The sequence below is a fragment of the Amaricoccus macauensis genome, from assembly GCF_049800915.1.
In the GTDB taxonomy this organism is placed as follows: domain Bacteria; phylum Pseudomonadota; class Alphaproteobacteria; order Rhodobacterales; family Rhodobacteraceae; genus Amaricoccus; species Amaricoccus macauensis_A.
Genome location: NZ_JBNAFY010000004.1, coordinates 1 through 230,686 on the forward strand (window position 1 = coordinate 1; position 230,686 = coordinate 230,686).

At 61.7% G+C, this 230,686-nt stretch carries 202 protein-coding genes, 2 tRNA genes and 2 pseudogenes (1 of these 206 cut by a window edge); 110 read left to right on the top strand and 96 right to left on the bottom strand.

All coding sequences use genetic code 11. The annotated features are described in order from the left end of the window. From tuf to ACP15W_RS10755, 18 genes and pseudogenes are all read left to right on the top strand, one after another. Positions 1 to 393, top strand: a pseudogene (tuf, locus tag ACP15W_RS10670) (elongation factor Tu); the annotation flags it as partial. A 382-nt stretch (positions 394 to 775) separates the two neighbouring features. Beyond that, the gene (locus ACP15W_RS10675; protein WP_424932878.1) at positions 776 to 1,582 is read left to right on the top strand and encodes a metallophosphoesterase; all 807 of its coding nucleotides are present in this window, start codon (positions 776 to 778) and stop codon (positions 1,580 to 1,582) included. Between the two features lie 120 nt (positions 1,583 to 1,702). Continuing rightward, positions 1,703 to 1,778: transfer RNA gene (locus ACP15W_RS10680), tRNA-Trp, on the top strand. A gap of 24 nt (positions 1,779 to 1,802) precedes the next feature. Then, positions 1,803 to 2,000 carry a preprotein translocase subunit SecE gene (secE, locus tag ACP15W_RS10685; protein ID WP_424932879.1) on the top strand — a complete coding sequence of 66 codons (198 nt, stop codon included), beginning with the start codon at positions 1,803 to 1,805 and terminating at the stop codon, positions 1,998 to 2,000. Positions 2,001 to 2,150: 150 nt separating this feature from the next. Beyond that, positions 2,151 to 2,684 carry a transcription termination/antitermination protein NusG gene (nusG, locus tag ACP15W_RS10690; protein WP_424932880.1) on the top strand — a complete coding sequence of 178 codons (534 nt, stop codon included), beginning with the start codon at positions 2,151 to 2,153 and terminating at the stop codon, positions 2,682 to 2,684. A 192-nt stretch (positions 2,685 to 2,876) separates the two neighbouring features. Further along, on the top strand, positions 2,877 to 3,305 hold the full coding sequence (gene rplK, locus ACP15W_RS10695; protein WP_424932881.1) for a 50S ribosomal protein L11: 429 nt from the start codon (positions 2,877 to 2,879) through the stop codon (positions 3,303 to 3,305). Positions 3,306 to 3,310: 5 nt separating this feature from the next. Then, positions 3,311 to 4,006, top strand: a complete 696-nt coding sequence (gene rplA / locus ACP15W_RS10700; protein WP_424932882.1) for a 50S ribosomal protein L1 — start codon at positions 3,311 to 3,313, stop codon at positions 4,004 to 4,006. Between the two features lie 258 nt (positions 4,007 to 4,264). After that, complete coding sequence (gene rplJ, locus ACP15W_RS10705; protein WP_424932883.1) at positions 4,265 to 4,783, top strand: 50S ribosomal protein L10; 519 nt, start codon at positions 4,265 to 4,267, stop codon at positions 4,781 to 4,783. Between the two features lie 87 nt (positions 4,784 to 4,870). Further along, entirely contained in the window at positions 4,871 to 5,254 is a 384-nt protein-coding gene (gene rplL, locus ACP15W_RS10710; protein WP_424932884.1) for a 50S ribosomal protein L7/L12, read from the top strand. 230 nt (positions 5,255 to 5,484) lie between these two features. After that, entirely contained in the window at positions 5,485 to 9,618 is a 4,134-nt protein-coding gene (gene rpoB, locus ACP15W_RS10715) for a DNA-directed RNA polymerase subunit beta (protein WP_424932885.1), read from the top strand. Positions 9,619 to 9,668: 50 nt separating this feature from the next. Next, positions 9,669 to 13,782 (top strand): annotated as a pseudogene (gene rpoC, locus ACP15W_RS10720) (DNA-directed RNA polymerase subunit beta'); the annotation flags it as partial. Positions 13,783 to 14,177: 395 nt separating this feature from the next. Further along, the gene (locus tag ACP15W_RS10725; RefSeq protein WP_424932886.1) at positions 14,178 to 15,737 is read left to right on the top strand and encodes a putative bifunctional diguanylate cyclase/phosphodiesterase; all 1,560 of its coding nucleotides are present in this window, start codon (positions 14,178 to 14,180) and stop codon (positions 15,735 to 15,737) included. Between the two features lie 96 nt (positions 15,738 to 15,833). Next, a complete protein-coding gene (gene metG / locus ACP15W_RS10730) occupies positions 15,834 to 17,546 on the top strand; it encodes a methionine--tRNA ligase (RefSeq protein ID WP_424932887.1) in 1,713 nt (570 codons plus the stop codon). Further along, entirely contained in the window at positions 17,546 to 18,205 is a 660-nt protein-coding gene (locus ACP15W_RS10735) for a class I SAM-dependent methyltransferase (RefSeq protein ID WP_424932888.1), read from the top strand. Before metG ends, ACP15W_RS10735 begins: the two co-directional genes overlap by 1 nt. Before the next feature lie 135 nt (positions 18,206 to 18,340). Then, a complete protein-coding gene (locus ACP15W_RS10740; protein WP_424932889.1) occupies positions 18,341 to 19,750 on the top strand; it encodes a cytochrome ubiquinol oxidase subunit I in 1,410 nt (469 codons plus the stop codon). Between the two features lie 11 nt (positions 19,751 to 19,761). Continuing rightward, positions 19,762 to 20,766 (top strand): cytochrome d ubiquinol oxidase subunit II, encoded by a 1,005-nt coding sequence (gene cydB, locus ACP15W_RS10745; protein ID WP_424932890.1) that lies wholly within the window; start codon positions 19,762 to 19,764, stop codon positions 20,764 to 20,766. Continuing rightward, a complete protein-coding gene (locus ACP15W_RS10750; protein ID WP_424932891.1) occupies positions 20,766 to 20,876 on the top strand; it encodes a DUF2474 domain-containing protein in 111 nt (36 codons plus the stop codon). The genes cydB and ACP15W_RS10750 overlap by 1 nt, the downstream gene beginning before the upstream one ends. A gap of 57 nt (positions 20,877 to 20,933) precedes the next feature. Beyond that, positions 20,934 to 21,695 (top strand): rhomboid family intramembrane serine protease, encoded by a 762-nt coding sequence (locus tag ACP15W_RS10755; RefSeq protein WP_424932892.1) that lies wholly within the window; start codon positions 20,934 to 20,936, stop codon positions 21,693 to 21,695. A gap of 72 nt (positions 21,696 to 21,767) precedes the next feature. Here the strand turns inward: ACP15W_RS10755 and argF are convergent, their stop codons facing one another. From argF to ACP15W_RS10775, 4 genes are all read right to left on the bottom strand, one after another. After that, positions 21,768 to 22,694 carry an ornithine carbamoyltransferase gene (gene argF / locus ACP15W_RS10760; protein ID WP_424932893.1) on the bottom strand — a complete coding sequence of 309 codons (927 nt, stop codon included), beginning with the start codon at positions 22,692 to 22,694 and terminating at the stop codon, positions 21,768 to 21,770. After that, a complete protein-coding gene (locus ACP15W_RS10765) occupies positions 22,691 to 23,875 on the bottom strand; it encodes an aspartate aminotransferase family protein (RefSeq protein ID WP_424932894.1) in 1,185 nt (394 codons plus the stop codon). Before ACP15W_RS10765 ends, argF begins: the two co-directional genes overlap by 4 nt. Before the next feature lie 148 nt (positions 23,876 to 24,023). After that, positions 24,024 to 24,962: a CHAD domain-containing protein gene (locus ACP15W_RS10770; protein WP_424932895.1), complete on the bottom strand. Its 939-nt coding sequence runs from the start codon at positions 24,960 to 24,962 to the stop codon at positions 24,024 to 24,026. A 127-nt stretch (positions 24,963 to 25,089) separates the two neighbouring features. Next, the gene (locus tag ACP15W_RS10775) at positions 25,090 to 25,596 is read right to left on the bottom strand and encodes a pyridoxamine 5'-phosphate oxidase family protein (RefSeq protein WP_424932896.1); all 507 of its coding nucleotides are present in this window, start codon (positions 25,594 to 25,596) and stop codon (positions 25,090 to 25,092) included. A gap of 193 nt (positions 25,597 to 25,789) precedes the next feature. On the opposite strand from ACP15W_RS10775, the gene ACP15W_RS10780 reads away from it, so the two are divergent. Next, positions 25,790 to 26,656, top strand: coding sequence for a 50S ribosomal protein L11 methyltransferase (locus ACP15W_RS10780; protein WP_424932897.1), 867 nt, complete (start codon positions 25,790 to 25,792; stop codon positions 26,654 to 26,656). 25 nt (positions 26,657 to 26,681) lie between these two features. Here ACP15W_RS10780 and ACP15W_RS10785 read toward each other — a convergent pair whose 3' ends face one another. Next, a complete protein-coding gene (locus tag ACP15W_RS10785) occupies positions 26,682 to 26,903 on the bottom strand; it encodes a DUF1127 domain-containing protein (RefSeq protein WP_424932898.1) in 222 nt (73 codons plus the stop codon). A gap of 228 nt (positions 26,904 to 27,131) precedes the next feature. On the opposite strand from ACP15W_RS10785, the gene ruvC reads away from it, so the two are divergent. The 6 genes from ruvC (at position 27,132) to ACP15W_RS10815 (ending at position 33,733) form a co-directional block, all read left to right on the top strand. Then, positions 27,132 to 27,650 (top strand): crossover junction endodeoxyribonuclease RuvC, encoded by a 519-nt coding sequence (gene ruvC / locus ACP15W_RS10790; protein WP_424932899.1) that lies wholly within the window; start codon positions 27,132 to 27,134, stop codon positions 27,648 to 27,650. Further along, positions 27,647 to 28,330, top strand: coding sequence for a Holliday junction branch migration protein RuvA (gene ruvA, locus ACP15W_RS10795; protein WP_424932900.1), 684 nt, complete (start codon positions 27,647 to 27,649; stop codon positions 28,328 to 28,330). Before ruvC ends, ruvA begins: the two co-directional genes overlap by 4 nt. 3 nt (positions 28,331 to 28,333) lie before the next feature. Continuing rightward, positions 28,334 to 29,362 carry a Holliday junction branch migration DNA helicase RuvB gene (gene ruvB / locus ACP15W_RS10800; RefSeq protein WP_424932901.1) on the top strand — a complete coding sequence of 343 codons (1,029 nt, stop codon included), beginning with the start codon at positions 28,334 to 28,336 and terminating at the stop codon, positions 29,360 to 29,362. A 157-nt stretch (positions 29,363 to 29,519) separates the two neighbouring features. Then, positions 29,520 to 30,704: a calcium-binding protein gene (locus ACP15W_RS10805; RefSeq protein WP_424932902.1), complete on the top strand. Its 1,185-nt coding sequence runs from the start codon at positions 29,520 to 29,522 to the stop codon at positions 30,702 to 30,704. 333 nt (positions 30,705 to 31,037) lie between these two features. Beyond that, positions 31,038 to 32,267, top strand: a complete 1,230-nt coding sequence (locus ACP15W_RS10810) for a calcium-binding protein (protein WP_424932903.1) — start codon at positions 31,038 to 31,040, stop codon at positions 32,265 to 32,267. A gap of 260 nt (positions 32,268 to 32,527) precedes the next feature. Next, positions 32,528 to 33,733 (top strand): calcium-binding protein, encoded by a 1,206-nt coding sequence (locus ACP15W_RS10815; protein ID WP_424932904.1) that lies wholly within the window; start codon positions 32,528 to 32,530, stop codon positions 33,731 to 33,733. 38 nt (positions 33,734 to 33,771) lie between these two features. Here the strand turns inward: ACP15W_RS10815 and ACP15W_RS10820 are convergent, their stop codons facing one another. Beyond that, the gene (locus tag ACP15W_RS10820; protein WP_424932905.1) at positions 33,772 to 34,698 is read right to left on the bottom strand and encodes a cation diffusion facilitator family transporter; all 927 of its coding nucleotides are present in this window, start codon (positions 34,696 to 34,698) and stop codon (positions 33,772 to 33,774) included. A gap of 180 nt (positions 34,699 to 34,878) precedes the next feature. Here ACP15W_RS10820 and ACP15W_RS10825 point away from each other — a divergent pair, with 180 nt between their 5' ends. From ACP15W_RS10825 to ACP15W_RS10835, 3 genes are all read left to right on the top strand, one after another. Continuing rightward, entirely contained in the window at positions 34,879 to 36,138 is a 1,260-nt protein-coding gene (locus ACP15W_RS10825; protein WP_424932906.1) for an aminotransferase class V-fold PLP-dependent enzyme, read from the top strand. A gap of 102 nt (positions 36,139 to 36,240) precedes the next feature. Beyond that, positions 36,241 to 36,675, top strand: a complete 435-nt coding sequence (gene aroQ, locus ACP15W_RS10830; RefSeq protein WP_424932907.1) for a type II 3-dehydroquinate dehydratase — start codon at positions 36,241 to 36,243, stop codon at positions 36,673 to 36,675. A gap of 136 nt (positions 36,676 to 36,811) precedes the next feature. After that, the gene (locus ACP15W_RS10835; protein WP_424932908.1) at positions 36,812 to 38,794 is read left to right on the top strand and encodes a PhoX family protein; all 1,983 of its coding nucleotides are present in this window, start codon (positions 36,812 to 36,814) and stop codon (positions 38,792 to 38,794) included. 467 nt (positions 38,795 to 39,261) lie between these two features. On the opposite strand, the gene ACP15W_RS10840 is transcribed toward ACP15W_RS10835, so the two are convergent. The 8 genes from ACP15W_RS10840 to ACP15W_RS10875 all read right to left on the bottom strand — a co-directional run bounded on the left by ACP15W_RS10840 (position 39,262) and on the right by ACP15W_RS10875 (position 48,202). Beyond that, positions 39,262 to 40,188 (bottom strand): rhodanese-like domain-containing protein, encoded by a 927-nt coding sequence (locus ACP15W_RS10840; protein ID WP_424932909.1) that lies wholly within the window; start codon positions 40,186 to 40,188, stop codon positions 39,262 to 39,264. Positions 40,189 to 40,201: 13 nt separating this feature from the next. Then, positions 40,202 to 41,272 carry a hypothetical protein gene (locus ACP15W_RS10845; RefSeq protein WP_424932910.1) on the bottom strand — a complete coding sequence of 357 codons (1,071 nt, stop codon included), beginning with the start codon at positions 41,270 to 41,272 and terminating at the stop codon, positions 40,202 to 40,204. A 294-nt stretch (positions 41,273 to 41,566) separates the two neighbouring features. After that, positions 41,567 to 42,313, bottom strand: a complete 747-nt coding sequence (locus ACP15W_RS10850; protein ID WP_424932911.1) for an ABC transporter permease — start codon at positions 42,311 to 42,313, stop codon at positions 41,567 to 41,569. Then, positions 42,310 to 43,245, bottom strand: coding sequence for an ABC transporter ATP-binding protein (locus ACP15W_RS10855; RefSeq protein ID WP_424932912.1), 936 nt, complete (start codon positions 43,243 to 43,245; stop codon positions 42,310 to 42,312). Before ACP15W_RS10855 ends, ACP15W_RS10850 begins: the two co-directional genes overlap by 4 nt. Further along, positions 43,242 to 44,423, bottom strand: a complete 1,182-nt coding sequence (locus tag ACP15W_RS10860; protein WP_424932913.1) for an ABC transporter permease — start codon at positions 44,421 to 44,423, stop codon at positions 43,242 to 43,244. The genes ACP15W_RS10855 and ACP15W_RS10860 overlap by 4 nt, the downstream gene beginning before the upstream one ends. A gap of 20 nt (positions 44,424 to 44,443) precedes the next feature. Continuing rightward, on the bottom strand, positions 44,444 to 45,355 hold the full coding sequence (gene osmF, locus ACP15W_RS10865; RefSeq protein WP_424932914.1) for a glycine betaine ABC transporter substrate-binding protein OsmF: 912 nt from the start codon (positions 45,353 to 45,355) through the stop codon (positions 44,444 to 44,446). 140 nt (positions 45,356 to 45,495) lie between these two features. Further along, positions 45,496 to 46,260 carry a response regulator transcription factor gene (locus ACP15W_RS10870; RefSeq protein ID WP_424932915.1) on the bottom strand — a complete coding sequence of 255 codons (765 nt, stop codon included), beginning with the start codon at positions 46,258 to 46,260 and terminating at the stop codon, positions 45,496 to 45,498. Further along, positions 46,241 to 48,202 (bottom strand): PAS-domain containing protein, encoded by a 1,962-nt coding sequence (locus ACP15W_RS10875; protein WP_424932916.1) that lies wholly within the window; start codon positions 48,200 to 48,202, stop codon positions 46,241 to 46,243. The genes ACP15W_RS10870 and ACP15W_RS10875 overlap by 20 nt, the downstream gene beginning before the upstream one ends. 108 nt (positions 48,203 to 48,310) lie before the next feature. Between ACP15W_RS10875 and ACP15W_RS10880 the strand changes: the two genes are divergently transcribed. From ACP15W_RS10880 to tal, 7 genes are all read left to right on the top strand, one after another. Then, positions 48,311 to 49,948 (top strand): acyl-CoA synthetase, encoded by a 1,638-nt coding sequence (locus tag ACP15W_RS10880; protein WP_424932917.1) that lies wholly within the window; start codon positions 48,311 to 48,313, stop codon positions 49,946 to 49,948. Between the two features lie 56 nt (positions 49,949 to 50,004). Next, positions 50,005 to 50,760 (top strand): ABC transporter ATP-binding protein, encoded by a 756-nt coding sequence (locus ACP15W_RS10885; RefSeq protein WP_424932918.1) that lies wholly within the window; start codon positions 50,005 to 50,007, stop codon positions 50,758 to 50,760. After that, positions 50,757 to 51,515, top strand: coding sequence for an ABC transporter ATP-binding protein (locus ACP15W_RS10890; protein WP_424932919.1), 759 nt, complete (start codon positions 50,757 to 50,759; stop codon positions 51,513 to 51,515). Before ACP15W_RS10885 ends, ACP15W_RS10890 begins: the two co-directional genes overlap by 4 nt. Before the next feature lie 31 nt (positions 51,516 to 51,546). Further along, positions 51,547 to 52,752: an ABC transporter substrate-binding protein gene (locus tag ACP15W_RS10895; RefSeq protein ID WP_424932920.1), complete on the top strand. Its 1,206-nt coding sequence runs from the start codon at positions 51,547 to 51,549 to the stop codon at positions 52,750 to 52,752. Between the two features lie 98 nt (positions 52,753 to 52,850). Continuing rightward, complete coding sequence (locus ACP15W_RS10900) at positions 52,851 to 53,735, top strand: branched-chain amino acid ABC transporter permease (RefSeq protein ID WP_424933394.1); 885 nt, start codon at positions 52,851 to 52,853, stop codon at positions 53,733 to 53,735. Positions 53,736 to 53,745: 10 nt separating this feature from the next. Continuing rightward, complete coding sequence (locus tag ACP15W_RS10905; RefSeq protein ID WP_424932921.1) at positions 53,746 to 54,669, top strand: branched-chain amino acid ABC transporter permease; 924 nt, start codon at positions 53,746 to 53,748, stop codon at positions 54,667 to 54,669. Positions 54,670 to 54,877: 208 nt separating this feature from the next. Beyond that, a complete protein-coding gene (gene tal, locus ACP15W_RS10910; RefSeq protein WP_424932922.1) occupies positions 54,878 to 55,831 on the top strand; it encodes a transaldolase in 954 nt (317 codons plus the stop codon). An 82-nt stretch (positions 55,832 to 55,913) separates the two neighbouring features. On the opposite strand, the gene ACP15W_RS10915 is transcribed toward tal, so the two are convergent. From ACP15W_RS10915 to ACP15W_RS10925, 3 genes are all read right to left on the bottom strand, one after another. Next, entirely contained in the window at positions 55,914 to 56,681 is a 768-nt protein-coding gene (locus tag ACP15W_RS10915) for an SDR family NAD(P)-dependent oxidoreductase (protein WP_424932923.1), read from the bottom strand. A gap of 9 nt (positions 56,682 to 56,690) precedes the next feature. Beyond that, on the bottom strand, positions 56,691 to 57,653 hold the full coding sequence (locus ACP15W_RS10920) for an LLM class oxidoreductase (protein WP_424932924.1): 963 nt from the start codon (positions 57,651 to 57,653) through the stop codon (positions 56,691 to 56,693). A 113-nt stretch (positions 57,654 to 57,766) separates the two neighbouring features. Next, a complete protein-coding gene (locus tag ACP15W_RS10925) occupies positions 57,767 to 57,934 on the bottom strand; it encodes a hypothetical protein (RefSeq protein WP_424932925.1) in 168 nt (55 codons plus the stop codon). Positions 57,935 to 58,180: 246 nt separating this feature from the next. Here ACP15W_RS10925 and ACP15W_RS10930 point away from each other — a divergent pair, with 246 nt between their 5' ends. Beyond that, positions 58,181 to 59,821 (top strand): MFS transporter, encoded by a 1,641-nt coding sequence (locus tag ACP15W_RS10930; RefSeq protein ID WP_424932926.1) that lies wholly within the window; start codon positions 58,181 to 58,183, stop codon positions 59,819 to 59,821. 21 nt (positions 59,822 to 59,842) lie between these two features. On the opposite strand, the gene ACP15W_RS10935 is transcribed toward ACP15W_RS10930, so the two are convergent. Together ACP15W_RS10935 and ACP15W_RS10940 are read right to left on the bottom strand one after the other, a co-directional pair. After that, positions 59,843 to 62,284: a calcium-binding protein gene (locus ACP15W_RS10935; protein ID WP_424932927.1), complete on the bottom strand. Its 2,442-nt coding sequence runs from the start codon at positions 62,282 to 62,284 to the stop codon at positions 59,843 to 59,845. A gap of 303 nt (positions 62,285 to 62,587) precedes the next feature. Continuing rightward, complete coding sequence (locus ACP15W_RS10940) at positions 62,588 to 63,424, bottom strand: universal stress protein (RefSeq protein ID WP_424932928.1); 837 nt, start codon at positions 63,422 to 63,424, stop codon at positions 62,588 to 62,590. Positions 63,425 to 63,562: 138 nt separating this feature from the next. Here ACP15W_RS10940 and ACP15W_RS10945 point away from each other — a divergent pair, with 138 nt between their 5' ends. After that, positions 63,563 to 63,790: a hypothetical protein gene (locus ACP15W_RS10945; RefSeq protein ID WP_424932929.1), complete on the top strand. Its 228-nt coding sequence runs from the start codon at positions 63,563 to 63,565 to the stop codon at positions 63,788 to 63,790. A 40-nt stretch (positions 63,791 to 63,830) separates the two neighbouring features. Here ACP15W_RS10945 and ACP15W_RS10950 read toward each other — a convergent pair whose 3' ends face one another. From ACP15W_RS10950 to ACP15W_RS10960, 3 genes are read right to left on the bottom strand one after another with little or no spacing between them, the layout of a single operon-like run. Next, the gene (locus tag ACP15W_RS10950) at positions 63,831 to 64,637 is read right to left on the bottom strand and encodes a metal ABC transporter permease (protein WP_424932930.1); all 807 of its coding nucleotides are present in this window, start codon (positions 64,635 to 64,637) and stop codon (positions 63,831 to 63,833) included. Beyond that, on the bottom strand, positions 64,634 to 65,392 hold the full coding sequence (locus ACP15W_RS10955) for an ATP-binding cassette domain-containing protein (protein ID WP_424932931.1): 759 nt from the start codon (positions 65,390 to 65,392) through the stop codon (positions 64,634 to 64,636). Before ACP15W_RS10955 ends, ACP15W_RS10950 begins: the two co-directional genes overlap by 4 nt. Then, the gene (locus ACP15W_RS10960) at positions 65,389 to 65,877 is read right to left on the bottom strand and encodes a transcriptional repressor (protein ID WP_424932932.1); all 489 of its coding nucleotides are present in this window, start codon (positions 65,875 to 65,877) and stop codon (positions 65,389 to 65,391) included. Before ACP15W_RS10960 ends, ACP15W_RS10955 begins: the two co-directional genes overlap by 4 nt. 236 nt (positions 65,878 to 66,113) lie before the next feature. Here ACP15W_RS10960 and ACP15W_RS10965 point away from each other — a divergent pair, with 236 nt between their 5' ends. From ACP15W_RS10965 to ACP15W_RS10985, 5 genes are all read left to right on the top strand, one after another. Next, positions 66,114 to 67,163, top strand: coding sequence for a zinc ABC transporter substrate-binding protein (locus ACP15W_RS10965; protein ID WP_424933395.1), 1,050 nt, complete (start codon positions 66,114 to 66,116; stop codon positions 67,161 to 67,163). Positions 67,164 to 67,230: 67 nt separating this feature from the next. Then, positions 67,231 to 67,878, top strand: a complete 648-nt coding sequence (locus ACP15W_RS10970) for a DUF1007 family protein (RefSeq protein WP_424932933.1) — start codon at positions 67,231 to 67,233, stop codon at positions 67,876 to 67,878. Beyond that, positions 67,869 to 68,762, top strand: a complete 894-nt coding sequence (locus tag ACP15W_RS10975; protein ID WP_424932934.1) for a nickel/cobalt transporter — start codon at positions 67,869 to 67,871, stop codon at positions 68,760 to 68,762. The genes ACP15W_RS10970 and ACP15W_RS10975 overlap by 10 nt, the downstream gene beginning before the upstream one ends. Before the next feature lie 115 nt (positions 68,763 to 68,877). Next, positions 68,878 to 70,152 (top strand): phosphopyruvate hydratase, encoded by a 1,275-nt coding sequence (gene eno / locus ACP15W_RS10980; protein ID WP_424932935.1) that lies wholly within the window; start codon positions 68,878 to 68,880, stop codon positions 70,150 to 70,152. Between the two features lie 26 nt (positions 70,153 to 70,178). Continuing rightward, positions 70,179 to 70,817 carry a thiamine phosphate synthase gene (locus tag ACP15W_RS10985; protein WP_424932936.1) on the top strand — a complete coding sequence of 213 codons (639 nt, stop codon included), beginning with the start codon at positions 70,179 to 70,181 and terminating at the stop codon, positions 70,815 to 70,817. A gap of 102 nt (positions 70,818 to 70,919) precedes the next feature. Here ACP15W_RS10985 and ACP15W_RS10990 read toward each other — a convergent pair whose 3' ends face one another. Beyond that, complete coding sequence (locus ACP15W_RS10990; RefSeq protein ID WP_424932937.1) at positions 70,920 to 71,141, bottom strand: hypothetical protein; 222 nt, start codon at positions 71,139 to 71,141, stop codon at positions 70,920 to 70,922. 446 nt (positions 71,142 to 71,587) lie between these two features. Continuing rightward, on the bottom strand, positions 71,588 to 71,803 hold the full coding sequence (locus ACP15W_RS10995) for a hypothetical protein (protein ID WP_424932938.1): 216 nt from the start codon (positions 71,801 to 71,803) through the stop codon (positions 71,588 to 71,590). A gap of 211 nt (positions 71,804 to 72,014) precedes the next feature. On the opposite strand from ACP15W_RS10995, the gene ACP15W_RS11000 reads away from it, so the two are divergent. Further along, the gene (locus ACP15W_RS11000) at positions 72,015 to 72,695 is read left to right on the top strand and encodes a TetR/AcrR family transcriptional regulator (RefSeq protein ID WP_424932939.1); all 681 of its coding nucleotides are present in this window, start codon (positions 72,015 to 72,017) and stop codon (positions 72,693 to 72,695) included. Between the two features lie 15 nt (positions 72,696 to 72,710). On the opposite strand, the gene ACP15W_RS11005 is transcribed toward ACP15W_RS11000, so the two are convergent. Further along, entirely contained in the window at positions 72,711 to 73,643 is a 933-nt protein-coding gene (locus ACP15W_RS11005; protein ID WP_424932940.1) for a ribokinase, read from the bottom strand. A gap of 136 nt (positions 73,644 to 73,779) precedes the next feature. Continuing rightward, positions 73,780 to 74,367, bottom strand: a complete 588-nt coding sequence (locus tag ACP15W_RS11010; protein WP_424932941.1) for a TetR/AcrR family transcriptional regulator — start codon at positions 74,365 to 74,367, stop codon at positions 73,780 to 73,782. Positions 74,368 to 74,468: 101 nt separating this feature from the next. Here ACP15W_RS11010 and ACP15W_RS11015 point away from each other — a divergent pair, with 101 nt between their 5' ends. Genes ACP15W_RS11015 through ACP15W_RS11025 form a run of 3 tightly spaced genes read left to right on the top strand, consistent with a single transcriptional unit; the run spans position 74,469 to position 80,077 of the window. Next, positions 74,469 to 75,611, top strand: a complete 1,143-nt coding sequence (locus ACP15W_RS11015) for an efflux RND transporter periplasmic adaptor subunit (protein ID WP_424933396.1) — start codon at positions 74,469 to 74,471, stop codon at positions 75,609 to 75,611. Between the two features lie 3 nt (positions 75,612 to 75,614). Next, the gene (locus ACP15W_RS11020) at positions 75,615 to 78,722 is read left to right on the top strand and encodes an efflux RND transporter permease subunit (RefSeq protein WP_424932942.1); all 3,108 of its coding nucleotides are present in this window, start codon (positions 75,615 to 75,617) and stop codon (positions 78,720 to 78,722) included. After that, on the top strand, positions 78,719 to 80,077 hold the full coding sequence (locus ACP15W_RS11025) for an efflux transporter outer membrane subunit (protein WP_424932943.1): 1,359 nt from the start codon (positions 78,719 to 78,721) through the stop codon (positions 80,075 to 80,077). The genes ACP15W_RS11020 and ACP15W_RS11025 overlap by 4 nt, the downstream gene beginning before the upstream one ends. Before the next feature lie 50 nt (positions 80,078 to 80,127). Here the strand turns inward: ACP15W_RS11025 and ACP15W_RS11030 are convergent, their stop codons facing one another. Further along, positions 80,128 to 81,039, bottom strand: a complete 912-nt coding sequence (locus ACP15W_RS11030; RefSeq protein ID WP_424932944.1) for a LysR family transcriptional regulator — start codon at positions 81,037 to 81,039, stop codon at positions 80,128 to 80,130. A gap of 376 nt (positions 81,040 to 81,415) precedes the next feature. Here ACP15W_RS11030 and ACP15W_RS11035 point away from each other — a divergent pair, with 376 nt between their 5' ends. Further along, positions 81,416 to 82,723: a dicarboxylate/amino acid:cation symporter gene (locus tag ACP15W_RS11035; protein ID WP_424932945.1), complete on the top strand. Its 1,308-nt coding sequence runs from the start codon at positions 81,416 to 81,418 to the stop codon at positions 82,721 to 82,723. A gap of 75 nt (positions 82,724 to 82,798) precedes the next feature. Then, complete coding sequence (locus tag ACP15W_RS11040; protein WP_424932946.1) at positions 82,799 to 84,271, top strand: aspartate/glutamate racemase family protein; 1,473 nt, start codon at positions 82,799 to 82,801, stop codon at positions 84,269 to 84,271. Between the two features lie 12 nt (positions 84,272 to 84,283). Here the strand turns inward: ACP15W_RS11040 and ACP15W_RS11045 are convergent, their stop codons facing one another. Further along, entirely contained in the window at positions 84,284 to 85,483 is a 1,200-nt protein-coding gene (locus tag ACP15W_RS11045) for an adenosylhomocysteinase (protein ID WP_424932947.1), read from the bottom strand. A 182-nt stretch (positions 85,484 to 85,665) separates the two neighbouring features. Between ACP15W_RS11045 and ACP15W_RS11050 the strand changes: the two genes are divergently transcribed. Together ACP15W_RS11050 and ACP15W_RS11055 are read left to right on the top strand one after the other, a co-directional pair. After that, positions 85,666 to 86,130 (top strand): helix-turn-helix domain-containing protein, encoded by a 465-nt coding sequence (locus ACP15W_RS11050; protein WP_424932948.1) that lies wholly within the window; start codon positions 85,666 to 85,668, stop codon positions 86,128 to 86,130. Beyond that, complete coding sequence (locus ACP15W_RS11055; RefSeq protein WP_424932949.1) at positions 86,051 to 86,434, top strand: hypothetical protein; 384 nt, start codon at positions 86,051 to 86,053, stop codon at positions 86,432 to 86,434. The genes ACP15W_RS11050 and ACP15W_RS11055 overlap by 80 nt, the downstream gene beginning before the upstream one ends. Here ACP15W_RS11055 and ACP15W_RS11060 read toward each other — a convergent pair. Together ACP15W_RS11060 and ACP15W_RS11065 are read right to left on the bottom strand one after the other, a co-directional pair. Beyond that, entirely contained in the window at positions 86,326 to 88,722 is a 2,397-nt protein-coding gene (locus tag ACP15W_RS11060) for a transketolase (RefSeq protein ID WP_424932950.1), read from the bottom strand. The genes ACP15W_RS11055 and ACP15W_RS11060 overlap by 109 nt on opposite strands. 73 nt (positions 88,723 to 88,795) lie before the next feature. Then, positions 88,796 to 89,815, bottom strand: coding sequence for a 1-aminocyclopropane-1-carboxylate deaminase (locus tag ACP15W_RS11065; RefSeq protein ID WP_424932951.1), 1,020 nt, complete (start codon positions 89,813 to 89,815; stop codon positions 88,796 to 88,798). A gap of 155 nt (positions 89,816 to 89,970) precedes the next feature. Between ACP15W_RS11065 and ACP15W_RS11070 the strand changes: the two genes are divergently transcribed. Next, positions 89,971 to 90,432: an Lrp/AsnC family transcriptional regulator gene (locus ACP15W_RS11070; protein WP_424932952.1), complete on the top strand. Its 462-nt coding sequence runs from the start codon at positions 89,971 to 89,973 to the stop codon at positions 90,430 to 90,432. 506 nt (positions 90,433 to 90,938) lie between these two features. Here ACP15W_RS11070 and ACP15W_RS11075 read toward each other — a convergent pair. Then, entirely contained in the window at positions 90,939 to 92,492 is a 1,554-nt protein-coding gene (locus tag ACP15W_RS11075) for a winged helix-turn-helix domain-containing tetratricopeptide repeat protein (RefSeq protein WP_424932953.1), read from the bottom strand. Positions 92,493 to 92,588: 96 nt separating this feature from the next. On the opposite strand from ACP15W_RS11075, the gene ACP15W_RS11080 reads away from it, so the two are divergent. Next, the gene (locus tag ACP15W_RS11080; RefSeq protein ID WP_424932954.1) at positions 92,589 to 92,984 is read left to right on the top strand and encodes a carboxymuconolactone decarboxylase family protein; all 396 of its coding nucleotides are present in this window, start codon (positions 92,589 to 92,591) and stop codon (positions 92,982 to 92,984) included. A 240-nt stretch (positions 92,985 to 93,224) separates the two neighbouring features. Here the strand turns inward: ACP15W_RS11080 and gyrB are convergent, their stop codons facing one another. Both gyrB and ACP15W_RS11090 read right to left on the bottom strand, forming a co-directional pair. Beyond that, the gene (gene gyrB, locus ACP15W_RS11085; RefSeq protein WP_424932955.1) at positions 93,225 to 95,642 is read right to left on the bottom strand and encodes a DNA topoisomerase (ATP-hydrolyzing) subunit B; all 2,418 of its coding nucleotides are present in this window, start codon (positions 95,640 to 95,642) and stop codon (positions 93,225 to 93,227) included. Between the two features lie 156 nt (positions 95,643 to 95,798). Further along, entirely contained in the window at positions 95,799 to 96,380 is a 582-nt protein-coding gene (locus tag ACP15W_RS11090) for an N-acetyltransferase family protein (protein ID WP_424932956.1), read from the bottom strand. Positions 96,381 to 96,630: 250 nt separating this feature from the next. Between ACP15W_RS11090 and ACP15W_RS11095 the strand changes: the two genes are divergently transcribed. The 6 genes from ACP15W_RS11095 to ACP15W_RS11120 all read left to right on the top strand — a co-directional run bounded on the left by ACP15W_RS11095 (position 96,631) and on the right by ACP15W_RS11120 (position 102,995). Then, a complete protein-coding gene (locus tag ACP15W_RS11095) occupies positions 96,631 to 97,365 on the top strand; it encodes a DUF502 domain-containing protein (RefSeq protein ID WP_424932957.1) in 735 nt (244 codons plus the stop codon). Positions 97,366 to 97,558: 193 nt separating this feature from the next. Then, entirely contained in the window at positions 97,559 to 98,779 is a 1,221-nt protein-coding gene (locus ACP15W_RS11100; protein WP_424933397.1) for an NAD-dependent epimerase/dehydratase family protein, read from the top strand. A 96-nt stretch (positions 98,780 to 98,875) separates the two neighbouring features. Continuing rightward, positions 98,876 to 99,697, top strand: a complete 822-nt coding sequence (locus tag ACP15W_RS11105) for a glycosyltransferase (protein WP_424932958.1) — start codon at positions 98,876 to 98,878, stop codon at positions 99,695 to 99,697. After that, positions 99,697 to 100,557 (top strand): NAD-dependent epimerase/dehydratase family protein, encoded by an 861-nt coding sequence (locus ACP15W_RS11110; RefSeq protein ID WP_424932959.1) that lies wholly within the window; start codon positions 99,697 to 99,699, stop codon positions 100,555 to 100,557. Before ACP15W_RS11105 ends, ACP15W_RS11110 begins: the two co-directional genes overlap by 1 nt. Positions 100,558 to 100,613: 56 nt before the next feature. Next, on the top strand, positions 100,614 to 101,162 hold the full coding sequence (locus ACP15W_RS11115) for a heme NO-binding domain-containing protein (RefSeq protein WP_424932960.1): 549 nt from the start codon (positions 100,614 to 100,616) through the stop codon (positions 101,160 to 101,162). Between the two features lie 12 nt (positions 101,163 to 101,174). After that, positions 101,175 to 102,995 carry a putative bifunctional diguanylate cyclase/phosphodiesterase gene (locus ACP15W_RS11120; protein ID WP_424932961.1) on the top strand — a complete coding sequence of 607 codons (1,821 nt, stop codon included), beginning with the start codon at positions 101,175 to 101,177 and terminating at the stop codon, positions 102,993 to 102,995. 37 nt (positions 102,996 to 103,032) lie between these two features. On the opposite strand, the gene ACP15W_RS11125 is transcribed toward ACP15W_RS11120, so the two are convergent. After that, positions 103,033 to 104,853, bottom strand: a complete 1,821-nt coding sequence (locus tag ACP15W_RS11125; protein ID WP_424932962.1) for an extracellular solute-binding protein — start codon at positions 104,851 to 104,853, stop codon at positions 103,033 to 103,035. 265 nt (positions 104,854 to 105,118) lie between these two features. Here ACP15W_RS11125 and ACP15W_RS11130 point away from each other — a divergent pair, with 265 nt between their 5' ends. The 4 genes from ACP15W_RS11130 (at position 105,119) to ACP15W_RS11145 (ending at position 108,301) form a co-directional block, all read left to right on the top strand. Then, entirely contained in the window at positions 105,119 to 105,904 is a 786-nt protein-coding gene (locus tag ACP15W_RS11130; RefSeq protein ID WP_424932963.1) for a 3-hydroxybutyrate dehydrogenase, read from the top strand. After that, on the top strand, positions 105,901 to 106,281 hold the full coding sequence (locus ACP15W_RS11135) for a pentapeptide repeat-containing protein (RefSeq protein ID WP_424932964.1): 381 nt from the start codon (positions 105,901 to 105,903) through the stop codon (positions 106,279 to 106,281). Before ACP15W_RS11130 ends, ACP15W_RS11135 begins: the two co-directional genes overlap by 4 nt. Next, on the top strand, positions 106,278 to 107,330 hold the full coding sequence (locus tag ACP15W_RS11140) for a patatin-like phospholipase family protein (protein WP_424932965.1): 1,053 nt from the start codon (positions 106,278 to 106,280) through the stop codon (positions 107,328 to 107,330). Before ACP15W_RS11135 ends, ACP15W_RS11140 begins: the two co-directional genes overlap by 4 nt. A 212-nt stretch (positions 107,331 to 107,542) precedes the next feature. Next, positions 107,543 to 108,301 (top strand): helix-turn-helix domain-containing protein, encoded by a 759-nt coding sequence (locus ACP15W_RS11145; protein ID WP_424932966.1) that lies wholly within the window; start codon positions 107,543 to 107,545, stop codon positions 108,299 to 108,301. Between the two features lie 115 nt (positions 108,302 to 108,416). On the opposite strand, the gene ACP15W_RS11150 is transcribed toward ACP15W_RS11145, so the two are convergent. Continuing rightward, positions 108,417 to 109,073: a glutathione S-transferase family protein gene (locus ACP15W_RS11150; protein ID WP_424932967.1), complete on the bottom strand. Its 657-nt coding sequence runs from the start codon at positions 109,071 to 109,073 to the stop codon at positions 108,417 to 108,419. Positions 109,074 to 109,185: 112 nt separating this feature from the next. Between ACP15W_RS11150 and ACP15W_RS11155 the strand changes: the two genes are divergently transcribed. Beyond that, positions 109,186 to 110,397: a polyhydroxyalkanoate depolymerase gene (locus tag ACP15W_RS11155; protein WP_424932968.1), complete on the top strand. Its 1,212-nt coding sequence runs from the start codon at positions 109,186 to 109,188 to the stop codon at positions 110,395 to 110,397. Here the strand turns inward: ACP15W_RS11155 and ACP15W_RS11160 are convergent, their stop codons facing one another. The 10 genes from ACP15W_RS11160 to ACP15W_RS11205 all read right to left on the bottom strand — a co-directional run bounded on the left by ACP15W_RS11160 (position 110,398) and on the right by ACP15W_RS11205 (position 120,557). After that, the gene (locus ACP15W_RS11160) at positions 110,398 to 110,940 is read right to left on the bottom strand and encodes an RSP_2648 family PIN domain-containing protein (RefSeq protein ID WP_424932969.1); all 543 of its coding nucleotides are present in this window, start codon (positions 110,938 to 110,940) and stop codon (positions 110,398 to 110,400) included. It lies immediately after the preceding gene. Between the two features lie 6 nt (positions 110,941 to 110,946). Further along, positions 110,947 to 111,636, bottom strand: a complete 690-nt coding sequence (locus tag ACP15W_RS11165; RefSeq protein WP_424932970.1) for an ABC transporter permease — start codon at positions 111,634 to 111,636, stop codon at positions 110,947 to 110,949. Then, positions 111,626 to 112,315: an ABC transporter permease gene (locus ACP15W_RS11170; protein ID WP_424932971.1), complete on the bottom strand. Its 690-nt coding sequence runs from the start codon at positions 112,313 to 112,315 to the stop codon at positions 111,626 to 111,628. Before ACP15W_RS11170 ends, ACP15W_RS11165 begins: the two co-directional genes overlap by 11 nt. Before the next feature lie 24 nt (positions 112,316 to 112,339). Then, entirely contained in the window at positions 112,340 to 113,041 is a 702-nt protein-coding gene (locus ACP15W_RS11175) for a transporter substrate-binding domain-containing protein (protein ID WP_424932972.1), read from the bottom strand. A gap of 118 nt (positions 113,042 to 113,159) precedes the next feature. After that, complete coding sequence (locus ACP15W_RS11180; protein WP_424932973.1) at positions 113,160 to 113,738, bottom strand: sarcosine oxidase subunit gamma; 579 nt, start codon at positions 113,736 to 113,738, stop codon at positions 113,160 to 113,162. Then, entirely contained in the window at positions 113,731 to 116,736 is a 3,006-nt protein-coding gene (locus tag ACP15W_RS11185) for a sarcosine oxidase subunit alpha family protein (RefSeq protein ID WP_424932974.1), read from the bottom strand. Before ACP15W_RS11185 ends, ACP15W_RS11180 begins: the two co-directional genes overlap by 8 nt. Then, the gene (locus tag ACP15W_RS11190) at positions 116,733 to 117,044 is read right to left on the bottom strand and encodes a sarcosine oxidase subunit delta (RefSeq protein WP_424932975.1); all 312 of its coding nucleotides are present in this window, start codon (positions 117,042 to 117,044) and stop codon (positions 116,733 to 116,735) included. The genes ACP15W_RS11185 and ACP15W_RS11190 overlap by 4 nt, the downstream gene beginning before the upstream one ends. A 103-nt stretch (positions 117,045 to 117,147) precedes the next feature. Then, positions 117,148 to 117,459, bottom strand: a complete 312-nt coding sequence (locus tag ACP15W_RS11195; RefSeq protein ID WP_424932976.1) for a hypothetical protein — start codon at positions 117,457 to 117,459, stop codon at positions 117,148 to 117,150. Between the two features lie 306 nt (positions 117,460 to 117,765). After that, positions 117,766 to 119,241, bottom strand: coding sequence for a mechanosensitive ion channel family protein (locus ACP15W_RS11200; protein ID WP_424932977.1), 1,476 nt, complete (start codon positions 119,239 to 119,241; stop codon positions 117,766 to 117,768). Between the two features lie 134 nt (positions 119,242 to 119,375). Continuing rightward, complete coding sequence (locus ACP15W_RS11205; RefSeq protein WP_424932978.1) at positions 119,376 to 120,557, bottom strand: TIGR03862 family flavoprotein; 1,182 nt, start codon at positions 120,555 to 120,557, stop codon at positions 119,376 to 119,378. 154 nt (positions 120,558 to 120,711) lie between these two features. Between ACP15W_RS11205 and ACP15W_RS11210 the strand changes: the two genes are divergently transcribed. From ACP15W_RS11210 to ACP15W_RS11240, 7 genes are all read left to right on the top strand, one after another. Then, the gene (locus ACP15W_RS11210; RefSeq protein WP_424933398.1) at positions 120,712 to 121,959 is read left to right on the top strand and encodes a sarcosine oxidase subunit beta family protein; all 1,248 of its coding nucleotides are present in this window, start codon (positions 120,712 to 120,714) and stop codon (positions 121,957 to 121,959) included. Between the two features lie 83 nt (positions 121,960 to 122,042). After that, positions 122,043 to 123,620: an ABC transporter substrate-binding protein gene (locus ACP15W_RS11215; protein ID WP_424932979.1), complete on the top strand. Its 1,578-nt coding sequence runs from the start codon at positions 122,043 to 122,045 to the stop codon at positions 123,618 to 123,620. A gap of 4 nt (positions 123,621 to 123,624) precedes the next feature. Further along, positions 123,625 to 123,969, top strand: a complete 345-nt coding sequence (locus tag ACP15W_RS11220; RefSeq protein WP_424932980.1) for an MmcQ/YjbR family DNA-binding protein — start codon at positions 123,625 to 123,627, stop codon at positions 123,967 to 123,969. A 4-nt stretch (positions 123,970 to 123,973) separates the two neighbouring features. Continuing rightward, entirely contained in the window at positions 123,974 to 124,921 is a 948-nt protein-coding gene (locus ACP15W_RS11225) for an ABC transporter permease (protein WP_424932981.1), read from the top strand. Beyond that, positions 124,918 to 126,798, top strand: a complete 1,881-nt coding sequence (locus tag ACP15W_RS11230; protein ID WP_424932982.1) for a dipeptide/oligopeptide/nickel ABC transporter permease/ATP-binding protein — start codon at positions 124,918 to 124,920, stop codon at positions 126,796 to 126,798. The genes ACP15W_RS11225 and ACP15W_RS11230 overlap by 4 nt, the downstream gene beginning before the upstream one ends. Then, entirely contained in the window at positions 126,795 to 127,760 is a 966-nt protein-coding gene (locus ACP15W_RS11235) for an ABC transporter ATP-binding protein (RefSeq protein WP_424932983.1), read from the top strand. The genes ACP15W_RS11230 and ACP15W_RS11235 overlap by 4 nt, the downstream gene beginning before the upstream one ends. Positions 127,761 to 127,830: 70 nt before the next feature. Continuing rightward, complete coding sequence (locus ACP15W_RS11240; protein WP_424932984.1) at positions 127,831 to 129,048, top strand: argininosuccinate synthase; 1,218 nt, start codon at positions 127,831 to 127,833, stop codon at positions 129,046 to 129,048. 35 nt (positions 129,049 to 129,083) lie between these two features. Here ACP15W_RS11240 and ACP15W_RS11245 read toward each other — a convergent pair whose 3' ends face one another. Then, entirely contained in the window at positions 129,084 to 129,320 is a 237-nt protein-coding gene (locus ACP15W_RS11245) for a hypothetical protein (protein ID WP_424932985.1), read from the bottom strand. Positions 129,321 to 129,563: 243 nt separating this feature from the next. Continuing rightward, entirely contained in the window at positions 129,564 to 130,469 is a 906-nt protein-coding gene (locus ACP15W_RS11250; RefSeq protein ID WP_424932986.1) for a LysR family transcriptional regulator, read from the bottom strand. Positions 130,470 to 130,598: 129 nt separating this feature from the next. Here ACP15W_RS11250 and ACP15W_RS11255 point away from each other — a divergent pair, with 129 nt between their 5' ends. Further along, complete coding sequence (locus tag ACP15W_RS11255) at positions 130,599 to 131,378, top strand: CmcJ/NvfI family oxidoreductase (RefSeq protein WP_424932987.1); 780 nt, start codon at positions 130,599 to 130,601, stop codon at positions 131,376 to 131,378. A gap of 206 nt (positions 131,379 to 131,584) precedes the next feature. Continuing rightward, positions 131,585 to 132,571, top strand: coding sequence for a zinc-dependent alcohol dehydrogenase family protein (locus tag ACP15W_RS11260; RefSeq protein WP_424932988.1), 987 nt, complete (start codon positions 131,585 to 131,587; stop codon positions 132,569 to 132,571). A gap of 94 nt (positions 132,572 to 132,665) precedes the next feature. Here the strand turns inward: ACP15W_RS11260 and ACP15W_RS11265 are convergent, their stop codons facing one another. The 6 genes from ACP15W_RS11265 to ACP15W_RS11290 all read right to left on the bottom strand — a co-directional run bounded on the left by ACP15W_RS11265 (position 132,666) and on the right by ACP15W_RS11290 (position 139,816). Then, a complete protein-coding gene (locus tag ACP15W_RS11265) occupies positions 132,666 to 133,745 on the bottom strand; it encodes a flagellar basal body P-ring protein FlgI (RefSeq protein WP_424933399.1) in 1,080 nt (359 codons plus the stop codon). Between the two features lie 45 nt (positions 133,746 to 133,790). After that, a complete protein-coding gene (locus tag ACP15W_RS11270; RefSeq protein ID WP_424932989.1) occupies positions 133,791 to 134,810 on the bottom strand; it encodes a hypothetical protein in 1,020 nt (339 codons plus the stop codon). A 4-nt stretch (positions 134,811 to 134,814) separates the two neighbouring features. Next, positions 134,815 to 136,278 carry a flagellar hook-associated protein FlgK gene (gene flgK / locus ACP15W_RS11275; RefSeq protein WP_424932990.1) on the bottom strand — a complete coding sequence of 488 codons (1,464 nt, stop codon included), beginning with the start codon at positions 136,276 to 136,278 and terminating at the stop codon, positions 134,815 to 134,817. A gap of 38 nt (positions 136,279 to 136,316) precedes the next feature. Beyond that, positions 136,317 to 137,675, bottom strand: coding sequence for a flagellar hook protein FlgE (locus tag ACP15W_RS11280; RefSeq protein ID WP_424932991.1), 1,359 nt, complete (start codon positions 137,673 to 137,675; stop codon positions 136,317 to 136,319). A 177-nt stretch (positions 137,676 to 137,852) separates the two neighbouring features. Further along, complete coding sequence (locus ACP15W_RS11285; protein ID WP_424932992.1) at positions 137,853 to 138,659, bottom strand: flagellar motor protein MotB; 807 nt, start codon at positions 138,657 to 138,659, stop codon at positions 137,853 to 137,855. A gap of 122 nt (positions 138,660 to 138,781) precedes the next feature. After that, positions 138,782 to 139,816 (bottom strand): P1 family peptidase, encoded by a 1,035-nt coding sequence (locus ACP15W_RS11290; protein WP_424932993.1) that lies wholly within the window; start codon positions 139,814 to 139,816, stop codon positions 138,782 to 138,784. Positions 139,817 to 139,932: 116 nt separating this feature from the next. On the opposite strand from ACP15W_RS11290, the gene ACP15W_RS11295 reads away from it, so the two are divergent. Next, positions 139,933 to 140,538 (top strand): CDP-alcohol phosphatidyltransferase family protein, encoded by a 606-nt coding sequence (locus ACP15W_RS11295; RefSeq protein ID WP_424932994.1) that lies wholly within the window; start codon positions 139,933 to 139,935, stop codon positions 140,536 to 140,538. 128 nt (positions 140,539 to 140,666) lie between these two features. Then, on the top strand, positions 140,667 to 142,376 hold the full coding sequence (locus ACP15W_RS11300; protein WP_424932995.1) for a bifunctional sulfate adenylyltransferase/adenylylsulfate kinase: 1,710 nt from the start codon (positions 140,667 to 140,669) through the stop codon (positions 142,374 to 142,376). A gap of 198 nt (positions 142,377 to 142,574) precedes the next feature. On the opposite strand, the gene ACP15W_RS11305 is transcribed toward ACP15W_RS11300, so the two are convergent. The 5 genes from ACP15W_RS11305 to cyoA are packed head-to-tail and all read right to left on the bottom strand — an operon-like array spanning position 142,575 to position 147,425. Next, positions 142,575 to 143,294, bottom strand: a complete 720-nt coding sequence (locus tag ACP15W_RS11305) for an SURF1 family protein (RefSeq protein WP_424932996.1) — start codon at positions 143,292 to 143,294, stop codon at positions 142,575 to 142,577. Next, positions 143,291 to 143,659 (bottom strand): cytochrome o ubiquinol oxidase subunit IV, encoded by a 369-nt coding sequence (gene cyoD / locus ACP15W_RS11310; RefSeq protein WP_424932997.1) that lies wholly within the window; start codon positions 143,657 to 143,659, stop codon positions 143,291 to 143,293. The genes ACP15W_RS11305 and cyoD overlap by 4 nt, the downstream gene beginning before the upstream one ends. After that, positions 143,656 to 144,288, bottom strand: a complete 633-nt coding sequence (gene cyoC, locus ACP15W_RS11315; RefSeq protein WP_424932999.1) for a cytochrome o ubiquinol oxidase subunit III — start codon at positions 144,286 to 144,288, stop codon at positions 143,656 to 143,658. The genes cyoD and cyoC overlap by 4 nt, the downstream gene beginning before the upstream one ends. Before the next feature lie 11 nt (positions 144,289 to 144,299). Then, positions 144,300 to 146,333 carry a cytochrome o ubiquinol oxidase subunit I gene (gene cyoB / locus ACP15W_RS11320; protein WP_424933000.1) on the bottom strand — a complete coding sequence of 678 codons (2,034 nt, stop codon included), beginning with the start codon at positions 146,331 to 146,333 and terminating at the stop codon, positions 144,300 to 144,302. Between the two features lie 24 nt (positions 146,334 to 146,357). Continuing rightward, positions 146,358 to 147,425, bottom strand: a complete 1,068-nt coding sequence (gene cyoA, locus ACP15W_RS11325) for a ubiquinol oxidase subunit II (protein ID WP_424933001.1) — start codon at positions 147,423 to 147,425, stop codon at positions 146,358 to 146,360. A 200-nt stretch (positions 147,426 to 147,625) separates the two neighbouring features. On the opposite strand from cyoA, the gene ACP15W_RS11330 reads away from it, so the two are divergent. Further along, positions 147,626 to 148,885 carry an MFS transporter gene (locus tag ACP15W_RS11330; RefSeq protein WP_424933002.1) on the top strand — a complete coding sequence of 420 codons (1,260 nt, stop codon included), beginning with the start codon at positions 147,626 to 147,628 and terminating at the stop codon, positions 148,883 to 148,885. Positions 148,886 to 148,963: 78 nt separating this feature from the next. Here ACP15W_RS11330 and ACP15W_RS11335 read toward each other — a convergent pair whose 3' ends face one another. From ACP15W_RS11335 to ACP15W_RS11350, 4 genes are all read right to left on the bottom strand, one after another. Further along, on the bottom strand, positions 148,964 to 150,775 hold the full coding sequence (locus ACP15W_RS11335; RefSeq protein WP_424933003.1) for an assimilatory sulfite reductase (NADPH) flavoprotein subunit: 1,812 nt from the start codon (positions 150,773 to 150,775) through the stop codon (positions 148,964 to 148,966). Positions 150,776 to 150,781: 6 nt separating this feature from the next. Further along, positions 150,782 to 151,522, bottom strand: coding sequence for a phosphoadenylyl-sulfate reductase (locus ACP15W_RS11340; protein WP_424933004.1), 741 nt, complete (start codon positions 151,520 to 151,522; stop codon positions 150,782 to 150,784). A gap of 30 nt (positions 151,523 to 151,552) precedes the next feature. Further along, on the bottom strand, positions 151,553 to 153,271 hold the full coding sequence (gene cysI / locus ACP15W_RS11345; protein ID WP_424933005.1) for an assimilatory sulfite reductase (NADPH) hemoprotein subunit: 1,719 nt from the start codon (positions 153,269 to 153,271) through the stop codon (positions 151,553 to 151,555). A gap of 84 nt (positions 153,272 to 153,355) precedes the next feature. After that, complete coding sequence (locus ACP15W_RS11350) at positions 153,356 to 154,009, bottom strand: peroxiredoxin (RefSeq protein WP_424933006.1); 654 nt, start codon at positions 154,007 to 154,009, stop codon at positions 153,356 to 153,358. Positions 154,010 to 154,728: 719 nt separating this feature from the next. Here ACP15W_RS11350 and ACP15W_RS11355 point away from each other — a divergent pair. From ACP15W_RS11355 to ACP15W_RS11365, 3 genes are all read left to right on the top strand, one after another. Next, positions 154,729 to 157,521: a bifunctional aconitate hydratase 2/2-methylisocitrate dehydratase gene (locus tag ACP15W_RS11355; RefSeq protein ID WP_424933007.1), complete on the top strand. Its 2,793-nt coding sequence runs from the start codon at positions 154,729 to 154,731 to the stop codon at positions 157,519 to 157,521. A gap of 223 nt (positions 157,522 to 157,744) precedes the next feature. Further along, complete coding sequence (locus ACP15W_RS11360) at positions 157,745 to 157,876, top strand: hypothetical protein (RefSeq protein ID WP_424933008.1); 132 nt, start codon at positions 157,745 to 157,747, stop codon at positions 157,874 to 157,876. After that, entirely contained in the window at positions 157,858 to 158,115 is a 258-nt protein-coding gene (locus tag ACP15W_RS11365; protein WP_424933009.1) for a DUF4870 family protein, read from the top strand. The genes ACP15W_RS11360 and ACP15W_RS11365 overlap by 19 nt, the downstream gene beginning before the upstream one ends. 89 nt (positions 158,116 to 158,204) lie before the next feature. Here ACP15W_RS11365 and ACP15W_RS11370 read toward each other — a convergent pair whose 3' ends face one another. The 3 genes from ACP15W_RS11370 to ACP15W_RS11380 form a co-directional block, all read right to left on the bottom strand. Beyond that, on the bottom strand, positions 158,205 to 158,669 hold the full coding sequence (locus ACP15W_RS11370; protein ID WP_424933010.1) for an Hsp20 family protein: 465 nt from the start codon (positions 158,667 to 158,669) through the stop codon (positions 158,205 to 158,207). 237 nt (positions 158,670 to 158,906) lie between these two features. Next, positions 158,907 to 158,983, bottom strand: a tRNA-Arg gene (locus tag ACP15W_RS11375). A 124-nt stretch (positions 158,984 to 159,107) separates the two neighbouring features. Next, positions 159,108 to 159,419: an ETC complex I subunit gene (locus tag ACP15W_RS11380; RefSeq protein ID WP_424933011.1), complete on the bottom strand. Its 312-nt coding sequence runs from the start codon at positions 159,417 to 159,419 to the stop codon at positions 159,108 to 159,110. Positions 159,420 to 159,804: 385 nt separating this feature from the next. Between ACP15W_RS11380 and uvrB the strand changes: the two genes are divergently transcribed. The 9 genes from uvrB (at position 159,805) to ACP15W_RS11425 (ending at position 172,810) form a co-directional block, all read left to right on the top strand. Beyond that, positions 159,805 to 161,988, top strand: coding sequence for an excinuclease ABC subunit UvrB (uvrB, locus tag ACP15W_RS11385; RefSeq protein WP_424933012.1), 2,184 nt, complete (start codon positions 159,805 to 159,807; stop codon positions 161,986 to 161,988). Between the two features lie 218 nt (positions 161,989 to 162,206). Beyond that, positions 162,207 to 162,926 carry a hypothetical protein gene (locus ACP15W_RS11390; protein ID WP_424933013.1) on the top strand — a complete coding sequence of 240 codons (720 nt, stop codon included), beginning with the start codon at positions 162,207 to 162,209 and terminating at the stop codon, positions 162,924 to 162,926. A gap of 530 nt (positions 162,927 to 163,456) precedes the next feature. After that, positions 163,457 to 163,975 (top strand): hypothetical protein, encoded by a 519-nt coding sequence (locus ACP15W_RS11395; RefSeq protein ID WP_424933014.1) that lies wholly within the window; start codon positions 163,457 to 163,459, stop codon positions 163,973 to 163,975. Positions 163,976 to 164,118: 143 nt separating this feature from the next. Then, positions 164,119 to 164,451 carry a BrnA antitoxin family protein gene (locus tag ACP15W_RS11400; RefSeq protein WP_424933015.1) on the top strand — a complete coding sequence of 111 codons (333 nt, stop codon included), beginning with the start codon at positions 164,119 to 164,121 and terminating at the stop codon, positions 164,449 to 164,451. 125 nt (positions 164,452 to 164,576) lie between these two features. Beyond that, positions 164,577 to 165,569, top strand: a complete 993-nt coding sequence (locus ACP15W_RS11405) for a cytochrome-c peroxidase (RefSeq protein ID WP_424933016.1) — start codon at positions 164,577 to 164,579, stop codon at positions 165,567 to 165,569. Between the two features lie 8 nt (positions 165,570 to 165,577). Continuing rightward, positions 165,578 to 167,611, top strand: coding sequence for a methyl-accepting chemotaxis protein (locus ACP15W_RS11410; protein WP_424933017.1), 2,034 nt, complete (start codon positions 165,578 to 165,580; stop codon positions 167,609 to 167,611). A gap of 281 nt (positions 167,612 to 167,892) precedes the next feature. Continuing rightward, positions 167,893 to 169,677 carry an ABC transporter transmembrane domain-containing protein gene (locus ACP15W_RS11415; protein ID WP_424933019.1) on the top strand — a complete coding sequence of 595 codons (1,785 nt, stop codon included), beginning with the start codon at positions 167,893 to 167,895 and terminating at the stop codon, positions 169,675 to 169,677. A 92-nt stretch (positions 169,678 to 169,769) separates the two neighbouring features. Beyond that, the gene (locus tag ACP15W_RS11420) at positions 169,770 to 171,701 is read left to right on the top strand and encodes an acyl-CoA synthetase (protein ID WP_424933020.1); all 1,932 of its coding nucleotides are present in this window, start codon (positions 169,770 to 169,772) and stop codon (positions 171,699 to 171,701) included. Between the two features lie 47 nt (positions 171,702 to 171,748). Beyond that, a complete protein-coding gene (locus tag ACP15W_RS11425; protein ID WP_424933021.1) occupies positions 171,749 to 172,810 on the top strand; it encodes an AI-2E family transporter in 1,062 nt (353 codons plus the stop codon). 91 nt (positions 172,811 to 172,901) lie between these two features. Here the strand turns inward: ACP15W_RS11425 and ACP15W_RS11430 are convergent, their stop codons facing one another. Next, on the bottom strand, positions 172,902 to 173,090 hold the full coding sequence (locus ACP15W_RS11430) for a hypothetical protein (protein WP_424933022.1): 189 nt from the start codon (positions 173,088 to 173,090) through the stop codon (positions 172,902 to 172,904). 367 nt (positions 173,091 to 173,457) lie between these two features. Here ACP15W_RS11430 and ACP15W_RS11435 point away from each other — a divergent pair, with 367 nt between their 5' ends. The 3 genes from ACP15W_RS11435 (at position 173,458) to ACP15W_RS11445 (ending at position 178,447) form a co-directional block, all read left to right on the top strand. Further along, entirely contained in the window at positions 173,458 to 175,134 is a 1,677-nt protein-coding gene (locus ACP15W_RS11435) for an ABC transporter substrate-binding protein (RefSeq protein ID WP_424933023.1), read from the top strand. A 256-nt stretch (positions 175,135 to 175,390) separates the two neighbouring features. Further along, complete coding sequence (locus ACP15W_RS11440) at positions 175,391 to 177,121, top strand: type I secretion system permease/ATPase (protein WP_424933024.1); 1,731 nt, start codon at positions 175,391 to 175,393, stop codon at positions 177,119 to 177,121. 15 nt (positions 177,122 to 177,136) lie between these two features. Continuing rightward, positions 177,137 to 178,447, top strand: coding sequence for an HlyD family type I secretion periplasmic adaptor subunit (locus tag ACP15W_RS11445; protein ID WP_424933025.1), 1,311 nt, complete (start codon positions 177,137 to 177,139; stop codon positions 178,445 to 178,447). A 132-nt stretch (positions 178,448 to 178,579) separates the two neighbouring features. Here ACP15W_RS11445 and ACP15W_RS11450 read toward each other — a convergent pair whose 3' ends face one another. The 6 genes from ACP15W_RS11450 to ACP15W_RS11475 form a co-directional block, all read right to left on the bottom strand. Further along, complete coding sequence (locus tag ACP15W_RS11450) at positions 178,580 to 178,837, bottom strand: hypothetical protein (protein WP_424933026.1); 258 nt, start codon at positions 178,835 to 178,837, stop codon at positions 178,580 to 178,582. Positions 178,838 to 178,957: 120 nt separating this feature from the next. Continuing rightward, positions 178,958 to 181,801, bottom strand: coding sequence for an aminomethyl-transferring glycine dehydrogenase (gene gcvP / locus ACP15W_RS11455; RefSeq protein WP_424933027.1), 2,844 nt, complete (start codon positions 181,799 to 181,801; stop codon positions 178,958 to 178,960). A 41-nt stretch (positions 181,802 to 181,842) separates the two neighbouring features. Then, positions 181,843 to 182,202 (bottom strand): glycine cleavage system protein GcvH, encoded by a 360-nt coding sequence (gene gcvH / locus ACP15W_RS11460; protein WP_424933400.1) that lies wholly within the window; start codon positions 182,200 to 182,202, stop codon positions 181,843 to 181,845. A 43-nt stretch (positions 182,203 to 182,245) separates the two neighbouring features. After that, positions 182,246 to 183,376: a glycine cleavage system aminomethyltransferase GcvT gene (gene gcvT, locus ACP15W_RS11465; RefSeq protein ID WP_424933028.1), complete on the bottom strand. Its 1,131-nt coding sequence runs from the start codon at positions 183,374 to 183,376 to the stop codon at positions 182,246 to 182,248. A gap of 94 nt (positions 183,377 to 183,470) precedes the next feature. Then, positions 183,471 to 184,049, bottom strand: a complete 579-nt coding sequence (locus ACP15W_RS11470; RefSeq protein WP_424933029.1) for an SRPBCC family protein — start codon at positions 184,047 to 184,049, stop codon at positions 183,471 to 183,473. Between the two features lie 115 nt (positions 184,050 to 184,164). Continuing rightward, positions 184,165 to 185,031: a LysR family transcriptional regulator gene (locus tag ACP15W_RS11475; protein WP_424933030.1), complete on the bottom strand. Its 867-nt coding sequence runs from the start codon at positions 185,029 to 185,031 to the stop codon at positions 184,165 to 184,167. A gap of 125 nt (positions 185,032 to 185,156) precedes the next feature. Here ACP15W_RS11475 and ACP15W_RS11480 point away from each other — a divergent pair, with 125 nt between their 5' ends. From ACP15W_RS11480 to ACP15W_RS11490, 3 genes are all read left to right on the top strand, one after another. Continuing rightward, a complete protein-coding gene (locus tag ACP15W_RS11480) occupies positions 185,157 to 185,699 on the top strand; it encodes an NADPH-dependent FMN reductase (RefSeq protein WP_424933031.1) in 543 nt (180 codons plus the stop codon). A gap of 173 nt (positions 185,700 to 185,872) precedes the next feature. Beyond that, positions 185,873 to 187,357, top strand: a complete 1,485-nt coding sequence (gene gatB / locus ACP15W_RS11485; RefSeq protein WP_424933032.1) for an Asp-tRNA(Asn)/Glu-tRNA(Gln) amidotransferase subunit GatB — start codon at positions 185,873 to 185,875, stop codon at positions 187,355 to 187,357. A gap of 22 nt (positions 187,358 to 187,379) precedes the next feature. Beyond that, positions 187,380 to 187,835 carry a DUF4177 domain-containing protein gene (locus ACP15W_RS11490; RefSeq protein WP_424933033.1) on the top strand — a complete coding sequence of 152 codons (456 nt, stop codon included), beginning with the start codon at positions 187,380 to 187,382 and terminating at the stop codon, positions 187,833 to 187,835. 21 nt (positions 187,836 to 187,856) lie between these two features. On the opposite strand, the gene ACP15W_RS11495 is transcribed toward ACP15W_RS11490, so the two are convergent. Beyond that, positions 187,857 to 188,132: a BolA family protein gene (locus ACP15W_RS11495; protein WP_424933034.1), complete on the bottom strand. Its 276-nt coding sequence runs from the start codon at positions 188,130 to 188,132 to the stop codon at positions 187,857 to 187,859. A 93-nt stretch (positions 188,133 to 188,225) separates the two neighbouring features. Here ACP15W_RS11495 and ACP15W_RS11500 point away from each other — a divergent pair, with 93 nt between their 5' ends. The 5 genes from ACP15W_RS11500 to ACP15W_RS11520 all read left to right on the top strand — a co-directional run bounded on the left by ACP15W_RS11500 (position 188,226) and on the right by ACP15W_RS11520 (position 193,189). Beyond that, positions 188,226 to 188,885: a DnaJ domain-containing protein gene (locus ACP15W_RS11500; RefSeq protein WP_424933035.1), complete on the top strand. Its 660-nt coding sequence runs from the start codon at positions 188,226 to 188,228 to the stop codon at positions 188,883 to 188,885. Positions 188,886 to 188,997: 112 nt separating this feature from the next. Beyond that, the gene (gene cobS / locus ACP15W_RS11505) at positions 188,998 to 189,984 is read left to right on the top strand and encodes a cobaltochelatase subunit CobS (RefSeq protein WP_424933036.1); all 987 of its coding nucleotides are present in this window, start codon (positions 188,998 to 189,000) and stop codon (positions 189,982 to 189,984) included. An 11-nt stretch (positions 189,985 to 189,995) separates the two neighbouring features. Beyond that, entirely contained in the window at positions 189,996 to 191,882 is a 1,887-nt protein-coding gene (gene cobT / locus ACP15W_RS11510; RefSeq protein WP_424933037.1) for a cobaltochelatase subunit CobT, read from the top strand. A gap of 52 nt (positions 191,883 to 191,934) precedes the next feature. After that, positions 191,935 to 192,123, top strand: coding sequence for a PLDc N-terminal domain-containing protein (locus ACP15W_RS11515; protein WP_424933038.1), 189 nt, complete (start codon positions 191,935 to 191,937; stop codon positions 192,121 to 192,123). A 13-nt stretch (positions 192,124 to 192,136) separates the two neighbouring features. Further along, complete coding sequence (locus ACP15W_RS11520) at positions 192,137 to 193,189, top strand: zinc-binding metallopeptidase family protein (protein ID WP_424933039.1); 1,053 nt, start codon at positions 192,137 to 192,139, stop codon at positions 193,187 to 193,189. Here ACP15W_RS11520 and ACP15W_RS11525 read toward each other — a convergent pair. Continuing rightward, positions 193,158 to 193,454 carry a hypothetical protein gene (locus ACP15W_RS11525; protein ID WP_424933040.1) on the bottom strand — a complete coding sequence of 99 codons (297 nt, stop codon included), beginning with the start codon at positions 193,452 to 193,454 and terminating at the stop codon, positions 193,158 to 193,160. The genes ACP15W_RS11520 and ACP15W_RS11525 overlap by 32 nt on opposite strands. 81 nt (positions 193,455 to 193,535) lie before the next feature. On the opposite strand from ACP15W_RS11525, the gene ACP15W_RS11530 reads away from it, so the two are divergent. After that, positions 193,536 to 195,368 (top strand): aminopeptidase P family protein, encoded by a 1,833-nt coding sequence (locus tag ACP15W_RS11530; protein WP_424933041.1) that lies wholly within the window; start codon positions 193,536 to 193,538, stop codon positions 195,366 to 195,368. Positions 195,369 to 195,413: 45 nt separating this feature from the next. Beyond that, positions 195,414 to 195,758: a DUF427 domain-containing protein gene (locus ACP15W_RS11535; RefSeq protein WP_424933042.1), complete on the top strand. Its 345-nt coding sequence runs from the start codon at positions 195,414 to 195,416 to the stop codon at positions 195,756 to 195,758. A gap of 44 nt (positions 195,759 to 195,802) precedes the next feature. Here ACP15W_RS11535 and ACP15W_RS11540 read toward each other — a convergent pair whose 3' ends face one another. The 4 genes from ACP15W_RS11540 to pepN all read right to left on the bottom strand — a co-directional run bounded on the left by ACP15W_RS11540 (position 195,803) and on the right by pepN (position 201,630). Then, complete coding sequence (locus tag ACP15W_RS11540; RefSeq protein ID WP_424933044.1) at positions 195,803 to 196,585, bottom strand: inositol monophosphatase family protein; 783 nt, start codon at positions 196,583 to 196,585, stop codon at positions 195,803 to 195,805. Next, the gene (locus ACP15W_RS11545) at positions 196,572 to 197,918 is read right to left on the bottom strand and encodes a TldD/PmbA family protein (RefSeq protein ID WP_424933045.1); all 1,347 of its coding nucleotides are present in this window, start codon (positions 197,916 to 197,918) and stop codon (positions 196,572 to 196,574) included. Before ACP15W_RS11545 ends, ACP15W_RS11540 begins: the two co-directional genes overlap by 14 nt. 175 nt (positions 197,919 to 198,093) lie before the next feature. Further along, complete coding sequence (locus tag ACP15W_RS11550) at positions 198,094 to 198,981, bottom strand: 1-acyl-sn-glycerol-3-phosphate acyltransferase (protein WP_424933046.1); 888 nt, start codon at positions 198,979 to 198,981, stop codon at positions 198,094 to 198,096. Between the two features lie 54 nt (positions 198,982 to 199,035). After that, positions 199,036 to 201,630: an aminopeptidase N gene (gene pepN / locus ACP15W_RS11555; RefSeq protein ID WP_424933047.1), complete on the bottom strand. Its 2,595-nt coding sequence runs from the start codon at positions 201,628 to 201,630 to the stop codon at positions 199,036 to 199,038. A gap of 158 nt (positions 201,631 to 201,788) precedes the next feature. Here pepN and ACP15W_RS11560 point away from each other — a divergent pair, with 158 nt between their 5' ends. From ACP15W_RS11560 to ACP15W_RS11580, 5 genes are all read left to right on the top strand, one after another. Then, a complete protein-coding gene (locus ACP15W_RS11560) occupies positions 201,789 to 202,568 on the top strand; it encodes a gamma-glutamyl-gamma-aminobutyrate hydrolase family protein (RefSeq protein ID WP_424933049.1) in 780 nt (259 codons plus the stop codon). 185 nt (positions 202,569 to 202,753) lie between these two features. Further along, complete coding sequence (locus ACP15W_RS11565) at positions 202,754 to 203,407, top strand: GcrA family cell cycle regulator (protein WP_424933050.1); 654 nt, start codon at positions 202,754 to 202,756, stop codon at positions 203,405 to 203,407. A 93-nt stretch (positions 203,408 to 203,500) separates the two neighbouring features. Then, the gene (locus tag ACP15W_RS11570; RefSeq protein WP_424933051.1) at positions 203,501 to 204,757 is read left to right on the top strand and encodes a DUF2254 domain-containing protein; all 1,257 of its coding nucleotides are present in this window, start codon (positions 203,501 to 203,503) and stop codon (positions 204,755 to 204,757) included. Between the two features lie 89 nt (positions 204,758 to 204,846). Then, a complete protein-coding gene (locus tag ACP15W_RS11575) occupies positions 204,847 to 205,182 on the top strand; it encodes a hypothetical protein (RefSeq protein WP_424933052.1) in 336 nt (111 codons plus the stop codon). Between the two features lie 170 nt (positions 205,183 to 205,352). Continuing rightward, a complete protein-coding gene (locus ACP15W_RS11580) occupies positions 205,353 to 206,276 on the top strand; it encodes a DMT family transporter (protein ID WP_424933053.1) in 924 nt (307 codons plus the stop codon). 24 nt (positions 206,277 to 206,300) lie between these two features. Here the strand turns inward: ACP15W_RS11580 and msrA are convergent, their stop codons facing one another. Further along, entirely contained in the window at positions 206,301 to 206,921 is a 621-nt protein-coding gene (gene msrA / locus ACP15W_RS11585; RefSeq protein ID WP_424933054.1) for a peptide-methionine (S)-S-oxide reductase MsrA, read from the bottom strand. Between the two features lie 243 nt (positions 206,922 to 207,164). Next, a complete protein-coding gene (rpsD, locus tag ACP15W_RS11590; RefSeq protein WP_424933055.1) occupies positions 207,165 to 207,785 on the bottom strand; it encodes a 30S ribosomal protein S4 in 621 nt (206 codons plus the stop codon). Between the two features lie 255 nt (positions 207,786 to 208,040). Here rpsD and ACP15W_RS11595 point away from each other — a divergent pair, with 255 nt between their 5' ends. Beyond that, entirely contained in the window at positions 208,041 to 209,498 is a 1,458-nt protein-coding gene (locus ACP15W_RS11595) for a tannase/feruloyl esterase family alpha/beta hydrolase (protein WP_424933056.1), read from the top strand. A gap of 72 nt (positions 209,499 to 209,570) precedes the next feature. Here the strand turns inward: ACP15W_RS11595 and ACP15W_RS11600 are convergent, their stop codons facing one another. Beyond that, positions 209,571 to 210,131, bottom strand: coding sequence for a hypothetical protein (locus tag ACP15W_RS11600; protein ID WP_424933057.1), 561 nt, complete (start codon positions 210,129 to 210,131; stop codon positions 209,571 to 209,573). Between the two features lie 69 nt (positions 210,132 to 210,200). Here ACP15W_RS11600 and ACP15W_RS11605 point away from each other — a divergent pair, with 69 nt between their 5' ends. Beyond that, positions 210,201 to 210,773, top strand: coding sequence for a TetR family transcriptional regulator (locus ACP15W_RS11605; RefSeq protein WP_424933058.1), 573 nt, complete (start codon positions 210,201 to 210,203; stop codon positions 210,771 to 210,773). A gap of 309 nt (positions 210,774 to 211,082) precedes the next feature. On the opposite strand, the gene ACP15W_RS11610 is transcribed toward ACP15W_RS11605, so the two are convergent. Next, positions 211,083 to 212,639, bottom strand: coding sequence for a DEAD/DEAH box helicase (locus tag ACP15W_RS11610; protein ID WP_424933059.1), 1,557 nt, complete (start codon positions 212,637 to 212,639; stop codon positions 211,083 to 211,085). A gap of 172 nt (positions 212,640 to 212,811) precedes the next feature. Here ACP15W_RS11610 and efp point away from each other — a divergent pair, with 172 nt between their 5' ends. Beyond that, positions 212,812 to 213,375, top strand: coding sequence for an elongation factor P (gene efp, locus ACP15W_RS11615; protein ID WP_424933060.1), 564 nt, complete (start codon positions 212,812 to 212,814; stop codon positions 213,373 to 213,375). A gap of 32 nt (positions 213,376 to 213,407) precedes the next feature. On the opposite strand, the gene amt is transcribed toward efp, so the two are convergent. The 4 genes from amt to trmFO all read right to left on the bottom strand — a co-directional run bounded on the left by amt (position 213,408) and on the right by trmFO (position 219,117). Beyond that, positions 213,408 to 216,038 carry an ammonium transporter gene (gene amt / locus ACP15W_RS11620; RefSeq protein WP_424933061.1) on the bottom strand — a complete coding sequence of 877 codons (2,631 nt, stop codon included), beginning with the start codon at positions 216,036 to 216,038 and terminating at the stop codon, positions 213,408 to 213,410. 143 nt (positions 216,039 to 216,181) lie between these two features. Further along, positions 216,182 to 216,742, bottom strand: coding sequence for an RNA 2',3'-cyclic phosphodiesterase (gene thpR / locus ACP15W_RS11625; RefSeq protein WP_424933062.1), 561 nt, complete (start codon positions 216,740 to 216,742; stop codon positions 216,182 to 216,184). A 119-nt stretch (positions 216,743 to 216,861) separates the two neighbouring features. Beyond that, positions 216,862 to 217,737, bottom strand: a complete 876-nt coding sequence (gene gluQRS / locus ACP15W_RS11630; RefSeq protein ID WP_424933063.1) for a tRNA glutamyl-Q(34) synthetase GluQRS — start codon at positions 217,735 to 217,737, stop codon at positions 216,862 to 216,864. 3 nt (positions 217,738 to 217,740) lie between these two features. After that, complete coding sequence (trmFO, locus tag ACP15W_RS11635; protein ID WP_424933064.1) at positions 217,741 to 219,117, bottom strand: methylenetetrahydrofolate--tRNA-(uracil(54)-C(5))-methyltransferase (FADH(2)-oxidizing) TrmFO; 1,377 nt, start codon at positions 219,115 to 219,117, stop codon at positions 217,741 to 217,743. Between the two features lie 307 nt (positions 219,118 to 219,424). Here trmFO and ACP15W_RS11640 point away from each other — a divergent pair, with 307 nt between their 5' ends. After that, entirely contained in the window at positions 219,425 to 220,525 is a 1,101-nt protein-coding gene (locus ACP15W_RS11640; RefSeq protein ID WP_424933065.1) for a hypothetical protein, read from the top strand. 55 nt (positions 220,526 to 220,580) lie between these two features. Here ACP15W_RS11640 and ACP15W_RS11645 read toward each other — a convergent pair whose 3' ends face one another. Together ACP15W_RS11645 and ACP15W_RS11650 are read right to left on the bottom strand one after the other, a co-directional pair. Next, positions 220,581 to 222,410, bottom strand: a complete 1,830-nt coding sequence (locus ACP15W_RS11645; protein WP_424933066.1) for an ABCB family ABC transporter ATP-binding protein/permease — start codon at positions 222,408 to 222,410, stop codon at positions 220,581 to 220,583. A gap of 15 nt (positions 222,411 to 222,425) precedes the next feature. Continuing rightward, positions 222,426 to 223,553: a LysM peptidoglycan-binding domain-containing protein gene (locus ACP15W_RS11650; protein ID WP_424933067.1), complete on the bottom strand. Its 1,128-nt coding sequence runs from the start codon at positions 223,551 to 223,553 to the stop codon at positions 222,426 to 222,428. A 150-nt stretch (positions 223,554 to 223,703) separates the two neighbouring features. Here ACP15W_RS11650 and ACP15W_RS11655 point away from each other — a divergent pair, with 150 nt between their 5' ends. After that, entirely contained in the window at positions 223,704 to 224,261 is a 558-nt protein-coding gene (locus ACP15W_RS11655; protein ID WP_424933068.1) for a TIGR00730 family Rossman fold protein, read from the top strand. Here the strand turns inward: ACP15W_RS11655 and rarD are convergent. From rarD to ACP15W_RS11695, 8 genes are all read right to left on the bottom strand, one after another. Beyond that, complete coding sequence (rarD, locus tag ACP15W_RS11660) at positions 224,198 to 225,136, bottom strand: EamA family transporter RarD (RefSeq protein ID WP_424933069.1); 939 nt, start codon at positions 225,134 to 225,136, stop codon at positions 224,198 to 224,200. The two genes, ACP15W_RS11655 and rarD, sit on opposite strands and share 64 nt — an antisense overlap. Before the next feature lie 79 nt (positions 225,137 to 225,215). Next, entirely contained in the window at positions 225,216 to 225,815 is a 600-nt protein-coding gene (locus ACP15W_RS11665; RefSeq protein WP_424933070.1) for a superoxide dismutase, read from the bottom strand. A 158-nt stretch (positions 225,816 to 225,973) separates the two neighbouring features. Continuing rightward, the gene (locus ACP15W_RS11670) at positions 225,974 to 226,339 is read right to left on the bottom strand and encodes an Mth938-like domain-containing protein (protein ID WP_424933071.1); all 366 of its coding nucleotides are present in this window, start codon (positions 226,337 to 226,339) and stop codon (positions 225,974 to 225,976) included. A gap of 47 nt (positions 226,340 to 226,386) precedes the next feature. After that, positions 226,387 to 227,352: a protein translocase subunit SecF gene (gene secF / locus ACP15W_RS11675; protein WP_424933072.1), complete on the bottom strand. Its 966-nt coding sequence runs from the start codon at positions 227,350 to 227,352 to the stop codon at positions 226,387 to 226,389. Between the two features lie 12 nt (positions 227,353 to 227,364). Continuing rightward, positions 227,365 to 229,029, bottom strand: a complete 1,665-nt coding sequence (secD, locus tag ACP15W_RS11680) for a protein translocase subunit SecD (RefSeq protein WP_424933073.1) — start codon at positions 229,027 to 229,029, stop codon at positions 227,365 to 227,367. Between the two features lie 64 nt (positions 229,030 to 229,093). After that, a complete protein-coding gene (gene yajC / locus ACP15W_RS11685; protein ID WP_424933074.1) occupies positions 229,094 to 229,420 on the bottom strand; it encodes a preprotein translocase subunit YajC in 327 nt (108 codons plus the stop codon). A gap of 443 nt (positions 229,421 to 229,863) precedes the next feature. Then, entirely contained in the window at positions 229,864 to 230,109 is a 246-nt protein-coding gene (locus ACP15W_RS11690) for a hypothetical protein (RefSeq protein ID WP_424933075.1), read from the bottom strand. A gap of 280 nt (positions 230,110 to 230,389) precedes the next feature. Then, positions 230,390 to 230,686, bottom strand: the 3' portion of a protein-coding gene (locus ACP15W_RS11695) for a pirin family protein (protein ID WP_424933076.1). It continues 624 nt past the right edge of the window; 297 of the gene's 921 nt are visible here — the last part of the coding sequence; its start codon lies beyond the right edge, outside the window; it ends in the stop codon at positions 230,390 to 230,392.

Below are 230,686 nucleotides of genomic sequence, written 5' to 3' on the forward strand. Positions count from 1 at the left end.
CTGCTCGACCAGGGCGAAGCCGGCGACAACGTCGGTCTGCTGCTGCGCGGCGTGGAGCGTGAAGGCATCGAGCGCGGCCAGGTTCTCTCGAAGCCCGGTTCGGTCACGCCGCACACCGACTTCGAAGCCGAAGCCTACATCCTCACCAAGGAAGAAGGTGGCCGTCACACGCCGTTCTTCGCCAACTACCGTCCGCAGTTCTACTTCCGCACCACGGACGTGACCGGCACGGTCCAGCTGCCCGAAGGCACCGAAATGGTGATGCCGGGCGACAACCTGAAGTTCAACGTCCAGCTGATCGCGCCCATCGCCATGGAAGAGAAGCTCCGCTTCGCTATCCGTGAAGGTGGCCGCACCGTCGGCGCAGGCGTTGTCTCCAAGATCATCAAGTAATCCCTGTCCATGCCGGGCATGCGCCGCGCGCAACCGGCATGGACGAAGCTCTGAGCCAAAGATCATAACGGCAGGCCTGACGGCCTGCCGTTTGCAATTCGGGCATTCCCGGACGCAACCTTGCCATGGAGAGGGCGGCTCCCTTCGGCTCAGGATTGGCCCGACACTCCGGACACAGTTTCTTGAGCAGACTGGCAAGTGGCCCTGCCCCGCATCATGTATCCCCCATAGCGCCAAACGGGACTGTCCGGATTACATCTTGGGCAGAATGGGGCGTTTTCCGCTCACGCAACGGTGATAGCTGCTTGTCCTCTGGACTTTCGCCATCCCATTGCGATTAGTGACATATAAAACAGCGCTCAGGAGGTCGGGGGAGCAGGTCTTGACCAGCACGAATACAGAGGGACAACGTATCTATGCCATTGGCGACGTCCATGGCCGTGATGATCTGCTGTCCGGCGCAATCGAACGCATCCGCAAGGACCTTGCAGCACGACCGCATCCGCAGCCGCATATCGTCCTGCTGGGCGATTATGTCGACCGAGGGCCGAACAGCCGCGGCGTGATCGAGCAACTCATCGCGCTGAGGGATGGCGACATCGCCACGTCCTTCCTGCTGGGCAATCACGACAACTACATCCTTGCCTACCTCGAGGATCCCGAGTGGTTCGACCGCAGCATCCACTGGCTGAACCCGCGCCTGGGCGGCGACCAGACTCTCGCGTCCTATGGCGTTCTCGACGCGAATGAATACGACCCCCTCGCGACCCATGCTGCATTCAAAGAAGTCCTGCCCGAGAGCCACCTCGACTTCATCCAGAACTGCCTCCTGTTCGAGAGGATCGGCAGCTACCTCTTCGTTCATGCCGGCATACGGCCGGGCGTGCCGCTCGAAAGGCAGTTCCGCGAGGACCTGATCTGGATACGCGAGCCTTTTCTCTCGTCGACCCGGGATTTCGGCTTCAAGGTCGTGCACGGCCACACGATCGTGAAATCCCCCGAACACCTGTCGAACCGGATCGCGATCGACACGGGCGCCTATACATCCGAGAACCTGACCTGTCTCGTTCTGGAAGATGCCAATGTGTCGCTCCTGACATTCGCGGGTCTGATCTCCTTCCCGATGAGGAGCCGCACGATCGCCGGTGGAATAGCCCATACGATCAAGGAAATGCTCAAGGGGGGATAAGCCGAGCCGGACGACCAGCGCCGCCGATCCGGATGTTCACCAAATTGATGCGCCGGGCGCGTTCTTCCTCTTGCATCGGCCGTCGAGGCCCTTTATCAGGCGCGGTGCGTGCCGGCCCTTAGGGGTGTAGCTCAGTTGGTAGAGCATCGGTCTCCAAAACCGAGGGTCGTAGGTTCGAGTCCTATCGCCCCTGCCAGTGCGCAAATCCGTGGAGTTTTCGATGGCCAAGACCAATCCGTTTCAGTTCGCCCAGCAGGTCCGGGCCGAAGCCGCCAAGGTCGTCTGGCCCAACCGGCGCGAGGTCGGCCTCACCACCGTGATGGTTCTGGTCATGGCTTCACTGTTCGCGATCTTCTTCTTTTTCGTGGATCTCGCGGTGCGGTTCGGCCTCGAAACAATTCTTGACATGGCCTCTTGATCCCGGATCGCCAAGGGCGTATGTGACCGCCTCTCCCCCCTGAAATGGCGCGTATCGATTCGGTGGCGCGCCCGTTTCACTTGGTGCGGGCAAGATGGCAGGCAGGAAAAGCGGGCGAGCGGATCACCGCTGAATTGAGGTAAAAACGACATGGCGATGCGCTGGTATTCGGTGAGCGTGCTCTCGAACTTCGAAAAGAAGGTCGCCGAAGCTATTCGCGAAGCCGTGGAAACCCAGGAACTTCAGGACGAGATTTCGGAAGTTCTCGTGCCGACGGAAGAGGTCATCGAGATCCGCCGCGGCCGCAAGGTCCAGACCGAGAAGCGCTTCATGCCCGGCTACGTGCTGGTGCGCATGGAGATGACCGACCGGGCCTACCACCTGATCAAGTCGATCAACCGGGTCTCCGACTTCCTCGGCCCCCAGGGTAAGCCGACGCCCATGCGCGACGCTGAAGTCGCCCGGATCATGAATCAGGTCGAAGAGGGCATGGAACGCCCCCGTTCGATCATCACCTACCAGACCGGCGAACAGGTCAACGTCACGGACGGACCGTTCGAGGGCTTTTCGGGCCTCGTGGAAGAGGTCGATCAGCCCAACAGCCGACTCAAGGTTTCGGTTTCGATCTTTGGCCGGGCCACCCCGGTCGAACTGGAATTCACGCAGGTCGCCAAGGCTTCGTGATCGCGGGCGCAGGGAGGGGAGCCGGAATTTCACCGCGCGCCCCGGAATGCGCTCAATTCGTTACGGCATGAGGCAGGATGCGCCGAGTGCCGTGTGGGAGGCAAGGGCGGCGCGCCGTCCGAACCGGACCACGTCCACAACATGGCATGGGCGGACGCGTCCCCCGGTGCCGGAAACAGATAGGAGGCCAATATGGCCAAGAAGGTTGCAGGGCAGCTCAAGCTGCAGGTTCCTGCCGGGAAGGCAAACCCCTCCCCGCCCGTCGGTCCTGCGCTCGGTCAGCGCGGGATCAACATCATGGAATTCTGCAAGGCATTCAACGCTCGCACGCAGGAAATGGAGCCGGGCAGCCCGATCCCGGTGATCATCACCTACTATACCGACAAGTCGTTCGGTATGGAAGTGAAGACCCCGCCCGCGTCCTATTACCTGAAGAAGGCCGCCAAGCTGAAATCCGGCTCCAAGACGCCGGGCAAGGCAGTTGCGGGCACCGTGACCATCGCGCAGGTGCGCGAGATCGCGGAAGCAAAGATGAAGGATCTGAACGCGAACGACGTCGAAGCCGCGATGCAGATCATTGCAGGTTCCGCCCGCTCCATGGGCCTTGAGGTCAAGGGGTAAGCGAGATGGCAAAACTGACCAAGCGCACGAAAGCGGCGCGCGAAGCATTCGAAGGCAAGGCCGATCTCTCGGTCGAGGAAGCCGTGGCCCTCGTGAAGGCGAACGCAACCGCCAAGTTCGACGAGACGCTCGAGATCGCGATGAACCTCGGTGTCGATCCGCGTCACGCCGACCAGATGGTCCGCGGCGTTGTGGCCCTGCCCAACGGCACCGGCAAGACCGTCCGCGTGGCTGTCTTCGCACGTGGTGCCAAGGCTGAGGAAGCTCAGGCCGCGGGTGCGGACATTGTTGGCGCCGAAGACCTGATGGAGACCATCCAGGGCGGCAAGATCGAGTTCGACCGCTGCATCGCTACGCCGGACATGATGCCGATCGTCGGCCGTCTCGGCAAGATCCTCGGCCCGCGCAACCTGATGCCGAACCCCAAGGTCGGCACCGTGACCATGGACGTCACCAACGCGGTCCAGGCCGCGAAGGGCGGCGAAGTCCAGTTCAAGGTCGAGAAGGCCGGCGTGATCCATGGCGGGATCGGCAAGGCGTCCTTTGACGAGCCGAAGCTGGTCGAGAACGTCAAGGCATTCGTCGCGGCCGTGAACCGCGCGAAGCCGTCGGGCGCCAAGGGCACCTACGTGAAGAAGATCGCGCTCTCCTCCACCATGGGGCCGGGCGTGACCGTTTCCGTCGCGAACGCGGTGGAATGATGGAATTCCCCGCCCTCGGGCGGGGATGTTCCGGGCGGGGCACTCCCCTGCCCGTCTGTCCGAGACGGTGGGTCGGGCTCATCCGAGCCCGATAATTCCTGCCCGAGATGGGGAACGATCAGGATCGATTGGAGCCAGATGGCTCCGGGCGGTTTTGGCGGGACCCGGAAAGCGGACCCGAGACGTGGGGAGCATCAGCTTCTCACGAAATTGAGCCGGCGGAGGGGGCAACCCTGATGCCAAACTTGGAGCAACACTGTGGATAGAGCCCAGAAAGAAGCTGTGGTCGCGGAACTCGGCCAGATCTTCACGGACTCTGGTGTCGTCGTGGTCGCGCACTACGAAGGCCTTTCCGTTGCAGAGATGACCGATTTCCGGCTTCGACTGAAGGAAGCTGGCGGATCGGTTCGTGTCGCCAAGAACAAGCTCGCCAAGATCGCCCTGAAGGATACCCCGTCTGAAAAGATGGGTGACCTGCTGACGGGCATGACGGTGTTTGCCTACTCAGAGGACCCGGTCGCGGCGGCGAAAGCCGTTCAGGCCTATGCCAAGGACAACAAGAAGCTTGTCGTCCTCGGCGGTTCGATGGGTGGCGAAGCACTCGACCAGGCCGGCGTGAAGGCCGTGTCCGAAATGCCGTCCCGCGAGGAGCTCATCGCTTCCGTGGTTGGCTGCATCGGGGCACCGGCAAGCAACCTGGCTTCGGCGATCGGCGCGCCTGCCGCGAATATCGCGGGCATCCTTTCCACGCTCGAGGAGCGTGGCGAGGCAGCTTGAAACTTGGAAGCAACGGATGGCCGGATACGTGCAAGACCCGCATGACACCGGACAACTCGAAACAGATACCTGATTGGAACCGAACAAATGGCTGACCTGAAGAAACTCGCCGAAGAAATCGTGGGACTGACCCTCCTCGAAGCGGCTGAACTGAAGAACATCCTCAAGGATGAATACGGCATCGAGCCCGCTGCTGGCGGCGCTGTCATGATGGCGGCAGGCCCGGCAGGCGGCGCAGACGCTGCTCCGGCCGAAGAGAAGACCGAATTCGACGTTATCCTGAAGTCCGCTGGAGCGTCGAAGATCAACGTCATCAAGGAAGTCCGCGCCATCACCGGCCTCGGGCTGAAGGAAGCCAAGGAACTCGTCGAAGCTGGCGGCAAGGCCGTCAAGGAAGGCGTTTCCAAGGACGAAGCCGAAGAAGTGCAGAAGAAACTCGAAGCTGCTGGTGCAGAAGTCGAAGTGAAGTGATTGCGCGCAACTTTAGGTTGCGTTAACTATCGTGGACTGGAGACGCTGAAAAGCGCCTCCAGTCTTATGCGTCTCTCGAAGCGCCTTCGCGTGCAGGGCTCTTCGAAAGACGCATCGGGAAGGCTCCGGGCGTGCGATGTGGGAAGTCGCACAAGCATTGGGGCAAGGCGTCTGCAGGACCGAACCACCGTTCCCCGCCGGTAGGTTCGGATGCAATCGAAAGGGTGAGCATGGCTCAGAGGTATTCCGGTCACAAGCGTATTCGCAAGTTCTACGGCAAGATCCGCGAGGTCGCGGAGATGCCAAACCTCATTGAAGTCCAGAAATCCAGTTATGATCTCTTTCTGAAATCCGGTGACCAGGAGATCCCGCTCGACGGCGAGGGTCTGAAGGGCGTTTTCCAGTCTGTCTTTCCGATCAAGGACTTCAACGAGACGTCCGTTCTCGAGTTCGTGAAATATGAACTCGAGGCTCCGAAGTACGACGTTGAAGAATGCATGCAGCGCGACATGACCTATGCCGCGCCGCTGAAGGTCACGCTGCGCCTCATCGTCTTCGAGGTCGAGGAAGAAACCGGCGCGCGCTCCGTGAAGGACATCAAGGAGCAGGACGTCTACATGGGCGACATGCCCCTCATGACGCCGAACGGGACGTTCATCGTGAACGGCACCGAACGGGTGATCGTGAGCCAGATGCACCGCTCGCCCGGCGTGTTCTTCGACCACGACCGCGGCAAGACCCATTCCTCGGGCAAGCTGCTGTTCACGTCGCGGGTGATTCCCTACCGTGGGTCCTGGCTCGACTTCGAGTTCGACGCCAAGGATATCGTCTACGCCCGTATCGACCGCCGCCGCAAGCTGCCGGTCACGACCCTGCTCTATGCGCTCGGTCTCGACCAGGAAGGCATCTGCGACGCCTATTACGACACGGTGAGCTTCCGCAAGGAAGGCAATGCCTGGGCCACCACTTTCTTCCCGGACCGGGTGCGCGGTACCAAGCCCGCCTATGACATCGTCAACGCCGCCGATGGCGAAGTGATCGCGCCCGCGGGCAAGAAGATCACGCCGCGCATGGTCAAGCAGTGGGTCGAGGAAGGCAATGTCTCCGAGATCCTCGTGCCGTTCGATGCCATCATGGGCCGGTTCTCCGCCAAGGACATCATCAACGAGGAAACCGGCGAGATCTGGGTCGAAGCGGGCGACGAGCTGACCTGGGAGATCGACAACAAGACCGGCGACATCACCGGCGGCACGCTCAAGACGCTGCTGGACAACGGTATCACCGAGATCCCGACGCTCGACATCGACAACATCACCGTCGGTGCCTACATCCGCAACACGCTTGCAGCGGACAAGAACATGAACCGCGAGCAGGCCCTGCTCGACATCTACCGCGTGATGCGTCCCGGTGAGCCGCCGACCATCGACGCGGCAAGCACCATGTTCGATTCGCTGTTCTTCGACAGCGAGCGTTACGATCTCTCGGCCGTCGGCCGCGTGAAGATGAACATGCGCCTCGATCTCGATGCGCCCGACACCACGCGCACCCTGCGCAACGAGGACATCATCGCCTGCATCAAGGCGCTGGTGGATCTGCGTGACGGTCGCGGCGAGATCGACGACATCGACCACCTCGGCAACCGCCGCGTGCGCTCGGTCGGCGAGCTCATGGAGAACCAGTATCGCGTCGGTCTCCTGCGCATGGAGCGTGCGATCCGCGAGCGCATGAGCTCGGTCGAGATTGATACCGTGATGCCGCAGGACCTGATCAACGCCAAGCCCGCCGCAGCCGCGGTGCGCGAGTTCTTCGGCTCCTCGCAGCTCTCGCAGTTCATGGACCAGACCAACCCGCTCTCCGAGGTCACGCACAAGCGGCGCCTCTCGGCACTCGGGCCGGGCGGTCTGACGCGCGAGCGTGCGGGCTTCGAGGTTCGCGACGTTCACCCGACCCACTACGGCCGCATGTGTCCGATCGAAACGCCGGAAGGCCCGAACATTGGTCTCATCAACTCGCTCGCCTCGTTCGCGCGCGTGAACAAGTATGGCTTCATCGAGACCCCCTACCGCAAGGTCGTGGACGGCAAGGTGACCGACGAGGTCAACTACATGTCCGCGACCGAGGAGATGCGCCACACGGTCGCCCAGGCGAACGCGAACCTCGATGAGGAAGGCCGCTTCAAGAACGACCTCGTCTCGACCCGCCGCTCCGGTGAATACACGCTCAATCCGCCCTCGAACGTCGATCTGATCGACGTCTCGCCGAAGCAGCTCGTCTCCGTGGCCGCCTCGCTGATCCCGTTCCTTGAGAACGACGACGCGAACCGCGCTCTCATGGGGTCGAACATGCAGCGTCAGGCCGTGCCGCTCCTGCGCGCAGATGCGCCCTACGTGGGCACCGGCATCGAGCAGATCGTGGCCCGCGACTCCGGTGCCGCCATCACGGCGCGCCGCACGGGTATCGTCGACCAGGTGGACGCGATGCGTATCGTGATCCGGGCTACCGACGATGTGGCACCGGGCGATCCGGGCGTGGACATCTACCGTCTGCGCAAGTTCCAGCGCTCGAACCAGAACACCTGCATCAACCAGCGTCCGCTGGTGAAGGTGGGCGACGTGATCAAGAAGGGCCAGTTCATTGCTGACGGTCCGTCCACGGACCTTGGCGAGCTCGCGCTCGGCAAGAACGTGCTCGTCGCGTTCATGCCCTGGAACGGCTACAACTACGAGGACTCCATCCTCATCTCCGAACGCATCGTGAAGGACGACGTCTTCACCTCGATCCACATCGAGGAATTCGAAGTCGCCGCCCGCGACACGAAGCTCGGGCCGGAGGAAATCACCCGCGACATCCCCAATGTCGGCGAGGAAGCCCTGCGCAACCTCGACGAGGCCGGGATCGTCTACATCGGTGCCGAAGTGGGACCGGGCGACATCCTCGTGGGCAAGATCACTCCGAAGGGCGAAAGCCCGATGACGCCGGAAGAGAAGCTTCTGCGCGCCATCTTCGGCGAGAAGGCGTCCGACGTGCGTGACACCTCGCTGCGCCTGCCGCCGGGCGACTACGGCACGATCGTCGAGGTTCGGGTCTTCAACCGTCACGGCGTCGACAAGGACGAGCGTGCGCTGCAGATCGAGCGCGAAGAGGTCGAGCGCCTTTCCCGGGACCGGGACGACGAGCTGGCCATCCTCGAGCGCAACATCTATGCCCGCCTCAAGGACCTCCTGCTCGGCAAGACCGCCGTCAAGGGCCCGCGCGGCGTGAAGTCCGGCTCGGTGATCGACGAGGAACTGCTCGGCACGCTGTCCCGCGGCCAGTGGTGGCAGCTTGCCCTCGGCGAGGATTCCGATGCCCAGGACCAGGAAGCGCTGCACCAGCAGTTCGACCTGCAGAAGAAGGCGCTCGACCGCCGCTTCGAGGACAAGGTCGACAAGGTCCGTCGCGGCGACGACCTGCCGCCGGGCGTGATGAAGATGGTCAAGGTCTTCATCGCGGTGAAGCGCAAGCTTCAGCCGGGCGACAAGATGGCCGGACGTCACGGCAACAAGGGGGTCATCTCCCGCGTTGTCCCCGAGGAGGACATGCCCTTCCTCGGCGACGGGACGCCGGTCGACATCGTGCTGAACCCGCTGGGCGTGCCGTCGCGCATGAATGTCGGGCAGATCCTCGAGACCCACATGGGCTGGGCCGCGCGCGGTCTCGGCAACTCCATCGATGCGAGCCTCAAGGAGTACAAGCGCTCCGGTGACATGACCCCGCTGAAGGAGGCGATGAAGATCGCCTACGGCGAGGACATCTACAACGAAGTGCTCTCCGAGATGGGGACCGAGGAGTTCCTCGAAGCCGCCGGCAACGTGACCGCCGGTGTTCCGATCGCGACGCCGGTCTTCGACGGAGCGAAGGAAGCGGACGTTAACGACGCGCTCCAGCGTGCGGGCTTCGACACGTCGGGTCAGTCCATCGTGTTCGACGGCCGCTCGGGCGAGCAGTTCGCGCGTCCCGTCACCGTCGGCGTGAAGTATCTCCTGAAGCTCCACCACCTGGTGGACGACAAGATCCACGCGCGCTCGACCGGCCCGTACTCGCTCGTCACCCAGCAGCCGCTGGGCGGTAAGGCGCAGTTCGGCGGACAGCGTTTCGGGGAGATGGAGGTCTGGGCCCTTGAAGCCTACGGCGCAGCCTATACGTTGCAGGAAATGCTCACCGTAAAATCCGACGACGTTGCCGGGCGCACGAAGGTCTACGAGTCCATCGTCAAGGGCGAGGACAATTTCGAGGCCGGGGTTCCGGAATCGTTCAACGTTCTCGTCAAGGAGATCCGCTCGCTCGGCCTGAATATCGAGCTGCTGGATTCGGAAGTGGAGTGAGGGCGCATCCGGCGCCCCCCTCCCCTGAAACGAGATTTGAGGTCATCTGAATGAACCAGGAAATCACCAACCCGTTCAATCCGGTCCAGCCTGTCCGCACGTTCGACGAGATCAAGATCGCGCTGGCCAGCCCGGAACGGATCCTGTCTTGGTCCTATGGCGAGATCAAGAAGCCCGAAACCATCAACTACCGCACGTTCAAACCCGAGCGTGACGGTCTCTTCTGCGCGCGCATCTTCGGCCCGATCAAGGACTACGAATGCCTGTGCGGCAAGTACAAGCGCATGAAGTATCGCGGCGTCGTCTGCGAGAAATGCGGCGTTGAAGTCACGCTCCAGAAAGTGCGTCGCGAGCGGATGGGCCATATCGAACTGGCCTCGCCCGTCGCGCATATCTGGTTCCTGAAATCCCTGCCGTCGCGCATCGGCCTCATGCTCGACATGACCCTGCGCGATCTCGAGCGCATCCTCTACTTCGAGCAGTATGTGGTCATCGAGCCGGGCCTCACGGATCTCACCACCGGTCAGCTCATGACCGAGGAAGAGTTTCTCGACGCCCAGGACCAGTATGGCGATGATGCGTTCCGGGCCGGAATCGGCGCCGAAGCGATCCGCGAGATGCTGCAGGCCATCGACCTCGACGCCGAGGCCGAACAGCTTCGTGCGGACCTTGCGGAGGCGACCGGCGAACTGAAGCCCAAGAAGATCATCAAGCGTCTGAAGCTGGTCGAGAGCTTCCGCGAAAGCGGCAACCGGCCCGAGTGGATGATCATGACCGTGATCCCGGTCATTCCGCCCGAGCTGCGTCCGCTGGTGCCGCTCGATGGTGGCCGCTTCGCCACCTCCGACCTGAACGACCTCTATCGTCGCGTGATCAACCGGAACAACCGCCTCAAGCGGCTGATCGAACTACGCGCGCCGGACATCATCATCCGCAACGAGAAGCGGATGCTGCAGGAATCGGTCGACGCCCTCTTCGACAACGGCCGCCGCGGCCGCGTCATCACGGGCACCAACAAGCGCCCGCTGAAGTCGCTCTCCGACATGCTCAAGGGCAAGCAGGGCCGTTTCCGGCAGAACCTGCTCGGAAAGCGTGTCGACTTCTCCGGTCGTTCGGTGATCGTGACCGGTCCCGAGCTGAAGCTGCACCAGTGCGGCCTGCCGAAGAAGATGGCCCTCGAACTCTTCAAGCCGTTCATCTACTCCCGGCTGGACGCGAAGGGTCTCAGCTCGACCGTGAAACAGGCGAAGAAACTCGTCGAGAAGGAACGTCCCGAAGTATGGGACATCCTCGACGAGGTGATCCGCGAGCACCCGGTCCTTCTGAACCGCGCGCCGACGCTCCACCGTCTCGGCATCCAGGCGTTCGAACCTGTGCTCATCGAGGGGAAGGCGATCCAGCTTCACCCGCTGGTCTGCTCGGCCTTCAACGCCGACTTCGACGGCGACCAGATGGCCGTGCACGTGCCGCTCTCGCTCGAGGCGCAGCTCGAAGCCCGCGTTCTGATGATGTCGACGAACAACGTGCTTTCGCCGGCCAACGGCAAGCCGATCATCGTGCCGTCGCAGGACATGATCCTCGGGCTCTACTACCTCTCCATCATGCGCGAGGGTCAGCCCGGCGAGGGCATGGTCTTCGGCTCGATCGAGGAAGTGGATCACGCGCTTCACGCGGGCCTGGTGAACCTTCACTCGAAGATCACCGCCCGCATCGAGCAGATCGATGATGAGGGCCAGTCGGTCTACAAGCGCTTCGAGACGACGCCTGGGCGGCTTCAGATCGGCGCGCTGCTGCCGAAGAACTTCAAGACCCCCTTCGACATCGTCAACCGCCTCCTGCGCAAGAAGGAAGTGGGCGAGGTCATCGACACCGTCTACCGCCACTGCGGTCAGAAGGAGAGCGTGATCTTCTGCGACCGGATCATGTCGCTTGGGTTCCGCGAAGCCTTCAAGGCCGGCATCTCCTTCGGCAAGGACGACATGGTGATCCCTGAGTCGAAGTGGGACATCGTCGGCGCGACCCGCGATCAGGTGAAGGAGTTCGAACAGCAGTACATGGACGGGCTCATCACCCAGGGCGAGAAGTACAACAAGGTTGTCGACGCCTGGTCCCGCTGCTCGGACGATGTTGCAACCGCGATGATGTCGGAAATTTCCGCCGTCCGCGTGGACGATGCGGGTCGCGAGCTCGAGCCCAACTCGGTCTACATGATGTCCCACTCCGGGGCACGTGGTTCGCCTGCACAGATGAAGCAGCTCGGCGGCATGCGCGGCCTCATGGCCAAGCCATCCGGCGAGATCATCGAGACGCCGATCATCGCGAACTTCAAGGAAGGCCTCACCGTTCTCGAGTACTTCAACTCGACCCACGGTGCCCGTAAGGGTCTGGCCGATACTGCTCTGAAGACCGCGAACTCGGGCTACCTCACCCGTCGTCTGGTGGACGTGGCGCAGGACTGCATCGTCAAAATCGACGATTGCGGCACCGACCGTTCGATCACCGCGCGCGCGGCGATCTCCGACGGTGAGGTCGTGTCATCGCTCTCCGAGCGCATTCTGGGCCGTGTCTCGGCCGAGGACGTGCTTGATCCGAAGACCCAGGAAGTCATCTTCCGTCGCGGCGATCTGATCGACGAGCGCGCCGCCGACATGATCGAGAACTCGGGTGTGCTGGAAATGCAGATCCGCTCGCCGCTCACCTGTGAGTCGGATGACGGCATCTGTGCCCAGTGCTACGGGCGCGACCTCGCACGCGGCACCAAGGTGAACCCCGGCGAAGCCGTGGGCATCATCGCGGCTCAGTCGATCGGGGAACCGGGCACGCAGCTCACCATGCGTACGTTCCACATCGGCGGCATTGCGCAGGGTGGCTCGCAGTCCTTCCTCGAAGCCAGCCAGGAAGGCCAGCTTCAGGTGCGCAGCGAGAATATCCTGACCAACGCCGATGGCGAACAGATCATCATGGCCCGGAACATGGAGATCGCGATCGTCGACGAGAACGGGGTGGAACGGGCCGTGCACAAGCTTGGCTACGGCACCAAGCTGCTCGCGAAGGACGGAACGCAGGTCGTGCGCGGCGACAAGCTTGCCGAGTGGGACCCGTACACCCTGCCGATCATCGCCGAGAAATCGGGTGTCGCGAAATTCGTCGACCTCACCGCGGGCGTCTCCGTCCGTGAGGAGACCGACGACGCGACCGGCATCAGTCAGAAGATCGTGTCCGACTGGCGCGCCGCGCCCAAGGGCAACGAGCTGAAGCCCGAGATCATCGTGATGGATCCGCTCACCGGCGAGCCCATGCGGCTCGACAATGGAAACCCGGAAACGCACGCCATGTCGGTGGACGCAATTCTCTCGGTCGAGGACGGTCAGGACGTCCGGGCGGGCGACGTGCTTGCGCGTATCCCGCGTGAAGGCGCGAAGACGAAGGACATCACCGGTGGTCTGCCGCGCGTGGCCGAACTCTTCGAGGCGCGCCGTCCGAAGGATCACGCGATCATCGCCGAAATCTCGGGCAACGTGCGCTTCGGGAAGGACTTCAAGAACAAGCGCCGGATCACCATCGAACCGGTCGAGGAAGGTCTTGAGCCCGTCGAATACATGGTGCCGAAGGGCAAGCACATCCCGGTGCAGGAAGGCGACTTCATCCAGAAGGGCGAATACATCATGGATGGCAACCCCGCCCCCCATGACATCCTCGCCATCATGGGCGTCGAGGCGCTGGCAGACTACCTCATCGATGAGGTGCAGGAGGTCTACCGGCTCCAGGGCGTGAAGATCAACGACAAGCACATCGAGGTGATTGTCCGCCAGATGCTCCAGAAGTGGGAAATCGCCGATTCCGGCGGCACCACGCTTCTCAAGGGCGAACAGGTCGACAAGGTCGAATTCGACGAGGAAAACGAGAAGGCGATCGCCGCCGGCCGCGAACCGGCAAAGGGCGGGCCGATCCTGCTCGGCATCACCAAGGCGTCGCTCCAGACCCGGAGCTTCATCTCGGCGGCCTCGTTCCAGGAGACCACCCGCGTGCTGACCGAAGCGGCGACGCAAGGAAAGCGCGACAAGCTCGTGGGCCTGAAGGAGAACATCATCGTCGGCCGCCTGATCCCCGCCGGCACCGGTGGAGCGACCCAGAAGGTCAAGCGCATCGCAACCGAGCGCGATGCCGCGATCATCGAGCAGAAGCAGACGGAGGCCGTTGGCGCCCTCGAAGTCATCGAGAGCAACGACGACAGCTTCGACGTGATGGGCGAGACCTCAGACCCGATGGGCTTCGACGCCAACAACTGATCCGGGTCAAACCGGCAAGATCAAGAAGGGGGCGTGGGAAACCGTGCCCCCTTTTTCGTGCGCCATGATCGACCAGTGAGAAGCCCGAACAAGGACTGCACCGTCTCGAACGCCTCTGGAGAATCAGGCGTCAATCCGGGCCTGGGGTGGCCTGGCCTTCACACTTCATTCACCCTGATGATCGAAGCCTAAGCTCCAAACCCCGATTTTAAACAGGTTTTAAGCCGCTCAGAATAAACACATGCCAGATTTTTGCACAGTTGAGTGGCGATGTTTGACAGGGCGGAAACAAGATACGCGATCTTCGGCGTCCTCTTCGGCCTGATGTTCCCGGCCGGCAGCGTCGCCTTTGAGCGATATGTAATCGGCTCGCAATTCTCCTCCCTCGGAGAACTCTTTGCGCTCAACCCGATCCACGCAATCGTCTGCATGGCCCCCTTCGTGCTCGGCTTCACCTTCTGGCGGCTCGGCGTGACCTATGCCCGCGTCCAGGCGCAGATGCACCGGGCACAGGAGGCGGAACAGGATCTCAGTCTGATCGTGAAGACCGATACGCTCACGGGTCGCGGAAACCGCTACAGTCTTCGCCAAGACATCCGCGCGCTTGAGAAGGACGGCTCGTCGGGCCGCGTCCTTCTCATCGATCTCGACAAGTTCAAGTTCATCAACGACACGCTCGGCCACCATGTGGGTGACGCGCTTCTGGTCTCGCTGTCAGAGCGTGTGGGCGATATCGTCGCCGGCAAGGGCGCTCTCTACAGGCTCGGGGGCGATGAGTTCGTCGTCTTGTGCAACAACTGCGATGACGAAGGTGCCGCCGAACTGGCAGGGCGGATCGGCGAGGCGGTCTCGCAGCCGTTTGATATCTGCAACACCCGCGTTACCTGCGGCTGCTCCATCGGTATCGCGGCTTTCAGCCCGGAGACACCGGGCATGAGCGTGGTTCTCGCTCGTGCCGATCTGGCGCTCTACGAGGCCAAACAGACCTTTGGGAACGCCTACAACTTCTACACCGAGGAAATGTCGCGGGAAGCCGAAACCCGGATGCAGATGGAGACCGCCATCCGCATGGGGATGGAGCGAGACGAGTTTTTCCTCGAGTTTCAGCCCATCCTCGGCGTCGAAGCGAAGAAACTGCGTGGGTTCGAGGCGCTCGCCCGCTGGCATCACCCCGAACAGGGGCTCGTGATGCCGACCGCCTTCATTCCGATCGCGGAGATCTCTGGCACGATTATTCCGCTCGGCGAGAAGCTGTTGCAAATGGCCTGTGCCGAAGCCATCAAATGGCCGACGCCGCTGACAGTTTCGGTCAATGTCTCCGTAGAGCAGTTCAAGCATCGCCTCTTCGTCGATCAGGTGCGCGGCGCGCTCGACGCAAGCGGCCTCGCGCCCGGTCGCCTGATCCTCGAGATGACCGAATCCATCTTCGCGCTCGACACGGACATGATCCGCGAAACCTTCGATCAGCTTCACCGCCTCGGCGTGCGCTTTGCGCTCGATGATTTCGGCACCGGATACAGTTCGATCAATCACCTCCGCCAGCTCGATTTCGATTACCTCAAACTGGACGGCTCCTTCGCCACCAGCATGATTGACGATCCCCGCGAGCACCGGCTGGTCCAGACTATCATCGATCTCGCACAGCATTTCGATCTCGAGACCTCGGCGGAAGGTATCGAGACACCGGAGCAATTCGAGTCGATGCGCGCGAGCGGTATCAGCGAAGCGCAGGGTTTCCTGTTCGCACATCCTTTGAGTGCAGATGTGATCGCATCCTACCTCGAGAACGATCAAAAAACCCGGTCGGAAGAGGACAAGGGCGCGGCATAAGCCCCTGTGAGCTGGTCTGCGGCCTGCCAATCGAGCATTCCTCTGGCCCCCGAGACCCGAATCCCCTAAACGGGCGGCAAGTTTGAAGGAAAAGCCATGGCCCGGATTCTCGTCACCTCCGCCCTGCCTTACATCAACGGCATCAAGCATCTCGGCAATCTCGTCGGCAGCCAGCTGCCTGCGGATGTCTACGCCCGCTTCGAGCGCGCGCGCGGCAACGAGGTGATGTTCATCTGTGCCACGGACGAACACGGCACACCCGCCGAGCTTGCCGCCGCCAAGACCGGCGAGCCGGTTGCGGACTACTGCGCGCGCATGTGGCAGGTCCAGAAGGACATCGCCGACGGCTTCCGCCTTTCCTTCGACCATTTCGGCCGCTCTTCCTCGAAGCGCAACCATGCGCTGACCCAGCACTTCGCCGGCAAGCTGGCAGAAGCCGGGCTGATCGAGGAAGTTTCCGAAAAACAGGTCTACTCCCACACTGACGGGCGCTTCCTTCCCGATCGCTACATCGAAGGCACCTGCCCCAACTGCGGCTACGACCGCGCCCGCGGCGACCAGTGCGAGAACTGCACCAAGCAGCTCGACCCGACCGACCTGATCGACCCGCGCTCGGCGATCTCCGGCTCCACCGACCTCGAGGTGCGCGAGACCAAGCACCTCTACCTCAGGCAATCCGCCATGCGCGACCGCCTGCGCGAGTGGATCGACAGCAAGACGGACTGGCCGATCCTGACTACCTCCATCGCGAAGAAATGGCTCGACGATGGCGACGGCCTGCAGGATCGCGGCATAACCCGCGATCTCGACTGGGGCATCCCGGTGAAGAAGGGCGCGGAAGACTGGCCCGGCATGGAAGGCAAGGTCTTCTACGTCTGGTTCGACGCGCCTATCGAGTATATCGCCGCCTCCGCCGAATGGGCCGATGCCACCGGGCAGACGGATACCGCCTGGGAGCGATGGTGGCGCACGGACAAGGGCGCCGACGATGTGCGCTACGTCCAGTTTATGGGCAAGGACAACGTCCCCTTCCACACGCTGTCCTTCCCCGCGACCATCCTCGGATCGGGAGAGCCGTGGAAGCTCGTGGACTACATCAAGTCATTCAACTACCTGAATTACGACGGCGGCAAGTTTTCCACCAGCCAGGGCCGCGGCGTCTTCATGGACCAGGCCCTCGATATCCTGCCTTCGGATTACTGGCGCTGGTGGCTGATGTCGAACGTGCCCGAGACCTCCGATTCCAACTTCACCTGGGAAGGTTTCCAGGCGGGCGTGAACAAGGATCTCGCGGACGTGCTCGGCAATTTCGTCAGCCGCGTGACCAAGTTTGCCCGCTCGCGCTTCGACGAGACGGTGCCCGAGGGCGGGAGCTACGGTCCGGCCGAGGACGCGCTCATCGCAGAGCTTTCCACCCGCATCCGCGCCTATGAGAAGCAGATGGACGCCATCGAGATCCGCAAGGGCGCGCAGGAACTCCGCGCGATCTGGGTCGCGGGCAACGAATACCTGCAGGCCGCAGCCCCCTGGGCCGCCTTCAAGACCGACCCGGAACGCGCCGCCGCCATTGTCCGCCTCTCGCTGAACCTCGTGCGGCTTTACGCCGTACTGTCGCGCCCCTTCGTGCCGGATGCCTCCGCCGCCATGCTCGCCGCGTTCGGGCTGGAGGATGCGGACTGGCCCGAAGATGTCACCGAGGCACTCGCGGCCATTCCGCCAGGCACGAAGTTCACCACGCCGGACGTGCTCTTCGCCAAGATCACCGACGAGGCGCGCGAAGGGTTCGAGGCCCGGTTCGCGGGCACCTGATGCCCGCCGACCCACAGGACACACCGCCCGCGCCGACCGATACGCGCGCCATGCAGTTCTGGGATCGGGTCGCCCCCAAATATGCCGCCCTCGCCGTCCGAGATACCGAAAGCTACGCCGAGAAGCTGAAACGCACCCGCGCGCGCCTCACGCCGAACATGGACCTTCTCGAGATCGGCTGCGGCACGGGCACCACGGCGCTGAAACTCGCCCCGAACGTCCGACACATCCGCGCGACGGATTTCTCCGAAACCATGCTGGAGATCGCCCGCGACAAGGCCGGTCAAGCCGGGATCGAGAATGTGAGTTTCGAGCGGATCGACGCACAATTGCCACTTTCAGACGGGCCCGGCTACGACGCGGTCCTTGCCTTCAATGTGCTCCATCTGGTGCCGGATCTCGACCTCGTGCTCGAACGCGTGGCCTCGGCCCTGAAACCCGGCGGGCTCTTCATCAGCAGCACCTTCTGCCTTTCCGATGGCATGTCCGCCTTTCGCCCCCTGGCTTGGGTGGGCAACCGGCTCGGTCTCCTCCCGCAACTGAGGTTTCTCGCATCCGAGACCCTCGTGCAGAAGATGCGCGACCACGGGCTCTCCGTTGAGGAAAGCTGGAAACCGGGGCGGGCAAAATCGCATTTCATGATCGCTAGCAAGACCTGATACCGGCCAGCCTGCCATTCGCTCGGGCAGTATCGCGCCCCCCGCCTCACAGGCGCTTGAACGGGGCGCAGAAGGCACACCGGATCACTTGCCCACCCCCCTCTGCACCCTAATTCTCCTGCAAAGGAGGATCACATGCTTGATTTCTCGGCCGAAACCCTGGCGCGGTTCCAGTTCGCCTTCACCGTTTCGTTCCACATCATCTTTCCGGCCTTCTCCATCGGGCTGGCAAGCTTTCTCGCGGTCCTGAATGCGCAATGGCTGCGCACCCGCGACGAGACCTATCTTTCGCTTTTCGAATACTGGAAGAAGATCTTCGCCATTGCCTTCGGCATGGGCGTCGTCTCGGGCATCGTCATGTCCTACCAGTTCGGCACAAACTGGAGCGTGTTCTCGGACCGCACCGGCCCCATTCTCGGCCCGCTCATGGCCTACGAGGTGCTGACCGCCTTCTTCCTCGAAGCGGGCTTCCTCGGCGTCATGCTCTTCGGGCGCAACCGCGTGGGCGACGGCCTGCACATGTTCGCCACGGCAATGGTCGCCATCGGCACGCTGATCTCGGCCACCTGGATCCTCTCGGTGAACTCCTGGATGCACACGCCCGCGGGCTACACCATCACCGAGGAAGGCATCTTCCACCCCGAGGACTGGTGGGCCATCGTCTTCAACCCGTCCTTCCCCTACCGTCTCGTGCACATGGTGCTCGCGGCCTTCCTCACCACGGCCTTCGTGGTGGGTGGTGTCGGCGCACTCCACCTCCTGCGCCGCGGCCCGGACCTGCCTGCCGCGCGGCGGATGTTCTCCATGGCCATGTGGATGGCCGCGATCGTCACCCCGATCCAGATCTTCGCCGGCGACCAGCACGGGCTCAACACGCTCGAATACCAGCCCGCCAAGGTCATGGCGATGGAAGGCCACTACGAGAGCCACCCGGACGGTGCGCCGCTCATCCTCTTCGGCATTCCCAACCCGGAAGAGAAACGCATCGACTACGCCGTCGAAATTCCCAAGCTGTCGAGCCTGATCCTCAAGCACGACCTGAACGCGCCGCTTGACGGCCTCGATACCGTTCCGGACGAGGATGAGCCCCCCGTTTCCATCGTCTTCTTCAGCTTCCGGATCATGATCGGCCTCGGTTTCGCGATGCTGGGCATCGGCCTGTGGAGCCTGTGGCTGCGTCGCCGCGGCACGCTCTACGACAACCGCTGGTTCCACCGCGCCGTGCTCGCGTTGAGCCCCGCAGGTTTCGTCGCGCTGCTCGCAGGCTGGATCACCACCGAGGTCGGCCGCCAGCCCTACACGGTCTACGGCCTGATGCGCACGGCGGAGTCGCACTCCCCCATTGCCGCACCGGCCGTGGCCACGTCGCTCGTCGCCTTCATCGTGGTCTATTTCTTCGTCTTCGGCGCTGGCGCCTTCTACATCCTCAAGCTGATGAACAAGCCTGTCGGCGGCGATGTGGGCGAAATGCGCAAGGGGCCGCTGCGCTCGGGCGGCATCACGCCTGCGGGCCAGATGCACCAGCACCACCACCGCCGGGTCTGAGGGAGGCACGCATGGAATTCGATCTCGCATTCATCTGGGCCGGGCTCATCGCCTTTGCCGTGCTCACCTACATCATCCTCGACGGGTTCGACCTCGGCGTCGGCATCCTCTTTCCCACCTGCCCCGAGGAAAGCGACCGTGATGTGATGATGAACTCGGTCGCCCCGGTCTGGGACGGCAACGAGACCTGGCTCGTGCTGGGCGGGGGCGGCCTCTTTGCCGTCTTTCCACTGGCCTACTCGGTCGTCCTGCCGGCCCTCTACATGCCCATCATTCTCATGCTGCTGGCCCTCGTCTTTCGGGGCGTCTCCTTCGAGTACCGCTGGCGAACAAAACGCTGGAAACGCGTCTGGGATCGCTCTTTCTTCGCCGGATCGCTTATGGCCGCGCTCATGCAGGGCATCGCCCTCGGCGCGTTGGTCCAGGGCATCGAGATGGAAAACCGCGCCTATGCGGGCGGCTGGTGGGACTGGCTCACCCCCTTCTCCGTGCTGACCGGCGTGGCGGTCGCGGTGGGCTACGCGCTCCTCGGCGCGACATGGCTACACTGGAAGACCTCCGGGCTCCTGCAGCTGAGGATGCGCAGCTACGCGCGCCCGCTCGCCATCGCGACCCTCGCCTTCATGGGGATCGTCAGCCTGCTGACACCCTTCCAAGACATCACGTATTTCCAGCGCTGGTTCGCCTGGCCCGGCATCGCCTTCAGCCTCGCCGTGCCGCTTCTCGTGGCGGGCACGTTCTGGATGCTGATGACCGGTCTGCGTGACCGGAAGGACCTGCGCCCCTTTCTCGCAGCTCTTGGCCTGTTCGTGCTGGCCTATATCGGCATCGGGGTCAGCTTCTATCCCAACATCATCCCGCCGAACCTCACGATCTGGGAAGCCGCGGCCCCGGATTCGAGCCTGAAGTTCGTGCTGGCCGGCACAGTGGTGCTCATCCCGCTGATCCTCGCGTACACCGCCTGGGCCTACTGGGTCTTCCGCGGCAAGGTCGACCCGGATGCGGGGTATCACTGATGCGCAACGACAGTTCCCTCAAACGCATCGCGTGGTTCGTGGCTCTCTGGCTCGCGGGTGTGGCTTCGGTCACGCTCGTGGCCCTCGTGATCCGCGCGGCCCTGTCTTGAGTCCGGCAGGCCCGATCCTGTCTGTGGCCACCCGGTAGCGCGACAGTCCAAAACCCGATGTTCCCGATCCGAGATCACAACCCCTCTCGCCGTACGCCTTTCGTGACCTGGAGCCTGATCGCGCTCAATGTCGCGATCTTCCTCGCGACCCTGCCTTACTTTGCCGACGACCGGCTCCTCGGCGCGCTCTACTGGAATTGGGGTCTGGTCCCGGCAAGGATCAGCGCGGGCGAGGGCTTCGGCGGCATCCTGACCTCCATGTTCCTGCATGGCGGTTGGCTGCACCTGGGCGGCAACATGCTGTTTCTCTGGATCTTCGGAGACAATCTCGAGGATCAGTTCGGCCACCTGCCGTTCCTCGGTTTCTACCTTGCCTCCGGTATCGGCGCCGCCCTTGCGCAATATGTGGCGGCCCCCTTCAGCCTCGTGCCAATGGTCGGCGCCTCGGGCGCGATCGCGGGCGTGCTCGGCGGCTACCTGCTGCTTTTTCCGAAAGCGCGCGTCGATGTCCTGCTGATCATCATCGTCTTCGTGCGCATTCTCGTGCTCCCGGCTTGGGTCATGCTCGGCTACTGGTTCGTCCTCCAGGCGGTCAGCGGATATGCCAGCCTCGGGTCGGATGGAGGTGGGGTGGCCTATCTCGCCCATGCGGGCGGGTTCGTCGCGGGCGCCCTTCTCGCACTCCCCTGGTGGCTCCGCGCAGGTGGCCCCCGCTTCTGGCATCGCTGCCACGGTTTCCCGCCGCATGGAGCCGGCCGGCCCGTCACCATACGCCAGACGACCATCCCGAGGGTCCGCCGCAAACGGCGCGGGAGCTGAGAAAAAAGAAAGCCGCGCGCCCCGGTCAAAGGCACACGGCTCCGTCTCGCTTTCAGAGGTAGGTCGCGCGGATCAGACCCGCAGACACCACCGCATGATGGCCTTCTGCGCATGAAGCCGGTTCTCGGCCTCATCGAAGATCACCGAATTCGGCCCGTCCATCACCCCATCGGAGGCCTCTTCGCCGCGATGTGCCGGCAGGCAATGCATGAAGAGCGCATTGCCCCCCGCCGCCGCCATCAGCGCCTCGTTGACCTGATAGGGCCGCAGCATCGCATGGCGTCGCTGGCGCGCACTTTCCGGATCATGCATGGACATCCAGGTATCCGTGACGATCAGGCTCGCGCCATTCGCGGCCTTCAACGGATCGCGCTCGATCTCCACCGTCGAGCCCTTCCCGCGCGCGAACGCCACCGCTTCCGGATCGGGGTCGAGGGCTTCCGGCCCGGTAAAGGTCAAATCGAACCCCAGCTGCCCGGCCGCATGAAGGAAGGAGGTGCAGACATTGTTGCCATCCCCCGCCCAGACGACCTTCCTGCCCTTGATTGGCCCGCGATGCTCCTCGAAGGTCAGCATGTCCGCCATGATCTGGCACGGATGGCTCGCGTCCGTCAGCCCGTTGATCACCGGCACGGTGGCATACTCGGCCAGTTCGAGAAGGGTCTCCTCCTTGAACGTCCGGATCATGATGAGATCGACATAGCGCGACAGAACGCGTGCCGTATCCGCGATGGTCTCGCCGTGGCCGAGCTGCATGTCCTTGCCCGAGAGCACCAGCGTCTCGCCGCCGAGCTGGCGCACGCCCACGTCGAAGCTCACCCGCGTTCGCGTCGAGGGTTTCTCGAAGACGAGCGCGACCATGCGCCCCGCCAGGGGCACACCATCGTCGGGCGCGCCCTTGGGTTGGCCGGTGCGCGCGGTCTTCATCGCCGCGGCCTGCGTCAGGATCCCGCGCAGATCCTCGGAGGTCAGCTTATGCAAATCGAGGAAATGTCTCATTCTGCAGGCTCCGTCTCGAAACTCGCCGCCACGGCCTCCAGCCGGGCCAGCGCCTCGTCCACCTCCGCATCGGTAAGGTTCAGGGGCGGCAGAAGCCGCACGACATTGTCCGCCGCCGGCACCACAAGCACGCGCGTGTCATAGCCCGCGCGCACGACATCCGCGTTCGGCTTGACGCATTTCAGGCCGAGCATCAGCCCCTCGCCGCGAATGCCCTTGAAGACGTCCGGGTGGGAGGCCACGAGCCCTTCGAGCCCCTGGCGCAACCGCCCCGAAATGCGCGAGACATCCGCCAGGAAGGCCGGATCGGACACGATGTCCATCACCGCACAGCCCACGGCGCAGGCCAGCGGGTTGCCGCCATAAGTCGAGCCATGGGTGCCCGCCGTCATGCCGCGCGCCGCGTCCTCGGTCGCAAGGCAGGCACCGAGCGGAAAGCCCCCGCCAATGCCCTTGGCCACCATCATGATATCCGGCGTGACCCCGGACCACTCATGGGCGAAGAGCTTGCCGGTCCGGCCCACACCGCACTGAACCTCGTCGAGCACGAGAAGCAGACCATGGGCATCGCAGATCTCTCGCAGCCCCTTCAGGAAGCCTTCGGGTGCCACGACGATCCCGCCCTCACCCTGGATCGGCTCGACCATGATCGCCGCGGTCTCCGAACCCACCAGGGCCCGCACCGCGTCGAGATCCCCGTAGGGTGCCTGGTCGAAACCGGGCAGCAAAGGCCCGAACCCGTCCACCATCTTGGCTCCGCCCACGGCGGAGATCGGCGCGATGGACCGGCCGTGGAACGCCCCCTTGAAGGTGATGATCCTGTGCCGCTCCGGGGTCTCCGAGCCGTGGAAATACTTCCGCGCCATCTTGATCGCGCACTCGGCCGCTTCCGTACCCGAATTGGTGAAGAAGACGGTATCGGCGAAGGTATGTTCGACCAGCCGCTCGGCCAGCGCCTCCTGGTTCGGCACCTTGTAGAGGTTCGAGGTGTGCCACAGTCGTCGCGCCTGCTCTTCCACTGCCTTAACGAGTGCGGGATGCGCATGACCCAGGGCATTCACGGCAATGCCGGCCCCCAGATCGAGATAGCGCTCCCCGCTTTCCTCTATGAGCCAGGGGCCCTCGCCTTTGACAAAGGACAAGGGCGCCCGCGCGTAGGCTGGAAGAACGGGCGAAATCACCGGACAAAACTCCTCTCGCGGCCACCTCCAAAAGCAAAAAGCCCCACGGGCGGCCGAGGCGTGGGGCGAGCGACGTTTCTTGCCGCATCGCTCGCCCCAAGTCAATCAAGCCCGCGCAGGAATGCAAGGCTCGTCGGAAGACGCGAGGTCAGGCCGCCCTGCCCAGCTCCGCGTCCTTCGCGTCCGAACCCGTCGAGCCGGCCTTCGCATAGGCCTTCCACCGCTTTACCAGTCGCTTGGGCTTCTCCGCAAAGATCCGTGCGCCCAGCGCAAAGGCCTCCGCTTCCAGATCGGCCTTGCGGCGCTCCACGAGCGTGAGTGCGACCTCGACCGTCCTGCCGTCGCCGAACGTTTCGGGATCATCGCGCAGGGCATCCGCGAAGACCGCCAGATCGTGGTGATCGCCGAGCAGATCGCCCAGCGTATCGGCCGCATCCGCATGCGCCACCATCACGTCGGGCCAGACATGGCGCAGAAGTTCCGCATGGAAGCGATGGTATTTCACCCGCTTCCGCCAGTCATGTATCGCCTCGTCGCTGCGGGTTTCGCGAGCGGCGTCCATCGCCTTGCGTCCGCGCGCATAGGTCTTCTTCATCCCATCGAAGGCGGTGCCGAACCCCTTGCCCCCGATCTTCCAGTTCTCCGCCGCGCCGGCCGCTGTCTGGAGCACCCCTCGCACCGCCGCCAGTTCCTCGGAGCGATGGTCGTCCTCGAGAAGCGCCTTGCGCTGCAAGGTCAGCCGCCGACGGATCTGTCCGAAGGCCTGCCGGTCGATCTCCGCATCGTAATGCTCGGCCAGCTTGTCGTAGGTCTCGATGAGAACATCCGCATCCCGAATGCCCGAGAGCCGGCGTGCGGCATCCCGGAAGCGCGCATTCTCGCGCTTGTATCCATCGAAGCCCGGCCGTGCCAGCCGGACAAGTCCGCGCAGCTTCTTGCAGCGCTTGCGCACCTGGTGGACCGTCTCGTCGCGATCGAGGTCCGGGTCGTCGATCTCCGCAATCGCGGTCCGGATCTGGTCAAGCGCAATCCGCCGCACGCCATCCTGCAGCGACCCATCTTTCTCGGATTTCAGTGAAAAGGCCATGTGTCCTCCGCTGATTATCTCGTCCAAAACAGCAGCGCGGACGGAAACTCGTCCGCCCGCGCCGCCGATACAACAGTACCCAGCACTCAAACCTTGAACTCGAAACTCAGAACTCGGAACCCGAAACTCAGAACTTGAGCACGTAGTTCTCGCCCACGTCGGGCTTCTCGTCGGTCACCTTCGATTTGGCGATCTCGTAGGCGAAGGAAAGACTGCTGGTCGTGGTCGACCAGATTTCTCCCTCCACGAGGCGGAAGCGGAGAAGCTGCACGTTCGGGTCGCGGCGCCCGCCCTCGAACCAGCTGTCGGCCACCGCATTCCAAAGCTCGTCGAGCTTCATGGAATTGTTCTCGAGCGACAGCTCACCGATGAGATTGGCATAGATTCCTTCCGACATGCTCGTCAGAACGTAATGCGCTGCCCGCGGCCCGCCCTTCACGCTCTCGACGATCTCGGACCCGTCCGCGCCGATGAACCAGAGGGTGGAGTCCCCCTTGTCGCAATAGTGCGTCATCGGAACCATCCGGTGCGCCACATCGAGCCCCAGCATCCCCGCGCGGACATCGGACAGCCTCTGCCAAAAGTCCCTCTGACGCTCGACGCTCGCGTTTTCCAGCACTGCGGTATCCATCATGCGCTCCTTCTTGATCTGTTCATTCCAGTTGCCCCGGCTCCCCACGGAAGCCGCGGACGTTTCGTTGCCCAATGCCGGGATGCGGATTTCGTTCCCGATGGAGATGCGGGAGGACGACACAACGACTACACGATGACTTGACCCCGATCACACGAGGCCGCTATCGCGTGGCGGAAATGAGGAGTTGGTCAACGTGACACTTTATCACGCCATCACGGAAGTCGGCAGCAAGGCCGCGGCACAGGCAATCTTCGACGCGCTCGACGAGGTCTATCCGGCCCCCAAGGCATCGGGCACCCATGACCGGGACGACGGCACGGGCATCTGGGAAGTCGGCGCCTATTTCGACGGGCGTCCCGACGAGACCATGCTCGCCATCATCGCCACCATGCACGGCGCCAAGGAATTCAGCGTCGCGCCCGTGGGCACGAAGGACTGGATGGCCCAGGTGCGCGCAGGCCTTACACCGGTGCGCGCGGGCCGCTTCATCGTCTACGGCAGTCATGATCGCGAGAGCGTTCCCTCGAACCTCATCGGTCTCGAGATCGAGGCCGCACTTGCCTTCGGAACTGGCCACCACGCCACGACGCAAGGCTGCCTCATCGCCTTCGACAAGCTGCTCCGCCAGGGCTACTGGCCAAAGCGGATCGCGGATATTGGTGGCGGAACCGGCGTGCTCGCCATGGCCGCCGCCAGGAGCTGCGCGGCCGACATCATCGCCTCGGACATTGACGCGCTCGCGACCGAGACCGCGAAGGCCAACGCCCGCGCCAACCGCCTCAATGGCCGCATTCGCTGCGTCACCGCCGCGGGCTTCCAGCACAGCGAGCTGCGCGCGCGCGCACCTTACGATCTCATCCTGTCGAACATTCTGGCAGGCCCGCTGAAGCGGCTCGCCCCCCAGATGGTGCGCCACACGAATCCGGGCTCGGTTCTGATCCTGTCGGGAATTCTCGCCCGCCAGGCAGCCTCCGTCGAAGCGGTCTACCGGGGCTGGGGCTTCTCGCGCCGCGACATCCTGCGCCGCGGCGAATGGGTGGCCCTGACCCTGCAACGGTGAGGTCAGGCCACCCGATGGGGCCGTCTCACGACCAGCGGCCGGTGCGCGCGACGATGGCCTCGATGTCGTAGCGCGTCACACCGATATCGTTCAGTTGCGTGTCGGTGAGCCGCTCCAGCTGACGCCGCGTCTCGATGGCGGCGAAATGGGCGCGCACCCCATGGACCAGCCGCTCAAGTCCATTGATGACGTGATACGCCGTAATGGCTCCGAAGGGGGCGGGGCGGGAAGTTTGCAGTGCAGACATTTCGGAACTCGCTTGGTTCACTCGAAATCGGTCAATCCGATCCATGGCCGATCCATGGCTGAACGGACTTAATATCTGCCTAAGTTTCGTGCAAATGCACAATTCGTATGCCAGATATGCGCCCAGCGCATGAGAGTTCTCCTTTTGTTCACCCTGCACGCCTTTGGCTTGGCGGGGGGCGAGCCATCATGGTAAATCTCGCTCGAGCAGCAAGAAGGACGGCAGCAAATGCGCGTCATCGGAATCGACCCGGGCCTGCGCCGGACGGGTTGGGGCATCGTCGATGTCCAGGCAGGCGAGGTGACGCATGTGGCCAATGGCATCTGCGCCTCGGAAGGAGATGACCTTGCGTCGCGGCTCCTGAGCCTGCACACGCAGTTGAGCCTCGTCTTCGCAAAACACAGCCCCGAGACCGCCGCCGTGGAACAGACCTTCGTCAACAAGGATGCCGCAGGAACCCTCAAGCTCGGACAGGCGCGCGCCATCGCCCTGCTGGTGCCCGCACAGGCCGGGCTCGACGTGGCGGAATACGCGCCCAACACGGTAAAGAAGATCGTGGTCGGCGTCGGCCACGCCCAGAAGGCGCAGGTCGAACACATGATCAAGCTCCAGCTCAAGGACCCGCAGGTCGCAGGTGCCGATGCTGCCGATGCGCTCGCCATCGCGCTCTGCCACGCCCACCACGCGAAATACCAGAGCCGCCTCGCCACCGCGATCTGCAATTCCATGACCGGAGCGCGGGCATGATCGGCAAGATCTCCGGCCGGATCGACATGCGCGGTCCGGACCACGTGCTCATCGACACCGGAGGCGTCGGCTATATCGTCTACTGCTCCGAGCGCACGCTTTCCGCCCTGCCCGGCCTCGGCGAACCCGCCTCGCTCTACACCGAGCTACTGGTGCGCGAAGACCTCCTTCAACTCTTCGGCTTCCGCACACTGGCCGAGCGCGAATGGCACCGGCTTCTCACCTCAGTCCAGGGCGTCGGCGCCCGCGGAGCTCTGGCGATCCTCGGCACGCTGGGCCCCGAGGGCCTGGGACGCGCGCTGTCTCTCGGCGATGCCGCCGCCATCAAAGCCGCGCAGGGCATCGGCCCAAAACTTGCCCAGCGCATCGTGCTCGAGCTTCAGGCCAAGGCGCCCCAGGTCATGGCCATGGGCGCCAGCGGCGCGACCCCGGCCGTCCCGCGCATCAAGCCGAAATCCTCCGAGGCCCCCGCCCCGAGACAGGCCGAAGAGCCTCCCGTTCTGATCGAAAGCGGCCTCGATGCCGCCGCCCAGGCAGACGCGCTCTCGGCGCTCGCCAATCTCGGCTATGCTCCCTCCGAGGCCGCCGCTGCCGTTTCGGAAGCGGCCGAACTGCCGGAAGTCGACGATGCCTCGGGCCTGATCCGCGCCGCCCTGCGCCTCCTTGCGCCAAGTGGATAAACCATGACCGATCCCGATCCGACCCTCCGCCCGGATGAATTGCCCGAGGATGTCGACCGCGCCCTGCGCCCGCAATCCTTGAGCGAATTCATCGGCCAGAAGTCCGCACGCGCCAACCTCGCCGTCTTCATCGAAAGCGCACGGATGCGCGGCCGCGCCATGGATCACACGCTGTTCTACGGTCCTCCTGGCCTCGGCAAGACGACACTCGCACAGATCATGGCCCGCGAGTTGGGCGTCAACTTCCGCATGACCTCCGGCCCGGTACTGGCGCGCGCGGGCGATCTGGCCGCGATCCTCACCAACCTCGATGCGCGCGACGTGCTCTTCATCGACGAAATCCACCGGCTCAACCCGGCCGTGGAGGAAATCCTCTACCCCGCGCTGGAGGATTTCCAGCTCGACCTCGTCATCGGCGAAGGACCTGCCGCCCGGACCGTCCGCATCGAGCTTCAGCCCTTCACCCTCGTCGGCGCAACCACCCGCCTCGGCCTCCTGACCACACCGCTGCGGGACCGGTTCGGCATCCCCGTCCGGCTCGAATTCTACACCGAGGCCGAACTGGTGGAGATCGTCACCCGCGCCGCCCGGCTCCAGAAGGCCGACGCCACGCCCGAGGGCGCACGCGAGATCGCCCGCCGCGCCCGCGGCACCCCACGCATTGCCGGTCGTCTGCTGCGCCGGGTGGTGGATTTCGCACTCGTGGAAGGCAACGGGCGGGTGGACGAAGAAATCGCCGATCGCGCACTCACCCGGCTCGACGTGGACAATCTCGGCCTCGATGGCGCGGATCGCCGGTATCTGCGCCACTTGGCAGAAAACTACGGCGGCGGCCCGGTGGGCGTCGAGACCATCTGCGCCGCCCTTTCCGAAGCCCGCGACGCCGTCGAGGAGGTGATCGAACCCTATCTCCTGCAGGAAGGTCTGATCCAGCGCACCCCACGCGGCAGGATGCTCGCGGCCAAAGCCTGGCACCACCTCGGCCTCGCCGCCCCGCAGCCGGCCACGACCCAGGCGAACCTGTTCGAGTAGCGCGCGCCACCGGGGCGCAATCGCCAGCCCCCCGGAATTCGACACGACTTGATTTACGAGCATGAAACCGCATTGAGACTCGCTTTTAGCGAGAAGCAGCGATTAGTTGGCCGGACCATTAGAAACCATATTCATTGATTCTGGGGGGAATCCAAAAATGGCAGGCGAACACAACATCATTCTCGGTGGCGGCACATCTGACTACCTCGTGGGAACCAGGTGGGCCGATACGATCCGCGGCCGGGGCTCGAACGACACGCTGCACGGTGGGGGCGACAACGACCTTCTCATCGGGGACTGGGGCTCTGATGTCCTCTTCGGTGGCCTCGGCAATGACATCCTGAATGGCGGCAAGGGTTACAACAAGCTCATCGGTGGGGACGGAGCGGACACCTTCCTGATCCAGTATGACGGCTACCAGAAACTTCCCGATTTCGACCCTTCAGAAGGCGATCGCATTGATTTTGCGGATGACAGCCTCAGCGTCGAGGATCTCGCCGTGCGTGACCGTGGTGGCGACCTCCTGCTCCTCGCGGAAAAGCCGGGAGGCGGCTACAAGATCGCAGCTGAAATCATCGGCGGTGCCGGTCTGGACATCTACGATCTTTTCCCGCCCGAAGGCGACATTCCGGGTGATGCCTCGACGCCCGTGAGCCTCGCCCCCGGACAAAGGATCGACAGCCGGTTCGAAACACCCTTCGATTCAGACTGGTTCGCCATCGACGCCAACGAGGGAGACGGGATCAAGGTCAGCGTTTTCGCCTCGTATGATGCATACCCGGATTTCCACTTGTACGATGCCGACGGCAACATCCTGCCGTACCAGCGCTTCTACGAGCCCAGCGACACCGAGAGTATCGTTTTCGAGATCGAGTCCAGCGAGACCGTTTACGTTGGGGTGAATGGTGGCTCTCAAGTCGGTGTGCAATATGCAGTCCGCGTCGACAGCTTCGATTTCGGCGACAATGATATCCCCGGAGACGCCAGCACGACCACGACCCTGGAAACCGGCGTCACCGAGCACAACGATTTCAGCTTCGATGGCGATCGTGACTGGTTCCGCTTTGATACGACAGCGGGCACAACCTACCGCGTCATCATCGACCCGGATTTCTCGTCGAGCCCTCCGAGCAGCAGTCCGAACGTTCGTCCTCTGGATGAAAACGGCATCGAGTTGGATTTCACCCGAGACTCGACGGAATACGGGGGCACTACAGTCGAATTCACCGCCCAGTCGGATGGCGTGATCTACCTGAGCGCCAACGAATCCTATCCGGAGAGCAGCACAACCTACTACGTCCTGACGGCGGAAGTGGTCGCCACCGACACGCTCATCGTCTGAGGAAACCTCGCGCGAAGGCGAATGCCGTCTTCGCGCCTTTTCGCCGCAATCTTGCGTGCCGAACAAATCGGCTGGAGGCTTCCAGATCGATTCGCCCCGCACTGCGGCGAAGTCGCAACACGATTGACTTTTGGTTAACACATCGCCATCTGCGTCTGTGCAATCGGCAAGAATTTGCCTAATACCTTTGTAGCGGTGTGAGCACCGCAACGGAGTCGGTGGGGCTCATGGCGTTTCCGCAACGTGTGGGGACACGGCTTCTGTCGCGGCCACCGATGCAAATCTTGTAAAATTACCAACGGATTATCCCGAACAAACCGCGAGGATAGCTCCATGAGCACACCAGTTTTCAACATGATCGACGGCACCAGCAGCAGTGAAACGCTCACGGGTACCGCCATGAGCGATCTGATCACCGGCTACAACGGCAATGACCGGATCATCGGTCAGGCCGGCAACGACAAGTTGATCGGTAGCAACGGTAGCGACACCCTCTTTGGCGGCAACGGGAACGATACGCTCTTCGGAGGCAACGGCAACGACATCCTCGTCGGCGGCAACGGTCTCAACCGCCTGGTCGGCGGCGTCGGTGCGGACGAATTCGTGCTCAGAACGGGCGGCAAACAGATCATCGCCGATTTCAGCGCCTACGAGGGTGACACGATCCGCATCAGCGGCGCGGACCTCCTGGGTGATGACGGTCGTGTCGATCTGTCCGTGCTGTCGGTTCGCGATAGCGGGCGGGATCTGATCCTCGAAAGCCGTATCGATGGCGAAACCGAGATCCTTGCGCGCTTCAAGAATGCTTCCGGCTACGAACTCTCGCAGATCATCGCGTCCGACCAGCTCGGCGACATTCCCGGCTCAACGAGCACCCGCGCGACCATTGATCTCGACACACCGATCTCCGGCCAGTTCGATTTCACCCGCGATCAGGACTGGTACAAATTCGAGGCCCAGGCCGGCACGATCTACAGCTTCACAATCGAAGCCGACCCGACTGCTGCCAAGCCCGCCAACCTTCTGGATCTGGATGTGCGCAACAGTGCCGGTCGCCTCGTCGATGCCCTCTCGCATGACAATTTCTATGCCGGCGCAGAAGTGATCTTCGAGAGCGCAACCAACCAGACCCTCCATATCGCGGCGGTCGGACACACACCGGGCGGCGGCGGCTTCACGCTCCGCGCGGAAGAATTCGAGAGCGACGACACGGTGGCCGGCGACACCAGCAGCACCGCACGGCTGAACGTGGGCCAGACCGTCCGTGGCAGCATCGACTACTACGGCGATGAGGACTGGTATCGCGCCGTGCTGGAAGGCGGCGATACCTATGTCTTCGAGCTGAGCGGTGACACCGCATCCTCCAACCCGCTGCCCGACACCTATCTTGAGCTTTACGACGCGACCGGCCGGCTGATCGCCTCGAATGACAATGCCAACGGCAGCAGCAATTCCGAACTCGTCTACACCCCGGATGCGGACCAGATCGTCTTTGCGGCCGCGGAATCCTTCGCGGGCATCCACCAGGGCGACTTTGCCCTGAGCCTTGATACGCTCGCCTGATCTTCGCGGGCGGCGCCGTCGCTCGCAACAACCCCGCAATGTTCCTGCATTGCGGGGTTTTCCTGTCCCGCAGGTTGAACCTTTCCTCGCGACGAGGAAGCACCCCAAAAACGATTATTCGCTACCAAAGTATGAAATCGGCATAAATCCGCTTATAGTGTCCAAGCCGAATCATGGGCACCGAGCTTCATTTCGAAGCTCGGATTTTTCTTTGTCTCAAGTTGAAGCGTATATTTTTATAGACATAACGGGGAAATCCAATGACGAGCATTGCAGACGCAATCGTTGGAACTGATCAACCGGACGTACTAGTAGGAGATGGCGAAACCAAAGTCCTCAAGGGCCTTGGCGGAGATGACTGGATCTTCGGCGATGCCGGAAACAACCGGCTCGAAGGCAACGCCGGCGACGATTCGATGTCCGGCGGAGAGGGCGACGACCTTCTGGTCGGCGGGCTCGGAAGCAACGAACTGGCAGGAGGCTACGGCGCCGACCGGTTCGCGATCCGCTCGGACGCAACCCAGCACATCGTCGATTTCGACCCCTACGAGGGCGACAGCCTCGTCATCTGGGACAGTGCCTTTCTGAACGACGACGGCACGGCCGATCTCGACACGCTCATGGTCCAGGATTTCGGCTACGACCTCATCCTCCTCGGCAAGGTCGGCGACGAAACCCAGGTTCTTGCACGCATGGAAGATGCCGCCGGCCTCAGCCTCTACGAAATCCTCCACCAGAGACATCTCGACGAAATTCCCGCCGATACATCCACCGAGGAGACACTCGCGCCCGGGGAGACGATCGCCGGCGAATTCGAATATGGCTACGATGAAGACTGGTATGCCTTCGAAACCGAAGCCGATACCTATTATGCCTTCACGGTCGAGACCGATCCCGATGCCGAGACCCCCGCCGATTATCCGGATGCGGGGCTCTACGACGCGGATGGCTACTGGATCGAGGATTCCATCTACGAATACACCGAAACCGGCGTGATCGCCTATTTCTACGCGGAGGACGCAGCAACGATCTACGTCTCGGCCTATGAAAGCTTTTACGAGGCAAGCAGCTACCTGATCAGCGCCGAGGAAATCGCCTTCGAGGACACCGTCCCCGGCGATCCGAGCACCACGGAGACCATCGCTGTGGGCGAAACCGTCATTGGGGGTATCATGCCGCCCTATGACTCCGACTGGTATGCAGCGGAACTGACCGAAGGCGAAACCTACGTCTTCAACCTCGACCCCGACCCGAGCGCGGAAAAACCGCTGGAGGATACGTATCTCACGCTCTTCGATTCCGAGGGTTTCTACATCACCGAGAACGACGATGCCGACTTCGACGATTACTCCTCCGAGATCGTCTACACGGCCGAGGAAACCGGCACCGTCTATGTCTCCGCCGAGGGATTTGACAGCAGCACGGGTGATTTCATCCTCAGCCTCGACACGCTGATCCTGGCCTGAGCCGGTTCAGGCCCGCGAACCGCACGCGCGCCACCAACTCAATGGGGTTGGCGCGCGTGCCCGATAATCTGCGGCTCCGCGCAGGCATGACGGCTGCATTCCATCTCGAGCGTCACATGGCCAATGCCGAAGGCCCGCGCCAGCTCCGCCCTCACCTCATCCTTGATCCGGTCCGCCCGGTCCCAGGCCCCGGCCTCGACCACCAGATGCGCTTCCAAGGCCGCCTCGTGCTCCTGCATCTGCCACACATGCAGATGATGCACGCCCGTTACTCCGTCGGCCTCGCGCAGCCTGGCCAGAACCGCCGCCACATCCAGGTCGGGCGGGCTTCCCAGCATCAGGATGCGGATCACCCCGCCGATTTCCGAGAAGGACATCCACAGGATATAGCCCGCGATCAGAAGCGTGATGGCCGGATCGATCAGCCGCCAGTTGTAGAGCAGGATCAGCGTGCCACCGAGGATCACCGCGACCGAACCCAGCGCATCCGAAAGATTGTGCAGAAAGGCCGCGCGGATGTTCATGCTGGTCTTCGACATCGTGTAGGTCAGCGCCGCTGTCGCCAGGTCCACCACCAGCGCCACCACCGCGATCCAGACCACCATCCAGCCGTCCACCGGTTCGGGGGCAAAGAACCGCCAGATCGCCTCGTAGACCAGATAGACCCCGATCACGATCAGCGTTGTGTAGTTGATGAGCGCAGCAACCACCTCCGCCCGCGCATAGCCGAAGGTCATCCGCGCATCCGCCGGTCGCCGCGCGATCTTGCGGGCAAAGAAGGCGATGACGAGCGAGAGCGCATCCGAAAGATTGTGTATCGCATCCGCCACCAACGCGAGACTGCCCGAAAGCACCCCGCCCACGACCTGAAGCACGGTAAGCCCGAGATTGACCGCAACCGCGAGCGCCACCCGCCCGTCGCCCGCCTCCGGGTCCACATGATGATGATGGTGGTGTCCGCTCATGCCCTGCCTCGCGTCGCATTCTCACCCGAGCATCCAATCCCCCCTCCCGCTTGGCAAGGGCGGAAACCTCGCGTGCCGATCGCGCGCGCCATCGCATTTCCCACTGGCACAGAAGCCGCCATCGTGATTGGACGGGGGGAAAGGGCCCCAATGCAAAGGGGCCAAAGAGGGAGGCAATTCATGTTCGACACGATCCCCGGCCTGCTCGACCAGATCCGCGGGCGCTTTGCCCATGTGGAGAGCGATCCGTTCCAGGGCGAGCGGATCTTCTTCGAGAACGCAGGCGGCGCACTCACCCTCAACTCCGTGGTGGAGACCACGGCCCGGTTCGCCGCCATCCCCGACAACCAGGGCCGCGACAATGTCGCCTCTTCCGCCCTGTCGTCCGTGATCGCGAAGGCCCGGCAGGACATGCAGACCTTCTTCAATCCCGAGAGCGGCCAGTTCATCGTCGGGGAAAGCGGCACGGAACTGCTCTTCCGCCTCATCCGCACCGCCTGCCTCGGCACGGGCCATGGCGGCCGTGTTCTCGGCTCGACCCTCGAACACCCCGCATCGCGCAGCGCCTGCGCCCGCTATGCACCTGTCGGCGGCAAGACGCATGTCCTCGTCCCCCACGATCCCCGAACCGGCAGCGTCGATCTCGCCGCCTACGCGCCGGAAATCGGCCCCGACGTTCACGTGGCCACCATTCTCCACACCTCCCCCGTCACCGGCATGGCGGTCGATGTGGCCACCATCGCCGCGGGCATCCGCGCCGCCGCGCCCGATTGCTTCATCATCGTCGACGGCATCCAGCACGCCGCACACGGACGGCTCGACCTCGCGGCCTACGGCGTCGACGGTTACGTGATCTCACCCTACAAGGCCTTCTCGCGCCATGGCTACGGGCTGGCCTGGATCTCCGACCGGCTCGCGGCCCTGCCCCATGACACGCTCCTGGACGCGCCCCCGACCGCCTGGGAACTCGGCACCAGAGATACAGGCGCCTATGCGACCTTCTCCGAAGTGGTCGGCTATCTCGATTGGCTCGGAAGCCATTTCATCGAAAGCGAGACCCCGCGCGAACGCATCGTTGCGGCGGGCGCGGCGATCCACGCGCACGAGGCGCAACTGACTGACGCCATGCTCCACGGCAGCGGCAACCTCCCCGGCCTCGCGCAGATCCCCGGCGTCACGATCCTGGGCGGCGTCGAGAACCCGCTGCGCGAGGGGCTGGTTTCCTTCGCGCTCGAAGGCCTGCCCGCACCCGAGGTCGTCGAGCGGCTGAACACCGCCGGCATCCGGACCCATACGCGGAAGGCCGACCACTACTCCGCCAATATCCTCGACCCCATGGGCCTTCCCTCCTGCGTCCGTGTGTCGCTCTGCCACTACAACACCCCCCAAGAGGTCGAACGCTTTCTCGAAGCCCTCCGCGACATCACCCGAAATCTCTGAGCCGCAGGACGGGTTTTCTCCCCGCGCCTCTTCCGCCATTGCGAACGTCCCGCGCGCACGGCATATCTTGGGGCCCGAACCGCCGCCCGAGTGAGCCCGCGCATGAGCCGAACGATCTTTGTCCTCAACGGTCCCAACCTGAACCTCCTCGGCCAGCGCGAGCCGGAGATCTACGGCCACGAGACGCTCGCCGATGTCGAGGCCAACTGCCGCGCCTGCTGCACCGAGGGCTTCGACATCCGCCTTCTGCAGTCCAATCACGAGGGCCAGATCATCGACTGGATCCACGAGGCCCGGCATGACGCCTGCGGCATCGTCATCAACCCCGGGGCCTTCACCCATACCTCCGTGGCGATCCTCGACGCGCTCAACGCCTTCGAAGGACCGGTGATCGAGGTCCATGTTTCCAACGTCCACAAGCGCGAGAGCTTCCGCCACCACTCCTATGTCAGCGCCCGCGCCGAGGGCGTGATCGCGGGCCTCGGGATCGAGGGCTACGAGGCCGCCGTGCGCCGGATCTGCTCCCTGCTCGCATAGGCGCGGAAACCCGGCCCGAGTGTCGCAATACTGTTACGACACCGCACTAGAACCCCATCACCCGTTCCCGGCGAACGGAAAGCAAGCACGGGCCCCGCAGGTCCGTCACAGCCACGTTTCGATGAGGTTTCCCCGCATGAACGATCTCCCGCGCAGCCGCGCCGTCTTCAAGACGAGCCAGCTCGAAGAAGCTGCAGGCGAAGGCCACAACCCGACCGCCAACCCGACCATGGGCGAGATCATCGCCGCCCGCTTCTCCCGCCGCGGATTCCTCCAGGGCTCCATGGCCGCAACGGCCATTTCCGCCACCGTGACCCCGATGGCGATGCTCGCCGCGAGCGACGCGAAGGCCCAGTCCACCGGCAGCTTCGACTTCACCGAGGTCGAGGCCGGCGTCGATGCCGATCATCACGTCGCCGAGGGCTATGACGCCGACATCCTCCTGCGCTGGGGCGACCCGATCTTCGCGGACGCGCCCGCCTTCGACCCCGAAAACCAGACGCCCGAGGCCCAGGCGCGCCAGTTCGGCTACAACAACGACTTCGTCGGCTACATCCCGTTCGACGGCTCCTCGGAGCACGGCCTTCTGGTGGTGAACCACGAATACACCAACGAACACCTGATGTTCCCCGGCATCGTCACGGTGAGCGAGGGCGAGGCCACCGTCGCACCCGCCGACCAGAACCGCGTCGATGTCGAGATGGCAGCCCATGGCGGCAGCATCGTCGAGATCCGCAAGGTCGATGGCAAATGGCAGCCGGTGCTCGACGGCCAGCTCAACCGCCGCATCACCGCCAGCACCCCGATGGAAATCACCGGCCCCGCCGCCGGCCATGACCGCATGAAGACCTCCGCCGATGCCACCGGCACCCAGGTCCTCGGCACCATCAACAACTGCGCCGGCGGCGTCACGCCCTGGGGCACCTACATCCTGGCCGAGGAGAACTTCCACGGCTACTTCCAGGGCACGCTTCCCGAAGGCCATGCCGAAGCCGCGAACTACGAGCGCTACGGCGTGCCGGGTGAAAGCTACGAATGGGGCAACTTCCATTCCCGCTTCGACCTCGCCCAGGAGCCGAACGAGCCCAACCGCTTCGGCTGGATCGTCGAGGTGGACGTGTCCGACCCGAACTCCACCCCGAAGAAGCGCACGGCCCTTGGCCGCTTCAAGCACGAGGGCGCCGAAAGCATCGTCGCACCGGACGGCCGCGTCGTGTTCTACCTCGGCGATGACGAGCGCTTCGACTATGTCTACAAGTTCGTCACCGCGGGCACCTTCAACCCCGATGACCGCGCCGCCAACATGGACCTGCTCGACGAGGGCACGCTCTATGTCGCCCGCTTCGAAGAGAGCGGCGCCGTGGAATGGATGCCGCTCACCTTCGGGGAAGGCCCGCTCACCGAGGAAAACGGCTTCGCCTCCCAGGCCGACGTGATGATCGAGACCCGCCGGGCCGCCGACCTTCTGGGCGCCACCCCGATGGACCGTCCCGAGGACATCGAGCCCAACGGCACCAATGGCCGCGTCTACGTGATGCTGACCAACAACACCCGCCGCGAGGAGGCAAACGCCGCCAACCCGCGCGTGGACAACGCCTTCGGCCACATCGTCGAGATCGCAGAAGAGGGCGGGGATTTCGCCGCCACCACCGGCACCTGGGAAATCCTCGTGCAATGCGGCGATCCCTCCATCGCCGAAGTGGGCGCGACCTTCTCGACCGAAACCACGACCAATGGCTGGTTCGGCATGCCAGACAACTGCGCCGTCGATACCGAAGGCCGGCTCTGGGTCTCCACGGACGGCAACTCGCCCTCCGACACCGGCCGCACGGATGGCCTCTGGGCGATGGAAACCGAAGGCGACCTCCGCGGCACGTCCAAGCTCTTCTACCGCGTGCCGATCGGCGCCGAGATGTGCGGCCCCTGCCCGACCGAAGACCTCACCACATTCTTCGTGGCGGTCCAGCATCCGGCAGACGGCGGCGAGGACTGGGAAGAGTTCGGTCGCGTCTCCTACTACGAGGACCTCTCCACCCGCTGGCCCGATTTCGACGACGCCATGCCGGTTCGCCCGGCCGTCGTCGCCATCACCAAGCAGGGCGGCGGCCGCATCGGCTGACCAGACCTGACCGGCCCACGCGGCAAACTTTGAAACTGCCCGGCCCCGTCACTCACTTGGCGGGGCCATTTCATCTTGCACTCTTGTATTTCGTGGCGAACAACAATGCTGAGCCGATCAGGCCATGGGTACGGGGAAACAATGGCACGGGACAAGCCGAAGGCGCTGTGCCTGCGGCGGCCCGTCCGGCTGGCTGGCGCATCTTTGACGCAGGGGCATACCCCCGGTCTAGGCAGTGTCGTCACCATAAACTGCGTTGAACAGACGGCTTTGCGCCACCCCCCGATCCGCCGCCGGCACGGCCTCGAAACGGCATGGACATCCCCACTGCCGACTTCTGCTCTCGCGAATGTAGGCAAAGCAAACGCGCGCGACCGCTTTAGGCGTGGTGCACCTTCACCATTTGCCGCAGGGGCCGGGCAAAGCGCCCGCCCCTTCCCGCAGGCCCGGCCCGGAATAACGGCGCGTCAGCCCCCCGCAGGCACGGTCTGGCCGCCTGCCCGCTTCCAGGCCTCCAGCCCGCCGCGATACCAGAGCACGTTGGTATAGCCGAGGTTGATCGCCCGAAGCGCGGCGTTGTAGGACATCCAGCATTCGCGCGACGCGCAGTAGAAGATCATCGGCATTTCCCGGTTGCCTTGCGTCACCTGCTGAAGGAATGCGCCCATCTGCCCCGAGATCTGATCGCCGAACTGACCAGGCGCACTGGCCGGCACCGCCGGGATCGCGCCGGGCATCATCTCCTGAGCACCGAGCACATCGAAGAGCAGGTAAGTCGCCTGCCGCCCCTGCACCAGCTCGACCAGCCCCCGCGTCGTCACCAGCTGCCCACCCGGAATGCTCGCGGGCGTCGGGCCGTGCATGGCACCGCCATGAAGCTGCTGCACCGGAGTCACCCCGAAATCCTGCCGCTCGTATTGCGCAAGCTGGTCGAGAAACTCGAGGAACCGCGGATCGAGCCCCGAGGATGGCGCAGGCTGCTGCGCCACCGGCGGCTGGCCTTGCGCATACCCCTGCCCAGACCCCTGCGGCGCGACGGGCTGCGGTTGCTGCCCATACTGCGGATGCGGCTGGTCGAAGCCGGTTCCCTGCCCGGCATAATCGGGCTGGGCCGGAAGCCCGGGGGGCTGGCCCGCATAGCCCGGCTGCTGCCCGCCATATTCCGGCGCCCGTCCGCCATATCCCAGCTCCTGCCCCCCCGGCACGGCGCCCGGCGGTGCGATGCCGCGCACCTGGCCACCGAAATCCTGCGAGGGCTGAACACCCATCGGTTGCCCCATCGGTTGGCCCATCGATTGCCCCATGGCACCCGTCTGCGCCTCGCCAAATGAATTCTGTGCAAAAGCCGCACCACAAATCAGCATCGAAACCGATGCCAGCATCAATCGAAACATTCCCGCCTCCCCTTCAGGGCGTCACGCGCAACAATTGCCCGTCGAGCCCCAGTTCCACCCCCGGATTGAACAGTGAGTCATTCGTCAGAAGATAGGTCCCGTCATCGAGCTGCCAGGCGTGCTCGTATGTGTTGTCGAGCTGCACCGTGCCGCCGTTCACCGCGTCGTTGTAGGTTTCGACACCCCGGATCGCCTCGACCCGCTCCCGCTGGCCCCGATCCTCGATGGCCCGCCGCTGCTGGTAGCCGTCGTTGATGATCCCCATGATCTCGTTGCTGGCCTGCGAATTGATCCGCGACATCGCGCTCGCATGCTGCGTGTTCTGTCGGCTCAGGACGGCATGATGCTGCGCGATCTGCCGCTGCCATTCCGGCCCCGGACGGATGGACTTGCGAATGGCCTCCGCCACCTGAAGGTTCAGCCGACCCGCGGGCGCCGCCGCGACGAAGCCCGGATTCGACGCACCCCCGCGAATGTCCTGCCCCGGCAGCCCGTACATTTCCGGCGTGGTCAGTCGCCACATCATGATCTGCGCAATGACCGAGGCGCGCATCTCGCGCCCGTCCTGCTGAAAGGCGATCAGTGCCTCTCCGGCATCCACCGCCGTCTCATATGCCATGGAGCCGTAATCCTGCCGCCCCGCCACGCCCTGCATCTCGGTGAGAAGATCGGGCCGCTGGCGATAGTCGATCACCTGTGCGCCGGGGATCGACTGCGCCGCAACCGTTGCCAGGAAATCGCGGGCGTTCGACACTTGCATCTGCGGGCACGGGCCGCCGGGCTGGCTCTGCCAGCTCAAGGCCGGGAGGATCGCGACGCCCTCGCTGTCGTCGGGCAGACCGCTGCGCCAGTCGAAATTGTAGCCCGATCTGTTGCAACCACCGAAATTGCCCCAGACCACGCCGCCCTGTTCGCGCCAGTGATGCGGCACCATCAGCGAGAAGGCCACGAGCGGTCGCCCGAAGCCCTGCGCGTCGATCACGTCCACCGGCTTCATGCGCAGCTGCCCCTGCGCTCCGGCTCCCCCCGTCAGGCCGAGAATCAGGCCCAGCGCCAGGGCCGCACGTGTCACGGCTCGAACCATTCCCCGTCTCCATTCCCCCCGAACGTCGGGAGCATAGCGCGAAACGGGCTTTCTGTCATGGTCGGCGCCCGTTAACGAAGGTTGACGCCCGAGGCCCCTTTCGTTGCGCCGCCGCCCGAACCGGCGTCCCGGACCGATCCGGAGCCATATCGAAACCATATCAATTCCATATCGTTTCCATACGCATTTCGTTGCGTGCAGATCACGCAACACCCTGATCGAAATAAAAAGTTTTTTCGGACACGGGCGTTGCGGCAAAATCGCGCCGTTCGACCCGATCAGGTGTTCGCCCGATTAACCCGGCAGCGCCCGTCCTGCCCGTCGTGCGGCTCGCCTCTCGGCCCAGCTGAAGGCGTCATGGGTCAGCACCGCCATGGCCCCCACAACAAGCCCGCCCTGGAGGATGAATGCCGGATTGTTCGAGAGAAGCCCGCCTATAATGACCTCTCCCAATGTCCGTGCAGCCACCGTCGATCCGATCGTCGCGGTCGAGATCGCGATCACCGTCGAAACCCGGATGCCCGAGAGAATGAGCGGCAGGGCAAGTGGCATTTCCACCTGCCAGAGCCTTTGCCGATCGGTCATGCCCGCGCCCCGCGCGGCCTCCGCCACCGCCGGATCGACACCCGAAAGCCCGGTCAGCGTGTTCTCGAAAATCGGCAGAAGCCCATATAATAAAAGGGCAACCAGCGTCGGCGCCGGCCCGAATCCCAGGACGGGCACCGTCAGCGCCAGAACCGCGATCGGCGGAAAGGTCTGCCCCACATTGGCAATCGCGCGCGACAGCGGCAGGAACTCCGCCCCCGCCGGCCGCGTGACGAGAATGCCGAGGCCCACCGCGATCACCGCCCCGAGACCGACCGCGATCAGCACCAGCATGGCATGGTTCAGCGCCAGCCCCATGAGATCCGATTGCAGGTAGATCGGCGGGGCATCGTTCTGCGTGAACGGCCGGAACACCGGCGCGAAGGCTTCCGGCCAGAGCAGAAAAGCCAGCAGCAGAAGCGCGATACCTGCGCGGATGAACAGCCCCGGCTTCACGAGGGCGCGGCCCCCCGCCCGAGCAGTGCCTCGAGTGTCACCCGGCCGATCACCGCCCCGTCCTGTTCCACCGGCGCGGCTCGCCGCCGTGTCCAGATCAGTTCGGAGACCGCGTCACGTGCCGTCGCGTCGCCCGAAATCGGCGCGCCCTCCGCCTCCCCCGGCTCGGCAACATCGCCCACTTCGACCAATGAAAGAAGGCGATAAGGCCGCTCCGCCGCCCCGATGAGTGCGGCACAGAACGGCGTCGCCGGATGAGCGATGATCGCCTCGGGCGTGTCGTATTGTTCGAGCCGCCCCTCGTTCATGATCGCCACTCGGTCGCCGAGCCCGATGGCCTCGTCCATGTCATGGGTGACCAGCACGATGGTCGTGCCGATGCGCCTCTGGATCGCCTTCAGGTCCGCCTGCGCCTTCTGCCGAATTACTGGATCGAGCGCCCCGAAAGGCTCGTCCATCAAGAGCACTCCCGGCTCTCCCGCCAGCGCGCGGGCAACCCCCACGCGCTGCTGCTGCCCCCCCGAAAGCTCGAAAGGCATCCGATCGCGGTATTCGCCCGGATCGAGCTGGAACAGGTCGAGCAGTTCATCCACCCGCGCGGAGACCCGCGCCTTGTCCCACTCCAGCAGATCGGGCACGGTCGCGATGTTCTGGGCGACGCTGCGATGCGGAAAAAGTCCATGCCCCTGAATGGCATAGCCAATCTGGCGGCGCAGTTCATGCGCCTCGCCGTCCCGCGTGTCACGCCCGTCGATCCGGATGCTGCCGGATGTCGGCTCGACCAGCCGGTTGATCATCCGCAGAAGCGTCGTCTTGCCGGAACCGGAGGTGCCGACGATCACCGCGATCTGCCCGGTCTCGACCGTGAGGCTGACCCGGTCGACGACATCGGTCTCGCCATAGGTCTTGGTGACGTTCTCGATCTCGATCATGTGGTTCTCTCCGTCCCGCGGCCCTTGCTCCACTCGACCAGCGCATCGAGCACGATCGCCGCGGCAAACGCCAGAAGCACCGTGGGCAATGCACCGAGGAGGATCAGGTCCGTCGCGGTCTGACCCATGCCCTGAAACACGAAGACCCCGAAGCCGCCCCCCCCGATCAGAGCTGCAATGGTGGCAAGGCCGATATTCTGCACCAGAACGATCCGGATGCCGGTCAGGATCACCGGGAACGCAAGGGGCAACTCCACCCGCCAAAGCCGTTGCCGGTCGGTCATACCCATGCCGGTCGCCGCATCCCGCACGGAGGCCGGCACCCCCGCCAGCCCCGCAACCGTGTTCGAGACCACCGGCAGCAGCGAATAGGCAAAGAGCGCGACGAGCGCAGGTGCCGCCCCGATCCCCGAGATGCCGATTGCCTGCGCGCCGGGGATATTGGCCGCGACCCAGGCCAGCGGCACGATCAGCAACCCGAATAGCGCGATGGAGGGGATCGTCTGCACGATGGTCAGCCCGTTCAGAATGGGTTGCGCAAGTTTTGCGCGCCTGTGGCAGAGGATGCCCAGCGGAATGCCCGCCAGCGCTGCGGCGCCAAGCGATCCGAAGGCCAGCGCCACATGCTGCCGCCCCTCGCGCCAGAACGCATCCGCCCGCGACCCGTATTCCTTGAGGATAGAGAGTTCGTCCCAGGCCCCGGAGGCCAGAACCGCTGCAAGCCCACCCGACACCAGCGCCAGCAGCACCAGCCGAAGCGCCGGCCGCGGCTGCATCCGCGAGAGCGTGTCGGTCATCAGGAGGAGCAGCGCCGTGAGCATTACCCAGAACCCGGCCGCGGGTGATACGCGAGCATAAGGATTATCCGGCGGGATCAGGACCGTTCCCGCACGCCCGGCCAATAACAGCAGTGCCAGGATCGCGACCAGGCTTGCTGCAAGCCGCAGGTAGAGACTGGGGGGCCGCAGGGCAACAGCGACAGTTCCCGCCGCGACGAGAAGCAGCCCGGCCGCACCGGGCAAGCCCAGGGCGGACCAGAACCAGTTCGCCTCACCGGGGAGGATGCGATTGGGACTGAAGCTCGCAAATGGCAACGCCAGCGCGATCACCGTCAACCCGGAAACCAGCACCCCCATGCGGTCAAAACGGCCAGCGACTCCGCCAAATCGGCCACGCATGGCCCCCGCCCCGGCGCCTGCTATTGGATCAACCCGTTCGATGACAAGAAGTCAGCCGCTACCGCCTCGGCTGGCTCACCGCCCACCTGGACCCGCCCATTGAGTTCCTGAAGCGTCACCAGATCGAGCTTCTCGAAAACCGGTGCGAGCAGATCCGCGATCTCTGGGTTCGCATCGAGCACTTCCTTGCGAACGATCGGCGCGGGTTCGTAGACCGGCTGCACGCCCTTGTCATCCGCGATCACCGTCAGCCCCGAAGGCACGATGCCGCCGTCGGTGCCATAGACCATCGCTGCATTCACGCCGCTGGTGCCACGGGCGGCTGCCGCGATCGTCGCGGCCGTATCGCCCCCAGAAAGGATCACGAGCTGGTCGGGAGAAAGCGTGAAATGATAGGCGTCCTGAAAGGCCGGAAGCGCCGCAGGGGAATTCACGAACTCGGAGGACGCCGCGAGCTTGAGATCGCCGCCATCCGCCACGAATGTCCCGAGATCGCTCATGGTCTTCACGGCATGCTCATTGGCGTAATCTGCTGGCAATGCGATGGCCCAGGTGTTGTTGGCCGGCGCGGGCTGCAGCCAGACGATGTCATTCGCCTCCAGATCGAGCTCTGCGGCTCTTTCATAGGCCGCGGCCGCATCCTTCCAGACATCGCTGTCGGCCTCGTTGAAGAAAAAGGCCGCGTTGCCGGTGTATTCGGGGTAGATATCGATTTCGCCGGAGGTGATCGCCTGCCGCATGATCGGGGTTCCACCGAGTTGCAACCGGTTTTCGGTCTCGATGCCACCGGCGTCGAGAACCTGAAGAATGATGTTGCCCAGCACGCCGCCTTCGGTATCGATCTTCGACGAGACGACGACCTGTGCCGCCGCGGCCCCCGCCAGCAATGAAAAAGCAGCCGCAAGGCCGATCCGGTTCAGCACCCGTTTCATGGATTTCCCCCTTCCGGTGACCGGGCCCGCCCGGCGTTCATCTGTCCTTCAGGGCACTATAGTCCGGCGATCCCACCTGTCGACCCGCGAGGGCGCGAAAGACAATGGACCGGTATGCCTCAAGCCGGGGTATGCCCGCTCTAGCGCGTCTCCGCGTGATTCCACGTCACCCGCGGGGTGAAGACATAGCCAGCGCCATAGACGGTGCGGATCATGGTAGGCGAGCGCGTGTTGTCGCGCAGCTTCTTGCGCAAGCGCGACACCCGAACGTCCATGGCACGATCGAAGGCTTCGAGATCATCCTCGCCGGTCAGGTCGAGAAGCTGCGCCCGGCTCAGGACCCGGCCTGCCGCCTCGATGAAGGCGCGCAGAAGCACGGTCTCGGACGCCGAAAGCTGAACGACCTTTCCCTCCGGTTCCGTCAGGGTGCAGGCCTCAAGGTCCGCGATCCAGCCCTCGAACCGCGCCAGCCTGCGAGCGGATGTCTCCAATGCCGGTCGCGCCTCGGCCGCCCTGCGCAGCACCGCCCGCGCACGCGCCACCAGTTCGCGCGGCTCGAAAGGCTTCACGATGTAATCGTCTGCGCCGACCTCGAGTCCGATGAGCCGGTCCGTCAGATCGCCCCGCCCGGTCACGATGATGACTGGGATGCGGGCCGCGCGCAGTGCCTGGCCCACAAGGCTCAGTCCATCTCCATCGGGCAGTTCGAGATCGACAAGGCAGAGATCGGGCTGCCGCGTATCAAGCGCACGTTCGAGATCCAGCCGCCGGGCAAACCGCTCGACCTCGAATCCCTGCGTTTCAAGGGCACGACGCGTCACCGCCGCCACATCGGCATCATCCTCGAGAAGGTAGATCAGCGACTTCATCGGTACCGGCTGTCGTTCAGGGATCAGACCCGTCATGAACCCGCGCCAGCGCCGCCGCAAGGTCTTTGGGTTCGATAGGTTTACGCAGGACCGGAATGCCGCCCTCTGCCGCCTCAGCACTGTCGGCAACCGCGTGGCCTGTCATCAGGAGCACGCCCGCTGCGGGTAGAAGCTCGCGAATCTCGCGGGCAAGATCGCGCCCCGATTGCCCACCAGGCAGCCCGATATCACTCAGAACGATGCCGATCTCCCTGACCTGATCGGCAAGCTCGAGTGCTTCGCGCGCGCATCCCGCCTCGATGACCGGATAGCCAAGCGCAACGAGTTCCCTGCGGATCACGCTGCGCACATCCGCGTCATCCTCCACCAGCAGAACCAGCCCACGCGGCTTCACCGCGGCAACCGACGCGGGCGCTACGCGCACCGCACGCACCGGGTCCGGTGCATCGCGCGGGGCGACAGGCAACAGCACGGTGAACGCACTTCCCCGCCCAGCCTCGCTGTCGACACGGATCGCACCATTCGACTGGCGCACGAATGCATAGACCATGGTGAGCCCGAGCCCCGCTCCCACCCCTTCGCCCTTGGAGGTGTAGAACGGCTCGAAGATATGATCACGCTGCTCGCGGGACATACCTATTCCGGTATCGGTGACCCGAACGCGGACATAACGACCGCGGCGAATCTTGAGCGTTTCCGCCTCGACCGACCCGATATTGCAGACATCCGAGCCAAAGCGGATTTCACCAGCCCCCCGGATCGCATCGCGCGCGTTCATGGCCAGATTGAGAAGCGCCATCTCGAACTGCGCGGGATCGGCCAGTGCGGGGCGCGCCCGGCCGCGCGACGAGGAGATGATCTCGATCTTCTCCGGCATCGTGGAACGCAGGATGCGCACGATGCCGGCAATAGCCTCGTCAACATCGATTGGCGCGGGTGCGACCGGCTGGCGCCGCGCGAGAGTGAGCAGCCGCTTTGTCAGCCCCGAGCCGCGCCGCGCCGCGGCAATTGCCGGATCGATGTATTCCGCACGAAGCTCCTCATCCGCCACCTTGTCGCGCAAGGGCAGGAGGTTGCCTGAAATGACCGTCAGCAGATTGTTGAAATCATGACTGATTCCGCTCGAGAGGCGCCCCAGCGCGTCCATCTTGCGCGATTGCATCAGCGCGGAGTTCGCGGCCTTCTGCCGTGTGATATCGATGGAGAGAATATAGAACCCGATCACTGCCCCGCGGGAGGGTTTTTCGGGCCGCAAGAAGGTCCGGATATCCTTGCGACGCCCATCCGGCAAGCTGATCGTCATCTCGAAATCCACCGCCGAGCCCATGCGCGCCTGTTCGAAATAGGGCGCTGCAACCCGATGGGTCTCTTCGGCCAGAATCTCCCGGCTGAAGCGGCCGATCATTTCCTCCGGTTTCAGCCCGTAGGCCTTGGCAAACCGCGAGTTTGCGTAGAGCACCACCAGATCCTCGTCGAGATGGGCGATACCTGCAGGCACCTCATTGGCGATGATCTTGAGCCGCGCCTCGCTCTGGCGCAGCGCCGCGGCGCGATCGGCTGCCCGTTCCTCCAGGATCGCCTCGCGCTCCTTCTGAGCCGTCACGTCGGTATAGACCGTTACGAAGCCTCCATCGGGAAGGGGCGCGCCAGAGACATGGATCACGGCCCCATCTGGCCGAACCCGCTCGAAGCTGTGAGGCTCGAACTTCCAGGCATCTGCCACCCGCGCCGCAACCAGCGCCTCGACCGGCCCTGGGCCGTATTCGCCGCGCTCCGCGTTGTGCCGGATGAAACTGGCGAAATCCGCTCCGACAAAGGCGAGGTGCGCGGGGAACCCCAGAAGGTCGAGAAACTGCCGGTTCCAGGCCAGCAGACGCAGTTCGCTGTCGAATATGGAAAGCCCCTGATCGATCCGGTCGAGCCCCGCCTGGATCAGCGGACCGAGCCTGTCCTCGCCATTCATCGCGAGTGCGCACATGCCGCGCCAGCCCCCGTTACAATTCGCAACATTCTCGACATCATCCTGCAAGAACCATCTGCGACCCATGTCGCAACGACAAGATCAAAAAAGAATGTCGGGGGGAGTATGATGCACAATATCTATGAGCAGGGTTTGGAGATGACCCCGGCAAATTACGTGCCGCTTTCTCCGCTCAGCTTCATGGAACGGACCGCCGCCATCTGGCCGGATCGCCTTGCCGTGGTTCATGGGGATGTGCGGCGGACCTGGGCCGAAACCTATGCGCGCACTTGCAAGCTGGCAGGCGCCCTTACGGCGCGAGGCATCGGCAAGGGCGATACCGTCTCGATCATTGCAGCCAACATCCCGGAGATGTTCGAGGCACACTACGGCGTACCCATGGCGGGCGCGGTGCTGAACACGATCAATACGAGGCTCGACGCGGAGGCCATCGCCTTCATCCTCAATCACGGTGAGGCGAAGGCGGTGATCGTCGATCCGGAGTTTTCCGAAGTGGTCGAGCGCGCGCTCCGCATCGCCGGACAGAAACGCATCGTCATCGATATCGAAGACGTAAGCTTCGAGGGTGGCGAAAAAATCGGCGAGACCACCTACAACGACTTCCTCGAGGAATGCCCCGAGGACTATGAATGGCAACTCCCTGCCAACGAGTGGGATGCGATCAGCCTGAACTATACCTCCGGCACGACGGGCGATCCGAAAGGCGTCGTCTACCACCACCGCGGTGCGATGCTGAACGCGATGACCCACATCGCCGATTGGAGCATGCCCAAGCACTTTGTCTATCTGTGGACGCTGCCCATGTTCCACTGCAACGGATGGTGCTTTCCCTGGACCATTGCCGCCGGAGCGGGCGTCTGCGTTTGCCTGCGATCCGTTCGCGCCGAACCGATCTACGAGGCTATCCGGACCGAGAAGGTCACGCATTTCTGCGGTGCGCCCATCGTTCTCAACATGCTGGGCAACGCTCCCGACGAGGTGAAGGGCGGTTTCACCCACGAGGTCAAGGTCATGACCGCCGGCGCCGCACCACCAGCGGCTGTCATCGGCAAGATGGAAGCCATGGGGATCGACGTTACCCATGTCTACGGCCTCACCGAAACGTACGGCCCCTCCGTCGTCTCGCCCTGGCAGGAAAAGTGGGACGGCGTTTCTCTCGAGGAAAAGGCGAAGCTCAAGGCGCGCCAAGGCGTGAAGAACACCGTGCTGCATGGCCTGATGGTCGCGCATCCCGGCACCATGGAGGAACTTCCCGCAGACGGCCAGTCCATCGGCGAGATCTTCATGCGCGGCAACAACGTGATGCGCGGCTACCTGAAGAACCCCTCGGCCACCGACAAGGCCTTCCAGGGCGGCTGGTTCGCGTCCGGCGACCTCGGCGTGATGCACCCGGACGGATATGTCGAGATCAAGGATCGCTCTAAGGACATCATCATCTCGGGCGGTGAGAACATCTCGTCCATCGAGGTCGAGGACGTGCTCTACAAGCACCCTGCGGTCATGGAAGCCGCGGTCGTGGCAAAGCCGGACGAAAAGTGGGGTGAGACACCTTGCGCCTTCATCGAGCTCAAGCCGGGCCAGGACGTGCCCGAAGAAGAGCTCATCGCCTTCTGCCGGGCCAACATGGCGCATTTCAAGGCGCCGAAGACCGTCATCTACGGCCCGCTGCCCAAGACATCGACGGGCAAGATCCAGAAGTTTCTGCTGCGCCAGCAGGCCCGCGACCTGGAACCGGCCGACTGAGCGGGCGGCCCCGCGCCGCCAAAGCCTCCGGCCCAGGTCCAATAGGGAAAGACAGAATGGCAACGACCGAATATGTCCTCGAAACCGAGGGACTGACCAAGGAATTCCGCGGCTTCACCGCCGTGGATGACGTAAACCTGAAGGTCCGCCGGCACAATATCCATGCCATGATTGGCCCCAACGGTGCGGGCAAGACCACGGTCTTCAATCTACTCACCAAGGTGCTGACACCCACCCATGGCAAGGTGGCCTTCAACGGTCGCGACATCACCTCGGCGAAACCCGCCGAAATTGCCCGCATGGGCATCATTCGGTCGTTCCAGATCTCGGCCGTTTTCCCGCACATGACCGCACGGGAAAACGTGCGCGTGGCGCTCCAGCGCCAGCTCGGTACGACGTTTCATTTCTGGCGCTCGGACAACTCGCTGAAGGTGCTCGACTCGCGCGCCGAAGAACTGCTCGACATGGTCGGTCTTGAGCGCTTTGCGGATGCGACCGTGGCGGACCTGCCCTATGGACGCAAACGCGCGCTCGAGATCGCGACTACTCTTGCCCTCGAGCCGGAACTTATGCTGCTCGATGAACCGACGCAGGGCATGGGACGCGAAGACGTCGACCGCATCACCAAGCTCATCAAGCAGGTCTCGAAAGGCCGCACGATCCTGATGGTCGAGCACAACCTGGGCGTCGTCGCCACCCTCTGCGACCGGATCACTGTGCTCCAGCGTGGCGCAATCCTGACGGAGGGCGACTACGAGACCGTCTCGAACGACCCGCGGGTCAAGGAAGCCTACATGGGGAAAGCCGCATGAGCACCGAGACGCTTCAACCCCATATCGAGATCGGTGGGCAGCACGCCTCCGAGAGGATCGAGGAAATCCGTATTGCGGATCTCCACGGGTTCTATGGTGAGAGCCATGTTCTCCACGGGATCGACCTCACCGTCTACCAAGGCGAACTGGTGACGCTGCTGGGCAGGAACGGAGCGGGACGAACCTCCACCTTGCGCGCCATCGTCGGCCTCCTGCCTCGTCGCCAGGGATCGATTATGCTCAAGGGGCAAGAGGTCATTGAAAAGCCCCCCCATACAATCGCGCATCTTGGCGTCGGCTACTGCCCGGAGGAGCGCGGCATCTTCGCGAGCCTCAACGTCGAGGAAAACCTGATGTTGCCGCCCAACGTGGGCCCCGGTGGCATGTCGGTGGACGAGATCTACGGCATGTTCCCCAACCTCAAGGAGCGCCGCCGCAGCCAGGGAACACGCCTCTCGGGCGGCGAACAGCAAATGCTCGCCATGGCCCGGATCCTGCGAACCGGAGCCAATATCCTGCTGCTCGACGAGATCACCGAAGGCCTCGCCCCGGTCATCATCGAGAAGCTCGGGGAGGTGCTGACCGAACTGAAATCGCGGGGCTATACAATCGTTCTGGTAGAACAGAACTTCCGCTTCGCGGCACCGCTCGCGGACCGGCACATTATAATGGACCACGGACATATCGTCGCAACCGTGGCCAAGGACGAACTCGATTCCAAACAATCCGTATTCGATGAGTATCTGAGCGTCTGAAGACGCCAAAAACCCTACGGGAGGACAAAACATGAAATCACTCAAGGCGCTATCGCTTGGCGTATCGACCGCCGCCCTGCTCGCATCCGCAGCTTCTGCCGAAGTGAGCGATGGCGTGGTCAAGATCGGCATCCTGACAGACATGTCCGGCACCTATTCGGACCTCGCGGGCCAGGGTGCGGTGACAGCGGCACAGATGGCGATCGACGATTTCGGCGGCGAGGTCGCGGGCGCACCGATCGAGCTGGTCTCGGCCGACCATCAGAACAAGGCTGACATCGCGGCGAACACCGCGCGCCAGTGGGGAGATGACGAACAGGTCGACGTATTCGGCGAACTCGTGACCACTTCGACAGCGCTCGCCGTATTCGAGATCGCTAAGCAGCAAAACAAGATCGCGCTCGTGACCGGGGCTGCTTCCTCGCCGCTCACCAACGATGCCTGCATCCCGACCGGCTTCCACTGGGCCTACAACACCCGTGCGCTTGCGGTGGGTACCGGCTCGGCGGTCGTTGCCGAGGGCGGCGACAGCTGGTATTTCCTGACCGCCGACTACGCCTTTGGCGAAAGCCTCCAGAACGACGTGGCGGCTGTGGTCGAGGCCGAAGGCGGCACGGTACTCGGATCGATCAAGCACCCGTTCCCGGCCACCGACTTCTCCTCCTTCGTTCTCCAGGCCCAAGCTTCGGGTGCGAAGGTGATCGGCCTCGCGAATGCCGGCGCCGACACCACCAACGCGATCCGCGCCGCCAACGAGTTCGGCGTCATTGCCAGCGGCCAGTCGATTGCGGCGCTTCTGATGTTCATCACCGACGTGAACGCGCTTGGCCTCGACATCGCGCAGGGCATCCAGCTCACGACCGGCTTCTACTGGGACTACAACGACGATACCCGTGCGTGGTCGGCCAAGTATGAGGAGAAGATGGGTTCCAAGCCCACCATGGTCCATGCCGGCATCTATTCCGCCGTATCGCACTACCTCAAGGCCGTCGAGGAAACCGGCACCGATGACACCGATACGGTCGCGGCCAAGATGAAGGAGACCCCGGTCAACGACTTCTTCGCGCCGAACGGTGTCCTGCGCTCGGATGGCCGCATGGTCCACGACATGTATCTCGCGCAGGTCAAGGCACCGGGCGATTCCGAAGGCCCGTGGGACTACTACGACATCGTTCGCGTGATCCCCGGCGAAGAGGCCTATGGTCCGCTCGAGGAAAGCACCTGCCCGACGAAGTGATCCACGGACACACCCCGTCCCCATTCTATCGGGGCGGGGTGGCTTCCCGACAATTATAAGAACGAACCGGGCTGACAGGGGGTGAACCAGCCATGTCTATGATGATACTGGGGGTGCCGATCCAGGCGCTGTTGGGCCAATTGCTGATCGGACTGATCAACGGCGCATTCTATGCGGTGCTGTCGCTCGGCCTCGCCGTCATCTTCGGGCTCCTGAATATCGTGAACTTCGCCCATGGCGCGCTCTACATGCTTGGCGCTTTCGCCGCCTTCTTCCTCGCGCAGTATCTCGGCATCGGCTACTGGGGCGCACTGATCGTCGCGCCCATCATTGTCGGGGCGTTCGGCATCCTGATCGAACGCTTCCTGTTGCGCCGTCTCGTTGGTGTCGATCACCTCTACGGCCTCCTGCTGACCTTCGGGCTTGCACTGGTGATCGAGGGCACCTTCGTGAAGTTCTTCGGCGCCTCGGGCATGCCCTTCCCGACGCCCGCCAGCATGCAAGGCGGCGTCAATCTCGGCTTCATGTTCCTGCCCTGGTATCGCGGCTGGGTCGTCATTGCCGCCCTCGCGGTCTGCATCTTCACCTGGTGGCTCTTCGAGCGCACCAAGATCGGCGCCTACCTGCGGGCTGGCACCGAAAACCCGACACTCCTGCAGGCCTTCGGGGTCAATGTACCTCTGCTGACCACTCTCGCTTACGGCTATGGCGTGGCGCTTGCGGCGTTTGCGGGTGTTCTGGCGGCTCCCATCACCCAGGTGAATCCGCTCATGGGCTCGAACCTCATCATCGTCGTCTTCGCGGTCGTGGTGATCGGCGGAATGGGATCCATCGTGGGTGCAGTGGTCACAGGGCTCGCAATGGGCGTGATCGAAGGGCTGACACGCGTGTTCTGGCCCGAAGCTTCCGCGACGGTGATCTTCGTGGTGATGGCGATCGTCCTGGTGCTGCGGCCCGCGGGCCTCTTCGGCCGGACAGCGTGAGGGGGCAATCATGACCAAATATATCGGATACGCCATCGCCCTCGCCCTGCTGCTGGCAGCACCCCATTTCGTCTACCCGGTCTTCCTGATGAAGATCCTGTGCTTCGCCCTCTTCGCCTGCGCCTTCAACCTGATCCTCGGCTACGGCGGGTTGCTGAGTTTCGGTCATGCCGCCTTCTTCGGCGGCGCGGCCTACCTCACCGGCCATGCGCTCAAAGTCTGGGGATGGCCGACGGAACTCGGTATCCTGTTCGGGGCGCTCTGCGCCGGCGCACTCGGCGTGGTGGTCGGCTCGCTGGCGATCCGGCGCCAGGGCATCTACTTCGCAATGATCACACTGGCGCTTGCACAGATGGTCTACTTCTTCTTCATTTCGGCGGATTTTTCCGGTGGGGAGAACGGACTTCAAGGCGTCCCGCGCGGGTATTTCCTCGGCATGATTGAACTGCAGGACAACATGAACATGTACTATTTCGTTCTCGGCGTGTTCATCCTCGGCTTCCTGATCATCGCCCGCGCCGTGCATTCGCCTTTCGGGCAGGTGCTGCGTGCCATCCGCGACAACGAGGCCCGCGCCATCTCGCTCGGCTATGATGTCGACCGCTACAAGCTGCTTGCCTTCGTCCTCTCGGCCTCGCTGGCGGGGCTCGCGGGCGCCACCAAGACCGTGGTCTTCCAACTCGCCTCGCTCACGGATGTCCACTGGCACATGTCCGGCGAAGTGGTCCTGATGACGCTCCTCGGGGGCTTGGGCACGATCCCCGGTCCGGCGGTGGGCGGCGCGATCATCGTGACACTGCAGAACTACCTTGCCTCCGGCCCGCTTTCAGCCTGGGTGCCGGTGGTGATCGGGGTGATCTTCATCATCTGTGTCATGTCCTTCCGCCGTGGCGTCGTCGGCGAGTTGCGCGAGTTCATCCGAAAGTCGTTCTGATCCGAGGATGACCGATATGCCTGGCCGCGCCCCTGACGGGGCGCGGTTACGGGCGTTGCGGGACATTCCGTTTGGCCGAGATGCGGCCTTTCTCGCCACCGGTAATCTGCGCTATATCACTGGGCAGGCGCCTCGAATGGAAGGCGCACCGAACAGGACCTGAGCTCTGCATCCGAAAGCCGGATCGAGACAAACGAAGGAAGTTCAGATGACAAGCAAACTCGACCAGCTGCGCAAGATGACCGTTGTGGTCGCAGACACCGGCGACATCGATGCAGTGCGCAAACTCCAACCCCAGGATTGCACGACCAACCCCTCGCTCGTGCTGAAGGCCATCGGACTATCCGCCTTCGAAAGCCATGTCGCAAAGGCAGTGGAAGCCGGCCGCGCTGCGGGCGATATCGGAGCGGTCGTCACCGAACTGACCGTTGCCGTCGGAGCCGAACTGGCGGGCATCGTGCCGGGGCGCGTATCAACGGAGGTCGATGCGCGGCTCTCCTTCGATACGGAAGCCTCGAAAGCCAAGGCCCGCGACATCATCGCCGCCTATGAGAAGCGCGGCATCGGCCGCGACCGCATCCTGATCAAGCTTGCCTCGACTTGGGAAGGCATTCGCGCCGCCGAAGCTCTCCAGAAGGAAGGCATCGACTGCAATTTGACCCTGCTCTTCAGCATGGCTCAGGCACGGGCCTGCGCGGATGCAGGCGCTTTCCTGATCTCGCCTTTCGTCGGCCGGATCACCGACTGGTACAGCAAGGCAACCGGCGAGACCTACACCTCCGAGACCGACCCGGGGGTTCAGTCCGTCCGACGCATCTACGCCCACTACAAGGAATGCGGCATCGAGACCGTGGTGATGGGCGCATCTTTCCGCAACACCGGCCAGATCGAGGCGCTAGCGGGTTGCGACCGTCTGACCATCTCGCCGCAGCTCCTTGGTGAGCTGGACGCAGATACAGGCACGCTCGAACAGAAGCTCTCGCCTGCAGCCGCCAGCTGCACGGCCGAACCGCTCGCGGAAACGGAATTCCGCTGGGAGCTCAACGAAGACGCAATGGCGACCGAGAAGCTGGCCGAGGGCATCCGCAACTTCCACGCAGACACGCTCAAGCTCGAGAAGCTTATCGCCGAGAAGCTCAAATCACCAGAGCCGGCGGCCTGATCCGACGAATCCTATGGCGGGAAGGTTCCTATGCTTCCCGCCTACTTCGAATAAGGCGATGCCCGTGCAAATCGGCGGATGTCTACCGCTTAAGAAGATCATCGACCTGCTGGCTTAGCGATTTCGCCAGGTCTGCCGGATACAGCCGCCCGTATCTCCGCGCATCATTGTCCCAGTAGCGGCCCGTCGCGTTGGTGAACTCACTGGCCAGTGCTGCACGGACAAGGATGTCGGTGCCGATATTGATGTCATTTCCGGAGGTTCCAAACCCCTCCCGCACCATCCGCGTCGCCAGAAGCGAGCCGGGGTTGACCGCGATCGACACCGGGCCGTCGGGATGCTCGGCGGCAAACTGCTGGCTCCAGAGTGCGATGGCCAGCTTGCTCTGAGCGTAGGCCTGCATGTCCTGCACGCGCACGTCGCCCCGCAACGCTCTGGGATCTACCGGGGACTGCGCCGCCGAGGAAAGGTGAATGATCCGCCCGTCCTCCGAAATGACAGGCAGCAGTTTCAAGGTAAGGAGCGCCGGCGCAAGCGTGTTGACGACGAAACGCGCGTCGAGTCCGGCACCCGTCACCGGGTCAGGCATCTTGTATACCCCGGCATTGTTGATCAATACATCGATCCGGGAATGATGCTCGACGATGCGGTCGGCCATCTCCGCGACCTGATCGAGATCCGAGAGGTCTGCCTGGACCGTCTGAACCGATCCGCCCAGGGCTGCCCTCGTCTCTTCCAGTCTTTCGGCGTCGCGCCCGTGGATGATCAGGGAGTGCCCCAGTTGCACGAATTTTTCCGCGGTGGCGCGGCCAAGGCCCTGCGTCGCACCGGTGATAAGAATTGTTTTCATGACAGGACCTCAGTTGAAGTTGGGCAGTACATTGCGCGCCAGCCGCTCAAGGGATTCGTCGATGGGCGCTCTGTTGAAACGCAGGTTCAAGGCAACGTGGTTCACACCGATCTCCTCAAGCTGCTGGAGATACCTCAGCAGCCAGCGGTAACCTGTTCGCACACCAAGGTGTATTGGAGTGGGTGTCTCATCCGGATTGTCCGAGAGGTCGATGTAGAGAGGTTGCAGCACGGGCTTGAGCGGCTGTCCCAGCGCGGTCAACCTGTCATTCCAATCCCTCAGGACCTGATCCTGAGCGACACCGGCGCGCGGGTAGGTCATCCAGCCGTCCCCATGCTCTGCGATCCACTCCGGCGACTGGCGACTTGAGCCCGTCACCAGGAGAGGAAGGCGCACCCCCTCCGGCTTTGGAAGCATGTCCATGATGCCATCGACGCGTCCAAACCCATTCTCGATGCGGGGACGCACCTCCGACATTGCGCGGATGTAGTCGAAACTTTCACGGAAAGCTTTGCCGCGCTGGTCGAAGTCCCGCCGCATTGCCGGATATTCCTCGGGACGATCACCTGAGGCGACGCCAAGTATCAGCCTACCGCCCGACAAAACGTCCGCGCTTGCCGCGGCCTTGGCCACATGCGCCGGATGCCGGAGCGGAAGCACGATGCTGGCTACACCGAGCGCGATGTCGGAGGTCTGCCCGGCAAGGAAGCCGAGATACGTGAAGGGGTCGAAAAGCTGCCCCGCATCGCCGAACGAGGGCACGTTGAAGGGCACATCCCGCAACCAGACCGCCCTGAACCCAAGCCGTTCGGCCAGTTTCACGCGTTCCATATGTCCGGCCATGTCCGGTACTGCGCTGTCTGCATAGCGCGCGATTGGCACCACGAGACCGATGCTCAACCGGCCGACAGCAAATGTCGCGTTGTAGCCACGATTTATCGGCGGGAAGCTGGGAGGAATTTCGTCTCGCATCTCGGAGTTGCTCCGGTTCAGTACTATTTGACGGTTTCTTCGATGAAACGACGGGCCTTCGGAACCACCGGTTCCTTGGCACGATAGCCGAAGGTGAACATAGCCGCGGGTTTCTAGGCTTCGGCGTAAATGCCGAAGAGATCCCTTCCCGTCCGGGTATTTTCGATGTCCCGCGCGCTTCCGGAGTGCTCCGGGTCGGAGATTTTCGTCGCGCGACCGGATCGAAACGCCTCGAGGACCTGCTCGCCAACGTCGGCTAGCGTCGGGGTGAGCGCGTTCATCTCCAAGTTCCACAAACCGCAATGTCTCGTCCCGCTCGACATAACACAGGCCGAACGAAGAAAAATCCGGCCAGAACCGAGTTCAGTTTTCCGATTCTGTGGAAAATAACCTTAGCCTGCGGGTCATCTTGCGGAACTGCTGCATCGGTTCCGGATGCTCGCAGGCAGATCAAAAGCTGGCGCTTGCGGCCGCCGTCCCTCTGCCTGTAGCTCTTGAACGAAATCAGGGAGGCGAAGACAACCGGGATGGATCAGCCATCGTCAGAACGGCCCTCGATGCTCGCACCGCTTCAGGACAGCACATTCCGGGGCATGTGGCTCGGAACACTGGTGTCCAATTTCGGCGGCCTTATCCAGGCCGTCGGCGCAGCGTGGCTGATGACATCGCTCACTGAATCCGCGAACATGGTGGCACTGGTCCAGTCCGCGACCACCCTTCCGGTCATGCTCCTCTCGCTCGCTTCAGGCGCCATTGCGGACAGCTTTGACCGCCGGAAGGTTCTCATCGTCGCGCAAGCCTTCATGTTCGCGGTTTCCGCCGCGCTTGCGGTCTGTGCCTGGAGCGGGCTGGTGACACCCTGGATTCTCCTCGGCCTTACCTTCCTGCTCGGTTGCGGGGTCGCATTCAACAACCCCTCCTGGCAGGCTTCGGTCGGCGACCTGATGCCGCGCCCGCTGCTTCCTGCGGCGGTCGCGCTCAACTCCATGGCGTTCAACATCACCCGAAGCCTCGGACCTGCCATCGGCGGCGCGGTGGTCGCGGCGGTGGGAGCCGCCGGCGCTTTTGCCATCAACATGCTGAGCTACCTGCCGTTCATCTTCCTGCTCGTGCGTTGGCGCCCCCAACGCCCACCGCAGACCCTCCCGAGAGAACGGCTCTTCACCGCCATGGGGGCAGGCGTCCGCTATGCGGCCATGTCTCAGGGGCTTCTTTCGATCTATGCCCGCGCCTTTCTCTTTGGCTTCTCCACCATCGCCATACTTGCGTTGCTGCCCCTCGTGACCCAGCGCTTCGAAAGCGGTGGTCCCGTGACTTATGGGGTTCTGCTCGGTGCCTTCGGGATCGGTGCCGTGGGCGGCGCGCTGATGACCGGGCGTGTCCGTGCCGCCTTCAGCAACGAGACACTCGCGCGCGGTGCCTTCCTGATCTTCGCAACGAGCGCGGCGATCTGCGCCTTGAGCGGTACGATCGTCGTAACTGCCCTCGGGCTTGTCGGCGGGGGCGCGGCCTGGGTCACGGCGCTTTCCCTTTTCAACACCTCCGTTCAGCTTTCGACACCACGCTGGGTCGTGGGCCGGGCGCTCTCGCTCTACCAAGCGTCGGCTTTTGGCGGCATGGCCATGGGAAGCTGGCTCTGGGGCGCGCTGGCGGATCGCTATGGCCTGGCGGAAGCGCTCGGAATTGCCGCATTCACAATGATCCTGGGGGCGGCCGCCGGCCTCCGCATCCCGCTTCCCCGAATGCTCGCCGTCGATCTCGACCCGCTGAACCGGTTCCGCGAACCCTCAGTGGCCATCGACATTCAACCGCGAAGCGGCCCCATCGCCATTCTGATCGAATTCCGCATTGCCGAAGAAAACCTTGAGAGGTTCCTCGCTGCAATGACCGAACGCAGCCGGATACGCCGTCGCGATGGCGCGCAACACTGGACCCTGACCCGCGATCTCGAGGATCCCGAACTCTGGTATGAATACTACCAGACCCCAACCTGGACCGATTACGTGCGCCACAACACGCGCCCCACGCTGGCCGACGCCGCGGTGGGTGACACGCTCCGCGCCCTGCACAAGGGGCCTGAACGGCCGAAGGTGCACCGAATGATCGTGCGACCTACGGCGCCGCGAAGCACGGCACCGTTCGTTCCGGCCGCACCGGACATTCACTGAAAGCGTGGATCGTCACCGAGCCTAGCTGAAGATGAAGTCACCGTTGCCGAAGTCGCTCTTGTTCATGTCCTCGACGATGACCTTGGTGCTGGCCCACGATATCTCCACGTCAGAACCCTTCTCCGAAATCATGAGCTTACCGAACTTGTTGGCGCCTTTGGTGATCTCGATCCTGTCCACGCCATCCTCGTAGTCAGTTATCGTATCGGTTCCATGGCTTTTGCCGAAGACAAAGACGTCTGCGTGCTTTCCGCCGGTCAGCTCATCGTTGCCGCCGCCCCCGTAGAGGCTGTCCTTGCCCTTGTTCCCGAAGAGAACGTCCGCGCCGCGATTGCCCCAGATCTTGTCATCGCCTGCACCACCATAGAGCAGATCCTTGTTAAGGCCGCCCCAAAGCTTGTCGTTGTCATTGCCACCATAGACAGTGTCGTTACCATCTCCGCCGGAAACCCGGTCCTTGCCGACACCCCCTGCGATTTGGTCGTTACCGTCGTCACCGTAGACCTCGTCATTGCCGCCTTGGCCGGAGACGCTGTCGTTGCCCTGATTGCCATGGAGCGTATCATTCCCGGCGTCGCCATAGATCGCGTCGTCGCCTTTGTTGCCATAGATGATATCGCCGCCATCCCCAGCCGTTTCCTCTCCTTCTTCCATGTAGGCCGGATCATCGCCACCGTAGAGCATGTCATCTCCCTGGCCGCCGTAGACCGTGTCGGACCCTTCGCCGCCGAAGACATGATCCCGGTCATTGCCGCCATAGGTCGTGTCGTTGCCCGCTCCGCCATAGACCTCGTCACTGTCGTCACCGCCGGCAATGTCATCATCGCCCCCGCCGCCATAAACCGTGTCATTGCCTTCCTGACCACCGGCCCGGTCGTTTCCGGCTCCACCATAGACGTAGTCGTCGCCTTCGCCTCCCTCGACGGTATCCTCGCCTCCGCCACCATCCAGCATGTCCGCGCCGGCTTCGCCATGGATCTCGTCATCACCGCCACCGCCGTCGAGATCATCATCTCCCGCGCCGCCGCTGATCGTGTCGCTGCTGGAATGGCCCTCGTAGGTATCATTGCCCGCGCCGCCCGCCAGACTATCTTCGCCGGGCGTGCCCCCCGTTTCGGCATAAAGCGTGTAGGTGCCGCTCCCCAGATCGACGTCACTGCTCGCCTCGACATAGAAGGTGCCATCCGCCTCGGGCGAATAGGACAGGTGGTCGATATAGCTGATATACAGGAACCCGGTCTTCTTCAGATCGCCCGCATCATCGTAGATCCGCAATTCGGGGTCGTCGAGCGTGCCACCGGCGTCATCGGTTCCATGCAGGCGGAAGATATACTGATAGCCTTCGCTCAGTTCGATCTCGAAAAGATCCCGATCACCGTCGTCCTCGATCTCGCCAGAGGCAGAGGTGTCAGGCTCAAGGGCACCATAGGGGTTGGACGCATCGCCGACGCTGTCGGCATAGTCGTCATTGGCCGCGAGAAGCTCCGCAAGCGTATAGCTCACGCCCTTGAACTCGTAGCGCTCGAAGTTCGTCAGTTCATCAACGCCTTCATCCGCATTGTGATGCAGCGTGTCATTCTGACGTTGGGTTGGTGTCCGGTTGTCATCCACCATGACAACGCCATCCTCCACCCAGACGTCGTAATTCTCCCGATCTCCACGATAGACCGCCGTATCATAGTAGGAGGATGGGTCCGCAACGATCCCGCCGGGACCGGTGCCGCCGTCGAGGGTATCGTTGCCGCCGTAGCCCTCGATGCGGTTTCCATTCTCGTTGCCAGTGATCTCGTCTGCGCGCTCGGACCCGGTAATGTGTTCGACATTGCCGATTTCGTCAGTGTCCAAGCCCTTATCGACGGTCGTATTTCCGGAATCCTGTAGCTCGACGACGATCCCCGTGGAGTCGACGCCCCAGTAGCTCACGGTATCAAAGCCGGACCCACCATCGACCACATCATCGCCCAGACCCGGGTAAAGGAAATCGTCGCCTGCACCACCCGAGATACTGTCGTCGCCCCCGGCACCAGCAAGTGTGTCGTCTCCTGCACCGCCTACGATGATATTTTCGAGGTCGTCCCCGCGGATATTATCATCCTGCGGGGTGCCAACCACATTCTCGATGAAGTTGATGTAGTCGACATCACCGTTGCCTATGAGTACCTCACTGACGGCATCTATTGCGGACGGTGTATTGGGAGGATTCAAAATCGTCTTGGGAGCCAAAAGATCTACGTATATGGGCTCATCAATGTCCGAATAATCGACGGTATCGATGCCGTTGTCGCCGACGAACTCATCGCCGCCACCGACGGTGTCATTGCCGAGCCCGGGCTTGTAATAATCGTCGCCGCCTTTTCCATAGAGAATATCGTCACCGCCCTTGCCCTCGAAATAATCACTCTCAGCGGGATTGGAGGGAGCGCGAAGATTGTTGTCGTTATCGTCGCCAATAAAGTCAGTCATCACTTTTTCCAATCTCTTGTTTGCCTGAAATTTGCAGGTCTGCACAGTCTTGAGAAATATTGCCCACAGGCATCTTTATGTCGCCAATCAGCCAGCAGCACCCTTCATCTGAAAAACCTGGAGTAGAGCGGGAACAAATACACTCTCCTCGAAAAATACTGAATTCGCATTCAGCCGCTGAATAACTTGGCAATCTTCAATTCGACTTGAATAATACAACATCTACGCCAGACGAACAATCATCTGGCGTAACAATTTCAATTTGGCAGAGGCAAATACCGGAGTTCCGGCGTACTCGAGCGATCAATGCGCCATGAGCACCGGAATCTTCGTGTCCTTGAGCATGTTGGTGGTCGTGCCACCGAAGATGCGCTGCTTGAGCCGCGAGTGGCCATAGCCTCCCATCACGATGAGTTCCGCCCCCAGATCCAGCGCCATGCGATTGAGCGTCTCGCTCACGTCGCGCCCCTCGCGCGGCATGCAATGCACAGTGGTCGAAATGCCGTGCCGTGCCAGGTAGGCCGCGAGGTCGGCGCCCGGCTCCGGACCATGGCCATCGAAAGTAGGAACCGGGTCTACCAGCACCGCGTCGACCGCCTCCGCGCCCTGCATGAGCCCGATGGAATCGCGCACGGCCTTCGAGGCCTCGACACTCGCATCCCAGGCCACCATCACGCGCTTAGGGTTGGGAAAACTGTCGCTGCCCTCGGGAAGCAGCACCACCGGCCGCCCCGACTCGAAGAGCGCCCCATCGCTGATGCAACCACGGATCGGTTGAAACTCCTCGGCGGCCGGGAAAAGGAGCGTGAGATCGGAGTAGCGGGCGAAACGGGCCGCAATCGTTGCGATCGTGCCTCGGTCCACATAGTTGGAATCGACCGTGGCAGGACGCCCCGCGGCTGCGAGCTTTTCGGAAATCTGCTTCGCACGCGCCCGAGCCGTTTCCTGGCCTTCGGTGATTTCGCCGGCCCAGACATCGTTGGAAACCACACCGTAGGGAGAGGCCGGCGGCGGCGGCGCCACTCCGACCACCAGAACCATGAGGTGGGCATCGAGCGTGCCGGCAATCGCCATGGCCCTCTCGATCTCCGTATCATCCTGATGGACATCAACCGCGGTGAAAAGGGTCTTGAAGGACATGGGAGATCTCCTCTTGTGGCGGCCTGCAGACGATAGAGCCGCACCCGACCGAATGGCCTTGCGCTGGATCAAGATTGGCGCGCAAACTGTGGAGCGGCCGCTGCTCAACGATAACCCGCTCGGCCGCAGGAGGAAACAATGGCATTGGAAGAATTCCGTCTCCAGGTCGCGATGCTGCTCGACTCGATATCGAACCAACCGGAAGACATGCACGAGCTTCAGGAAACCCTGCGCGAGAAACTCGCCGAGATGCAGTCGCTCGGCCTTCCCCTGCCCGAAGATCTCGTCAATCTCGAGGATTACCTGGAGGGCGAGTTCGAGAGGCAGGGTCGGAATGGCATGGAACCCGACCAGCCGGAAACCTGACAGCCCAACGACGTTGAAAAGCCGATCCGATCGCCCGCGCTCAACGCCTCGCGCGGGCTTTCACGATACGGGCGGCATTTGCCACGACCAGCAGCAGGACCGCGGCGGTAACGATTGCGGGACCAGCGGGCAGGTCCAGATGCAGCGAGCCCTCGAGACCAAGTACCACCGAACCGGCCCCCGCCAGAACCGCCAGAACCATCATGGTCTCGGGGGTTCGCGAGAGCGCCCTTGCCGTCGCCGCGGGAATGATCAGCATGGCCGTAATGAGCAGAACGCCAACCGCCTTGATGGCAATGGCTACGAGCAGCGCGAGCGCAAGCGTAAGGATCATCCGCTCACGCGCCGGATTGACACCGGCAGATACCGCAAGTTCCTCGTTCAGTGTGGAAAGCAGCAACGTACTGCGTCTCAACACCACCAGCCCCGCCACGAATATCGCCCCACCCCAGATAAACGCCAGATCCCCGCGTGAAACCGCAAGAATGTCGCCGAAGAGGAAACCGCTGAGATCGATCCGAACCCCCGGCAGCAGGCTCAGCGCGACAAGCCCCAGCGCCAGCGCGCCGTGAGAGGCGACGCCCAGCATCGTATCGACGGCATATGTCCGGCCCGAGGCAAGCGTTACCCCGATGGCCATGACGATCGCCGCAATGGTCACCCCCAGAACCACCGGCAGATCGGTCGCCAGCGCAAGCGTCACGCCCAGGAGTGCCGCATGAGCAGTGGCGTCCCCGAAATAGGCCATCCGCCGCCACACAACGAAACAGCCCAAGGGACCGGCGGCCAGCGCGACACCGAGCCCGCCGATCATGGCGCGCACAAAGAAATCGTCGAGAAAAGTCATGCACCGGGGTCCGCGTGGTGGTGATGGTGTCCAGGGGCACCGCCCCCGTGTCTGTGGTCATGCGCGTGACGATAGAGCGCGAGCGCCCCCTCGGTACCCAGACCGAAGAGCGCGCGATAGGCGGGAGCGTTCGACACATGCAGCGGCGTGCCCTCGCAGCATACATGGCCATTGAGACAGACTACCCGGTCCGAGGCCGACATCACAACGTGCAGGTCGTGGCTGACCATCAGCACGCCACAACCCAATTCCCGCCGGATTTCCTCGATCAGGCGATAGAAATGCGCGATTCCGGGCTGGTCTAGCCCCTGTGCCGCTTCGTCAAGAACCAGCAGTTCGGGATTTCTCAGGAGTGCCTGCGCCAGAAGTACCCTCTGAAACTGCCCGCCCGAAAGATCGATGAGTTGCAGTTTCACCAGCTTCTCGCCGCCAACCTGGGCGAGTGCCGCCATTCGCGCCGATGCACGGCGCTCCGACAGCGCTAGAAAACGGTCGACGGTAATCGGAAGCGTGTGATCGATTGAAAGGCGCTGGGGCACATAGCCGATACGCAAGCCGTCCCGGAGTTCGATCGCTCCCCCCGTGGGCCGCAAGGCACCGATCAGAAGCCGGACAAGCGTCGTCTTGCCGGACCCGTTCGGCCCCACGATGGTCACGATCTCACCCGGCGCGATGGTGAGGTTCACATCATCCAGCACCCGCTGGCCACCGATCTCGTAGTCGAGGTGAGTGGCGGTGATCAGTGCGGCACTCATGACGCCTTCCCCCGGCACTCGGCGCAAAGCCCCTCGGCCTCAACTACGATCCGCTCCATCCGGAAGCCCACATCTTCCGCCTGATGACCAAGTGCACTGATTGAACCCGGAATCTCCGTTTCAGCCACCCGGCGACACATGCGACAGATCAGAAAGACAGCCTGGTGCGACCCCTCGCCATGCATGCAGGCCACAAAGGCCGACAGGCGTTCGATCCGGTGCGCGAACCCGTTTTCCAGCAGGAAGTCGAGCGCGCGGTAGACGACCGGCGGTTGACTTCCGAGCCCCGCTTCCCGCAACCGATCAAGTAACTCGTAGGCCGTCATAGCCTTGTGCCCCTCAAGAAGTGCCTCGAGAACACAACGTCTTTGCGGGGTCAGTCTCAGGCGCCGCTCCTCGCATTCCGCGACAACGGTTTCGAGCGCCGCCTCGCGACAGGCGGTATGATCGTGGCGATGGAACGCATCGGCCGGCACGTCGGACATTTCGGCACTTGTCCTATGTTCTGTTAGATTATAACAACCCTCGCAAGCAACCTAGTTATCCAGACTCGGGCCTGCAATCACAATCGAAAAGACTGGAGATCCTCATGATGTCCCTCCCCAGAGCCTTGCCCGCCTCTGCGCTCGGCCTCACGCTTCTGAGCCCGATCACCGCTCTCGCCGATGCGCCTCTGGTGCTGACAGACATACTGCCCGTGCACTCGATCGCGGCCCGGGTCATGGAGGGCGCGGGCGAGCCGGAGCTTCTACTCCCCGCCGGCGCATCACCTCACAGCTATTCCATGCGCCCGTCAGAGGCCGCCACCGTTCAGGATGCGGCAGTCATTTTCTGGGTCGGCGAGAACCTTTCGCCCTGGATGGTCGACCCTCTGGAGACCCTGCCCAGAACCGAGGAGATCGTCGAACTCGCGAACTCGCCCGGCATGCGGCAGTTGCCCTTCCGCGAGAGTGCGGATTTCGGGACGGAACATAATCATAACGGTCATGACGAGCACGCTCACGATGATCACGAGCATGAAGAGCACGCTCACGATGATCATGAGCACGAAGAACACGCTCACGATGATCATGAGCACGAAGAACACGCCCATGATGATCACGAGCACGAAGAACACGCCCATGATGATCACGAGCACGAAGAACACGCCCATGATGATCACGAGCACGAAGAACACGCCCATGATGATCACGAGCACGAAGAACACGCGCACGAAGAGGCGGGGCACGACCATCACGGCCACGATCATTCGGGCATGGACCCGCATGTCTGGCTGGACCCGATGAACGCTGTCGTAATGGCCGATGTCATGGCAGGCACATTGGCCGAGGCAGATCCGGAAAACGCTGAACTCTACGCTCAGAATGCCGAAGCTTTCGCCGACGAGATCGCTGAACTCGTCGATGCGAACACCGCCGAACTTGCTGCCGTGGCCGGCAAGAACTTCGTCGTCTTTCACGACGCATATCACTACTATGAGGCCCGCTTCGACGTAGAGGCCAGCGGAGCGATCAGCTTCAGCGACGCCACGGCGCCCAGCGCGGCAAGGCTCACCGAAATCCAGGAAACGATCGAAGATCTGGATGTCACCTGCGTCTTCGCGGAGCCCCAGTTCGACGATTCACTCGTCCAGACCGTGATCGATGGCACCAATGCGAAGAGCGGGATCCTCGATCCGCTGGGCTCGAGCCTCGAACCCGGCCCGACACTCTATCCTGAACTGATCCAGAGCATAACGGACGAACTGGTCGACTGCCTCTCGCAAGGCTGACTTGCTCCAGGCGCGGCGGGACCGTAGAGACTACGGTGTCCCGCCACTCGTCTGCGAACCGAATGCCATGGGCCGAACCGCCTCAACCGCTCCGTCACTTGCGCTGCTTCTGGCTGCACTTGCCGCCGACCCCGGAAACACCCACCCGCACGTCTTCATAGATGGGGGTGCGGATCTCGTCTTCGACGGCGAAGGCCGTCTTTCGGAGCTCCGCATTTCCTGGATCTACGACCCATTGACGTCGCTCTTCATGATTGAGGATCTCGGCTTGCCGTCTACCGAACCGCTCACGGAGGCGCAGCGCGCGGAGCTTGCCGCCTATCAGACCGAATGGCACCCGGATTTCCAGGGCGACAGTTATGTCTATGACGGCTCTGGAGAGATCGGCCTTTCAGGACCGCAGGAACCCGACGCCGAGATCCGGGACGGGCGCGTGGTCATCAGCTTCACCCGCAAACTCGACACACCCATCCCGCCAAGCGATCAGATCCGCGTGGAGATCTATGATCCCACCTATTATACGGCCTATGCTGTAACGGAGGCTCCCCGGCTTCTGGGCAATGCCGTAGACTGCGCAGCCACGATCGATCCGTTCGAACCCACCCAGGATCTCGTCGCCCTTCAGACCAGCCTCTTCGCGATCCCGGCCGACGAGGATCCAGAGGAAAATCTCGGCCAACTCTTTGCCGACAAGATCTTCTTGAGATGCGACTGAAAGCAACCCTGGTCCTTCTGGCCGTCGGGCTGCTCGCCGTAGCAGCCTGGCAGAAAGGCGCACATCAGGCGCTTTTCTGGTGGCTGGCCCAGAAACAGCACGCGTTGCAGTCACTGCTCGCAGCCCGCATTCAGGCGCTTCAAACCGGCGATCCTTCGGCATTCTGGTCGCTCATCGGCATCTGTGCGGCCTACGGGTTTCTGCATGCCGCAGGTCCGGGGCACGGCAAAGCACTTGTCGCCGGCGGAGCTTTCGCGATGAAGGCCACGGCCCGCCGCATGGTGATGATAGCGGCGGCTGGCAGTCTCGCGCAGTCGCTTCTGGCGATCCTCATCGTCTTTGGCAGCCTCTCCCTGCTTGCAGGCACGGCTCGCGGCACGATTGATGCAGGCGAAGGCTGGATGACGCTCCTCGGCGACGGCATCATTGCCCTGATCGGCGGCTGGATACTGACCCGCGGGCTGCTCCGGATCGCAAAGTTGGAGAAGCACCACGCCCATCACGGTGGATCATGCGGCTGCGGACACAGCCATCACCCCGATCCGCAAGCCGTCGCTTCATCCAGCGGGATGCGGGATGCCGCACTCCTCGTGGCCGGCATGGCCGCGCGGCCCTGCACCGGCGCGTTGGTGGTCCTGATACTTGCCTGGAAGTTGCAGGTCGCAAGTGCGGGTGCTGCAGGCGTTCTGGCCATGGGACTGGGCACGGCAGCCTTCACCGCACTTGTCGCATTTCTCGCGGTCCGGGGACGCGACACTGCCCTGATCGCCGCCGGGGACAGCGCCGCCGCGCGCTTTGTGCTTCCCCTGATACAAATTCTCGCGGGCGGCGCCATCCTGCTTGCGAGCCTGGCGCTCATGACAACATCCCCGGTTTTTGCCTGACCACGAAGCCTCGTCTTGGGCCTTGCCGCCAGATAGCGGTTTTCAGAGGCGGTGGACTGGGTTAACAGGAACGAGTACGGATTACGAAAATAGGTACCGCGGGGGCCATTCGATCATGTCAGTCATCATAGATATCGTTGGGCGTGAAATTCTCGACAGCCGGGGCAACCCGACGGTTGAGGTAGACGTGCTTCTCGAAGACGGCTCCATGGGCCGCGCAGCGGTGCCCTCGGGGGCCTCCACCGGCGCACACGAAGCAGTCGAACTGCGTGACAAGGACCCCAAGCGCTACGGTGGCAAGGGCGTTCTGCACGCGGTTCGCTCGGTCAACGGTCCGATCTCGGATGCGCTCTGCGGCAACCTTGCTACGGACCAGGTCAAGCTCGACAAGCTCATGTGCGGCCTCGACGGCACCCACAACAAGGGTCGCCTGGGGGCCAACGCGATCCTCGGCGTCAGCCTCGCCTGCGCAAAGGCAGCTGCCCAGAGCCTCGGCACCCCGCTCTATCGCTACATTGGCGGAACCGGAGCCCGCGTTCTGCCGGTGCCCATGATGAACATCATCAATGGTGGTGAGCACGCCGATAACCCGATCGACATTCAGGAATTCATGATCATGCCGGTCGGCGCCGAAAGCATCGCCGACGCGGTCAGGATCGGGGCCGAAGTGTTCCACACCCTGAAAAAGGAACTCAGCGGGGCTGGCCACAATACCGGTATCGGCGATGAAGGCGGTTTTGCCCCCGCGCTTCAAAGCGCCGACGAAGCGCTCGATTTTATCATGAAGTCGATCGAGAAGTCCGGCTACATGCCCGGCGAAGATGTCTACCTCGCGCTCGACTGCGCCTCGACCGAGTATTACCAGGACGGCGCCTACCACATGAAGGGCGAGGGCGTGACACGCTCGGTGGACGAGAACGTTTCCTACCTCGCGGATCTCGTGGCACGCTACCCGATCATCTCCATCGAGGACGGCATGGCCGAAGACGATTGGGAAGGCTGGAAGAAGCTCACTGACGCGATTGGCAACAAGTGCCAACTCGTGGGCGACGACCTCTTCGTTACAAATACAAAGCGACTGGTCAAAGGCATCGACGAAGGCATCGCCAACTCGATCCTCGTCAAGGTCAACCAGATCGGTTCGCTGACCGAAACGCTCGAAGCGGTCGAAATGGCGCACCGCGCGCGGTTCACCGCCGTCATGTCGCACCGCTCGGGCGAAACCGAGGACTCGACCATCGCCGATCTCGCCGTGGCAACCAATTGCGGCCAGATCAAGACCGGTTCGCTTTCGCGCTCCGATCGACTCGCCAAATACAACCAGCTCATCCGGCTTGAAGAAGACCTCGGCGAAGACGCGATCTACGCCGGCATGTCGATCTTGAAGTAAGTCGGGAAAGTGGCGGGCGCGACGGCATGTCGGAGGAAACATCAGCCAGACTGTATCTCGTCGCGCCGGCTGGCCCCGGCCTGAGCAACTGTGCGGAGGCGCTTGAGCGCCTTCTCACCGAGAATGATGTGGCCTGTCTGCGTATTGCCGCCGGAGCTGCGTCGGAGGACGACCTCTGCCGTGCCGCAGACACGCTCCGCCCCATCTGCCACGCACAGGATGTTCCCGTCCTGATGAGCGATCATTTCCGCCTCGTAACGCAACTCGGGCTCGATGGCGTTCACCTCACCGATGGATCGAGAAAAGTGCGCAGCGCCCGCAAGGCGCTTGCCAAGGACGCGATCGTCGGGGCCTATGCCCATGCGTCGAGACATGACGGCATGACGGCAGGTGAGATCGGCGCGGATTATGTCAGTTTCGGCCCACTCACGCAGTCCAGTCTCGGGGATGGGGTCCTGGCCCCGCTTGACCTGTTCCGCTGGTGGTCGGAGATGATCGAGCTTCCCGTCGTTGCGGAAGGCGGACTGACCCCGGAAATCGCTGCAGATGTTGAACAGGTTTCCGACTTCATCTGTCTTGGAGATGAATTATGGTCCAGCGATGATGGACCTTTTGCGGCGATGAAGCGATTTCAGGCGGCCATTTCCGGCGCCGCCGTCGCCTGAGCTCCGAAACCCTCGCCCTTGCGGCCAACCAGCCGTTTTCCGGTGGCCGCAACCAGAGTCCCCGACAACTGCGTCAGGAGTGAAAATCTCTGCCGGCTGGCATCAGATGTCGCCGCGCATCCATGTTTCGAGTTCCTGTTCAACCTCTTTGCGAATACCGCTGTCCAGGCGTTCAAGCTCCTGATGAGCCGCATTGACATTTCGCGACGACGGGCTCCGAGCAGCATTCGCCGTGGCCATTGCACAAGGATGTTCCGCCCCTAGCCGTGCCGAAATCACGGCGCTTAAAGCCGTGTAGAATCTGTCTTCGACAGCAAAGTCCATTGTTTCCTCCTCTAAACGCCGAACCTTTCGTGGTCCGGTCATTTCCTCCCAAGGTATGTCTGCACACCCACAAAAGCAATCGCATAGGTTGTGCTTTTCGTTGGGCCATCCTCCTTTCGGCCTGGCTACGTCGCGCCCCCGCCCCCTTCCGAAGCTACTCGCGAGTAGATCCAATCAATAGGGAGTAACACCCGATCAAAGAGTGCCCTTGGTGGAATCATGCGTCCTTGACGTGACGCAAACTCAACACTCGAAAGCACAATATGGTTGCATGGAAAGCAGGGCTGCAGGTTCATTCTGCCCTTGTTTTATTGATCCTGCCGGTCACATCTCCGTCAACACCATGGCCTCTCGGCGGACTGCCTCTCTGACGAAAGAAAAGCCGCCGAGCACTCGACCCGGCGGCTTCCCTACTCACGACGGATGTCTGTCATAAGGACCGTTGATCACTCGTCGCGAATGCGGAGGTGAACGACTTCGTTGACGGTCTTGGCGGATGCTTCCTCGGCATTCAGGCCGGTCTGGGCGATGAGCTGCTGGAAGGCGGCTTCCGAGATCGCGCCCTTGGCAACGCGGTCACCGAGCGTTTCGGCGGATGCGATGGAAGCGCCACTAGCAATGACAGCTGCGGCGAGGGCGAAAGAACGTGCGATATTGGTCATGTCTGTCTCCATGGGTTGCCGGATCACTCCGGCATTTGAAACGGAACCGTTTCGTTCCTATGTTTGTTTATATAGCGCACGCTTGAGCTCGCACAAGAGTAAACCGAACGGTTTCGTATCAGAAAGGCAGGGGCTGACTGCCGCGCGCGTGGACAAAGGGGCATGCAACCAGTAACATTTGGGAGACACGGGAGGCTTTAGGGTCTTGAAAATGAACGACATGACGAATTCCGAGGGCTTGATGACGGACTGGCCGGCAATGTGCCCGGCCTCCAGCCGTTCGGAGAAAAAACTCAAGCAGATCCTGGATGGCGCGCGCGCCGTGTTCCGCGAACAGGGTTTTGCGGGCGCAAGCGTTGACGACATCGCCAAGAGCGCAGGCATCTCGAAGGCGACGATGTATCGCTATTTCCCCGACAAGGCCTCGATCTACGAGGCGGTCATGAAAGGCGACTGCAAGTTGCAGGCGGAACTTGCGGAAACCTGCATCGAAGGCCTCCCGATCCGGGAGAAGCTGCTCAAGCATGCGGTTCACCATATCCACATGTTCCTCTCGCCCTTCATACGCGACATCTACCGCGCCGCGGTTGCCGAGTCCGCCCGAATGCCGGAGATCGGCCAACAGTTCTTTTCGTCCGGCCCCGAAAAGCGCAAGGCAATGCTGTCACCCATTCTCGCGGAAGCTAGCCACAAGGGTGACCTCGCGGTCGAGGATGCCGATTTCGCAGCTTTCCAGTTCTTCGCGCTCTGCGCTTCCGAAATTCAGATGAAGGCGCTCTTCGGGGTAAAGCAGGACTATACGGATCGCGAGATCGACGAATATGCCGCGCGGGCGGTCGACACATTCATGCGCGCATACGCCCCCTGCTCCGAGCAACAGGGGGCGGCATGACGGATGCCGCGCCTTTCACCCCGCGCTCTCATGCCCCTGGGCGATAAGACCCTCGACCTCCGCACGTGACGGGGCGGAAGCCGACGCCCCAGGCCGCGTGGTCGCAAGTGCGCCCGCCGCCGAGGCAAAGCGAAGCGCATCTTCCAGCGGCATTTCCTCGGAGAGCGCGACGGCAAGAGCCCCGTTGAAGCTGTCACCCGCCGCAACGGTATCGACGGGATCGACGCGATAGGGTCCCATCAACCCTTCCGTTCCATCCGTGGCGGCGTAGGCAAGCCCGCGCGCTCCCATCTTGATGACGCAAACCTCCGGTCCCAGCCGGCAAAGTGCCCGCGCGGCAGAGATCGCATCGCTGCCGCCACCCGGCGAAAACCCCAGAAGCGCTTCAGCCTCCGTCTCGTTCGGCGTGACAATATCCGCGGCCCTCCATAGCCCGTCGGGAACGGAAACCGGCACGGGGGCAGGATCGAGAACCACCCGCGCCCCCTTAGCCTTGGCCGAAATCATGGCGGCACGCGTTGCCTCGAGCGGCGTTTCAAGCTGAAACAGCGCGACTTTCGCGCCTTCGAAGACCGCCGGGTCCGGTCCTTCCGCCGGCCAGGCCAGGTTTGCCCCGCCCATCACCGTGATCGTGTTCTGCGAACTGGCATCGACATGGATGAGCGCGATACCCGTGGTCACATCCGAAAAACGCTGCAGATGATGGAGAGGGACGCTCTTGGCGGCAAGTTCCGCGCGCAACATTGCACCGAACGCGTCCTCCCCGGTCGCCGAAACGAAACGCACCGGATCGCGCGAAAGCCGCTGAACCGCCACGGCCTGGTTCGCTCCCTTGCCGCCGAGCCCGATGCTTTCCCGCCCGGAGTGGATCGTCTGCCCTGGGCGCGGGAGCATGTCCACATAGACCGTCAGGTCGAGGTTGACCGATCCGAAGACGACGACGCTCATGTTCCCCAAGCCTTCCGGCCCCTATGGTATCCTTTGCCCATTGTCCCCTCCCCTGCAACGCACCCAAGCGCATCGCAGGCTAGTCGCAACCGCGGCAATGTCCAGCATGTCGCGCCTCCGGTCACACCCCGGCTTTTCAGCCCTCGAAGTCAGACAACCGCCGTGACGCCGCGATCTGGCCTTCCCACACCATGTCTAGCGCTTCGACCAGTGGCAGGCTCTGCTGTCCTTCCCAGAGGTGGATTGCCCGCGAGGTACAGCAGACCGCATTGTCCGCCAACGCCATGGCAATCTGCCGGTCCTTCACCCGCTCGAAGAGGCAATCCGCAACCTCGTCGCGCTCGCTGACAAGATAGCCGTCAAGCACGCCGAGAGCCTTGGCATTGGAATGGACCACCGTCCGGACCATGCGAAGCGTCTCCTCCTCGGCGATGAGCGAGGCCATGTGCCTGTCGAGAAACAGCTTGAGATCGCGGGCGATCGGCGCGGTGCCGTGGCGCAAAGCGGTCTTGTCCTCCTCCCTGAAGCCCGGCGGCCGACCGACGGCGGCGGATTCCTTGTTGGGATAGTAATTGAAGAAGGTGCGAGCACTGACCCCGGCGGCGGCGGCAATGGCCTCGGTGGTGACGTTCTCGAGCCCCTGGTCGAGCGCGAGTTTCAATGTGGCGAGCTGAATGTCGCGGGCAGTCTCCTGCCGCCGACGCTCTCGTAACGGAAGTGTCATCGAATTTACTTTGCGCACTCTGCAATGTTTGCCTATGAAGCAATATGGGGTCAGTGTAGTCAAGGGTCTAGAAGGCGATGAAATCCTTCGTATGTAAATTTGTGTTGGCGGTTACCGCCGCCGCAGCGGTCACGTCCGCGGCAAATGCCCAGGGCGCGCCGGGAGCCGGCCCGGTTGAAGTGGGTTTCGTCGAGGCCTCGTTGCAGGAGGTGCCGCGCACCGTGACCCTTCCGGGGCGCGCCGTTGCGTTTCAGGAAGTGGAACTGCGCCCCCGAGTGGGTGGCGTGATCGAGGAGATCCTCTACACGCCGGGCCAGCTGCTCGAGGTCGGCGATCCACTTTTCCGCATCGACGATTCCTCCTACGTTGCAGCAGAGGCTTCCGCCCGTGCGGATCTGGCAACCGCCGAAGCCAATCTTCCGGTCGCGCAGTCGGCCTATGATCGCGCGGAACAGCTCGCCGGCCGCGGCTACACGGAAGCCGAAGTCGAATCCGCCCGCGCCACCCTCGCAGAAGCCGAGGCCACACTCGATTCCGCCAGGGCCGCGCTCGACTATGCCCAGACCGAGCTATCCTGGACGACGATCACAAGCCCCATCTCGGGACGCGCGGACGTCCCGACGGTTTCCGTGGGCGATCTCGTTACTGCGGGCCAGAGCGACGAGTTGACCACCATCGTCCGGTCGGACCCGATCTATGTCGACATGATGGAAGCAAGCGCCCGGATCCTCTCCATCCGAAAAGGCATTCGCGAGGGCACGCTCCAGCAGAACGACAGCATCAAGGCCTCGCTTCAGCTCGAGAACGGCGACGTTTACCGCGGAACGGGCGCTCTGGTGACCCCCGGCAACTTTGTCTCCACCACGACCGGCACGGTGACGGTCCGCTTCGAGTTCGACAATCCGCATCACGTCGTCATTCCGGGCATGTTCCTGCGCGGCGAGGTGACCATCGGAACGGCACAGGCCTATCTCGTACCCCAACGCGCGGCGACCCGTGGAAATTCCGGCGAGCTGACCGTCTTTGTCGTCGGTGAGGACGGCACCGCGGAGCAGCGGACCTTGCAAGATCAGGGCAGCTATCAGAACTCCTGGATCGTGCAGGACGGACTGGCCGAAGGCGACAAGATCATCGTCGACGGGCTGTCCTCGCTCCGCCCCGGCCAGGAGGTCACGCCCGTGGCGGCGACGATCGACGATAACGGCATCGTCCGCGATATTGCAGCCGGCGAAGAAGAGAACTGATCCATGGCATCGTTCTTCATTCACCGCCCGGTCTTCGCGTGGGTTCTGGCCATAGTCGTCATGCTCGTCGGCACCTTCAGCCTCACAAGCCTTCCCATTTCCCAATACCCCGATATTGCGCCCACCACCGTCCGGATCAGCGCATCCTATTCCGGCGCCTCGGCGGAAACGGTGGAAAACTCGGTGACCACGGTCATCGAGGACGGGCTGACCGGCCTCGACGGGCTCACCTACATGACATCGTCCTCGACCGAAGGTTCAGCGAGCGTATCGCTTACTTTCGACGATTCCATCGACTCCGACATGGCGCAGGTGCAGGTCCAGAACAAGTTGCAGCTCGTGGAGTCCCAGCTTCCGGACACCGTGACGAACTCGGGCGTTTCCGTCACCCGCTCCACGAGCTCCATCCTGCTGGTGGGCGCCCTGGTAAGCGAGGATGGCCGCTACGACTCCCTGCAACTCGGTGACATTCTAGGCAGCACGATCGAGGACGCGGTGCAGCGAACGGAGGGCGTCGGATCGATCAACATCTTCGGCACCGAATACGCCATGCGAATCTGGCTCAACCCCGATCGCCTCTACCAGTATCAGCTCACCCCCAATGACGTGACCTCGGCCGTTTCGGAGCAGAACACCAATGTCACGGTCGGGAGCCTGGGCGATCAGCCGGTCGCCGAAGGCCAGCAGTTCACCGTTTCGCTGTCCGCGCAGTCCCAGCTCGAATCCGTCGAGGATTTTCAGAACATCCTTCTGAAGACAAACACGGACGGATCGGCGGTCTATCTCGCGGATGTGGCCACCGTCGAACTCGCGGAGGAGCAGTTCGGCCGTTTCAGCCGCTACAATGGCCACCCGGCCGCCGGGTTCGGCGTCAACCTCGCCACCGGCGCCAACGCGGTCGACACCGCCGAACGGGTCCGCGAGGTGATCTCCGGCCTTTCAACCGCCCTGCCGGAAGGCGTGAGCGTCGAATACCCCTACGACACATCGCCTTTCGTCGAGGACTCGATCGAGGAGGTCTACCATACGCTCATCGAAGCCGTGGTACTGGTGTTCCTCGTTATCCTCCTATTCCTCCAGAGTTGGCGTGCGACAATCATCCCGACCATCGCCGTGCCCGTGGTTCTTCTGGGCACATTCGGTGTCCTGGCGGCCTTCGGCATGTCGATCAACACACTCACGATGTTTGCCCTGGTGCTGGCCATCGGCCTGCTGGTGGACGACGCCATCGTCGTGGTCGAGAATGTCGAACGCGTCATGGAGGAGGACGGGCTGGACGCGAAGGCCGCGACCGAAAAGAGCATGGGCGAAATCTCCACCGCCCTGGTGGGCATCGTCATGGTCCTCTCGGCCGTATTCCTGCCCATGGCCTTCATGTCCGGCTCGACCGGCGTGATCTACAAGCAGTTCTCGGTCACGATCATCTCGGCCATGGTTCTGTCGCTTTTCGTAGCTTTGATCCTGACGCCGGCCATGTGCGCACAACTCCTGAAGCCGAGCCATGGCAAACAGCCCATCGCTCCCCTGCGCTGGTTCAACACCGGGCTCAACCGCCTGACCGACGGTTATGGCGGCGCAGTCGGCCGTCTGTCGCTGCGTCCCTTCCGCATGCTGCTGGTGCTGGCCCTTGTCGGTTTCGGCGCCTGGTGGATCTATGACCGGCTCCCGACCTCGTTCCTGCCCACCGAGGATCAGGGCGTGCTGATGACGATGGTCGAATTGCCCCAGGGCTCGACCTCGCAGCAGACCTCCCATACCGCCTCGGTCATCGAGGACTACCTGCTCAGCGAGGAGTCCGAGGTGGTTGAGAGCGTGTTCTCCAATATCGGGTTCAGTTTCGGCGGGTCCGGCCAGAACAACGCCATGCTGTTCATCAAGCTGAAGGATTACGATGAGCGTCCCGGCGTGGACGCGGCCGATGTGATGAACCGGGCGAATGCCGCCTTCTTCCAGTCCCGGCTCGGAAGCGTGTTCGTCCTGCAACCGCCCGCGATCCAGGGCCTCGGAAATACGTCGGGCTTCTCGATGTATCTCGTCGACCAGTCGGGCGTCGGCCAGGAAGCCCTGAGCGCCGCCGCCGACGAGCTGGTCTCACTTGGCAATGCCGATGGCCGCGTGACCAACCTGCGCGGCAATGACGACGCGACCGAACCGGCCCTGAAACTGCAGATCGACCAGCAGAAGGCCGAGGCGCTCGGCGTGTCGCTCTCGGATGTGAACTCGATGCTATCCACGGTCTTCTCCGGCTCCTACGTCAACGATTTCCCCCTCGGCAACGACCTCCGCGAGGTCATCGTCCAGGGCGGGACGCCGTGGCGGATGCAACCGGAGAACGTCGATCAGTGGTATGTCCGCAACGACGATTCCGAAATGGTGCCGCTCTCCTCCTTCATCAGTCGCGAATGGGAAACCGTCACGCCCAAGCTTGCGCGCTACGGCGGCACCCGTGCCCTCGAGATCTCCGGGGCAGCGGCGGCAGGCCTGAGCTCCGGTGACGCCATGAGCGCCATGGAAGACCTGACATCGGAACTGAATGGCTCTTTCGCCTCCGCCTGGACTGGTCTGAGCTACCAGGAAAGACTGTCGGGCAGCCAGGAGCCGATCCTCTACACCCTGTCGGCTCTCGTGGTCTTTCTCTGCCTCGCGGCGCTCTACGAAAGCTGGACAGTCCCCTTCGCCGTGATGCTCTCCGTTCCCGTGGGCGTGCTCGGCGCAATGGCGGCGACCTGGGCATTCGGGCAATCTAACGATGTCTATTTCAAGGTCGGCCTGCTCACGACCATCGGCCTTGCGGCCCGAAACGCGATCCTGATCGTCGAGTTTGCCGAGGCCCAGCGCGCACAGGGCATGGCGCTGATGGCGGCAACGGTCTCGGCAGCACGCCAGCGCCTGCGCCCGATCCTGATGACCTCGCTTGCCTTCGGCTTCGGCATCACGCCCCTGGTTCTTGCCTCCGGGGCGGGGGCCAATGCCCAGAAATCCATCGGCACCGGAATGCTCGGTGGCATCATCTTTTCGGCGGTGATCGGGGTCATTCTGGTCCCGGTGTTCTATGTCGCTGTCATCAAGGCCACGGGAATGTTCCGGGCACGTGTGGAGGCTGCACAGTGAAATCCACTTTGATCCTCGTCGGCCTGCTCGTCGCAGGCTGCGCAGTCGGCCCCGACTACCAGCGCCCCGACGTCACCCTCCAAACGCGCTTCGTGGATGGCGATGCGGATGCCATCGGTGCGGTTGCCACGGAACGCTGGTGGCTGACCTACAATGATCCCCTGCTCGATCAGTTGGTTGCGCGCGGGCTTGCGCAGAACCTCGACGTGCTCTCGGCGACCGAAGCCGTCAGGCAGGCCCAAGCTGAACTGCGTGAAACTGGCATCAACTCCGCCTTGGACGGATCGCTGACAGGAACGCTCGAGCGATCCGGCGGCGATGCGGTCGATGGCGTCACCACGGTGGAATCCGGCGAGCTGGGCGCATCGCTCGTCATCGATATGTTCGGTGGCCTCCAGCGCGAACGCGAAAGCGCTTTGGCATCGCTGACGGCCGCGCAGGCCGATGTGGAGACCGTGCGGCTCGCATGGCTCGCGGAACTTGTCGCCGCCTACTCCGATGCCCGATCCTACCAGGAAATCCTGGCCCTGACGCGCGAAACAATCGAGGCGCGGGAGGAAACCGTCGAAATCACGCGCAGCCAGTTCGAAGCCGGTGCCGCAACCGAATACGAGGTCGCCGAAGCCCAGGCCCTGCTCTCGAATGCCCGCGCGGCCCTGCCGCAGTATGCCGCGCTCTTCGATGCCAGTGTCTATGCGATTGCAACGCTGCTCAACGAACCCGCCGGCCCGATCCTCGCCGACATGCAGAAGGGAGCAGCCCAGCTACGCACCCCCGGCGGCGCACAGACCGGCGTGCCCGCCGACCTCCTGCGCAATCGCCCCGACGTTCGCAGCGCCGAAGCCGATCTCGCCGAAGCCGTGGCCGATGTCGGTGTTGCCGAAGCGGATCTCTATCCCTCCCTGTCGCTCTCCGGTACGGTCGCGAGCGTCAGCGGTGTCGAGGCCTGGAGCTTCGGCCCGCAACTTTCCCTACCGGTCTTCGACCAGGGAGCGCTCAGGGCAACTCGTGATGCAGAGATATCGGAAGCGAAACAGTATGAGATTACCTGGCGCGTCTCCGTTCTCGATGCGGTCGAGGACGTCCAGGTCGCCCAGTCCAACCTGACCCGTTACCGGCAGCGCGCCGCCTTGCTGCGAACGGCTGCGGACGAATACGGACGAGCTCTCGACCTCGCTCAGGAAAACTACCGCAGCGGTGCGATTACCCTTCTGGACTTGCTCGACACCGATCGAAACACCGCATCGGCCCGGATTTCGGCGGCATCCGCCGTGAACGACGCAGCCCAGGCCTGGGCGACCCTGAAGATCGCAACCGGCGCAGGTGCCGCCGCAGCGGGCAATATCACCAACTGACATGCCCAATCCTCACCGGGGAAGCCGTATCACACAGAATGTGGCTTCTCTCACTCCGCCGCAGGCTTCACGGAACTCGAGGCAAATGCCCAGAGACGCTCGACCTCCGGGCGGCTTCGCTCGATGGAACGATAGAGCCGGATCGACACCGTCTTGGCATGGCTTTCATCGCCCGCGAGCTTCAAGGCCCCCCATTTGAGCTCGTTCCGGATCGAGATCTCCGGCAGCCATGCCAGCCCGCCGCCTCCGACAGCCACCGCTTTCAGCGCCTCGGTCATGGAATTCTCGTAGTGGAACTTCAGCCGCGAACCCAGCGCGGAGCCCGAAACGATCGGGTTGATGATGCGCCCCATGAAGCACTCCGGCGGATACCAGAGATAGGGAATGTCCTCGTCGCGCCTGAGATCGTATTTCGGCGCGCCGTCCTTCCGCGCGGCACTCACCGGCAGGATGCGGTCCACCGAAAGTTCGATGGAGGGAAAGAGATTGATGTCGAGCGCACTCGGAACGCTCGGATGCGCATAGCAAAGCATCAGGTCGGAGGAGCCGGACATGATCGCCTCCACGCAACCCGAAAGATTGTCCGCCACCATGCGGATCTGAATCTCGCCGATACCCTCCTGCACCTGCGCGATCCATTTCGGAAAGAAGTTGATCGCCATGGTATGCAGCCCGGTGAACGCGACCAACGGACCTGAGCGCGGCACCAGCCCCTTCGCCTCCTCGCGGGCATATTGCAGCGTCTGAACGGTTTCCTCGGCCTGCTTGCGGAACGCCTCCCCGGCGGGCGTCAGCGCGATCGGGTAGACGCCGCGATCCACAAGAGGCGTGCCGACCCAATACTCCAGATTGCGAATGCGCCGGCTGAAGGCCGGCTGACTGACATTTCGTGTCTCGGCTGCCTTCGAGAAATTCCCGGTGATCGAAAGCGTGAGGAAATCCTCGAGCCAGCTCAGTTCCACGCCTGTCCTCCTTGCATTGCCTCACCCCCACCTAACATGCGTCAGCGCGATTGCTTATGCAAATTTTGCATGATGCATGTCGAAACGGCATTGGATATGCGCCCCTCGCTCGATCATAAAAAGTTTAACGAAACGGCCTGACCGCAGCGGAGCCCCGGAGCAAACCACCACGCTCATAGCTCCAGACAGGGCGGGCCAAATCGTCGAATGCCTGACTGACTGAACCGGGCGCGCACGCATGAACACATGCGGCGAACGGGAGAGTTCTGCCATCGCGGCGCTCCCGATCACCGCGCTCGGCCCGATCCACCGGGGCTGTCCCCGACTCAGAGACCTAGAACCGCACGCCACCGCGCACCAAGCAGGAGCAAACGACATGGACCAAACATCCGGCACATCGCAGGGCCTTTGGGGCCGCTGGAGAGCAATGATGCTCTGGAAGCAGATCTTCATAGCCCTCGGGGCGGGGATCGTCATCGGCGTCATCCTGAACCAGACCGGGAATGAAGCCGCTGCCACCGCAATCAAGCCGGTGGGCACCATCTTCATCAATGCGATCAAGATGCTGATCGTCCCGCTGATCTTCGTCTCGCTCGTGACCGGCATGACGTCCATGCACGACATGACCAAGATGGGCCGCATCGGGCTCAAGACCGTGGCGCTCTACCTCGGCACCACCGCCGTTGCCATTACCATCGGCCTTGCCCTCGGGGTGATCTTCCAGCCGGGCGCCGGTCTCGACATGACCGCCTCCGCCGCCGCGGAAGCGCAGGAAGCACCTACCCTCGTCGAAACCATAACCGGCCTCGTTCCGACGAACCCGATTGCCGCCTCCGCCGACGGCAACGTGCTCCAGATCATCGTCTTCGCCATCTTCTTCGGCCTCGCGATCAACCTCTCGGGCGAAAAGGGCAGGCCGGTGCGCGACTTCTTCGAGGCGCTCTCCGAAGTCATCTACAAGCTGACCGCGATCATCATCGCCTTCGCCCCATACGGTGTTTTCGCGCTCATGGTCTGGGTCGCAGGCACCTACGGGCTCGACCTCCTGCTGCCGCTCGGCACGGTGATCGGTGCTGTCTACCTCGGCTGCGCCATCCATGCGCTGCTCGTCTATGGCGGCCTGGTGAAATTCGGTGCCGGCCTCAATCCGGTCCGCTTCTTTCAGGGCGTCCTGGAGCCGCAGATGGTGGCCTTCACCAGCACCTCCAGCTCCGGGACCCTCCCCGTCACCATGACCGCCGTGCAGAAGAACCTCGGCGCCTCGAAGGGTGTCTCCAGCTTCGTGCTGCCGCTCGGCGCCACGATCAACATGGACGGCACCGCTCTCTACCAGGGTGTCTGCGCCCTCTTCGTGGCCCAGGCCTTCGGCGTTGATCTGGGAATGGGCGACTACATCACCATCATCCTCACCGCGACGCTCGCCTCCATCGGCACCGCGGGCGTGCCAGGCGCCGGCCTCATCATGCTCTCGCTGGTTCTCACCTCGGTCGGCCTGCCGCTCGAAGGCGTCGCGATCATCGCCGGCATCGACCGCATCCTCGACATGGCACGCACCGCGCTGAACGTCACCGGCGACAGCGCCGTCACCGTTGTGGTCGCGAAAAGCGAAGGCGAGCTTGACGTCGAGGCCTATGACACGCCCCATGTCATGGACGCTCCCAAACTGAGCGAAGCCATCTCCTGAACCGGAGCCCGGGAGCGGCGCGACCGTGCGCCGCCTCTCCCCTGACCTTCACCCGCTGCCACGGACCCAAGGATAATGACCTATCAGTCCCCCAAGAGAAACAAGCTCGGTATCGTCGGCGGGCTCGGCGCCATCGGCGGCGCCGACCTGCTGATGAAGATCATCAAGTCCACACCTGCCGGCGGCGACCACGAGCAGCTCGACATCAGCTTCGAGCAACAGCCCTTCGACGACGCCGGCGCCATTGCCGACGCGCACTACAACCCGAACCACCGCAAGTTCTACGTCTACAACACGCTCAAGGAAATGGAGCGTAGAGGCTGCCAGATCGCCCTCCTGCCCTGTTTCATATCCCACAGCTTTCTGGGCGAGGTCGCTCCCGAGGTCAGCCTCACCGTTCTGAGCCTCGTCGATGCCGTTCAGGACAAGCTCGCCCGCGATCACCCCGAGGCCCGGCGCGTCGGTGTCATCACCTCGAGCTACGTGCGCAAGACCGGGCTCTTCGATCGCGCACTCGGCCCGTCCCGCGAGGTGATCTACCCCGACGACGACGTGCAGAGCTCGGCCGTCATGCCCGCCGTCTACGGACCCGCCGGCATCAAGGCCGGACGACTGAGCGGCAACTCCGTCGAATGGCTCGCAGAAGCCTGCGAGAACCTCGCCAGCCTTGGAGCGGATGTCATCATTCTCGGCTCCACCGAGCTTCCCATCCTGATCGACACGCTGCGTCCGCGCATCGCGACCCCGATCCTCGACGTCAACCAGGCCTACGCCGAATACGCGCTGGCCCATGGCGGCGCAGGCCGGTCGCAACCTTTCAAGATCGGCGTCGTGGGCGGCGTCGGCCCCGCAGCGACGGTTGATTTCATGGACAAGGTCGTGAAGCGCACCAAGGCCGCGCGCGATCAGGATCACATCAAGATGGTCGTGGAGCAGAACCCGCAGATCCCGGACCGCACCGCGAACCTCATCAGCGATGGCGACGATCCGACCATCCCGCTCTATTCCACCTGCAAGCGGCTCGAGGCGGATGGCGCGGATGCCATCGCCATTCCCTGCAACACCGCTCATGCCTATGTCGCCCGGATCCAGAGCCACCTCGGCGTGCCGATCGTCAACATGCTGACCGAAACCGCAGCCCACATCCGGGCCGCCCACCCCGAGATCCGCAACGTCGGGCTGCTGGCAACCGCCGGCACCGTGGCTTCCGGCGTCTACCAGGAGGCGCTCGAAGCCGTGGGACTCACGCTCATCACGCCCGATGCACCGATGCAGGACCGCGTCATGGCCGCGATCTACGGGGAAAAAGGCGTGAAAGCCGGTTTCACGACCGGTCAATGCCGAGAGGACCTTCTCGCCGCCATCAAGCACGTGCGCGACAAGGGGGCGGAGGCGGCCATCCTCGGATGCACGGAACTCCCTCTGATCGCACCGGATGGCGCAACCTCCGAGGGGCTTCCCGTCCTCCTGGACCCGACGGACATTCTCGCGCGGAAATGCGTGTCCGTGGCGCAGGGCACCGCAGCACCCTCGGCTCAGACCGCATAGGAGCACCGCCCCTCACGGATCGGGGCAGGCACGCTCCCAGACCGACCGGGGGAGAAGATGCACCCCCGGCACGGCCCGCTCACCTTCCCCGACGATATGGCCCACACCCTCGGCCATGACCGCGAGCGTGACATCGAAGGCATTGAGACTGTCGCCCTCTCCGGCCGTCAGGTTCGCCATTGCCCCGCCAACGAACAGATGCACCTCCCGCCCATTGCCCAGGCGGTAGGTCGTGATGCTGGGCAGGCTTTCCTCCGCCGGCAACTCCAGCAACGGACCAAGCTCCATCTCGTCGATCCGGTGACCGGCATTGAGCAGGATGCAGCCGTTCTTGAGCCCCGCAATCACCTCGAACGGCAGCACATGGCGCGCACCCGTGGCGGTGACAATCACATCCGCGACGGGGGCAAGCCTGTCAACCGAACCGGTCGGCCACCCGTCATAGCGGGCTTGCAGGATGCGCGCCGGATCGGTCTCGGCCACCTGAACCATTCCGCCAAAAGCGCGGGCAGACGCCGCCAGCCCCTGCCCCACCGAACCATAGCCGACAACGAGCACGGTCTTCTCGTGAAGGCTGAGAAGGGTCCGGTTGAGGAACGCCGCCCATGTTGTCAGTCCGACCATGTGGCGGTTGTGCAGCCCCTCCTTCACCGGCAGATCGTCCCAGTTGAAGATCGGCCAGGGCGGCAGGTTCCACTGCAACCGATTGATCCCTGACCCGGTGGCCTCCAGCGCCGCGCGCACCGGCGGCATGGGACGGTCGTGCGTCAGCAGGAAATGGGTATAGTCCGCACCCATCTCGCTCAGATGGGTCGGCCCCCAGTCGAGCCCCGCGGCAACCGCGGCCCGCCAGTCCTTATCTGCCATGTCCTTCCAGGCTTCGACCCGCGCTCCGCAGGCCCGCATGGCCTCGACCACGTCGTCGCGAACCGTCGCGGGATTGCAGGTGGTGATGAAGAGCGCCGCTCCGCGATGCACAAGCCCCTCGACGAGCGGTACCATCTTCATGTCGAGATGCATGCTCATGGCCAGCTTGACGCCCGCCATGGCGGGCAGACTTTCGATGGCCCGCCGCGTGCGGGGCATGTGCCGCCGCGCCCATGCGCTGGTGATCTCCGTCATGTCTGGCACATCCCCGTTCTGGCCCCGAACCGGCCCCTCGGCCATCTTGCGAATGGTATATATGCCCGAACCGCTCAGCCATGGCGCCATTCTTGTCACCACTGACATCAATCGTGCACTTATACATTTTCTCATTGCATATCATGATGCGCTCCCCGGCGGCGGCGAAAAACCGAACCGTAATCAGGAAGGCCCGGTCCCCGTTTTCCAGTTCCCTAAGCGCAGGCCCGCTTTCCTACCGCAGCGTGTCTCCAGCCTCACAGGAAGCAGTCATGCCGGAAAGCTCGATCCTGACCAAAGCGATGGCATTGATGGACTTGGTCACAGAGGCCGAGACGCCGCTAAACCTCGCCGAAATTACCTATACCTGTGGCTGGCCCAGAAGTTCGGTCCATCGTCTGCTGGTATTGCTGCGCGACGCCGATGTGCTGAGCTGTGACCCGGAGTGGCAGACATATGACCCTGGATCCCGCCTGATGCGGTGGGAGGTGCGAACGCAGACCCGGCACCATATCGCACGGATCGCGGCACCACACATGAAGACACTCTGCCGCGCGACGAAGTTGCGGGTGGCCCTGTCAGTCCTGGATGCGCGATCGGTGCTCTTCATTCATACCGAAGAGGTCGGCCTTCCGTTTCGCCTCGCAGATCGAACAAGTGAAGCAAGACGGCTTTGCCGTCAGTCTGCAAGAGGAATTCCGCCAGACCTGCGACATCGCCGTGCCCGTTCGGGATGACCGTGGCCACATCTTGGCCGCGCTGAGCCTATGGAAGGTGAGCGACGAGGATGACGATGATCTCGCCCGCGTCAGGATAGTTGCCGACGATCCATTCCTTCCGCACCAGGAAATCGCGGGGTGTCGGCACCACAAATTGCGCGGCCCAGCCGCCATTCGCTGCAGCTGGACCGAATGGCGACAAAGGTGCGGACGTCAGTTGTCAACCAACGAGGCCAGGAACTCGCCACCGACACCCCTTCCCTGCGTCAGCCCATTGACCTTTTCCACAATGGCAGCGGCATCAATGCCATGGTGTCGATAGAGGTCGCCAATTGTGCCGGTCTGGCCGAAGTGCTCAACACCCATGGGAATGGTTTGGTGCCCCCCGACAGAGCCAAGCCACGAGAGAGTCGCGGGGTGGCCATCTATCACGGTGATGATCTTGCAATGGGACGGAAGCCCGGACATCTTCGCCTCGATATGGGACTGTGCCGCCTTGTTGCCACGTGATCGGGCACGTTGCGCTGCCGTCCACCCCGCATTGAGCCGGTCCGCCGAGGTCACGGCCAAGACGCCGATATCTCTGCGAACTTCCCCAATCAGGCCAGCGGCCTTGATCGCTTCAGGGGCAACGGCGCCCTGGTAGGCGATGACCACGTCACAATTCGGACCCGGCTTGCGCAGCCAATAGGCGCCGTCGATAGTCCCCTGACGGAAATCTTCGTCGCCCCGCTTGCCCGGTTGCTCAACCGGATTGGTCGTCAGGCGCAGATAGACGGAACCACCGGTTTCGTCCCGCAGCCAAGTACGTTCGCATGGATCGCCTTCGCCATCGCGCTGGATATAGTCGAACGCCCACTCCATGATCACGGCCAACTCGTCCGCGAAGGCGGGTTCGAACGAGGCCAGCCCGTCCTGGCTCATGCCGATCAGAGGAGTGCCGACAGATTGGTGCGCTCCACCTTCGGGGGCCAGGGTAACGCCTGAAGGCGTGCCGACCAGAATGAAGCGCGCATCCTGGTAACAGGCGTAGTTCAACGCATCGAGGCCGCGAGCAACGAAGGGATCATAGACAGTGCCGATGGGGATCAGGCGCTTGCCGAAGATCGAATGCGAAAGGCCTGCCGCTCCCAGAAGGAGCATCAGGTTCATCTCCGCGATACCAAGCTCGATATGCTGACCTTCCGGCACAAAATCCCATTTGGCGGTGGAGGGAATGCGGTGCTTTGAGAACGCATCGGCCTGCTGGGAGCGCGCAAACAGCTTTCGTCGGTTCACCCAGGGCCCGAGATTTGTGGTCCCGGTCACGTCCGGCGAGGTTGTGACGATCCGCGCGGCCAGATCGCTGTCGCCCTTGGAGAGATCGTCGAGGATCTTGCCGAACGCCATCTGGGTCGAGGTCTCGCGCGAGGTGTCGATGGCGATCGCGGGCACGGCCACCTTGTCGTCGCGGTATCGGCGCGTGCCCCGGACGAAGAACGGCACCCGGGCCAGGAAATCCTGCAACGCCGCCGGATTGTCGACCGTCGCCATCGGCTCCCATTCCATTCCTTCTTCGACACCCATATGGGCCTGCCACGCCATGAACTGCGCCTTGTTCATGAGGCCACCGTGATTGTCCTTGTGGCCAGCAATGGGCGTGCCCCAGCCCTTCACCGTATAGGCAAGGAAGCAGGTCGGGCGATCATGGTCGATGGCAGCGAATGTCTCGGCCATTGTCTCGACGCAGTTGCCGCCGAGGTTCTCCATCAGCCTGGCCAGTTCCTCGTCGCTGCGTCGGTCGATCAGGGCAGAAACATCGCCCTGATCCCCCAGGTCGTCCATCAGCCGCTTGCGCCAGACCGCGCCTCCCATGAAGGTCAGCGCCGAGTATTCCTGGTTCGGGCAGCCATCGATCCAGTCCCGCAACTTTTCGCCACCGGGCTCCTCGAACGCCGCGCGCTGATAAACGCCGTGCTTCACCCGCACCACATCCCAGCCGAAAGCGTCGAAGATCTTCTCGATGCGCTCGAACAGCCCCTCCCGAACGATACCGTCGAGCGAGTGTCGGTTGTAGTCGATGATCCACCACGTGTTGCGAAGGTCGTTCTTCCAGCCTTCCTGCAGCGCCTCGTAGATATTGCCCTCGTCCAGCTCGGCATCGCCCACCAGCGCCACCATGCGACCCATGCGGACATCAGCGCCCCAGCTCTTCGCCTTTATGTAATCCTGAATGATCGAGGCAAAGGACGTGAATGCCACACCAAGCCCCACGGACCCGGTGGAGAAATCCACATCATCGATATCCTTGGTCCGGCTGGGATAGGACTGCACACCGCAGAAGCCGCGGAAATTTTCCATCTTCTCGCGGGTCTGGTTCCCCATGAGATACTGCATCGCGTGGAAGATCGGCGAGGCATGAGGCTTTACCGCCACTCTGTCCTCGGGCCTCAGCGCCGTGAAGTAGAGCGCGGTCATGATCGACACCATGGAGGCAGACGATGCCTGATGCCCACCAACCTTGATCCCGTCGACCTTGGGACGCACGTGGTTGGCGTGATGGATCATCCAATGCGACAGCCACAAGAGGCGCTGCTCAATGATCTTCAGATGAGTGGAGTCAACGGGCATGGTAGGGTCTCTCGGTCAGATGGTATGGTCCGCCCACGCCTTGCGGGCGAAGTTCTCGCAAAGTGAGAAAAGCCTAGCCATCCTTGTAATGGTAGCTGTAGCCGTTCAGCGCGGGTGCGCCGCCGAGATGGGCGTAGAGAACTCTGGAGCCCTCCGGAAAGAAGCCCTTGCGAGTCAGGTCGATCAGGCCCTGCATGGATTTTCCTTCATAGACCGGATCGGTGATCATCGCCTCGGTCCGCGCAGCAAGCCGGATGGCGTCGTTGGTTTCTTCCGAGGGCACGCCATAGGCCGGATAGGCGTAGTCGGGGTTGATGACGATCTCGTCCTCACGCACCTCACGGCCCAGCCCAACCAGCTCGGCTGTCTTGTCGACGATCCCGTGCACCTGTTCGCGGGTCTGCTCAAGAGTGCCGGAAGCGTCGATCCCGATCACCCGGTCGGCGCGGTCCTGCGCGGCGAAACCAACGATCATCCCGCCCTGGGTCGAGCCCGTCACGACGCAAACCACGATGTAGTCGAAGGTGAAGCCAAGCTCTTTTTCCTGCTCGGCCACCTCTTCGGCAAATCCGACATAGCCGAGGGCACCGTATTTGTGGACGGAGGCTCCTGCCGGGATCGGATATGGCTTGCCACCGGCATCCTTGACTGACTGGATCGCATCTTCCCAGCTCTTGCGAATGCCGATGTCGAACCCGTCGTCCACGAGTCGGCTGTCGGCGCCCATCAGGCGGGTCATCTGAATATTGCCGACCCGGTCATAGACGGCATCGTAATGCGGCACCCACTTTTCCTGGATCACGACGCATTTCATACCCAGCTTGGCCGCAGTTGCGGCAACCATACGGGTATGGTTCGACTGCACCCCGCCAATCGAAACCAGGGTATCCGCGCCGGACGCGATGGCGTCGGGCACGATGTACTCCAGCTTGCGCAGCTTGTTGCCGCCCATGGCGAGGCCGGAATTGCAGTCCTCGCGCTTGGCAAAGACCTCGACCTTGCCGCCAAGTTCGGTCGACAGGCGAGGCAGGTGTTCGATCGGCGTCTTGCCGAACGTGAGCGAATAGCGTTCGAAGTTTTCGAGCAATGACATCGGGCATCTCCTGAAGGGGTGTCTGCCTGGATGATAGAGAAAGCTCCGAAGAATGTGCTTTCATAAATGCAGGCGTTTCATTACATCTTCATAGATACACACACGATGAAACTTCTCTGAAGAAACTATCATCACCAAGTTTGGAAGATTCTTTCATGGCGGATCTGGACCGAATCGATATCAACATTCTAAGGATCCTTCAGACCGACGGGCGACTCACCAATGCGGAACTGGCTTTGCGCGTGAATGTCAGTGCCCCCACCTGCCACCGCCGCACCCAGCGACTGTTTGAGGAAGGTTACATCACCGGCGTTCATGCTCAGATCGCGCCGAAACCCGTTGGCCTTGGCGCGGTCGTCATGGTCGGTGTGGTACTCGACCGCTCCACGCCGGAAAGCTTCGAGGCCTTCGAGCAGGCGGTCATCAAGTTGAAACAAGTGCTGGACTGCAATCTCGTCGCCGGGGATTTCGACTACCTGCTGAAAATCCGCGTCCGCGACATGTCGGATTTCAACAAGCTGCACGGCAAGCAACTCATCGCTCTTCCAGGTGTGCGCCAGACGCGGACTTTCTTTGTCATGAAGGAAGTCAAGGACAGCGCCCCTCTGCCGTTTTGAGACCTGGGACAGCTGCCCTCAGGATATCCTGCACAGCCATATGAATATGTCCCAGCGCTTCGCGGGGCTGCTTTCAGCCAGCAAGTGATGGGCAATTGCGCGAAACGCCTCGCTATTTATCCATTCTTAAAATGATAATCTGGATGTTCTGAACCAAAGCTCTTCGCAGTATTCGCGCAAATCTCTTCGACCCTCACTCATAGCAGTTACACGGCCTATGCCTGAGATTTTGGTGATGGTCTTTTGCAAGCGCCGACAATCATGAGGCACTTTTCGGTCCTTTGCGTTGCCTTTCCCCCGTTCGCTGGGCCAGCGCAGTTTGCGCCGAGACTGCGAAGGCGGGCAAGAAGACGGATGGATTGCGGGCCTATCTGTTGTCCGCCCCGCTGGACTTCGACTGCGCAATTCAGGAGCGCGAGACCTGCCGTCGCGCCATTGCTGGTACAAGTGAAGCCCCGATGCGTGTCCTCGCTCCTCGGCTTGCGGAGGAGCGCCAAAACCATAGATCAGAAGCCGAGGCGATCGAACGCCCCCTCGATGGCGCGCTTTCTTTCGATCGGGTACCAAGGGCTCTGATGGAAGAGCGCGGCCATGTAAGCGCGGCGTGAATAGTCGGGCCATCCCTGGCGAATCCGCGCGAGACCTTCCATGGCTCCACGGCGGTCGCCGCAGATCTCGTTGACCCAAGCCGCCACGGCCAAAGCAAAGGCGTGGACGTTCGGATGATCGGCAATGCGTCGGGCATGACGCAGAGCCTCATCCGTCTTGCGGTCAAAGCAGAGAAGATGCGCCATGATGCAGTGGAACGCGAAGGCCATCGGGTCGAGCGGGCTCAGGCGGATTGCCGCCCGGCAGGAGCACATGGCTTCGGTTTCTCGACCAGTCAGATACTGCGTGTATCCCAGTGAATAGTGCCCGATGGCGAAGCTCGGGTTGAGCGACACCGCGCGCTCGAGATTCTCGGCAGCCGCTCTCAGATCGCCCGAGAACCAGTGCGCTCGACCCAGAGACCAGTGGCCCAGCGGGTCTTGGGGATCCAGAGCGATGCTCTCCAGCGCGAAGTCCCGCGCTTTTCGCTGACTGGTCTCGCGATCCTTCGCGAGGCCGAAGAAAAGCTCCTGCCAGGCTTGCCAGGATCGTGCCGCGGCGATCCGTGCGCAAGAAGGGTCAGAGCGCGCAGCAGCCCGCAGGGTTTCGTCAACCGCGGCAAGGGTCGTCGGATCCTGCCTTTGCAAGAGACTCATTCCGCGGTGCAGCCCGATCCAGGGCGCCACTCCGCGGACAGGCGCAATCATCGCCTGCTTCTGTTCGTTCAGCTCGATCTCCCTCTCGACCGCGGAAACAATCAAGCTGCACACTTCCTCCATCAACTCGGCCACATCGGTGCCGCGTCGCATTACGCGGTCCGCCCACAGGATCCGCTCCGTCCGCGCGTCCACGAGGGTAACCTGAAGGGTCAAGACTTCGCAGACATCCTGCAGGTCCCCTTCTACGAGATATTCGACATCGAGCGCCTCGGCCGCCGCCATGCGACCGTTCTCGCGTGGGATGGCCTCGGCGCTGGCGCTCGCTGCGACTGTCAGCCAACGCGCGCGTGCCAGACCCACGGCGATGTCACGGGCCAGAGCCTGCGCAACGGGTTCGGTCCCAAGCGCCCGAGCGGCAAACGGCAGAACGCCAACGGTCACGTGACCCGAGCGCCATTCTGCCACGGGCGGACGGAAGCTGGCCTTTGCGCGCGCATGGCCTCCGCTCTCCGCCGAAAGCTCCGGTCCCCGGAGAAGCCGGTATCCGGTACCCGGCACGGTCTCGATCCACTCGGGCACCCGCGCCGCGTCGCCAAGCACCCGGCGGATCTCGCGTATGCAGCCGGGCAGCACGCCCGGTGAGACGCTTCGCCCGGCCCATACCCGGTCGATCAGGCTCTCTTTCGTGAACAGGTGCTCGGGTCGGCTCGCCAGTAGGGCCAGCAAGTCGAAAGTTTTGGGTCGCAGACGGACCGACACGCCATCGACCAGGAGGCGGCGCTCCGCAAGCTCTATGCGCACCGTGCTTACCATCAAGCCAACCTTAGCAAAATTTCAAAAGAATCTCATCTCCAAGGCGAAGCAGGCGGCGCAGAATAGCCAAGCAAGCAAGTCTGTTTGGAGGAAATCATGAAGTCAGCATTCGTTGTCGCCGCAGTCGCGCTGATGACCACGACCTCGGTCGCTCAGGAGCCCCCGCGCTTCTTCTCGGAGACATATCCGTCGCATGCGCTCGGGCCAGCGATGCAGTGGTACGGGACCCTCGGAGACGAGGGCGCGGAACTAAACGCCATGACCAGGGAACTCGTCATGCTAGGGGTTTCCGCCCAGATTCCGTGCGACTACTGTGTTTATGCCCACGCCGAGAATGCCCGTTCCGCGGGGGCGACAGAGGCGCAGATCAAAGAAGCAGTGGCGGCGGCCGCGGCCGTCCGCATGTGGAGCACGGTGCTCAACGGCATGAGCTACGACTACGCGGCTTTCACAGCCGAATTCGACAAGATGCACGCCGGCACAGGCCAGTGAAGCCCATCCCTGGTCCCGGTAGGGTGACAGCGCCGGAACCAGGAACAGTCAGTCGAGCGCCACCCGACCGAACAGAGCAAGCCGGACCGTGTATCGGGCCGAACTCTCTGGGACGGGCATTGAAGCCCGGCCATCCATAGTGCGGCGATGGCGGCACGGGGCTCTAGTTGGATAGGTGCCCGGCCACGCGACCCGGAAGATATCCGTCGGCGACACTCCCACCAGACGAACTCCAGATGATCAGAAATCGAGATTCTCGACGCTCAGTGCATTGGACTGGATGAACTCGCGGCGCGGCTCGACTTCGTCACCCATGAGCTTGGTGAACACCTCGTCGGCCTCGTCGAACTGATCGATCCGTACCTGAAGCAGCGTCCGCGCCTCCGGGTCCAGCGTGGTTTCCCACAGCTGATCGGGGTTCATTTCACCCAACCCCTTGTAGCGCTGAAGACTGACGCCCTTCTCCCCTTCCTTCGTGACTGCGTCCAGAAGCTCGCTCGGGGCGTGGATAAGCATCTCGCGATCCTTGCGGGAAAGCCGCGCCACTTCGCCGTAGATCTCTTGCAGCCCTTCGGTATGGTTTGCGAGCCGCCGTGCTTCCGCCGAGCGCATGGCGCCGCCATCGAGAATGCGCACCTCATCGACCCCCCGAAGGGTGCGCCAGAGCCGGATGCCATGATCCTGGGTTGGCCGTCCCTGCCAGCCACGCTCGTATTCCAGTGCGATAAGGTCGAGCCGTGCCGCCACCCGATCCGCAGTGCCCTGCGGATCGTCGTCGAGCACGCCCGGCACCAGCGCGCCTGCGATCGCGGCCTGTTCGATCACGTGCCGCGCGTAGTGGGTCGGGAAGGCGTTGAGCGCAGCGCGCACCTGCCGCGCCTGCTCGACCACCCGCGCCAGATCCGCACCCGCCAGAACCGCGCCGGATCCAAGCCGCAGGGTCGTGCCGTCGAGCCCCTGCTCGATCAGGTAGTTGTCGAGCGCCGTCTGGTCCTTGAGATAGACTTCCGACTTGCCGCGCGCGACCTTGTAGAGTGGCGGCTGGGCGATGTAGAGATGCCCCGCCTCGATCAGCTGCGGCATCTGCCGGAAGAAGAAGGTGAGCAGCAGCGTGCGAATATGTGCGCCATCCACATCCGCGTCCGTCATTATGACGATCTTGTGGTAGCGCAGCTTGTCCATATTGAACTCGTCGCGCCCGATGCCGGTGCCCAGCGCCGTGATCAGCGTGCCGATTTCCTGGCTCGAAAGCATCCGGTCGAACCGCGCGCGCTCCACGTTGAGGATCTTGCCCCTCAGTGGCAGCACCGCCTGGTTCTGCCGGTGGCGCCCCTGCTTGGCCGAACCGCCCGCGCTGTCACCCTCGACGAGAAATATCTCGGCCTTGGAGGGATCCTTTTCCTGGCAATCCGCGAGCTTGCCGGGCAGGTTCGCCACATCCATTGCCGTCTTGCGCCGGGTCAGCTCGCGCGCCTTCCGCGCCGCTTCGCGGGCAAGTGCGGCCTCGACGATCTTGCCGACGATGCTGCGCGCATCCGCCGGGTTCTCCTCGAACCATTCCGCAAGCTTCTCGTTCACGAGCCCCTCGACCGCGGGCCGCACCTCGGAGGAAACCAGCTTGTCCTTGGTCTGGGAAGAGAACTTCGGATCGGGCACCTTCACGGACAGAACGCAGGTCAGACCCTCGCGCGCATCGTCGCCCGAGAGATTGACCTTCTCCTTCCGCGCCAGACCGCTCGTGCCCACATAGCTGTTGATGGTGCGAGTCAGCGCCCCCCGGAACCCGGCAAGATGCGTTCCGCCATCGCGCTGCGGGATGTTGTTCGTGAAGGGCAGAACGCTCTCGTGATAGCTGTCGTTCCACCACATGGCGATCTCGATCCCGATGCCGTCCCGCTCGCCGGAGATGAACACCGGTTCGGAAATCAGGGGCGTCTTGGAACGGTCGAGATAGCGCACGAATTCACGCACCCCGCCATCATAGAAGAGATCCGCCTCTTGGACTTCCGTCGAGCGTTCGTCGCGCAGCGCGATGCGCACACCGGAATTCAGAAACGCCAGTTCGCGGAGCCTGTGCTCGAGCGTCTTGAAATTGTAGTCGAGGTTCGAGAACGTGTCGGTCGAAGCCAGAAACCGCACCTCCGTCCCGGACCTCTCGCCCACCGGGGCAACCCGCTTCAGCGGCTCCACCGTCTCGCCGCGTTCGAACCGGGCGTAATGCTCGTAACCTTCACGCCAGATCCGAAGCTCGAGCCAGTCCGACAGCGCGTTCACCACCGAAACGCCGACGCCATGCAGACCGCCCGACACCTTGTAGGAATTCTGGTCGAACTTTCCGCCCGCGTGGAGCTGGGTCATGATGACTTCGGCCGCCGAAACGCCCTCGCCCTCGTGAATGCCAACTGGGATGCCCCGACCGTTGTCGCTCACGCTGACCGAATGATCCGCATGCAGGGTGACCGTCACCTTGTCCGCATGACCGGCCAGCGCCTCGTCGATCCCGTTGTCGACGACCTCGTACACCATATGATGTAGCCCAGACCCGTCGTCGGTATCGCCGATATACATCCCCGGCCGTTTGCGAACGGCCTCCAATCCCTTGAGAACCTTGATGGAATCTGCGCCATATTCGTCTGGCAGGCGGGCGGGTTCGGCCATTCGCGGGGGCATCCTTTTTGTTGAGCGGGCAGTCTACTCGCAGTGAAAGGGAATGTCACCCCCAACCCTCCCGGCGCAGCGAGCGAAAGCCACGCCGCTTCAATGCGTTAACCATATTCGAATTCCCCTTGCGCCGCCCGGGTGCCGCTTCGCAGTTCAGCCGGCGCCCAAGGCACGGAGATAGAGCATGTAGTCGCCCGCCTCGCTCGGCCGCACCGCACGGGGCTGAAAGCCGGATCCGGCCAGGAGCGCAATCGCCGGAAAGTTGCCCGCCGCACAGATTGCCGAAACGTCCCGGCCGCCGGATTTGCCGAGGACATGCCCAAGAAGAGTTCGCGCGACGGATCTGTGCCGATATGCCGGATAGACGGAAAGCACATGAATGCAGAGCGAGCCCGGCACCAGATTCTCCAGTTCCTGCAAGGGACGCACGAGCCCGGGGAGACGCCGCGCAGTTGCGTCCTGCTCAACGAGTGGCGCGATGACTGCAAGACCGGCTATCTCGCCTTCCATCTCCGCAATGACCGCGCTGCGCCAGGAGGTTGCCAGTGGCGGTGGGCCCGACAAACCCTGACCCTGCCAGGCCCGCTCGATGGGCAGCGCCTGTCCACGCCAGAATTGCAGCGCTGGCCCCTCACCCATGAAATCGACGAGCCGGACCATATCGGACAGATCCTCGGGTTTGGCTGGTCGGAGCCCGATCCCTTGCCCCGGCCGGTCGCAGCTTTCGACTGTCATGCCTACCCCTGAATTCGATCCCGGCCCGCCATGGAGCGGCACAATGCGGGTGCCTGCCTCATCTATTGATGTCGTGCCGATATGTCCGTTACGTTTTGGTTACGAAGTTTGTTGCACCTGAGACCGGTGCGCGCCGTGACAAAGCTCACACTCCCGAGAACTGTATCATATCGCACTGTTCCGGTCGGCGGTTCTTGTGCGATGCCGAAGAGCACGCTAACTATCGATATTCGCCGAGGAAATGGACCATATGGCCCGAAAGCCCACCCGCCGCAGAAAGCAGCCGCCGAAACCGCCGCTCCTTCAGCGGCTCAGAGGCGATTTTCTGACCGGCCTTGTCGTCGTTCTGCCGGTCTTCCTGACCATCTATCTCGTCTGGGTGACGATCGGCTTCGTGGATTCCCGCGTCGTTCCACTGATCCCGAGCCGCTACAACCCCGAGAACGTGTTCGGCCGGAACATCTTCGGCTTTGGCGTCGTGGTCTTCTTGACGTTCACGACCCTCGTGGGTGCGATGACCAAGGGGTTCATCGGACGCCGCATCCTGACATGGGGCGAGGGCATCGTCGAACGCATGCCGATCGTCCGCTCGATCTACAATGGCATCAAGCAGATCGCGGAAACGATCTTCAGCCAGAAGAGCAATTCCTTCCAGAACGCCTGCCTGATCGAATATCCACGCCGCGGGCTTTGGGCCGTCGCATTCGTGTCGACCGACACGATGGGTGAAATCAAGGCGAAATCCGGCGAGGAAGAACTGGTCAGTGTGTTCCTGCCGACCACGCCGAACCCCACTTCGGGCTTTCTGCTCTTCGTGCCCCGGAAGGATCTGCATGTTCTGGACATGAGCGTGGAAGAAGCCGCCAAGCTCATCATCTCCGCAGGTCTCGTGGAGCCGGAATACCCCCGGCCTCCGCGCTCGTCCGGGAACGGAAACGGTGGAAACGGAAACGGATCTCAGCGCGCTCGTCGCACGCGCGGATGAAGGCCGCGCGCCCCACGGGGGCGTAGAGATTGCTTCCTTCAGCCTGCAAAAGCCCCGTGACACTTGTCACACACCAGGGTTTCTCTTCGGCAACAGACCGCCGGAAGGGTTGGTCTTGACACGTTTCTGTCTACATAGTGTCACATACCGGGGGTAAAGAGCGGGAAAATTGGTGATGGGAAAGGATAGACCGATGAAGATCGCGGTCTTGGGTGGTGACGGCTTCGTAGGATGGCCGACATCGCTGCATCTGTCTGAAGCCGGGCATGAAGTCCATATTGTCGATAATCTCAGCCGGCGCTGGATCGATACCGAGCTTGGTGTCCAGTCATTGACGCCCATGGATTCGATCCAGGAGCGTTGCCGGATCTGGCATCAGGAAACCGGTCGACGCATCCACTTCCACCTGATCGATCTCGCCAAGGAATACGAGATCCTCAAGAAGTGGCTGGACGAGGAAAAACCGGACGCCATCATCCACTTCGCGGAGCAGCGCGCCGCGCCCTACTCGATGAAGTCGGACCGTCACAAGAACTACACGGTCTCGAACAACGTCAACGCGACGCACAACCTGCTGAACGCGCTGGTGGAAATCGATCTCGACGCGCATCTGGTCCATCTGGGGACCATGGGCGTCTACGGCTATTCCACGATCGGAGCCGCCATCCCCGAAGGCTACCTGAACGTCGGCGTCGAGACCCTCGACGGCTCGGTCAAGGATATGGACATCCTCTACCCGACGCGCCCCGGTTCGGTCTATCACATGACCAAGTCGCTCGATCAGATCTTGTTCCAGTTCTATGCCCAGAATGACGGGCTCCGGATCACCGATCTTCACCAGGGCATCGTATGGGGCACCCATACCGAACAGACGCGCCGCCACGAGCAGCTCATCAACCGGTTCGACTATGACGGCGATTACGGCACCGTGCTGAACCGCTTCCTGATCCAGTCCGCCATCGGTTATCCCATCACCGTGCACGGCACCGGCGGTCAGACCCGCGCCTTCATCCACATCCAGGATTCGGTGCGCTGTATCGAACTGGCTCTGAAGGATGCGCCCAAGCGCGGCGAAAAGGTCAAGATCTTCAACCAGATGACTGAGACCCACCGGGTGCGCGATCTTGCCGAGATGGTCGCAAAGCTCACGGGTGCAGATATCGCCTGGCTGCCCAACCCGCGCAAGGAAGCCGCCGAGAACGATCTGATCGTGAAGAACGAGCAGTTCCTGGCCCTCGGACTCGATCCGATCACCCTGGCCGAAGGTCTGCTGGAAGAGGTGGTCGAGGTCTCGAAGAAGTATTCCTACCGCGTCGATCGCAGCCGCGTGGCCGCCGTGTCGGCCTGGACCAAGGAAATCGCAAAGGTCGTCGAGCGCGATCCGGAACACCGCAACCTCAAGTCGGTTTCCTGATCTCCTGACGCATGGCACCCGGAGCATTCGGGCTCCGGACCGCCCGTCCGCGCCCGGCCCACCGCTCGGCGCGGCCCCTTCCTCGAGTTTGCCTGCATGACCAGCCGCGCCTACGTCACCCTTGTCACCAACGACGCCTACCTGCCCGGCGCCATCGCGCTTGTCCGTTCGATCCGCCACACCGGCACCCGCGCGGATATCGTCGTCATGCACACCGGGGCCGTCGCATCCGAAACCCTCGCCCCCCTGACCGCACTCGGCGCGACGCTCTTCCAGGCCGACCTTCTGCCCACCTCGACCGCGTTCAACAACGCCCACGCCAAGCGCGAGATCCACGGCAAGAACCCGTTCACCAAGGGCGAAAAACCGAGCTTCCACACGCCGCTCGACAATTTCGTCAAGCTGCGCCTCTGGCAGCTCACGCGGTATGAGAAGATCGTCTTCATCGACGCCGACGCGCTCGTCCTCCGAAACCTCGATCGCCTCTTCGACTACCCCGAGTTCTCCGCGGCCCCGAATGTCTACGAAAGCCTCGTCGATTTCCGCCGCATGAACTCCGGTGTCTTCGCCGCGCGGCCCTCGGAGGCGACCTTCAACGCAATGCTAACGGCGCTCGACACACCAGGCGCCTTCTGGAAACGCACCGACCAGACCTTCCTGCAGCACTTCTTCCCGGAGTGGAACGGGCTCACGGTCTACGACAACATGCTGCAGTATGTCTGGTTCAACATGCCCGACCTCTGGGACTGGTCGATGATCCGCGTCCTGCACTTCCAGTATGAAAAGCCCTGGCAGGAAGATCACCCCAAGGCGGAGAAGCTCCAGCCGCTCATCGACCTCTGGCGGGCCTTCTACACCGGCAAGGGCATTCCGGCCGACATTTCCGCTCTGCCCGGACCGAGAGGCGCGGCCACCTGATGCATGTGCTCCTCACCGGCGGCACGGGCTATGTCGGCCGTTTCATCGCCGAGAAGCTGCACGCATCGAACCATGAAGTGATCCTGCTGGGACGAAACGGGCTCTCTCCCCATGCGTTCCACCCCTGGAGCCTGACCGACCCTTCTCCTGTCCTGCCCCGGGCCGACGCGCTCGTCCACTGCGCCTATGATCATGTTCCGGGCGCCTATCGCGGCGGCGAAGGCGACGATCCTGAAGGCTTCTGGGCCCGAAACCATGACGGCTCGGTCGCGCTCTTTGACGCCGCCGAACGCGCAGGGGCCTCCCGTATTGTATTTCTATCCTCCCGCGCGGTCTACGCCGATGCCCGCCGCGGCGAGACGCTGCGCGAAACGGACCCGGCGGAACCGGACTCGCTTTACGGCAAGCTCAAGCTCTCCCTCGAAAAAAACCTGGCCGACCGCCCCGGCCTGACCGCCGCCTCGGTCCGGGCCACCGGCATCTACGGCACCGCACCGGGCAATGGTCGAGACAAGTGGCGAGACCTGTTCACGGACTATCTTGCCGGCAAGCCAATCAAGGCGCGCATGGGCACGGAACTGCATGGTGAGGATCTTGCCGCCGCCGTTCTGCTTCTCGTCGAGTCAGGCGCAGCGGGCGCCTTCAATGCCTCGGACATCCTGCTCGACCGCCACGACCTGCTCGAGCGCGTCCAGAAGCGCATCGGCTGCCCACACCCCCCACCCGAACGATTCTCCGGGACGCCACCGGGCATCATGGACACACAGAAGCTCCAGGACATGGGCTGGTCACCCGGAGGCATGAGGCGCCTCGCAGATTACCTCAGCGCCGCGTCACTCGAACGGATGAGCCGCGATTAAACTGACGGTAAGTCAAATCAGCTATCTCCACCCTGATCGGGAGCTGGAGATGGCTGATGTATGGCATGATCAATGAGGGAATCCGTTCCTTCATCGTCGAGAACCACGGGCAGGAAGCCTGGCGGGACATCTGTGCCACAGCCGGTCTGAAGTGCACCGAGTTCGAGCGCATGACCAACTACAGCGATACGCTGACCTATGACCTCGTCGGCGCCATCAGCCAGCATACTGGCCTTCCCGCCAACGACGTGCTCAAGGTTTTCGGAGAATATTGGCTCGAGTTTGCCGGAACGACCAGGTTCGGAAGCCTGATGCGGCTGGCCGGGCGCACATTCGTCGAACGCTTGCGCTGGCTAGATGACATGCACGACCGGATCGTGACGTCCATGCCCGGCCTGAATCCACCCTCCTTTGAACTGGAGGTGATCGAGGACCGCAGGTTCCACCTTCACTATTTCTCGGACCGCGAAGGGCTCGCTCCCATGGTCATCGGGTTGCTATACGGCCTCGCCGCCGAGACGGGAGACGTGATCGAGATCCGCCACATGATACATCGTGGCGACCAATCCGATCATGATGTCTTCGAAATAACGATGCAGAGCTAGGGACCGGGCTTCATGACCATCGATGCGAGTGCGAAATTCGGACTTTCTGCCGACGTTATGGACATGCTGTTTCCCTTGCATGTTACCGTCGATTCCGCCGCAAGAATCGAAACCATGGGCCCGACCCTGCGCAAGGTCGTCGGGGCCGATTTCGTGGATCGCTCATTCTTCGAGGTCTTCACGGTCGAGAAACCGCGCCGCGTCACCAATGCCGACGCATTGCGCAAGCACTTGAGCGCAAAGCTGCACGTGCGGGTAAAGGGCGCCGACGGAAAACCGATCAGCCTGCGCGCCGTGGTTGCACCGCTCAGTTGCGACAGGTCTCGATGCTTCGTGGACCTCGCCTTCTGCGCAGACTTGAAGGAAATTTTCGAGCGGTTTGAACTCAATTGCGCCGATTTCAAGCCAAATGATTCGACCGTCGACGCCTTCTTCACGTTCGAAACCCAGAAGACACTGCTTGAGGACAGCCAGAAACTCGCAGTCGAACTTTCGACCGCCAAGGAGGAAGCCGAGCGCAAGGCCTATATCGATCCTGTCACCGGAATCGGAAACCGGCGCGCGCTTCATGGAAGACTCGACGAATTGCTCGAGGGCAAGGCACAGCCCGGTTCGGACCACGCTCTTCTGCATATCGACCTCGACAAGTTCAAATCCGTGAATGACACCTTCGGGCACAACGCGGGAGATCAGGTGCTGATACACACGGCCCGCGCCATTCAGGAAGTGGCAGGTCCCGGCGATCTCCCCGCCCGGATCGGGGGGGACGAGTTCGCGCTCGTGCTCACCCGCGCGCCTGGAAACGCCGAGTTGACCCGAATGGCCAGCGAGTTGATCGCATGCATCTCGGCCCCGGTCCGCGCGGACGGGCATGTCTGCCAGGTTGGCGCCAGCATCGGCATCGCCCGCTTCCGGCCCGGTGGCGGCCTGAACGCCGGCCGGCTGCTCAGCCACTCGGACATCGCGCTCTACAATGCCAAGGAATGCGGAAACTCGACGACACTTCTCGAACCCGAGATGATCCGCGAACAGGAGCGAACCAAATCCCTGATAGCGGAGGTCGAGGCCGGCATCCGGAACAACGAGTTCGTGCCGTATTTCCAGCCTCAGGTCGATCTGTCATCCGGCCAGATTCACGGGCTCGAGGTTCTCGCGCGCTGGAATCACCCCCGCCACGGCACGCTTCCACCTTCAACTTTCCTCGAAGCCGCGATCCGCTCCAACCTGATGGGGGAGATTGACCGGCAGGTCCGGCAGAGCGCCATGCGTGTCTTCTCGGGCTGGCTGAGTTCCGGCAAGGACCTCGGGCGGCTTTCCCTGAACCTGACCGCCTCTAACCTGCGCTCGAGCGGATTCGTCGAAGACTTGCTCGACGAGATGCTCACGTCCGGCCTCGGTCCCGGCACGATCCAGCTCGAGCTTCTGGAGTCGATTCTCTTCGATCAGTCGGATGCGTTTCTCGTCCGCCAGTGCCAGGCACTCCGGTCCGCCGGCTTCCTGCTCGCCCTCGACGATTTCGGGACCGGTCATTCCTCGATTGCCACTCTCATCGAGGCTCCGGTGTCCATGCTCAAGATCGACCGCTCCTTCGTGTCTGGCCTTGGGCAGAATCCGAAACTCCTGCGTGTCACCGGCTCAATGCTGGCAATGGCGGGCCAGATGGGTCTCGAAGTTCTGGCCGAAGGTGTCGAGCGCCGCGAGGAACTCGAATTCCTGGTCAACAACGGCTGCCGACTGTTTCAGGGCTACTTCTTCGCCGCCCCCATGGAGGAAGAGGAAGCGCTGCTCTGGATCGAGAACTGGCAGAAGGAGCCGGTGCAGCTCGCCAGTTGATCCCTGCTTCCGCCGGCAGCGCTCCTCCTCCCTTGCCCTATTCGGACGCCCACCACACTTCCGGCGCCCAGCCGATCCAGTCGCCATAGACCGGAAGCTCCTCCGGGAAGTGCAGGTTCGCCGCGTGGGCGATGTAGCTCTCGTCATTGAACCAGAACGGCACCACGTAGCGCCCTGCGGTCAGCACCCGGTCGAGCGCCCGAACCGCCGCAACGAACCCCTCGCGATCCGGCGCGGAAAGCAGCTCCCCGATCAAGGCATCGACCGCGGCCGAATCCACTCCGGCGTAATTGCGCGTGCCGGGCGTTTCCACCCCGTTGCTGCCCCAGTAGAGATACTGCTCGTTGCCCGGACTGAGCGAGAGATTCCACGCGCCCACGATCATGTCGTAGTCATAGGCGCTGATGCGTTCGTTGTATTGCGCGCTGTCGACCCGCTCGATCGCGATCTCGATGCCGAGCTGGCGCAGGCTATCACCATAAAGATTCGCCACCGCCTCGGCATTCCCGGCCCAGCGATCGCTTACACCAGAGATCAGGATCTCGAACCGGAAAGGCTCGCCCGCACCGTTGCGCAGCACGCCATCCTCCACAGTCCAGCCCGCTTCGGACAGAAGACGCGAGGCCGCGCGCATGTTGCGTCGGTTGCGTGGGCTGCCATCAGCCACCGGCAACTCGTATCCCTCCAATGTTCCGGGTGTCAGATCGTCGGCGAAAGGTGCAAGAAGATCCGCGACGAGCCCCTCCGCAGCACCGCCCGACATGCCGAGTTCCGAGTTGGAGAAGTAGCTGCTCACCCGCGGCAGCGCCCCCCCGTTCAACGTTTGATTGATGAACTGGAAATTGAATGCCTGGATCAGCGCCTCACGCACCTGCCAGTCGGAGAAGAGGTCGCGGCGCGTGTTGAAAACGAAACCCTGCATTCCGGAAGGACGCGCATGCGGAATCTCGTCGAGCACGATCCGCCCCGCGCTCACCGCCGGGAAGCCGTATTCGGTTTCCCAGAGCATCGGAGAGGTCTCGCGGTAGAAGTTCACCTCCTCGGCCATCACCGCCTGGAACCGCACCCCCGCATCGACAAAATACTCGTATCGAATGGTATCAAAATTATGCAATCCCTGATTGTAAGGAAGATCCTGCCCCCAATAGTCGGGATTGCGTGTGAACTCGATGTAACGGCCCGGCTCGAAATTCCCCACGAGATAAGGCCCCGAGCCGGTCGGAACCCTCAGGGAGGAGGCGGAAAACGATACATCCTCCCAATCCGATTTTTGAAGTACCGGACGCAAACCGATGATGAGAGGTAATTCCCGATCAGCTTCCGCGAAAGTGAACCTCACCGAGCGGGGCCCCGTCTGCTCGACCTGTGCCACTTTCGCCCACGCATTTGCGTAACGAGGCTGTCCTTCGGACGCCAGGGTCTCCATCGACCAGATCACATCCTCCACCGTGACGGGCGAGCCGTCGGAGAATCGAGCCTCGGGCCGCAGGGTGAATTCGACCCAGTCGCGCTCCGGACCGGTCTCGATTGATTCGGCCAGAAGCCCGTACATCGTGAAAGGTTCGTCCCAATTCTGGGCCATAAGGGTCTCGAAAACGTGAGATCCCACCCCCCAGGGGGCGGTTCCCTTCAAAATGTAAGGATTAAGGGAATCAAAGCTGCCGACCTCTCCGAAGATCACACGCCCCCCCTTGGGCGCCTCGGGATTGGCATAAGGCAGAGACACAAAATCCGGTGGCAGAGCCGGCTCTCCATACATAGCAATGCCATGCGAAGGCTCCGCAGACCCAACATCTGGGAGCAGTCCGATCGCCAGAATACAACCCCAAATCCACCCACGATTGCGTGACATTTTCATCACATTCTATGTCCTCCGTTAACTGTGATCGACCTTATAGGGGGTTATGGGCGTGCGCATCACGATTTTAGGCTTGGCGATAGATTGTTGATTTTGTATAAGGGTTTCACTGCTCGATAGGTTTCTTGCCTGTATGAAACCTGCCTCAACGACTTGACGCCCTCCTAGTGAGGGCGTCTTTTTTTATCCCGCAACTTCGTTTCTTGCTCTTTCGCAACTGCGAGCGATATGTTCCGCACACTGTTTGCAACAATGCGAGGGATCCATGTCGATCACGGGCAAATGCGCCATCATCACCGGCTCCAATTCCGGTATCGGATTAGGCGTCGCCGAAGAGCTTGCAAAACTGGGCGCAAATGTCGTCCTCAACTCGTTTTCCGACCGTCCGGAAGATCATGCCCTGGCAGAGAAGATCGCGAACGAACACAAGGTCAGGGCGGTCTATGTAAAGGCCGACATGTCCAAGGGGGACGAGTGCCGCGAACTCATCTCTAAGGCGAACGATGCAATGGGCTCTGTGGACATACTTGTCAACAACGCAGGCATCCAGCACGTGGCTCCGATCGATGAATTTCCGGCCGAGAAATGGGACCAGATCATCGCGATCAACCTCTCGTCCGCCTTCCACACCACCGCCGCCGCACTGCCCCTGATGCGCAAGCAGGGTTGGGGTCGCGTGGTCAACATCGCCTCCGCGCACGGGCTTACCGCATCGCCCTACAAGTCGGCCTATGTGTCCGCGAAACACGGCATCGTCGGCATGACCAAGACGGTCGCTCTCGAAACCGCCGAGGAGCCGATCACGGCAAATGCGATCTGCCCCGGATACGTGCTGACCCCGCTCGTCGAGGCCCAGATCCCGGACACGATGAAGCAGTACAACATGGACCGTGACACCGTGATCCGCGAAGTCCTGCTCGAGCGCCAGCCCTCCAAGAAGTTCGCGACAGTGGAGCAGCTTGGCGGCACCGTGGCCTTCCTGTGCTCCTCAGCCGCGGAACAGATCACCGGCACGACCATCTCGGTAGACGGCGGCTGGACGGCTCTTTGACCGATCAGGAGCCGGAGGCCGGGCAGGACAGGCTGGACATCTCGAACACCCACCTCTGCGGATCGCGCTTCTCATGCGTCAATCTTTCGGACAGCGACATAACGGACAGCATCGCCGAAAGGCTGTCCTTCGATGATGTCGATCTTTCCGACCTCCAGCTCCTCAATGTCAACGCAAGCGGCGCGCGGGTGAAGGATGCCTCCTTTGCCCGCGCGACGTTCTCCGATGTGTCTTTAGAAGGCGCTACCTTTGATCGCGTTTCCCTGCGCGATGTCGCCATAACCAGCGCGGATTGCACGGGAATGACCATTGACGGCGTTTCCGTGGGCGATCTTTTCTCCGCGTGGAATAGCCAGCAAGGAGACGCGTCTCGATGAGCAAGAAAATGGCCGTGAATCTGGCCCTTCAGGGGGGAGGCGCGCATGGCGCTTTCACTTGGGGCACGCTCGACCGTCTTCTCGAAGAGACCGACATCGAAATCGAGGCCATCACGGGCACATCCGCCGGTGCAATGAATGCCGCAGCCTTCAAGCATGGCTGGATCAGGAACGGGCGCGAGGGAGCGCGGGAAGCACTGGCCGACTTCTGGCTGAGCCTGGCGGGCCTCGATGGCGCCATGGCCGATGCCATCATCGAGTGGCTCCAGGTGCTCTCGCCAAACCCCACCTTCATCGCTCGCGCCCTCGAGGCCAATCCGGCCGTGATTGCGGGAGATGCGATTTCTCGCACGCTCTCCCCCTATCAGCTCAATCCGTTGAACTACCACCCGCTCCGCCGCACGGTCGAATGCCTGCTCGACTATGACCGGGTCTGCGCCACACAGGGCCCCAAGCTCTTCATCACCGCAACACACGTGCGCTCCGGCAAGCCAAGGGTCTTCACCGGCAAGGACATCACACCCGATGCAATCCTGGCTTCGGCATGTCTGCCAACGCTTTACCAGGCGATCGAAATCTACGATCCCAAGACCAAGCAGATGGAAGCCTATTGGGACGGTGGATACATGGGCAATCCGGCCCTGTTTCCTCTCTTCAATTCAACGAAATCCCCGGACATCATCATCGTGCACATCAACCCTCTCGAGCGGGAGGATGTGCCCACGACAGCACAGGGAATCTTGAACCGGATCAATGAGATCAGTTTCAACTCTTCCCTTCTGCGCGAGTTGCGAGCGATCAACTTCGTCAATCGCCTGATCCACGAGGGCAAGCTCGAGAAAGACGCGATGAAGGTCAATCACGTCCACTCGGTCCGGGATGATGACTTCATGAGCCAGCTCGGCATTGCCACCAAGGTTACGCTCAACCGGACGCTCCTGATCCAGCTCATGGAAGCAGGCCGCACGGCAATGGACAACTTCTTGTCCGACCACCGGGATGATCTTGGCAAGCGCTCCTCCACGGATCTGCGCACGCTCTTCTCCTGACACGCTCCCCGGCACAGACATTCTGCGCTCTAATGGCATGGCGGCCTGGCAAAGGCATCAGTCCTGCCACGCCTTGGCGGCCGCAGATTGCAACTATAAGCTGATTTTTGCTTTTGGCCTTGCAAGGGCAAATATTTAACTGGATTAAATTGGCAATAGATTGACCTGATCTACATGATTGTATCAGTATTCGTTAATCGTATAATCAAGCCATGCCAACTATCAAGACAGAGGAAATGAATTTCCCGTCGGGAGGGTGTAATTACTCCTTCTGCAACATTTCCCTTGGCATTTTCCGCGCCGATCAGCCCACGCACCATTTCTCCTGTTGTTCCTCCAAGGCGGATCACAAGCCGGTCGAAAAGTATCAGGGCTGGATATTGCCGGCAGGAACGTCAGGTGTCTGCGAGTTCGACGATCAACACGAGATCACGGTTCTCAGCATCGACCCCCGCCTGTTCGAGGAAGCCGGCATGCCGCGGAATTCCGATTTCCGGCCCGTTCTGGGCGACATACACCCTCTCGCCGTACAACTGGCCCTGAACTCGAAGAACTTCGCCGGCCAAGGGAGACTTTACAAAGAGACGATGGACCGCGCGCTAGTTGTGCAGCTGCAACAGATGCTGGGCCCGGCTTCAATACGGGTGCCGGATCTCGACGACCTACGCCTCCGCCGCGCCGTGGATTTCATCCACGACAACCTGTCCGAAGATCTTTCGCTGACGGGCATGGCGAATGTCGCCGGCATGAGTCCGACCCATTTTGCGAAGGCCTTCAAGAAGGCCATGAATCTCTCGCCGCTGAAATACGTGATCCTTCAACGGATGGAAGTGGCGTCGGTGCTGCTCCGCACAACCAAGCTGATTGTTGCCGAAATCGCGTGGCGAGTCGGCTACGGGGATGTCAGCCGCTTCACCCAGCATTTCAAGCGGCAGTTCGGCGCCACGCCTGCGGCCTACCGCGTGGGCTAGCCTCGCGCGACGCGGGAGCCATACAAATAGCCATACGCTTTCCATATCGATTCCATACCGTTTCCATACTCGCAAAACGGCATGAATTGCGCCCTCCCTTGCGCACGCGCGTCCTTCAGAATTCCACCTCGAGCTCGATGATCTCGTCGGGTTCCGCAAGCGCTCCTTCGATCCATTCCTTCATCGGTTCCCAGTCGAAAATCGTCTCGCAATAGGCCTGGAGTTCCGGTTCCAGTTCCACGGCATAGGTGCGAAACCGGGTGCAGACAGGCGCGTACATCGCGTCCGCAACCGTCGGCTGCTTGCCGAAGAGGAACGGACCGCCATAGGCGTTCAGGCACTCGCTCCAGATTTCCTTGATCCGTTCCACATCCGGCCGTGCGCCGGTGAAGATCTTGAAAGACTTGTGCTTTGCCTTGATGTTCATCGGCAGGGCCGAGCGCAGATTCTGAAATCCGGAGTGCATTTCACCCGTCACGGAGCGGCAATGGGCCCGCACGAGAATATCCTCGGGATAGAGGTTGGCTTGTGGGAAAAGCTCGTTGAGATAGCCCGCAATGGCAAGCGTGTCCCAGACCGATGCGCCATTGTGGGTAAGCCGTGGCACCCGCACCGACGGAGACAGCAGAAGCAGTTCCTGACGCATCTCCGGGTCATCCATATCGACCGGAACCTCTTCGAAATCGAGCCCCGCCATTCGGCAGAGAAGCCAGCCCCGAAGCGACCAGGACGAGTAGTTCTTCGAAGAGATCGTCAGTTTCGCTTTTTCCATGTCCCGCTCCCGCACACCATCCGAACCTGCGTAACTCTACAATCTTCTCGCACCGCAACATGAAATGCACTAGTTTTTTCTGGAGGCGTCGAAAACATGGAGTGAGATACGCATGATCTACCAAGCATACCAGTTGCAGGATGATCTCGTCGCGCCCTTCCGGACCCTCGCCTCCGCCTTCAAGAACGGTGCGATGCCGGACTGGTGGAAGACGCTTCCGACTCACGGTCACATCAGTGCATCGCTGGAAATGCTCTCGCGCTTCAAGCTTACGCACCAACGTCCGCCCTTCGGAATTGAAGAGGTAATGGTTGGCAATCGGATCGTGCCGGTCAAGGAGGTCGTCGAGCTGGAGAAGCCTTTCGGCAACCTGTTGCACTTCGAGAAGGACATCGACACGCCCCAGCCCAAGATTCTCGTGGTTGCGCCCCTTTCAGGCCATTTCGCCACCCTGCTTCGCGGAACTGTCGAAACGTTGCTCCAAGACCACGACGTCTACATCACCGACTGGATGAATGCCCGTGATGTGCCCGTTTCGGCAGGGAATTTCGGCATCGAGGACCATGTCGACTACATCATCGAGTTTCTCGAACATCTCGGACCCCGATCCAACATTCTGGCGGTCTGCCAACCCTGTGTTCAGGCGCTTATTGCCGTTGCAATCATGTCAAAGCGAGAAAGCCCCGCCACGCCCGTGACGATGACTCTGATGGCCGGCCCCATCGACACTCGCGAGAGCCCCACTACCGTGAATGATCTCGCCAATGAAAAACCGCTCGAATGGTTCAAGAACAACGTCATCGCGACCGTACCTGCCCGCTACAAGGGTGCAGGACGCAAGGTCTATCCCGGCTTTCTGCAACTGACCGCCTTTATGATGATGAACATGGATCGCCACCGTGAAGCACACAGGAAACTCTACCTGAATCTGGCGAATGGAGATATGGAAAAGGCTCAGAAAACCATAGACTTCTACGACGAATATTTCGCTGTGCTTGATCTCTCTGCAGAATTTTATATTGAAACCATCGAGCGCATTTTTCAGCGCGCCGAGCTCGCGGAGGGCACATTCCACTACCGAGGAGAGCTTGTGGATTGTGGAGCTATCCGTAAGACTGCCCTTCTGACCGTCGAAGGAGGCCGTGATGACATCTGCTCCCTCGGCCAGACCACGGCCGCGCACGATCTCTGTTCCTCCCTTCGCCCACACCTCAAACGCCATCACCTTCAGGCCAATGTCGGGCACTACGGTGTCTTCAATGGCAAGCGTTGGGAGAAGGAAATCTATCCGATGGTTCGCAACCTGATCCTTGCGATGGAATAATCAACTGCTCGCCAGGGCCTTGCCAAGCCGCGGCATACCCGCACGCTTGAGCAACGCCCTCAATGGTTGCTCACGTCCGGAAACGTACTCGGCTCTTTCGCGCACACGCGCAGCCACCCCTCTGAGATCAAGTTCTGTAAGATGGATTTCAAGGAGAAACCCATCAGGATCGCGCGGGATCACACCATGGCGCGACAGAGCCCGATTGGGAAAGTCCTTGCGGTTGGAAGTCACGATCACGTCCGCTGCACCCGCCAGGGCCGCTGCGACCACATGCGCGTCATCCGGATCAGGCAGCGCAATTGCCTGCAACTGCTCCTCACGCACATCCGCCATCGCGTCTGGCCAGTGCGCTTGCATCGCCGCGATTTCTTCGCGTGCGAACGCTTCGGCTCCTTCCGGCAGCCGTCGGGTCGCGCGCGCCCATTCCTCCAGGATTCGCTCGGACCAGACTGGCTCGAAACCGCCGTCATTCGCTGTGGAAAGCAGCATTTCCCGCATCACGCTCGGAAACAGCACGCACGCATCCAGGCAGGCCCGCACCCTGCCCTAGCGCCCGAATTGCATGTGTTTGAGATAGCGGCCTTCAAGCCCCCGGAATACCCAGACCAGCATGAAGGTGATTGCCATATAGAGCAACGCCGCGGTCAGAATGCCCTCATAGGCAAGATAATAGCGCGCATTCAGTGTGCGGCCCGCACCGAGGATATCCTGCAACGTAATTACACTCGCCACGACGGAACTGTGCAGCATGAAGACAGCCTCGTTGCCATATTGCGGCAAGGCGCGGCGCAGGGCGGACGGGATCAGCACGAGGAAATCCGCCTGTCGCGGCGAGAGACCAAGGGCCTTTGCCGCTTCCATCTCGCCCTTCGAAGTCGTCTCAACGGCTCCGCGAATGATTTCAGTGGCATAGGCCCCTGAGTTCAACGAGAATGCAATGAGTGCGCACCACCATGGTTCGCGGAGGATAATCCAAGCCCAGCTATCGCGAACAAAGTCAAACTGCGACAGCCCATAGTAGATAAGAAAAGTCTGCACGAGCAACGGTGTGCCCCGGAAAAGGTAGACATAGCCGTTGATAATCGGAGACCAGATTGGCTTTCTGCGGGCACGGGCGATGCCCGATGGTAGGGCAATGCAGAATCCGATAGCGAGCGACAAGAAGGTCAGCTGCAAGGTAAGCCAGACACCACCTGCAAACATCTGCCAATGCTCGAGGACGAGATCAACGCGCATTGGCCATTCCCACCGAATAGCGCTTCTCGATCCGCTCGAAGATCAGCGTCGAAGCCCATGTGATCAGGAGATAAACTGCGAGAACAGCGACAAAGAAGATGAAGGGCTCACGCGCCGTTTTCCCCGCATCGTTCGCGAGACCGACAAGGTCCTTCAGCCCAATCACCGATACGACCGCAGTGGACTTTACCAACACCTGCCAGACATTGGCGTAGCCGGGGAGCGCGAAGCGGATGAGCTGGGGAATCGTCACGTTCCAGTGCAATATGAAACCGCGCAAGCCGAGGGCCTGTGCAGCCTCAACTTGGCCTTTCGGAATGGTTTGATAAGCGCCGCGAAAGGTTTCCGTGAGATAGGCGCCATAAATGAAACCGATTGCGACAACGCCTGCCCAGAACGTCGAAACGTTGATCGGTTCGCCACCGACTGCATTCAGGATCGTATTCACCAGTCGCTGCCCGCCAAAATAGACCAGCAGGATCATGACAAGGTCGGGAATGCCGCGGGCCATGGTCGTGTAGACAAGCACGGCCCCTTTTCCAAATTTGGAGCCGCCAATGCGCCCCGCCGCGCCGAGCGCGCCGAGGCAGGTTGCAAGGAACAATGAGATCACGGCAAGCGAAACCGTCACGAGCGCGCCGCCCGCAAGCAGAGGCGCGTATCTGATCAGGCTTTCCATTGCCGCGATCCCGACAGGATGTCGTTATTCGCCATAGATGTCGAATTCGAAATACTCGGACGCGATCTCGTCATATTTCCCGCTGTCGCGGATCGCCGCGATCGCACCGTTGAGATCTTCGCGCAGTTCGTCCTCTCCCTTGCGAATGCCGATACCCACACCATCGCCGTGATATTTCGGGTCAAGGTGCGGCTCACCGAAGAACGCGAAGTCCTCGCCGTCCGGGGTCTGCAGAAAGCCAAGATCGAGCACGACGGAGTCCGCCATGACAGCATCCACTCGGCCCGCCAGCAGATCGAGATTGGCCTCGTCCTGGGTGCCGTAGAGCACAAGGTCCGCGTCGGGATAAGCCGCTTCCACATAGCCGTGGTGCACGGAGCCGCGCTGAACGCCGATCCGCTTTCCAGCCATGCCTTCAGGGCTATCCACCAGGTCTGTGCCCTCCGGCGCAATCAGCCGGGCGGGCGTGTTGTAATACTTGTGGGTAAAGTCGATGACCTGGGAGCGCTCGGGCGTGATCGACATCGACGCGACGATGGCGTCGCACTTGCGCTCCAGAAGGGCCGGTATGATCCCGTCCCAATCGGTTTTCACCATTTCACACTCAACCGCCATTTCGGTGCAAAGTGCGTTGGCGATATCGATGTCGAAGCCAACAACCGATCCGTCCTCTGCCGTTTCGGAGAATGGAGGGTATGCGCCCTCGACACAAATGTTCAACGCCAAGGCAGGCGTTGCTGCCGCCATGCACAATGCGGACGCCGCTGCCAGAAACCTGCACATCATCGAGACCTCATTCCCCGCTAACTGGTTCGATCGGAGCCTAAAGCGGGGGAGGGCGGCGTCAAGCCGATTGCGCATCAATGGAGGGTTTGGCAGGCCCGAGGATGCCCGGAAAGGCTGCGTCACGCGTAGAGGTATCAAGCCACTGAGCCATATAATCGGCCACCGAGCGGAAGCACATGAGTTCAAGCCGCTCGGGCACGGGCATCCAGATTGCCGCGGCAACCTGACCGATCCGCGTCCGGCGAAAGTCGCCGACACCAAAGGCCTCGTAGGCGAGGTCCACAGGCGCGCCCTTGGCGATCACCTCACGGGCAAACGGCCCGTCCACCCGGAAGATCTCGCGCGCGTCCGAGACATCGAGCACCAGCGCATGCTCCTTGGCGAGCGCTGTTTCAAGACCGGCTGCAATTGCGGGGGCTGACTGTCCGGAACAGAAGATCATCAGCTCGTCGGGCGACATCCACGCCACACCGATCTGACCGGGGAAGACGATCCGGCGCGTCTCAGGTATCGGACAGCCAGTGATATCCTGAAGGGCTTGTGCGAGAGGCTCGCTACCGAGGTCGCCTCGAAGGGTGATCATTCCCGGTTCGGCAAGCCGGGAAACCGTCGCGCCGGAGGCAGAAGTATCAGCCATGCAGACGGCTCCCTTCCTTGTCAAAGAATGCCGGCTCGACCACCTGCGCACGAATGGTCCGCACCTTGTCGATCGGGAAGGCCAGCGTCTCGCCCATTCGTTCGCGACCTCGCTCGATCAGCGCCATCGCAATCGAATGACCGCAATTGTGAGAGAAGTAACTCGATGTGACATGACCGATGGTCCGCATCGGCGGCACGAAGGGCCCCGAGCCTTCTACCGCATGCGCCCCGTCGGGGAGCACGTCGGCGCCGTTCTCGGTCAGAAGTCCCACGAGTTGGAGCCGGTCCGGCCTCACCAGGTCGCTGCGCTCCTGCGCTCGCTTGCCGATGAAATCGGCCTTCTTCTTAGAGATCGCCCAACCGAGGCCCAGATCCTGCGGCGTGACGGTTCCATCGGTCTCGTCTCCGATCATGATGAAGCCCTTCTCGGCCCGCAGGATATGGAGCGCCTCGGTTCCGTATGGCGCGGCCCCAAACGGTCGCCCGGCCTCCAGAAGCCGATCCCAGAGTTCGAGCCCACGTCGCGCTGGCACGGCAATCTCGTAGGAAAGTTCCCCGGAGAAGGAGATGCGATAGACGCGTGCGGGCATTCCCCCAATCGTGCCTGCCGCCCATGCCATGAAAGGCATTGCCTCTGCCGAAAGGTCGATATCGCCTCCGAGCGTTTCGAGCAGTGTGCGCGCCTGCGGACCGGCGACGGCCACCTGCGCCCAGGATTCGGTTACATTCGCCACGTAGACATTAAGGTCCCACCATTCGGTCTGCAGCCATTCCTCCATCCAGGCATGCACCCGATCGGAGTTGCCGGTGGTCGTATGGCAGAGGAAACTGTCTTCCGACAGTCGGACCACGACACCGTCATCGAACAGGAAACCGTTCTCGGTGCACATCAGCCCGTAACGGCATTTGCCGACGGCCAGCGTCGACATCATGTTGGTGTAGAGCCGATCAAGCAGAACGCCCGAATCCGGACCCTTCACCAGAATCTTGCCAAGGGTAGAGGCGTCCAACAGCCCGACACTTGTGCGAACACCGAGCGTTTCACGGGCTACCGCACCTTCCACACTCTCGCCCGGAAGTGGAAAGCAATAGGGTCGCCGCCAGTCACCTACCGGCTCCCAATGCGCACCCGCCTTGTCATGACTTGCATCCATCGGAGTGCGGCGGACCGGCTTGAAGAGTGGTCCGCGCGCTTCGCCCACCAATGCTCCGAGCGTCACGGGCGTGTAGGGGGGACGGAACGTTGTGGTGCCGGTTGCTGGGATGGGTTGGGACAGCGCATCCGAAAGAATCGCCAGTCCGTTGATATTGGAAAGTTTTCCCTGATCCGTTGCCATGCCGAGCGTCGTGTAGCGCTTGGTATGCTCGACACTGCGATAGCCTTCGGATGCCGCGAGTTGCACATCGGAGACCTTCACATCGTTCTGATAGTCGAGGAACGCCTTGCCCTTGAGATGACTGTCCGCTCTTGCCGGCATGATCCAGACCGCCATGGGGCTGGCCTCGGCTACGTCCTCAGCCGTGGGTGCGAGATCCTCGCCGGGGGTCGAACCGATCTCCTCGGCCGCGCAATGCCCTGCCCGGTGAGCATTTTCCAGACAGGAGCCCAGCCCGAACACACCGGAGGCGGCCCCCGCCGGGATCACGAAACCAGCACCGTCCGCGCCTCGAGGGGGCCGGGCCCGGTCAGGCGCAAAATGCAAGGCCGCCTCGTCCCAGTTGAGCTTTCCACCGGAATGGGACCAGAGATGCACAACCGGTGACCAGCCCCCCGACATGGCAACCGCATCACAGGGAATGGTCTCCCCCGCGCCGCCCGAACCGTCCATCCGAGCGACAAGAACGCCATTGACCCGCCGATTGCCCAGCACCTCGGCCACGGCCATGCCTTCCAGGATTTTCAGGCCACGATTGCGCGCCTCCTGCGGCAGCGCCCCGGTGGTTTCGCTCCGCGCATCGATGATCGCGGGCACCGCAAGGCCGGCCGAATGCAGCGCAAGCGCCGTGCGATATGCATCGTCGGATGCTGTCACCACTACTGTCCGGTCGCCGGGGCTCGCTCCCCAAAGTTCGACAAAATCGCGCACCGCAGAGGCCAGCATCACACCCGGAATATCATTGCCCGCAAATGCAATGGGCCGCTCGATTGCGCCAGTCGCCATCACGATGCGTTTTGCCCGAATGCGCCAAAGCCGCTCGGCAGGGCCCTCCTCACCCGACAGGGTTTCCGACGCCAGCATGTAGCCGTGATCCTCGGAGGCTGCGGCCATCAAGCCGAGCCGCATGGAGACATTGGGCATTGCCTTGAGCGCAGCCACTTCCCGATCAATCCAAGAGGCCGAGGGCATCCCTTCAATGGAACCGCCATCAACAAGCGAGCGGCCACCCCAATGGCCGCCCTGCTCCATCACCAGTACGCGAACGCCAGTCCCAGCCGCTGCACGAGCCGCCGCGAGACCGGCAACGCCACCACCCACAATGACGACATCGGCGAAGGCATAGAAATATTCGTAGCGATCGCCATCGGCCTCTTGCGGGGGCGCACCCAGCCCCGCGGATTTCCGGATCACCGGCTCGAAGAGATGCTTCCAGGCGGCGCGTGGATGGATAAAGGTCTTGTAGTAAAAACCCGCAGGAAAGAGTTTCGATAGCTTCGCGTTGATCGCACCCACGTCGAACTCAAGGCTGGGCCAGTGGTTCTGGCTCTTCGCCTCCAGGCCCGCGACAAGCGGTGTCGTCGTCATTCGTGCGTTGGGAGTGAAACGTGCGCCCTCCCCGAGCCCTGCAAGCGCATTGGGCTCCTCAACCCCCGAAGCGACAATGCCCCGCGGCCGGTGATACTTGAAGGACCGCCCGACCATTATCCGGTCGTTGGCGAGAAGCGCGGAGGCGAGCGTATCGCCGGCAAACCCCGATAGCGGCCTGCCGTTCCAAGTAAACGAGACCGGCCGGTTCCTGTCGATCAGGCGGCCGCCATTCGCCAGACGTCCGCTCATGCGCGTAATCCCTTCTCGGAAACGCGTGCAAGAATGTCTGCTGGCGGTTCGGCGAGCTGGGCGGAATAACTGCCGAACACTTCAAGGGTCGCGGTGCAACGTGCCACGTGGAACCACTTTCCGCAGCCATAGACATGACGCCAGCGCTCGAAATGCACGCCTCGTGGGTTCCTGCGCTCAAACAGGTAGCCCGTGAATTCATCATCTGATGAACCCGGACCAAAACGCTTGAGATGCGCTTCTCCTCCGGGGTGAAATTCGGTCTCCTCGGCGCGTACGCCGCAATAGGGACAGGTCAGTTCGAGCACGGGACCCACCTTTGGACAAGCAACAGGGATTGAAGGAATGCCGGCCTCGCCTCCGGCTGGCAAGTTTCGCCACCCGCTACTACGCAAGCAAACCCCGGCGCAGCTAGAGGACGACGAACCAGGCGAAGATCGTGCCGATTACCGGAAGCGCCAGCGGCAATGTGCGCGCGATCAGAACCTCGTCGTCTGCCTCCAGGCAGTTCATGTCGAGCCCGAGCACGCGCTGGCGACGCCGGATCAGCCCTTCGAAAACGCGACTGACAAGCGGACCGGTTGTCGTGAGCACCGCCAGAACCGCGAGGTGCACGCTCATGGTGTCGAGGGCAATACAGTAGCCCATGAGCCCGAGCACGACGGCAAGCATACCGAGACAATGAAGCCAGATGAGGCGCTTCATCTGAGATCGTATGCGCATCGAGGCCAACCTTCCCTGCTGATCTAACAGACAGTTCGGGCGTATATACCATGTCGTTACGGACGAACGCGCGGAAAATCCAAGCACGGCGACGTGCGGGACCGGCCGGAAAACGGAGTGAAAGATTGGCAAGCATAGGAAGCCCCGGCAGAAGGCAAGTATGCCCTTCAAATCGCACAGCGTTGCGGAGCGGAAACGACCAGACCCGTCATTCCATATCTCGACTGCGACGCGAGGGGGAATTCGGAGCCATGGCGGCTTGCAGCCGTGGGTCCGAAAGCGCATGCCCCCGGACCCACGCAGAGGTCAGGACGTTTCTGTATCGTCCGAGGAGTAACCGTCATCGCCGGTTGCGTAGTCCGGGGCACCGGCTGGCCGGCCGGTGCCTGAAGTGCCGGACCCCGCCTGCGCGATCGGCAGTGGTGCCGCGGCATTGTCCATATGAACGTGCATGTCGGTCTGCGGATAGGGAATCGAGATGCCGTTTTTGTCGAAGGCTTCCTTAACCTGCCGGGTGAGATCCCAATAGACAGTCCAGTAGTCGGCGCTGTTCACCCAAGGCCGACAGACGAAGTCAACCGAACTCGCGCCAAGCTCATTGACCCGGATCACCGGCGCGGGGTCTGCGAGGGTCATCGGATGCGCCTGAACGACCTCCTCGAGAACCCGCTGCGCATCCTCAATGGAATCGTCGTAGCCGATGCCAAAGACCAGGTCCACGCGGCGTGTCGGGCTTGCCGTGACGTTGGTAATCACGTTGCCCCAAACAGAAGAGTTCGGCACCACGATCACCTGGTTGTCGGGGGTGGTCACGGTCGTTGATACGATGGAGACCGATTTCACCGTACCGCCGACACCGCCGATATCAACATAGTCACCTTCATCGAAGGGGCGGTTGATCATGATCATCAGGCCGGCCGCAAGGTTGCCGAGCGTGTCCTGCATGGCAAAGGCGATGATGAAGGAAGCACCACCGATCAAGGCAAATACAGGCGTGATGTCGATACCGAGGCTCGAAAGCACCACCATCAGTCCGATCGCCATGGTGATCCAGTAGATCAGCGTGACGATGAAGGCCTGCAACAGTTTGGAGAGATTTGGCACCTGCCCGATCCAGCGTCGTGCGATCCGCCGCACGGTGCCCGCAACAAGCGCAAGAACAAAGAGTGCGCCCAAAATGATTCCGACTTGGATCACCAGATGCAGACCGCCGTCCCGATCCAGCGCCCAGGCAAGCGCACGGCGAGCCAGTGTCTCGACATCTTGGGTTCGCTGTTCTTCGACCAGGATCGAGCGCCGATAGGTTCGGAAGGTCTCGATTTCGGCCGGATCTCCGCCCTTCTTTTCCCACTGATCAAGTACGGCTTCATATTTGGCAAAGATCAAGCCGCGGGTTTCTGTCAGGGCATCAAGCTCGTCGGCATTCGCGTCCTGATCCGAGGAAATCGCTTCTACCTTCGCCTCCACAAGCGTCTCGGTCTGGTCTCGGGCAAAACCTTGCCATTCGCCGGCCAGAGCCGCCAGATCGTCAACAGTCAGAGGTTGGAGCAACAGGTTGAACGCCTCCATATCCGTTTCCGGATCAGTCAGACGCACATCGAAACTTGGTCCATCCTCTTCAGGCGCAGGTTCCGAGTCGGCAGTGGTCTCGCCGCTGTCGGTAGGCGCCTCGGTGGAGGCGGGATCCTCCTCTTGCGCCAGAGCCGGAACAATCGTCCAACTACAAGCCAGAACGAGAAATAGGATTGTGAGTAAATGCCTTGCGAAGGCGACTAATTTCATTCCGCATTCCCCCTGCGGTAGATTGACTGGGAAGGCGCCCTTAGCAATTGCCCCTTTCAACTTCAACCCAACGAGCGAGGAAACATTGGAAATGCAGAGTATTACGCCGCCGGCAAAATTGCGACACGGCTAGGTCATTCCAGGTAACGAGCCGCCGCGGCACCTACCCAACGTCCAGTGGCGAGGCAGGCAGTTAGCAGGTAGCCCCCCGTCGGGGCGTCCCAATCGAGCATCTCGCCGGCGCAGAAGACACCGGGCAACGCGCGAAGCATCAGATCGTCATCCAATGAAGCACGGGCGACGCCTCCCGCGGTTGAAATGGCCTCGGCGATGGGATGTGGGCCAGTGATCGGCAGTGGAAGCGCCTTGAGGGCCCTGGCCATTTCCTGGGGCGATGCAAGAGCCTCAGGCGCGCACTCCCTGACAAGCGCGATCTTGACCGCGGAAAGGCTGAGCACCCGGCGCAGATGATTGGAAATCGAGAGTTTGCCACGCGGCCTGGCAAGCCGCGCCTCCACATCGTCGCGCGTCCGATCGGGAACCAGATCGAGCGCAAGCCCTGCACCTTCGCGCAAATGGTGGGAGACCGCATAGATCCCGCCTCCTTCCACCCCGCGCGAGGAGATCACGAATTCACCCTGAATGCGCTGCCCCCCGGCCAAAAGCACAACAGGCTTAACGGCTGCACCAAAATGCCGCGCCATGTGATCTGACCATTCCACGGCGAAACCGACATTGGAGGGCTTGAAGGGCATGGTCCGGACACCGGACTGCACCAGGATGTCCTGCCAGGCGCCATCCGAGCCGAGTCGCGGCCAGGATGCTCCGCCGAGAGACAGAACGGCCACCCTTGGGCGGACCTCGCACCGTCCGTCAGGCGTCTCGAAAGCGAACACGCCTCCGGATAGCCTCACCCAACGCCAGTTGGTGCGAACCGAAAGCCCCCGTTGATTGAGGCGCGCAAGCCAGGCGCGCAGGAGAGGAGAGGCTTTCATTGCCTTTGGAAAGACACGGCCGGAGGAGCCAGCGAACGTGTCTGCTCCGAGTTCATCGGCCCAGGCGCGCACGTCCTGTGGCCCGAAGGCACGAATCATTGGCGCAAGCCAGTCGGCGCCGTCGGTATAGCGCGTGATGAATGTAGACGAATTTTCATCCTTGGTCAGATTGAGGCCTGACTTTCCCGCCATAAGGAATTTGCGCCCGACCGATGGCTTGGCGTCCATCAAGGTTACATTGTGCCCTGCGTCGGTCAGCGCCTCAGCCGCCATGAGGCCGGCCGGGCCACCTCCAATAACAAGGGCGGGGACATCTTCCATGGGTCGCTCATGGCCGAAGCTTCTCCGCGACGCAAGGAGCATGGCAGGAATGTCGGGAACCGACCCACAAGCGGCGCTCGCGGTGTTGGCGACAATGCGCGGCTTTGTCATTAGGGAGAGCATCACCTTTCGAGTTCCGGGAGCCCATCCGCCCATGCGTCGCTATTCCGCCTTTGCCATCGCTCGCGAAGCTCTGCGCCACCATTCCGGATGGGGAGAGGCCTGGGGCTCGCCTGAGCCGAAGCCGGGCTATGACGTGGTCATCGTTGGCGCTGGTGGCCATGGTCTTGCCACGGCCTACTACCTGGCGAAGAACCATGGCGTGAAGAACGTGGCGGTGCTTGAAAAGGGCTGGCTCGGCGGCGGCAATACGGGCCGCAATACCACGATCATCCGCTCGAACTACCTCCGCCCGCCATCGACGGCCATCTTCGAGAAGGCCCGCTCGCTCTATGAAACCCTGAGCCAGGACCTCAACTTCAACATCATGTTCTCGCCGCGCGGCGTGCTGATGCTTGGCCAGACCGAACACGAGATGCGGGCCTGGAAGCGCACATGGCATGCCAACCGGTTGGCCGGTATCGAAACCGAGATGGTGAGCCCGGAGCGGATCAAGGAAATCGTTCCCATCATCAATCTCCACGGCCCGCGCTACCCCGTGCTGGGAGGGCTCTGGCAGGAACGCGCAGGCACCGCGCGCCATGATGCAGTCGCCTGGGGATATGCTCGTGCGGCCTCCGACATGGGCGTGCACATCATCCAGAACTGCGAGGTGACGGGCGTAGACCGTGATGCCAATGGCGTCACGGGCGTACAGACCACGAAGGGCCCGATCTACTGCAAGAAGCTCTGCATCGTTGTTGCAGGCTCCTCGGGCGTGCTCGCGGACATGGCGGGCTTCCGCCTGCCCATCGAGAGCGTCGCGCTTCAGGCGCTCGTATCTGAACCGGTCAAGCCGATGATCGACTGCGTCATCATGGCCAACACCGTGCACGGCTACATCAGCCAGTCCGACAAGGGCGAATTGGTGATTGGCGGCGGCGCGGACGGGTTCAACAACTATACCCAACGCGGCAGTTTCCAGCACATCGAGGAAACCTTGCGCGCTCTTGTCGAGATGTTCCCGCCCATCTCTCGAATGAAGATGCTGCGCAAATGGGGCGGCATCGTCGACATGACCGGTGACCGCTCGCCCATCATCGGCAAGACACCGGTGCCGGGAATATTCATCAACTGCGGCTGGGGCACGGGCGGGTTCAAGGCCATTCCGGGCTCGGGCTGGGCGACAGCCGAGATGCTGGCCAAGGGCGAGCCGGGCGACCTTGCCGCGCCCTTCTCGCTCGACCGGTTCCGTGAAGGTCGCATGATCGACGAGAGCGTGGCTGCCGCTGTAGCGCATTAGAGTTCACGTCGGATCGGTTGGCCGCAAGCCTTGCACTTTGATCTCAGCGTGACAAACTCGGTGCCGCCACAACGGAGGCTTCCATGCTGCATTGTCGCGCCACCCGGCGCATGACCCTTTCACTCATTGCCATTGCGTCCACACTTGCCCTTGCTGCCCCCTTGGCAGTCGCTCAGACACCACCGGGCGTGCTTGCGGTCGGGCAGGTCGCCGAACCGAAATCGCTCGACCCCCACGCGGTAACCGCCGCAAACGACTTCCGCATCGTCATGAACATCTATGACGGGCTGGTGAGATACGCAGACGGCACACTCGAGGTCGAACCCGCGCTCGCCGAAAGCTGGGAAGTGAGCGAGGACGGGCTGACATATACGTTCAAGCTGCGTGAAGGCATCAGCTTCCATGATGGCACACCGTTCAACGCCGAAGCCGTGGTCTTCAACTTTGACCGCATGCTCGACGAGGAGCACCCTTATTACGACACCGGACCGTTTCCCCTGTCCTTCTTCTTCTCTTCCGTGGCGGATGTAGAAGCAGTAGACGAGACAACCGTCACCTTCACACTCAGCGAGCCCTATGCGCCGTTCCTCTCTAATCTCGCCTATGCGACCGGCCTAATCGTCTCGCCTTCGGCTGTCGAAGAGCACGGACAGGATTTTGGCCGAAACCCGGCCGGGACTGGCCCCTACAAGTTCGAGGAGTGGCAGTCGAACTCTCGCGTTGTAGTGACTCGCAACGAGAATTACTGGGACGGTACACCCGGTCTGGAGGCTGTCGTCTTCCGCCCGCTTACGGACGCCAACACCCGGGTATCGGAAATGCTCGCTGGCGGGATTGACCTGATGGTCGAGATCCCCCCCGACAATGTGCCGACCTTTGACGGCAACGGCTTTCAGCTCCACGAGCAGTCCGGCCCGCACCTCTGGTTCCTGATTCTGAACACCAAGGAAGGCCCAATGGCGGACAAGCGTGTCCGTCAGGCCGTCAATTACGCCATCGACAAGCAAAGCCTCGTCGAAAACGTTCTTCAGGGAACGGCCGAGGTTGCGGCCGGACCAACGCCGCCCGCCTTTGCCTGGGCCTACAACGAGTCGCTTCAGCCCTACCCCCACGACCCCGAACGGGCCCGCGCACTGATCGCAGAAGCAGGCGCGGAGGGCGCAGAGATCACCTTCTTCGTCACTGAGGGCGGCTCCGGTATGCTTGATCCCATTCCCATGGGAACGGCAATTCAGGCGGATCTCGCCGAAGTGGGGCTAGATGTGAAGATCGAGACCTACGAGTGGAACACCTTCCTCGCCGAGGTAAATCCGGGACTGGAGGGCAAGGCGGATATGGCCGAGATGGCCTGGATGACCAACGACCCCGATACCCTGCCCTATCTCGCGCTTCGTACCGAGGCTTGGCCGGATGCAGGCGGGTTCAATTCGGGCTACTACTCCAACCCCATCGTGGATGAGATCCTCGAGAAGGCCAGGCTTTCGACCAGCCAGGAGGAACGCGCGAGCCTCTACAAGGAAATGCAGGCGATCGTGCAGGATGATGCACCTTGGGCCTTTGTTGCCAACTGGAAGCAGAACGCTGCCACGACAGACATGGTAGAGGGCTTCAAACTCCAGCCCTCCTTCTTTCTGCTCCTGAAGGATGTGACCAAGGGCTAGATCCTTGGACGACGTCATCGAACACGTGCGGCGCATCTGCCTCGCACTGCCCCAGGCCACCGAGAAAGAGGCCTGGGGTGATCCGACGTTTCGTATACGCGACAAGATCTTTGTCATGATCAAACGGGGCGATGGCGCACTTTCGGCCTGGATGAAGGCACCGGAGGGCGCACAGGAGATCCTCATGGACGCAAACCCCGCGCTCTATTTCCGCCCGCCCTATGTCGGCAAAATGGGATGGATCGGTTTGCGGCTCACGCGCGTTGAGCAATGGGACGAGGTCGAAGCTCATATTCGGCGGAGCTACAAGATGATCGCCCCCAGGAAGCTCGCTGCGCAACTGGAGTAAACCAATGCTCGCCTACGCATTGAAACGCGTTCTCGCGCTGATCCCCGTGCTTTTGGGTCTAACCGTCATAGTCTTTGCCATCATGGCGATGATCCCCGGCGATCCGGCAATGGCCATTCTCGGGGCCTATGCAACGCCGGAGAATGTCGAACGCATCAACCGGGATCTTGGTCTCGACAGGCCCTTGGTCAACCAATACCTCATATGGCTCGGCAACATGCTCCAGGGCGATTTCGGCCGTTCCTACAGCCTCAACCGTCCGGTGATCGACGAGGTGGTGGAACGATTTTCTGCCACCCTGGTTCTCGCCGGCACGGCACTTGTTCTCTGCACGATCTTTGGCCTTCTGATCGGCATTTGGACGGCTGCGCGGCAATACGGGGCGGTGGACAAGGTGCTGACCTTCGTAGTGCTCATCGGGATCTCGATCCCGTCGTTCTGGCTCGGCCTCCTGCTGATCCTGCTCTTCGCGGTGAAGCTCCGCTGGCTGCCCGCAAGCGGGATGTATGCGATCTACGGCGGAGGCGATCTGCCCGACCTTCTGTTGCATCTCATCCTGCCCGCCACGACGCTGGCGGTGGTGGCGACCGGCGTGATCGCGCGGCTCACCCGCTCGGCCATGCTCGAAGTGCTGCGCCAGGATTTCATCCGCACCGCCCGCGCCAAGGGCCTCACAGAGTCCCGCGTGCTCTACGGCCATGCCTTCCGCGCCGCCCTCGTCTCGATCATCCCGGTGATCGGGGTGCAGGCCGGTTTCGTGCTTGGAGGTGCCGTCTATATCGAGACCGTCTTCCAGTGGCCCGGCGTCGGTTCAATGCTGGTCACGGCCATCTCGACCCGGGACATCCTGCTGGTGCAGGGCGGCGTGCTGGTGGTGGCGGCGAGCTACGTGCTCTTCAACCTCCTGGCCGATCTTGCTCAGAGCTGGCTCGACCCGCGGGTAAAAACATGAAGACGATTTCGCTCATCTGGCGCAACCGCCTTGCGGCCTTCGGCGGCATCGTAATCGCCTTCGTCATCCTTATTGCGCTGGCGGCCCCGATCCTGCCACTCGCCGACCCGAACGCGACTAACCCGGCCAACCGACTGATCCCGCCGTTCACCCCGGGCGCCTGGCTCGGCACCGACCATTTGGGGCGCGATCTGCTCGCAAGACTCGTATGGGGCACACGGCTCAGCCTCGCGGTGGGCATCGCAGCCGCCGTCATCGCCGCGGCCATCGGCTCCACCCTCGGGATCGTCTCGGGCTTCTTCGGCGGGCGCACCGACAATCTCATCATGCGCGGCGTCGACATGCTGATGGCGTTTCCCTACATCCTGCTCGCGCTCGCCATCGTCGCGGCACTCGGACCCGGGCTCGTGAACGCGCTCTATGCCGTCGCCATCGTCAACGTGCCGTTCTTTGCCCGCAACATCCGCGGCGTCACGGTGAGCCTCGCGCACCGCGAATTCGTCGATGCGGCGCGGCTGTCCGGCATGAGCAATTTTCGTATAATTGCCTCCGAAATCCTGCCGAACGTCCTGCCCGTGATCGTGATTGCCATGTCCACCACCATCGGCTGGATGATCCTCGAGACCGCGGGCCTCTCTTTTCTCGGCCTCGGCTCCCAGCCGCCCCAGGCGGATCTCGGCTCGATGCTGGGCGAAGGACGCAAGCTTCTGATCAACGCGCCGCACGCGTCCATCGTGCCGGGTGCAATGATCTTTCTCATCGTGATGAGTGTGAACCTCCTGGGCGACGGCATCCGCGACGCGCTGGATCCCCGCCTGCGTTCCGGCGCGCTTTCCCGGCCTGCCGCCGCAACCACGGTCAAGATCGATGGCGGCGGCCAGGATAACACCGTCGCCAGGGATGGCAGCACCCTGCTCACCGTCTCGAACCTCCAGACCCAGTTCCACGTCGGCCCCCGGACCTACCGCGCGGTTGACGGCGTCGACCTCGCGGTGCGCCCCGGCGAATGCCTCGGGTTGATTGGCGAGTCGGGCTCCGGAAAATCCGTGACCGCGCTTTCACTCATGCGCCTCGTGGCCTCGCCGCCCGGAGTGATCACCGGCGGCAAGGTCGATATTGACGGCAAGGACACGCTCACCATGCCCGGCGAGGGGCTGCGCAAGCTGCGCGGCGGCCGCGTCTCCTACATCTTTCAGGACCCGCTCGCCACGCTGCACCCGCTCTATTCCATCGGCGATCAGATGGTCGAGGCGATCCGCGCCCACCGCACCGTTCCCCGGCAGGAAGCTTGGGATCATTCCGTTTCGCTGCTCACCCGCGTGCGCATCCCCAACGCCGCGGCCCGCGCGAAATCCTATCCCCACGAACTCTCGGGCGGCATGCGCCAGCGTGTAGGTATTGCTCTCGCGCTGGCGAACGATCCTGACCTCATTATCGCCGACGAGCCCACCACCGCGCTCGACGTTACGGTTCAGGCACAGGTGCTGGCGCTCTTGGACGAATTGCGCCGCGAGCGCGATCTTGCCCTCGTCTTCATCACCCATGATTTCGGTGTGGTCGGCCAGCTCTGCGACCGCGTCGCGGTGATGTATGCCGGGCGCATCGTCGAGACCGGCCCGACGGCAGAGGTCCTCGAGAGCCCTGCCCATCCCTACACCAAGCGGCTCATCGAGTGCGTGCCGGAACTGGGCGAGGGTCGGCGGAAGCTCGCGGCCATTCCTGGCCTGCCGCCCCCCGTTGATGACCTACCCCCGGGCTGCGCCTTTGCGCCGCGCTGCCCCAAGGCGCAGGACGAATGCCGCCGGGGCATTATTCCGCTCGAACCCGCCGCGAATCGTGCTGTCCGCTGTCTCTTTCCCGAGGAGGTGTCCGCATGAGCGCAGCGCTTGAAATCGAGGAGCTTTGCAAGACCTTCGGCGGCGGCAGGAGCTGGGCCGGCCTCGGCAAGCCGCTCCCGGCGGTCCATGCCGTGCAGGACGTGAGCGTCACGGTGCCCAAGGGAGAAACGCTCGGCATCGTGGGCGAGTCCGGTTGCGGCAAGTCAACGCTCGCCCGGATGCTCGTAGGCCTCCTGAAGCCATCCACGGGGGCCATCCGCATGGAGGGGCGCGATCTCTCGGACCAGACCGGGGACCCGGCGAGTTTCGGCAAGCTCATACAATACGTCTTCCAGGATCCGATTTCGTCGCTCAACCCCCGAAAGACCATTCGTCAGATCCTGGAGGCCCCCCTGAGGCATCTGCTCGGGCTTGATGCCGCTGCCCGCAAGGCACGCATCGCCGAGCTGTTCGACGCAGTGAATCTCCGCCCCGAATTCCTCGACCGCTACCCGCACGAGTTTTCCGGCGGCCAGGCGCAGCGGATCGGCATCGCCCGCGCGCTGGCCGCCTCCCCCCGCATTCTCGTTCTCGACGAACCTGTCTCCGCGCTTGACGTCTCGGTCCAGGCCCAGGTGCTCAACCTGCTCGCCGATCTGCGCAAGGAATTCGACCTCACCTATCTCTTTATCTCGCATGACCTTGCAGTAGTCGAGGCGGTCAGCGACCGGGTGGCCGTGCTTTATTTCGGCCGGGTGGTGGAGATTGGCCGGGCAGAAGCGATCTTCGCCCGTCCCCGCCATCCCTACACCGAGCTTCTGGCACGCAGCGCGCCGCAGGTCGGCAAGCCGCTCGGCGGAGGCGAGGACGAGACGGCCGAGTTGCCCGATCCGCTCAACCCACCTCCCGGTTGCGCCTTCGCGGCCCGCTGCCCGCGCGCGACGTCCGAATGCCGCGCCGCGCCCCCTGCGCTTCGGGAAATTGCCCCAGGTCACAGTGCGGCCTGTCTGCACCCATTGTGACGACCGGTCTTGCCCCTCCCACGGAAACGCCCTAGACGGCCCCTGTCTCGAGATTAGCGGAGGGTTTCCCATGTCGGCACCGAAGAAGGTCGTTCTCGCCTATTCCGGCGGACTGGACACCTCGATCATCCTCAAGTGGCTCCAGACCGAATACGGCTGCGAGGTGGTCACCTTCACTGCCGATCTCGGCCAGGGCGAAGAGCTCGATCCCGCGCGAAAGAAGGCCGAGTTGCTTGGTATCAAGCCCGAGAACATTTTCATCGAGGACGTGCGAGAGGAGTTCGTCCGCGATTTCGTCTTCCCGATGTTCCGCGCCAACACGCTCTATGAGGGCCTCTACCTGCTCGGCACCTCCATCGCCCGGCCGCTGATCTCCAAGCGCCTCGTGGAAATCGCCGCCGAAACCGGGGCCGATGCGGTGGCACATGGTGCAACCGGCAAGGGCAACGATCAGGTCCGCTTCGAACTTTCGGCCTATGCGCTCAACCCCGCCATCAAGGTCATCGCCCCGTGGCGGGAATGGGACCTCTCCTCCCGTACGAAATTGCTGGAGTTTGCTGAGCAGAACCAGATCCCCATCGCCAAGGACAAGCGCGGCGAGGCCCCCTTCTCGGTGGACGCGAACCTGCTGCACACCTCCTCCGAAGGCAAGGTTCTGGAAGACCCGGCCGAAGAGGCACCGGCCTACGTCTACCAGCGCACCGTTGATCCGGAGAAGGCGCCCGACACTCCCGAATATATCGAAGTGGGCTTCGAAAAGGGCGATGCCGTTTCGATCAATGGCGAGGCGATGTCGCCCGCGACCCTACTGACCAAACTCAACGAGGTCGGCGGCAAGCACGGCATCGGACGGCTGGATCTCGTGGAAAACCGCTTCGTCGGAATGAAATCCCGCGGCATCTATGAGACGCCCGGTGGCACCGTGCTGCTGATGGCTCACCGCGGCATCGAGCAGATCACCCTTGATCGGGGCGCAGGTCATCTCAAGGACGAACTGATGCCGCGCTATGCCGAACTCATCTACAACGGCTTCTGGTTCTCCCCCGAGCGCGAGATGCTCCAGGCAGCCATCGACAAGAGCCAGGAAAACGTCTCCGGCACGGTTCGGCTCAAACTCTACAAGGGATCGGTGAACGTTGTGGGTCGCTGGTCAGACCAATCCCTCTATTCCGAGGCACATGTGACCTTCGAGGAAGACGCCGGGGCCTATGACCAGAAGGACGCAGCCGGTTTCATCCGCCTTAACGCCCTGAGACTCAAACTGCTCGGCGCGCGCGACCGGAGCTAAGAGCCGCCCCCGGGCTCAAGGAACCCTGTCCGGCTCTAGCTCTTCGAGCGCAGAGCCTCGGCAACCGCAATCGCTGCGGCCGACTTTCGCAGGAGATCATCCGCCAGCTCGCTGTGCGGATCATACTTGTCGGCCGCGAGCGCAAACTCTCGCGCCCGTTCAAGCGCTATTCCAATGCAACGCTCGCGTTCCTCACGAACGATTGCCGCCCTCACATCCGAAAGACGGGGCACATCGTCTGCCATTGCTCCGTTGACCAGCATCAAGCCCATTACCCGTTACTCCAAGGGGCGAGGCGCGCTGCACCGACCCGCATATCGACACCAGAGAACTGCCTGCACGACCAACTATCTGGCCTGCGCCAGTTCCATTCTGACTGCTCGGGCTAATGCCTTCTCCTTGTAGAGCAACCCTAAGCCCGGTTTGGTGAAGAAACCCCCAACTGCTTCAGATTACTCCATTCGCCTGTTCCGGCACCTGTCCGAAACGTCTCCACCCTAATTGGCAAGACGGACCTAACCGCTCCACTCGGCGCGATTGCCAAGGCGTTCGATCAGGAAGTCCATGAATATCCGCGTCTTCGGCGTCAGCACATTCGACCGCGGATAGACAAGCCAAAGCACGGAGCGGTCGTTCATCTTCCAGCCGGAACAAACCCGGAGAAGTCTCCCGGCTGCAATTTCGTGCGACACGCTCCAAAGCGAGTTCATCGAGATACCGGCCCCCGCAAGGGTGGCCTCGCGCTGCGCATCACCGTCATCAACAATAGCCCTGCAGTCCATCCTGCCCGGATCAAGTGTGGCCACATCGCCCGTGCTATTGATCAGTTCGCGCGGCTCGAGGTTGGACCAGGCAATGAACGCATGACCGGACAGGTCTTCGGGTCTGTCCGGCATGCCGGCCGCATTCAGGTAGGCTGGCGAGGCACACAGAATTCGTGTGTCGTCAGACAGTTTACGTCCTTTCAGGCTGCTGTCCGCAAGGGGCGCACTTCGCAAGGCCAGATCAAAACTGCCCTCAATGGCATCTACCCGAGTATCGGACAATCGCAGGTCCAAGGTCAGGTCTGCATAAATCGATTGGAACTCGGGAATTAGCGGCATGATGTGCAACTGCGCAAAGCTGCTCGGCGCCGCGAAACGCAGTGTTCCCTTCGGCCCCGCTTCGGCCACTCCCAATGCCGCTCGCGCAGCGTCCGCTTGCGCGAGTATTTCCCGCGCGTAGGGAAGGAAGTCAGACCCCTCCAAGGAGAGAGCAACCTTCCGGGTGGTCCTCCGCATGAGTTCCACCCCCAGTTCCTGCTCGAGCTTTGCAAGCCGCGCGCTGGCAACCGCAGGAGCAAGACCAAGATCACGCCCCGCTCGACTGATATTCAGTCGCTCGGCCGCCATCACGAATAGACGAAGATTGTCTGTATCCATTTTATTATATTCGATTTCCGAAAAGAGAAGCGCATTCTCCCTCGTTTCTCTCCACTTTCTCAAGGCTTATTTTTGACCAGTCGGCCGCGGTCAACAGCCGAAATACGAAAACTCGTTGGGAGACGGATCATGGCAAAGACAGGAACGGTCAACTATCATGTGCAAAAACCCGAACGCCAAGCATTCACGATCGATGCAGGCGGCATTCCCGGTAACGTTCTGTCACCGGAGTTGAAACCAACTATTGTCCAACTGTCAGACCTACGAAATGGGGGCGTTTCAGCAAATTTTGCCGATGACGGATTCGCATATCTCGCAGCCCCGTCAAACGTGAACAACTTCGACGATACGGGCGCTTGGGAATCGCCATACAACTGCGAAATTATCGATTTGCTCCATAGTGAAATCGGAGCGCGACAAGTCGAGACCTTCGATCACACAATCCGGACCGATGATCCCAATTCAGAAAGGCGCCCTGCACGAAACGTGCATAGCGACTACAGCCGCAGCGGAGCAGAAAAGCGCCTTGTCGACATCCTTGGGCCCGAACGTGCCGCCGAATGGTCTGGCGGTCATTACGCTTTCATCAATATCTGGCGGCCAATCGAGAACCCCATAAACAGCGCTCCGCTTGGTTTTCTTCGCCCTTCTACCGTCGAACCAGACGATTGGGTCCAGATCGACCTGATATATCCGGGACGCCGCGGATACATCATGGGGCTTGCAGCCAACGACCGACATGAATGGGTCTATACATCTCGCATGAAGCCGGATGAGGTTGTGTACTTCAACATCTACGATAACTCCGGCCGCCCGTCCGTTGGGCATAGCGCCATCGATCTCATTGAAGATCCGAGCATCTCATCAATCCGCAAGAGCATCGAAGGCCGCACAGTGGTTCGGTTTTGAATTGGCTTCTCTTGGGCCGGTGATACTGCCGACGACGGACAATTTCTCCGAACCAGCTCAGGATCGGGCGTTTGGGGAGGACAAAAAAGCTCCCTTCTCGCCCAAATTATCCCGAGAATCGGAAAACTGAAATCAATTTTCCGCCGATTTTATTCCTCTCCATGCGCCGTATATCGAGTTCAGGGATCAATTAGTAGGAGCTACCTATGCAGACCATGACCTTGAATGAATACGGCCCCGAAGCCCGCTTCACTCCGGCGGACCTGCCGCGCCCGGCGGTCAAGGGAGGCCATGTTGTCGTCCGTATCAAGGCAACGAGTGTCAACACCATCGACACCATGATCCGCAGCATGGGGAAGGATCTGCCGCTTTCTCCCGACCTGCCGGCACTGTTGGGGATGGATTTTGCAGGCGTAGTCGTAGAGGTCGGCCAAGGCGTTTCCGACTTTGCGGAAGGCGATGAAGTCTACGGCTGCGCCGGTGGTCTGGCAGACATACGGGGTGCATTGGCGGAGTATATCCTTTCCGATGCCCGCCTTGTCGCAAAGAAGCCGAAGTCACTCGACATGCGCCAGGCAGCGGCTTTGCCTTTGGTGGGTATCACCGCTTGGGAAGGCCTTGAACGCTCGGCCGTCAAAGCAGGTCAAAAGGTGCTGATTCAGGGGGGTGCCGGAGGCGTAGGTCACATAGCGATACAGATCGCGAAGCACTTGGGCGCCGAAGTCTCGTCCACCGGAACGGGAGACGCCCAGTTGTCGACGATCTCCCAACTTGGCGCCAAACCCATCGACTTCATGGTGGAGAAGATCGACGACTATGTGGCATCGCACACGGGTGGCGCGGGCTTCGACGTTGTTTTCGATACGGTTGGCGGCAAGAATTTGACGAATTCCTTCGCCGCCGCGGCCTTGAATGGCCAGATAGCGACAACGGTTTCTCTGCTCGAACTCGATCTCAACCCTGTGCATTTCAAGGGACTCTCGCTGCACGTGATCTTCATGCTCTTGCCCATGCTGCACAACATAAGGCGCGAAGCACACGGCGAAATCCTGTCCAAACTGGCGGAACTTGTGGACGCGGGCGCGGTCAAGCCAATCCTGGACGAGCGCAGATTTGCGCTTGCCGAGGTGAACGAAGCCTACGAACGCCTTCAAAGCGGTGAGACGATCGGCAAGGTAGTGCTCAAAGTCTGACGCTGCATTCGCTGATTGTTTGAGAACCATAGGGGCGCTTCGGTGAAAGCCGATGCGCCCCCTGGCGTCAGACAAGCCACTGAAAGACGTTGGATTATTGGACGATGAACTCCGCGTGGAGTGCGCCGGCCGCCTTTATCGATTTCAGTATGTCGATCATGTCGTGTGCAGAAACGCCAAGCGCGTTCAGACCCGCCACGACCTCCGGAAGCGAAACCGAGGTTTCGACGATCGCCAGACCGTTGCCCGGATCTTCCTCGATCTCGGCATTGGTGCGCGGGATCACAACGGTTTCTCCCTCCGCGAACGGATTTGGCTGAACCACGAGAGGCGCTTCCTCGACACGCAGGGTCAGATTTCCCTGGGTTACCGCGACCCGGCTTATCCGAACATCCTGCCCCAGTATTATCGTGCCGGAGCGCTGGTCGACAACAACCCGTGCCCTGGTGGAGGTTTGAACCTCGATATTCTCGATCTGCGCAATCAGACGTGCGGGAGAGGACACCCCGAAAGACGCCAGATCAAGCTGAACCGTGCCACTATCGACCATCCGTGCGATCCGGCTACCAATGTCCTCGTTGATCGCGGCCTCGATCCGAGCGGCCGTGGTGAAATCCGGGTTCCGCAGTGCGAGCCGCATTTCACGCATCTGAGTGAAATCGAAACTGACCTCACGCTCGACGCGCGCACCACTCGGCACGATACCGGACGTGGGAACCCCCTGTGTCACCGTGGCGGCTTCGCCTTGTGCAGTTACCCCGCCCGCGATGATCGAGCCCTGCGCGACAGCGTAGATCTGCCCATCGGCGGCATTGAGTGGGGTCATGACAAGCGTTCCGCCCATAAGGCTCGACGCGTCTCCTATGGCAGAGACGTTGACATCGATCTGGGATCCCGCTCGAGCGAAGGGAGGCAGAACACCGGTCACGAGGACCGCTGCGACATTGCGCGCCCTAAGCTGCTCACCCGTTACGTTCACGCCAAGCCGTTCCAGCAGGTTGACTATGGCATCTTCCGTGAATGGCGAGTTCCGCAGACTGTCGCCGGTGTTGTTGAGCCCCACGACCAGACCGTAGCCCAGCAGGTCGTTGCCCCGAACGCCATCGACTTCGACGAGGTCCTTGATACGCGCAGGCGAGGCGTCGGCCGGGCCCATAAGCCCGCCGCTCGCCATGAAAGCTAAGACGAAGAATGTTCCGAGCGCCCGCAGAAAGGCCATTTATCGACCTATGTGATTAAGGAAGCTGAGGTTGGAGAGACGCGCCGTAACCGTGTAGACCGTCTCTAGCTGCGCTTCGAGAGCCTGGAACACTGTGGCCGTTTCCGTTGCATCTGCGGAAATCAGATCGACCCTCGCAAGTTCCAGCGCATCAGTCTCGGCGACGTTGTAGGCCTTCGCCGTCTCCACATGCTCCTGGTAGACCCCAATGGAACTCATGTAATCGATGAGGCCCTCGTTTGCCTGCAGCAATTGAGCTCCGGACTCGGCGATTACATCCATCTGCTCTTCTCTGTTGCCAGTCAAAGCCCCACCGGCAATGACAGCCGAAAGAGCCAGCCCCTGCAGCATTGCAACGATCTCATCGTCGTCCGCGCGTGCACCGAAGCCAATGCGGTTGTCCTCGCCGACATCCACAGCGCCCATGTCGTCCGTCGAGCCGAGATAGCCGTTGGTATAGAAAGCACCGGCCATGGGCGTCTTTGCGAAATACGCTTCCACCGTCGAGATCACGTCAGCTGCCGTGGCATCTGCGGCGACGAGCGCATCTAGCTCCGCGAGGATCGTCGCACCGGATGCGAGGGCCGCACCGTCAAGCTCTGCGCCGGCAAAAAGCGTCTGACCGTTGTACTGCCCGTTGAGGGCTGAAACGGAATTGATGAAGTCGAGGCGGGCGCCGTCGGCGAGTGTCATTGCGCCAATGTAATCGCCTGCACCGGAGGCGCTGACCATGTCGACCGACAGCTCGGCGAGCGGCTCCTGGACCCGGCCAAGTGCACCTTGCATACCGTCGAGCCGCTGCTCGACAAGAACGATGTTGCGCTCGTATGCGGCCTGGCGCGCCAGCGAGCGTTCGATCCCGTGAAGCTTGGCGAGGTTGCCCCCGGTTGCTTCGTGCAGATCGGTCTTGAGACCCGTGGAAAGTTCCTTCGATGCGGTATCCAGGGATTCCTGGATAGACCCCGCGCGACGCTGGAAGGCCTGCATACGGGCCATTTCCGTTCCGTGATAGACTTTCATCCCCTCAGATCTCCAGTATCCGCTGCATCAACTCGTCAATCGCCGACATGACCCTCGCATTCGCGGCGTAGGCATCCTCGAGAACCATGAGATGCGCGAGTTCCTCGTCGGAATCGACGCCCGTCTCGTTGATCTCGTTCTGCGCGAGGCTCGCCTGAAGACTCGAGAGAAACGACATGTCTTCGTCCGCCCTATCGGCAAGACCCGAGAAATAGGACGCAATTCCCGAGGCCATCGCGGAGGAATCTGCAGAGGCCGTCTGGTAAGTGAAACCGGCAGGACTGCGGTCGGTTGCCATGGCATCGGACATGGCCAGGACGAACTCCGTAAAGCCCTTGTCACCCTCCGATGCGGCCGAAAGACCGTCGCGAAGTCGCCAGATCTCTCCACCCTGATCCGGATCCACCGCCGTATTGATTTCGATACGACCTGCAACGCCCACACCCGCCCCGGCATCCACGAAGAGGCCGTCACCTGCGCCGTCAACGAAGCCCGCAGGCATCAGATCCCGGAACCGTTCGATCAGATCGGTTGCGAAGGCATCAACTTCTGACTGATAGTCGGGCACGACGGAATCGCGCAGCTCGAAGAGCGCCCCAAGTGAGCCGCCGTCGAACTTCCCCGATCCGATCCCGGCATCGACAGTTACGGGCCCTGCGCTCGACCCTTGATCCTGCATCAGGCTGCCCAGCGGCGCACCCAATGTCATTTCAGCGGTGACACCGCCACTGTTGGGTTCGAAGCTGAGTTCGTAGACCTGCGCGTTGAGCAGAACCCCACCATTGGTGGAGTATATTCCGATCATCCCATTGTCGCGTTTCACGGTACTGACCGGAACGATCGACGAGATGTCATCGACCAAGCGCGCGCGTTCATCCTCAAGAGAGGTCGTGTCATTTCCAAGCGTGCGTTGCGCCGCAATCTTTTCGTTGAGTTCGTCGACCTTGTGCAGCGACGCGTTCACGGTATCCACCTGCGCTGAGATTGAGTTCTCGACATCGGTGCGGATCGTGTTGTTGTCGGCGGTGACCGCGTTCAGTTTGTCGGCAATGGCCTGCGCCGAAGTCAGAACTGTCGCTTGGGCCGTGGTAGAATCCGGGCTTGCCGCAAGCGAGATCAAACCCGCTTCCATATCGTCGACTAGCCCCATGAGCGAACCGGCCTCGTTCGCAGACGTGCCTATGAGATCCATGATCTGGCTGTAAGCGCTCGAAAGGGTCGAAGCGGCGCCGAGCGACGAGTCGGCTGCGCGCCGCTCGGCAGTGACTTGTGCATTCTCCGCGCGTGAGGTTCCCACGACCGCAACGCCCGCACCCTGCCCATTGTAGAACGTTGAGGAGACCTCGGTCGTTCTGCGGGCATAGCCTGGTGTCAGTGCATTGGACACATTTTTTGCGACCGTTTCGACGAGACGCGAGTTGGCGCGAAGACCCGAAGCGGCACTGTTGAAGGCAGATGCGATACTCATGATGTGTGGAAACCCCTTAAGTCACGCGGTAGGACGCATCATCGTTTCAGATTGGTTGTTTCCTGAAGCATTTCGTCCACGGTCTGGATGACCTTTGCGTTGGAGGAATATGCGCGCTGCGTCCGGATCATCTGCGTCAGTTCGGTCGCGATGTCGGTGGTCGACAGCTCCAGAGCAAAACCTTCAACAGTACCCGTAGGTCCGTCGCCGGCTTCCCAGAGATACAGCCCACCACTTTCGGCCGAGATCGCGAAAGACTGATTATCCAGCACACTCAGTCCAGAAAGGTTCGGCACGTCCGCCAGCGGGATCTGATACAGTGTCTTCGAGAATCCGGTGGAATAGGACGCCTGGATATAGCCGTTCTCGTCGATCGTCACACCCTGATAGGTACCTGCAGGCGCGCCATCGGTCGAGACACCCTGCTGGGAGAAGCTCGACGAGAGCTGGCTCATGTACTGCGGACCACCGGAGTCCGACCCCATGCCAATCTCGATGATCTGACCATCCAGATCCATCGTGAGCATGCCGGTCGCCGAGTCGTAGACCGTGGTGTAGGCGCCTGCGCCGCCACTGTTGGTGACGACGGATCCCGCAAGGATCTGGCCTGCTGTCGCCGGCGCATCATCGAACGTCATGTCATAGTCGCCGACCGTATTGCCGCTCTTCTCATCGACGATCGTCATGTTCCAGGTATTGGTCTGCGGATCGCCGGCAGTTGCCACACCCTGTGCAGTGAATGTCACCGTGAGATTCTGGGCCGAACCGAGCGTGTCGACATATTCGAGCGTCATGGTGTGCGGATCGACAGGAGCGACCTCAGCCGTATCCGTGGCCGGGAGGTTGCCATAGAGATCGATCTGCTCGGTCGGCACCGCAGCAACGGAGGAGAGGTTGATCCGGACCGGGCTCAGGCCGGCGGTCGTGTCGCGTGCCTGCTCGGGAATGGCGCCGGACTCATCGGCTTCCCAGCCGAGCAGAACCAGTCCGCTGGACGTGACGAGATATCCGTCCTTATCGGTGCGGAAGGAGCCTGTCGTGGTGAGCATGAGGTCAAGCTCGTCGGGATTGGCCTCATAAGCGGCCATCGACGTGATCGGCAGCATTCCGCGGCCGGAAACGGCGATGTCCGTGCTGTTGCCAGTGCCCTCAAGCGCACCCTTCGCATCGATATCCCAGATGGCGTTCGTGGACACACCACCCGCAAGAGCCGTGCGTCCGCCTCCCACTGCACCGGAAGACCCGCCGGAGCTCACCGTCATTGATGCGAAATCGATGTCGGAGCGCTTGTAACCGTAGGTCTCGGAGTTTGCGATATTGTCGGCGATGGTAGAAAGCTTGTTACCATTCGCATTCAAGCCGGAAACACCGGCGTTCATCGACGTGGAGATACCCATACTCAGTCCTTTGCCGTGAGGGGCGGTCACTGGAACCCTTTACCAACCGACTGAATGCACCACTTGCCTTAATATCCCGCTAACGGGCCCAGATAGCTCTCAAATCCGCTCTTTCGCGCAACGAAAAAGCGATCGGGCCGCCTTTTGAGGGGCGGCCCGTCTGGGTAGATCAGGATCTCAGAACTCCCTCAGGAGTATGATTTCGATGCGTCGGTTTCGCGAATCGGCGGGGTCTTCCTCGATCACGGGCCCCCTGTCCGACTGGCCCGTCACCCGCTCGATCCGCGCCTCTTGCAAACCTCCAAGGATCAGAAGCTCTCGCGTGATCTGCGCACGATCGGCTGAGAGCATCCAGGGGTCGGGCGCAGGATCCACGGCCTCGGTATCTCCGGTCGCAAGGTGCCCGGAGACCGCAACCTTGTTCCCCACCCGACCGATCACCCGACCAATCATGCGCACAAGGCGTTCATAGATCGGGTTGAACCGTGTTGTCGGCCCATCAAAAAGTGGTGAGAGCGGTCGATCGAAAACCTCGATGATCAGCCCCTCGTCGGTGATCCGGGTGGCGACATGCTCGAGAAGCGGATCGGCTTCCATCGCATCGCCACTCGCGCCAGAAAGCTCTCTCTCGATTTCGGCCAGTGACGGGCTCAGCGCGTCCGCGTCTCCATCGGACTTTGGGCCGCCGGCGGCACCGGTCTCGTTCTGTGCAAGCGAATGGTCGCTGAAAAGGCTCGATCCTTCGAAGATCCCATCTCCTCCGCCGGCCCGATCATGGATCGGAACCGTCGGGCTGAAATACTGCGCCAGCCCCTGCCGGGTAACTTCATCTGAAGCATTCAGAAGCCACATGAGCAGAAAGAACGCCATCATGGCCGTCACGAAGTCGGCATAGGCCACCTTCCAGGCACCACCATGGTGACCGCCCGCGATCACCTTCTTGCGCTTGATAATAGTCACGTTGGCGGTTGAATTGCTCGCCATGACCCTGTCCCCCAATTAACCCGCAACCAACAAACACCAAAAACCTGAAACTTGGGTTACCCGGTGCTGAAAAGATTGGTGCGCTTCTTGGAATGGACGGAGAAAGGCGGCCCCACCCGCGATCAGACCGGCGCCTGATGATCCTGGACCGGCAACTCGCACCAGCAGGGAACGAGGTTGCCTTTCATTGGTCGAGCGGCGTAAACACCGCGCGCGATAGCCCGCGCAAGACAAAGGCTCGCGGCGTGTTCCAGTTCCAAACGCGCCGGAAACGGATCCCCCGGCAGTGCCTTGCTCCCGGTTGCGGCCGCGAAGACTAGGTCGCCATCATAAGGGGTATGAGATGGCACAAGCGCTCGCGCCAGCCCGCCATGCGCTGTTTCGGCCATGCGATGTGCTGCAGTCTTGTCGAGTTCCGCATCGGTCGCGACGATCGCAATTGTAGTGTTGAGAGCCGAAGCGGCCGAGTTCGACGTCAAAGACTTGACGGGCAGCGTGGCTTCCGGCGGAACCGCTTGAGGCAGCGGACCCAATCCACCGAATTCGTCGGCAATCTCGAAGGCAGCCGCCCAAAAATGCCGTGTGCTTGGGACTACGGCATTTCCGAAGGCATTCACCGCAACAAGTGCACCTACAGTAAAACCCGAGGGAGTAACGATCGATGCCGAGCCGAGCCCGCCCATGAGCCCACCCGCCATCGCCCCAGTGCCTGCCCCGATGCTGCCCAACGAAAAATTGGTCGCGACAGAAGCGTAGGCCATCGTTCCAAGATCGCGGTAGGGCGTTTCCACCCAATCCTTGCGACCGCCGTTCGCAAGGTCGAAAAGGATCGCCGACGGCACTATGGGCACAATGGCCGGACCTGCCCTGAACCCGCGGCCCCGCTCCCTGAGTACATCCGAAACCCCGGAAGCGGCATCCAACCCGAAGGCGGACCCACCAGAGAGAACCAGAGCATCAACCCGTTCGACAAGCTTGCCGGGCGCGAGCAGATCCGTCTCCCGCGTCCCTGGCGCGCCTCCCCTTACATCGACCGCAGCGACGAAGGGTTGCTCCGAAGTAAGAACTGTCACCCCCGATTTTAGCGCTTCATCGGAGGCATTCCCGACGAGAAGCCCTTCGACATCCGTGATCAGGTTGCGCGCTCCGGGTTTCATGCCAGACGGACCTCCGAGTACGATCGGCAAAACGCCGAATGGTGAACGTCATTCTTCGACCTGTAACACCCAGCGTATCGCGGCCGAACCCCAATGAATGCAATTTCGGAAATCTGATGCTCGACGCAATCCTGAGAAAACACATCGACCCCCCCCTTGACCGCATCGGCAGAACTCTTGCCGCTCTGGGGGCAAGTGCGAATGCCGTAACCATCGCCGGGCTTGCATTGGGGTTGGCGTCCGCTTTGTTGATCGCGTTGGGGGAATTCAGGTGGGCTCTGTTACCCTTGCTCGCCTCACGCATTGCCGATGGCCTCGACGGGGCCGTGGCACGTGCGACCCGACGCACTGATTTCGGCGGTTTTCTCGACATAACCAGCGATTTTCTATTCTACGGCGCCGTCCCTTTCGCCTTTATCCTCGCAGACCCCGCGCGAAATGCCACAACCGGCGGTTTTTTGCTGCTTTCCTTCTATGTGAATGGCGCGAGCTTTCTCGCCTACGCGGCAATGGCGGCCAAACATGGCTTGAGCAGCGACGCGCGCGGCTTGAAGAACCTGTATTACTCCGGGGGTTTGTTGGAAGGATCCGAAACAATCGCCTTCTTTGTTGCCATTTGCATATTCCCGCAAAGCTTTCCAATCTTGGCTGGAATATTCGCCGGCCTCTGCTTTCTGACCTGCATGCAGAGATGTCTTCACGCCTACCGGACGTTTTCATGACGCTCCAACTGCGACAATGCTGCAATCTACCGCCGATTTAACTCTGATAACTCGGTGCCCGGCTTTGACGCCTAGCATAGGCACTGCTAACACCCTGACAGTTCCGAATCGCTGGTAAAGGGTTTTCGATGACCGCGCCTAATCTTGTTCCGATTCCCGAGTTGTATGTCTCTTATGACAGCGCCGCTAAGCTTAAGCTTGAGGCTGCGGATCTCGTTTCCTGGGATCTGACTCCCCGTCAGATCTGTGACCTCGAACTCCTGATGAATGGCGGCTTCAACCCGCTCAAGGGGTTCATGAGCGAAGCCGACTATAACGGCGTCGTTGAAAACATGCGTCTGGCAGATGGTTCGCTCTGGCCCATGCCGATCACCCTTGATGTTTCCGAGGAGTTCGCGGCCAAGATCGAAACCGGTCAGGACATTGCCCTCCGCGACCAGGAAGGCGTGATCCTCGCGATCATGTCGATCTCCGACAGCTGGACGCCCAACAAGTCGCTCGAAGCGGAAAAGGTCTTCGGCGCCGACGACATTGCGCACCCGGCAGTGAACTATCTGCACCACAAGGCAGGCCCCGTCTATCTCGGCGGCCCGATCACCGGCATCCAGCAGCCGATCCACTACGATTTCCGCGCGCGCCGCGATACGCCGAACGAACTGCGCGCCTATTTCCGCAAGCTCGGCTGGCGCAAGATCGTCGCCTTCCAGACCCGGAACCCGCTGCACCGTGCGCACCAGGAACTTACCTTCCGCGCAGCGAAGGAAGCCCAGGCCAACCTTCTGATCCACCCGGTTGTTGGTCTGACCAAGCCCGGCGACATCGATCACTTCACCCGCGTTCGCTGCTACGAAGCGGTGCTCGATCAGTATCCCGCATCGACCACGACGATGAGCCTCCTGAACCTTGCCATGCGCATGGCCGGCCCTCGGGAGGCTGTCTGGCACGGCATCATCCGCCGCAACCATGGCTGCACGCACATGATTGTCGGTCGCGACCATGCAGGCCCCGGCAAGAACAGCCAGGGTGAGGATTTTTACGGTCCCTATGATGCCCAGGAACTCTTCCGTGCGAACATGGAAGAAATCGGCGTCGAAATGGTCGACTTCAAGCACATGGTCTATGTGCAGGAGCGCGCCCAGTACGAACCCGCCGACGAAGTGGAAGAAGGCGCAACCGTGCTCAACATCTCGGGAACCGAGCTCCGGCGCCGCCTTGCCGAAGGCCTCGAGATCCCCGAGTGGTTCTCTTTCCCAACGGTGGTCAACGAACTGCGCCGCACCCGTCCGCCGCGGGCCAAGCAGGGCTTCACGGTCTTCTTCACCGGCCTTTCCGGCTCGGGCAAGTCGACCATCGCGAACGCACTCATGGTCAAGCTGATGGAAATGGGCGGTCGTCCGACCACGCTGCTCGATGGCGATGTGGTCCGCAAGCACCTCTCGCAGGAGCTGGGCTTCTCGAAGGAACACCGCGACATCAACATCCGCCGCATCGGTTACGTTGCGTCCGAAATCACCAAGAACGGTGGTATCGCCATCTGTGCTCCGATCGCGCCCTATACCGCGACGCGCGCGGCTGTTCGCGAAATGATCGAAGCCTACGGTGCCTTCGTCGAGGTTCATGTCGCAACCACCGTCGAGGAATGCGAGCGCCGGGACCGCAAGGGCCTCTACAAGCTGGCCCGCGAAGGCAAGATCAAGGAATTCACCGGCATCTCGGACCCCTACGAAGAGCCGGTCAACCCGGAAGTCCGCCTGGAAACCGAAGGCAATGACGTGGACTACTGCGCACAGCAGGTTCTGCTTAAGCTTGAGAGCATGGGCCTGATCGGCGCTGAGTAAGTAGCGCCACAATTGAACGAAAAGCGCCGGTGGCCAGACATGGCCGCCGGCTTTTTTCTTTTTGCCATTCGGCTTGCCATGAGTACCCGCGCCGGCAAAAAGGCAACTATCAGATGCCACGGAATTGGCCATTTCGCAGCCGCAAACCAGCAACGCAAGAGAAACAAGCAAACTCGCCGATCTAAACGGTTAGGTGATTCAGAAACGCGAGTTCGCGCGCATCCGGCTCACAACCTGGAACGCAACCGCACCGGCAAAAAGCAGGGCCATAGCATACCATGTCAATGCGTAGGAAAGGTGGGAGTTGCGGAAGCTGACGATCGTAAGCCCCCCGCGTGGCCAGGAATCCGCCTCTGCCGAATGCTCTGCATCCACAAAAAACGGTGCGCTGCTGTCGAGCCCCGCACGCTCAGAAAGCGCCCCGAGATCGCGTGACACCCAGCGATCGATCTCCGGTCGGTTTCGCTCGAGCAGTGTACCACCGGGTTCGTCGGGCCGTAGCAGCCCGGTGACCGTCACGCTACCCCGCGGCAGGTCCCAGCCGGAAGGCTCCTTCTCATCGAGGGGGACGAAGCCACGATTGACCCAGATGATCCGCGCCCCCGTATCAAGCGGCGTCATGACCCAGTAGCCAGGGCCCAACTCGGTCACGGCCTTCACAAACGCCGTATCTTCGTGCCGGTAGGTACCCTCCATCACCACGCGGAGATAAGCGTGCTCTTCAGGGTCATAGACATTCGGCCCTGGAACCGCGACCGGCTCACCGAACGCACGCGCTTCAACGGCCTCGATCAGGTCCAGCTTCCACGCAAGACGCTGTATCTGCCAGTTTCCCAGCAGAACGAGCCCAACAACGATCCCGGCAGAAACTCCCAGGAGGAGAATGTCGACCCAACGCGCGCGCCGCTGCTCGCTCACGGCAGGTTGCGGATCCGTTCGATCTGCTCGTGGGCGGGCATCATGTTCTCGTGGAGGTGGAACATCACCCAAAGCGAACCGGCGAGCACGATCGCCAACAGCAAAACGGTAAAGAGGAGCGCCATCACCTGCCACCCCTCATCGACCTTGAGCGAGACATGCAGGAAGTAGTGCAGGTGCACGACCATTTGCACTGCCCCGAGGGCAAAGATGATGAAGATGGCCACCTCGGCACTCTCAAGTGGCCGTCCCAGCACGAGCCAGAAGGGTATGACCGTCAGAACGACGGAGAGCAGGAAGCCGATGATGTAGGATCGGAGCGAGCCATGTCCGCCCGCATGATCGTCGTGTGCGTGCTCGTTCATAGCAGAACTCCGGTGAGATAGACTAGGGAGAAGACGCCGATCCAGATCAGGTCGAGGAAGTGCCAGAACAGGCTGAGGCACATGACGCGCCGGCGGTTTTCAACATTGAGGCCATGCATTCCAATCTGGATCAGCAATACCACCAACCAGATCGACCCGGCGGTGACGTGCAGCCCGTGCGTCCCGACCAGCAGGAAGAACGAGGACAGGAAGGCCGAAGCCATCGGTGTCGCGCCCAAGTGCCAGAGATGCTGGAACTCGTAGACCTCAAGTCCGAGGAAGGCGAGACCAAAGAGGCCGGTCACGATCAGCCAGAGCACAGTCCCGCGCCGATCCCCCTTGTCCATCCGAAGCACCGCGAACCCGTAGGTGATCGATGAGAATAGCAGCATGAAGGTCGAGACGAGGATCATCTCGATTTCGAACAGATCCGCCGGAGATGGCCCTGCAGCGTAGTTCTGCCCGAGCACCGCATAGACAGCAAAGAGGATACCGAAGATGAGGCAATCGCTCATCAGATAGATCCAGAACCCCAACATCGTGGTGGTGTTGTGGTCTGCTTCGTCATCATGCCCATGCCCATGGGCATGCGGATCTTCGAGAACGAAGAATTCGTCTGTCTTGGTCATGGAGGGCGCCATCATTCTGCAGGTACCGACAGGAGCCGGGAACGTTCGTTTTCGATCTGCCGGACCTCGTCGGCCGGAACGTAGTAGTCGCGGTTGTAGTTGAAGGTGTGCGCGATGCCGTAGAAGATCGACGCAACGAAGGTCGCTGCCGCAGCCCACCATATGTGCCACACCATGGCAAAGCCCATGACTGTCAGCAGACCCGCGATAACAACACCCGTTGCGGTATAGCGTGGCATGTGGATCGGAGCGAAGCCCTCGCTCGGGCGCGTGTAACCGGCGGCTTTCATATGGTCATAGGCATCGAGACCATGCACGCGCGGCGTGAAGGCGAAGTTGTAGTAGGGTGGCGGTGACGACGTGGACCACTCCAGCGTCCGCCCGCCCCACGGATCGCCCGTGGTGTCGCGCAGTTCGTCCCGCTTCCAGATCGAGACGCCGAACTGGACGAGACTGGCGCCAATGCCGGCCGCGATCAGCAGTGCGCCGATCAACGCCGTGACGAAGTAGACCGAGTAGAACGTATCCTCGAACTGGCTCAGACGCCGGGTGACGCCCATGAGGCCGAGCAGGTAGAGCGGCATGAAGGCCAGATAGAAACCGGACACCCAGCACCAGAAGCTGACCTTGCCCCAGAACGGCTCGAGCCTGAAACCGAAGGCCTTGGGCCACCAGTAGGCGATACCGGCGAAGACCCCGAAGACAACGCCGCCAATGATCACGTTATGGAAATGCGCGATCAGGAACAGCGAGTTGTGCAGCACGTAATCGGCTGGCGGCACTGCGAGCAGAACGCCGGTCATGCCGCCAATCACGAAGGTGAGCATGAAGGCCACGGTCCACATCATCGGCAGTTCGAAGCGGATCCTGCCTTTGTACATCGTGAAGAGCCAGTTGAAGAGCTTCGCCCCGGTCGGGATCGAGATGATCATCGTCGTGATGCCGAAGAAAGAGTTCACGTCCGCGCCGGCACCCATGGTGAAGAAGTGGTGCAACCAGACGAGATAGCTCAGCACCATGATCACGCAGGTCGCGTAGACCATCGAGGTGTAACCAAAGAGCCGCTTGGAGGAGAAGGTCGGCACAATTTCCGAAAAGATCCCGAAGATCGGCAGAATGAGGATGTAGACCTCCGGATGGCCCCAGATCCAGATCAGGTTCACATACATCATCGGGCTTCCGCCCAGATCGTTTGTGAAGAAGTGGGTGCCGAGGTAGCGGTCGGCCGTCAGCAGGGCCAGCGTCGCGGCCAGAACCGGGAAGGTCACGACGATCAAAATGTTGGTGCAGAGCGCGGTCCAGGTGAAGATCGGCAGCCGCATCCACGTCATGCCCGGCGCGCGCATCTTCACGATGGTCACGACGAGGTTGATACCCGAAAGCGTCGTGCCGATCCCGGCAATATTCAGCGCCCACAGGTAATAGTCCATGCCCACCGATGGACTGTATTCGAGCCCCGAGAATGGCGCGTAGGCAAGCCAGCCCGCGGTCGAGAACTCACCGATGAAGAGGGACGCCATGATGAGGATCGCGCCCGAAACCGTCAGCCAGAAGCTGAAATTGTTCAGGAAGGGAAAGGCCACGTCGCGCGCGCCGATCTGGAGTGGCATCACGTAGTTCATGAAGCCGGTCACGAAGGGCATCGCGACGAAGAAGATCATGATCACGCCATGCGCGGTGAAGATCTGATCGTAGTGGTGGGCGTTAAGGTAGCCCTCGTGCCCGGATGCCGCGAGTGCCTGATGGCCTCGCATCAGCAGCGCATCGGCAAAGCCCCGCAGCAGCATGATCAGGCCCAGCACCATGTACATAATGCCGATCTTCTTGTGATCGATGGAGGTGAACCATTCCTTCCAGAGGTAGCCCCAAAGCCGGAAATACGTCAGTGCCCCGAGGACCGCGGCACCGATGATCACGACACCGATAAAGGTGACGAGGACAATGGGCTCGTGGAAGGGAAGCACATCCCAGGAAAGCTTTCCCAAGAAAGGATCAACATCCGTTCCGTGCGATGAAGTGCCGTGAGCGGCGTCCGAGAGGGCCATTCGTTTTCCCCAGATAATCCGTAATCAGAACTCGGCCGCGCGGGCCGGCGGCAGAAGCGAGAGGGCGCTGGTGATTTCGGGTGCGCGCGATTGTGCTTCGGGCTTCAAGAGCGCCATGAAGGCACCCGGATCATCCGAAGAACAGATCCCGCGAAACATCTCGCGGTTCCATAGCCCTTCGAGCCCGCCTCCACCCAAGGCATCGGCCATCATCATGTCGTGCTTGCAGAGGTCGTCCTCGCGGACACAGATATTAACGATGCGCTCCCAGAGGCCCTCCTCAAGGTCCCCGTAGTAGGTGACCGGGTGGGAAATCGATGGCTGATCGAGTTCGGCGAGGGTCTGGCGGTCGAGCAGTTCGCTGCTGGACCGGACCTCTTCGACCCAGGCGTCGAAATCACCCTCTTCGAGCCCGTGGAACTTGAAGTGCATCTGCGAAAAGCCTTCACCCGAGTAGTTTGCGGAGAACCCCCGGTAGACACCCTCCTCGTTGATCACGGCGTTGAGCTCGGTCTGCGCACCCGCCATGGTGTAGATCTGACCGGCCAGGGCTGGAACGAAGAAGGAATTCATGACCGTGGTGGAGGTCAGGCGGAACTCGATCGGATGATCGACGGGTGCCGCGACCTCATTGACCGTGGCGATGCCCTGCTCCGGATACATGAAGAGCCATTTCCAGTCCATCGCCGCGACTTCGATGACGAGCGGCTCCACATCCGGCACATCCGGGATCTCTTCCGAAATGCGCGTGAGCGGGCTGTATGGCTCGAGACGGTGCGTTGCGACCCATGTCAGTCCGGCCAGGCAGATGATGATCGCGAGCGGCACGGACCAGACAACGATCTCGAGACTGATCGAATGATCCCATTCCGGTTCATAGGTCGCCTCCTCGTTGGAAGCCCGGTATTTGATGGCGAAGAAGATCGTCAGCGCCATGACCGGAAGGATGACGATGAGCATGAGAACCGTGGCGTAGACGATCAGGTCCGCCTGCTGCCTGGCCACGTCGCCAGCCGGGTTCATCACCACAAGATTGCAGCCCGACAGCGCAGATGCCAAAAGAGCCAAGATTATCAGACGCCCGAGTTTCATTCGACTTCCATCCGAAGATTTGATTTTCAGTGCCAATGCTGGACAAGCTAGCGTACCGAGCCAGTATGGAAAGCGATACGCCAAGCAGAACTCGCAAACGCTGACTATCGCGGAGAGGTGGTGGTGTGCAAGCTTCGCAGGTGCAACAATGAGAACAAATCCGAATCGTCTAGAATGCAGCGCAGACAGGTAACGAGAACATGAGCGACATGACCGCGCACAAGGCCCATGTGGCAACGATCGACGAGGTCGTGACCACGGTGATCATGGCCCGGGTGACCGATTTCTTTGGCTTTTTTGTCTATGCCATCGCATCGGCGCTCGTGTTCCCCACGGTGTTCTTCCCGATGCTCAGCCCGACCGCCGGGCTCATGGCATCCTTCGCCGTCTTCTCCTTGGCATTCCTTGCGCGGCCGGTCTCGAGCCTCATGGCGCGTCGTCTCCAATATGTGATTGGCCGACCGGCAAAGGTGGCCGCAGCCCTCATGATCCTCGGAACGGCCACTGTCGCCATCGGTCTTTTGCCCTCCTACGAGCGAATCGGCTGGTTGGCCCCGACGCTTCTCATCGCGCTCCGGATCCTGCAGGGGATCGGGCTCGGTGGTTCCTGGGACGGCCTGACGCTGCAATTGCAGGATGCCGCGCCAGAAGGCCGCAAGGGCGCCTATGCGATCATTCCGCAACTCGGCGGACCGATCGGGTTCGCAGTCGCCTCCGCGCTCTTCTTCGTTCTCACGGGCTTTCTCACGGAGGAGGAGTTCCTGCAGTGGGGTTGGCGCTTTGCCTTCTTCGCCGCAATGGCCCTCAATGTCGTGTCGCTCTTCGCCCGGATCCGGCTGCTCTCGACCGATTTCGGCGCGGATCAGTCGCGGCTACAGTCCGCACCGCTTCGCCCGCTCATCCGCGACCAGTGGCGCGAGATCCTGCTTTCGGCCTTCGTTCCGCTGGCAAGCTACGCCCTGCTCCACGTGGTGACCGTCTTCCCGCTCGGCTACGTCACGCTGTTTGGCTCCGAGCCCATTTCCAGCATCCTTCTGACCCAGATGCTCGGCGCGGGCTGCGCGATCGTCACCGTCATCATCTCCGGCTCGCTCGCTGATCGATACAACCGGCGCACGGTGATGTTCATCAGCACCCTGCTGATTATCCTGCTTTGCCTTGCGTTGCCCTTCCTTCAGGACGCCCCGCGCATATTCATCCTGTTCGGTTTCGTGGTCCTCGGCCTTGCATACGGCCAGGCCGGTGCAATCGTACCCAAGCGCTTCCGGGAGGAGTATCGCTACTCTGGCTCGGCACTTTCGACCAACCTGTCCTGGATCATCGGCGCGGCCTTCGCACCGCTGGTCGCACTGACGCTCGCGGTCAACTTCGGGGTCACGGCGGTTGCGCTCTACCTGCTCTCCGGGGCCGCCGCGACGCTGATCGCCCTGCGTCTGCTGAACCGCCGCGAAGCACGCTGACGAAAAGAGGGCCGGACTGTCACCAGTCCGGCCCTCAGATTGACCATTCAAGCGAGGCGTTCTCGCCCTGCCCTTCGTTCAGTAGACGTCGCGCTGATACCGGCGGGCGTCGCGCAGATTGGCCAGATACTCCTCGGCTGAATCAGCCTCCATGTTTCCCTGACGGCGCACCACCTCGACCAGCGCCGAGTGCACGTCCTTGGCCATGCGGTTCGCGTCGCCGCAGACATAGAGGTGTGCCCCCTCCTCGATCCACTTGAACACTTCTGCCCCGCGCTCGAGGATCCTATCCTGCACATAGATCTTCTCTGCCTGGTCCCGGCTGAACGCCACATCGAGCCGGTCGAGCAGGCCGGATTTCAAGTAGCCCTGCAGTTCCACCTGATAGAGGAAGTCTTGGGTGAAATTCGGATTGCCGAAGAAGAGCCAGTTCCGCCCTTCCGACCCGTGCGCGTCCCGCTCCTGAAGAAAGGCCCGAAACGGCGCGATCCCGGTGCCCGGACCGATCATGATGACCGGCGTATTCGGATCTGCCGGAAGCCGGAACGCATCGTTGCTTTCCACGAAGACCCGCAGGCGATCGCCTTCACCGGCACGCCGCCCCAGATGCCCCGAACACCCGCCGAAATGTGCGCGATCGAACGCGTTCCATTCCACGACGCCCACGGTCAGATGAACTTCGTCTTCAACCTCCGCCTGCGACGAGGCGATCGAGTAAAGCCGAGGCTGCATTCTGCGCAGCGCATCCACAAGCGCTTGAGGTTCCAACGCGCCCGGATGCTCGCGCAGAACATCAAAAATCTGCCGCTCACCGAGATAGTCGCGAAGCGCTTGCTTGTTCCGGGCCAGATCAAGAAGGGCCGAATTGTCAGTGGCCGCAGCGTATTTCTCGATGAAGGCCGGATAGGACTGGGTCAGTTCCAGATCCTCGATCAACGCCGTGCGCAAGGATTTCGCCGCCCCCGCCACGATCACTTCCGCGTCGCCATCGAGCCCGAGCAGTGCCAGGAGCGCTTCGACCTCGACCGGGTCGTTCTGGAAGAAGAGCCCGAGTGAATCCCCGGGCTGATACGTAAGATCCGAGCCCTCGAGCGAAATCTCGACATGGCGCACGTCTCGACTGCTGTCCCGCCCGGTGATCTTCTGAACCACACTCACTTCGGCCGAGAAGGGGGTCTTCCGCGAATACTGCGATGTTGCCCCCGCGGTCTGCGCAAGCCCGGGCATGGCAACGACATTGGTGGGCTCCGCCTGCGCCTTGGCTTTCAGTTCGGGCTCGAATCTGTCAAGCGCCGTCCCGATCCAGTCTGGTGCGTGGTCGTCGAAATCCACGTCCAGCAAGGCCCGCTCCATGAGAACGCTAGCGCCCAGCGCGGTCAGCCGCGCCTCGAAGTCTATCGCGGTCTGACAGAAGAATTCGTAGCTTGAATCCCCCAGACCCAGCACTGCGACCTGAACGCCATCAAGCTTCGGCGCCTTCTTCGAGGCGAGAAACGCGTGCAGCTTCTCGGCAGGCTCGGGGGGCTCGCCCTCGCCATAGGTCGAAACGACAATGGTCAGAAACTTCTCGTTCTTGAGCTGGGACGGCTTGTAGTCGGCCATGTTCACCAGTCGAACATCCAGTCCCCGTGCCTTCGCGGCCACCTCCAGATCGGTGGCCACATGCTTGGCGTTCCCGGTCTGCGATCCGTAGAGAATGGTCAGCGTCGCCGGCTCTGCGGCGGGAGCCACCACCGGGACAGCCGCCGCAGCGCCCTGGGCCGAGGCTGCGAGATAACCGCTGATCCAGGCCTGCTGGATCGGATCCAGCGACCCCGCCAGTTCGGCGAATTGCCGGGACTGCTCAGGGGTCAGGGGATTTAGCCCCTGTGGCATCTGCGCAAGCATCATGAAGGGTCAGCTCCCGTCCAGGTGTAGGCCGCATTCGCGCACCGAGCCGAAGAAGCGCGTATCCTCCTCGCGCATCCCGTCTTCGAGCTTGCGGGTCGTGTGCGTGTCGCCGACGCTGACATAGCCCTGCTCCCAGAGCGGGTGATACGGCAGATCGTGCGCCTTCAGATACATGTGCACGTCGCGGTTGCTCCAGTCGACGATGGGGTGAAACTTCACCCGCCCGCTTTGGAACTCCAGTATCCGCCGCTCCGTGCGCGTGCTGGACTGGGAGCGCCGCAGGCCGCTGTACCACGTGCCTGCGCCGAGCGACGCCATGGCCTTCTCCATCGGCTCGACCTTGTTCATCTTGTTGTAGATCTTGAGCCCTTCCTCACCCTGGTTCCAGAGTTGGCCGAAGCGCGCCTCCTGCCAAGCCGGCGACATATCCGCCCGGAAGACATGCAGGTCGAGATTGAGCCGCTCCGTGAGTTCGTCCACGAACCTGTAGGTCTCCGGGAAGAGATAGCCGGTATCGAAAAGCAACACCGGAATGTCCGGCACCTGCTGCGTCATCATGTGCAGCATCACCGCCGACTGGATACCGAAGCTCGAGGAGACCACGTGACGCCGTGGAAGGTTCTCCAGGGCCCAGGCAATCCGCACCTCCGGTTCCTGTTCCTCCAGCCAGACATTGGCCGCGGAAAAGACCTTCGGTCCGCGATCGGCCACTTCGGCCTGTTGTTTGGGTTTTCCTGCAAGTGACATGGTAAGTTCCTGCCCTTCATTCGCCTGCGTTCAAGCGTGGAAATCTCTCTTGGAAACTTTCACCTCGGCGACGACCCCGCTGCGGATCGTGAAATCGCCGAAACCTTCATCGGGGTTGCGCTCGCGCACCCAGCGACCGATCAGAATGTCGAGTTCCTCCAGGATCACCTGCGGACTGACATTCTCACGGTAGAGCTTGGGCACACGTGTGCCGATCCTGTTGCCGCCGAGATAGAGGTTGTATTTTCCCGGTCCCTTGCCGACGAGACCCGCCTCCGCAAGCATCGCGCGCCCGCAACCGTTCGGACAGCCGACAACGCGCAGGACGATGTGATCCTGCGGAACACCGTGCCCCGCGAGCAGCTCTTCGACCTCGGCCACCAGATCCGGCAGGAACCGCTCGGCCTCCGCCATCGCCAGCGGACAGGTCGGCAGAGAGACACACGCCATGGAGTTCTTCATCTGCGGCGTCATGAGATCGTCGATCAGGCCATGCTCCCGCGCGATCCGCTCGATCTCGTCCTTCTGATCCTCCGGAACCCCGGCAACCACCAGGTTCTGGTTGGCCGTCATGCGGAAATCGCCCTTGTGGATCTCGGCAATCTTGCGCAACCCCGTCTTGATCGGGCGGTTCGGGAAATCGAGGATGCGCCCGCTCAGGATGAAGAGCGTCAGATGGTGCTTGCCGTCCACGCCCTCAACCCAGCCGAAACGATCCCCCCGCGAGGTGAACTCATAGGGCCGGCTCGGGCCGAACGTCACCCCGGCGCGGCGTTCGACCTCTGCCTTGAACGTGTCGATGCCCACGCGATCGAGCGTGTATTTCGTCTTGGCATTCTTGCGGTTGACGCGATTGCCCCAGTCCCGCTGCACCGTGACCACATGCTCGGCCACCGCCAATGTATGCTCCAGCGGAATGAAGCCAAAATCGTCGGCCTTTCGCGGATAGGTCGCCGTATCGCCATGGGTCATGGCGAGCCCGCCGCCAACCAGAACGTTCCAGCCGATGAGCTTACCGTCCTCGGCTATGGCCACGAAGTTGAGGTCATTGGCGTGCAGGTCCACCTCGTTGTTGGGCGGGATGCTCACCGTCGTCTTGAACTTGCGCGGCAGATAGGTCTCGCCCAGGATCGGCTCCTCGGTGGTCGAAGCTTTTTCGCCATCGAGCCAAATCTCCGTATAGGCCTTTGTCTTCGGCAGCAGGTGCTCCGAGATCCGCTTCGACCACTCGTAGGCCTCCGCGTGGAGCTCGGATTCGACCGGGTTCGTGGTGCAAAGCACGTTGCGGTTCACATCCCCCGCCGTCGCGATGGAATCGATGCCCGCGGCGTTGATCACCTGGTGCATGTTCTTTATGTGCGGCTTGAAGACCCCGTGAAATTGGAACGTCTGCCGGGTGGTCAGCCGCACCGAACCATAGAGCGTGTTCTCCTCGGCGAACTTCTCGATCACCAGCCACTGTTCTGGCGTGATGATCCCGCCAGGCATCCGTGCGCGCAGCATGACGTTGTGCAGCGGTTCCAGCTTCTGCTGGGCCCGCTCGGCACGGATGTCCCGGTCGTCCTGCTGATACATGCCGTGGAACCGGATCAACTGGAAATTGTCGGCAGAAAAGCCGCCCGTGATCGGATCTTGCAGATCCTGCGTGATGGTCCCGCGCAGGAAATCGCTTTCGTGCTTCAACCGCTCATTGTCGGAGAGTTTCCCCTCCACGACGAGATTCGGCCGGTCGCTTTGTGAATCGAGCATGATTTGGGCCTTCGGTTTCGGTTGCGGGCGGTGCGCCGAACCACCTTTGCGGTGATCCGGCCTGTCGTGGAGCCGAATGCGGGATCAGGCGGGAAGCCGGGCCTTGCGCAGATAGGGCAACACGGTCTCGAAGCTTCCGAACTTCGCCGCGGCATCCTCGTTGCTGACGCTGGCGGGAATGATCACATCCGCACCCGGCACCCAATCCGCAGGCGTGGCAACCCCCTGCCCCACGGAGGTCTGCAGCCCGTCAAGTGCGCGCAGGATCTCGGCGAAGTTGCGGCCAACCGTCATCGGATAGGTCATCGAAAGCTTGAGCTTCTTGTCCGGCCCGATGATGAAGACTGAGCGCACAGTGGCGCTGTCCGCCGGCGTGCGGCCGTCGGGCAGATAGGCTTCGGCAGGCAGCATGTCGAACGCCTTGGAAACCGCGAGGCCTTCATCGGCGATGATGGGGAAACCAGCCTGCGCCCCACCATAGACCTCGATATCGCTTTTCCACTTCTTGTGGTCCTCGACCCCGTCGACGGAAACCCCGATTACCTTGGTGCCGCGGCGCTCCCACTCGTCGGCAAGCTTCGCGACGGCGGAGAACTCCGTGGTGCAGACCGGGGTGAAATCCTTGGGGTGACTGAACAGGATCGCCCAGCTGTCCCCAATCCACTCATGGAGCGAGAACGTGCCATGATCGGTCGTGACCTCGAGGTCCGGGATCGTGTCATTGATGCGAAGAGCCATCAGTCTACCTCTATTCAGTTCATCTTGCAGTGCAACGCCGCTCCATGGCGGTGCCGCCCGCGAATTTCGGTTGATCTCCCCAGGCGTCTCCCACGCGGACATGCACTGAAAACTCCAGCCAGTCCCGCTGGGGGCGCCCTGGGCGGATTGCTCGGCTTCACGTCCCCCCGACCTCCGAAGACCGGGGCATCGGAAAACCTTGCTGTCTTGCAAAGACATAGACGGGGGCCGTTTGCCGAACAACAGCACCCGGATGCATAAGGGAAGTTGTCTCGATGTTTCTGGCCGAAGCGGAACCCGCGTTCCTAAATTCCTCTACAAGCCGAAACAGGCACACGGACCACCGCCGGGGCACGAGCGCCAGAGCGCGCCTTGCACCGCACAACTCGATCCGCGAGAGTTCTTAAAACGGCGAATTTGCGCCTGTTTCCAGGTGCGCTCTTCTGGAATCCTGTGGTAGGATTCGGCATCCTGCCGAATACCGTCTCCAACCCTTCGAAATGCCGCGCATGCGGATGTCAAACCCGAACCGCCGATCCGCCCCCCGAAAGGGGAGTTGCCGGGCACCGGATCGGCTGCAGAGCCAAGCCCGGTTAGAAACTGTTGCATTCTGGAGCCAAATGGCATACCAATGCATACAACAGACTTATCGCGGCGCGCCCGTTGCAACGGTCGAGCTGCGCTCAAGCCTATTCCATTACTGATGCGTAGGGATCGCCATGAGCTTGTACACGGACTACCTTGAAGAAATCGAAGCCCGCAAAGGTGAGGGTCTGCACCCCAAGCCCATCGACGACGGCAGCCTGGTGGCGGAACTGATTTCCCAGATCAAGGACACCGGCAACGAGCATCGGGACGACTCCCTGAACTTCTTCATCTACAACACGCTACCGGGCACCACGAGCGCTGCCGGCGTGAAGGCGAAGTTTCTCAAGGAGATCATTCTCGGTGAGGTGGTCGTTCCGGAAATCACCCCCGCCTTCGCCCTCGAACTCCTTTCCCACATGAAGGGTGGCCCTTCGGTCGAGGTTCTTCTCGATCTGGCGCTGGGAGAAGACCCGGAAATCGCACGTCAGGCCGCGGATGTCCTCAAGACCCAGGTCTTCCTCTACGAAGCCGACACCGACCGCCTCGAAGCCGCCTACAAGGCCGGAAACCCGGTCGCGAAAGACATCCTCGAGAGCTACGCCAAGGCCGAATTCTTCACCAAGCTTCCCGATGTCGACGAGGAAATCGAAGTCGTGACCTATATCGCCGCGGAAGGCGATATCTCCACCGACCTGCTCTCGCCCGGCAACCAGGCGCACTCGCGTTCGGACCGCGAACTTCACGGCAAGTGCATGATCTCCGAGGCGGCGCAAAAGGAAATCGAGGCGCTCAAGATCCAGCACCCGGGCAAGCGCGTCATGCTGATCGCCGAGAAGGGCACCATGGGCGTGGGTTCCTCTCGCATGTCGGGCGTGAACAACGTGGCGCTCTGGACCGGCAAGAAGGCCAGCCCCTATGTGCCTTTCGTGAACTACGCCCCCGTGGTCGCCGGCACGAACGGCATCTCGCCGATCTTCCTCACCACCGTTGGCGTGACCGGCGGGATCGGTATCGACCTGAAGAACTGGGTCAAGAAGCTTGGCCCGGACGGCAAGCCCATCCTCAACAACGAGGGCAACCCGATCCTCGAACAGAAATACTCGGTTGAGACCGGCACGGTCCTCAAGATCAATACCAAAGAAAAGAAGCTTTACAACGAAGCCGGGGACGAAGAGCTCGTCGATCTCGCGCCGTCCTTCACGCCGCAGAAGGTCGAGTTCATGCGGGCGGGCAGCTCCTACGCCATCGTCTTCGGCAAAAAGCTCCAGACCTTCGCCGCCGAAACTCTCGGCATCGAGGCGCCGGCGGTCTTCGCCCCCTCCAAGGAAGTTTCACACGAGGGCCAGGGCCTGACCGCGGTCGAGAAGATCTTCAACGCCAACTCGGTCGGCGCCACGCCGGGCAAATCGCTCCACGCCGGTTCGGACGTGCGCGTCAAGGTCAACATCGTGGGGTCGCAGGACACCACCGGCCTGATGACCGCGCAGGAACTCGAAGCAATGGCCGCGACCGTCATCTCGCCGACAGTCGATGGCGCCTACCAGTCGGGCTGCCACACGGCGTCCGTCTGGGACAAGAAGGCGCAGGCCAACATCCCGCGCCTCATGTCCTTTATGAATTCCTTCGGCCTGATCACCGCGCGTGATCCGAAGGGCGAATATCACGCCATGACCGACGTGATCCACAAGGTGCTCAACGACATCACTGTGAGCGACTGGGACATCATCATCGGTGGCGACAGCCACACCCGCATGTCCAAGGGCGTGGCGTTCGGCGCGGATTCGGGCACCGTGGCGCTCGCGCTCGCGACCGGAGAGGCAACAATGCCGATCCCGGAATCGGTAAAGGTCACCTTCAAGGGCAAGATGGCCAACCACATGGATTTCCGCGATGTCGTGCATGCCACCCAGGCACAGATGCTCCAGCAGCACGGCGACAACGTTTTCCAGGGCCGGGTCATCGAGGTTCACATCGGCACCCTGCTTGCCGACCAGGCATTCACCTTCACCGATTGGACGGCCGAGATGAAGGCCAAGGCGTCGATCTGCATCTCCAACGATGAGACGCTGATCGGATCGCTGGAACTGGCCAAGTCCCGCATTCAGGTGATGATCGACAAGGGCATGGACAATGCGGCCGGCACGCTGCAAGGCCTGATCGACAAGGCCGACAAGCGCATCGCCGAGATCAAGTCGGGTGAGAAGCCTGCACTGCGCCCCGACGACAACGCGAAATACTTCGCCGAAGTGGTCGTGGATCTCGACCTGATCGACGAGCCGATGATCGCGGACCCGGATGTGAACAACGCCGATGCCTCCCGCCGGTATACCCACGACACGATCCGCCCCGTCTCCTTCTACGGCGGCAAGAAGAAGGTCGATCTGGGCTTCGTCGGCTCCTGCATGGTGCACAAGGGTGACGTGAAGATCGTGGCCCAGATGCTGCGCAACCTCGAGAAGGCCGAGGGAAAGGTCGAATTCAAGGCACCGCTCGTCGTGGCCGCTCCGACCTACAATATCATCGACGAGCTCAAGGAAGAGGGCGACTGGGAGATCTTGCAGAAATACTCGGGCTTCGAGTTCGACGATCTCTTCCCGAAGAGCAACGCACGCACCGAATACGAGAACATCCTCTATCTCGAGCGTCCGGGCTGCAACCTCTGCATGGGCAACCAGGAGAAGGCCGCCAAGGGCGACACGGTTCTCGCGACCTCCACCCGCCTGTTCCAGGGCCGCGTTGTCGAAGACAGTGCCGAAAAGAAGGGCGAGTCGCTCCTCGCCTCCACGCCCGTCGTGGTTCTCTCAGCGATCCTCGGTCGCACCCCCAACGCGGAGGAATACAAGACCGCCGTGGAAGGGATTGACCTGACCAAGTTCGCCCCGCCGCAGGACATTCCGGAAACCACCCGCTCGGTGCATTTCTGAGCCGCGTGCCATAGGCCTCAATCGGGCAGGTTCCCTCCTGCCCGGCCAAGCTCGAGAGACGCGAATGGGCCATCGCAGCCTGTTCGCGTTTCTTTACGAACGTCGTGCCTGCGTCCAAAACGCCTGTCTTGATACGCTGCCATGGGCTATTCCTGACGAAAGGGAAGCGGCGTCCGCCGTTTTTTCCACGTCTTGGAACCTTTCGGATCCACAGGAGCGGCACATGGCAGACCTCGAAGACCCGCAGAGCGACGAACCGGGCATCATGGATCCCGGCAAGACCAACATCCAGGTGATCTACGTTCTCTACCTTGCGGCTTCATCTTCGCGATCACCGTGCTCATCGGCCTCGTGATGGCCTATGTGAATCGCGGCAAGGGCGAGGCCTGGCTCGACAGCCATTACACTTGGGCGATCCGAACCTTCTGGATCGGGCTCCTCTACGCTTTCGCGTCTCTGATCCTGAGCTTCATCTTGATCGGCGTTCTGGGTTTCATCGCCACGGCCGTATGGATGATCGTCCGTGTGGTCATCGGCTTGCAGACGGTCGGGCGCCGGGAACCGATCTCCAACCCCACGAGTTGGATCATCTGAAGCGGTGGGTCGCCCCAAACAAAACAGCCCCGCAGCCGGGCGGCTGCAGGGCTCCGATCCTTGCCACAGGAAATCGGATCAGACAGGTCTTACGCTTCGGCGGCTTCCGCCTGCAGCGTTTCCTGCTTACGCGTCACCTCGATCTTGCGAGGCTTCAGCGCTTCGGGAACTTCGCGCACCAGGTCGATGTGCAGAAGTCCGTTCTCGGTGGCCGCTTCAACGGCCCTCACGTGGTCGGCGAGCTGGAACCGGCGCTCGAAGGCCCGGGTCGCGATGCCGCGATGAAGGAAATTGTCCTTCTTCTCGGTCTCGGTCTCGCTCTTGCGGCCCGTCACGATCAGCTGCCCTTCACGAGTCTCGATCGAAAGCTCGTTTTCCGCGAAACCGGCAACCGCAACGGTGATGCGGTAGGCGTTATCGCCGGTCTTCTCGATGTTGTAGGGCGGATAGGAGGCCTGGCTCACATCGCCGGCCATGACCTGATCCAGAACATTCGCGAGCCGGTCAAAACCGACGGAACTGCGATAGAGCGGGGTAAGGTCGAAATGTCTCATCTTGCATCCTCCAGAAAGCGATACAGTGTGTCGGACCCTCGCACTGGACGGGTCCTTGTTCCTTGCCTGACCCTTATCGGCCTCAGGCGGGAGGTATGTGGGAAGACATTTCGCGGCTTTCAAGAGCCAGCCGGCTCAATCCGCATCACCGGAGAACGGCAGATGATTCCGCCTCCGATCGCTCCGGACAAGACGCCACAGCGCAATCATTCTCGGGCATATGCGAGAGGAAATTACTGGCGACCCCTCCAGGACTCGAACCCGGAACCTGCTGATTAGAAGTCAGCTGCTCTATCCCGTTGAGCTAAGGGGCCGCCGATTGCGCGGCAGCGGAGCCGTCCGCCAACGCGCCAAGGCTCTATACGTCCGAATTCTCATGCGGAAAAGCGTGAAACCGGCCTTCGGCTTCATCCGCTGGTCATTTCCCGCTCGCCGCCGTCAATGCGTCCAGGCACCGCGGCGCTGAGAGGCGAAATTGTCGCCATAGCCGTTCTGGCGCAGGATGTGCTTGCGCGGCTTCGGCTCGAAGACCTGCGCCTCGATCCCGTGCTTGCGTGCGTAGGCCTGCGCCGCTTCCTTGGTCTCGAACCGCAGCCGCACCTGCGAATTCATGTCCCCGGACCCGGTCCAGCCCATGAGCGGATCGATGAAGCGCGCCTCGGCCGGAACGAACTCGAGCACCCAGTGCTTCGTCTTCGCCTGCCCGGATTGCATCGCGTTGCGCGCCGGCTTGTAGATCCTCGCAATCATACCCAAGATCTCCGCTTGAAACTCACATCTTATATGACCAACTGCTCCCGCGGGATCAAGCTGCGGATGGCCCGCTGGGGAACCGGTCAAGAAAAAGCCGCCTGAAGAAGGCGGCAGGATGGTCTTCTTTGGAGGGAAGTTGAAGCAAGCGGGTCGTCAACTGAGCCCGAGGGAGCGAGGGGTGGGGTGGGTGTACGGACCCGGTTGACGACCACTGTGCTGCTTGCAAAACCCTTATAGCGCGAATCCATCGACACACGCAATGGTTTAGTTGTGTAAAAACGCTTTCAAAAATTGCGCAAAAGTTGTCCCGCGTTAACTTGCCCTTTACCTTGATTTTCTCGGCCCGCCCGCCAACTCTCTACCGACGCACCGGGAGAACAAAATGAGTCAGACAGAGATGATCGAACAGTCCGCCCCCCCTGCCCGGCGCGAAAAACTGGAGGGTGGCCAACGTTTCATACTCAAGTCGGAATTCGATCCTGCGGGCGATCAGCCCACGGCCATTGCCGAATTGGCCGAAGGGATTCGCCAGTCGGAGCAGAACCAGGTGCTCCTCGGCGCCACCGGCACCGGCAAGACCTACACCATGGCGAAGATCATCGAGGAGACCCAGCGGCCCGCGATCATCCTCGCCCCGAACAAGACCCTCGCAGCTCAACTTTACGGCGAATTCAAGGGGTTCTTCCCGGAGAACGCCGTGGAGTATTTTGTATCTTATTACGATTACTATCAGCCCGAGGCCTATGTCCCGCGCTCGGACACCTACATCGAGAAGGAATCCCAGATCAACGAGCAGATCGACCGGATGCGCCATGCCGCCACCCGCGCGCTGCTCGAACGCGATGATGTCATCATCGTCGCCTCCGTTTCCTGCATATACGGTATCGGCTCGGTCGAGACCTACGGCGCCATGACCCAGGATCTGATCGCGGGCCAGGCGGTCGAGCAGCGCAAGGTGATCGCGGGTCTCGTCGAGCAGCAATACCGGCGCAACGACCAGGCATTCCAGCGCGGAACTTTCCGCGTGAGAGGAGATTCCGTCGAGATCTGGCCGGCCCACCTCGAAGATCGCGCATGGCGACTCAGCTTCTTCGGTGACGAGCTCGAATCGATCCACGAGTTCGACCCGCTCACGGGCTCGAAGACGGGAGCGATGGAAAAGGTCCGCGTCTACGCCAACAGCCACTACGTCACGCCGCGCCCGACCATGCAGCAGGCGATCAAGGGCATAAAGCAGGAGCTCCGCACCCGGCTCGACCAGCTCGTGGCCGAAGGCAAACTGCTGGAGGCCCAGCGGCTGGAGCAGCGCACCAATTTCGACATCGAGATGCTGGAGGCCACCGGCGTCTGCAACGGCATCGAGAACTACTCGCGCTATCTCACGGGCCGCGCACCCGGTGAGCCGCCCCCCACCCTCTTCGAATACATCCCCGACAACGCCATCGTCTTCGCCGACGAGAGCCATGTCTCCGTGCCGCAGATCGGCGGCATGTATCGGGGCGACTTCCGGCGCAAGTTCACCCTTGCCGAGCATGGCTTCCGCCTGCCCTCCTGCACCGACAACCGCCCCCTGAAGTTCGAGGAATGGGACGCCATGCGCCCGCAATCGATCTTCGTCTCCGCCACCCCCGCTGCCTGGGAACTGGAGCAGGCCGGTGGCGTCTTCACCGAGCAGGTCATCCGGCCCACCGGCCTGCTCGATCCTCCCATCGAGATCCGCCCCGTCGAGATGCAGGTTGACGACCTGCTCGACGAGATCCGCAAGGTCGCTGCCGAAGGCGCGCGCGTGCTCGTCACCGTGCTCACCAAGCGCATGGCCGAGGATCTCACCGAGTATCTCCACGAGCAGGGCATCCGTGTGCGCTACATGCATTCGGATATCGACACGATCGAGCGCATTGAGATCCTGCGCGACCTCCGCCTCGGCGCCTTCGACGTGCTGATCGGCATCAACCTCCTGCGTGAGGGGCTCGACATCCCCGAATGCGGCCTCGTTGCCATTCTGGATGCGGACAAGGAGGGCTTCCTCCGCTCCGAGACCTCGCTGATCCAGACCGTGGGCCGCGCCGCGCGCAATGCCGACGGCCGTGTCATCATGTATGCCGACCGGATCACCGGCTCCATGGAACGCGCCATCGGCGAAACCAACCGCAGGCGCGAGAAACAGATCGCCTACAACGAGGAACACGGCATCACGCCGGAAACCGTCCGCAAGAACGTCTCCGACATTCTCGAGGGGCTCTACAAGGGCGACACCGACCAGGCGCGCATCACCACCAAGGTCGACAAGCCGCTCGTGGGTGCAAACCTCCGCGCCCATCTCGACCACCTGCAGAAGGACATGCTCAAGGCCGCCGAGAACCTCGAATTCGAGGAGGCCGCCCGGCTGCGGGACGAGATCAAGCGGCTCGAGGCCGTGGAGCTTGCCGTGGCCGACGATCCCCTCGCCCGCCAGCAGGCGGTGGAAGCGGCCTCGGACGCCGCGGTCAAGGGCCGCGGCCGCTCCACAGCCGGCAAGGGCGGCACCCGCGCCTACCGGGGCAAGAGCCGGGGGAAGATGGGGTAAGGGTCGATCTAGGGGGCTGACCATTACCGTCGCTTTCCAAGAAAGCTGTTGCGAAAGACTCGGACTTTGGAGTTAACCGCACATTTAGCCAAGCGACTCAAATTATGATTGTTTACAACAACTTACCAAATTCGACAGCGTCACTGCGGGAATTTTCGACTTTTTTGCGAACTATTCCCATCCTGCTAGACACTCATCAGAGAATCCAGATATTCTCGATGATGTACTATGTGGATACATTGCTTCGAAACTACGAAGATGCGCTTTCTTTAATCGAAGAATACTCTGGAATGATCGATGAAGACTTTCCACTTGAGGAACGCCATAAACTTTTTGGCTCAATCTGGGAAATCGTCGAGACTTTTGATGGGATTGAGAAACTATTGCCGCTTTCGAAGGGGCTTTTCGATCAAGCGAGCTCGTATGCGAGAGTCAAGAAGAACCTTGGCAAAGCGCGTGCACTTCGAAACCAGAGACAGCATCTAGCGCAAAATATCCGCAACCATTCAAGAAAAAGATATCTTGAACCTGTTCATGGCATCGTGATGTGGAACTATGGCGTTCAAATTTTTGACGATCATGCCAAATTTTACACTCACTGCACGAGCATAGATCCCACCTTACACAACTTCAAAATAAACCTGCCTGATCATTTCGAAGTTGTAAGAGGCAATTTCGACAATATAACACTATGCGCATTCGGGAAGAGCGCCAATGTTTCGCAATCCATCCGCGAATTTTCTAATTTTTGCGACGAAAGTGCCCTAATAATTGAAAGAGAGATAAATTCCGCGCCAGCGCATGTCGCTCGCTCCGACGATTTGCCAGAAGAACAGAGAAAACCATTTAACATCATCGTCGAAGCCTCTTTGAAAGGCAACAAGGTCCTGCCCGTCGAAAAAGATCTACCAAGATTCGGAACTGGCTTAGCAGAATAGCTCTGTTGTTAGATCCTGTCAGCGGGGCGCCGGTGGCGCGCCGCGTGATCCGGCTGGCTGTAGCGCTATGCGCGGAGGTCGAAAGGGGCGAAGCTGCCCCCGGAGCGGCTGTATCCGGGCGTGCAGCGTCACGCGGAAAGCGCGCAGCCTCGTAACGCCAGAGGCGTGCCATTGGCACGACAGGGGCTGCGCGGAAGGATGTGTCGCAGGCCAATTCCGGCAAGACGTCAACGGGATCTGATGGGCGCCGCGTCAACCAGAAGTAATCATTCGTGTGACGCCAACACAAGCGTGCCTGGCCGTTCCCCGTTCCGGGAGGAGTGCCGTGGAATCGCATTTCTCCCATGAGCGAAACACGACCGAGCCACCGTGGAACACTCCTCGAATTTGCCCCAGTTTCAATGCGAACCCTCCCCATTTTGATGTCATTCCAGAGGCTTGCGAGGGAATGTTGTTAAACTTCCGGTGAACTTAGGATCCTATGTTTCAGCGCACTGTTAGGCAGTTCGCCTATCGGAAAGGAAACCAAAGTGATCTCGAGTATTTCCAGCGGTGTCTCGGGCCTGACAACCCAGAGCATCGCCTCGCAGCTTTCCGCGCTCACACAAGGCACGGAAAGCGCAACATCGTTCCAGTCCAGCGAGAAGACGACCGCAGCGCCGCCCCCTCCGCCGCCACCGCCTCCGCCCAAGGAGACCTCCGAGACGAGCGACGCCGACCTCGAGTCCCTGTTCGAAGCGCTCCTCGAAGAGACCGATACCGACGAGGACGGCACGATCTCGGCGACCGAACTGGCAGCCGCCGAAGCCACCGACAGCGGTGAAGCGACCGAGGGCAGCATGGCCGGCCGGGAATTCGGCCCCCCGCCACCACCGCCACCTAGCGCCGCGGATCTGACGGGTGAAACCGCCGAGAGCGAAACCGCAGCCGCATCGCCACTCGAGGCGCTTCAGGCCGCCATGGCAAATGACGAGAACGCCACGCAGTCGGCGACTCTCGCCGCCGGCCTCACCCAGCGCTTCCTCGAAACACTGGGCGCAACCGCCTGATCCCCAACCGGGGCCGCGCGGACCCGAATACCGGCTTCGCGCGCGCCCTCGCATCCCGCACCAGACAGATTTCCACATTTTCAATCGGTTTTTACCAAACCCCGCTAGGGTTCCGCACTCCTCCAACATGAATGGATACCGAGATGACGGACCGGAAACGGACGAAGTCCGAGGAACGGAACTATGCCGAGCTCATGGCCGATCTCTACGAACTCGACCTCTGGCGCAGGCAGAACGAGATGAAGCTCAGAAACATCCCCGAGGGATGGCACACCATCGAGCGGGAAATCCCCTGCACTCCGAAAAAGGCCAAGGTCACGATGAACCTCGATGCCGACATGCTGCGCTGGTTCCGCGCCATGGGCAAAGGCTACCAAAGCCGGGTGAACGCGATCCTCCGGGTCTACATGCTCGCCGTCCTGTCGAAGGAAGTCGAGACCCAAAAGGACCGCAGCTGGAAGGGCGACCCGATCTGAGCCGCGTCCCTCCGCAGGGCCAATCGAGCCGGGCCACACGCGCCGGGCCAGCGCAGGATTAACGCCATTTGAACGAGTTACTGCGATCCAGCACGAAGTGATTGCCAAGTCATTGGAGTATCGGCGTGCGTGTAGCCGTTTTTGTGATCTGCGTGACAGCCGCGATTGGCGGCACCGCATGGGCCGCCGGCGACAGGTCCGATTTCGTCCGGCCGCTCGACATCCCTTTCCCCGAACACGCGCCCTACGACCCCCAGATCGCGACACTCGGGAAGATGCTCTTCTTCGATCCGCGCGTCTCGGGCGCGCAGAACATGAGCTGCGCAAGTTGCCACAACCCGTCGTTCGGATGGGAGGCCCCCGTCGGCAAGGCCGTGGGCGCCGCCAATGTGGCCCTCACCCGCCACGCCAATACCGTCATCAACAGCGCCTGGATCGCGCCGCTCTTCTGGGACGGCCGCGCCCCCGACCTCGAGAATCAGTCTGCAGGGCCGATCACCAACGAGCAGGAAATGAACGCCACGTTCGAGCAGGTCGTGGACCGGCTCTCGGAGGTCGAAGGCTATGCCCTCTGGTTCGACAGGCTCTTCCCCGACCGTGGCATGACGGAAGCGACGATCCTCACCTCGATCGCCACCTACGAGCGCACGATCGTTTCCGGCTGGTCGCCTTTCGATCGTTGGGTCGAGGGCGAGGAAGACGCGATTTCGGCCTCGGCCAAACGCGGTTTCGATCTCTTCACCGGAAAGGCGCAATGCGCGAACTGCCACTCCGGCTGGAACTTCACCGACAACCTGTTCCACGACATCGGCGTTTTCACCGATGATGTCGGCCGGGCGGAATTCGAGCCCGAAAATCCGCAGGCGGCACATGCCTTCAAGACACCGGGCCTGCGCAACATCACGCTCCGGGCGCCCTACATGCACAACGGCTCGATGGAAACGCTCGAAGAGGTGCTGTTCCACTACGCATCGGGCGGCATGGAGCGTGCCTCCCGCTCGCCGCTCATGCAGCCCTTCGACCTGAGCGACGAGGAAACCGCCGACCTCCTCGCGTTTCTCGAAAGCCTCTCCGAGGAAGAAACGGAAGTGCCCACCCCCATACTACCCGCGAATTGAGGCCGATCATGTCCCTCAACACCCGCATCTTCGCCCCAATTCTCACCGTTGTTCTGGCCGGGGTCATCAGCTTCTGCTGGCTCGCCTGGCGCGCCATCGAAGTGGGGCAGGCGAGCAGCGAAAGCACCGAGCAATCGGTCGAGATCCTTGCGCAGGCAACCCGGATCTCGACCAACGCGGACCACTTGAGCGAGATCCTCGACGACCTCCTCGGGATGACCCGCCTCTATGACACCGATGCAGCCTGGGGCCGGTTCAGCGAAATCGCGGAGGACATGCGCGCAGACGTCGAAAGGATCGGCGTGAAGGCCCAGAGCGAGGCGATGCGGGCTCTCGTGATCGAACTCGAGGAAACCCGCGCCATGCTGGTGGCCGATGCGGGGCTCGTCTTCGGGATTGCCCCCGCGCCCGCCATTCCGACCGCGGAGAAGCTCAACCGACACACCGCGCATCTGGCCGGACTGGTCGCGGCCGTGAACGCGCAGGCCAGCACGGACGCACAGGCGGTTGCGGCGGAGAATGCGCTGGTGCTTCGGGACCAGATCACCATGGCCGGGGCGCTTGGGGGAACCGCAACGCTCGCTGCCGTCATCTTCGCGGGCATCATCGCCATGAGCCTCTCGCGCCACATGCGCCGAATTGCCTCCGAGCTTCAGGTCATGTCCGGCACTGGCACAGGCACCGACACTGCGCCCCGCGACAGGCCCGCCCGGCAACCACGCAACGAGATCCTCACGATGCTGCGCGCGCTCGATGTGCTGAAGGAAAGCCTCGCGAGCCGCGATGCCCTTGCTGCCCAGGCGCTTGAGCACGAGAAGGCCCGCGCCGAACAGATGGCTGCGGAGCAAAGGCGCGCAGAGGAGGATGCGCAGCGCATGGCCGAGGAACAGAAGCGTGTGGAGGCACAGATTGCCGCCGAGCGTCAGCAGGCTGCCGAACAGGCGCGCCGCGCCGCGGCCTTTGCAACCTTCGAGGACGCACTCGCCCGGACCGTGGCCGCCGCATCGAATGGCGATTTCTCCGCGCGCGTGCCCACCGAAAGCCCCGACCCGGCACTCGCCTCGATTGCCGAACAGCTTAACGCGCTCCTGCAGGGCACGGAAGCGGCGATCACCGAACTATCCCATGTTCTCAACGGCTTCGCCTCGGGCGACCTGACCTATCGGATGCGCGGCAGCTACAAGGGACTGCTCGCAAGCCTCCAGAAGGACGCCAATACCACCGGCGACAAGCTCCGTTCGCTGGTGCAGGACATCCAGAATTCGGCCCGCCAGATCAACAGCTCGATCTTCACGATCTCGAACGGTGCGGGCGATCTCTCGTCCCGCGCCACGGAGCAGGCCGGCAATCTCGAACGCACGTCCTCCTCCATGGAAGAAATCGCATCAACCGTGAAAGCCACCGCCGAGAATGCCGCTCATGCCCAGGCGCTCTCGGAAACCGCCCGGACGGAGGCTGCCAACGGCGCCGAGATTGCCGAACGTGCCATGGCGGCCATCCGGCTCGTGGAGGTGAGCGCGAGCAAGATCGCCGAAATCACCTCCGTGGTCGATGGCATCGCCTTCCAGACCAATCTCCTTGCGCTCAACGCGGGCGTGGAAGCGGCCCGCGCCGGCGAGGCCGGCAAGGGCTTTACCATCGTCGCCTCCGAAGTGCGCGCCCTCGCCCAGCGCGCCGCCGATGCAGCGCGCGAGATCGCGGCGCTCACAGCGGAAAGCAGCGAGCAGGTTTCCCAGGGCGTGACACTGGTGGAGAACACCGGCAACGCGCTTTCGAAGATCAGCCGTCAGGTCGAGACCTCCGCCCAGGCGATCAGCGACATCTTCGAGGCGGCCCAGGCGCAATCGAGCGCGGTGGCGGAGATCAGTCAGGACGTGACGGAGCTGAAAGCCAACACCCAGAAGAACGTGCATCTCGCCGTCGAGAGTGCCGATGTCGCAAGGGGCGTCGCGGCAGAGGCCGACCAGCTCACCGATCTGATGTCCTTCTTCAAGGTCGGCAACGGCGCTGTCCACCCGCACGCCGGTCGCGCAGCCGGCTGACCCGCCCGGGGTCTTGTCAGCAAGTTAGAGTGTCGCCACCCGCCTTGAGCCGGCCCCTTCCGGGATCGAGGCGTCCGGTAAGCGAATGGTTAACGTGCTTGGCCCGTTTCTCGACCCTGAACCCACCTGGCCATACTTTCAGCCATACCGAAACCATACGTTTTCCATATCGATTCCATACCCCCGAAAACGCCCCGACATGCTGTCAAATAGGCCAACTTGAGCCGACCCGCCCCGCTTGCTAAAGATCCGGACCGAAGGGAATTTCAGGGGTGCGGAGCATGGTCAAACTCAGCCACGCAGAGGAAGACAGGGCAAGGTCGAAGACCCTTTCTCCCCTCCGCGGACTAGCCCCGTTTCTGCGCCCATACCGGCTTCTCGTCGCGGCCGCGTTCGCCGCGCTGATGCTCACGGCCACGCTTTCCCTGACGCTTCCGATCGCCGTTCGGCGGGTGATCGACGAATTCTTCAATGAATCCGTGGCCTTGGTGGATCTCTATTTCGGTGCGGCACTGGGTATTGCCTGCCTTCTCGCACTGGGAACCGGGCTTCGATACTACCTCGTCACCCGGCTTGGCGAACGCGTGATCACGGATATTCGGCGCGCGATCTATGACCAGGTGATCGCCATGAGCCCGGCCTTCTACGAACGCATCCGGACAGGCGAGGTGCTCTCCCGGCTGACCACCGACACCACCCTCGTGCTCTCGGTCATCGGCTCTTCGGTATCGGTGGCCCTGCGAAACATGCTCACGGTGATCGGGGGGCTCGTGCTTCTCGTGATCACCAGCCCGAAGCTCACCGCCATCGTCTTGATCGTTGTGCCCCTTGTCCTCGTCCCGATCCTCACGCTCGGACGTAGGGTTCGCCGCCTATCCCGCGAGAATCAGGACAGAATTGCGGAATCGAGTGCGCAAGCCTCCGAAACGCTGCTCGCCGCCCACACCGTGCAGGCCTTCACGCATGAGGCCGCGAGCATCGCGGAATTCGGGAGCCTTTCGGAAGCAGCCTACCGGTCGGCGCGCGCCCGCATTCTCGTTCGCTCGGTCATGACCGGTTTCGTGATCTTCCTCGTGTTCGCCTCCGTGGTCGGCGTGCTCTGGATCGGTGCTCGCGACGTGCGCGCGGGTGACATGACGCCGGGCGAGTTGGTACAATTCGTGATCTATGCGGTGCTCGTGGCCGGGGCGGTCGGCTCGCTCTCTGATATTTGGGGCGAATTGCAACGCGCAGCCGGCGCGACCGAACGCATGATGGAACTCATTGCCGCAAAGGATACGGTTTCCGATCCGCCTCAACCGCGTGCCCTGCCCTCCCCGGTCAAGGGAGCGCTCCGCTTCGAAGATGTGACCTTCCACTACCCGGCCCGCCGTGAGACCGCAGCGCTCACCGGCTTCTCACTAACAGTGGAACCTGGCGAAACGATAGCGCTCGTGGGCCCGTCCGGGGCTGGCAAGACGACGGTCTTCCAGCTCCTCCTGCGCTTTTTCGACCCCTGCACCGGCAGGATCTCGATTGATGGCGAAAATCTGAGGAACCTTGCACGCGCCGACCTGCGCCGACAGTTCGCTCTGGTGCCGCAGGAGCCGGTGATCTTCGCCACGTCGGCGCGGGAGAACATCCGCTTCGGGCGCCCCGAGGCCAGCGATGCGGAAGTGGAAGCCGCGGCGCGCGCCGCAGACGCGCATGCCTTCATCAATTCCCTGCCCGAGGGTTACGAAACCTATGTCGGTGAGCGCGGGGTAATGCTCTCGGGTGGTCAGAAACAGCGCATTGCCATCGCACGCGCCATCCTTCGCGATGCGCCTGTCCTCCTCCTCGACGAGGCCACGAGCGCATTGGATGCCGAAAGCGAACGCGCAGTGCAAAGCGCGGTCGATCGGCTCGCAGAAGGTCGCACCACGCTTATCATTGCGCACCGACTTGCCACGGTGAAACGCGCCGACCGTATCGTGGTCTGCCAGGAAGGCCGGATCGTCGCGGAAGGCACCCATGGTGCCCTCGTTGCGGATGGAGGTCTCTATGCACGCCTTGCCCGCCTTCAGTTCACCGACGGTGCGGCCTGAGCCGCATCATTCCTCTGTTGCGAGGCGAGACGTAGGCGATCATTATTGCCTGAAACCGATGGTTCAGACACGTCGGCGTCAGGGAGACAGCAATGGACATCGAGTGCCGCGAGCTTGCAGACAAAATGCGCGCCGAGGCGGAAATGCCGCTTTCCGACCGCTGGTCGTCCCGGACGCTCTTCGAACAGCTGAGTAGAACGGCAGCATCCTTCCCCGACCGCCCTGCCCTTGCCTTTCAGCTCACATCTGGCCCCACGGATCCCGTCAGTTCCCTCACTTGGGCCGAGCTTCGCAGCGATGTCATCCGCACCGCAAACCTGTTTCGTAAGCTGGGGATCGGCCCTGAGGATGTCGTGGCCTACATCCTGCCCAACGGAATAGAGGCACCGATCACCCTGATTGCCGGCGCGACTGCGGGCATCGTCAACCCGGTCAATCCGCTCCTTTCCGTCGAGCATATCGCAGGCATTCTGCGGGAGACGCGGGCCAAGGTGGTTGTGACGCTCGCACCGTTTCCCAAGACCGACCTCGCGCAGAATGTCGCCAAGGCTGTCGCGCTCGCGCCGGGCGTCCGGACCGTTCTCGAGGTGGACCTCGCACGCCACCTCAATTTCCCCAAGAGTCTGGCCGCACGGCTCATTCGCCCCCGTTTTCGGCGGCGGCATCAAGCCAAGGTGGTCGACTTTCACGCCGCCATCGCATCGCAATCGTCGGCTGAACTGGAATTCGCCGAACGACGCGACAACTCGGTCTGTGCATACTTTCATACCGGGGGCACGACCGGACTCCCCAAGATTGCCCAGCATCGACCCGACGGCATTCTCTACAATGGCTGGTGTGGAAAGGCCTACATGTTCACCGAAGTGGACACGTTGATGTGCCCGCTGCCACTCTTTCATGTCTTCGCGGCCTACCCGGTCTTCATGTCCTGCCTGCTCACAGGCGCGCAGATGATGATGCCGACCCCCCAAGGGTATCGCGGGGATGGCGTGATGGACAACTTCTGGCAACTGGTCGAACGCCACAAGGTGAGCTTCATAATCATGGTGCCCACGGCTGCGGCTGCCCTCATGCAACGCCCCGTCAATGCCGATATCAGCAGTCTGCGCCTCGCGATCAGTGGCTCGGCAGCCATGCCGCTCGAACTGTTCAACCGTTTCGAGGCGGCCACGGGCGTCACGGTTCTGGAGGGCTATGGCATGACGGAGGCCACCTGCCTCGTCTCGATCAATCCCCCCTTCGGCGAGCGCCGCGTGGGATCCGTCGGCTTTCCCTTCCCCTACACCGACGTGAAGATCCTCGATTGCGCACAGGACGGTTCGATAAAAAAAGTATGCACCGAAGGTGAGGTTGCAGAGATCTGCGTGCGCGGGCCCGGTGTCACGGACGCAATCTATACCGAGGCCGAAAAGAACCGCGGCGTCCTGACACCCGACGGCTACCTGCGGACCGGCGATCTCGGGAGGATCGATGAAGATGGCTATATCTGGATCACCGGACGCGCCAAGGATCTCATCATCCGCGGCGGGCACAATATCGACCCGGCCATGATCGAGGATGCCTATATGAGCCACCCGGACGTGGCATTTGCGGGGGCCATCGGCCAGCCTGACGCGCATTCCGGCGAAGTGCCCGCCGTTTATCTCGAGTTGATCGAGGGGGCAACAGCCTCGCAGGATGCCATCGATGCTCACGCGCGAGCGAAGATAACCGAACGCGCGGCCATGCCTCGCCATGTGGAAGTTCTCGAAACCCTGCCTAAGACCGCTGTGGGCAAGGTCTACAAGCCAGAACTCCGCGCGCTGGCGATTTCCCGTGTTCTGAACCAGACGCTCGAAGCCGCTGGTACATCCGCACGCGTCGTGGCGGTTATTGAGGACAAGCGCCGGGGACAGGTCGCTCAGATTTCTCGTTCAAGCCAGGCGGAGGGCGATGAAGCTGCTAGTCATGTTCTCGGCGAGTTCGCTATACCGTGGGCATGGAACGAGACAGCGGATCCGACTCAGCCATCACCGCAGAGCTGACACGCCAGAAGGCTGTCCGCCGTTCGCTGCAGAATGCGTTCAATGCGATGGCGATCGCGATCATGGCCGGTTTCCTGCTCTATATCGGCAGGAGCATCATCGTGCCCATCGTCATGGCGGCCATCGTCGTCTACGTGATCGTGGGTTTGGCGCACTATCTCGATCGTCTGCCCGTTCTTGGCCGCTACCTCCCCGGCTGGTTGCGCCAACTTGTCGCGGTCTTCGCCATCGGCGCCGCAATCGCCTCCATGATTGCACTCATCATTACCAATGCCAGCTCGGTTGCGGCTGTCATTCCGCGGTATCAGGAACAGCTTCTCAGCCTGATCCAGTCCGCTGCAGTGCATCTGGGTGTGCAGGAGGAACCGACCTGGACAACGCTCCGGGATCAGGTTCTGGCGGAGATCGAGTTCCGACCGCTGATCCAGACAACTCTTTCTTCGGTTTCGCAGATCGTCGCTGTGGCTGCCGTGGTCTTCATTTATGCCGGGTTCCTGTTGAGCGAGCGGGTGACCTTCGGCACGAAAATCAGCCGCCTTTCCAGCGATCCGGAGACCGTGGCCGAGATAAACGCCATTCTTGCGGAGGTGAACGATCGCGTCGGGGCCTATCTCGCGCTCAAGACTTTCGTGAACATTGTTCTCGGCGCAATCAGCTGGGTGATGATGTCGGTGGTCGGTGTCGAGTTTGCCGCCTTCTGGGCTGTGCTTATCGGCCTGCTTAACTACATCCCCTATGTCGGCTCCTTCATCGGAGTTCTGTTTCCGGTCGTTCTCTCGGCGATGCAGTTCGGGGACATCGGCACCGTGCTGCTCGTGCTCCTTGTGCTGTCGGCGGCGCAGATGTTCGTGGGCAGCATCCTTGAGCCCTATATAATGGGCAATTCGCTCAACCTCAGCCCGACGGTGATTCTCCTCGGCCTCGCGATCTGGTCGGCGCTATGGGGTATACCGGGAGCCATTTTGAGCGTGCCGATCATGGCCAGCCTCGTGATCGTGCTGGCCTCGTTCCAGAGCACGCGCCCCTTCGCGGTCATGCTGTCGCGCAATGGCCAGGTTGGAGAGGCGATCGAGCGGCGCGATCCGGAGACCGGCCCACTCGTGAGTTGATTGCGGTCGATCCACGATATCCCAGGCATCCCGGGTGCCAGCCGCAAATCAGGGCCCAGTGGAGTCGAGAGAAATGTGGGGGGAGCTGCGCTCAGCGCTTGTCCATGCTCGGATGACAACCGGACCCGGCGAGGTCCTCCTGGCGGCGTATCTCAGTCCTGAGAAGCACCAGAGCATCATCGAGTTCTTCGGCGAGATTGGTAAAGGCATTCATTGCCGCATATACCCGAAGCTCCGCCAGGATCTCGAACATCTGCTCGTTGTCTTCAGGTAGATACATATTACAATCCCCGTACGCATGCCGCCACGCCCTCGGGGTGGCCACGTGTTCTTCCTACGCCATATCGCCATCGGGCAACAGATTAAAATTCTCAGAACGCTAAATAGGTTTATGAAAGAGTGGGATAGTTAAAGTATTTGCGCGGTTAGATCGCATGAGTCGATCATGTTTCGGTTTATTTGCGGCATCCGAGCAAATATGCGTCCAAATGAATGCACGCATATCGAATCACGGATGACTGAACTCGCGGGAACAAGGCTGGGATGGCAACGTCCGCAGCGCCGACTTCAAACCGGTTTATCACTGCGCTAAGCTTGATCTGCTCGAGGGCATTCTGCCCGCCGGCATTCCTTATCCGGAGAATGCGATGCGAAATGCGCGGCCAGCCCACCCGGCCATAGAGACAGCCATCAAGGAATTCCGGTCGGGCCATTTGACGCGCCGCGATTTTCTGGTTCGCGCGACCGCTCTCGGAATGGGAGCCGCCACTGCAATCGGGATTGCGGGTCGAGTGCCGCAAGCTGAAGCGCAGGCGCTGGAGCCGAAATCGGGTGGAACCCTTCGCATTTCCATGGCCGTCATGCCCGTGCGCGATCCTCGCGTTTTTGACTGGCCGGAAAAGGGCAATCTTGTCCGGCCCCTGTTGGAACCACTCGTTCGCTTCACGAGAGATTTTACTCTCGAGCCGCATTTGCTCGAAAGTTGGGAGCTGAACGAAGATGCGACCGAGTATGTATTGAACCTCCGTCAGGGCGTGGTGTGGAACAACGGCGATCCCTTTACGGTCGATGATGTGATCTTCAACCTTGAACGCTGGTGCGAGGCTCACGTGCCGGGCAATTCCATGGCGGAGCGCCTGGCAAGCCTTGTTGCACCCAAGGATGACAAAACGGGGGAAGCTGCTCAATTCGGGCCAATACCGGGAGGTATAGAACGGATCGACGCGCATACAGTCCGGCTGAAACTGCGCCGCCCCGATATCACCCTAATTCCCGGCCTATCCGACTACCCCGCCATGATCCTTCATCGGGATTTTGATACGATGGGAGGCGATATCGTAGCCGCACCCGTCGGAACCGGACCCTGGAAACTCGAAACAATGAAGACCGGACAGCTGGCACGCTTTGTCCGCCGGACAGATCCGGATGGCTGGTGGGGCAATTCGGTCGGGGGGCCAGTGCACCTCGACGCGATCGAATATGTCGATCTGGGCACCAATCCACGCGAGGAACTGGCTGCTTTCTCTGATGGCAGGGTCCATGCCAACTTCGAGACCCCGGCAGCCTACGTGCGTACCTTTTCTGATGCCGAACTGATGCAGGACGACATAGTATCAGGCGCGACGATCTGCCTGCGCATGAATACCGGCAAGCCCCCGTTCGGGGACAAGCGGGTCCGGCGCGCGATTCAAAGTGCAATCGACAATGGCGTCATTCTCGACCTGGGCCACGAGGGACTGGGGCAGAAGGCGGAAAATCATCACGCGGGGCCGATGAATCCGGAATATGCCCGTCTGCCACCTCAAGTTGCAGACAGGGAACGCGCCCGTTCGCTCCTGGAGGAGGCCGGACATGAGGAAACCGAGTTCAATCTCGTCTCCATTGATGATGACTGGCGGCGAAACACTTGCGATGCCGCCGCGGCCCAACTGCGGGACGCCGGGTTCAAGGTCACCAGATCCGTCCTGAGTGGTCGGGATTTCTGGACTGACTGGAAAGACTACCCCTTCTCGGGAACGAACTGGAACATGCGCCCGCTGGCTGTCCAGATCTATTCCCTGGGGTACCGCAGCGGCTCCGTCTGGAACGAGACCGCGTTTTCGGATGCCCGTTTTGATGAGTTGCTCAATCAGGCGATGGGCCTCGCGGATGCCGCAGAGAGACGGGATCTGATGGCGGAGATGGAAGCGATCCTCCAAGACTCCGGTGTGATCGTCCAACCTTACTGGCGTGCGCTTCATCGTCACATGCGACCCGAGGTTCGGGAATTGCACATGCATCCCTCCTTCGAGGATCATCTTGAGCGTGTATGGATCGACTCCTGATCGGTGAACCCCTTCAGCAAAAGTTAACAATTTCGATAACCAAGTGACTATTCTCACCAACAGGTGAGGTCTTTTTGTGGTAAGTTGGCGGTAATCTGCCGGAGTTAACGCTGCTAGTCGGAAGAATTTCGATTCCGATTGATGTGCTTTCGGTGACCACGATATGCGCTAGCCCTGAAGACAGACAGGATTGAACCATCCCCGTCCGCGAAACGACTAAAGTCCGGACATTTGCGAGAACCCGGAGGAATTTCCATTGAAGAACAAGCTCAACTCTGCCGCGTCGGGGCTGCACGGAATGACGGGGCTGTTTGTCGCGATCGCCGTATTCAGTGCGTTCGTCAACCTGTTGATGCTGACCGGCCCCCTCTACATGTTGCAGATTTATGACCGGGTGCTCACGAGCAAATCGGTCGAGACGCTTGTTGCGCTGACAATGCTGATCGGCGCGCTCTTCGCCTTCATGGGCGTGCTGGATTTTGCCCGGGCCCGTATTGCCGCACGGATCGGCGCCAAATTGCAGAGCCGGCTCGACGGTCGGGTGTTCAACGCCATACTTCGTCGCTCGGTACACTCAGGCGAACGCTCCAAACCCGCAACAGGGCTGAAAGATCTTGAATCGGTGCAGCGGCTACTGTCCTCGCCGATCCTCTTCGCGGTATTCGACATGCCGTGGGCCCCGCTCTTCATCGCGGCCATCTACACCTTCCATCCATGGCTTGGCCATCTGGCTGTCTGCGGCACGTTGATCATTGTCTGCATAACGCTGCTCAACCAGTATCTCGCGAAAAAGCCCGAGCAGGAATCCATGATGGCCTCCAACCAAGGCGACGTTTTCGCCGAGAGCATTCGCCAGCAGGGCGAGATGGTCCGGGCGCTCGGCATGAGTGCCGCGGTGACCAACCGCTGGCAGGAACTGCGTCGCAGGGCGCTTTCCGCGCAGCTCTCTTCGAGCGACCGGGTCGGGCAGTTCACCACGATGACCAAGTCCTTCCGGTTCTTTTTGCAATCCGCCATTCTGGGTCTCGCAGCCTACCTGGTGATCCAGGGCGACCTCTCTCCGGGCGCGATGATTGCCGGCTCCATCCTCCTTGGCCGTGCGCTGGCGCCCATCGAACAAGCAATTGGCGGATGGCCGAACGTCATTCGGGCCCGCCAGGGATGGACCCGTCTCAACGAGCTCCTCGCGTCCACTCCGGAAGCGGAGGAACACACTGCACTTCCGCGCCCCCGCGCCGAGCTCGACGTCAACCAGATCACCGTCTTTCCGCCCGAGCAGCAGAAGGCCAGCCTCAGGATGATGTCCTTCCATATGCGTCCGGGACAGGCGCTTGGTGTGATCGGGGCATCGGCCTCGGGGAAATCGACGCTGGCTCGCGTGCTGGCTGGCATCTGGCGGCCGTCCTCCGGCTCGGTCCGTCTCGATGGCGCGGCCTTGGACCAATACGAACCTGATGTGCTCGGCAGCTATATTGGCTATCTCCCGCAGGACGTGGTGCTCTTCAATGGAACGGTGGCAGATAATATCGCCAGGATGCAGGCCAACCCTGACCCCGCACAGATCGTCGATGCGGCAAAGAAGGCCGGCGCGCACGAAATGATCCTTCAACTGCCCAACGGGTACGACACGCCGGTCTCCTCCGGCGGCGGACGGCTCTCCGGCGGCCAGAAACAGCGCATCGGGCTCGCCCGCGCCTTCTATGGCGATCCGGTATTCCTCGTTCTGGACGAACCCAACTCCAACCTCGATTCCTACGGTCAGGATGCGCTCAACAGTGCGATCCGGCAGGCCAAGGAGGCGGGGAAGATCGTCATCATCATGGCCCACCGCCCCGCGGGCATCGCGGAATGTGACCTGATCCTGATCGTGGAGGCCGGTGCGGCGAAGGCCTTCGGCCCCCGTGACGAGGTATTGAAGGCACATGTGAAGAATTACGCGCAGGTCGCGGGCCAGCTACCGGCCCAGGTCAGCGCGGAAGCAAGATAATCGGAGGCAGCTTAGATGTCAGGTGATAGCGAAAAGACTGGCTGGGGGCTCTCCCGGTTCATCATTCTGGGCTACGCGGCGCTCGGCCTCCTGCTCCTCGGACTGGGCGTCTGGGGCGTCACGACGCGGATCGCCGGAGCGGTGGTCAGTTCGGGTATCGTTGCCGTGCAAGGCAACCGCCAAGTGGTTCAACACGAGACCGGCGGGGTGATCGCGGCGATCAACGCCCGCGACGGGGACGAGGTGGAAGCAGGCGAAATTCTGGTTTCGCTCGACGGCCAGAAGCTCAGAACCGAACTCTGGATCGTCGAGGGTCAATGGTACGAGATCCTGGCGAGGAAGAGCCGCCTTTCCGCGGAGCGGGATGGAATGGACAGCATCGACTTCGATCCCGAACTGGTGGCGCGTGCCGAGGTTTCACCGAGTGCCGTCCGGCTCATGAATGCGCAGATCCAGCAGTTTGAAGCGCGGAGACACCTTCTCGAGGAGGAAACCAAGCAGCTGCGCGAACGCCAGATCCAGATCGACAACCAGAATGACGGCCTGGCTTCCCTGGATGCGGCAACGAATGAGCAGATCGATCTGATCACGCGCGAAATCGAGAACCAGGAGGAACTGCTTTCCCAGGGACTGACACAGATCACCCGCGTTCTCACGCCCCAGCGAGAGCTTGCATCCCTCAGGGGCACTGCGGGCCGGGTCGGCGCGTCAATCGCGGAGAACAAGGGCAAGATCGCCGAGATCGAAATCGAACTTGTTCGCCTCCAGGCGCAGGTTCGTGAAGAGGCAATTTCAGAGTTGCGCGATCTCGAGTACCGCGAGATCGAGCTGCGAGAACGCCGCCGTTCGCTGATCGAGCAAATTAATCAGCTTGACCTTCGCGCGCCTGTCTCGGGCATCGTCTACGGGAGCACCGCCGATACGCTTCGCGGAGTGATCCGTGCGGCTGAGCCGGTGATGTATATCGTGCCAAAGGACACCACGCTCATTGCACGGACGCGCATCGAACCGATCCACATCGACCAGATCCATATTGGTCAGGATGCAATTCTGCGCTTTTCGGCCTTCGACTCCCGTTCGACGCCGGAGGTACCCGGTATCATCTCGGAGGTCTCCGCTGACGTGATCGAGGACGAGCAGCGCGGCCTCCGCTACTACGAAGCCGATATCGAGCTGGAATCGGATGTGTTCGAGTTGCTGGGTGACAAGCAGGTCGTGCCCGGCATGCCCGTCGAGGCCTATATTCAGACCGGCGAGCGTAGCCCGCTCAACTACCTGCTGAAACCGATGACCGACTACTTCAACCGCGCCTTCCGCGAGGGCTGAGAGACACGGCATCTGCCGTATTCGCTCTGCCAACGCCGCCCGAGTTTCCGCCGGGCGGCGTTTTGCTCCGGACGTGGAAGACCCTGACTGGCCGCAGGTTTGTGACACGTCAGGCGGATGGACGCCGATTGCTCAGTTGGCGGGTTCGATGGGCTTGTCGAGGGCTTCGATCTCCGGTGAGTTCTTGCCCGTCGCACGCCGCCATTCGATTTCGGCTTTATCCGACTGCGCATCCAGAATGGCGAGAGCATCTTCGGAAGAGAAGTCCTCCGGCAGTTCCGCCCAATCGGATGCGTTCATCTCATCTGCGGCATCCGGAATGAGCGACCAGACCAGCACGCTCATCAGAAAGCCTGCGGCTACGATCTTCAGCGTCGCTGACGAGGGCATATCGAAGTTCTCCAGCTATGGGCACGACTACGCCCAAGCTATGAAGAATAAAGGTTAACCACCTGTTTAGGGTTTCCAGCGTCAAACCCGAGCCGACCAGCGCCGGATTGACACCCCCGATTACTCTGCCGCCTCGTCGTAGCTATCAAGCGGTGGGCAGGAACAGATGAGGTTCCGGTCGCCATAGACATTATCCACCCGATTGACCGGAGACCAGTATTTGTCGACACGGAACGCTCCCGGCGGATAGCATGCGGCTTCCCGGTCGTAGGGCCGGTCCCATTCGCCAACTAGATCCTCGACCGTATGCGGGGCGCGTTTGAGCGGATTATTCTCCGGATCCATGCGGCCCGCTGCGATGTCTTCAGCTTCTTTGGCGATTGCAAGCATGGCGGAACAGAAGCGATCAAGTTCCGCCTTTGGCTCGCTTTCGGTAGGCTCGACCATCAAAGTACCGGCCACCGGCCAGCTCATGGTCGGGGCATGGAACCCGCAGTCGATCAGCCGCTTTGCCACGTCGTCGACCGTCACCCCAGCGCGCTCTTTGAGAACACGGGTGTCGACGATACACTCGTGTGCCACTCGACCGGTCGCGGACTTGTAGAGGATGGGAAAGGCCTCTGCCAACCGGGAGGCGATATAGTTCGCATTCAGGATCGCGACCTTTGTAGCTTGCGTCAGTCCCGCCCCGCCCATCATCAGGCAATAGGCCCATGAGATCGGCAGGATCGAGGCCGATCCGTAGCTCGCCGAAGAAACCATGCCGGCACCTCCCTCGCGGCCCGGAAGGAAGGGTGCCAAGTGCGCCTTTACTCCAATCGGGCCCATGCCGGGCCCCCCACCGCCATGAGGAATGCAGAAGGTCTTGTGAAGGTTGAGATGGCTTACATCGGAGCCGAAATCTCCGGGGCGCGAGAGGCCCACGAGAGCATTGAGGTTTGCGCCGTCGAGATAGACCTGACCACCGTGCGAATGGGTGATTTCGCAGACCTTCCGCACCGTTTCTTCGAAAACGCCGTGGGTAGAAGGATAGGTGATCATGCACGCGGAGAGCGTATCGGAGTGCGCTTCAGCCTTCGCCGCAAAATCCTCCAGATCCACATCGCCGTTTGCGGCCGACTTGACCACGACCACCTTCATGCCGGCCATCTGCGCGCTTGCCGGATTGGTTCCATGTGCAGAAACCGGAATCAGGCAGACATTGCGATGCGCCTCTCCCCGGCTTAGGTGATAGGCCCGAATGGTCATCAGACCGGCATACTCGCCCTGTGCGCCCGAATTCGGCTGCATCGAGATCTCGTCGTATCCCGTGATGGCGCAGAGTTTTTTCGCCAGGTCACCGATCAGGTCTCTGTAGCCCTCGACCTGGTCCTCCGGCGCAAAGGGGTGAATCCGCGAGAACTCCGGCCACGAAATGGGCATCATTTCGGCGGTCGCATTCAGCTTCATCGTGCACGAACCGAGCGGTATCATCGCCCGATCAAGCGCAAGGTCCCGATCCGCGAGGCGCCGCATGTAGCGCGTCATCTCCGCTTCCGCCCGATTCATGTGAAAAATGGGATGCGAGAGATAGGAGCTCGTCCGGATAAGATTTTCCGGTAAACGGTGATCGCGGTCGAGATCCCGGTCGAGCAGATCGCCGCCGAAGGCCCGCCAGACAGCCTGCGTGTGTTCGCGCCGGGTGGTCTCATCGAGGCTGATGCCGATATGGGTGCCACCCACCTTGCGCAGATTGATCCCCTCGGCCCGCGCGGCGTTGAGGATCACTCCCTGCACCGCACCAACATTGACAAGGACCGTATCGAAGAAACTCCCGGTCTCCACGTCGAAACCGAGCCCTTCAAGGCCTTTGACCAGTCGAACGGTCTTGCGATGAATGCGCTGGGCTATGGCCTTCAGACCGACGGGACCATGAAAGACCGCATACATGGAGGCCATGACCGCGAGAAGTGCCTGCGCAGTGCAGACATTCGACGTGGCCTTCTCCCGGCGAATATGCTGCTCCCTCGTCTGCAGGCTGAGGCGATAGGCACGGTTGCCGCGTGCATCGACGGATACTCCGACAATCCGGCCAGGCATCGAACGCTTGAACGGATCCCTGACAGCCATGTAGGCGGCATGCGGACCGCCGTAACCGAGCGGAACGCCAAAGCGCTGCGCCGAGCCAATGGCTATATCAGCGCCCATTTCGCCCGGGGGCACCAGAAGGGTGAGCGCGAGGAGATCGGCAGCGACACAAGCCAGCGCCTTGGCCTCGTGCAGTCGGGCAATCGGCTCCGAGAAATCATGGATGTCGCCGTAGGTGCCCGGATACTGGAAGATTGCACCAAAGACGCTCTCGGGCTCGAGATCCTTAAACGGATCTCCGACGACGACCTGCCAGCCAAGGGGTTCGGCGCGGGTGCGGATAACCTCTATGGTCTGAGGGTGGCAGTTATGGTCAACGAAGAAGGTCGTCGCCTTCGATTTCGACGCCCGCTGCGCCAGCGCCATCGCCTCAGCCGCTGCCGTTCCCTCGTCGAGCAGCGAGGCGTTGGCCACGTCAAGTGCCGTCAGGTCGCAGACCACGGTCTGGAAATTCAGAAGCGCTTCAAGCCGGCCTTGGCTGATCTCGGGCTGATAAGGCGTATAGGCCGTGTACCAGGCAGGATTCTCGAGAATGTTGCGCTGAATAACCGGAGGCGTGACGGTGTCGTAGTAGCCCTGCCCGATCAGACTGGTGAAGACATTGTTGCGTCCTGCGACCACACGCATCTTGTGCAGCGCCGCCTGCTCCGAAAGGGCGGGCCCCCAATCGAGCGGTTCGGCCTGACGGATCGAAGGCGGGACAGTCTCTTCGATCAACTCATCAAGGCTACCCACTCCCACAACGTCCAGCATCTGAGCCATCTCTGCGGGAGACGGCCCGATATGGCGCCGATTGGCAAAATCATAGGGGTGGTAATCGGTTTCCTCGAACGGCATCGATACTCCCTGCGGTCCTGACCGCACTCACGTTGTTCGGGTCAGGCAATGAAAGCCGTATAGGCTTCCTCATCCATCAGTTCCTCGAGATCGGAGGGGGTCTCGAGTGTCATCTTGAAGAACCAGCCGGCTTCCATGGGATCTTCGTTCACGAGCGCCGGGTTCTCGACGATGGCCTCGTTCACTTCGGTGATGGTCCCGTCGAGTGGCGCGAGGATGTCGCTCGCGGCCTTGACCGACTCGATCGTCACGATCTCGTCGCCCTTGGCAACCTTCGCGCCTTCTTCCGGCAGTTCCACGAAGACAAGGTCACCGAGTTGCTCCGTTGCGTGCTCGGTGATCCCCACGACAACTTCATCGCCGTCGCGCTTCAGCCACTCGTGTTCCTCGGTGAATTTCAGCATTCCTTGCCATCTCCACTTGGGTTCTTGCTGTCGATTTCGCCTAGCCGCGCTTGTAGCCCGGCGGGATGAACGGCATTTTCGCGACCGTAACCGGAAGCATCTTACCGCGCAGCTTCGCCAGGAGTTGCGTGCCGGGCTCCGAACGTTCCGTAGGGACGTAGCCCATGGCGACGGGACGGTTCAGACTCGGTCCGAAACCGCCCGATGTGATCTTGCCGATGGCTTCACCATCTTCGGAGGCATAAAGCTCGGTGCCTTCGCGCATGGGCGCCCGCCCTTCCGGCAACAGCCCCACGCGCTTGCGCAGCGACCCGCGTGAAATCTGGTCGAGGATCACGGCATCGCCAGGAAATCCGCCTTCCCGCTCGCCGTCCCCGCGACGCACCTTCTGAATTGCCCAGATCAGTCCGGCTTCTATCGGTGTGGTCGTCTCATCAATGTCATGGCCGTAGAGGCAAAGCCCTGCTTCAAGACGAAGTGAGTCGCGCGCCCCCAGCCCGACGGGTTCCACATCAGGAAACGCGGCAAGTCGCGCAACGAAGTCCTGCGCGGAAGACGCCGGCAGGGATATTTCGTAACCGTCCTCTCCCGTATAGCCCGACCGCGATACGACCGCCGGAACGCCATGAAAATCCACGGCGCGGACATCCATGAAACTCATGAGCGCGACATCCGGATGAAGGGCTGCGAGCGCGGCTTCCGCCTTCGGGCCTTGCAGAGCGATAAGAGCCCGGTCAAGTGGTTCCACTTCGCAAGTGGCCGAAAGCGCCTCCTGCATCAGAGCTGTATCCGCAGCCTTGCAGGCCGCATTCACCACCACAAGAAGGTGGTCGCCCCGGTTTGCCACCATCAGGTCGTCGAGGATGCCCCCCCGGTCATCGGTGAAGAAGGCATACCGCTGACGCCCTTCTTCCAGGCCAAGAACGCTTACCGGCACGAGCGCCTCGAATGCACGGGCCGCATCCTCGATGCGCCCGGATTTCGGACGTATGATCACCTGCCCCATATGGCTCACATCGAAAAACCCTGCGGCCTTCCGCGTATGCAGATGTTCTTTCAGTATGCCGAGTGGATAGTTGAGCGGCATGTCGTAGCCGGCAAAAGGCACCATCTTTGCGCCGCGCGACCGATGCCACGCACTGAGAGGCGTCTTCAGAATTTCTTCGACCATTCCCCCACCCAGCTGTGCCTGACCCGCGTGTATGACATCGATCCTAGAGACTGGTCCGGGGGGCTGCAAGTCTCTGCACCCCCAATACGGGATCTCAATTTTCGGCTTTCGAAGAGCTCTCCTGCGTCCCGGGCTGAGCGTTGGCAGCCTCCGCACGCAGCTTGAGCGCCGCAAGACCGCGCTCGTAGTCACCACCGACCAGTTGATCCATGACCAGGCCCATGTAACGCCCCGTCGGCGTATTCCCCATGTCCGCTTCGAGTCCCCATGTCACATTCGTGCTTGTTCCGGATGGCTCCAGCACGAACCATGCTTCACCCGATCCCATTTCGCCAAAATCGAGTGCGGTTCGAACGCTCCGGTTTTCGGTGCTTTCGACGATCTCCTGGCTCCCACGACCGACCTGTGGGTCCATGCTCGACCATTCCATGCGATTTCCGACGCCTTCCGTTGGTCCGCTAAAGACCACCTCCATGTCCGGGTCGTAGTCTGACCATGGCGACCATTCTGCAAAGGTCTGAAGCGAGTTGACCTGTTCAAAAACCACCTCCGCGGGGGCGTCGATCACGACGTCACGTTCTACCGTGATATGGCGCGGCAAGACGTAGGAAAACCCGATCAACACGGCAACGAGAAGCGCCACCCCCACGAGAATTCGCAAGAACGTGACCATGAACCCACCCTCAATTGCACTGGATCGCGCAAGCCTAGGCAATCTCCTCTGGCCAGACAAGGCCGACCTGGGTTCTCGCCTTTTCGCAAGGTGGCGCCCACGCACATGAAACGTGTCAGCCCCCCGCTCGTCCCTTGAGATGGCGCAGAAATTCCTGAACCTTGACAGTGCGATGGAGGTCCACATGGGTCACGAGCCAGAGAGCTGCCGACCAATCCTCGCGAGGCGGCAGGACCTCCAAGAGCCCCTGCGACCCGTCCGGCTCATAGTCCGAGATGAAGCCAATACCCATGCCGTTCCGAACGGCACTGGTGATCACGCTCGGATCCGTTGTACGCAGGGCGAGGCGCGAGGCTGGAACGTTTTCCTCCATCCAACCGGCAAAGGGGAGTCCCCAAGGCTGCCCGACGGATCCCACGAACCAGTGCTCGTCAATATCGCCGTCCACCAGGTGCCCATACCGGTCGATATAGCCTTGACTTGCAAAGAGCCCGAACTGAACCCTGCGAAAAGGTTGAACGACATAGTCCGGATCCTGCGGCTTTTTGCCCGCGCGGATCGCAACATGTGCCTCGCCATGCTCAAGCCGCGCAAGTTGTTCCGTCGCAATGAACTCCAGTTCCACCTCGGGATAGGAACGATGAAAAGCTGCCAAAGCAGGCGTGATCAGCGGAGCACTCGCCGAAAGCGCGGTGATCACGAGCGCGCCCGAAAACTGCCCCGCCTTTCCGCGTCGCCGTCCAGCCAGGTCGACAAACATCTCCTCGGCACGCCCGGCAACCTCAAGTAGATCGCGGCCAGCCTCGGTGAGCGTGTATCCACGTGCATGGCGCTGAAAAAGCGGCGCACCGAAGGCGCCTTCCAGCGTCTCCACATGACGATTGACCGTGGCGCGATGCACGCCGAGGGTTTCTGCGGCAGCTTTCACTGTGCCCAGTCGCGCTACCATCAGTGCCGTTCGCAGCTCTGCCCAATGCTCCATCTCTCGAAATTAGCATTCTCGATATGTCGCATCAACGCGCACAAAGTGCGCATTCCAATCGATTGTGCGCGCAGGGAGGCAGATCTAAATTCCAGCCAAAGGGAAACACCTCTAGGATGACCGCCATGAAACTTCTCGCCTTTGCCGCCACGAACAGCCGCAACTCGATCAACCGGGCGCTGGTGGAATATGCTGCCAACCGTCTCAAGAGCAGCTTTCAGCCTGATGCAGACATCGAGATCATCGACCTCAACGACTATGAGATGCCGATCTACTCCATCGATCGCGAGCAGGAGACGGGCATCCCCGCTGCGGCACGGGATCTCTTCGCAAAAATCGGTGCTGCCGATGGGATCATCGTTTCGTTCGCCGAGCACAACGGGCTTGTCACCGCGGCGTGGAAGAACGCCTTCGACTGGATGAGCCGGATTGACGGCAAGGTTTGGCAAGACAAGCCGATGGTGATGCTCGCAGCATCGCCAGGCCCTCGAGCCGGTGCGAACGTGCTCGCAAGCCAGGAAATGCTGACACCCTTCTTTGGCGGGGAAATTCGCGGCACGCTTGGCATCGGCACCTGGAGCGAGGCCTGGGATGCCGCGAACAGCACCCTGCTGCGCGCCGAGGACAGCGCGGCACTCGACGAGACGCTCGTCAAGCTGGCCGCTTAAGTTAGCAGTCACTCCATCGAATGAGCCGGCGAGTGCAGAAGATGCGCTGGCCGGTTGCGCGCATTTCCTGTCCAGGGCACGTGATCCTCGGCTTTCTGCTTCCACCCGCACTTGTCGCCCCGCGCCGTGGCGGCTAGAACGTGGCACGCATTTTCACGGAAACGGACAGAAGCATGGCCGAGCTTGCCTACAAAGAGCCCGAACCCAAGGTAATCGCGGGCGCGAAGGGCGACTGGGAACTGGTGATCGGACTGGAAGTTCACGCCCAGGTTTCGTCGAAGTCCAAGCTCTTCTCGGGTGCATCAACGGAATTTGGTGCCGAACCCAACAGCAATGTGAGCTTGGTCGATGCTGCCATGCCGGGCATGCTGCCCGTGATCAACGCGTTCTGCGTAGAGCAGGCGGTTCGCACCGGATTGGGCCTGAAGGCCGAGATCAACCTCTTCTCGCGCTTCGACCGGAAAAACTATTTCTACCCCGACCTGCCGCAGGGCTACCAGATCAGCCAACTTTATCATCCGATCGTCGGAGAAGGTGAAATACTCGTCGACATGGCGCCGGGAGTTGCCCGCAAGGTGCGCGTCGAACGCATCCACCTCGAACAGGATGCTGGTAAGTCGATCCACGATCTTGACCCGGACCTCTCCTACGTTGACCTCAACCGGACCGGCGTGGCGCTGATGGAGATCGTTTCGAAGCCCGACATTCGTGGGCCGGAAGAAGCGGCGGAATACGTGCGTAAGCTGCGTCAGATCCTGCGCTACCTCGGCACCTGCGACGGGAACATGCAGGAGGGCTCGCTTCGAGCCGACGTGAACGTGTCCGTGCGGCCCGCTGGCTCCACCGAGCTCGGCACACGCTGCGAAATCAAGAACATGAATTCCATGCGCTTCATCCAGCAGGCCATCGATTACGAGGCTCGGCGCCAGATCGCGATCCTCGAAGATGGCGGCAAGGTGGAGCAGGAAACCCGGCTCTACGACCCGAACAAGGGCGAAACCCGGTCGATGCGTTCGAAGGAAGAGGCGCACGATTACCGTTATTTCCCCGACCCGGACCTTCTGCCGCTCGAATTCGAGCAGGCATGGGTGGACGAAATTGCAAGTGGCCTGCCAGAACTGCCCGACCAGAAGAAGGCCCGGTTCGTTCTGGACTTCGGCATGACGGAATACGATGCCGGTGTCTTGACGGCAGAGGTAGCGAACGCCAACTACTTCGAAGCCGTCGCCGAGGGCCGGGACGGGAAGCAGGCCGCGAACTGGGTCATCAACGAGCTTTTCGGTCGCCTCAACAGGGAAGGCCACTCGATTTCCGAGAGCCCAATTACGCCCGTCCAGCTGGGCGGGTTGCTCGATCTTGTCGCCAGAAACGAAATCTCAGGAAAGATCGCCAAGGATGTCTTCGAGATTCTCTGGACCGAGGGGGGCGATCCGGCGAAAATCGTTGAAGACCGGGGGATGAAGCAGGTCACCGACATGGGCGCCATCGAGGCGGCCGTGGATGAAGTGATTGCAGCAAACCCGGAAAAGGTTACCCAGGCGCAGGCCAAGCCGTCGATGGCGGGCTGGTTTGTCGGCCAGGTGATGAAGGCAACCGGCGGCAAGGCCAACCCGAAGGCCGTCAACGAGGTGGTACGCTCGAAACTTGGGCTCGGGTGAACCCGTATCCGAGGGGGAACTGATGGATCATTTCGACTACAAGGCGGTGCCTGCACCGCGCCGGAGCAAGAAGGCGAAGGGCGTCCGCGAACCCGCCGAGCTCTTCGCGATGACGCTGACCGACGCGATCAATGAGCAGTCGCGTGAAGGCTGGGAATACGTCCGGGCCGAAACGCTTCCGGCCGAGACGCCGCGCGGTTTCTTCCGCCGGGCTGCCGAGGAAGACGTGACGATGCTGATCTTTCGGCGCGCGCGCGCAAGTCGTGACCCTTTGATCGAGGCCCACACTCACGCTGGTGGAGAGCGCCCGCTCATGGCGGCCCGTGCAGAGCCTGCTATTGAGCGCGGCAACGGGAACTACGAGAGTCAGGCGCGCCCTGCCCGGCAAGAACCGCGGTTCTCGCAAGACAATCGGGGTCGCCCGGACGAGTTCTCCTCTCCGCTCCGGCCGACACCGCAACTGGAATCAGCAGACTAGGGAAACGGCGGGGCACCGGTATCAGGTGCCCTCAAGTTCCAGTGTCAGTGCGTGCACACGACCTGCCAGTTCTTCAGCGAGCACCTTGTGAACCGCTCGGCTTCGCCCGACCCGCGAGAGATCGTTCAACGCAGCCGAGCGCATGACAACGCGAAAATGAGTCTCGCCGCCCTCGCGCCAGCCACCATGGCCGCGGTGGTCCTCGCTTTCATCGATGATCTCCAGATAATCAGGAGCAAAGGACTGTGTAAGTTTACTGTGCATCGAATCCCGCACAGGAGTCGCTGTCTCGACCATGGGCCTCTCTCGGTTAAGAACGGGCTTGGCCCGCTCGCCCAAAAGTCTAAACTCTAGCGCCCGAGTCGCAAGCTTGAAAGGATACGGCCCGCGATGAGCCGTCGCTCACCATTCGAATTCGACATTTCCGTCAGCGCCGACAAGAAGAGGCGTGCGCGCGGCCGTGCCAGATCGGGCGCAGTTGAAAGCTCCAGCCGGACCTGCGCCCATCCTGATTGCAACGAGCCCGGAAAATACCGCGCGCCCAGATCGCCCGACCACCTGGATGAGTTTCTGTGGTTCTGCCTCAAGCACGTGCGCGAGTACAACCTTAAGTGGAACTTCTTCGAATCCTCCAGCGACGATGAGCTTGAGCGGCAGTTCGATGCCGACAGGGTCTGGGGACGCCAGACACGACCCTTTGCCAGCGCAGGCGATGGCTCGGGCACGCACCCCCATCCGGAAGGGCGCGCTTGGCAGAGGCTGGGCATCGACGACCCCATGGACATCCTGGGGGAAAAAGGAACGCAGACCCCGCCCGGAGATCGGGCGCGCAGCACGCAACGCCGACTGCCGCCCACCGAGCGCAAGGCACTCGAAATTCTCGAAGCGCAGGACATGCAGACCAAGGCCGAGATCCGGCGCCAGTACAAGGCTCTGGTCAAGGATCTGCACCCCGACATGAACGGTGGACGACGCGACGACGAAGCGCGCCTGTCCGAAGTTGTCTGGGCTTGGGAACAGATCAAGGCAAGCCGGAGTTTCAAGGACTGAGGGTCCGGCGAACAAACTGTCCGGGGGGCCGCTTGCATCCCCGGGTCAATTGCGACACATAAACCCAGACATGGGCCGCCCGATATCCGGGTGGCGAGTGGGGCTGACTACAATGGCGGACGGCAGTATGGAAACGGGCATCGAACCCTCGGTCGATTTCAGTGTGCGCGATCTCTTCGGAATCGACACGGATATGACCATAAAGGGCTTTCCCGATCGCTCCGACAGGGTGCCGGATATCGACCCGACATACAGGTTCGACCAGGATACGACCCTCGCGATTCTTGCGGGCTTCGCCCATAATCGCCGTGTGATGATCCAAGGGTATCACGGCACGGGAAAGTCGACCCACATTGAACAGGTTGCAGCTCGCCTCAACTGGCCCTGCGTGCGCGTAAACCTCGACAGCCACATCAGCCGCATCGACCTGATCGGCAAGGATGCGATCAAGCTGCGCGATGGCGTGCAGGTGACCGAGTTCCAGGAGGGCATCCTGCCCTGGGCTCTGCGCAATCCGACGGCGATCGTTTTCGACGAGTATGACGCCGGCCGCCCGGACGTGATGTTCGTGATCCAGCGAATTCTCGAAGTAGACGGCAAACTCACGCTGCTCGACCAGAACAAGGTGATCCATCCGAACCCGTATTTCCGGCTCTTCGCGACGGCCAACACGGTCGGTCTGGGTGACACCACGGGCCTCTATCACGGCACTCAGCAGATAAACCAGGGCCAGATGGACCGCTGGAGCCTCGTCGTGACGCTCAACTACCTTGAGCACGATGCGGAAGTGGACATCGTGGTGGCCAAGCACATGGAATACGGCGACGCAGAAGGTCGCAAGACGGTCAAACGCATGGTGACGGTCGCGGATCTCACGCGCGCAGCCTTCATGAACGGCGATCTCTCGACCGTCATGAGCCCGCGCACCGTGCTGGCTTGGGCCGAGAACGCGAAAATCTTTGGGGATGTCGGCTTCGCCTTCCGTCTCACCTTCCTGAACAAATGCGATGAACTGGAGCGCCAGACGGTTGCCGAGTTCTATCAGCGCTGCTTCGATGCCGAGCTGCCTGAAAGTGCTGCCAGCGTCAGCCTGGGCTGATCGGAGGCACATTGAGCAAACCCGGCACAAACAACCCGGCGGATCCGTTCAAGAAGGCGCTCTCGGAAGCAACGCGCGCGATGGCGTCCGACAAGGACCTCCAGATCGCATTCAGCGTCGATCCGCCCGGACTTCGCGAAGAAACCATGCGCCTGCCTCAGGTCACACGGAGGATGACGCGTGACGAGGTTATGCTGGCACGCGGAACCGCGGATGCATATGCATTGCGTCTTCGCTTTCACGACAACGCCACCCACCGGCGATATGCCCCTCAGGGCGATATTGCGTCGGAGCTTTTCGAAGCGATGGAAACCGCGCGTTGCGAAGCCGTGGGTGCCCGCGCCATGCCCGGAACTGCGGGCAACATCGACGCCAAGATCGCAGCTGAAGCCGCTCGTGCGGGCTATGCCGACATTTCCGACCCCGCTCGGGCACCACTCGCGCAGGCCGCGGGTTACATGATCCGGCAACTTGCCACGGGGCGGGATCTGCCGGCTGGCGCCGAGAATGTCCTCAATCTCTGGCGCGGTTTTCTCGAGAGCCATGCCGCTGATACCTTCGAGAACCTCGACGAGGTGCTCGAGGACCAGCGGGCCTTCGCCAAATTTGCCCGGCAGGTCATCACTGATCTCGGATACGGGGAGCAACTCGGGGAAGATCCCGATGATGTGCCTCTCGACGAGGATGATGACGACCAGCCCGATGACTCCGGCGAGGACGAAGAGGAGCAGGATCAGCCAGGCGGGGACGCACAGGACGATTCCGAGCAGGAAAGCACAAGCCAGGACAGCGCACCGGAACAGTCCGCCGACGAGGACCAGCTACAGGCGGCACTCGAAAGCTCGGACGACGGCGACATGGCCGAGGATGCCGAGATCGAGCAGGGCGAGGCGGACGAAGAGCCCCTGCCCCCGCCGATTTCCGAGGCCGACCCCGGCTACAAGGTTTTCGAAACCAGGTTCGACGAGGAAATTCGCGCCGAAGAGTTGGCCGATCCGCTCGAGCTGGAACGCCTTCGGAGCTACCTGGATCAACAGCTTGAGCCGTTGAAGGGCGCGGTCGCACGTCTTGCGAACAAGCTCCAGCGCAGGTTACAAGCACAGCAGAACCGGGCTTGGGAGTTCGATCTGGAAGAGGGCACGCTCGACGCGGGCCGGCTTGCGCGGGTCATTGCAAACCCCTTAACCCCCCTTTCGTTCAAGCGGGAACGCGATACCGAGTTCCGCGACACGATCGTCACGCTGCTTCTCGACAATTCCGGATCGATGCGGGGCCGGCCGATCTCCATCGCCGCGATTTCGGCGGATGTGCTTGCCCGAACCCTTGAGCGTTGCCAGGTCAAGGTCGAAATCCTCGGCTTCACCACGCGCGCCTGGAAGGGTGGGCAAAGCCGAGAAAACTGGCTTGCCGAAGGGCGCCCCTCGCTGCCGGGGCGGCTCAACGATCTTCGCCATATCATCTACAAGCAGGCAGACGCCCCTTGGCGGCGTGCCCGACCCAATCTCGGGTTGATGATGAAGGAAGGTCTTCTCAAGGAGAATATCGACGGAGAGGCGCTCGAATGGGCCCACCGCCGAATGCTTGGCCGCCCTGAAGCGCGCAAGGTGCTGATGGTGATTTCGGACGGTGCGCCGGTCGATGACTCGACCCTTTCGGTCAACCCGCCGAACTACCTCGAGAAGCACCTGCGTGACGTAATCGAAATGGTCGAGCGGCGCAGGGCCGTCGAACTTGTCGCCATCGGTATCGGTCATGATGTGACCCGGTACTATCAGCGCGCGGTTACGATTACCGACGTGGAACAGCTCGCAGGCGCGATGACCGAGCAGTTGGCAAGCCTTTTTGACAACGATCCCGTGCTGGCCGGGCGCAGGGCCCGCTTCCAATCCAGGAACTAGACACTACCTGCCAGTCAGCGGGATCTACATCTCTTTGGAACGAGGGGCTGACATGAGCGTTGAAGTGACTGGAATCGGAGGGTTCATCCTTCTTGTTCTGAACATTTGGGCCATAGTTTCCGTCATAGGGTCCAGCACAAGCACTGCAAAGAAGGTGATCTGGATCCTTGTCATACTCCTCCTTCCTCTACTGGGGTTCATTGCCTGGCTGATTATCGGCCCGCGGTCGGCACGCCCCTGATATCGGAGCAATTATGCACGTCTTCATCTGCCAGAAATGCGGCAACATGCTGCATTTCGAAAACTCGACATGTCTGAATTGCGGAACTTCACTTGGCTTCCTGCCCGAGTCCCTGACGCTCAGCGCAATTGACCGGCAGGCCGATGGAAGTTTGAGCGCAGTCGCCGCACCCAATGCGATGTACAAGCCATGCGGGAATGCCACCGTTGCACATTGCAACTGGCTGGTCCGTGCGGACTCGGAAGAAACCTTCTGTGCCGCCTGCAGGCTCAACCGAACGATTCCTGACCTTTCGGTAGCTGGCAATGACGAGCGCTGGCAGTCGATCGAGGAAGCGAAGCGACGGCTGATCTATGCGTTGAAGAGACTGAATCTGCCTCTGACAAGCCGCCTCAATGACCAGGAGAATGGGCTTGCCTTCGATTTCCTGGCCGACAAGCCGAATGATCCCGCCATGACTGGCCATGCCGATGGCCTCGTCACGATCAATATCTCCGAGGCGGATTCCGCAGAGCGCGAGCGCCGTCGGATTGAGCTCGGAGAGCCCTATCGGACCATGCTCGGACACCTCCGTCACGAGGTCGGCCACTACTATTGGGATGTGCTGGTTCGGGATGGCGGCAAGCTCGATGCGGCGCGCGCCGTGTTCGGCGATGAGCGCGCAAGCTACAGCGAAGCCTTGAAACGACACTACGAGAACGGCGCTCCCGCCGGATGGGAAAGTGCCTATGTCAGCGCCTATGCGACGATGCACCCCTGGGAGGATTTCGCGGAGACCTGGACTCACTATCTTCACATGGCCGACACGCTGGACACCGCGGCAAGCTTCGGTCTGGCCATTGACCCGGTTGCGACCGATGACGAGGAGGTCAACACGGAAGTCGCCTTCGACCCATATACGGAGCCGAGGTTCCAGAGGATGGTGGACGCGTGGATACCACTGACCGTGGCCGTCAACAGCCTGAACCGCTCAATGGGACAGCGAGATCTCTATCCCTTTGTGCTCAGCGACCCCGCCATCGCAAAGCTGGGCTTTATCCACGACCTCGTTCGAGGGGCCTTGTAACCCAGAGGGCAAAGGCGACACTGGCGAGAAGGACAACGAGCGGAAGCCCCAGCGCTGCTTGAACAGTAAAAGACCAGAGGGTTTCGAGGCCAAGCCCCTTGATGCCCTCGGAGAGATCATAGTAGCCGCGCGGCATCGCGGATCGAATGACATCTTCGGCCGAAACGAGGCGGAATTTGATACCCCGCAGCATCGTTGACTGCCAATCCAGCCATCCCCTCCAGAGGGCGGCAAAGGCTAGTCCGACGACAAGTAAAGTCCGCATGGCTACCACTCAACTCAAACGCGATTCACATGTGATTAAAATACCTTCTGTTGACCAGTGCGGCAAACACTCGATAAACGAATGGTAAAGATGGGGGACGGAACCGTTAACACCATACAGACCTTCAATCGTCGCACGACGCCCGAGACCGGCGCTCCACGGCTGGCGCTCTTGCGCGAAGCCATGCAGGCCGCAAACGTTGATGCCTTTCTCGTTCCCCGTGCAGATGCGCATCAGGGCGAGAATGTGGCGGCGTGCGATGAGCGCTTGGCATGGCTGACGAGTTTCACGGGATCGGCAGGCTTTGCCGCGGCGACCCAGGATGCCGCGGGCCTCTTCGTTGACGGTCGCTATACCATTCAATCTCGAATTGAGGTCGATGAAGCCGCGTTCTCAATTCTGCGCCATCCCGAAGACAAGTTGTCCGACTGGTTGCGGAATGCGCTTTCGCCAGGCCGGCGGATCGGCTTCGATCCATGGCTCCATACGGCGGGCGAAATCGAACGCCTCGAGAGCGATCTGCGAAGCGCACAGCTCACGATGGTTCCCTGCCCGAACCTCGTGGACCGGGTCTGGAAGGATCGTCCCCCAGCGCCTTCGGCCCCGATCCTGCCCCATCCGATTGAGGTAGCCGGCCGCAGTTCGTCACAGAAGCGTGCCGCCTTGTCCGCTGATCTGAAAGACGCTGGCCTTGCCGCGTTCGTCCTGAGCCTGACCGATTCAATCGCGTGGCTCCTGAACATTCGCGGGGCCGACATTCCGCGCACGCCCGTTCCGCGTGCGTTCGCAATCCTGCATGATGGTGGAAACGTCCAGCTATTCACCGCCCCATCACGTTGCGACGATAGGCTTAAATCCCATCTTGGCCCCGATGTGGCGATCCTGCCCCCCTCGGACTTCGAGGGTGCGATCGGGGCGCTCTCCGGAAGGATCGGCGTCGACAAGTCGAGCGCGCCTTTCTGGATCTCCGACAGGTTGCGGGCTGCGGGCCAGGATGTTCACTGGGCGCGGGACCCCTGCATTCTTCCCAAGGCCCGAAAGACCGATGCGGAGATCGCGGGCAGTCGGGACGCACACCTGCGAGATGGCGCGGCCATGGCCAGGTTTCTTGCCTGGCTGGACGCCGAGGCACCACGGGGCGCGCTTACCGAAATCGATATTGTGCGCCGGCTGGAGGCATTCCGGGCAGAAACCGGCGAACTGCGCGATATCTCGTTCGAGACGATCTGTGGTGCCGGCCCGAACGGCGCAATCGTCCATTACCGGGTCAACGAGTCGAGCAATCGGGCGATCAATCCGGGTGAACTGCTGCTTGTCGACAGCGGAGCGCAGTATCAGGATGGAACCACGGATATTACTCGAACCATCGCGGTCGGCAGTGCACCCGTAGAGGCGTGCAAGCCCTTCACGCTGGTGCTCAAGGGCCTGATTTCCATGAGCCGGCTCCACTGGCCCGAGGGGCTCGCGGGCGCGCATATCGACGCATGTGCACGAGCCGCGCTCTGGGCCGCCGGACTGGACTATGATCATGGCACAGGGCATGGCGTGGGCTCGTATCTCGGTGTGCACGAAGGTCCGCAGTCGCTCTCTCGTCGTTCAATGGAGAAGATCGAACCGGGAATGTTTCTGTCGATCGAACCCGGCTACTACCGCGAGGGTGCCTTCGGAATCCGTATTGAGAACCTCGCGGTCGTTCAAACCCCTGAAATTCCCGGAGGCGGCGAGCGAAAGATGCTTGGATTCGAGACGCTTACCTTCGCTCCCATTGATCGGAAACTGATTGACCCTAGCCTCCTCACACAGGTGGAGCGCGATTGGATTGATGACTATCATAGGGAAGTATTGAACAGGATCTCTCCCCTTCTGGACGAGAAGACTGTATCCTGGCTACGACTTGCCTGCTCCGCGTTGTGATCGCGTGCCGCTCTGGACCGGCGCGTCACCATGGAAGGACTGGAAATGCTTACGAAGAAAATCACCATTGTCCCTGCCGAGGGAACCTGGGTTGTCCGCGCCGGCGGTGCGGTCATCGGCGAAAGCACGAATGCGCTTGAGTTGATAGAGGACGGGTCGGCCTCGCAGATCTATTTCCCGCAGGATGATATTGGAATGGCGTTCCTCGAAGCTTCGGAACAAGAAGCACAGATCGATGGACTCGGCCGCGCGGCGTATTTCGGTATCGTGACCCGGTCGACCACAATCCAGAAGGCGGCCTGGACCTACTCCGAACCAGAGAGCAATGCTGCCAGGATTGCAGGCCACATCTCTTTCGATCCGAACAAGGTAACCGTCGAGCGCGTCTAGGACACGCCCGAAAGGGAAGGCAGACAAAGGCATGTGCAGGGCGATCAGGTTCTGGTTAGCGCCTTGTCGAGAATCTGCCTGTGCAATGGTTTTCCGGCTACGAACACGCCCGGTGAGGTCGGCATCTCTTTGTTGAAGATCAGGGCCTCACCACGACGATCCGTGACCATGGCGCCAGCTTCACTGGCAATCAGGGCACCGGCCGCGATATCCCAGTTCCAGGTATCGCGGAAAGTGATCATGCCGTCGAAACGCCCCTCGGCGGCAAGGCACATACGATAGGCAATCGACGATCTGAAATGGCGCTCGAGCGTCGGAACGCCCCCCGGCCAGAAACGCGGGTCAAGCTGGCTGGATGTGACGAGCACCCTTGCCCCGGACAGATCGCCGCAATGACTTGACCGGATCGGCTGGCCATTGCACGTGGCACCTGCCCCATCCTGCGCGCAGTACATCCTTTCCAGACGCGGCATATGCACCACCGCCGCTACCGGCCTGCCATCCTCCACCACAGCCAGGGAATGCCCCCAGGCATTCCCTCCCTCGACGAAAGCCCGGGTCCCGTCAATCGGGTCCACCACGAAAACCCGTTTGCGCCCCAAGCGGTCCGTGCTGTCTTCGCTCTCCTCGGAAAGCCAGCCGTAATCCGGCCGCGCCGCCAAGAGCATCGTCTTGAGCGTCTCATCGACCTCGATATCGGCGTCCGTGACCGGGCCTTGATCACCGGGCTTCTGACGCGCCGCACGGCTTCCGACAAAATGACGTTGCGCGATTTCACCTGCGGTTTTCGCCGCTTCGACAAGTAGAGCGAGGTCAGCTTCCGGCAATGACCAGCCCTTCGACCAGCAAACTGGGAACCACCCGGCTCAGATGCGCGCGCGCGTCATTTGCCGCCACGATCTTGCCAAGCATATTGCGGAGGTTGCCGGCTATCGTGCATTCGTTGACCGGCCGCGTGATCTCACCGTTCTCCACCCAGAATCCGCTCGCGCCGCGCGAGTAGTCACCGGTGTTCGGGTTGATGGTCGAACCGATCAACCCGGTCACGAGCAAGCCCGTACCCATGTCCCGAAGGAGGTCTTCCCGGCTCTTATCGCCCTGTGTCAGAGCCAGGTTCGAAACGGCCGGGCTCGGAGGCGCACTCGTGCCGCGGGCAGCGTTCCCCGTGCTCTTCATCCCGAGCTTTCTTGCGTTCGCGAGATCCAGCGTCCACCCCTGCAGCACGCCGTCAAGAACAAGCGCGCGCCGCGCGACCGGAAGCCCCTCCGCGTCAAAGGGCCGCGATCCCGAAACGCGCGGCCGCCTCGGCTCTTCGATGAGGTCCATACCGCGCGGAAGCACCTGTTCACCCAGCGCCTCCTTCAACCAGGAAGCGCCCCGCGCGACGGCGGATCCATTCACGGCCTGTACGAGATGACCGACCAGGCTCGACGCCACACGCTCGTCAAAGAGCACGGGCCATGCGCCGGTCGGCGGGCGACCGCTCCCGATGCGCGCCACGGTTCTCTCACCTGCCAGGGTCCCTATGGCCTGTGCAGTGGGGAGGTCGGAGCGATAGTTGCGCACTTCGAAGGCGTAATCACGCTCCATTCCCACGTTATCGCCGCTGATCGCAACGGCCTGTATAGCGTTGCTTGTGCGGGCATAGCCGCCCGAGAATCCATTGCTGGCCGCAAGGTGAATGCGGCTGTGATTCCAGCTTGCACCGGCGCCATCCATCTTGGTCACGCCATCAATCGAAAGTGCGGCAGCTTCCGCTTCCAGTGCCATCACCTTCAACTCATCCGGAGACGGGGCAGCACCAGGATCCTCCAGTTCGAGGCTCCCGATATCCCAATCCGACGCCAGCTCCGCCGGATCTGCCAGACCGCAGAAGGGATCCTCCGGAGCCTCCCGCGCCATGGCCACGGAACGTCCCGCCATTTCCTCGATCGTCGTCTCGCTGATATCGCTCGCGGAAACGCATGCCTGGCCCTGGCCCACGAAAACGCGCAGCCCGATATCCACGCCTTCAGCCCGTTCGGCATGCTCGAGGCCGCCATCGCGAACTTCGATGGACAAACTGTCTCCTGCGACGACAATCGCGTCCGCGGCGTCGGCACCGGCCTTCTGCGCCGCCTCAAGCAGCCTTTCGGCCAACCGGGAAAGATCCTGCGTCATCGGCACACCGCCTGCAGGCAAACACCCGGCAATCCAATAGCTCTAAAACGCGGGATTGCCCGGGGGGCCCGAACGCTTGCGGAGACAGTCATCAACCACCTTCAGATCAGCAATAAACATCTGACCTAGCTAGGGTGAAACACCGCTACAGGCAACCTCTTGTGATTCGAGACGTTCAGCCCAGCGCCCGAACCGGATTGAGCCGTCGACGCTGGCCATATCTCGGCGCAGTCAGGACAGTCTGATGCCCGCCCTGCCCGCCAAGCTCTAGGGTGCGCTCGCGCAGAACCTCGGTGGCCTCCGCTGATCCGGATGGCAAGGTTGCCGGATCTATCGCTTCGCCGATCGTGATCTTGTAGGGCTGGTGCTTCTTGTTCAGCACCTCGTGGAACAGAGTGATGTCGCGCAAGGTCGGATGAATGCGGTCGAAAAGATAGAAGATCGCGGAATTCCGGGCGGTGATGTGGAGCGGCAGGATCGGCAGATTGAACCGTCGCGCGAGCATGGCCCCGCTCGGCAGCCAGGGGCGCTCGTGCAGGGAAAGCCAGCGTCGCTTTGCAAGACGACCGGACGGGAAGAGGACCGCGAGTCGACCATCCTTGAACGCGGAATGGGCGTAGGTCATCGTTTCCCGGTTCTGCTTGTGACTGCGTTTTTCGGGGCGCCACTCGACAGGGGCAATCAACTCGGAGAGCTGCGGCATGACGCGGATCGCGTCGGCATTCGCGAATACGAACAGATCCGGTCTCCGCCGCGCCAGAGCGCTGTAGAGAACGATGCCGTCCGCAATTCCGGTGGGATGATTTGCGACGACCATCGCAGGCCCACTGGTCGGCACGTTGTCGAGTCCCTGAACATCCACATGCCGGGCAAACATATCGGCGAGGGCGTCCATGACGTCCGTCCCCTGCGGCATTGTCTCGAGAACTTCACCAACTGCGACCGTGCGATCATACTGAAGCAGAAGATGCAGAAGCCTTTTGACAGCCGCCACCGCCAGCCCCTGACGCTCCAGCCAGGGCGCTCTCTCGTGGATTAGCTGATCGACCACATCACGAACCATAATGCGCCCCCATTTATCGCGCCATCCTGACATATTGATGACAGAATGGCGAAATCAACCGCCCGTTATCCCTAACAGGCGAGATACCATCTCATTGGTATCCTTGGAAAGGTCCCGCTTGGCCAAGAGCCGCTCCAGTTGCTCTCGCATTGCGATCCTTCGATCTTCGGCAAAACTCCTCCACGCTGAAAATGCCGAAGTCAGACGCGCGGTCGTCTGCGGATTCACGTCGTCCAGACGTATCAGCCAATCGACCACCAGGCGATATCCGGCCCCGCCCGGCACATGGAATCCAGCCGTGTTTCCCATCGCAAAGCTGCCGATCAACGATCTGAAACGATTGGGATTCTTCAAGTCGAAGTCGGGATGTCGGGTGAGTTCATCAACGACCAGGACCGCCTTTTCCGGAGGGGTCTGCACCGCCTGGACGGCAAACCACTTGTCGACAACCAACCTGTCCGAGCTCCAGTCGGCATAGAATTGCCGAAGCGCGTCATCTTCCCGCCCATGAGCGACGAGAAGGGAGAGAGCGGACATTCGCTCAGTCATGTTGTCAGCAGAGGAAAACTGCGTTTCGGCAAGCCCGGCGTCCGGATTGTCAGCCGTCAACAGGGCCAGGGCTCGCGATCTGAAGGCCCGACGACCGGCGGATGATGCATCCGGCGTATACGGTCCCGAGACCGTATGCTCTGCGTAGATCGCCTCCAACGGCTCCCTGATACTGGCCCCGATCTTGCGCTCAAGTGCACGGCGCGCCTCGTGAATTGACAAGGGATCAGGCGTATGCCCCTCGCTTGCGAGGGCAGCAACCACCTCATCGACGCTTGGCAAGGCGAGCGCCAGAGCCTTGAACGCCGGGTCAAGCATTGGGTCGGTCGCGACCTCGGCCAACGCCGAGAAATATTCGTCCGCCGGCTCGACACCTGCCTCTCGGGACATCTGGCCGATCAGTGCGAGCGCAAGCGACCGGCCCGCCTCCCATTTGTTGAACGGATCGGTATCCTTTGCGAGCAGGAAGGAAAGCTGCTCCGGCCCCGTTTCCCGTTCCAGAATGACTGGCGCCGAGAACTCCCGCAGCAGTGAAGGAACAGGTTTTTCCGCCACGTCCCAACTGAAGCTCTGCTCGGAGCGGGTAATTTCCATCAGGCCGGTCTCGAACTCCTCGCCTCCAGGGGAAATGAGGCCATAGGCCACGGGTATGACCACCTCCGCCTTGTGCGGCTGCCCCGGCGTCGCCGGAGTATGTTGGGAGAAGGTAAGCGTGTAGCGCCCATCCGCGAAGGTCTCCTTCACGCCAAGCCGCGGCGTACCGGCCTGGGAATACCACAACTTGAAATGGGAAAGGTCCCGCCCGGACGCATCCTCGAAGACCTTTATCCAGTCCTCGATTGTGCAGGCCTCCCCGTCATGGCGCCGAAAATAGAGATCTAGAGCCTCGGCATAGGTTTCTGCCCCGACAAGACGTCGCAGCATCCCGATCAGCTCGGCACCCTTCTCGTAGACAGTCGCCGTGTAGAAATTGTTGATCTCTATGTATTCTTCCGGCCTGACAGGGTGCGCGAGCGGTCCCGCGTCCTCCCGGAACTGCGCCGCCCGCAGGCGTATCACATCCTCGATCCGTTTCACCGCCCTGCTGCGCTGATCCCCCGAGAATTGCTGGTCCCGGAAGACCGTCAGACCTTCCTTGAGGCAGAGCTGGAACCAGTCGCGGCAGGTGATCCTGTTGCCCGTCCAGTTGTGAAAATACTCATGGGCGATGATCGCCTCGATATTGGCATAGTCCGAATCCGTGGCCGTTTCCGGGCTTGCGAGCACGTATTTGGAGTTGAAGATGTTCAGTCCCTTGTTCTCCATCGCGCCCATGTTGAAGTCGTCCACGGCGACGATCATGAAACGGTCGAGATCGTATTCGCGGCCGTAGACCTCCTCGTCCCACGCCATGGATCGCTTCAGGGCATCCATGGCATAGGCACAGCGCGGCTCGTCGCCCGCCCTGACCCAGATCTGCAGCAGCACATCCCGTCCCGAGCAGGTGACGAACCGATCTTCGACGGCGCGCAGATCGCCGGCCACGAGGGCGAAGAGATAGGATGGCTTGCGGTGGGGATCCTCCCACTCGGCCCAGCCCGGCCCCTGCCCCGTCAGATTGCCGTTTGAAAGAAGAACCGGAACGTCCCCCTCGATCCGGACCCGGTAGGTTGCCATCACGTCCGGGCGGTCCGGGTAGAAGGTGATCTTTCGGAAACCCTGCGCCTCGCACTGGGTGCAATACATGCCACCCGACATGTAGAGCCCCTCGAGCGCCGAGTTCGAAAGCGGCGCGATCTCGGTTTCCGCGGTCCAGACGAACGGCCCATCGGGGATATGCTCGGCCGATACTGAAAGGCCCTCGTCATCCTGCACGAGCACATCCGGGGCAAGCGGGCTGGCGTTGATCGCAGCCGAGATCAGCTTCAGCCCCCGCCCATCGAGACGCAAATCCCGCGACGGGCCGGAGACGGCTGGGTTCGGTCGCATCTCGAGCCTCGCCAGAACCCGTGTCGCCTCCGGGTCCAATCGAAATGTCAATTCGGCGCGATCCACGAGATAGGCCGGCGGTGTGTAGTCAGCGAGCCGGATTGCCGGGGTCTGGGCATCAGTGCGCAGCATGTCATTCCCTTTTTCGATCGGCGCATGCTTCCACCATGGCGTGAAATTGGTCAAGCAGCCGGGCCTTTCAGCATATAGGGCCGGAACATCTCGACGGAACGCCGAGAAAGACCTATCTTCAGACGCGTAAGTGTTTCTGAATGATCGAGTTGGTGCACATGTCCCGACCTGTAATCGGCATTATCGGCAATCACCACCTGGCCAACGACGCCTATCCGGTGCAGGCCGCGGGAATATCCAATATCGAGGCGGTTGCCGACCTGACGGGGGCCATTCCCCTGATCGTGCCTGCACTGCCGAAGGTTGGCGCGATCTCGGATCTTCTCGAAGCGTGCGACGGGTTCCTCTTCACCGGCGGGCGCCCCAATGTTCACCCCAGTCTCTATGGCCATGAACCGACCGACAAGCACGGCTCGTTCGATCCTGACCGCGATGCGGTGACGCTTCCCCTCATTTCGGAATGCGTGGCGCGTGGCGTGCCCATTTTCGGGATCTGTCGCGGTTTTCAGGAGTTCAACGTCGCCTTTGGCGGCACGCTCCACCCCGAAATTCGGGAAATCCCCGGCCGGATCAATCATCGAATGCCACCGGACGGAACCCTCGAGGAGAAGTTCGAACTCCGCCATACGGTTACCCTCACGCCGGGCGGAACGTTCCACCAACTCCTCGGGAAAACCGAAGTCATGGTGAACTCGCTCCACGGACAGGGCATCATGGATCGGGGTGACCGCGTCATCATCGAGGGCCATGCACCGGATGGAACACCGGAGGCAATCGTCATTGAGGGCTCAAGGGGGTTCGCTCTCGGAGTTCAGTGGCACCCGGAATGGAACGCAGCTCTCGATCCCGTATCGAGGCCCCTCTTCATCTCTTTCGGAGAAGCGACCAAGGCCCGGGCGGAAAGAAAACGGCACCCCAATCTTCGCGCTGCATCCTAGGGAGGGTCGTTCCCACTCCGGTCACTCAGGGATGTGGCCCAACGGCAACGCCCACGCAAACCTTTGGATTGCGTATCATCCCTTGTATCCGGCCAGCCGGATATTAGAATAGACACAATGGCTCTGGACAGACGTCTTGGCCTTCATTCGTGAAATGTCCGAGAACCAACGGAGCTTCGCTATATATGTCCTGGACCGATGAACGTGTGGAAATGCTCAAGGCCATGTGGGCCGAGGGCAAGAGCGCCAGCCAGATTGCCAAGGAACTCGGCGGGGTCACCAGGAATGCCGTGATCGGCAAGGTCCATCGCCTGGGCCTGTCGAACCGGACCGGCGCGGAGCCGGCCCCGGAGCAATCCGAGCCCAGCACCGAGCCGCCCCAGGCACCGGCACCCGAGCCCCGCGTCACGCAGGCAGCACCGGAACCCGAGCCAACTCCTCAACCCGCAGAGCCAGAGATGCCAACACCGGAACCGAGCCAGTCGATGAACGGTTCACCGGCGGAAGCAGTCAATCGTCCGGCCGTTGCACCGCCCTTCCAGCCGCGTCCGAACCGTCCGGGCAGTGGACAGCCCCTGCCCCCGCAGCCGGCCGGCGCGGAAATGAGCGAAGAAACCCTGGCGAACCTGGCCGAGGCCGCCAAGAAGGCCAAGCGTCTGTCGCTCATGCAACTGACGGAGCGAACCTGCAAATGGCCGGTGGGGGATCCCGCCACGGACGACTTCTGGTTCTGCGGCCTGCCTTCGGCCCCCGGAAAGCCCTACTGCGAAACGCATGTCAGCGTGGCGTTCCAGCCGATGTCCTCGCGCCGGGATCGTCGATCCTCAGGCGGCAGGTAATTTGCCTCTGCGGGGGCCATCCGGACAATCGGTCCCACCGCCGCGCGGGGCTGAAAACCGTCTGAATGCGCCCGAGACAGGGCGCTATCTGCAATGAACAGCAAGATCGTCTGGATACTCCGGCGCATCAGCAGCCAGATCTGGTTCCGGGTGTCGACCTACGGCATCGTCGCGGTAGCCACCGTTTTCCTTGCCAGTCTGGTTGGCGACATGGTTCCATCGGAGGTTTCCGATCGCATCAGCGACGGAACCGCCCAGGGGATTCTTTCAATCATCGCGTCGAGCATGCTGGTCGTGGCGACGTTCGCGCTCAGCGCTATGGTTCAGGCCTATGCCGCAGCGACGAGTTCGGCGTCGCCAAGAGCCACGAAGATCCTGATTGACGACGCCTTCTCACAGAACGTGCTCTCGACCTTCCTTGGCGCATTCGTTTTCTCGATGGTCGGCATCCTCGCCCTGAGCCTGCAATTCTACTCCCGCGGCGGCGAGTTCGTCCTGGTCGTTGCCTCCAGTATTGTCATATTGCTCGTGATCGTGAGCTTTTTCGGATGGCTCGATCATCTGGCCAACCTCGTGCGGCTTGGCGAAGTCTCGATGAAGGTGTGTTCTCGCGCCGAGGCGATCCTTCGCGCACGGGCCGAAGCACCCCGCCTTGGCGGCATTGCCCCGGATGATCGCTGCAACCCCGGTCATCCAATCTACTCCGAACAAACGGGTTATGTCCGCCATGTCGACCCCTACAAGCTCCAGAACATTGCAAAGGCCGCGGATGGTGCAGTCCGAATAACGTCGATGCCGGGCATACTGGTTGACCCCAAGCTCCCGCTTCTCTGGACATCGTGGCAGGCGGATGAGCAGCAGATCGAGAAGCTGCGAAACGCATTCAGCATTGGCCCGGAACGAAGTTTCGACCAGGACCCCCGGTTTTGCGTCGAAGTCCTGACTGAGATCGGCACGAGAGCCCTCTCCCCCGGCATCAACGATCCCGGTACGGCAATCAGCATCGTCAGCCTCCAGCAAGGACTACTGACGCATTGGCATGAAATGCGTATGGAATATGACGGAACCCCGAGCTGTGATCGCGTGATGGCACCGGATCTTGATGCGTCCGAGCTGTTCGAAGATGCATTCGGCCCCTTGTTGCGCGATGGCGCAGGAATTCTCGAATTCGGAATGCGGTTGCAGCGGACACTTCACCGTCTTGGGCAGCTCGAATCCGAAGAGTTTCGGGAAGCTGCGGAAAAGCTCTCGCGCCTTGGTCTGGCGCATTCCGACAAGGCACTTCCGATACATGAGGAAAGGACACGACTGCGCGAGTTTGTCGCCGAGCTCAACCGCTCAGGTGTATGATAGACTGAGCCAGGGAGTGCGCCAGGCACGGTCTCACGGGACGTGCGGCAGGAGACACACCCCTCATGCGGAGGCGGGAGCAATCAGCAGTGAAGAACGTCACCCTCGCCATTTTGCTTGGAACATTGCTCCCCATCGTGGGCGCAACCGACCCATCCGCGCAGACACGGTGCCGGACGAATACGCTCGGTAGTCAGAATTGTCTCGAAGGCGGAAGCCTGCGCCCACTCGCGCGCCCGCCGGAATTGCTCGAGAGGCAGGAACCCCGTGGCGTCATCAGGGAGGGGGCTGAAAGCCAGTCCGGACCGACGATCATTCCTGCGCGAAACGTCGACAAACTCGGAACCACACTACCCAGCAGGTCCACCGGCGTGAACGGGGCGCGCTGCCGCTCGGACTCGCTCGGCAACATGGTCTGCCGTTGACCGCTGCGAGCCAAAGACGCAATGTGCATTGCAAGTTGAAAAGTTGAGCCAATGCCTTACCGAGATGGGTGCGCTGGAGCACCAACCGAAATTCAATTCTCCATGTTAACCCCTTACGCTCAGGACGCGCAGACCGGCGACGGCATAGGTTTTCGGCACCGGACGCACCGATGAGCCGTCCCTCGACCGACCCGGCGCGCGGCATAACGCTCAAAATTCTTTCCGTTCTGTTCTTCACCCTCATGGCCATCTGCATCAAGGCGGCCTCGGCGCGCGTACCGCCGGGTGAGACCGTGTTCTTCCGCTCGGTCTTCGCGCTCCCGGTAACGATCATCTGGCTGGCGATGCAGGGCCACCTGCAGCACGCATTCGACACCCGTCATCCGTTCGGCCACGTGTCACGCGGATTGGTGGGCACCGCAGGCATGGCCCTCAATTTCACCGCACTCGGCTTGTTGCCTCTGCCGGAAGCGACAGCCCTCTTCTATACGGCACCGCTCTTCGCGGTTCTTTTCGCCGCTGTCATTCTCGGAGAACGGATCCGCATCTTCCGCATCTCCGCGCTTTGCGTGGGGCTCGCCGGCGCCGTGGTCGTCCTGCTGCCGCGCATGTCGCTCTCGCAACTCCAGGGGCCGGAGCAGATGGCGGCCTTTGGCGCACTGGCAGCCATAGCCGGGGCCTTCTTCGCCGGCCTCGCCCAGACCTTCACGCGAAGGCTCACCGCAACGGAGCACACCGGCACGATCGTGATCTACTTCACGATCACTTCGGCCTGCCTTTCACTGCTCACGATTCCTTTCGGATGGGTCATGCCTACGCTCTTCGAGGCCGTCTGCCTCATTGGGGCCGGCGTGTTCGGAGGCGTTGGGCAGATACTGCTGACCCAGGCATACCGAAACGCGCCAATGTCGGTGGTCGCGCCGTTCGACTACCTCTCGCTGGTTTTCTCGATCATTTTTGGCTACATGCTCTTCAGTGAGCTTCCGACCTTGCCGATGCTCGCGGGCTCGTCGCTCATCATAGTCTCGGGCCTCTTCATTATCTGGAGAGAGCACAAGCTCCGCACGTCAAAGGCCCGGCGCAACGTGAAATAGCGTCAGCCGGGCCGCCGGGATCACTTATGCGTTCACTCCAACGGGACAGGTCACACCGGTCCCACCCAGTCCGCAGTATCCGCGCGGATTCTTCGCCAGATACTGCTGGTGATAGTCTTCTGCGTAGTAAAACTCCGGAGCCGCGCCGATCTCGGTGGTAATTTCGCCGTATCCCCCGGCGCGCAGCTTTTCCTGGTAGGCATTTAGAGAGCTTCTGACTGTTGCAAGCTCCGTATCACCATCCACGAACACGCAGGAACGATACTGCGTACCGCGATCGTTCCCCTGTCGCATTCCCTGCGTGGGATCATGCCCTTCCCAGAAGGCCTTCAGCACTCGTTCAAGCGAGATCGCATTTGGGTCGAACACCACGAGCACGGTCTCGGCGTGGCCCGTTCGCCCGGAGCAAACCTCCTCGTAAGTCGGGTTCGGCGTAAACCCGCCCGAATAGCCGACAGCTGTCACCCACACACCGGGCAACTCCCAGAAAAGCCGCTCTGCCCCCCAGAAGCATCCCATGCCGAGCTGAACTTGCGAAAAGCCGTCCGGAAACGGCCCCTTGAGCGCATGGCCGTTGACGAAATGATGCGCCGCCGTCGGAAGAGCGACCGACCGCCCCGGAAGAGCGGCGTCAGGCTTGACCATGGTAGCCGGCTTGAAAAACGATATCACCGCAATCTCCCTCGATGGACCTAGGAACCATGATATAATCCTGCACCACACATTCCACAAAGATGACCGGCAGCGCCTGATCATTTTGTGAAGGCATCCAGTGACCGGCACCGCGGCATCCCCTCGAGGCAAGCCATCAGGCGGGAATACCCCAACGAGAAAGGGCCGCGGCAATGCGCCACGGCCCCTGCATCAAAGATTCGCGCTGAAACGCTATTAGTTCTTCGCGTAGAACTCGACCACGAGGTTCGGTTCCATCATGACCGGGTAAGGCACATCGCCCAGAGCCGGCGTCCGCACGAACTCTGCAGTCATCTTGGAGTGGTCGACATTGAGATAGTCGGGCACGTCACGCTCTGCACTTCCGGAAGCCTCGAGCACGAGGGCAAGCTGGCGGGACTTCTCGCGAACCTGCACGACGTCGCCTTCCTTCACACGGTAGGATGCGATGTTCACGCGCTGGCCGTTGACCAGAACATGGCCGTGGTTCACGAACTGACGCGCCGCGAAGACCGTGGGAACGAACTTCGCACGGTAGACGATCGCGTCGAGCCGACGCTCCAGAAGGCCGATGAGCTGCTCGGAGGTGTCACCGCGAAGGCGCTCGGCATCGGCATAGATGCGGCGGAACTGCTTCTCGGTCAGGTCGCCGTAGTAGCCCTTCAGCTTCTGCTTTGCGCGAAGCTGCGTGCCGAAATCCGACATCTTGGACTTGCGGCGCTGACCGTGCTGGCCGGGGCCGTATTCGCGGCGGTTCACGGGGCTCTTCGGGCGGCCCCAGATGTTTTCGCCCATACGGCGGTCGATCTTGTATTTCGAAGACGTACGCTTGGTCACGTCAGTTCCTTCCTTCTCAACATGTACGGCCCCTTCCTTTGCCGAGCGTATCCCGGCCGACAGGTCTCCCCTTGCAGGGTCCACGGGCGCCATAGAAAACCTCCGCCCAATATGGCGGAAGATCGCGCGCTTATACCGGTCGAACCGGCGCTGTCAATGAAGGAATCTGCATTCTGCTCAAGCTTGACGGTGACCCCGACGAGTTGATCGCATAAGCTTCAATTCAATTAATCAAGCACAATGGGAGGGACATTGGTGCCAATACCGATTTCGAAGCTCGGCCTGCCTGCAATTGCATTCTTCATGGTCGTCGGAAACATCCCGGCGGTTCAGGCGCAGGATTCCGCCCCGGATAGCTGCCACGCTCTGCGCGATGTCGTCGTCGATGGCGCAACCGTGACATCGGCCCGCGTGATGGATGCCTCCGGGGACCTCCCCGCCTACTGCGAGGTCCGCGCCACGGCGTTGCCGACCATTTCCATCGAAATACGCCTGCCCCTCGAGGGCTGGAACGGCGGGTTCTACCAGGCGGGATGCGGCGGCTTCTGCGGCATTCTTGGCCGGGCGGATGCCTCGGGCGGCTTCATCAACGCCATGGGTCCCGGGCTTGCGAAGGGTTACGCGACAGCGACCTCCGACAGCGGCCACCTCGGGCTGTCCGTCGTCGATGCCGAATGGGCCGACAGGAATCCGGGGGCGGAGCGCGACTGGGGGTGGCGGTCGATCGGCGAAACCCATCGCGTGGCCCAGGCCATGATCGAGGCATTCTACGACACCGGCGCCGAGACGGCGATCTTCCAGGGCTGTTCCACCGGCGGTCGCATGGCCAACATGGCAGCGCTGAGATACCCGGAACACTATGACGGCATCATCTCCGGTGCACCGGCGCTCGACTATACCGGCTTGGTCGCGACCGCGATGTCGTGGTTCGTCCAGGCGAATACCGACGACGAAGGCCAGCAGATCCTCAAGCCCGGCAAGGAAGCCCTGATCGGCGACGAAGTCATGCGCCAGTGCGACGGCGTGGATGGCGAGGAGGACGGCTTCATCGCGGACCCGCGCGCCTGCAACGTGGATCTTTCAGGCCTGGAGTGCGGATCTGAGGGCGCGGGCAACCAGTGCCTGACACCCGAGGAGCTCGACGTGATTGCGGCCTGGCGTCAGGGGCCCAGGGATTCCGCGGGCAATCAGCTCTATCCGGGCGGCATACCGGAGGGCTCGGAGCGGTTCTGGCCCGTCTGGCTGACCGGGACCGAAGCCGGTGCGCCCGCGGTCGTCCCGCTCTTTGCCAAGGGGTTCGGCGCCTATATGGCCTTCCCCGACGATCCCGGCGCGACCTGGAGCCCAACCGACTTCGATTTCGACACTGACCCGGCGCGGCTCTCGACCATGGCAGCGGTCTACAATTCCGACAGCACCGACCTGACCGCCTTCCGGGAAGCCGGCGGCAAGATGATCGTCTGGCATGGATGGGCCGACGCGATCGTGCCGCCCTACAAGACCGTGGAATGGTTCGAAGCCACGGCAGAGGCCACTGGCAGTCAGGAGGCCCTGGAGGAGAATGTGAAACTCTACATGATCCCGGGGCTCGACCATTGCGGTATAGTGCCGGGCGAAGGCGGGCTTTCTCAGGCGGATCTCGATCCCCTGACAGCGATCGAGACCTGGATGTCATCGGGAGAGGCACCGGAAACCATCACGAAAGCGCAGTAAGGCGCGCAAGAAACACCCCGGGTATCGAAAGTGTTGCACGGTGCGCTCATTGTGTACCGAGCAACACACGGCCTACCATTTGAAGACGCGCCGCAGCACGCGCAGATTGCCCGCAACCCTGTTGCCGCCCAGATCCCCCGCAAGTCGCTGCAGAACGGCGGGAAAGCCATAAGTGTCGATGGCGTCCTCGACCCGCGCGACTTGCGCCTTGCTCAAGCCATGACGGACGATGCCCTTTGAAGCGTCCACCCAGTCGCCCTTGCGCACGGCGTTCACGACCACGGCATCCTTGCCCTGAAAGTCCGTCACCTTGTGATGCCAATGTATCGCCGCGCGCAGCGTCTCCGGATCGAGCCCGAAACCGAACCGTTTGTTGTCCGCCAGCGCCAATTCTTCGGAGGGTTCCAGATAGGCAAGGTCTCTTGCTGTCCACAATCCGATGTCGTGATAGGCAAGGGCCGTCTCGACCATGGCGCGGTGCTCTTCAGCGCCCCCCAGGAAATGCATCGCGTAGGTGATCGTGCGATAGACATGGCCACGATAAGCGCGAAAATCATTGCCGATGGCATCCCGGTAGGCGCCGAGGATAGTCTCGACTTGGTCGCTGTGGTCGATGATCGTGATGTCACTCATGAGAAACCTCCGGAGGGGTCGGCACGAACGAGATAGAAACGGTTCGAACACAAGTCAACGGGTGTTTACATGAGAAATCCAGCGGAGCTTCAACCGCGCAGGGATGCGGAGGCAACCCGTGCCGCCATCCTCAGAGCCGCCCGCGAAAGCTTCAGCGCGCGCGGTTTCGAGGTGGCGGGGTTGCGCGAAATCGCTGCATCGGCGGGCTGCAACATTGCTCTAATATCGCGCTATTTCGGATCAAAAGAGGGTTTGTTTCGCTCGGTGATGGAGGAATGCCTCGACCTCGGAGCGCTGACGGAGGTTGCCGACGCGGACCTGCCTGCGGCCATCGCCGAGATGGCCCTGGCCAAGGACGGCGGCGCATCCGGGTTCGACGCGATGATCGCAGCTATCCGATCCTCTTCCTCCGAGGCCGCACGGCGTATCGTCCGCGAGGAACTGGGTGAACCCATGGTTGCTGCTCTGGCAGAGCGTCTGGGCGGCTCGGATGCAGATACAAGGGCAGCCTTGGTCCTGAGCGTCGTCGCGGGTTTTGACGTGAGCCGCCACATGATCTGTGTGGATGCGCTTGACCGAACCCATGATGATCGCCTGCGTCCACGCCTTCAGGCCGCGATCGCCGCGATCCTTGAGCGGTGAACCGCGTCGAGCCAAAGGCACCTCCAGTGCCATGAGACGGTCGCACGGGACACGTGCCGGCTGCGGATCGGGGGATGGCGCAACACCGCCTGTTCGACGCAGTTTAAGGTGACGACATGGCCTAGACCGACGGTATGCCCCTGCATCGACGCTGCGCCAGCCCATCCGGTCGGTCCGTCGCAGGCACGGCGCCTTCGGCTTGTTCCGTGCCATTGTTTCCCAGCACCAGTCGCAAGCCCCGGCAAGCTACCGCGATGCAATAGGCACCTGCAAAGCGGTTCCACGCGTCTGGGTCAAAGGCCCTGGGGGCTATACCCTCCAGATGTGCCACCTTTCTTCGCCCTTCTGGTTTTCCAGAACCCGTTCGGCCAGATCTTTCGGCAATTCGAACCGCGCGGTGCCATTGCCCACGTGAATGCGGCCAATCTCGGTCTTCCCGACACCGGCAGCGGTGCAGATCATGCGCAGAATTTCCGCCATGTCCGCCCTTGTCCGCTCGCCGATGGACATCTCGAGCCAGAGCCAGCCCTCGCCCTGATGCTTCGGGGCGACCTGGCGCTCGAGATCTCGGGCCATCGGCTGCGCATTGCGCCAGAGCCGTGCGCAGGCATGGGTGATCGCTTCCGGCGTGAAACTCCGGGAGATCAGTTCCGCCAGCGTGCGGTCCTCTTCCCCGGGCTCGGTGCTGAAGATCGGATCATGGAGAACCTTGCGCTTGTCCGCCTCCTTGATGCAGCGCGCCCTGGGTTGCGCGATCCAGTCGATTTCCCGGTTCACCCTGCGCACGAGGCGCTCGGCCTTCGGCTTCTCCTCGGGCAGGCAGACCAGGACCGCCCGGCCACGCGCGTTCCGCCGCCCGGCCCTTCCGGACCTGTGCAGCAGAAGTTCTGGCGAGTCGGGCACGCCCGCATGAACGATCAGCTCCAACCCGTCGAAATCGAGCCCCCGCGCGGCAACATCGGTCGCGACGCAGACCCGCGCATGCCCCTTTCCGAAGCGTTCCACCGCACCCAGGCGCTGCTCGGAGCCCAGCGCCCCGGTGAGATTGACCACGGTGAAACCGCGTCGATAGAGCTTGGCGGAGAGCCGCGCGGCCTCGTCACGGCGGTTGCAGTAGACGATGGCCCGTTCGGGATGATGAACCCGCAGGAGACTGCCGATCACCCGATCTCGCTCCATCTGCGTGCAGGAAATCGCCTGAATGTCGACATTCGGAAGCCGCATCGCCTCGTCCGAACAATCGACCCGCGCGGGATCGACCAGCAGCCCGGAAACAACACCATCCAGCGCGGGCGTGATGGTCGCAGTATAAAGATGAATGCGCCAGGGATCACCGGCCTGCCGAGAAAGCACGGCCTCCAGATCCTCGTGATAGTCGCCGGACAGAAGCTCGTCCGCCTCGTCGAGAACGACGCAGGCACATCCGTCGAGAGAAAGCGCCCCCGCCCCGGTCATTTCCCCGAAGCGCCCGGGCGTCGTGATGAACACGTCGCAGGCCTTCGGAACGGGAACAGCCGGAACAGGGCCACCCGCCCGGGGCAGACACAGAACCGGAGCGAGATCGGTCCCGCGATAGAGACGCTGCAAGACCAAATTCACCTGCACCGCCAACTCGCGCGTCGGCACGATGACCACCACGAAGCGGCCACGTTCTTCCCCACCGCCCTCGCCCGGCGCCAGGGCACCGACAGCTGTGAGGCCGAAGGCAATGGTCTTGCCCGACCCGGTCGGTGATTGCACGAACATGTCACGGCGCGCGGCATCTGCCGCGAGCACCGCCGACTGAACGGATGTCAAACAGTCAAAATTCTGCTCGACAAGATTGGAGGATAGAGCCTCGGAGAGGCGCTCCGTCGTCTTGTCCATTACTCATTTCCTGAAACTGGGCCCGCCTCGGAGAACGTGGCCGTTGACCGGTTGCAGCGAACCGGATCGGGGACACGCAATCACCCATGCGGAATGCCGAAAGCTTGTCAGCATCGTCACCGCAACATATAGCGGCCCAAGCTTTCAATCTGGTGAACACGCGGGAACCATCATGCCAAAGATCAACGGTAACGAAATCCGCCCCGGCAACATCCTCGAACATGAAGGCGGCCTCTGGGTCGCCGTGAAGGTGAACCACGTGAAGCCCGGCAAGGGCGGGGCCTTCGCTCAGGTCGAGATGAAGAACCTGCGCAGCGGATCCAAGCTCAACGAGCGATTCCGCTCGGCGGACAAGGTCGAGCGCGTGCGCCTCGAGCAGAAGGACCAGCAGTTCCTCTACGAGAACGACGGCATGCTCGTCTTCATGGACACCGAAACCTTCGAACAGATCGAACTGCCCGCCGACATCCTCGGCGATCGCCGCCCCTTCCTGCAGGACGGAATGACGATCCAGATCGAATACTACGACACCGAGGCGCTCAACGCCCAGCTCCCCGACAAGGTCACCTGCACCGTCACCGAGACCGAGCCCGCCGTGAAGGGCCAGACAGCCGCCAACAGCTTCAAGCCGGCCGTGCTCGACAACGGCGTGCGCGTCATGGTTCCGCCCTTCGTCGGTGAAGGCGAAGCCATCATCGTCTCGACCGAGACCATGGAATACGTCGAGCGCGCGTAAGCTCGCCGTGAGAGGCGAGCGCCGCCCGGCAGTCAGGCGACCTTGCTGTTCCCTTGCGAAAAATCACGAGGGGACGCCTCGCCGCCTGCAGGCTCTCCGCTCGATGAGTGCGTGCGGAAACGCGCCACGGCATTCACGAGCGAGGTCACTTCCGCGTCCAGCAGATCCGTGGCGGCGTTTGCCTCTTCGAGGCTTGCGGCATTGCTCTGGGTGATCCGGTTCAATTCGGTCGTCGTGTCGTTGATTTCCGAAACCCTGGAGGCCTGCCGCTCGGCGGTCTGCGTGATCTCACCGATACCGTCGCTGATCTCCTCGATGTGACGGCGAAGGCTCCCGAGCAGTTCCTTGGTGCGCACGACGAGGCTCACGCCCGTCTCGACCTGCGCCGAACTCTGGCCGATGACCCGGCGAATGTCCCGCGCCGCCTCGGAGGACCGTTCGGCCAGGGAGCGAACCTCCGAGGCCACCACGGCAAAGCCCCTGCCCGCCTCACCGGCCCGACTGGCCTCGACACTGGCGTTGAGTGCCAGGAGATTGGTCTGCATCGCAATCTCGTCGATCAGGCCCACGAATTTCTCGATCTCCGCGGATTGCGCCGCGATTGCATGCATGGCGTCTGCAGCCTCCTCGACCGCAATCCCGGACGCAACACCATCGGAGTGGGTGCGCTGCGCCTCATCCTTGAGCGTCCGCGTGCGGTTCGCGGCATCGCCCACATGCCGGGACAACTCATCCAGCGCACCGACGATCCCATGCAACGACGTCGCCGTCTGCTCGGAACGATGTGCCATCTCCCGCGAAACCTCGCTGATCTCCCGGGTCCTGCCGGAGACATGCCGGGAACTCGCAAGAATGCGGCCGATCATTTCTGAGAAGGCTTCGACCGTCTCGTTGAAATCGGCTCTGAGCGCCTCATAGGCCTCCGGAAACCGCTCGCCGATCGAAACCGTAAGATCCCCGTCCCGCAGGCCCTTCATCTTGCTGGCAAGAACCGAGACGAGCCTTTCCTGCTCGAGCATCTGCGCCTCGCGGTCGCGCGCAGCCGCTTCGCGAAGCCGTGCGCGTTCGGCCTCTTCGTCGGCGCGTCTCTGGGCTTCAGCCGCCTCGGCCTGACGGGTCCGCTCCGCCTCCGCGAGTTCCGCCTCGCGCACACTGGCCTCCGCCGCCATCTCGCGCTCCCGCGTGAGCCGCTCCGCTTCCTTCTCCCTGTCCCGCCGGAGGCGCAAACCGGCAAGGATACGGTTGAACAGCGCACCGATTTCATAGGATTCGTCCCCCGGATCGAGCGTGATATCCTTCTGCTCCCGATCCGGATTGTCCGCGATGTCGCGCATTGCCTCGACCACGCGCGCCATCCCGAGCGGCGCCCTGTGTTCGGAGATGTTCAGCCCTTCGATTTCGTCCTGCAAGGGAACCCGCAGGGCAGACGGGCTGCCATCGGGAACCGGAAGAACCCGCGCCAGGATCTTGAGAACGAGTGTCGCCACCCCGAAGGCCCAGACGAACGTGAGACACACTCCAAGAAGCTGAACTCCGAACTGCTCCAGCCTTGAGCCAGCCAGAAGGTTCTCGGGCACTGCCAGAAATGCGATCAGCACGGTACCAGCAGCGCCCGAGAACCCGTGGACCGCCACGGCGCCGACGGGATCATCGAGCTTCAGGCCGCGTTCGAGCCATTCGCGCGTCGTGTAGGAAACAACGCCGCCTATCGCACCGATCAGGGCCGCAGATTGCAGGCTCGCCGCGTCGCAGCCCGCGGTTATCGCCACAAGCCCGCCGAGCGTTCCATTTACTATGAACTCCGGGCGATGGTATCCGTGCCTCAAGCGCCCCACGCCGCATTGCGCCAGCCCGCCGAATGCCCCCGCCACCATGGTATTCGCGATGATATGCGCGAAATCCGGCGTGCCCGCAGTGGTCGACCCGCCATTGAAACCGACCCAGCCCACCCAGAGAATGAGGCCGCCGAAGGTCATCAGAATGGGCGAGTGACCATGAAGCGTCACCGGGTTCCCATTCTCGTCGAATTTGCCGTGCCGGGGGCCGATCTGAATGATGGCGGCCAGGGCAACCCAGGCACCGACACTGTGCACGACCGTCGACCCGGCGAAATCGATGAACCCCAAGCGCGCTAGGAAGGGCGCCGTATCACCGCTTAGCAGCCCGCCCCAGGACCAATGCCCGGAAATGGGATAGATAAGACAGGCAATCGCAAGCGCGAGGCAGATATAGGCCTGCATGCTCATGCGCTCCGCGACTGCGCCCGACACGATCGTCGCGGCCGTTCCGCAGAAGACCAGCTGAAACACGAAAAATGTGAGGTTCCAGTCTCCGTCCGTGCTGAGAAACGCCATGTCGCTCGACCAGCCGATGAGCCCCCAGTGGCTTGTCCCGAACATGATCGCAAAGCCTAGGACTCCGAAGGCCATCGTGGAAACGAGGAAATCGAGGAGGTTCTTCTGCGCGACATTGATACTGTTCTTCGCGCGCACCGCCCCGGCTTCGAGCAGGAGAAACCCTGCCTGCATGAAAAACACGAGTCCCGCGGCCGTCATTGTCCAGACGTGGTCGAGATTCTCCTGAAGTGCGAACCGGTCTGCCTGAGCAGCCGCAGGGTCCGCCAGAAACGACAAAAAGGCGGCAAGAACGAAAAGGGTCCACACCGGGGAAACTCCGAGCAATGAGGAAATGAGCCCTTAAATTTGCGCGAGAAAATGTAGGTAGGATTAATGCATGAAATATGTATGGAATATGCATAAGAGTCATATCGCTTTCTCGGGGCAGTTCGACCCCGATCCGCGGCGCTTCAGGAGGTCTGCAACCACGTCAGCGGGTATTCCGCCAGGTCCTCGTAGGAGGGTCCGGATTGGCCAAGGTAGGAGCGGACAAGCACGAAGGATTCTGCTCGAAAACTTGCCCGGAAACCCGCCTTTCGCGCGGCAAAATCCCTTAATTTCAAGGCATCTTCGCCACTCGCGCCCTTCGACCCGCAGCGCGCGATCGTGACGTGCGGAACGTATTTCTCGCGGGGCAGATTCAGGCCCGCAAGCCGCGCGGCCTGTTTCACACTCGCGTTCAGACGCGCCAGATTTTCACTCAGCACCGCCCGGATACACACGAGCCGCACTCTCCCGTTCCCAAAAGCATCGAGCCCTTCCAGCTGCACATCCATGCACGGCGAGCGGATCTCCGAAAGCGCATGATGCACATCCTCCACGACGGGTTCCGGATGCTCCCCGAGAAAGGCCAGCGTGAGGTGGAGATTCTCGGCAGGAACGGGCCGCCCCGCGGGAAGCCCGGCCTGAGCGGCAAGTATTTGAGGCGCAACGGTTTTCGGGATACTGATCGCAACAAAACACCGGATCATCGCGCGCCTCTCTAACTCGAAGTATCGAGGGCCGATCTTGCTTCAATCAAGGGGCGAATGCCACAGCGGATCCGGCCCTGATGATGACCCCCGAGATCAAGCCTGCAAGCGCGATACTGCTATGCTCGACCGCGAGCCAGAAGTGCCATTGATCGGATGTCAGCGGGGGTCGCGCCATTTTCCCGCAGACTGCGCAGCGCGCGTGCGCCATCGCGCTTTGCCAGTCTCTTGCCGTTTTCGTCCCTGACGAGATCGTGGTGATGCCATTTTGGCGCGCGTAAACCCAGTAGCGCCTGCAAGACCCGATGCAGTGGCGTCACCTCCCACAGATCGGCTCCCCGCACCACATGCGTGATACCCTGCCCGGCGTCATCCACCACCACTGCAAGATGATATGCGGCCGCCCCCGTGTCCTTGCGCCCAAGAACAACGTCTCCGATCCCCATCCGAAGGCGCTCAGCATCGACGCCATGAACACCCTTGAAGAGGGAGCCCGTCTCCTCAAACGCGAGACGCTCGTTTCCAATGAAATCAAAAGCTTTTCCAAGATCGAGCCTGATCGCATCGCCCGCCTGCCAATCCGACATCGGCCTGTTCCGGCAGGTGCCGGGATAGATCATCGCCCCACTTCCGGCCGCCGAACCGTCCGTTTCCTGCGGCGCGGATAGAGCTGCCCGAATGTCTGCCCTTGTGCAGGAACAAGGATACGTCAGGCCTCTCTCGCTCAAAAGCTCCAAAGCGGAGCCATAACGAATTAGATGTTTGGATTGCCGGAGAACCGGTTCTGGCCACTGAAACCCCATCCATTGGAGATCCTCGTATATGGCCTGCTCGAACTCCTGTCGGGCACGCGAACCATCGAGGTCCTCGATGCGTAAAAGGCATTCGCCGCCCGCCTCCTCCGCCAGCCCCCAGGCAACCATGGCTGAATAGGCATGCCCCAAGTGAAGCAAACCAGTCGGAGAGGGCGCGAACCGTGTGCGAAACTCGGTCATGGCTCAACCGTCGGCGAGCGCCATCGAATTCTTGTCCCGCCACTCGCGGAGATCCGCCTTTGCACGTGCAGTATACGCCTTGTAGCGTTCCGCCCGGCCCTTCCTTCCACCCCGCACATCATCAACGTGAGGAAAGAGACCGAAATTGACATTCATCGGCTGGAAAGTCTTCGCCTCTGCGCCCCCGGTAATATGCCGCACCAAGGCACCCATCGCCGTCGTCTGAGGTGGTTCGGGAAGCATGCGCCCAAGGCGTTCATGGGCCGCCATGCGACCGGCAAGCAGCCCCATGGCAGAACTCTCGACATAGCCTTCTACGCCGGTGATCTGACCGGAAAACCGGATAGCCGGCCGCATTTTCAATCGCATCTGCGCATCAAGAAGCATGGGAGAGTTCAAGAACGTGTTGCGATGTATTCCGCCCAATCGGGCGAAAGAGGCATGCTCGAGACCCGGAATTGTGCGAAACACCTCGGCCTGCGCGCCGTGGCGCATCTTCGTCTGGAAACCCACAATGTTGTAGAGCGACCCAAGCGCGTTGTCGCGCCGAAGCTGGACAACGGCATAGGGTTTTTGGTCGGGCGCATGGGGGTTCGTCAAACCGACGGGCTTTAGGGGGCCAAAGCGCAGGGTCTCCCGCCCTCTTTCCGCCATGACCTCGATGGGCAGACATCCCTCGAAATATGGCGTTGACCGCTCCCAATCCTTGAACTCCGTCTTCTCTGCAGCGAGCAGTGCGTCAATGAAGTTCTCATACTGCGCTTTATCCATCGGACAGTTGAGATAAGCCGTCCGCTGCTCTTCGGTCTCACCCTTGTCGTAGCGCGACTGAAACCAGGCTTTCGAGAGATCGATCGAATCGAAATGAACAATCGGCGCGATCGCGTCAAAAAAGGCAAGCTTATCCTCACCGGTCAGGTTGCGCACAGCTTCCGCAAGTGAAGGGCTGGTCAGGGGACCTGTCGCGATGATCACGCTGTCCCAATCTTCCGGCGGCAGCCCCGTGATTTCGCCCCGCTCAATCGTGATAAGTGGGTGAGCCTCCAACTTCGCGGTGATCTCCCGACTGAAAGGCTCCCTGTCGACCGCCAAAGCACCGCCTGCGGGCAGGGAATGGCGATCCGCTGAGGACATCACCAGCCCACCGAGTTCGCGCATTTCCCAGTGCAGAAGCCCGACGGCATTGCTGTCGGAATCATCGGAGCGGAAGGAGTTGGAACAGACCAGTTCCGCCAGGCCGTCCGTCACATGTGCGAACGTGCCGACGGATGGGCGCATTTCGTGCAGGACAACCGGCACGCCAAGTTCAGCCGCCTGCCAAGCCGCTTCGCTGCCGGCCAGACCGCCTCCGATGACATGAATAGGACGTAATTCTTTCATGCTGGCCATCTAGTCGAAGCCAGCCGGTTTGCAAAGACGCAATAGATCTTTCCATGGGCGGCAGGCATTGGCTTCAGCCGCATCAGCAGCGTTCATATTGTTTCCGCAGCCCCCGAGCACGGCCAAACGATCCTCGAGGCAACAGCGGTTGGAGTGGCAATACTATCGCCGCTCAAATTGCAGTATAGGTCTCGCGCTTCGGCCAGAGCACAACTCTTGCGACTTTGTGGCTACGGGGTTCGTATTCAGGCTCTGCGGCCAAATTTGGTCGTGGCTGGCGGCGCAGGAAACTCGAAGGTCACACCTGATGACAAATTGGCTGAAGAGCGCGCTCCCCCCCTTCAACTTGCCCTTCCGGAAATGGCGGGCACTCGATCTCGCAATATTTGGCACAAGTATCCTGCTTGCGGCGGTCATTGCCATGCTCTGGATCTGGCTACAGGACCTCCAACAAGCACGTAGCTGGCTTGTCGAGCAAAGCAGTCAGCTCCTTTTGAGGACGATCGATTTCGAGCGCGAAATTGGCTTCGGCGGTTTCATCCACAATTTCAAGAATGCCGTCCTCCGTCCGGACGAACTCTTCTACATTTCTGCAGCAAGCTCCAACCTTGCAAACGCATTGCTCATGCTCGACGAGCTTGACCAGCAAATTCTCATCGCGGGGGCACCGATCGACCTCTATCCGATCAGAAAGACCCTTGAACAGTATTCACAGAGCATTCAGACGTTGATCGATCAACAAGGCAAACGGCTCTCTCCGACAGAACTGGATGCCCTTCTCCGTGTGAATGACTTGGACGCGAACGACAATCTCACTCAACTCGTCGGTATCGCCAGAGAGCAAGTATACGTTCGCATGGAGGACATCCGCGAGAAGATCGCGACCGGCTCCGATTGGTTCGCAATGGCCACGACGCTTCTGACGGCGCTCTTAGTCTTTCTGTTTCGCAAGAGAAAGGCTGACGCGGCGTTCATTCAGAGGCAGGCCGACGAGAAAACTGCGTTTCTGTTGGATCATGTCTGCGAGGGATTGGTGATGCTCTCGGACAATCGTGAAGTGATATTCCTTAATTCGGTGGCGCGGGACTTGTTCGGACACGACGCGATAGCAACGCCATGCCCCTGGCCTTCCGGCCTCGCCCTCCATGATCAACTGCTCGAACCGGACGACTCGGCGGAAGGCGATCTTGTCCAGGCAATCCTGTCCGGCAAGGACTTGAAGATGTATCCCGCCAATCTTACCCGACTGACCACTGGACAATCGATCCCGCTACGCGTCACGACAGTGCGACATTCAGGCGGCAAGGGAAGCTTGGGCGAAACTATGATTGTCCTGCAAGAGGATCAGTTCAGCAGCGCCAAAGGCATGTTCTCGGACGGCCGCATGAAGCCACTCAAGCTCTGCTAGCGAACGCCAAGAGGATCTACGCCATAAAGGCGCGGTGTGTGTGGCCTCGCGGTCATCAGGCGGCATCGACTGCCTGTTCCGCAGCCTGCCTTGCCCACATCGACGCGTATCTTCCACGGTGCGCAAGAAGATCGGCATGCGTCCCGACTTCCGTGATGACGCCCTTCTCGAGGACGATGATCTTGTCGGCATCGGCAACCGTGGACAGACGATGGGCAATCGTGAGCACCGTCCGCCCGATGCTCATGGCTCTGAGGCTGTCCTGTATGCTGCGCTCGGTCTCGGTGTCCAACGCGCTCGTGGCCTCATCCAATAGAAGGATCGGTGGATCCTTTAGCAGTGTTCTGGCTATGCCCACCCGCTGCTTTTCTCCTCCCGAGAGCTTCAATCCGCGCTCACCCACAACGGTGTCATAGCCGTCGGGCAATCTGGTGATGAAGTCGTGGATCTGTGCCGCGCGCGCAGCCTGCTCGACCGCTTCCACACTGGCATCCGGTCGGCCATAGGAAATGTTGTAGCCTATGGTATCGTTGAAAAGCACGGTATCCTGCGGAACAATTCCGATCGCGGCCCGCAGACTGTCTTGGGTGACGTCGCGCAAATCCTGCCCATCAATCAGTATGGCACCCCTGCGAACATCATAGAACCGGAACAACAGACGCCCGATGGTCGACTTTCCCGACCCGGACGGCCCGACGATCGCAACCGTCTGCCCAGGCGCCACGATCAGCGAGAAGTCGTGAAGTATCCCGCGCTCGCCGTCATAGGAAAAATCCACGTTGCGAAATTCGATCTGTCCGCGCTCGACAATCAGCGGCCCGGCCTCCGGCCTGTCGGCAATTTCTGCAGGCTGGCGGAGAAGGTCGAACATGCTTCCCATGTCCACGAGTGCCTGACGTATCTCGCGATAGACCGTTCCCAGGAAGTTCAGCGGCATCGTGATCTGAACCATGTAGGCATTGACCATGACGAAATCGCCCACGGTGAGAGTACCGGACCGCACCCCGTTCGCAGCCATTACCATGACCACGACAAGTCCCGTCGAAATCAGGAAGGATTGTCCGAAATTCAGCCAGGCGAGAGAAATACCGGTTTGCACGGCGGCCTTCTCGTAGCCGCGCATTGAATCGTCGTAGCGTGCGGCCTCGCGCTCTTCCGCATTGAAATATTTGACCGTTTCGAAATTCAGCAGGCTGTCAACGGCCTTCTGATTGGCGTCCGTATCCCGTTCGTTCATCCTCCGTCTGATGCGTACGCGCATCTCGGAAACCTTGAACGTGAACCAGACATAGACCCCAATCACCAGGGAAACGACCGCCAGATACCAGAACCCGAAAACCGAGGCGAGTATGATAAGCACAAGCCCCAGTTCGATGATCAACGGCACGATGGAAAACAGGAGGAAGCGCAGAAGAAACTCCACGCCCTTGACCCCACGTTCGATGACCCGGCTCAGCCCGCCGGTTTTGCGGGTTATGTGATACCGAAGACTGAGCGCGTGAATATGGCGGAACGTCTCCAGGGCGATGCGGCGCAGCGCCCTTTGGCCCACCCGCGCGAATAGCCCGTCTCGAAGCTGGGCGAAACCGACGCCAGCAAGTCGCATCATCCCGTAGAAGATGGTCAACGCGATTGGCCCCGCGAGCAGGAGATACTCGGCCTGGTTCTGGCTATCTTCAGGAGCAAGTCCATCGACTGCCCCTTTGAAAAAGAAGGGTGTCGAGACGGTCGCTATCTTTGAAACGATGAGAGCGACCATGGCCAGAACGACGCGCCGGCGAATTGCTGGCGCGTCCGAAGGCCAGAGCTCCGGGAAGACCTTACGTATGGTTTCCCACCCTGAGTCCGACACATCCGCTGGCTGGCGGTTAGGCTCTGCTGGCATATTCTCGGCTTGGCTTTACTCTTTGAAGCCGGGGATAGTTAAGACCTGGCCAGGGTAAATCAAGTCGGGATCGCGAATGAGCTCGCGGTTGGCCGTGAAAATGAGAGCGTAGTGCACCCCGGTCCCGTAGTGCAATCTGGAGATTGTCCAGAGTGTTCCCCCCGGCTGCACGGTTGCGAGGATGCCTGGCGACTTACCGGCGGCGCTCGTTCCCGGGCGCGGACGCGGGCCATCTGGCAGATCCCGCTGGAAGGGCGTCTCGACCCTGCTTTCAACTTCTCCGTCGTCGCCAATCTGGTCTACCCGCAGACGGTAGAGCCCCTGCTGCAGATCATCAAGCCCGGCCAGCCAACGACCGTTCCCGCCGATCGTGCCCTCGGCCTGCAGGTTGTTGTCGATATAGACGCGAATGGCCGCCTCTGCCGGACCTGTTCCCGACAGTTCGATCTGACCATCGGGGTTGTAGGCGATGCTGCCGAGTGTCACTTGATCGGCTACGATGATCTCGCTTTCATCGACCATCGAACTGACCTCAATGCCGCCACGGCGAACAATCGCGGTTGCAGCTACCCTCTGCGCATCTTCCAATGCCGGATCGGCCTGTGCCTCTGCCGTCTCCTCACGCGGAAAGAGCATGACGACCTCTTCAGACGGGATCATCACATCCCCTGCTCCGGTAGCCTCCATGGAAAGGGCAACTGGCTCGGAGGAGGGTTCTGCATCGAAGAACGCCACAAAGTTGCCATCCGCATCAGCTTCCGTGCTGGCGAGTGCCGTGCCATCGGCCAGGATGGAAATTTCCGCCCCGGGTTCGGCGTAACCCGCGACCAAGGCTGACCCGCGGGGATCGACGCGTACGACATCGAATGACGGCGCTCGACCGGATGATGGCTTGAAATCGGGAAGTTCCGGGGTAAACCCGCTGACACCGGTAGAAGGTGCAGCCGGCACATGTACACCTGCCACCTCCGGGGAAGACAATCCAACCTCTTCCGCGCCTTCAGAGGTCAGGGCCGTTGCTTCAAGCTCCGGAGTGACGAGACCCGACCGGACCACGTAGATGGCTATGGCCGCAAGAAGGATACCCCCAAGGGCGATCGCAACACCAGTATCCGTCTTGCGGGATGTCCGTGTTTCGTCCAAAGGTCAATTTCCTTGTGTGGCGACGCAGGTTTGCGTTGGCATAGCCCAAAACAGTATCAGGCCATCTGAGACCCGGTTGCGATAGGTAGCTCGCAGTTTGGTTAAAATTCTCGAAATACAGGCGATAACCGAGGCACGGAGCCCTCACGAATGTCAGAAGTCATGAAATCGGTTTGCGTTTTTTGCGGTTCGCGTCATGGGAAGAACCCGGAGTTCACCGATGCGGCCTGCGATCTCGGCACGGAACTGGCACTCGCCGGCTTGCGCCTCGTCTATGGCGCAGGAGATGTCGGTCTCATGGGAGAGGTCGCCCGGGCAGCGCAAAAGGCAGGGGGCACCACTTTCGGGGTCATTCCGACACATCTCATGCGCGCCGAGGTCGGCAAGCGCGATCTGACAACGCTGGTCGTCACTGAAACCATGCACGAGCGCAAGAAGGTGATGTTCATGAACGCCGATGCGATCGTGACGCTTCCAGGCGGGGCCGGTTCGCTCGATGAACTCTTCGAGGTGCTGACATGGCGCCAGCTCGGCCTCCACGCGAAACCCGTATATCTTCTAAACATCAATGACTATTGGGAACCGCTGATCACTCTGGTCGAACACATGATCGACGCGGGATTCATCGAGGAAAGCTTCCGGGGCTACTTCACCGTCATACCCGACGTGGCGACGCTCATGGAGCGCCTGCGCGCCGATCTCTGCTGAACGAAGCTCGCAACGGCATAAATGGCCAAGGCCGACCAGATGAGGGGGAAGGCGATGGCATGCCACGGCGTGAATGCCTCTCCGAACACAGCGACCGCCACCGTGAACTGGAGTGTCGGATTCAGATACTGGACCAGCCCCAGCGTCGCGTAATTCACCCGCTGAGCGGCATAGGACATCAGGATCAGCGGCGTGGCTGTCAGTGGGCCCGACCCGACAAGAAGAAGCGACGCGCTTGTGTCCTGGCCAAAACGTCCCCAGTCATCGCCTGCTCCACCATTGCCGAAATGCGCCCAAGCCAGAAAACCTGCAACCAGAGGAACGAACAGGAGGGTCTCGACGAAGACGCTCACCATAGGTTCGATCGTCAGTCGCTTCTTGACCAGACCGTAACAGCCGAAGGTGCCCGCCAAAACCAGCGCAATCCAGGGTGGCTTGCCGAGACCGAATGTCAGCACCACGACGGCGAACGTGGCGAGTGCAATCGCCACCCCCTGCCACAGGGAAAAACGTTCCCTGAAAAAGAAGAAGCCCAGCGCCACAGCGACGAGAGGAAAACAGTAGTACCCCAGGCTCGCCTCAAGCGCGTGCCCCGAATGGATCGAGTGGATGAAGAGAAACCAGTTCGCCGCGATCATTACCGCAGCCACAAGGATGGCCAGGATGACGCGGCGGTCGGCGAATGCGTGCCACACCGCTCCGGCCTGGCGCCTCAGACAAAGAATCCCCCCGAAGAAGACAGCACTCCAGAGGATGCGGTGTGAAAGCACCTCTAGGGGCGCCACGGTGTCGAGTGCCTTGTAATACATGCCGGACAGCCCCCAGATCGTGGCCGCAGCCACCATCGCGCCCAATCCCTTCGCACCGTCCGTCATTGTCAATCTCGCCAGAAAACCGAAGAGGCCCGGCTCACATCGAGCCGGGCCCCATCTTGCATTGCTACGTCCGTTGTCGTCAGAGCTGCGAAGCGACGTATTCCCAGTTCACCAGCTTGTCGAGGAAGTTGGTGAGGTAAGCGGGCCGCTTGTTGCGGAAGTCGATGTAGTAGGAATGCTCCCACACATCGCAGCCGAGAAGCGCCTTCTGGCCGAAACAGAGCGGGTTCACGCCGTTTTCGGTCTTGGTCACCTTGAGTGCGCCATCGGCGTCAGCCACCAGCCAGCACCAGCCGGAGCCGAACTGACCCGCGCCCGCGGCCGAGAAATCCGACTTGAACTGATCGACGGAACCGAAGCAATCCACGATGCGGCTCTCGAGCTCGCTCGGCATTGCGGAGGTGCCCGGGCCCATCATCTTCCAGAACTGGACATGGTTCCAATGCTGGGATGCGTTGTTGAAGATGCCGGACTGCGCGACCGCGTCGGCATTGTAGGTGCCGGTGATGATCTCTTCGACCGACTTGCCTTCCCATTCGGTGCCGGCAATCAGCTTGTTGCCGTTGTCGACATAGGCCTTGTGGTGGATGTCGTGGTGAAACTCGAGGGTTTCACGGGACATGCCATTCTCGGCAAGCGCGTCGTGTGCGTAGGGAAGATCGGGAAGTTCAAAAGGCATTCATATCCCCTCTTTTCTAGGCGGTGCCCCGGTAGGGGACACCTTTGGTCAGCAGCTTCTGGCTGCGTTATAGGCTCCTGCCCCGCCGGGGCAAACCCCTCGCGCGGCACGAGAGCGAAAATCCGTTTGTCCGGCGCAACTTTTCCAGTCGCGCTCCGTCATACCGGCATCAGCGCCGCCGCAACGCGCCGACCTTCCGCCAGCAAGACGTTGTAGGTCCGGCAGGCCGAAGGGGTCGTCATGATCTCGACACCAATCCCCGCCGCTTCGAGCCTCGCTCGCTCCGCAACAAAACTGGCATCGGGCGCAACGAGTTCGCCACCCACTCCGACGAGCAGGACATCGAATTCCCCCGCCCGGTCGGCAAAGACCGAGAGATCATGCAGGCCGGCCCAATTCGAAACCCCGGTCTGAAACAGGGCGATGGCACCATGAACCACCTGTCCACGCAGCCTGAAGCCCTCTGCACCATAGCTATCGATCGGGACCGCGCCATCGGGAAAGAGAACCTCGGTTGCAAGCATGTGGCACTTCCTCGTTCGCTGTTCCGCCGTCTCGCTTAAGTCCCCGCTCAGGCTTCCACGTCAGCGAATTGCGTGCCGGCCTTTCCGGTGGGTTTCGATCCGTCCCGGTTCAGCCCGAGACGCACCAGAAGCATGGAGGCGATGTAGATGGACGAGTAGGTTCCAACCACCACACCCCAAATCATCGCAAAGGTGAAACCCTTGATGACGCTCCCACCAAAGAAATAGAGCGCCAGCAGAGCAATCAAGGTGGTGCCCGACGTCATGATCGTCCGGCTCAGCGTTTCGTTGATCGATAGATCGATCAGATCATCGAGCGGCTTGGACTTGTATTTCCTCAGGTTCTCGCGAACCCGGTCGAACACGATGACCGTATCATTGAGCGAGTAGCCGACGATGGTCAGGATAGCAGCGATGATCGAGAGGTTGAACTCGATCTGCAGCAGGCTGAATACACCGATGGTCAGGATCACGTCGTGAACCAGCGAAGCCACCGCCGCCACGGAAAACTGCCACTCGAAGCGGATCCAGATGTAGAAAAGGATCGCGAGGATCGCCAGCGTTACGGCAAGAACGCCGGCCTGAACAAGTTCCCCCGAAACCTTCGCACCCACATTGTCGACCTGAAGATACGAAATCCCCGGGAACGCGGCGTCAAGCACGGTTCGAAGTTCGGTCACGACTGCGCTCTGCGCATCTGGATCGTCTCCGGTGATCCCCACGCGCATGAGGATCGTCTGCCCGGCTCCACCCTCACCGGAAGAAACCTCCGTAACGGCGACCTGCCCGAGATCGAGACCGTTCAGAATGTCCCGATACTCGCCGATGGGGCGTTCTTCGGGCATCTCCGCCATTACGAGCGTGCCGCCGCGGAAATCGATGCCGTAGTTCAGCCCGAGGGCAAAAAAGAGGATCACGGAAGCAATCATGGCGCCGATCGATGCGAACACCGCAGCCTTGCCAAGCTTCAAGAAGCCGATTGTGGTCGTCTCGGGAATGAGGCGCAGGCGCATCTGTGTTCTCCGTCAGACGGTGATTGACTTGGGACGGCGACGGTCGAACCACGTCACGACCATCAAGCGGGTGATGAAGAGTGCCGAGAACACCGAAGTCAGAATGCCGAGGCCAAGCGTCACGGCAAATCCGCGGACCGGGCCCGATCCCATGAGATAAAGGATGGCGGCGGCTATCAGCGTGGTGATGTTAGCATCAACAATCGCGCTAAAGGCCTTCTCGTAGCCAAGTTGGATTGCGCGCGCAGGCCCCTTCGCCGTTTTCAGCTCCTCGCGAATACGCTCGTAGACCAGAACATTCGCATCAACTGCCATACCGATTGTCAGAACGAGGCCGGCAATACCGGGCAGGGTCAGCGTCGCACCGATGACGCTCAGAAGAGCGAAGATCAGCGCGATGTTGATAACAAGGGCGACGTTGGCAAACAGCCCGAACATGCCGTAGCTTGCGGTCATGAAGACAAGCACGGCGCCAAGCGCCACGACAGCTGCCACCTTTCCGGCCTCGATTGAATCGTGACCGAGTTCCGGGCCGATGGTTCTCTGTTCGAGAACCTTGATTTCGGCTGGAAGCGCGCCCGCGCGCAACAACACGGACAATCGGTTGGACTCCTCGGGCGTGAAATTCCCGGTGATGATGCCCGATCCCCCCGCAATATGGCTCTGGATCACCGGCGCCGAGATCACCTCCCCGTCCAGCACGATGGCGAAGGGAGAACCGATATTCTCGGCAGTGTAGCTGCCGAAGGCCGCGCCGCCTGCCGCGTTAAACCGGAAGCTGACAGCGGGGCGGCCGTTCTGGTCGAAGCTCGGCTGGCTGTCCACCAGTTGCTCGCCCGTCACGACTGAGCGCCGCTCCAGAACGTAGTAGACGCCTTCGATGTCCATCGAGGGATAGACGACCTCGTCCAGCCCCGGCTCCACCGCCGGGTCCGTCGTTTCCCGCACCACGGCATGGAAGGAGAGCCGCGCCGTCTGGCCGATTACCTGGAGGAGTTCTTCAGCCGAGCCGATGCCAGGCACCTGCACCAGAATGCGGTCGGCACCCTGCCGTTGAATAGTGGGCTCCCGGGTTCCGGTCTCGTCCACGCGGCGCCGGATGATCTCGAGGCTCTGGCGCAAAGTCCGTTCATCGATGGCGCGCCGCTCGGCCTCCGAAAGCGTCACGACGACCTCGTCTCCGTCCGTGCGGGTCTCGAAATCGCGCGAAGCTGCTCCGGTGAAGGACAGGACAGGCTGGGACGCGGCACGAACGGCATCCGCCGCGGCATCCATCGCATCAGGATTTCCGATCCGGATCCGTAACTCATCGGGCGCGCTGTCAAGGCGGCGCACCGACCCGACAAGATCGCGCTCTTCCCTGAGAAGGTCGCGCAAGGTTGGCCACAGGCTCTCGATGCGCTCGACATACACGTCGGATGTCTGCACCTCTACCAGCACATGCGCACCGCCCCGCAGATCGAGGCCGAGGTTGACCAGCTTGGACGGCAACATGCCTGGCCAGCCACCAAGCGCTGCCTCCTCCTCGGAGCCAAGCGTCTGCCCGGCTTCGACCATCGCGCGTGCATCATTCGCGCGTTCGACCCGGGAGTAGAACAGGTTCGGCAACGCGAGCGCCAACCCGAACAGGCAGATGAACAGAACGACCGTTCGCTTCCAGAGCGGAAATTGCAGCATGGAGAGGTCCTATATGGGGCGCGGCCCGAGCATTCCGGGCCGAAACCGTCGCGAAGGCCGTCTATCAGGCTTCAGCAGGCTCGGTCTTGCTGAGAACCTGCGTGATCGTGCCCTTGACGATCTTCACCTTGACGTTGGGCGCAATCTCGACTTCGACCTCGTTGTCCGCGACCTTGGTGACCTTGCCGATCATGCCCCCTGAGGTGACGACCTGATCCCCACGCCGCAGCGCCTCGACCATGGCCTTGTGCTCCTTGACCTTCTTCTGCTGAGGCCGGATCATCAGGAAGTACATGATCGCGAAAATCAGCAGGATCGGCACGAAACTGATCAGGCCGCCAGCGGCCCCCTGAGCTCCGGCAGCCTGTGCAAAGGCAGGAGTTGCGAACATGCGTGTGACCCTCTTCTCTATCGGCCGGGCCTCCGGCCCAGGCACCCATCATCCGGCAGGACACCCCGCCGGCAAAATCGCGCGGACACTAGCGCCGGGCCCCGGCGATGGCAAGACGGCGCGCAGTGCGGGGTTCCCCCGGCTCCGGGCGAAACGTTAATGAGAGGCTAAGGAGAGTGGACCCGTTTTTCAACGCGACGGGGGAAACGTCGGATTTTGACGTAAGATGAATTGCATAGAATATTTTCTTGAGTATGGAATCGATATGGAACGTGTATGGTTTCGGTATGGCAAACCAACCATACGCAACGTTTGCGTAACGTCTGCGCAACACGTCAGCCGACAATATTTGATCTGAGGACCGCAGGACAGGATAGTCTCACCGGGGAACTTCTGCGTGAGAAACCGGCGCTACGGCCCCTGTCCCAATGACAATCACAGGTCTACGAACGGTCCCGAATTTCGCGCAGGTAGTCCAGAACAGCGTAGATGACCCTGTAGAGGACATAGTACATGAACAACATGTTGGCGAACGGAATGAGGCTCGAGATTACCCAGATCGCCGGACTTGCCCCCTCGATCCTTCTGGCCAGGAAGAAGTTCCCGATTGCAAACGGGATCGTCAGCAGCACGAGAGGCAGAAATGAGAGTAGCATGTGAATCGCGGGATCAACTGCAGGCGGCTCCATGAACGACTTCCTTCCAGTTCCTTCAAACAAAGAGACGTGCCGCGAACTAAGCAAACATTACTAAGGCCACGTTGCACAAAAGGCTGCAAAACCATTAAAATCTGCAATATTTCTCATGTATGACTACGCTTCTCCTGTGAGGGGCCGAAACGCAGTGTGGACTTCTGTGCCGCAGGACTTTGCGGCGACGAAGCGCCCAAATTGAGGTTATCGACTGCGTCACGCCCGGACCGATGCCAGGCCGACCGGCACGTTATTCGGGCGTGACAAGGCTGCATTCCTATTTCGCGGCGGCATTTTCCCGGATGAACCTGCCGGTCTGAAGGTCACGCATCGCCTCCATCAGTTCGGCGCGCGTGTTCATGACGATCGGACCGTGCCAGGCCACCGGCTCCTTGAGGGGACGGCCGCTGACAAGAAGAAAGCGCACGCCCTCCGCACCAGAACGAACCGTGATCTCGTCGCCGGTGTCGAACCGCACGAGCGTTCGGTTCCCTGACATATCGCGAATGTTGAGCTCCTGCCCCCGATATTCCTTCTCGACCTTCACACCTTCGGGTGCCGAGGCATCCCGAAA

Bases quoted from the DNA above. Each gene is read 5' to 3' on its own strand.
- secE (WP_424932879.1), top strand. From the start codon at position 1,803: ATGGCCAAGACCAATCCGTTTCAGTTCGCCCAGCAGGTCCGGGCCGAA.
- nusG (WP_424932880.1), top strand. From the start codon at position 2,151: ATGGCGATGCGCTGGTATTCGGTGAGCGTGCTCTCGAACTTCGAAAAG.
- rplK (WP_424932881.1), top strand. From the start codon at position 2,877: ATGGCCAAGAAGGTTGCAGGGCAGCTCAAGCTGCAGGTTCCTGCCGGG.
- rplA (WP_424932882.1), top strand. From the start codon at position 3,311: ATGGCAAAACTGACCAAGCGCACGAAAGCGGCGCGCGAAGCATTCGAA.
- rplL (WP_424932884.1), top strand. From the start codon at position 4,871: ATGGCTGACCTGAAGAAACTCGCCGAAGAAATCGTGGGACTGACCCTC.
- rpoB (WP_424932885.1), top strand. From the start codon at position 5,485: ATGGCTCAGAGGTATTCCGGTCACAAGCGTATTCGCAAGTTCTACGGC.
- ACP15W_RS10725 (WP_424932886.1), top strand. From the start codon at position 14,178: ATGTTTGACAGGGCGGAAACAAGATACGCGATCTTCGGCGTCCTCTTC.
- metG (WP_424932887.1), top strand. From the start codon at position 15,834: ATGGCCCGGATTCTCGTCACCTCCGCCCTGCCTTACATCAACGGCATC.
- ACP15W_RS10735 (WP_424932888.1), top strand. From the start codon at position 17,546: ATGCCCGCCGACCCACAGGACACACCGCCCGCGCCGACCGATACGCGC.
- ACP15W_RS10740 (WP_424932889.1), top strand. From the start codon at position 18,341: ATGCTTGATTTCTCGGCCGAAACCCTGGCGCGGTTCCAGTTCGCCTTC.
- cydB (WP_424932890.1), top strand. From the start codon at position 19,762: ATGGAATTCGATCTCGCATTCATCTGGGCCGGGCTCATCGCCTTTGCC.
- ACP15W_RS10750 (WP_424932891.1), top strand. From the start codon at position 20,766: ATGCGCAACGACAGTTCCCTCAAACGCATCGCGTGGTTCGTGGCTCTC.
- ACP15W_RS10755 (WP_424932892.1), top strand. From the start codon at position 20,934: ATGTTCCCGATCCGAGATCACAACCCCTCTCGCCGTACGCCTTTCGTG.
- argF (WP_424932893.1), bottom strand. From the start codon at position 22,694: ATGAGACATTTCCTCGATTTGCATAAGCTGACCTCCGAGGATCTGCGC.
- ACP15W_RS10770 (WP_424932895.1), bottom strand. From the start codon at position 24,962: ATGGCCTTTTCACTGAAATCCGAGAAAGATGGGTCGCTGCAGGATGGC.
- ACP15W_RS10775 (WP_424932896.1), bottom strand. From the start codon at position 25,596: ATGATGGATACCGCAGTGCTGGAAAACGCGAGCGTCGAGCGTCAGAGG.
- ACP15W_RS10785 (WP_424932898.1), bottom strand. From the start codon at position 26,903: ATGTCTGCACTGCAAACTTCCCGCCCCGCCCCCTTCGGAGCCATTACG.
- ruvC (WP_424932899.1), top strand. From the start codon at position 27,132: ATGCGCGTCATCGGAATCGACCCGGGCCTGCGCCGGACGGGTTGGGGC.
- ruvA (WP_424932900.1), top strand. From the start codon at position 27,647: ATGATCGGCAAGATCTCCGGCCGGATCGACATGCGCGGTCCGGACCAC.
- ruvB (WP_424932901.1), top strand. From the start codon at position 28,334: ATGACCGATCCCGATCCGACCCTCCGCCCGGATGAATTGCCCGAGGAT.
- ACP15W_RS10805 (WP_424932902.1), top strand. From the start codon at position 29,520: ATGGCAGGCGAACACAACATCATTCTCGGTGGCGGCACATCTGACTAC.
- ACP15W_RS10810 (WP_424932903.1), top strand. From the start codon at position 31,038: ATGAGCACACCAGTTTTCAACATGATCGACGGCACCAGCAGCAGTGAA.
- ACP15W_RS10815 (WP_424932904.1), top strand. From the start codon at position 32,528: ATGACGAGCATTGCAGACGCAATCGTTGGAACTGATCAACCGGACGTA.
- ACP15W_RS10820 (WP_424932905.1), bottom strand. From the start codon at position 34,698: ATGAGCGGACACCACCATCATCATCATGTGGACCCGGAGGCGGGCGAC.
- ACP15W_RS10825 (WP_424932906.1), top strand. From the start codon at position 34,879: ATGTTCGACACGATCCCCGGCCTGCTCGACCAGATCCGCGGGCGCTTT.
- aroQ (WP_424932907.1), top strand. From the start codon at position 36,241: ATGAGCCGAACGATCTTTGTCCTCAACGGTCCCAACCTGAACCTCCTC.
- ACP15W_RS10835 (WP_424932908.1), top strand. From the start codon at position 36,812: ATGAACGATCTCCCGCGCAGCCGCGCCGTCTTCAAGACGAGCCAGCTC.
- ACP15W_RS10840 (WP_424932909.1), bottom strand. From the start codon at position 40,188: ATGTTTCGATTGATGCTGGCATCGGTTTCGATGCTGATTTGTGGTGCG.
- ACP15W_RS10845 (WP_424932910.1), bottom strand. From the start codon at position 41,272: ATGGTTCGAGCCGTGACACGTGCGGCCCTGGCGCTGGGCCTGATTCTC.
- ACP15W_RS10855 (WP_424932912.1), bottom strand. From the start codon at position 43,245: ATGATCGAGATCGAGAACGTCACCAAGACCTATGGCGAGACCGATGTC.
- ACP15W_RS10860 (WP_424932913.1), bottom strand. From the start codon at position 44,423: ATGCGTGGCCGATTTGGCGGAGTCGCTGGCCGTTTTGACCGCATGGGG.
- osmF (WP_424932914.1), bottom strand. From the start codon at position 45,355: ATGAAACGGGTGCTGAACCGGATCGGCCTTGCGGCTGCTTTTTCATTG.
- ACP15W_RS10870 (WP_424932915.1), bottom strand. From the start codon at position 46,260: ATGACGGGTCTGATCCCTGAACGACAGCCGGTACCGATGAAGTCGCTG.
- ACP15W_RS10875 (WP_424932916.1), bottom strand. From the start codon at position 48,202: ATGTGCGCACTCGCGATGAATGGCGAGGACAGGCTCGGTCCGCTGATC.
- ACP15W_RS10880 (WP_424932917.1), top strand. From the start codon at position 48,311: ATGATGCACAATATCTATGAGCAGGGTTTGGAGATGACCCCGGCAAAT.
- ACP15W_RS10885 (WP_424932918.1), top strand. From the start codon at position 50,005: ATGGCAACGACCGAATATGTCCTCGAAACCGAGGGACTGACCAAGGAA.
- ACP15W_RS10890 (WP_424932919.1), top strand. From the start codon at position 50,757: ATGAGCACCGAGACGCTTCAACCCCATATCGAGATCGGTGGGCAGCAC.
- ACP15W_RS10895 (WP_424932920.1), top strand. From the start codon at position 51,547: ATGAAATCACTCAAGGCGCTATCGCTTGGCGTATCGACCGCCGCCCTG.
- ACP15W_RS10900 (WP_424933394.1), top strand. From the start codon at position 52,851: ATGATGATACTGGGGGTGCCGATCCAGGCGCTGTTGGGCCAATTGCTG.
- ACP15W_RS10905 (WP_424932921.1), top strand. From the start codon at position 53,746: ATGACCAAATATATCGGATACGCCATCGCCCTCGCCCTGCTGCTGGCA.
- tal (WP_424932922.1), top strand. From the start codon at position 54,878: ATGACAAGCAAACTCGACCAGCTGCGCAAGATGACCGTTGTGGTCGCA.
- ACP15W_RS10915 (WP_424932923.1), bottom strand. From the start codon at position 56,681: ATGAAAACAATTCTTATCACCGGTGCGACGCAGGGCCTTGGCCGCGCC.
- ACP15W_RS10920 (WP_424932924.1), bottom strand. From the start codon at position 57,653: ATGCGAGACGAAATTCCTCCCAGCTTCCCGCCGATAAATCGTGGCTAC.
- ACP15W_RS10925 (WP_424932925.1), bottom strand. From the start codon at position 57,934: ATGAACGCGCTCACCCCGACGCTAGCCGACGTTGGCGAGCAGGTCCTC.
- ACP15W_RS10930 (WP_424932926.1), top strand. From the start codon at position 58,181: ATGGATCAGCCATCGTCAGAACGGCCCTCGATGCTCGCACCGCTTCAG.
- ACP15W_RS10935 (WP_424932927.1), bottom strand. From the start codon at position 62,284: ATGACTGACTTTATTGGCGACGATAACGACAACAATCTTCGCGCTCCC.
- ACP15W_RS10940 (WP_424932928.1), bottom strand. From the start codon at position 63,424: ATGTCCTTCAAGACCCTTTTCACCGCGGTTGATGTCCATCAGGATGAT.
- ACP15W_RS10945 (WP_424932929.1), top strand. From the start codon at position 63,563: ATGGCATTGGAAGAATTCCGTCTCCAGGTCGCGATGCTGCTCGACTCG.
- ACP15W_RS10950 (WP_424932930.1), bottom strand. From the start codon at position 64,637: ATGACTTTTCTCGACGATTTCTTTGTGCGCGCCATGATCGGCGGGCTC.
- ACP15W_RS10955 (WP_424932931.1), bottom strand. From the start codon at position 65,392: ATGAGTGCCGCACTGATCACCGCCACTCACCTCGACTACGAGATCGGT.
- ACP15W_RS10960 (WP_424932932.1), bottom strand. From the start codon at position 65,877: ATGTCCGACGTGCCGGCCGATGCGTTCCATCGCCACGATCATACCGCC.
- ACP15W_RS10965 (WP_424933395.1), top strand. From the start codon at position 66,114: ATGGAGGGCGCGGGCGAGCCGGAGCTTCTACTCCCCGCCGGCGCATCA.
- ACP15W_RS10970 (WP_424932933.1), top strand. From the start codon at position 67,231: ATGGGCCGAACCGCCTCAACCGCTCCGTCACTTGCGCTGCTTCTGGCT.
- ACP15W_RS10975 (WP_424932934.1), top strand. From the start codon at position 67,869: ATGCGACTGAAAGCAACCCTGGTCCTTCTGGCCGTCGGGCTGCTCGCC.
- eno (WP_424932935.1), top strand. From the start codon at position 68,878: ATGTCAGTCATCATAGATATCGTTGGGCGTGAAATTCTCGACAGCCGG.
- ACP15W_RS10985 (WP_424932936.1), top strand. From the start codon at position 70,179: ATGTCGGAGGAAACATCAGCCAGACTGTATCTCGTCGCGCCGGCTGGC.
- ACP15W_RS10990 (WP_424932937.1), bottom strand. From the start codon at position 71,141: ATGGACTTTGCTGTCGAAGACAGATTCTACACGGCTTTAAGCGCCGTG.
- ACP15W_RS10995 (WP_424932938.1), bottom strand. From the start codon at position 71,803: ATGACCAATATCGCACGTTCTTTCGCCCTCGCCGCAGCTGTCATTGCT.
- ACP15W_RS11000 (WP_424932939.1), top strand. From the start codon at position 72,015: ATGAACGACATGACGAATTCCGAGGGCTTGATGACGGACTGGCCGGCA.
- ACP15W_RS11005 (WP_424932940.1), bottom strand. From the start codon at position 73,643: ATGAGCGTCGTCGTCTTCGGATCGGTCAACCTCGACCTGACGGTCTAT.
- ACP15W_RS11010 (WP_424932941.1), bottom strand. From the start codon at position 74,367: ATGACACTTCCGTTACGAGAGCGTCGGCGGCAGGAGACTGCCCGCGAC.
- ACP15W_RS11020 (WP_424932942.1), top strand. From the start codon at position 75,615: ATGGCATCGTTCTTCATTCACCGCCCGGTCTTCGCGTGGGTTCTGGCC.
- ACP15W_RS11035 (WP_424932945.1), top strand. From the start codon at position 81,416: ATGGACCAAACATCCGGCACATCGCAGGGCCTTTGGGGCCGCTGGAGA.
- ACP15W_RS11040 (WP_424932946.1), top strand. From the start codon at position 82,799: ATGACCTATCAGTCCCCCAAGAGAAACAAGCTCGGTATCGTCGGCGGG.
- ACP15W_RS11045 (WP_424932947.1), bottom strand. From the start codon at position 85,483: ATGGCGCCATGGCTGAGCGGTTCGGGCATATATACCATTCGCAAGATG.
- ACP15W_RS11050 (WP_424932948.1), top strand. From the start codon at position 85,666: ATGCCGGAAAGCTCGATCCTGACCAAAGCGATGGCATTGATGGACTTG.
- ACP15W_RS11060 (WP_424932950.1), bottom strand. From the start codon at position 88,722: ATGCCCGTTGACTCCACTCATCTGAAGATCATTGAGCAGCGCCTCTTG.
- ACP15W_RS11065 (WP_424932951.1), bottom strand. From the start codon at position 89,815: ATGTCATTGCTCGAAAACTTCGAACGCTATTCGCTCACGTTCGGCAAG.
- ACP15W_RS11070 (WP_424932952.1), top strand. From the start codon at position 89,971: ATGGCGGATCTGGACCGAATCGATATCAACATTCTAAGGATCCTTCAG.
- ACP15W_RS11075 (WP_424932953.1), bottom strand. From the start codon at position 92,492: ATGGTAAGCACGGTGCGCATAGAGCTTGCGGAGCGCCGCCTCCTGGTC.
- ACP15W_RS11080 (WP_424932954.1), top strand. From the start codon at position 92,589: ATGAAGTCAGCATTCGTTGTCGCCGCAGTCGCGCTGATGACCACGACC.
- gyrB (WP_424932955.1), bottom strand. From the start codon at position 95,642: ATGGCCGAACCCGCCCGCCTGCCAGACGAATATGGCGCAGATTCCATC.
- ACP15W_RS11090 (WP_424932956.1), bottom strand. From the start codon at position 96,380: ATGACAGTCGAAAGCTGCGACCGGCCGGGGCAAGGGATCGGGCTCCGA.
- ACP15W_RS11095 (WP_424932957.1), top strand. From the start codon at position 96,631: ATGGCCCGAAAGCCCACCCGCCGCAGAAAGCAGCCGCCGAAACCGCCG.
- ACP15W_RS11100 (WP_424933397.1), top strand. From the start codon at position 97,559: ATGAAGATCGCGGTCTTGGGTGGTGACGGCTTCGTAGGATGGCCGACA.
- ACP15W_RS11105 (WP_424932958.1), top strand. From the start codon at position 98,876: ATGACCAGCCGCGCCTACGTCACCCTTGTCACCAACGACGCCTACCTG.
- ACP15W_RS11110 (WP_424932959.1), top strand. From the start codon at position 99,697: ATGCATGTGCTCCTCACCGGCGGCACGGGCTATGTCGGCCGTTTCATC.
- ACP15W_RS11115 (WP_424932960.1), top strand. From the start codon at position 100,614: ATGTATGGCATGATCAATGAGGGAATCCGTTCCTTCATCGTCGAGAAC.
- ACP15W_RS11120 (WP_424932961.1), top strand. From the start codon at position 101,175: ATGACCATCGATGCGAGTGCGAAATTCGGACTTTCTGCCGACGTTATG.
- ACP15W_RS11125 (WP_424932962.1), bottom strand. From the start codon at position 104,853: ATGAAAATGTCACGCAATCGTGGGTGGATTTGGGGTTGTATTCTGGCG.
- ACP15W_RS11130 (WP_424932963.1), top strand. From the start codon at position 105,119: ATGTCGATCACGGGCAAATGCGCCATCATCACCGGCTCCAATTCCGGT.
- ACP15W_RS11140 (WP_424932965.1), top strand. From the start codon at position 106,278: ATGAGCAAGAAAATGGCCGTGAATCTGGCCCTTCAGGGGGGAGGCGCG.
- ACP15W_RS11145 (WP_424932966.1), top strand. From the start codon at position 107,543: ATGCCAACTATCAAGACAGAGGAAATGAATTTCCCGTCGGGAGGGTGT.
- ACP15W_RS11150 (WP_424932967.1), bottom strand. From the start codon at position 109,073: ATGGAAAAAGCGAAACTGACGATCTCTTCGAAGAACTACTCGTCCTGG.
- ACP15W_RS11155 (WP_424932968.1), top strand. From the start codon at position 109,186: ATGATCTACCAAGCATACCAGTTGCAGGATGATCTCGTCGCGCCCTTC.
- ACP15W_RS11165 (WP_424932970.1), bottom strand. From the start codon at position 111,636: ATGCGCGTTGATCTCGTCCTCGAGCATTGGCAGATGTTTGCAGGTGGT.
- ACP15W_RS11170 (WP_424932971.1), bottom strand. From the start codon at position 112,315: ATGGAAAGCCTGATCAGATACGCGCCTCTGCTTGCGGGCGGCGCGCTC.
- ACP15W_RS11180 (WP_424932973.1), bottom strand. From the start codon at position 113,738: ATGGCTGATACTTCTGCCTCCGGCGCGACGGTTTCCCGGCTTGCCGAA.
- ACP15W_RS11185 (WP_424932974.1), bottom strand. From the start codon at position 116,736: ATGAGCGGACGTCTGGCGAATGGCGGCCGCCTGATCGACAGGAACCGG.
- ACP15W_RS11195 (WP_424932976.1), bottom strand. From the start codon at position 117,459: ATGCGCATACGATCTCAGATGAAGCGCCTCATCTGGCTTCATTGTCTC.
- ACP15W_RS11200 (WP_424932977.1), bottom strand. From the start codon at position 119,241: ATGAAATTAGTCGCCTTCGCAAGGCATTTACTCACAATCCTATTTCTC.
- ACP15W_RS11205 (WP_424932978.1), bottom strand. From the start codon at position 120,557: ATGGAAGATGTCCCCGCCCTTGTTATTGGAGGTGGCCCGGCCGGCCTC.
- ACP15W_RS11210 (WP_424933398.1), top strand. From the start codon at position 120,712: ATGCGTCGCTATTCCGCCTTTGCCATCGCTCGCGAAGCTCTGCGCCAC.
- ACP15W_RS11215 (WP_424932979.1), top strand. From the start codon at position 122,043: ATGCTGCATTGTCGCGCCACCCGGCGCATGACCCTTTCACTCATTGCC.
- ACP15W_RS11225 (WP_424932981.1), top strand. From the start codon at position 123,974: ATGCTCGCCTACGCATTGAAACGCGTTCTCGCGCTGATCCCCGTGCTT.
- ACP15W_RS11230 (WP_424932982.1), top strand. From the start codon at position 124,918: ATGAAGACGATTTCGCTCATCTGGCGCAACCGCCTTGCGGCCTTCGGC.
- ACP15W_RS11235 (WP_424932983.1), top strand. From the start codon at position 126,795: ATGAGCGCAGCGCTTGAAATCGAGGAGCTTTGCAAGACCTTCGGCGGC.
- ACP15W_RS11240 (WP_424932984.1), top strand. From the start codon at position 127,831: ATGTCGGCACCGAAGAAGGTCGTTCTCGCCTATTCCGGCGGACTGGAC.
- ACP15W_RS11245 (WP_424932985.1), bottom strand. From the start codon at position 129,320: ATGGGCTTGATGCTGGTCAACGGAGCAATGGCAGACGATGTGCCCCGT.
- ACP15W_RS11250 (WP_424932986.1), bottom strand. From the start codon at position 130,469: ATGGATACAGACAATCTTCGTCTATTCGTGATGGCGGCCGAGCGACTG.
- ACP15W_RS11255 (WP_424932987.1), top strand. From the start codon at position 130,599: ATGGCAAAGACAGGAACGGTCAACTATCATGTGCAAAAACCCGAACGC.
- ACP15W_RS11260 (WP_424932988.1), top strand. From the start codon at position 131,585: ATGCAGACCATGACCTTGAATGAATACGGCCCCGAAGCCCGCTTCACT.
- ACP15W_RS11265 (WP_424933399.1), bottom strand. From the start codon at position 133,745: ATGGCGAGCGGCGGGCTTATGGGCCCGGCCGACGCCTCGCCTGCGCGT.
- ACP15W_RS11270 (WP_424932989.1), bottom strand. From the start codon at position 134,810: ATGAAAGTCTATCACGGAACGGAAATGGCCCGTATGCAGGCCTTCCAG.
- flgK (WP_424932990.1), bottom strand. From the start codon at position 136,278: ATGAGTATCGCATCTGCCTTCAACAGTGCCGCTTCGGGTCTTCGCGCC.
- ACP15W_RS11280 (WP_424932991.1), bottom strand. From the start codon at position 137,675: ATGGGTATCTCCACGTCGATGAACGCCGGTGTTTCCGGCTTGAATGCG.
- ACP15W_RS11285 (WP_424932992.1), bottom strand. From the start codon at position 138,659: ATGGCGAGCAATTCAACCGCCAACGTGACTATTATCAAGCGCAAGAAG.
- ACP15W_RS11290 (WP_424932993.1), bottom strand. From the start codon at position 139,816: ATGAAACCCGGAGCGCGCAACCTGATCACGGATGTCGAAGGGCTTCTC.
- ACP15W_RS11295 (WP_424932994.1), top strand. From the start codon at position 139,933: ATGCTCGACGCAATCCTGAGAAAACACATCGACCCCCCCCTTGACCGC.
- ACP15W_RS11300 (WP_424932995.1), top strand. From the start codon at position 140,667: ATGACCGCGCCTAATCTTGTTCCGATTCCCGAGTTGTATGTCTCTTAT.
- cyoD (WP_424932997.1), bottom strand. From the start codon at position 143,659: ATGAACGAGCACGCACACGACGATCATGCGGGCGGACATGGCTCGCTC.
- cyoC (WP_424932999.1), bottom strand. From the start codon at position 144,288: ATGACCAAGACAGACGAATTCTTCGTTCTCGAAGATCCGCATGCCCAT.
- cyoB (WP_424933000.1), bottom strand. From the start codon at position 146,333: ATGGCCCTCTCGGACGCCGCTCACGGCACTTCATCGCACGGAACGGAT.
- cyoA (WP_424933001.1), bottom strand. From the start codon at position 147,425: ATGAAACTCGGGCGTCTGATAATCTTGGCTCTTTTGGCATCTGCGCTG.
- ACP15W_RS11330 (WP_424933002.1), top strand. From the start codon at position 147,626: ATGAGCGACATGACCGCGCACAAGGCCCATGTGGCAACGATCGACGAG.
- ACP15W_RS11335 (WP_424933003.1), bottom strand. From the start codon at position 150,775: ATGATGCTTGCGCAGATGCCACAGGGGCTAAATCCCCTGACCCCTGAG.
- ACP15W_RS11340 (WP_424933004.1), bottom strand. From the start codon at position 151,522: ATGTCACTTGCAGGAAAACCCAAACAACAGGCCGAAGTGGCCGATCGC.
- cysI (WP_424933005.1), bottom strand. From the start codon at position 153,271: ATGCTCGATTCACAAAGCGACCGGCCGAATCTCGTCGTGGAGGGGAAA.
- ACP15W_RS11350 (WP_424933006.1), bottom strand. From the start codon at position 154,009: ATGGCTCTTCGCATCAATGACACGATCCCGGACCTCGAGGTCACGACC.
- ACP15W_RS11355 (WP_424933007.1), top strand. From the start codon at position 154,729: ATGAGCTTGTACACGGACTACCTTGAAGAAATCGAAGCCCGCAAAGGT.
- ACP15W_RS11360 (WP_424933008.1), top strand. From the start codon at position 157,745: ATGGCAGACCTCGAAGACCCGCAGAGCGACGAACCGGGCATCATGGAT.
- ACP15W_RS11370 (WP_424933010.1), bottom strand. From the start codon at position 158,669: ATGAGACATTTCGACCTTACCCCGCTCTATCGCAGTTCCGTCGGTTTT.
- ACP15W_RS11380 (WP_424933011.1), bottom strand. From the start codon at position 159,419: ATGATTGCGAGGATCTACAAGCCGGCGCGCAACGCGATGCAATCCGGG.
- uvrB (WP_424933012.1), top strand. From the start codon at position 159,805: ATGAGTCAGACAGAGATGATCGAACAGTCCGCCCCCCCTGCCCGGCGC.
- ACP15W_RS11390 (WP_424933013.1), top strand. From the start codon at position 162,207: ATGATGTACTATGTGGATACATTGCTTCGAAACTACGAAGATGCGCTT.
- ACP15W_RS11400 (WP_424933015.1), top strand. From the start codon at position 164,119: ATGACGGACCGGAAACGGACGAAGTCCGAGGAACGGAACTATGCCGAG.
- ACP15W_RS11410 (WP_424933017.1), top strand. From the start codon at position 165,578: ATGTCCCTCAACACCCGCATCTTCGCCCCAATTCTCACCGTTGTTCTG.
- ACP15W_RS11415 (WP_424933019.1), top strand. From the start codon at position 167,893: ATGGTCAAACTCAGCCACGCAGAGGAAGACAGGGCAAGGTCGAAGACC.
- ACP15W_RS11420 (WP_424933020.1), top strand. From the start codon at position 169,770: ATGGACATCGAGTGCCGCGAGCTTGCAGACAAAATGCGCGCCGAGGCG.
- ACP15W_RS11425 (WP_424933021.1), top strand. From the start codon at position 171,749: ATGGCGATCGCGATCATGGCCGGTTTCCTGCTCTATATCGGCAGGAGC.
- ACP15W_RS11430 (WP_424933022.1), bottom strand. From the start codon at position 173,090: ATGTATCTACCTGAAGACAACGAGCAGATGTTCGAGATCCTGGCGGAG.
- ACP15W_RS11435 (WP_424933023.1), top strand. From the start codon at position 173,458: ATGCGAAATGCGCGGCCAGCCCACCCGGCCATAGAGACAGCCATCAAG.
- ACP15W_RS11445 (WP_424933025.1), top strand. From the start codon at position 177,137: ATGTCAGGTGATAGCGAAAAGACTGGCTGGGGGCTCTCCCGGTTCATC.
- ACP15W_RS11450 (WP_424933026.1), bottom strand. From the start codon at position 178,837: ATGCCCTCGTCAGCGACGCTGAAGATCGTAGCCGCAGGCTTTCTGATG.
- gcvP (WP_424933027.1), bottom strand. From the start codon at position 181,801: ATGCCGTTCGAGGAAACCGATTACCACCCCTATGATTTTGCCAATCGG.
- gcvT (WP_424933028.1), bottom strand. From the start codon at position 183,376: ATGGTCGAAGAAATTCTGAAGACGCCTCTCAGTGCGTGGCATCGGTCG.
- ACP15W_RS11470 (WP_424933029.1), bottom strand. From the start codon at position 184,049: ATGGTCACGTTCTTGCGAATTCTCGTGGGGGTGGCGCTTCTCGTTGCC.
- ACP15W_RS11475 (WP_424933030.1), bottom strand. From the start codon at position 185,031: ATGGAGCATTGGGCAGAGCTGCGAACGGCACTGATGGTAGCGCGACTG.
- ACP15W_RS11480 (WP_424933031.1), top strand. From the start codon at position 185,157: ATGAAACTTCTCGCCTTTGCCGCCACGAACAGCCGCAACTCGATCAAC.
- gatB (WP_424933032.1), top strand. From the start codon at position 185,873: ATGGCCGAGCTTGCCTACAAAGAGCCCGAACCCAAGGTAATCGCGGGC.
- ACP15W_RS11490 (WP_424933033.1), top strand. From the start codon at position 187,380: ATGGATCATTTCGACTACAAGGCGGTGCCTGCACCGCGCCGGAGCAAG.
- ACP15W_RS11495 (WP_424933034.1), bottom strand. From the start codon at position 188,132: ATGGTCGAGACAGCGACTCCTGTGCGGGATTCGATGCACAGTAAACTT.
- ACP15W_RS11500 (WP_424933035.1), top strand. From the start codon at position 188,226: ATGAGCCGTCGCTCACCATTCGAATTCGACATTTCCGTCAGCGCCGAC.
- cobS (WP_424933036.1), top strand. From the start codon at position 188,998: ATGGCGGACGGCAGTATGGAAACGGGCATCGAACCCTCGGTCGATTTC.
- ACP15W_RS11515 (WP_424933038.1), top strand. From the start codon at position 191,935: ATGAGCGTTGAAGTGACTGGAATCGGAGGGTTCATCCTTCTTGTTCTG.
- ACP15W_RS11520 (WP_424933039.1), top strand. From the start codon at position 192,137: ATGCACGTCTTCATCTGCCAGAAATGCGGCAACATGCTGCATTTCGAA.
- ACP15W_RS11525 (WP_424933040.1), bottom strand. From the start codon at position 193,454: ATGCGGACTTTACTTGTCGTCGGACTAGCCTTTGCCGCCCTCTGGAGG.
- ACP15W_RS11530 (WP_424933041.1), top strand. From the start codon at position 193,536: ATGGTAAAGATGGGGGACGGAACCGTTAACACCATACAGACCTTCAAT.
- ACP15W_RS11535 (WP_424933042.1), top strand. From the start codon at position 195,414: ATGCTTACGAAGAAAATCACCATTGTCCCTGCCGAGGGAACCTGGGTT.
- ACP15W_RS11545 (WP_424933045.1), bottom strand. From the start codon at position 197,918: ATGACGCAGGATCTTTCCCGGTTGGCCGAAAGGCTGCTTGAGGCGGCG.
- ACP15W_RS11550 (WP_424933046.1), bottom strand. From the start codon at position 198,981: ATGGTTCGTGATGTGGTCGATCAGCTAATCCACGAGAGAGCGCCCTGG.
- pepN (WP_424933047.1), bottom strand. From the start codon at position 201,630: ATGCTGCGCACTGATGCCCAGACCCCGGCAATCCGGCTCGCTGACTAC.
- ACP15W_RS11560 (WP_424933049.1), top strand. From the start codon at position 201,789: ATGTCCCGACCTGTAATCGGCATTATCGGCAATCACCACCTGGCCAAC.
- ACP15W_RS11565 (WP_424933050.1), top strand. From the start codon at position 202,754: ATGTCCTGGACCGATGAACGTGTGGAAATGCTCAAGGCCATGTGGGCC.
- ACP15W_RS11570 (WP_424933051.1), top strand. From the start codon at position 203,501: ATGAACAGCAAGATCGTCTGGATACTCCGGCGCATCAGCAGCCAGATC.
- ACP15W_RS11580 (WP_424933053.1), top strand. From the start codon at position 205,353: ATGAGCCGTCCCTCGACCGACCCGGCGCGCGGCATAACGCTCAAAATT.
- msrA (WP_424933054.1), bottom strand. From the start codon at position 206,921: ATGGTCAAGCCTGACGCCGCTCTTCCGGGGCGGTCGGTCGCTCTTCCG.
- ACP15W_RS11600 (WP_424933057.1), bottom strand. From the start codon at position 210,131: ATGAGTGACATCACGATCATCGACCACAGCGACCAAGTCGAGACTATC.
- ACP15W_RS11605 (WP_424933058.1), top strand. From the start codon at position 210,201: ATGAGAAATCCAGCGGAGCTTCAACCGCGCAGGGATGCGGAGGCAACC.
- ACP15W_RS11610 (WP_424933059.1), bottom strand. From the start codon at position 212,639: ATGGACAAGACGACGGAGCGCCTCTCCGAGGCTCTATCCTCCAATCTT.
- efp (WP_424933060.1), top strand. From the start codon at position 212,812: ATGCCAAAGATCAACGGTAACGAAATCCGCCCCGGCAACATCCTCGAA.
- thpR (WP_424933062.1), bottom strand. From the start codon at position 216,742: ATGATCCGGTGTTTTGTTGCGATCAGTATCCCGAAAACCGTTGCGCCT.
- gluQRS (WP_424933063.1), bottom strand. From the start codon at position 217,737: ATGACCGAGTTTCGCACACGGTTCGCGCCCTCTCCGACTGGTTTGCTT.
- trmFO (WP_424933064.1), bottom strand. From the start codon at position 219,117: ATGAAAGAATTACGTCCTATTCATGTCATCGGAGGCGGTCTGGCCGGC.
- ACP15W_RS11640 (WP_424933065.1), top strand. From the start codon at position 219,425: ATGACAAATTGGCTGAAGAGCGCGCTCCCCCCCTTCAACTTGCCCTTC.
- ACP15W_RS11645 (WP_424933066.1), bottom strand. From the start codon at position 222,410: ATGCCAGCAGAGCCTAACCGCCAGCCAGCGGATGTGTCGGACTCAGGG.
- ACP15W_RS11655 (WP_424933068.1), top strand. From the start codon at position 223,704: ATGTCAGAAGTCATGAAATCGGTTTGCGTTTTTTGCGGTTCGCGTCAT.
- rarD (WP_424933069.1), bottom strand. From the start codon at position 225,136: ATGACGGACGGTGCGAAGGGATTGGGCGCGATGGTGGCTGCGGCCACG.
- ACP15W_RS11665 (WP_424933070.1), bottom strand. From the start codon at position 225,815: ATGCCTTTTGAACTTCCCGATCTTCCCTACGCACACGACGCGCTTGCC.
- ACP15W_RS11670 (WP_424933071.1), bottom strand. From the start codon at position 226,339: ATGCTTGCAACCGAGGTTCTCTTTCCCGATGGCGCGGTCCCGATCGAT.
- secF (WP_424933072.1), bottom strand. From the start codon at position 227,352: ATGCGCCTGCGCCTCATTCCCGAGACGACCACAATCGGCTTCTTGAAG.
- secD (WP_424933073.1), bottom strand. From the start codon at position 229,029: ATGCTGCAATTTCCGCTCTGGAAGCGAACGGTCGTTCTGTTCATCTGC.
- yajC (WP_424933074.1), bottom strand. From the start codon at position 229,420: ATGTTCGCAACTCCTGCCTTTGCACAGGCTGCCGGAGCTCAGGGGGCC.
- ACP15W_RS11690 (WP_424933075.1), bottom strand. From the start codon at position 230,109: ATGGAGCCGCCTGCAGTTGATCCCGCGATTCACATGCTACTCTCATTT.